Source organism: Levilactobacillus zymae, from assembly GCF_032190635.1.
In the GTDB taxonomy this organism is placed as follows: Bacteria; Bacillota; Bacilli; order Lactobacillales; family Lactobacillaceae; genus Levilactobacillus; species Levilactobacillus zymae_A.
Genome location: NZ_JAVLAS010000001.1, coordinates 749728 through 980413, shown reverse-complemented (window position 1 = coordinate 980413; position 230686 = coordinate 749728). Strand labels below are relative to the sequence as shown.

Genomic DNA, 230686 nt, shown 5'->3' with positions numbered 1-230686 from the left:
TAACCGGTCGACCTTTTGGGGATCACGGTGAGCTTGAATCCGTTGTAAGCCCACCTCGGCGGGAACGTCAAAGTAGATGGTCAGCTCCGGCAACAACCCATCGGTCGCAAATTCATTCATCTGCGCCACGGCCTGCTCACCGATCTGACGACCAGCCCCCTGGTAGGCCACGGAACTATCGACGTACCGGTCACACAAGACCAGTTGGTCAGCGGCTAAGGCCGGTAAGATGGTCTCGGCCAGATGTTGCCGACGGGCGGCCGCGTAGAGTAAGGCTTCGGTCCGGTAGTCCATCGCCGTATTGGCCCGATCTAAAATAATCGCGCGGATGCTTTCGGAGATGGCGTTGCCTCCGGGTTCGCGGGTTACCGTGAGCCGATCACCCAAAACGGGTTGAATCGCTGCAGTAATGGCCTTTAGCGCACTGGTCTTGCCCGCCCCGTCCGGACCTTCAAAACTAATAAACGTTCCTGACAAAATTTTTCGACCCCATTTTTTGGCATATATTATAGAAACTAGCCCTATCTGGGCATTGATAAATCTATTGTACTTTAATTCAGAAATGATGTCTATTTACGGGCTAGCGTAAATCTTGGGGTGAGCGCCTTCATTTTTAGATTTGCAAAAAAGCCAGAACGCATAGCGGGTTCTGACCTTTCGGCACGATAATTAAACGGTTCTATGTCAACTGTTGTTGGTAATTCCATTTATAAAATTGTCTAATCCTTTGAGATTAGGCAATTTTTTTTGAGCCCAAATGCCAGATGAATCCTTAATCTAAAGCTTGTGAAACAGCCAAAGCCGTACGCAACTCGCTTTATTACCTTGATTTTGTTATTAATACCCTCCATTGGACCATTTGAGAATTCATATCTCAATGCATTATCAACCGATTCTCGGTTCTCAACCAGTGCGTTCAACGCCTTCGTCATTTCTTCTGAGCCATTGTCTTTTCCGTCTAGAACTGTTTCTAGTCGAGCGATGTCACGGTACCTAACGGCACTCATGACCGTCTGTAACTGGTTATATGCTTCGCGTAATTCTTCGTTGATATCAAGAAGATATTCGACTACGCTATTCTCAGTTTGGCTTCCAGGAATGTTAGTGTAATTAGAGTACTTCTTTAAGTCCAACTTCTCGTTGGGCTTAAAGAACAGTCGCCAGTAACGCTTTAAAGCCTTATATTTCATGTTTGAAGGCGCATAGGATTTCATGATACGAATCCTTACTCGAGTGAATCCCCGCATCACGGAGTTAACGATGTGGAACCGATCGGTTACCACAATCGCATTTGGAAAAATAGATTCAGCTAGTTTGGGATAAGTGTAGTTCATATCTGTCACAATGACTTTGACGCTTTCTCTAGCTTTCTTCGTATAACGTTTAAAGTAATTCTCCAAATCATAGAGTGTCCGCGATTCCAGAATGTCCAAGAATTCACACCGAATACCATCCATAAATACAAAGCTCATGGATCCCTTTGCGTCTTTGGTAGACTTGACCTCATCCATGTTAATTACAGCCGGTAACCAGTCAAAACGCGTTTTGACGTTGCCCTGATAGCTTCTCATGATTCGCAGGACCGTTGTACTTGAGATGCTTAATTCGGTAGCGACATGACGCATCGAAACTGTTTCACTTAATTTTAGAAAACAGGCAAGTTTGCTTGTGTTAGAGATGGTGTGGTTTCGTTGAACTAGTGGTGTTTCCGCAAGAAAGTATTGTAGGCAGTGCTTACACTTGAAGTCCCGCTTTTTAAGATGAAGCTGGACATCCCGTTCGGCAGTTCGAGGCAATTTAACATTGGCCCAGCGCCAGCCATATTTGATAATACTTTTTTGGTTTAAGACACCACATTTGGGGCATGCTTTTGGACGATAGTCCAAAATTGCCTGCACTTTAAGTGGGCCCATCATTTCCAAGGGGTTCATCACTTTTAACTTTTTGATGTTGGGGTCTTTTATCCCCAGGATAATTTTAGTATCATTAGTCATAGGATATAGTCACTTTCTCTTTCTTGAAATGTGGTAGTGGATGGATATAGGTCTGCGACTATATCCCTTTTTTGTACATTTTTTTACATTCTTTGATTATACAAAAATATCCGTTGCCAGTAATCAAATTCATTTGATTACCAACAACAGATATTTTAGAACCAATTAAACATCGTATTCGGTTTCTTTGATTCCCGCGTTCATCAGGTCATACGGCGACTGCATCTGCTTGGCGTCCCAACTAGCCACCCCGACGACCAAGCGAACGTCCAGACTCGATAAATCCTCATCGTTAGTTAACGCCTTGGCAAAGTTACCCTTAATCCGGTTAGCGGCAATCCCTGCCCCGCCAGCATCCGTAAACAGCAAGACCGCCCAAGTAGGATTACTCCGATCCAATAGATAAGTGATGTCGTTAGTCCGCATGGCCTCTTTGATGGTCTGCGACACCAGCTGGAGGAGTGCTCGTAATTGCGCATCGCTCAACATGTTACGCATTTCTTGGAAATACCGAATACGGACAATCATGGTGGTCACCGGCAAGTCAAAGCGCCGGTTGGTTTCCGTAAACACCGCCGTATCTTCGATATAGGAGACCGTGGTTCGTAGGTTGGTATCCTCGTCAAAAGCGCCCCGTTCTACCAGGTCGCTTTGCAGCTTGGCGTTCTGGGCCTGCAAGCGCCGCGCATGGGCCGTCATCCCGTAAAACGTTAACGACAACAGTAACGGAATAAACAACCAATAGACCAACACCCAGGGCACCAAATTCGCCTTAATCTGATTTTCGTAGATCACGGTCAGTAACTGCGCGAAAATAAACGCGAGGTTACTCAATAACCCCGTAATTAGGCCCCAAAAATAGGTCATCAGAATCAGACAAACGGTCACGCCCAAGAAAATGGCGTTCAGCAGCAGGTAATGGGGGCGCGTGGCGGCCATCCCAATGGCGAGCACACTCAGCCAGCCCAGAAAGGCAATCAGGTAGATGTCGGTCAGCCAACTTTCTCGCGTATTTTTATGCATGTGGCTTCCCCCTTCGTGACCGGTGTAAAGCACCGTGCTTATTCAGTAACATCAAAATCGCCACTAATAAGATCACGATGATCCCTAGGGCAATTCCCAGGTACACCAAGAGTTGGCGGTTGCGGTGGACCCGTTGGCTCAAATTGACCTGCGTATCGATCAACTTGTTCTTCTTGAATCGGTAACCACGATGCTGGTTATCGCGATCCACCACCACGGCATCCCCCGTGTACTGAGCGACGTTTTTCTGGTTACTAATCTGCCCGGCCGCTCGAGCGACGTCGTCCGGGGTGGCCCCCGTGACTACTAGTAACCCCTTCTTAGCGTTATATGGCGACCGAAGCAGTTGTGCCGTCCCCAACGTGGCGCCATAACGCGGTTCGATGCTCAATTTTTCATTTGAAATCAAGCGGGTTCCCGCGGCATCGAATTGGAAATACAGCTTATCGTTTAACGCACGAATGAACGTATTTTGTTGCGGCGTGCCCAGGGCAATCACGTTATCGTGGGTCAGGACCTGTTGGCTGGGCCGGTCCTGGTAGAAGGTGATCTGTCCCTGGTTACTCCGCGCGTAGTTACCAATCAGGTTGAACAAGCTACTCAACGTGCGGTAATCCGCCAACGTCATGGTCTTGGGCCGGACCACGGCTAGGTGATCATAAGTCGAGTTTTGTAAAAATAAATTCGGGTAGTTGCTAAATAAAAGATCGTTGCCCGGTGCCGATTGAATGTTGGCGCGACTGCTAGGCTCGATGCTGGCCCAGGGCGTCTGGGCGTTGGTGCTGTTAGCCGTCGTTTGAACCGGCAAGTCTAACGCAATGCGGACGGTAAAGCTGTTAGTAAGGGCCAGCCCCTTGGGCAGCTTTACGGTAAATGTGTCGTTGTCCGCTCGCCGCGCCGTCAGCTTGTGACTGCCAATGGCGGTATCGTTGATGTAAACGGTCGCTAGTGCCGAGCGAAAATCTAAGTTTTTTGCGTAACGTAAGGCCACCTTAATGGTCGAGCCATCCGCATTATTGCGGTCGACCGGCAGACTAACGAAGTAGCTGCGTTCCTGATGATTGGCCCCCACTAAACGATCGGCCGTGGTGGTCAACTGGTAGTGCCCATCGTAATTGAGTGACGACGTGAACGTCTGATTGTCGGCCCGCACGGTCTCACTGGGATGAGCGGTCTCTTGCATCAGTTCGGCGTTGGCCACGTAGCGTCCGGCCTTGATCAACAAGTCGCCCGTGGGGGCCGTGACGATTAGGTAATGCTTCCCCTGCGCATCGTAACGCTTGATCACGGCCTGCTTGGTCACTTCTTGGGTGGAAACGTGGCGCTTAAACCGAACCGGCAAGTGGTCGTAGGTCGCCACGATCAGCTGATAGTCAGCACGTTGGGCGGTGCGGTCGGTGAGCGTGGTCACTGGAATCTGCTGAGTCTCGGTGGTAATGACCCGCGCTTCACCGGCCAGTGCCGCCATACTAGCCGTCAGCTCCGCGTTACTAGCCTGCGCGGGAACCTCGATGGCCGACTGCTGATTGACGACGGTATCCGGGCCCGAAAAGTGGTCGTAAAACGAATTCACGTTGGCGTTGGGTTGCTTTAACGTATACTCACAATTCACGTTCGACCGAGCATCAACGGTCAACCAATTCGCCGGCGTCTGGGCCAACCGATAATCGTGTTTCCCGTCACGCGTCAGGATCTGGCCACTAATTTTTAGCGAATTACTGCTCCGCAAGAGCCGCAACGGAATCGTGATCTGCTTGGTCTGTAGACCGCTTTGCGCCACCGGCCGGAACGAATAGAACTTGGTCCCGTTCACGGCCACCGTGATATCGGAAAGCTGTCGATCTGCCAATTGGGAAACCTGATAGTTCAGGTTTAAAGTCGCGTGCTTCATCCGCCAATAATCGACCTTGATGAAGTAACTACTGGTCTCAACCGCTTGCCCCGACAGACTCATGGTCGTGTTTTGTAGCGGCTGCGTGTAGGTCTGCGTGGGCGTCTTGGCCTTGGTATCTTTGGCCGCAGCAGTGCTGTACGGCCCACTGAGTAAGCTGATCGCCACCACTAAAAGTCCCACTAGCACTTGCCAGACGTTACTGGTAACGCTTGGTCTTATACCACTTTGCTTGTTGATGAAAAACTTGTTCACGAATATACCCCACCATTCCGTATGCTGCGACGGCTAACCACATCTGACTGTAAACCACGTACATGAAAATAATGATGAGCAGATTGCTCAACGTCATCTCCCCCTTTTCCGTGGTAATCGTCACAAACGTGCTGATCACGAAGAGGACGATGGCGAACAGCCACAGCGTATTGTTGAATCCCCGTAAGTTCGAATGTGCGACGCCCGCGACCGACAGGACAAAGACCGAATCGGACAACAAAAGTGACGTCATCAATAAGAAATAAACCGACAAAAAATAAATTAAATCGAACCGAATCGCGCGGCCCGTCTTCCGAAAAATCAGCGGCAAGTTCTTTAAAATCACGTAAATGTTCCCCTTGACCCACCGGGTGCGCTGGTGAAACCAAACGTCGAGTGTCTGCGGTTCCTGCTCCCAGGTCACCGCCTTGGGCTGGAAATTAATCCGGTACCCCAGGCGATAGATCCGAAAACTGATTTCCGTATCTTCGGCCAAGGCCTTGGTGTCCCAGCCCCCCACGCGTTCTAGTAGTGAACGACGAATCACGTAGTTGGTCCCGGGAATCGTACAAAGTTTGAAGAGCCGTAATCGCCCGGCTTGCGCCATCCATTGAAACGACAGCGTTTCAACGTTGATGAACCGGGTCAGCAACGATGCGTTTTTATTCCGCGTCCGAAACTTACCGATAACGGCGCCATACTGATCGTTTTGCAATAACTCGGCGACCAGAATCCGTAACGCCGGACGTTCGGGCGTATTATCCGCATCATAGACCGAAATGATGCTTCCCTTCGCCTGCTTGAGGGCGATGTTGAGGGCGTTGGATTTTCCCTTCCCCCCTGTTTGCTTATCCGTGTTGATCACTTCCAGGTTTCGCTGAGGATAGGTCGCCTGAATCCGGGCCAACAACTCAGCCGAATTATCACTGGAATTGTCGTTAATCACGATAATTTCGTACCGGTCATGGGGGTAGTCGAAGTTCAGCAACGCCAGCACCGTTTTAACAATCACCACCCCCTCGTTATGGGCGGGGACCATGATGGTCACGAACGGTGGCACCGCCGGTAATTCCGGTGCGGGTGTGCGCACATCCTTCAGGTACTGGGTGTAACCGGCCATAGTCAAGATCAGGTTCACCACCAGGATGCCCCAGATGGCCAGAATCGCAATAAAGACAAAGACATCTAAAATACTCATAACCGCTCCTTTATAAACTGGACGCCCGCACCCTACCGTTGGCGCATAAACTTTCGCCGGTAGATCCGCCGGCCCACCACCAGAAACGTGACTAACACCACCGTGGTGCCGGTAAAGAAAATCAGTAGCGCCCAGCCCTGATACTTAAAGTAATTGCCTAGGACCACCTTATTCTTACGGGTGAACCGGTAACGTGGGACACCCGTCGCTTCTTCGCCAATCGTGACGGCTTGTCCATTCAGCAAGTAGGTTCCCCGGCGATAGGCAAAGGTCGCCGAAGCACTGGTTAAGCTGGTTTGCAACCGTTGCTGCGGATCATACCAGGTGACGGGTAACGCTTTGATCTGGCGCAACGTAGCCGCTAACTGCCGTGCCGAGGTCGGCATGGGCGTGGTGATGGCCGTCGGGAGGGCCAATTGATCCGGCGTGAGTTGGCCGTCGCGTTGGGTCTGCAACGACCGCAACGATAGGCCAAACCAGGTTCTCTCGTAGGTTGCACCCAAATTATCCCGTTGGGCGTAGACCGGTCCGGTCGGGTTGGGCAACAACAAGACGTCACTAGCCCGTTGGAGGCCATGGCGCCGTAACAACTTATCCTGGTTCCAATATGCCGGCGCGCTGAGTCCCACCGGAATCACCTGACGTTGGCCCAGTTGATTCAACTGCGCCACCATTAACTGTTCCAACGTGTTACCACTCTGGGCATCCGTGGCGTGGACCGTCGGCGTTTGGAGAAAAATCACCCCGTTATCCCGTTCGATGGCCCGCAAGGTTTTGGTAAACGCACTGAAGCCCTGTAGTGCCGTGTTATTGGCCACGGTGGTGGTGCTAATTGCAAACGGAATGTTAGCGGCCGCTAATTGTCGGCCCAACTGGCGTAGCCGGCGCAAGTCACTATACGGCGTTATCCCGGTAATCGTTAATAACGGTCGCTGGCTCCCCGTTTGCTGGAACAGCGTGGCCACCGTCCGCATGGCTAGAATTAGACTCAGACCATCGTTGGCCAGATACGGCAAGTACCCGTAACGGCCCCGCACCGTTCCGTAGGCGTAGGTCGTCCGGTCGGTGCCCTGAGCTTGTAATTGGCCCAACTGGTGATCCGTTTGCCCCGGTAACACCATCAGATTTTCGCTAAACGGCAAGAGTTGCCAACTGTTTCCTGCACGCAGCGTGAACTGTTGGTGGTATCGCGTTTTCGGCGTCACGTGAAGGTGGCGGGCTTCCGTGGGACTCAAGTTTTGACCAATATGTAACTGCCGTCCCGTGAAGCGGTCCCGGTCCCTAGTAAACGCCGCGTTATGGCCGTGACCGGACGGCCAGTCGACCAACGTGACCACCCCCTGATATTTCTGGGTAGTCAATTGACCGGCATGGTAGTCGCTTAACGCTTCGGTCTGGGTCGGCACCCCGACGCCCGCCAGTAACCGCTGTAACGTGGCAATCTTAGCCGGTCCACCCGCCCGTGGATTACGGGCATCGTAGACGATGAGGACCCGCTGCGTCTTAATCTGGGATTGGGCGTGGGCCACGGACCCAGTCACAAAGACCAGTCCCAACAATAAGCCGACGACTAGGCCGACCAAGCCCCAGTCACGTCTAGTCATCGTCAATCACCTGCCGATCGTCCACGTGCCAGAGACGGTGATTCAAGAGATCCGCCACCAGAATCAATAACGCTAAGTTTAAGCTGATGGGGGCCAAAAGAAGGTTCTGCGTCAAGTTGGTCATCCCGGTAGTTAAAATGACCAGTAGCGGCACCAACAAGAGGTTCAGTAACAAGCCCGCTACCAGAAAGAACCGCACCACCCCGTAGGTTCGCTGTTGGCGTAAGTCGTTATAGGCCCCGACGCCAAAGACCAAGACCAGGGCGATCACCAACAACGCATCGAACGCGAACCGCCGGGGGAAGAAGGCCCCGGCCGTCGTACTGGCCAGAGTAAAGAACTTCACCTGGGCCCCCTGGGCGTGGCCACTGTGGGGCGGGTAGTTTCCCACCGATTTATCCTGGGTGACCATCAGGTTAGCCGCCGCCTGGTCAAGCAATTGCCGTAACTGTCGCCAATGGTGAACGTAGTAGGTTAGCACCCAACCAGTCCCCACGTAACGCGTCAGATGCTGGCGGACGTAGCGGGTATCCGGACTCAACTCGGTAAAGCTAACCGGGTAGTAGTCGTTTGCACGCATCAGAGCAAACTGCTGGCTCACGCCCTGCCGGGTCAACGAACGACTCGGATCCTTGGTGTCGTGCAAAACTCCGTGAGTAAAGGCCTGATAACGATTGATACTCCGTTGCTGTGGCGTCAAAGCCCAGGCCATGGTCACTCCGCAGACCACCAACCCCGTGAACCCCAGCACGAGTCCCAGACGTTGGGCGGGATGGCGAAAGACGAAGAAGCCCCCCACGGCCATGATCAAGTAACTCACCGTCAACGTCGCATTTTGCGGTTGGCTGGTAATCAGCAGTGCCGCACTGAAAAAGTACAGGCTCATCAACCGCCCCCGGTGAGTCGTGGTTCGTGGTAAGAGCAGTAAACTCCCCACCATGGTCATGGCGGCAATCAACAGAATGGGCGCTACGTAGAAGGAATTGAAGGTCAGGGTCAACGACGTATCGGCAAACACCAATACGATGACCACCGCTAGCACGTAGCTGCGAATCCGTCGATACGGTTGCGTCAACGCCCGGGTTAGCAAGCCTACCGCCCCCACGAAAGGCAGGTAATAGACTAATCCCAAAAAACGTAAATCAAACTGACTCGCACTAAAGAAAAGTTTATTCAACCCGATGGCCAGTCCCACAAATAATCGTTGCGATGAGAACCCACCCAACCCCGTCGCCCGAACCTCGTCGTAGTAACGCATTAACCCCAACCGAGGATTGAGATAGCCCACCGTCTGGTAACCGGTGAGTGGATATAACCCGTTATTAGCTAACGTTTGCGCAAAACCACCGTTGTCGGCTAAGCCGTGAATGGGCGCGATAAACAACAAACCGCCCACCACGATGGCGGCTAACAACATGGCAAAAATCGCCGGTGATAACCACCGGAGCCCCCGCCGACTGACTAATTGGATTGATGACACGTTGCTCCCCTCCTCGTAAAAATAATCATTAATAATCAGCCGCATTCAACGCCGTCAAGTTATTAAAAGAATAGCTTTGGCCGCTCTGCGCATGACCAATCCCCCCCTGAATCGCCACGTGGCTGGTGACCTGATCCTGCCAGACTAGGGCCATCGCCCGGTGGTAGTTGGCCCGATCGTTGACCGTCGCAAAAATCATGGCGGCTAGCGCATAATTCGCCGCTGACTGCCCCGAATCACTGATGCTCCCGGCAGTGGTGTACCCGTTATAGAGCTTTCGATCCTTAATCTGCTGTTGCAGCCAACCCCGACTGGCCGCTTTGAGCTTGCCAATCTGGGCTAGATGTAACAGGGTTTCGAGCGCTTCGGACGTATTCAAGTTCCGATCGCTATAAGTGAGGTGCGTCCAATTAAAGCTAGCCGCATACAACGGAAAAACGTCGCCCAAATAGCCGCCCCGAACCACCTTCAGCTACTCACGATAAGCCTTACGCCCGCTAGCACTTCCCCGTTCGTAAAAGCCTAGCGTCTTAAAGTCCAGATAGGCCAGACTGCTAGTCTGAGCCGTCTGGCCTATCTGGGGATTGTAGTAGTCGTAAACCTTACCGTCCTTAAGGGCTCCCGCCTTAAGCGCCGCAAAGTGATTAGCGGCCACTTGGCGATAACGCGTCGTCTGGGTCAATGCATCATAGATATTGAGTGCCTTGATGATCCGTAAATCATCTAACGTGGCATTGACCGCAAAGCGCTTCCGGCTACGCGGATCGTACCGGTAGCTAAACTGGCCGTGGTCGCCAAAGGTCTTGGCCGTCGCCCGGTAAAACTGGCGAAACGCCGCAAATTGGTGATGTCGAGCCAGATAGATCAGCCACAGTCCCGCCGATTCACTCAACATTTCGTGGCCGGTCGCACTGCCGGCCCGCCGCGTGGCAGTATCCACGTAGTTGGTATAGATGCCGTCTTGGGTCACCAACCGCTTAGTCACAAAGGTAGCTAGTGCGGCCTGGTGGCGGCGATCCGTCTTCGTATGTAGAACTTCATCGGTTTCAATAAACGCCTGGGGTGACTGTCGGGGGGCCGCCATGGTTTGGGGCCGACTCCGACATCCCCCGAGGAGCAACAGGAGCATCAGCCCCCCCAGTACCGCTAAAACCCGTTTTCTGACCATTGAATGCCCCCCTAATTATTCTTACACATAACTTTTTGTTTTCTGCATCCACCGTAACATGATTAATACCGTAAAGAAAGCCGGCTTAGTTAGTTTACCGAAAAAAAAGCCGGTTGACCAACCCCTAGGGCTGGCCAACCGGCTTTCGACGCAAAAATCGCATCACTTCATTATTAATCCTGAAATACTGTATTAATCCTGAAATACTGTCGCCGCAATGTGCTTGCTGCGGACGTTACGCCGCCGGGCCTCCCGGTATAAGAAGAGGTAAACCTGGCGGGCCAATGCCGTATTAGCCGTCATTTCGTTATCGGCATCGGCAATGGCCTCTTGGGTCTGCTTGGCGTGATCCCAGTTATCCTTAGCGGCATCAATTTCCGCCAAAAGCTGGTCATCATACGTGCTGCGCAAGGCCTTCAAGTGGCGTTGCTGCTTTCGCTTTTTCTGTCCAAACATGGGTATAACCTCCTTACATCTCGGTCCGGCCCTCGACGGCCTTAAATAACGTCATCTCATCAGCGTATTCAATATCGCTCCCGACGGACAAGCCGTGAGCCAACCGGGTGACCTTGATACCTGCCGGCTTGATCAACCGCGACAGGTACATGGCCGTGGCTTCCCCTTCCGGCGTCGCATTAGTGGCAATAATGACTTCCTTAATCGCCGGGTTCTTCTGCAGCCGGTTAATCAGACTGGTGATATTCAAGTCTTCCGGTCCCTTACCCTCGATTGGCGACATGACCCCGTGTAAGACGTGGTACAGGCCGTGGTACTCCTTCATGCGTTCCATCACCATGATATCCTTAGCCTGTTCAACCACCAAGACGTGCGATTGATCACGGGTCTTATCGGCACAGATGGTACACGGATCACTTTCGGTGATATTGCCACAAATCGAACAAAAGTGCAGATCCCGTTTCGCCGAGATGAGGGCCTTAGAAAACGCCGTCACGTCATCTTGCGCCATATCAATGGTAAAAAACGCCAACCGCGTGGCCGACTTTTGCCCGATGCCGGGGAGCTTCATGTAACTATCAATCAGCTGCGCAATAGGTTCTGGATACTGCATAGTCTCGTCCTTTCAACTTAACTCGTGAGTGGCTTACATGCCGGGGATGTTCATCCCCTGGGTGTATTTGCCTAAAGTTTGCTTAGTTTGGGCCTCGACTTGACCCAGAGCGTCGTTTACGGCCGCCACAACCAAGTCGGCTAACATATCGGGATCGTCCGGATCGATGGCTTCGGGCTTGATGGTCAAGTCCGTCATCTTCCGTTCCCCGGTAAAGGTCGCCTTCACCATGTCGTCTGGTGAGGTGCCGGTGAAGGTTTGCGCATTTAATTCAGCTTGGTCCTCCGCCATCTTCTTTTGCATTTGCCGCATTTGTTTCATCATACTACCCATGTTACCCATATTGCCCATGTTCCGCATGGTCATCCATCCCTTCAAATTTAATCAGTTTTGATATCAACAATATCCTTACCAAAAAGTTCCTCGGCTTTAGTCACCACGGGGTTGTCCTGCGGCGGCTGCGGCCCCGTATCGGTAGGGGCCGTGTCCGGGGTCCCAGTTGCTGGGGCCGCCGACGTTGGGCCCACTGGACCCGCTGCCGGTTGTCCCCCCGCATGGGCCTTCAATTCACCCTTGTGTGCAGCCAAATAATTCTTACGAATCTCCGGCCACTGGTCTTTGGGCACGAACACAATCGGTAGTGCCGTCCCCACCATTCGGTCCAGCCCATTTTCCAACGCATCGGTTAATTCCTGATCCGTCGTGGCCTTCTGGTACAAAAACGAATAGTCGAACGCTACGATAACCCCGGAATCAGCCGCCGCAACGGGCTGGGACACCTTCATCACGGCCCGCTGGGTGACGGTCAGACTGTTCAACAGGTCCGGCCAAACCTCCTGGAGCTGATTGAGTTTTTCCCGGGTTGCCGCGCCCAAGACCGGATTGATCTTGGCGAGGTTAACCTCCTGGGTCCGCGTCGCGTTCACTCGCGGTTTCACCGCAGGCCGCGCAGCGGGTTTAGCCACCGGAGATTGTTCCAATTGTTGCACGGCGACCTTGAGCTGATCCACCTGATGTTGCAACGCCGTGACCGCATCAGCCGCGGCCGGGGTACTAGGCGTCTCACCGGTTGGGACCGCAGCTGGACTGGCACTTGCGCCCTGCGTCCGCCCAATCTCGGCCAACTTAATGGTCAGAATTTCCAGGTAAACGTCGGGATGCGTGGTAAAGCGCATCTGCTGTTGAATGGCGTTAAGTTCGTTAATCATGGCATACATGGTCGCCGCTGGGGTCTTGGCGGCCAGCGCTTGGAAAGCATCGCTGACACTGCCCATCTCGGCTTCTTCCACCAGCTTGGGGGCTTGTTGATACAGCAACAGGTCCCGCGCATAGCTAATAATGTCTTCGGTGAAGCGTTCGGCGTCCTTACCAGCCTCTAAGACCGATTGGAGTGTCGCCAATGCCGCCTTGGTATCACCGCTTAAAACCTGTTGGACGTAGGTTGCAAGTAACTCGTGGGTGACGCTTCCGGTAACCAAAAGCGCGTTATCCAAGGTAATCTCATTATCCCCGAAGGAGAGCGCCTGGTCTAAGATGCTCAGGGCGTCGCGCATTCCCCCTTCGGCGGCCTTGGCAATCACTTTGATGGCCTGTTCATCGTAAGTCACGTGCTTTTGATCCAGGATATAGGTCATCCGCTGATAGCTATCGCTGGCCGCGATGCGTTTGAAATCGAACCGCTGGACCCGTGAAATAATGGTCGCCGGAATCTTGTGCGGTTCGGTGGTGGCCAGAATAAAGATGACGTTGGCCGGCGGTTCTTCCAGGGTTTTCAATAACGCGTTAAACGCCCCGGTCGAGAGCATATGCACTTCATCGATAATGTAGACCTTGTAATCGGCCACCGTGGGTGCGTACTTGACCTTATCGCGGATGTCGCGAATCTCTTCGACCCCGTTGTTGGACGCCGCGTCGATTTCGATCACGTCGTTTAACGTCCCGGCCGTGATGGCCTTGCAGGTCTCGCACTCGTTGCAGGGCTCACCGTCCTGTTGATGATGACAGTTAATGGCCTTAGCAAAAATCTTTGCGGCCGAAGTCTTCCCGGTTCCCCGCGGACCGGCGAACAGATAGGCGTGACTGATTTGATTGGTGGTAATCGCGTTCTTGAGGGTGCGGGTGATGACTTCCTGACCGATCATATCGTCGAAACGTTGCGGTCGCCAGACCCGATAAAGTGCTTGATACGCCATATCATCTGTTCCTTTCTACCTTTAATTCGTTAAAAATTCGCTGCTCACTATTATAGCCTTTTTCCGGGGGTGCTGTCACGTCTTCGCCCAGCCAATTTAGGGGAACTTAACTCCTAACCCGTCAAGTGACTCCGTCCACAACCGTTCATTATCCCCAGTATAGCAAACATTACGGTTAAAAACGTGGCCCGCTTCCCATTAAGTTAAGCCGCGCAACAAAAAGAATCGGGTCGTTGCTATGGTCGACTGGGGCTAAAATCGACTCCGCTTAATCCTGCTCGCGTTGGCGGCTATCCCCGACTTATCCATTACCGTAGCCGAAACGTGTTCCTGACGGGCAGCCGGTTCCGCTTAAGGCCACTAGGGTGGCAATTAACCTCAGCTTCTCCGCTACCATAGCCAAAACGTGCTTTCCAGGGGCAACGGGTTCCGCTTAACCCCATTTTGGCAATTAGCCAGGCCCGGGCTAATCACCACAATGGCGTTAATGCTCACCCGCTGACCGCCCCTGGACGCACTCTTATAATATAAAAAACGTCCATTCCCTCTCGGAAACGGACGTGCTTAATGGCTCAATAACTTGAAGCACAAAGTGAAACAGACTTAGTGCTGCTTCCTTCCGGACCTGACACGATTCGTGAGCCCACCCTTGCTTCAAGGCCTTAACGGCAAATACTAGTGTATCATGATTCGGAAAGACTGTCTAGCGACTTTTCAGCCGCCGCTTTGCGGGCCTGCTTGGCCGCCTTTTGCCGGCGCCGAGCTTCCTTGAAAAAGGTCACCAGTCGTTCACCGGCCGCCTTCGCCATTAAGCCCTCGTAGACCGTGACCGTGTGGTTCAACCGCGAATCCGTCAGCGTGTTGTACAGACTATCCACCGCCCCCGCCTTGGGGTCACGGGCGCCGTAAAACACCGTGGGAATCCGGGAGTTAATAATCGCCCCACTACACATCAAACACGGCTCGATGGTCACGTAGAGTTGGCAATCTTCCAACCGCCAACTCCCTAAGGTCGCACAGGCCTCTTCGATGGCGCGAATCTCGGCGTGTAAAGTCGCATCGTTGGCGTGTTCACGGAGGTTGTGCCCCCGACCGATGATCCGTCCCTCGTGGACGATCACCGCACCAATTGGCACTTCCCCAATCCAAGCCGCGCGGTCGGCTTCGAATAACGCTTCTTCCATGTAGTGCCGTTGTTCGGCAGAATAAGTTATCTGACGCATTCGTGCCCACCTCCTCGTCCTAGGTTAGTTTTGCGTACTTTCCAAGATGTAATACCCTTTGTCCTTCTTGAGGATCTGACAGTTACCAAACGTTTCGGTCATGTGCTTCTTAGCCGACGGGGCTCCCTGTTTCTTCTGGAGCACCACGGTCAGCGTGCCCCCCGGCAACAGGTGTTGGGCGGCCCCGGTTAACATGCTGGTGACCACTTCCTTCCCCGCTCGCACCGGTGGGTTGGTCAAAATGGCCGCATACTTGGCGGCACCTAAAGCCGCATACCGGTCGGATTCGATGATCCGAGCGTTAGTAATCTGGTTCGCCGTTGCGTTTTGGTGCGCCAACGACAACGCCAGTTCGTTGACGTCGGCCAGTGTCACCTGCCGGTCCGGGTATTTCTTGGCTAGGGCCAGGCCAATCGGACCGTACCCACAGCCCAGATCCAACCAAGCACCGGCCGGGGTCTTGTCGGCGTTAAACGCATCGAGTAAAACTCGTGAGCCGTAATCCACGCGGGATTTTGAGAAGACCCCGTTGTCGGTGGTAAACAACAATTCGTTACCTAATAGGGTGAACGGCCAGTGGCGTTCTTCGTGTACAACATCCGGATTTTGTGTATAATAGTGATTAGTCATTTTCTCGACCACCTTTTAGGTTTATTTTACCGTAGTTTTTGGACTGGTGGGCAATAAAATAAAATTAACGCGCTGAGCACTATATTTAGTAGTTATTGTATCCTTCAACCACTAAATATGGTGCTTTTTTCGATTGAAATTTCGCCAATCTGGTGTACACTAAACACATTAGAAACAAATTTTAGAGGATGTGGCAACCATGAAAGTAACGATTTATTCCAAGAACAACTGTATGCAATGCAAAATGACCAAGCGTTTCCTTACCGAACACAACGTGGCCTTTGAAGAACGTAATATTAACCAAAATCCCGAATATGTCACCTACTTAAAGGCACAGGGATTTCAATCTCTACCGGTCGTGGAAGCACCCGGTCACAAGGCCTTTTTTGGTTTCCGGCCTGACCAACTGCAACAAATTGCGGGTTAATTAACGTTCCGACAACCCCGTCTTGGCGACGTCGTTTCGGCTGACGTCGCTTTTATTTTGACTAAAATTCGGTGTGAGAAAGGAAGAGCGTGCTTATGAGCCTCAAGAACCTCAAAGACGTCACTTATTACGATTTAAATAACGAGATCAACATCCCCGTGGATGGCCAGATTCCGTTGAACAAGGACCAGGAAGCTTTACAGGCCTTCCTCAAAGAAAACGTGGCACCCAACACCAAGACCTTCGCGTCCTTAAAGGACCGGTTCGACTACCTGATCGCCGGGAACTACGTGGAACCGCAAGTCATCAACCAGTACCCGTTGAGCTTCATCGAAGACCTCTACGCCTACCTGAAGGCTCAAAACTTCCACTTCAAGTCCTTTATGGCCGCGTACAAATTCTACGCGCAATACGCCTTAAAGACCGATGACAACGCCTACTACCTGGAAAACTTCATCGACCGCGTGGCGATGAACGCCCTCGACTTTGCCGGTGGCGACCAACAGTTGGCCCACGACTTGGCCGACGAAATTGTTCACCAACGTTACCAACCGGCCACCCCTAGCTTCTTAAACGCTGGCCGGGCCCGGCGTGGGGAACTGGTCTCCTGTTTTCTGATTCAATCCACCGACGACATGAACACCATCGGGCGGACCATCAACTCCGCGCTGCAACTGTCCCGTATCGGTGGTGGGGTCGGCATCAGCCTGTCCAATCTGCGGGGGGCCGGTGACCCGATCAAGCACATCGAAGGGGCCGCTTCCGGGGTCGTGCCCGTCATGAAGCTCCTCGAAGACAGCTTCTCCTACTCTAACCAACTTGGACAACGCCAAGGGGCCGGTGTGGTCTACCTGAGCGTCTTCCATCCCGACATCATCGCCTTTTTGGGCGCTAAGAAAGAAAACGCCGACGAAAAGATCCGGTTGAAGACCTTGTCACTCGGGGTCACGGTCCCCGACAAGTTCTACCAACTCTGTGAACAAGACGCCGACATGTACCTCTTCAGCCCGTACGACGTCGAACGGATCTACGGCAAACCATTCTCCTACGTGGACATCACCGCCGAATACGATAAGATGGTCGCCAACCCGGACATTCGCAAGAAGCGGCTGAAGGCCCGGGAACTGGAAACGGAAATCGGTAAACTGCAGCAAGAATCCGGTTACCCCTACATCGTTAACATCGACACGGCTAACCGCGAAAACCCCATCCAGGGCCGCATCGTGATGAGTAACCTGTGTTCCGAAATTATGCAGGTCCAAACACCAACCACCTACGACAACAAGCAAGAATACGAAAAACTGGGGACGGATATTTCCTGCAACCTGGGGTCGACCAACATCGTTAACCTGATGGCCTCCCCCGACTTCGGGCACTCCGTGGAAACCATGGTCCGGGCACTGACCTTCGTGACCGACCACTCCGACATCGACGTGGTCCCGTCCATCCAACACGGTAACCGGTTAGCCCACACCATTGGCCTGGGTGCTATGGGACTGCACAGTTACTTCGCCAAGAACCACATGATGTATGGTTCCAAGGACAGTATCGACTTTACCAGTGTCTACTTCATGTTACTGAACTACTGGACGTTAAAGGCCTCCAACCAGATTGCCAAGGAACGGCACGAAACCTTCCACAACTTCGAAGCCAGCAAATACGCCGACGGCTCCTACTTCGATCGCTACACGGAACACGATTGGCGACCGGATAACGCCAAGGTGCAAGGCCTCTTTAGTGACGTTTGGTTACCGTCGCCTGAAGACTGGGCTCAACTCAAGGCCGACGTCATGCGTGACGGGTTATACCACCAGAACCGCATGGCCGTCGCTCCCAACGGGTCGATTTCTTACATCAACGACACCACGGCCAGCCTGCACCCGATCATCAACCGGATCGAGGAACGTCAGGAAAAGAAGATTGGGAAGATCTACTACCCGGCACCGTACCTGAGTAACGACACCATGCCGTACTACAAGTCAGCCTACGATACCGACATGCGCCGGGTCATCGACGTCTACGCGGCCGCTCAAAAGCACGTGGACCAAGGGATGAGCCTCACGCTATTTATGCGGTCCACGATTCCCGCCGGCCTGTACGAATGGAAGAACGGCCGGACCGACAAGATGACCACGCGGGACCTCAGTATCCTGCGGAACTACGCTTACCGTAAGGGCATCAAGTCGATCTACTACGTGCGGACGTTTACCGACGACAATAACGAAGTCGGCGCCAACCAATGTGAAAGTTGTGTTATCTAGGACGGTAAAGGAGTGCAAACTATGGCAGCAATGAATCAAGACGGTAACTACGAAGCGATTAACTGGAACGCCGTGTCCGACGAGATCGACAAGGCGACCTGGGAAAAACTAACCGAACAATTCTGGCTCGACACCCGGATCCCCGTGTCCAACGACTTGGACGACTGGCGGACCTTAGACACCGACCATCAATGGGTCGTGGGTCACGTTTTCGGCGGGCTGACCTTACTAGACACCCTGCAGTCCCAAGACGGCATGGCGGCCTTGCGGCGAGACGTACGGACCAAGCACGAAACGGCGGTCCTCAACAACATTCAATTCATGGAATCCGTCCACGCCAAGAGCTACTCGACCATCTTCTCGACGTTGAACACGCCGGACGAGATCGACGAAATCTTCAACTGGAGCGATACCGAAGAATTCTTGCAGAATAAGACCAAGCGGATTTACACGCTCTACCACGACGACGAACATCCCCTGAAGAAAAAAATCTCCAGCGTCTTCCTGGAAACCTTCCTGTTCTACTCCGGCTTCTTCACGCCGCTGTACTACCTGGGGCATAACAAACTCGCCAACGTGGCCGAAATCATCAAGTTGATTTTACGGGACGAATCCGTCCACGGTACCTACATTGGCTACAAGTTCCAGTTAGGCATGAAGGAACTGGGCGACAACGAACAACAGGCCATGAAGGACTGGATGTACGACTTTCTGTACAAGCTCTACGCCAACGAAGAAAAGTACACCCATCTGATGTACGACCAAGTCGGCTGGACCGAAGAAGTCCTGACCTTTATTCGCTACAATGCGAACAAGGCGCTGATGAACCTGGGGCAAGATCCCCTCTTCCCCGACACGGCCGAGGACGTGAACCCCATCGTGATGAATGGGATTTCAACCTCCACGGCCAACCACGACTTCTTCTCGCAAGTCGGTAACGGTTACCTGTTAGGCAACGTGGAAGCCATGAACGACAGTGACTACCAAATTGGTGAACCGGACGACCCGGAAGATCCCCAACAAAAATAATCACACCATGACTAAATGGCCCCGCCTAAGCACAGTTGCTTAAGCGGGGCCATTTTTTAAACGTGAGTGAGTTAATCTGCCACCGGCACCGGGGCAAATAACGACGCCGTGTTGTCGTATATGTGTTGAGCCGTCGCCGCCTGATTCAACGTGTACAGATGAATCCCCGCCACGTCATGGGTGACCAGATCGACAATCTGATCCACCGCGTAGGCCAAGCCGGCTTCTCGTAACGCCACCGGATTATCCCGGTACTTATCCAGAATCGCCCTGAATTTCGGGGGCAGACTAGCCGCACAATTTTGGACCACGTGGAGGGCCTGTTGCCGGTTGGTAATCGGCATGATGCCCGCCAGGATTGGCACGGTGATCCCGGCAATCGCGCAGGCTTCCTGAAACCGATAGAACTGGGCGTTGTCGTAGAAGAGTTGGGTGATCAGCTGGTCACACCCCGCGTCAACTTTGGCCTTCAGGTTGCGAATATCGGCGACCCGGTCCGGGGAATCCGGATGGACCTCGGGGTAGCAGGCCCCCGTCACCCGAAACTGTGGTTTGACCCGTTTGATAAACCGAACCAGGTCGCTGGCGTGGGTGAAGTCCGTTTCCGGCGCCGCCCCGTCCAAGTCCCCACGCAACGCTAACACCTGCTGGATGTGCGCCGCCTCGAGCTGGTCGAGGATCTGCCGCACCTGCGCCTTCGTCACGTAAGCCGCTGGCATGTGGACCATGGTCGCACACCGGAGGTCTCGGTGCACGGCCTGGGCCAACGCAATGGTACTTTGTTCGTAGTTCAATTGATGATTACTACAGGTCACACTGACGAAGCTGGGGGCGATACCCTTCAGTTGGGCCAGCGTCTGCGTGAGTTTCGCCGTTCCCGCCGGTGAACTAGGCGGAAAGACCTCAAACGATAATTCTGGTTTGGCTGGGTCCATCGCTTAGTCCCCCTTTGCCGTTAGTTCGGCCCGAACTGCTTGCGCCGCGGCGGTCAAATGTTCCACACTGGCCTTGGCTTCAGTGATGCCCCGGGTCTTTAGCCCACAGTCGGGATTGATCCAGACCCTTTGTTCGGGGACCTTCGCCAAGATCTGGTGAATCGTGGTCGTGATTTCGGCCACCGAAGGAATCCGGGGCGAGTGGATATCGTAGACGCCCGGCCCCACCTGAAGTTGAAAATGTTCCTTTTGTAACGCGTCGAGAATTTCCAGATTCGACCGCGACGCTTCAAACGAAATCACGTCGGCATCGAGATCCTGAATGGCCGGGATGATGTCGGTGAACTCGGAATAGCACATATGGGTGTGAATCTGGGTTTCTGGCTTAACCTGACTGTGGACCAACCGAAAGGCGGGCACGGCCCAATCCAGATATTCGCTGTACCAGTCGGATTGCCGTAACGGCAACTTTTCCCGTAATGCGGCCTCGTCAATTTGAATGATCTTGATTCCTTTTCGTTCCAAATTGAGAACCTCGTCTTGAATGGCCAGGGCGATCTGAATCGTCGATTCGCGCTGCGAAATATCCTCACGGGGGAATGACCAGTTCAGAATCGTCACTGGCCCGGTCAGCATCCCCTTGACCAACTTACTGGTTTGCCGCCGAGCAAAGGTCGACCACTTGACCGTGATCGGGTGCTTGCGTGCCACGTCCCCCCAGATGATGGGGGGCTTAACTCCGCGGGTCCCGTAGGATTGAACCCACCCGTTTCGACTGAACAGGTAGCCGTCTAAGTGTTGGCCGAAGTACTCGACCATGTCGTTCCGTTCGAATTCGCCGTGAACCAACACGTCCAGGCCGATGTCTTCTTGCCACTTGAGCCACTCTTTGATGTGTTCTCCAATGAAGTGATCGTAGTCGACCTGCGAAATCTCGTGTTTGCGGAACCGCGCCCGGGTCCGTTTGACCTCTCTGGTCTGGGGAAACGAGCCAATCGTGGTGGTCGGTAAGAGTGGCAGGTGAAATTCCACCTGCTGGATTTGCGCGCGCTGGGCTAAGGCCGGGTGCCGGACGAACGAATCGGCGGTTAACTTAGCGATGCGGTCGTGGACCTGGGGATTGGGTTGCACCCGCGGCTGGGCAAATAGTGCTTGGTTGCGCGCCAACGCGGGTGTGGCAGGGTCTGTCAGGCTGGCCTGTAAGTCGGTCAATTCGCCCAACTTTTCCGTGGCAAAGGCAAAATGTTGTTTGACCTGGTCGGGAAAGGCCTCGTTAGCCACCGTAAACGGCACGTGGAGCAGCGAACACGACGTCGAAATCACCAGGTGCTGAACCGGTAACGTCTTCAACAGGGCTAACGTTTGCGCGTAATGGTTACGCCAGATATTCTTACCGTTGACCACCCCCGCGAACAAGGTCTTATCCGCCGGAAACCCAGATTGCACCAGTTGCGCGGTTTGACGTCCCTCGTGAAAGTCTAGTCCCAGGCCTTCGATGGGCAAGTCAACCAGGTCGGTATACACGTCACGTACGTCGCCAAAGTAGGTCTGTACCAGCACCTTCAGACCGGATTTTGCGGTCAATAACTGGTCATAAATCGCGTTAAACAACTCGCGCCGTTGCCCGGTCACGTCCTTGACCAGTTCGGGTTCGTCGAGTTGAATCCACTCGGCGCCCTGCGCAGCCAGCTTGGCGAAGACCGCTTGGTAGGCCGCAACCAGGTCGGTCACAAAGTCTGCCGGTTGGCAATCGTGAAATTCACTCAGGCTCAAAAACGTGAACGGACCCACGATGACCGGGCGCGTCTGAATTCCCGCGTCCTGGGCTTCCTGGTATTCGTCAAAAATCTTGGTTCCCACCAACTTGACCCGCGTCGTCGCCGTAAATTGCGGCACCAGGTAATGGTAGTTGGTGTTGTACCACTTCTTCATGGGTAACGCCTTGAGGTCCCCGTGATCGCCCTGATACCCCCGGGCTAACGCGAAGTAGCGATCTAGCGACGACAGGTCGAGTGTCTTGGCCGCCGCGGGCACCACGTTGAACAACGTGGCAGTGTCTAGCGTCGTGTCAAAAAACGAAAAGTCGTTGCTGGGAATTCCGTCAATCCCCGCTTGCTTGATCAGTTGCCAGTGCTTTAAGCGCAGGTCGTGGGCGGCTTGTTGCAGCTGCTCGGCGGTCAGTTGGTGGCGCCAGTATTTTTCGGTGTTGAATTTGAGTTCGCGGTTCTCCCCAATGCGTGGAAAACCAATGATTGATGTTGTCATTTAAAATCCCCCTCAACGGTTATGGCTTGGTTCTAAACTACCACCAGCACGACGACTTGGCTAACGCTTAAAATTAAGAACCCGTTATAGTTTCTCGCTATAAGAAGATTTATAATAAAGGAAATACCTAGGAGGCCTCCCATGCGCATCCAACAACTTACCTATCTGGAAACCATCGTTAAAACCGGCTCAATCAACGAGGCCGCCAAACGGCTCTACCTGACTCAGCCCAGCCTCTCCAGCGCCATCAAGGACCTGGAGCAAGAAATGGGCATCCAAATCCTGTTACGCAGCAAACTCGGTGTGACCCTGACCAATGACGGCCGAGAATTCATGGTCTACGCCCGCCAAGTCTTAGATCAGGTTCGGCTGTTGGAGGGCCGTTACGCCAAGCAACCCTTGCGCAAGCAGGCCTTTTCCGTGTCGGCCCAACACTACGCCTTCGTGGTTCACGCCTTCGTCGACCTCTTGAAGACGGTGCAGGCCGATGAATACCACTTCACGTTACGGGAAACGGAAACTCGCAACATCCTAAGCGACCTAACCAGCTTCAAAAGCGAGCTTGGTATCTTATACCTCAATTCTTTTAATCGCCAGGTCATGCAAAAATTATTCAGAGAGCAGGACCTGGTTTTCACCCCACTCTTCACCGCTAAACCACACGTTTTCGTGGGACGGCAGAATCCGTTGACCCAAAAGAAAGTGGTCACGTTAGCCGACCTGACCGCCTACCCCTACTTGTCTTACGAACAGGGAGACAACCACTCGTTTTACTTCTCCGAGGAAATTCTCAGCACCCTCGATCGGCAGAAGACCATCCAGGTCAGTGACCGGGCAACCATCTTTAACCTGATGGTCGGCTTGAACGGCTACACCATTAGCTCGGGAATCATCAGTAGCCAACTCAACGACGACAAGATTGTGGCCATCCCGCTGGCCGTCGACGACGCGATGACGCTAGGCTGGCTCAAGCACCGTCAAATCGAGCTAAGTCCGTTGGCCCAGGCCTACCTAACCATGCTCAAGGCCCACATTCGCGGGTACGGCTTTACCATTATTGGCGACGCGCCGTCCCACTAATCGGTACCAGCAACGCCAAGTGAGGTATAATGAGAATATTCTAGTCAAACGGGGGTTCTTCATATGCCAACGATCAAAAACGTCTGCGTCTTTTGCGGGTCCAACCATGGATTAGACCCTGCCTACGAGCAACAAACCCGGGCCCTAGGCCAATACCTAGCCGCTCATCACCACCCGGTGGTCTACGGTGGTGGCAAAGAAGGGCTGATGGGCACCATTGCCGAGTCGACCATGGCGGCCGGTGGCGAGGTCATCGGCATCATCCCAACCTTCCTCAAACAAATGGACCTAGCCGAAACGAACGTCACAAGGCTCATCGAAACCGCCACCATGGACGAACGCAAGGACGAAATGTTGCGTCAAGCCGACGCCTTTATCGTCTTGCCTGGTGGCTTCGGGACTTTCGAAGAATTCACCACCATGCTGTCTTGGAGTCAGCTCAACGTTCACCAAAAGCCCATCGCGCTGTTCAACATCAACCATTATTTCGACAGCCTCGTAGAGATGATGCAGACCTGTTGCGACCAGGGGTTTGCGCCGCAAGCCAACATGGATTTGTTCATCGACGCCGACACCATCGATGACATCTTCGCCCAATTCGATAGTTTCCACCATCAACTGCCTTACAAATATACGAATTAAACGACCACGGCGGGATTAATGACCTGCCACTATGGTCAAAAACCGCGAGACCCGCACTAAGGGTCTCGCGATTTTTAATTAGATCTCAGCTAGCCTAAAGTCAGCCGACTGTCACGTTAACGGATCAATTGAAATGAGCTTAAGTGGCTAGTCGTGATTTTCCCAATCGACCTCATCGACCAACCAATGATCCAACCAACGCGGCAGGAACTTGGCCTTTTCTCCCGTTTCGGGGCGGTTAATCACCTGCATCAGTTGAAGCATGGTAAAGATTAGCGATTCACGCCGGCGGTAAGCCAAATACTTCGGCTGCCAGACCGAGACATACTTTTCCTTATAAGCCCGCAGTCCTTGGAAACTGTAGAAGTTCGACCCATATTCGTAGATCAGGTGGGCCACCCGTTCTTCAATAAAGCTGAATTCGGAGACCCCCACGTTTGCTAGGGGCGCCATGCCTAAATTAAAGCTGGTGTAGCCTTGCTCGCGGCAAGTCAGAAACAAGTATACGAACAACCCGTCCATGATGCCAGACGGCGCGTCATGGCTGCTACGCATCAGGTCGATCGACGTCATTTTTCGGTCGCCGGTCGGCATCAGGTTAGCAAAGGCCACCATCTTGCCTTGCGCGTCGGTCATCACCGCGATGGGGGCTTCGTTGAGGTAGTCACGATTAAAGAAGCCCATCGAGAAGCTCTTTTCGGTCTCGTCTCCCAACCAGGAATCGGAAATGACTTTGAGTTCCTGGTACTGCGCGTCGCTTAATGGCGGTTGAAGCAGCTTAAATTCGTAGCCTTCACGCTTAAATTTATTGACCAGGGCCCGTTCGCCACGGTGCGGTTTCCCGGCCAGGCTGAAGGTCGTCAGGTCGACGTGACCCTCTTCACCAACCTTGATGAAGTCAAACCCCATTTCGTGTAACCGTAGCGTCAGTTCTTCACTGATTTCGTAGAAGACTGGCCGTAAGCCGGCTCGATCGGTGTCCCGCATAAACGTTTGAAGGGCCGGTAACAGGTAGTCCTGATTACCAATCGGTTCGCCCATGACTAACAGCTTATCGGCCTTTTGACGAAACAGGATCATCAGCTGATCTTCGCCATTATCCTGGTAGAAGAACGTTCGCTTATCCTGGAGAAAGGCCAGGTGACTGACCTCATTACCACCGTACTTGATGATCAAGTTACGGACGCGTTGGGCGTCAAATGGCTGTTTGAGCCAGGCCACCTGAGGAGCCGAAAGATAACGGTTAATGGTCAGTAGAATGAGTAACGCAATTAAGAGCCCCCCGAGACCGTTTAACCAAACCTGCGTCGACGGCGGCAGCCAAGCCTGCAAGAACTGCGGCCGGCGATGCGGACTCCGAGCTAGGAATCCCAGAATGGTGTACAACACGAAGGTTACCACGTAGATGCTCCCATCCGTTAGCAGTCCCCCCCACGAATAATGGAAGCTCTGCCGCGACAATTCCGGCTTGGCTAAAATCAGGCAAAGTAATACTAATCCCAGCAGGGCGGCTAACCCACCCGGGAAGTTTTCCCGCCACAACGTGTTGCCAATTGCGAGCAAAAGAACCACCAGGGTTGGCCAAAACGACCGCGCCACCCGGGACCCCACGCCCCGGGCCAAGCCAATCAATAGAAAGGCCATGATCAGGTTGGTGACTTGACTGAGGAAGTAGAACATGAACGGAATCAGCCGCATGTATAACCGGTTCGCCAAGACCACGTCCGGAATCGTGGCGTATAGCAGCATCATGACTCCCGAGAAGTACATGAAGGTCACCACGAAGAGGTGGGCCCCCCGGCGGAGAATCGCCACGGGCAGACCCGCTAAAAATTGATTTAACCGGTGGCCGGCGTCGTGGACGAACAACCCAACCCCCACACAGAACGGCAACAGATAGTAGAACAACCGATAGAGTAGTAGCCAACCCACGGCATCGGCCCGACTAACGCCCAACAGGCCCAACCCGAAAATCATGAAAACGTCAAAGGACCCTAAGCCCCCGGGGATCATCGAGACCACCCCGGCGACGGAAGCTACCACGAACATCGGAAAGACCGCTGCAAAGTCTAATGGCAGGCGTAACGCCCAGCCAATCAACAGGAAGAAGAGCGCACAGCTCCCCCATTCCAGGCTGGACCCGATAATCAAGCGTAATTCGCGCGGCCAGGTCAGGTCCTGAAAGAATTCACCGTCGTTAAACCGCGTGAAAAGAAACAGAACTGGAAAGTACAGGCCCCCACCCAACAGCCAGAACCAATACCCCCGGTATGGCGCACCAATATCGAACCCAAACAACATCACCAACGCTACCCAGCAGGACAGGGATAACCCGGCCAACAAGAACAGCGCAATCTTAGAAATTGCATAGAGTACCTGCTTTTTCGACGCCGACGCCGAATAAAAGTTAGCGCGCAGACTGGCGCCCAACAGTCCCCCCATGCCGGCGAGGTTGGTGAACGTATTGGTCACCCAACCACTACGGATGATATAACCCGTGGAGAAATGACCCGGTAAGAATTCCACAATTGTAAAATCATAGACCAGCATGGGTAACACCGCGATAAACCCCACCACGGCTAACATGATACTGGTACTAAAGTCTAAATTACCCAACGCAGCACGCAGCTGCGCCCCACTAATTTCATGACCGATTCGGCCTAATTCACGAATCACTAACAAGAGAACGGACAGCAGAAAGACGCCCTTAATCAACGTCAGTCGCTTTTGAATCCACGCTTGGAATCGTTGCCACACACTTGCCACCCCCAAAACAATTTCCCCCTTTATTATCTTAACTCCGAGCTTAAAAGCCAACGCTTTTCCCCGTTTATCCCGAAGTTGGTTGTGTCACTTTATGGTGTTAATTGGGTTAAGTATACCAAAAAAACGGCCTATCCTCCGTACAGTCTCCCGGTTTAACGGTTTATTTACCAAGTTACGCCACTTTTAGAATGACTGGCCACAATCCCTTACCATCATGTTTAAGCCCGAGTTTAGACCACAAAAAAACGGCGCTCCCAAAATGGGAACACCGTTATTTATTAACGAGTTGGTTGTAACTACTTAAGAGTTACGACACCACCAACGGCTTCAAGCTTTTCCTTGATGTCGTTAGCTTCGTCTTCGGAAACGCCTTCCTTGATGACGGATGGTACGTTGTCAACAAGACCCTTAGCGTCCTTCAAACCAAGGCCAGTGATTTCACGAACAGCCTTGATAGCCTTAACCTTAGCGTCACCGGATTCAGTCAATTCAACATCGAATGAGTCCTTGGCAGCAGCGTCGCCACCAGCGGCACCGGCTGCAGCAACTGGGGCAGCAGCAGAAACGCCAAATTCGTCTTCGATAGCCTTAACAAGGTCGTTAAGGTCAGTAATGGATGCTTCTTTAAGAGAAGCAATGATAGCATCTTTATCAAAAGCCATGTTATTTTCCTCCAATAATTGGGTTTTATATTTTATGTTACTAGTGATAACGGGAGTCGCTTATGCGGCTTCACCATCATCGCCCTTTTCAGCAACGGCCTTAATTGCGTAAGCCACGTTACGGATAGGAGCTTGAAGTTCGCTAGCCAGCATGGAGAGCAAGTCTTCACGACTAGGCAAGGTAGCGTAAACGTTGATTTCATCAACAGACATGATCTTGTCTTCGATGTAACCACCCTTGATTTCCAAGGCATCAACGCTATCGGAGAACTTCTTCAAAATCTTAGCTGGAGCAATTGGGTCTTCGTTAGAAAACGCAACGGCAGTAGGGCCAGCAAAAACATCGTTTAAGTCGCCGTAACCTGCCTTTTCCGCTGCCCGCGTCAAGATCTTGTTCTTGATGACGTTCATCTGAACGCCTGCATCACGTAATTGCTTCCGTAAGTCAGTGACTTGTTCAACCGTTAACCCACGGTAATCAACAACGATTGCGCTGGTGGCGGCGTTGAACTTTTCAACGACGGCATCAACCTTCTTTGCTTTAACAGCAATAGCTTGTTCACTCAAACTGTTCACCTCCCAGAGTAGTTTGGTGGGATAAAAAAATCCCCATGCCACCCAGACATAGAGAGTTAAAAGTTCAATAATAAACTTCTTCCTCGGCAGGCTAGTTTAAGACGAATCCGTCACCTGAGTCTTAGGTAGATCTATTCACAACTTCAATAGCATACAATAAGTTGACACTGGTGTCAACTATTGATGAGGGATTTTTTTGATTCCAAATGAACTTAGTCTACTAAAGTAGCCAAGTCAATGTTGACACTTGGGCCAAACGTTGACGCGATGGAAACGTGTTGGACGTAAGTCCCCCGAACAGAAGCTGGACGGGCACGAACGATCGTTTCAGCGATGGACTTCAAGTTACCAACTAACTTGTCAGCGTCAAAGGAAACCTTGCCGACAGGAACAGCCACGTTACCATCCCGGTCAGTCCGGTAAGTAACTTGCCCGTTCTTAGCGTCGGAAACGGCCTTGGTGACGTTCATGGTAACCGTACCCGTCTTAGGATTTGGCATTAAGCCCTTAGGACCTAAGACCCGACCTAAACGACCAACTTGGGCCATCATGTCTGGCGTTGCAATGGCAACGTCAAAGTCTAACCAGCCGTCTTGGATACGTTCAACCAAGTCTTGTTCACCGACAACGTCGGCACCGGCAGCTTCTGCGGCCTTAGCTTGGTCACCCTTAGCGAAGACGATCACCGTGGTTTCCTTACCCGTACCGTTAGGCAGGACTAAGGCGCCACGTAATTGTTGGTCGGCTTGCTTAGTGTCCACGTTAAGCTTGAATGCAATTTCAACCGTTGCATCAAACTTAGCGAAATCAATCTTCTTTACTAACTCAACGGCGTCGTTAGCAGCGTAAACCTTACCGGCTTCGACCTGCTTAACAGCGTCTTGATACTTTTTACCTCGTTTGTGAGCCATGTTTGTGTATTCCTCCTTGCAAATGTGGTTGTAACGGATAAACCTCCCACTTGACACATTTCATTTTCGTGAAGTGTCCGACTATCCGAAAACTGAGCTTAACCTTCGACCGTGAAGCCCATGCTCCGGGCAGTACCTTCAATCATGCGCATAGCTGCTTCAACGTCAGCTGCGTTTAGATCTTGCATTTTAGTTTCAGCGATTTGCTTAACTTGATCCTTGGTTACCTTAGCAACCTTGTTCGTGTTAGGTTCGCCAGAACCATGTTCAACACCAGCGGCCTTCTTCAACAGCGTTGCTGCTGGGGGAGTCTTGGTGATGAAATCAAAGGAACGATCTTCATAGACGCTGATCACAACAGGAATGATCATACCAGCTTGGTCAGCGGTACGAGCGTTGAATTCCTTAGTGAAGCCCATGATGTTGATCCCTGCTTGACCCAGTGCTGGTCCAACTGGGGGAGCTGGGGTTGCTTTGCCTGCAGGAATCTGCAATTTAACTACGTTAGCTACTTTTTTAGCCACGAGACAATACCTCCTTAAGTCCGTGTGTGGTAACTGGAACCGGTCAATTTAGGTTCCTCCCACGTTTAACACATGCGTAACCAGTACGCATACTTGAAGAGTTTACCACACATTATCTACCGTCACAAGTGCTTTTTCAGTTTTACCAGTTGGTATCCCGTGCCTTACCGGGTAACCCTAAAAAGGTTAGGCCACGATCGGGTCGACTTGGTCGAAGTTCAATTCGGTACTGGTTTCCCGCCCGAACATGTCGATGTTGACCTTGAGCTTCATCTTTTCGTTATCGACTTCGGTAATCTTACCGACCAAGCCGCTGAAGGCACCGTCCACAATCGTAACCGAATCGCCAACCTCAACGTCCAGGTTAGCATGCCGCGCCGAGATCCCAATCGTTCGCATGATGCGTTCCACTTCGTCTGGCAACAATGGCGTGGGCTTACTTCCTTGCCCGTGAGAGCCCAAGAACCCGGTAACGCCCGGCGTATTCCGCACGATGTACCAAGCTTGGTCACTCATGACCATTTCGATGAGCACGTAGCCCGGGAAGGTCTTTTCCATGGTCACCTTGTCCTTACCGTTCTTCACTTCGTGTTCCTCTTCTTCCGGCACAACCACGCGGAAGATGTTATCTTGCATCCCCATGGATTCCGACCGGGATTCCAGGTTTGCCTTCACTTTGTTTTCGTAACCGGCGTAGGTATGCAGCACGTACCATTGTTTTTCTTCTGATTCGACCATTTTGTTGGCGCACTCCTTTTTTTAGACAAAATAAAAAAACTCCGCACTACACGAAGTTCCCGTTAGATTCAATATAGCATATTTTTCAGTATTTGGCCACTCGAACCTTCCCCTTAGGAAATGAACTTCAAACCAAATTGGACAATCCAGTCCACGATCGCAAAGAAGACTGCGAACAGCACTGAAATGCCGACAACCGTTCCCGTGTCGTGCCGGGTTTGCTTAACGCCGGGCCAGGAAACCTGTTTCATTTCTTGACCGACCGCCTTAAAGAATCGGAATAACCGCATGGTGTTGCCTCCCTAAACAATGTGTGTGGGGTTACCGCGTTTCGCGATGCAACGTGTACTTCCCACAATGCTTACAAAATTTCTTAACTTCTAACCGTTGGGTACGGGTCGCGCTTGCTGCGATGGTGTAGTTCCGGGACCCGCAAACTGAACAGACCAAAGCGATCTTGCGTTGAGCCATCCTGCCACCACCTTCATCTTACTAGTATAACGAATACTGCAATAGCTTACCATCGTTTTTTCCTAGCGTCAATCATTCCGCGAGCAATTGCCGGAGCTTTTGCCGACAACGATGCAGTGCGGCCACCACCCGTTGGGCCGGCCACCCAAACTTTCGGCTGATTTCTTCCGGAGTAGCGTTCCCTAATAACTCGACAAATACCGCCCGTTCTACCGCCGATAGCCGGGGGAGCACCTGCTGAAGGGCTTCCTGGCACTCTAAACCGGCACGAACTTGGGCGCGCGTATCCACCAGTGTGTCCGCAAAATACGTCTGCTGCGCGTCAAACGACACCAACTGGGCGTGCCGCTTTTGCGCTTGGCTCTGGCGAATCAGATCGTAAACGCGGTGCGTCAGATTGAGCTTATAAAAGGCCCCAAAACTAGGGGAACGCTCTGCTCGAAACTGACGAACCACCGTACACAGAACCAGCCGCGCTTCTTGTTCCCAATCATCTAGCTCGTGCCCCGGTAGATAATAGCGTTGTCGCAAGCGTAGCATCACTGGACGATACCGACCGAAAAGTTCCTGAATGGCCAACGAATCGCCCTGGGTCCGAATCAAGTCAATTAATTGCAGGTCATCTAACTGTTCCATCTGAAAAGCCCTCCCCTAGTAAACTAGTTTTAGTCTACCGGGTGGGCTTGATGGTGCTAAGCGAACGGATGTTTATTTCTTCCGTTTACGTTTTAATTTTTGGCGTGTCGGTGCCTGGGGACCCATCAATTGGTCACGTAACTTCTCTAACTTGTATAGTTGTTGATCGTTCCAAGGAGATTTGCGCACCAGTCCCTTATCGGCGAACTCCCGGGCGGTCTGCTTGACTTCGTTTTGCGCCCGTTCAATGTCGCGTAAGAGTTCGCCCGCCGGAATCCGCAGCGTTCCCTCCGAGAAGATGGTCCATTGTTCGGCCTGGTCGCTGGTAGCCACGGTCACCTGGGTGAACCGGGTTTGGAGCTTCTTGGCCAATTTCTCGATGTAACTATCCGCCGTCTCGTCCCGGTTGGTCCAGGTAATGTGCAGGTCGTATTGCTGATAACTCTTCGAGATGCCCGGCACATACATCGCGTCGAACACCACGTAAATGATGGACTCCCGTAACTTATGGTAGTTAGCCAACATGTTTAACAGTTGGTCACGGGCTTCCGGTAACCGTTCTTGCTGCTTTAGCCGGCCGAGTTCGGGCCAGTTGCCGATCATGTTGTAGGCATCGACAATTAAAATATCCTGTTTGATGGCCCGTCCCCTCCTTTCGCTAACTTAGTGTTGAACCGGATGCCGTGAGTTGAAGCCTTGGTACATCAATAAGCCCGCCGCCACACTGGCGTTGAGACTTTGAACCGTGCCAACCATCGGAATGGTCAGCGTCTGGTCCACGGTTTCCTTCAGCAGGCGCGAAATGCCCTTGCCTTCGTTCCCGATAATCAGCCCAACGGCGCCCTTAGCGTTCCAATCGCGGTAGTCGGTGCCGGCCATGTCGGTCCCAAAGATCCACATCCCGCGTTGCTTCAGCTCATTGACCGTGTTGACCAGGTTAGTCACCCGGGCCACGGGAACCGTTTCGATGGCCCCCGTCGAGGTCTTCGCCACCGTGGAGGTTAAGCCCACGGCCCGACGTTTGGGAATGATCACCCCGTGAACCCCACTGGCATCGGCGGTCCGTAAGATGGACCCCAGGTTATGCGGGTCTTCGATGTTATCGAGAATTAAGAAGAACGGTTCCTCCCCCTTCTTCTCGGCGTTGGCGTAAAGGTCGTCGATGCTGGCGTACTCAAACGCCGCGACGCCTAACGCCACTCCCTGGTGGTTCTGGTGGTCCGTCAGTTGGTCTAACTTCTGCTTGGGCACTTCGGAGATCACCAGGTGGCGGCGTTGGGCCAGTTGACGAATCTCATCAATGGCCTCGGACTTCAGCCCACTCTGTAAGAAAACCTTGTTGATGGCTTGTTGGCTGCGCAAGGCGGCCACGGCCGGGTGCCGACCAATCACGAAATCAGTTTGTTCTTCTGCCATTATTCTGTCCGCCCCGCTTCTACTTGTTGGATGCACCATTGACTTAATTCGTCGACTCGGTCCTGCTGGTCACTCAAGGCCAGATACCCCATTAGGGCTTCGAAGCCCGTGGAAATTCGGTAGGTCACCACGTCGGTGTTCTTGGCGTGGGTGTAACTCTTGGCGTTACGGCCGCGCTTGAAGACGGCCCATTCGTCGTCGCTCAAAAGCTTGTCCTGCTCCATCAACGCAATCAACGCTGCCTGGGCCTTAGCCGACACGTAGTGGGTGGCCGTGCGTTGTAAATGGTTCGGCTTAGCCAAGCCCTCTTCGATCAGGTGCCGGCGAATGATGACTTCGTAAGCGGCATCGCCCATGTAGGCTAAGGCCACCCCGTTTAACTGTTGGTAAGCTGTGTTTGTCATGAATTTCCTTTCTTCCACCGGGTGCCTTGCGGGGTATCCTCAAGGATGATCCCCTGGGCCTTCAACTGCTCACGAATTTCATCGCTCCGTTGAAAATCCCGGTTCTTGCGTGCTGCCACGCGTTCGTTGATTAATGCTTCAATCCGGTCGTCGTCGAGTCCGGCGGCTTCCGTCAAGTTAACGCCAAAGACGCTTAAAAGTTCGCCTAACGTCCGGCGCATGAATTCCAGTGTGTCCTTAAAGACCACCGGCCGTTCGGCGTAGACGTTCCCCAACCGGGCCAGTTCGTGGACCTCAGCGACCCCGTTTTGCACGTTAAAGTCGTCGTCCATGGCGTCGGTGTAGTCGGCCGTGATCTGACGGACCTCCTGTTCCACCTTGGGGTCGTTACCGGCCTCGGCGTCCTGCAAACGGTAACCCATGTTGTCGTAGGCCGTTTGCAGACGCTCGAGGTTGCGCGTGGCGGTCTCTAAGTTTTGCTGGGTGTACTGAATCGGCCGCCGGTACTGGGTGGTGGCCATGAAGAAGCGTAGGGCCCGCGGGTCGACGGTCTGCAGCAAATCGTGGACCGTCACGAAGTTCCCTAGCGACTTACTCATCTTCTGGTTCTCATCCCCGACCGTCACAAAGCCGTTGTGTAACCAATAGTGCACGAAGGGTTTACCGGTTTCGGCTTCACTCTGCGCAATTTCGTTTTGGTGGTGCGGGAAAATCAGGTCTTCGCCCCCACCGTGGATGTCAAAGGTGTCCCCCAGTAGGTGCGTCGACATCACGGAGCACTCGATGTGCCACCCGGGACGACCGGCCCCCCACGGTGACGGCCAGGAGATTTCGCCCGGCTTGGCGCCCTTCCACAGGGCAAAATCGACGGGGTCTTCTTTGCGAGCGGTCTCTTCGTCGTTGGTGTGTTGCGAAGCGCCCTCCTCCAACTCGTCGATGTTTTGGTGGGCCAGCTGACCGTAGTCGCTAAACTTCCGGGCCCGGTAGTAAACGTCGCCGGCGGCCGGGTACGCGTAGCCCTTATCAATTAATTTTTGGACAAATTCAATAATCTCTTGGATGTAGTCGGTGGCCCGGGGATTGGCCGTGGCCGGTTCAATGTTCAAGGCCGCGGTATCTTCCTTAAAGGCCTGAATGAACTTATCCCCCAATTCCGGCACCGTAATGCCTTCCTTGTGGGCTTCGTTGATCATCTTATCGTCAACGTCGGTAAAGTTGGACACGTACTTCACCTGATAACCGCGGTATTCGAAGTACCGGCGGATTGTATCAAAGGCAATCACACTCCGGGCATTGCCAATATGAATGTAGTTATAAACGGTCGTCCCGCAGACGTACATGTTGACCACGCCCGGTGTGATCGGCTCGAACGTTTCTTTTTGTCGCGTCATGGTGTTAAAAACTTTGAGCATTCCCGAGGCTCCCTTCACGTCACTAAACAATAGTTAGGTCCATTGTAGCATATTCCCCCCAGAACTAAGAAGCCGAAACCGCGGCCAAGCGCCCCAGTTAGCGGCTTCTTTACAAAATCGTTAATTCCAGGAGACTAGCCCCCATCTTCGGTGACTAATTTAGGCCTCCCAGTGTTCCCAGACCACTTTCTGTCGTGAGCAAAGCCCACCGTCAATCTGGACAATAAAAAAGCCTGAAACCGTAATTTCAGACTTTTCCACCATACTAAATTTAGGCACCTAATTGGTCCAACGTTTGTTGGATGTGCTTCAAGGCCGTTTCGCGACCGACCAATTCGATGGATTCTGGTAATTCTGGCCCGTGCATTTCGTGGGTCACAGCAATCCGGATTGGCATCCAGAGTTGCCGGCCCTTGATGCCGGTTTGGGCTTGGACCCGCTTGATCACGTGGAAGATTTCCACGGAATCGAACAAGTCGAGCTTCTTGATTTCAGCGGCGAAGGCCTTCAAGACAACCGGTGCCGTCTCGTTGTTGATTTCGTCCCAAGCATCCCCTTCAACCTTTTCGGGTTCTTCGAAGAAGACGGACGCCATGTCGTTGATTTGCGCCATGTAGCTCATTTGGCATTTGTACAAGTTAATCAATTGCCGAGACCACTCAATCGTGGCCGTGTCCGGGTTAGCCGGGATGTTGCCGGCCTTGATTAATTGCTTCATGGCCAAGTCAGCTACGGTGCTTTCGTCGGCGTCCTTGACGTAACGGTTATTCAACCATTCCAACTTGTCCATGTCAAACGTTGCGGGCGACTTGCTCAACCGCGTTTCGTCGTACATCTTGATGAATTGCTTACGGGTGAAGATTTCGTCTTCGCCGACCGGTGACCAGCCCAACAACAGAATAAAGTTGAACATGGCTTCTGGTAAGTAACCCAAATCACGATATTGTTCGATGAATTGTAAGACGGATTCGTCCCGCTTGGATAACTTCTTCCCGGTGTCCTTGCTGATGATTAGGCTCATGTGACCGAACTTTGGGGCGTCCCAGTCAAAGGCCTTGTAAATCATCAATTGCTTAGGCGTGTTGGCCACGTGGTCGTCACCCCGGAAGACGTGACTGATGGCCATCTTGTGGTCGTCAACCACAACGGCAAAGTTGTAGGTTGGCATGCCGTCGCGCTTAGCGATAACGAAGTCGCCCCCGATGGTATCGGAGTTGAAGGACACGTGGCCCTTGACCATGTCGTCCCATTCGAAGACTTCATCCTTGGGTACGCGGAAGCGGATGACCGGCTTTAAGCCCTTAGCCTTCGCGGCGTCGATGGCGGCCTGCTTTTCTTCTTCGGTCATGCCAGCGTATTCGTATTCGTAGTGGGGCATTTCGCTACGGGCCTTTTGGGCTTCCCGGTCGGCTTGGAGTTCTTCTTCCGTCCGGTAAGATTCGTAAGCCTTACCTTCATCCATCAATTGTTGAATGAGAGGCGTGTAAATGTCGCGACGTTCGGATTGCCGGTACGGACCGTAGTCCCCACCAACGTCAGGACCTTCATCCCAGTCCAAACCGAGCCACTTTAAGTTTTCCAACTGGCTCCGTTCACCGTCCGCGATGTTACGCTTAGTATCCGTGTCTTCGATCCGAATAATAAACTTACCTTTGTTGTGGCGGGCAAACAGATAATTAAAGATCGCCGTCCGCGCGTTACCGATGTGCAGATGTCCAGTGGGGCTCGGAGCATAACGAACCCGAATTGCATTTTTAGCCAAATTGGTTGCGCCTCTTTCTCGTTTTTTTAGTTGGCACCGAGTGACCCCGATGCGTCCACAGTGCTTTAAGTGTACAATGACCACCACCAAAAATAAAGGGGTAGCCCCGTTTTGTTCCCATAATGACACCAAAAACCGGTCCACTGTGCGTGTTCCGGCTTTTGAACTCATCATCTTGCAGAGTCACTACGGTCGTCATGGCCGTTCACTCATGGTTAATGGCTTCCTTGAAAGTCATCGGCCCTGCCAGGGTGTGCCGAAGAACCGGCTATTAGGTCACTAGCCCTAGCTATTCTTCCCGCCATTACGCCGTTTACCTTGGGTCTTATGATCTTCGATTCCCCGGTCGGAATGTACCGGCTTGGCGAAAATCATCCGCCCCGCATCCGTCTGAATGGCGCTGGTGACCACGACATCTAATTGCTTATTGATGAAGTATTTCCCATCTTCAACCACAACCATGGTGCCGTCGTCGAGGTAGGCCACCCCTTGCTGACGCTCGGTCCCGTTTTTGACCACCATCACGTGCAGGTTTTCACCCGGAATGACCCGTGGTTTCAACGCGTTAGCTAACGAATTAATGTTCAAGACCTGTACGTTTTGGAACTGGATCACCTTGTTTAAGTTGTAATCGTTGGTCACAATCACTCCACCGTTTTTCTTAGCCAGAGCGATTAACTTACTGTCCACCTCCGGAATGTCTTCGAAGTCGCCTTCGTACATCTCGATGGGCATAATTTGTTCGTTTTGCAACTTATTTAAGATATCCAGCCCCCGCCGGCCCCGAACCCGCTTGACCGAGTCACTGGAATCAGCAATATATTGGAGTTCGTATAACACGAAATTGGGTACCAATAATGTTCCTTCCAGGAACCCCGTCTTCGCCAGATCGTAGATCCGCCCATCGATTAAGATGTTGGTATCCAAAATCTTGTAGTGGTGAAAGTTAGGTTCCGCCTGCTTATCCAGGACCTTTTCGCTCGCTTCATCGTTGGCCTTCTTGGTCCGCGACTGGAACAACTTACGCCATTCCTCGCCCCGGATCTTACTCAGCCGCGTTCCCAGCCGAAAGCCCAGATACCCCAATAACAGCATCAAGAGCCAGGGAATCACCGTACTGATAAAGAACGAGGGTACCCGAAACAGAAATTGTGAGATCAATAACGCCAGCGCTAAACCGACGATCGTTAATAAACTTCCAAAAATTAAGGTCATGGGGTTCTGCCGGTTTAAATAGGCCTCCAGGCGATTCACCACCCGGATCAAACTGCTGGCAAAGAACACTCCCAGAATAAGGAAAATAATAGCACCAAGCAAAATATTGACCAGAATATTATCAACGAACGGACTCGTTATCCCTAAAAGTTGCCAGGTGCGGGGTAAGTAAGCCGCTCCCAGCACCCCACCAATGATGATGAATAGGGCTAAAATAACTGTTCGTTTCCGATTTTTCATAAAAATTCACCTCCCTTCAGGGCCTTAGGCGTTAAACGCCCAAAGCCAGTTTCAGCGCCTGCCGCAACGTCGACACCCCAATCACGTCGATTCCGGCTGGCGGTGTCCAGCCCTGCAGGTTGTTCTTCGGGACAAAAATGCGTTGAAAACCGAGTTTCTTGGCTTCGGCCACCCGTTGTTCGATGCGACTGACCCGCCGAACCTCGCCGGTCAATCCAACTTCCCCCACGAAACAATCCGTGGGGGCCGTCGCCGTATCCTTGTAACTCGAAGCAATGCTTAACGCAATCGCCAAGTCGATGGCTGGCTCGTCTAGCTTCACGCCCCCGGCAGCCTTCAGGAAGGCGTCCTGGTTCTGCAACATCAAGTTGGCCCGTTTTTCTAGGACCGCCATCAGCAATGAAACTCGGTTACGGTCCAAGCCACTGGCTGTCCGTTGGGCGTTACCGAAAACCGATGGTGTAATTAACGCCTGAACTTCGACCAGAATTGGTCGGGTCCCTTCCATCGACACCACGATGGCCGAACCGGTGGCATCCTTCAGACGTTCTTCCAAGAAGATCTCCGACGGGTTAGCCACCTCGTACAGACCGCCTTCCTTCATTTCGAAGATTCCTAGTTCGTTAGTCGATCCGAACCGGTTCTTAACCGCCCGCAAAATCCGGTAAGTGTGGTGTAGGTCGCCTTCAAAATACAGAACCGTATCCACCATGTGCTCCAAAATCTTGGGGCCGGCGATGGCTCCGCCCTTGGTGACGTGGCCCACCACAAAAATGGTGATGCCGTTGGTCTTAGCGATTTGCATGAGTTCGCCGGTAACCGCTCGAATCTGGGAAACCGACCCAATCGCCGATTCAATTCCGGGCGCCTGCATGGTCTGTACGGAATCGATAATTACGTAATCCGGATGCATCTCTTCAATGTTGGCCCGAATGCTGACCATATCGGTCTCCGGGTATAGGTAAAGGTGCTCTGCGTTGACCACTAACCGGTCTGCTCGCATCTTAATCTGACTGGCACTTTCTTCACCGGACACGTACAAGACCTTGCCCCCGGTCGCGCTCAGTTGGCCCGAGACCTGTAATAGCAGGGTTGATTTACCGATACCGGGATCCCCCCCGATAAGAATCAGGGAACCGGGCACAATGCCGCCCCCCAACACTCGGTTTAACTCTTCCATCTGCGTCTTAACGCGGGTTTCAGTGGTATGTTTAATCTCGTTCATTAATTGTGGTCGGGTATGTTCACCGGCTGGCGTCACCCGCGTCGATTGGGGCTTAACTTCCGGCGTAATGGTCTCCTCGACCATGGTGTTCCATTCCCCACAGTTTGGGCAGCGTCCCAGATACCGGGGGGAACTGTAATCACAATTTTGACACACAAATTTCGTTTTAACCTTGGCCACGTGGATCCCCCTATTCGTTCTTAACGATTAAGTTTATTCTAGCATATCTCGGGGGCCAGCCCCCACTAGTCTGTTAGGCAAATTTTAGCGATGATCGGATGAGCCAAACCCACCGGTTCGTTGTTGCTGCGGTGCCTGTTCCCCGTCCGCCAACCGAAACGGCATGAAAATCCCCTGGGCAATCCGCTGCCCCTTCGGAATGGTCACGTCGTGCAGGCTCACGTTCACGAGTTGCACGAAGATCTCGCCCTCATTCTTTTCATTATTATAATAGTCCGCATCAATCACGCCGACCCCGTTAGGTAAGATCAACCCGTGCTTGAGCGGATTACTCGACCGGTTCGCCAACAGCAGCACCTCGTCGGGTTGCATGTAGGCCTTAATCCCCGTCGGCACCAAAAATGGTCGGAGGTCATGGTTACCAGCTACCAGCTCTTCGGTGGTCAATGGCTCACGATGACGTAGCCGCTTGAAGGCGTGTAAGACATCGTGACGCCAAATTGACGGTAACACAAAATCCTCGGCGCACTCAAAATCGTACCCGGCAGACTGCTGGGTGGTCCGGTAGGGGACCTTCAACCCTTGATTAGCGTAGCGACTAACAATTTCAAATCCTCTTAGCATAAGCGACTCCCTTGTCTTTTTTATGGTAGCTGTTGGTCACGAGACTCGACGGCTCTGTCACGTTGTAGCTTCTGTTACTAGGATAAGCAACTCGCTCCCAGATTACCAGTTAAAAAGCTCCGCTAAAAAATGGGAGTTGACAAGCTACGCTGGATAGACCAAAATCATAGGTAGAAATTGGTCATGAAGGGAGTAACGCCATGACAATCCGTGAAGCACCCGGCACCTTAACGATCCTGGACCATGATCAGCTTAAGGCTAGCTTACATTACCTGGTTTTAAGCCCGGATCAATGGGTCTTGGAACAACTCTTTGTTCGACCCGAACAGCCGCTCAGCCTGGCCGTCGACTTGCTTAAACGTTTTACTAGCCGTGCCCAGGCCGCGCAAGTGACCGTTAAAGTGCTGGATCCGTACGCCAAGCGTTACTTTACCCAACATCCGGTCCCGAACCTGTTGGCAGCCCACCAGCTGCCCGTCAGTGGTCCGCAGGCCGTTCAGCCAGTTGATTTAAACCACCACACAGAAGAGGAGTAATTCTACCATGGATCAAAACGCATTAAAGGCCCTCGTAGGCCAAGAAGCCGTCAAGTACGTGGAAGATGGCATGATTTTAGGAATTGGGACCGGTTCGACCGTCAAGTATATGATTGACGCTTTGGGCGAACGGGTTGCCAAGGAAGGGTTACACATTATTGGCGTGGCCACTTCCGACCGTTCCGCTAAGCAAGCCGAATCCCTGGGCATCACCATCAAGCAATTAGATGAGGTGGATCACCTGGACTTGACCATCGACGGTGCCGACGAAATTGACGACAATTTCCAAGGCATCAAGGGTGGCGGCGCTGCTCACTTATGGGAAAAGATTGTGGCGATTAACTCCCGGAAGAACATGTGGATTGTGGACGAAAGCAAGTTAGTCCACCACTTGGGTAAGTTCCCGTTACCCCTAGAAGTCATTCCTTTCGGCTCTACGCACGTTTTGGAAAAGCTAGACAAGATGGGCTTGCACCCCACTTTCCGGATGCAAGACAATGGTCAACACGTCCTCACCGACTCCAAGAACTACATCATCGACCTGCACTTGGGGCGCATTGATCACCCCCACGAACTGGCCAACACCTTAAATGGCATCGTCGGGGTCGTGGAACACGGGTTGTTCTTAGACACGGTCAACACGGTCATCGTGGGTCGTCAAGACGGACCGGAAGTCTTAAACGCGCGCGATTAATATCGTTAAATTTATCAATTTTTCACCATGGTGCCGTAACGGGTACCCCACAGCGGTTAGTTCCACTTAACCTCAAAACGACCATTATTCCAAATTCAGGAATAATGGTCGTTTTGCCGACTAATCGTTTTCCATCACCGTGACCGGTTGACGTTTTAAGATCACGACCGCTCCCAGGAAAAATCCCGCTGCCAATACCGCCGTTACGGGCAGCATGCGGAACATGTTTGCGGGTAATACCAGGGCTAACAACGGAAAGGCGTACGCGGCGGGAAGCTTTAAGCGCAATCCCGCCAATAGCCCGTAGACCAGGGGCAACGCGATGACCGTACTCAGTAGCCATGACGCGATGACCAGGTGAATCCCCACCCCCAGGCTGGCCGCCCCGACTAACGCGAGCCAGTGACGCATTGCCAGGGCCCCCGGGTACGTGGGCCGTTGCAGCACTTCGAAGAACACGACCAGTACCGGCGGGACCGCCGCCATTTGCGGCAACCCCACCAACGCTACGGTGCCGATCCACACCGTCACCAAGCCCGCAAACCAGCTCATCTGGGTGACCGTAGTGGGTCGGGGCGCCAGGGCCTTGGGGTATTGTCGTTGACAATAGGTGCCCAGCATCAAGCACCCCGTCAGGACACAAATCGCCAGCATGAACGACCAGTGGGTGGCGTTCACAATGAGTGGTAACAGTCCCGTCGCAAATGATGGGGCTAGGGTTGAATGAACCACCCGTAACCATCCCAGCATCACTAATAAGCCGACCAGCACTTTAGCGGCGTAGGGCCAGGCCAACTGGTTGGCTAAAAAACCAATCAAAGCGGTCCCAGAAGGCGCGAGAAAAATTTTAAACGGTTGGTGAATCCATCCCGGGTTTTGGTAAATCCAGGTTCCCGCAGTCAGGGCCCCCACCTCGGGTAAGATAATTTCGCTGTCGTGGAGCCAGGTGGCACTGGCGACCATGATCAGAACCAGCGCAAATCCGCCGAGATAATGAGAAACTGTGCGTTGAGTCAGGTGCATCCGGATCGACTTCCCTTCAGTATTTTAGACAAACTGCGAGCTATTGTAGCATAGGTTGCCCCCTAATCAGGCGATTAATGGGCCAATCGCCTTCAAGAAAACGTTTTCTTCTATTATTTAGTGAATTTTTTTGTTCGTCACGAGGAACCCCCACCTTTCCATTCAAAAAATGAGAAAATTGGCGTACAATGAGAGAATAGTTAGGAGAGTGACGAATTTGAGTAAAGCAATTACGGCGGCGCAAACCGCCAGTTACCAAAAAGCACTAACGGACGATCCAACCGCCAAGGTTCTTGAACGGGCCGTTAGCCATCAAGGGATTTTAGCCACCGCGGCCGATTACGCTTCCGCCGCTGACATGAGCCCCGTATTCTCCATTGATTTGGACACGGGTAAGGTCGCTAATCAAAAGCAAAGTGGTCGTTGCTGGATGTTTGCCGCACTGAACACGATGCGGCACCACTTAGCCGACCTCTTTAAGTTGAGCGATTTTGAACTTTCCCAAAACTACACGTACTTCTGGGACAAGTTCGAGAAGGCCAACTACTTCTACGAAAACGTCTTAGCTACGGCGGACCAACCAACGTCCAGCCGGAAGGTCGCCTTTCTGATGACCACGCCCCAACAAGACGGTGGCCAGTGGGATATGCTGTGTGCCATCATCGAAAAGTACGGCATCGTCCCGAAGTCGGTCATGCCTGAAACCTACAACAGTTCCAAGTCCAGCGAACTGAACAGTACGTTGAACTTGAAACTCCGTAAGGACGCCGTCGTGCTCCGTAAGCTCGTGGCCGACAACGCCAGTGCCGACGACATCGCGGCCGCTAAGGACAAGATGTTAAAGGAAGACTACCGGTTATTGGCCTACACGTTAGGCGAACCCGTTTCCGAATTCGACTTCGAATACCGCGACGACGACAAGAACTACCACATCGACAAGGGCTTGACCCCGAAGACGTTCTTCGACAAGTATGTCGGTTGGGACTTATCCGACTACGTCTCCATCATCAACGCCCCAACTGCTGACAAGCCTTACAACCACACCTACACCATCGAAATGCTGGGTAACGTGGTGGGCGGTCGAGCCGTCAAGCACTTAAACGTTTCCATGGACGACTTCAAGTCCTTAGCCATCAAGCAGTTGAAGGCCGGTCAATCCGTCTGGTTTGGCTGTGATGTTGGTCAATCTTCCGAACGCCAAAAGGGCATCATGGATACCAACTACTACCACAAGGACGAACTTTTCAACATCGACTTCGACATGTCCAAGGCCGAAAAGTTGGACTACGGTGAGAGCCTGATGACCCACGCCATGGTTCTGACCGGCGTAGACTTGGTCGATGGCAAGCCAACCAAGTGGAAGGTTGAAAACTCCTGGGGTGAAAAAGTCGGCACCAAGGGTTACTTCGTGATGAGCGACGCCTGGATGGATAAGTACTGCTACCAGGTCGTGGTGAACAAGGAATTCTTGCCAGCCGACCTGCGTCAGATCCAAGAAACCGAAGAACCCACGGTCTTAGCACCCTGGGATCCAATGGGCGCCTTAGCTTAATTCACAGCTCACTGCCCGTGGTCCCACCGTTAAGTTAACCACGAAAAAGCTCACGACAATTACGGTTGTCGTGAGCTTTTTGATATTTGGTAAATTTAGGCTAACTTCTTAGTGGTATTCACTTCTTGGAACAGGTCCATCGCCAATTGTTCCGTCGACCATTTCGGGAACATGGTCTTCTTTTCGAAACTGTTCGAGAGAAAAATCACCCCGGTACGCCCGTTCTTGCTCATCACAAACGTACTTTCGTAATAGTCCCCCATGCCATGCCCGTAGTAGCCAGTCTGGTCATAATGGTACATCCCCCCGGTATAGTGGAGGTTGGTCGTGGCTTGGTGCAGGACCTGCGCCCCCGCCGGCGTGGTTAACAGTTGACCTTGAATAACCGCCCGTTCAGCCCGAAAGAGGTCGCCGGCACTCATGGTCGCATTCCCAGTCGCCAGCTGGGCGGCCATGTCATTTGCGGCTGGTGTGTGCGCGGTCTGGTATTGCCCCGGCCGAGCGCCACCATAACTGACGGTCCGCTTAGCAGAAGTACGCCAAAGCTGGGCGAAGCTGGTATGGTTCAGGTCCAGTGGCGTCACCAGTTGCTGATAGAACAACTTGTAATACGACTCGTGCGTCACCTGGTTCAAAATTCCGGCCAACAACACATAACTGATCGGTTGGTAGTCAAATCGATTAATCTTTTTAGGATTAATTTGTGCGTTCTGTTGGGCATATTGGTAGACTTGTTTTTCGGTTAACGTGGTCGCCGGCGCCATATCACCGGTGACCCCACCCATCATATCCAACATCTGGCGAATCGTAATCTTATTACTATTTTTAATCTGAGGATAATACTGACTCAACCGATCGGTCAGCTGCAACTGCCCAGATTGGGCCGCACGCATGACTAATTGACCGGTCAATGACTTTTGAATCGAGTTAATCAAATACTGCGTGGTGACCTTATTCTTCCGGTGCTTGGCCGCGTTAGCATAGCCAAACGCCTTTTGGTAAACCACCCGATCGTTCTTAACCACCAAGGCCGTCCCGACAAACCGACGGGCCTTTAGATCCCGGTTCACCTTAGCCGTAAAAATGGGCGTTCGGCTCCCCGAATTCTTCTTATCAAACGTGGTGACCTTGCCCGCCCGTTGCGCTTTACTCTGAGCCGCGGCAATTTTAATGGCCTGCCGTGACTGCTTAGCGTGCTTCCGGTTGGTTGTCGCCACTTCCTGCTTATCGTTGGCGTCTAAACGGTGCATCCCGTAAACCACGCCACCGATTCCCCCAATAATCACTAGTAAAATTAACCAATGTCCTAGATTTCGTGTATTCAATTTTCTTTCCCCCAATTGAAACAGCCTACTCTATTTCTGATTATACGAAAAAGTTGGGTAAAAACAATCATTTCCCCCGATTGTTTGACCCAACTTAAGTTTATTATAATATCTGTTATAGAACCGTTTTGCTAGTGATGCGTAACCGCTCGTCAAAGTCATAACGAATCGGTTCCCCGTTGGCCACCTCAACCTTAGCAATATCAGCATCGGGGACCCGATCTAGGTATTTGATTAACGCCCGTAACGTACTGCCATGAGCAACAATTAACTGGTTTTGACCGTTCAATAAGCGGGGCGCGACTTGGTTCGTCCAATAAGGCATCAAACGGTGATAGGCCATCTCCAGACTCTCCCCTAACGGTTCTAAGTGCGGACTATAACGATCGTAACGCCGATCTTGGTGCACCGTACTGAGCAGTGGGGGGACGGCCTTAAAGCTGCGCCGCCAGATCATGAGTTGTTGATCCCCCACTGCCGCACGCACCTTGGCCTTGTTTTTCCCCCGCAGAGCACCGTAGTGGCGTTCATTTAACCGCCAGGATTTATATTCCGGAATGGCCAACTGGTCCAAACACTCCAAGACGATATTAGACGTCACAATGGCCCGCTGCAGCAGTGACGTGTGTAAGGCCCCAAAGCGTAACCCCGTTTGCGCGACCAACTTCCCGGCCGCCTGGGCCTGTTGCCGGCCCTTAGCGGTCAGCGGGACGTCGCTCCATCCCGTAAAAATATTGTCTCGATTCGCGACACTCTCGCCGTGCCGTAAAATGACTAGCGTTGCCATCCGCCATACTCCCTTTCTCTACCGGTTTCCACTGCCCATGATACCATAGCTCCCCGGAAATCCAGACCCGCATGTTCGTTTTTTCACGACAAATTTAAGGACCGGTTGCTGAACCGAAAAAAGCCGAGCAACCTGCCCGGCCCGTAATCCTTAAGCTTCGTCGTCATCCGCCGGCGCCGATTGATCGGCATCTTGGGCATCGTCCGCCGTTTGCGCCTGAAATTGACTCACCGGTACCGTCGCCGAGGCCGTCACCAGATCAGACTCACGTGACTTGACCCGGTTACCCATGAAGGTAATCACCGAACCAATCAGGATGATCACAATCCCGATAATGGTATTAAGTAGAATCTGTTCATGAATTATCACCGCCGCGAGAATGGGGGCCAAGCCGGGTTTAATGAAGAAAACCAACGAGGCCGTGGAGACGTCGGAACGTTCCATCGCCAAAAAGTAAAAGGCAAAGCCACCCCCGGTGACGCAGACCCCCACAAAGAAGAGCAACCAGAAATAAGTCAGACTGACGTTTTTCAAAATTGGTAACGCTGCAAAGTCGCGTAGCCAACCAACTTGCTGCATTCTAGCCGCCACGGCGGGGACGTGGGTTAGCAGCATAACCCCCAGTAACTCAACGGACCCGACTAAAAACGTAAAACAGGTCATCACAATACCATTAAAGTGATGCCGCACGGAGCCCCACCGGGAAACGATGCTGTACAGGCCAAAGGTCAAGGCCGACCCCACGGCTAACGCCAACCCGACCGGATTAGTCAGGTGAGCGGGGTTCACAATCACGATCAGTCCCGCGATGGAAACTAGCACCGCAATCAGGTTAGCGCGGCCTAGCCGTTCGTGCAGGATTAGGTAAGAGAAAATGAGGGCAAACACGGGATTGCAGCTAAAGAGCACCGCCACCGTGGACGCCTCGTCGACCGTGATGGCCAATTGGTACAACGTCATGCTGATAATGACGCAGACCAACCCCGTCAGGGCGAACAACGCCCAATCGTTTCGCGTCAAGCGCCGATGTTGCTTGGCCAAAGCCTTTAAGGCAATGGGTAACAGCACCACCCCGCCGATGAAGAAGCGAATCAGGTTTAGCTGGATGGGGTTAAACGCCCCACCCGCGGCCTTCAAAGCAATCTCCATCGAACTAAACATCAACGTCGAAAACAAAATGTACAGCATCGTTTTTCTCAAAACAACAAACCTTCTCCTTCTGTATCAGCTAAGCAACATGTTGGATAATCACCATGAGAATGGGAATCACCACTAAACTCAATAAGGTCGTTTCGGTCACCATAATCGCGGCATAATCGGAATCCGCGTTATAGAGCTTGGACACCACTGGGGCGTTAGTCATCACGGGCATCGCCGCCTGGATGATAAACACCTGCTTCATCAACAACGGCATTCCCGTTGGCAAGACCAGGCAGGCCATCAATAGCGGGGCAATCACGAATCGGCCCAGCAAGATCCCCAAGCTGTCCCGATCAATCCGAATGTTCCGCAACCCGGCGCCAGCGATGGCTGTGCCGATAAAAATCATCGATAACGGAATCGTGAGACCCCCGATGTACTGAAAGTCCATCATGATCCAATGCGGCAACTTTACGCCCAGTAAGACCAGCACCACCGCCACCATGAAACCCAACAATGGCGGTGAGAAGACTTTCTTTAGCGTATTTTTGAGGTCAAATTCTCCCTTGCCCTGGCCGTCACGCTGGATCAAATAGACCCCTAGCGTCCAGAAAAAGGTGGTGTTGGCCATGTAGTAGACCAACACGAACGGCAGACTCTTTTCACCAAATAGCGCCATGTTCACCGGTAACCCCACAAAGACCGTATTGGAGTTTAAAAACATCGATTCGAAAAGGCCCCGGTGTTTCGGGTTAATCCGGAATAAATGAAACGCGATAATGGACAAGCCAAACATAATCAGCATGGAAACGACCGGAAAACGTAAGTCCGGTAACGTGCTTTTTAATTTAGCGGCCGTAAACTTAGACATGATGGTGTCCAACATATAAGCCGGTAACGCAATCTGGGTTACCAGCCGGGCGATGAGCTTGGGCGCCTGGTCATCGAACCAACCTAGGCGAGCAAGGACGTACCCCAGCGTGATCATCACTAGAATGATCAGCACCCCCGACACACTATTTACAAAGACGCCCATTTTCGCCCCTCCTTGACAATCATAAGAAAAAATTAGACTTTCTTAAGTAACGGGTCCCATTATAGCATAATTTTTATATTGGCTTGATAAGTAACCGGTTACAAACCCCCGCTTGACGGTCCTCCCGTGGCCTTGACGACTTCACAAGCCGCCAGACAGCAGGGATTAATCCGTCACCCCTGGGATAAGTCGTCCCGTTTACGAATCATTAAAATTATGGTGTAATAGATGAATTGAGGTCACCGGGAGACTCCCGGTGTGACGGGGTGGTTTCTTAAAATCCCCTTAAAGAACGGCCGAACCTTTTCATCTGGAACGGTTCCGTTCTATAATGTGTAAAGATTTTGACGAAGATGAGGAAATAAATTATGCCGAAAGATAATGGAAGTAGCCGGCAACGGTCACCGGAGGACTTTGAACAAGTCTATGACCGACGTGCAGACCGTAACTCACACTTTAAAGCGCCAGAAGTTCATCCCCATCGTCCCGTTATGTGGACGATTGTGACCGTCTTGCTAGTCTTGCTTTCCGCCGGACTGGCTTACGGCTACCAGGCCTGGTCGTCCGCCAAAAAAACGTTCAACCAAACCTACGAATCCTCGAACATCTCCAAGAGTCGAAACGTGTCTTCCGTTCTGAAGAAGAATAAACCGTTCTCGATTCTGATGTTGGGGACCGACACCGGGGCTTTAGGCCGATCCGACGTCGGCCGGACCGATACCATCATGGTGGCCACCATCAACCCCACCACGGAGACGGCCTACCTGACCAGTATTCCACGGGATACGCGGGTCACGGTTGGTTCCGGGGCCAACGCTTCGATTCAAAAGATCAACGCGGCCTACACCATCGGTGGTCCTAGCACCGCCGTCAAGACGGTAGAAAATCTCCTAGACATTCCGATCGACTTTTACGCCATCATTAACATGGGTGGCCTGGAAAAGATGGTCAACGCGGTCGGCGGGGTTGACGTAGTTCCACCACTGACCTTCAAGTACGCCCAAGCCGACGTTAAGAAGGGGGTTAAGGTGCACCTGAACGGGAAACAAGCCCTCTCCTATTCTCGGATGCGCTACGATGACCCCCAAGGGGACTACGGGCGGCAAAAGCGGCAACGCCAGGTTCTGCAGAAGTTAGTCGTCAAGGCAGCTGGCCTATCGTCCATCACCCGTTACCAACAAATTTTGACCTCGTTAAACGGAAACTTGAAGACCGATTTAACCTTTGATGATTTAATGCAGATTCGGGCTAAATACGGAGACGCTTCGCACCACATTAAGTCTGAAACCCTGCAAGGCCAAGATGCCATGATCGATGGGTTATCGTATCAGGTCCCGACCACTAAGGAATTAAAGCGCGTATCGAATCACATTCGTAAAACGCTGGGCTTAGCTAACACCACTAAGTTCACCACCGACGCCATCAACGGCGACAGTGATAATACGGGAGCAACGGATACTGCTAGCACCACGACCACGGGCAGTAACGGCTACGGTTACTAACTTAACAGCTTCAACGGCCACTCTTGCGGGAGTGGCCGTTTTTTTATGGAATTATCCCGCGCATTGGGGTTCCCGGGTCGCCGGGGCGGAGGATTTTAAGTTTTTCCTTGTCAAAGTGGAACCAATCCGGTAAACTTCTAAATCGTAATAATTACTATTTAGGGAAAAGAGGAATTTTCATGTTACATAAGTTTTCGCGATTGGGACTCTATGGTTTGGTCGGCCTGGTGCTCATGGGGCTAGCGGCCTGTGGGCGGCCAACCCCCACAGCGACCACGACGCAACGCCCAATTCACGTGGTCGCTTCCCTCGACTTCTATGGCGAAGTGGCTCAGGCCGTCTTGGGCCAGCATAGTCGGGTCACGACCATTATTCAGAACCCGGCCGTTGATCCCCATGATTTTGAACCAACGCCTCGCGATGCGGCGGCCGTGACTCAGGCAACCTTTGTCTTAGGTAACGGTCTGGGTTACGACGGCTGGCTCGACAAATTAGGTCGTAGTGCCCAGTCACACCCCCAATATCTCCGGGTTGGTAACGATGTGTGCCGGCTCAAAGACGGGGCCAATCCTCACGTCTGGTACCGCCCCACGACCATGGCCCAACTCGCAACGACGCTCGCCCAGCGGTTCGGTCAAAAGGCGCCCCGTTATCGGCAGTTCTATCACCGGAATGCACGGGCCTATATCGCTAGTTTACGGCCCCTGGACCGGGAAATTAACCGCCTCAAGCACCGGTCGGCCCACCGAACCGTCGCCGTTAGTGAGCCGGTCTTTGACTACGCCCTGGATGCCCTAGGCTATCGTCGGGGCAACGTCGCCTTTGAACGTGCCGTAGAAAACGGCACTGATCCCGCCCCACGAGCCGTCCATCAGCTCCAAACCAGTATTCGCCACCGTAAAATCGCCTTTTTTGTCAATAACTCGCAGGCTAGCAGTCAGACCGTCACGACCATGGTTAAGTTAGCCCATCAGGCGGAGGTTCCCGTCCTCAACGTCACGGAAACCCTCCCCCGGGGCAAAACTTACAAGACTTGGATGCTGAGTCAATACCAACGATTGGCTAAGTTTCACTAGTTAGAATAGTTATTTAACTAAACATCTCGTCATTCTACCATTGCAAAGTGAATCAATTATCGTCATAAAAGGTCTACGTCCTTGCGGATTGTTAAATTTGTGCTAAGGTAAAGATGATATCATGATTTTTCTCGCTAAAGGAAGTGAACCCAACAATGTATCGTTTCTTTGCGCAACCACAAGTCGATCAACAAAACCATCAAATCTTTGGGTACGAAGCCCTTCTGCGTAAGCAAAAAGATGACGCTTGGGTTTTACCCAATTCCTTTACTGAAATTTCCGTGGCGGATCAGGCGCAACTGTTGAAACATACCGCCAGCGCCCTCAACGTCGTGGCCACGAACCAGCGCCTGGCCTTTAACCTTAACAACCAACAATTCCGGGCCCCACAAACGCTGGGCATCATTCTCACCCTAAAACGGCAGTTAGGGGCCATCAATCTCGCCATCGAACTGACAGAGGCACCTACTTTGGCCGAAGTTACACTCTTCAGCTTGGCGCTACACCAGGCGGGGATCAAGCTGGTGATTGATGACGTCGGGACCGGTTCCAACACGTATCCCAACGTGGCCCACTTGTTGCCCTTCGTCGATGAAATTAAGTTTGCGATGCAAAATTATCGCTCTGCGGGAACTCCCGAACAGATTCCCCAAGCGCTGGCCTTCTGGGCTAACGTCGCCCAAACCTACCGTCTGACCATGATTCTCGAAGGCGTGGAAAATGCGACCGACCAAGCACTGGCCGAGCGCTATGGCATCAACTTGCATCAAGGTTACCTCTACGGCAAGCCCGTTTTAGTTTAACCAGTCGTTAATCAAGTGAATCCGGAACCCCTGCTTTGTGACCTAAGTTTTTGACTGGATCTGTTCTTCTCAGTCACAGTGCCGAAACGTGCGGCCATAGGCGCGGTGGGTTCCGCTGAACGCCAAGTGGCCCTTATTCCCAATTCAGGAATAAGGGCCACTTTTTATGATGATTATTTTCAAAACGGATCCCCCCAGTAACGGGGCCCGGGCTAGCGCGTTAAGCCATTTTGACGTGCGACTTCCAAGAAGTCTAGTTGTTGATCACCCGGGACCGGTTGGAGGTAGACGTTCACCCCAGCCGCTTGTACGGCTAAGGCGGCTTGAACGTCGCCATCGTTAACCGCCACACTAGGGGTCAGCGCCGTTTTATGCACCAAGTTAGCCAGGTTCCCAAGATTAACGCCAGTCGGCTGTAAATCAATCCCCTGGGCCACTAATTCAGCCATGGCGGGTAGGGTTTCTGTCAAAATCAGCGGCCGTAGCCCGTCAAACCGGGCATCGCGGTAGATCTGAACCATCTTAGTCACCGATATAACGGTCACCGGCACCGCGGTAGGGGCGGCCTGTTGCACGAGTTGGTGTAAGTCAGCATGCGCCGCTCTATCGGAAACAATCAGAATCCGATTGGGGCGGACCGACTTAATCCACCCTAGCGTCACCTGATCGTGAAGGAGCCGGTCATCGACCCGGGCAAGTTGAATAGCCATTGTCATAACGTTTCGTCATCTCCCGTGTTAGTTGGTAAATCTAAGTGCCGAATACTTCCCCGCGCGGTCCGTTCCAACTGCGGAATCACTTCAGCCAGGGACTGTTGCTGCAGAGCTAAGGCCTCAATCAGCATCGGCAGGTTCAACCCCGCAACCAACCCGTACTGATCTGGATGGGCCGCGATGAGTTGACTGGCCGCATTAAATGGCGAACCCCCCCAAAGATCCACCAAGAATAACAGCTCCGTTATCGGGGCCAACCGACTAATCGCCAAGCGGTAATGACTCACTAACTCTTCAACGCTTTCATCAACCCCCAACGTCACCGCAGTCACGTTGGGTGCCTTACCGAAGATCATTTCAGCACTCTGTAAAATTCCGCGGGCAAATTCTCCGTGTCCGGTTACAATTATGGCCAGCACGCTACCACCCCTTTTAACGGTTCTTCTAAATTCTTAGATTGGCTTCAATATAGCATAAAAGCACGGTGACAACCAGTTTACAACAGCTTCAGCATCTCGGCCGGCGTTTGAAAACTTACATCCGGTATCAGATCCGGTTGTTTGCCGTTCCAAGCAGCCAACCCAAACTGGACCTTAGCCGCGTGGGCGGCCGCTAAATCGTACAGGGTATCCCCCACATAAACCGTGTCTTGCGGGTCAGCGTGCAACCGTTGCATTGCCAGTAAAATTCCGTCTGGCGCGGGTTTCCCATGCGCCACGTCCTCCGCGACGACGACCTGACTAAAGTAGTCCGCCAGACCTTCCGCAACCACGTCACGCTCATACTCAAAGCGGCGTTTAGACGTCATGATGGCCAGCTGAGCGCCACGAGCCTTAAGGGCTTTAAGCGCTCCCGTGACACCGGCATAAACCGCCACGGTCGAGCGATAATCTTGGGTTCGCGGTCCCCAGAGGGCCAACACCCGTTCCCAATCTGGCACCTTTAAGCGCAATAAGGCATCTTTACTAGGAATGCCGAAGGTCGTGGCCAATTCGGCGTACGACCGTTCCATCCCCCGCTCGTGCAGAATGGCCTGCAGGGACTTCATGTACATGGCTTCCGTATCTAGCAGGGTGCCATCGATATCAAAAATAAAGCTTTTCATTTCGCAAGCTCCTCTAATCAGTTTTAGCTTCAAAAAAGGGAAGCTGACCTTTAACGATCACCTTCCCTAGTGTAGCATGTTTTGAATTTTATGACTCCAGCTTAGGCTGTGAATGCTGACTAGCCGCGACCGGCGCACTCGTAATTCCTTCTGCTGGCGTGACCTTGTCGTCCACGACATCCACAGAACGTTGCAGGTTCCGTAACTGCCGCACGGCGCGAATCCAGGACGGAATCAGGATAGCACACGACCCCAACCAAGCTAAGGGTTCGGCGGAAACGGCTCCGGCATATCCGAAGGCCCCGACCATAAACAGTGCGGCGAAGACCCGCATGGTCAACTCGCCGACCCCGGCCAAGGTGGGTAACACCCGCCGACCTAGGCCCTGTAGGGTATTACGAATAATAAACAGGACGCTTAAAAGCAGGTAGGTACTCCCAATAATGTTGAAGTAGGTTTGTGACAGCTGAATGACGTGTTCGTCGGCCGTACCGATGATCAAGGTAACCAGTGGTTTACCGAAGAAGATGACTAAGCCCCCCGCGGCAACCGCAAAGGTACCGGACAACCACAGGGTCTTTTTGACCCCTTCGAGAATCCGACCATACTTGGCCGCCCCAAAGTTTTGGGCCGCAAAGGTCGCCATGGTAACCCCGAACGACGACATCGGTAACGAACAGAGTTGATCCACCTTGGAAGCGGCGGTCGAAGCAGCGACCGAATCGGTACCTAAAGAATTCAAGGCCGCCTGCATGACCATGGTCCCAATCGCAATGATCGACAACTGAAAACCCATGGGCATTCCGGTTGAGAAGTGGTCCCAAAGTTCTTTAACGTCAATGCGAAAATCGTCCTTGGTAATGTGGAGCAATGGAATGGACCGCACGATGTAAACCACACACAGTAACGAGGCAATCACCTGAGAAATCACCGTCGCCCAACCGGCTCCAGCGACGCCCATGTGAAAGACTAGAATGAATAGGAGTTCCAAAATCACGTTAACCACGGTCCCAATGACCAAAAAGATCAACGGCGTCCGCGAATCACCAAGGGCGCGAATGATGTTGGACAGCAGGTTGAAAGCCATGGACGCGAAGATTCCCATAAAGATGATACTAATGAAGATCCGGGCATTGGCAAAAATCGCCGCGGGCGTTTGCATTAATTTCAAGATGGGATCCACGAAGGTCAACGATAAGATCGTTAGCACGATGGTCATCAAAATTGAGATGACGATACTCGCGGCAAACGACCGGCGAACCCCCTTATAATCTCTGGCACCATACCGGGTCGCGGTAAGAATAGCTAATCCCGCCGTCAGCCCCTGGGCAAACCCAATAATTAAGAAGTTAATTGATCCCGTGGGCCGACCGCTGCTAGGGCTTTAACCCCTAACGTTTGCCCGACCACTACGGTATCCGAGACGTTATATAATTGCTGAAATAAATTACCAATCAAAAGTGGAATCGTGAAGAAGAAAATCAATTTTAAGGGATTACCCGTCGTTAAGTCGTTCATAGGCCGACCTCCTTTGAAATTTTTGTCCGCGGCTTTTCTAACCACAAGGCACTTACTATACCGCCTTTCCCCCGTTTTGTCAGGCAACTTGCTTCGGTATTTTTAGAAAAGCTGAGCTGACGTTTAAGTCCGTATTCTACACGCCCCGCCGCCTTTTTTAAAGGTCTGCGGGGTGTGAAAACGATGACACAACGAAAATGTTATCCATTTGTCACAATTAACCGGTAAAGATGTTGCGCCGCAATTGTAATCACAAAAAAACATCGTTACCCGCAGGTAACGATGTTAAGTAAGATGCGGCCAAGAAGATTCGAACTTCCACCGGGATTACCCCGACAAGATCCTTAATCTTGCGCGTCTGCCAATTCCGCCATGGCCGCATTAACTCACAAGGAATAGTATACCAAACCGCAATGGTCGTCGCAACATTTTTTGTGAGTTATTTTTAGAGTTTTCAGAATTAAGCGTCGGTTAATACGGTAGCGCCAGCTTGGTCCAACGGAATGATCCGGAGACTTCCCGGCAAATCCTGAGCCGCCAGCTTATTGCGTAACAACGTTAGTTTCGCAGAAGCCCCCATGGTTACCACCGTCGGTCCCGAACCACTCAGGTACGTCCCGGTAATTCCCAGTTCGTGAGCCGCATCGCGAATTTGGGTCAACTCTGGTACCAACTGTGACCGGGCTTGCTCGTGAAATTCGTCGCGTTCAATCATGCGCGCCGCAAGTTCCCAATTTTTCTCCAGTAACGCTGCCACCAGCACGTTAGCAACGCTGCTAGCGTGGACGGCCGTTTGAAAATCAACCTGTTTAGGCAAGGCCGCCCGACTCTTGTCGACCAAGAGTCGCTGCGCTGGAATGAAGACCAACGCCGAAAAGTCGGGTAACGGGAGCTTCAACGCATCCGCTCGCCCCGTCTCGTCGACCGTGGCAACGGCGGCTTGCCCCAACAAGGCCGGCGCCACGTTATCCAAGGCCCCGCCTAACTTGACCGCCCAATTCAACTGGTCGGCAATGCTGAGATCCAGCTCTCCCAACTCGTTGGCAATCTTAATTCCCGCGATGATGGCACTGGTGGAACTCCCCAGTCCCCGGGAAACAGGAATGTCCGACATGACCGTTAGTTGGTGTGGTTGCAGCTGATCGTTGACCTTCAGGGCCGTTTGGACCATCAGGTTGTGCTCATCACGGGGAATCTCCGTCCCCAGTGCGTGGTTAACCCGCCATTTTTCGGTCTTTTCTTCGATAATGACGGTGAGGTACAAGTGCAGTGCTGCACCAATTGAATCGATCCCGGGGCCCAGATTGGCAGCCGTCGCGGGAACGCGAATAATTGTCTTCCCCATAAAATCATACCCTTCTTAAATCTCGTGTGGTCGGGTGACGGCTAACACGGTGCCTTGCCGCTGCAGTCGCCCGTGACACCGTCCACAGACCAGTTTGGTCACGTCGACGCGCCGTAAGCGGTAATAACGCTGCCGACAGCGACTGCACACATAGACTTGCCACTGTCGCGGCCGAGCAGGTCGGCGTGGCGGTGCCGGTGCGTAGCGTAACCCACCGACTTGCGCCAACAAAGTCTGAAACGCCTTCGTCCGGTGCTGACCCGATTGCCCAGCTAAATGCAGGTGGTAGTGACACAACTCGTGCTTGATCACGCCCACCAAGGTGGCCTGATCGTGTTCGGTCAACATCCTGGGGTTGATCTCCAAGTTATGATCGCGCAGACGGTAGCGGCCCCCCGTCGTCCGTAATCGTGCATTGAATGTCGCCCGGTGGCGAAAGGGACGGCCAAAGCTCTCCTGTGAGAGACGTTCAACCAGTCGTTGTAACTCAGCGTTCGTCATCCGCCCTACTCCTTTCATGATACCACCGTTAAGCCTAGAAAAGGTCGAGACCGTCGCCTCCACCCTCCATTTTGTTTCTTATTGAACACTCATCATGATCCGTTGGGTCGCGGCAGTGACCTTACCCATGGCATTTTCTTGGGTCTTCTCGGCCGCATCAAAGGTGCCCTGATCAACGACTTGGTTATCCGCATCAATACTATCGGTCATGGCTTGACAACCTTCCGTGTAAGTCCGGTAAGCTGCCACCAAGGCCTTGTGCTTACCCAACACCCGAACGGGTACCGTGGCTTTTTGTAATTGATTTAACTTATCCACGTACCCCGTCGTTCCCGTCTGAAAGTGAGCCTTAATCTGAGCTAAATCGGCGGTCGACAAGTCACCCACGGTGCCAGCATCTAACGCCTGGCGCAGCGTTTCAAAGTCGGCGTTCATGTCTCCGGCTTCGTCTTCCGTTCCCTGTAATACCCGGGACAACGCCCCGATATACGCATTCATATTATTCTTTCGCATCGTTATTCCTCCGTTAGTTGGCCTGCCAGAACGTATCGTAAACGTTTACCGGCAAGTGTCGTTTATGGGCCGTCTTGCGGTACCAAGCTTCGATCTTATCGGCCGCAGCATCCGCGACGGGCTTCCCTTCTAAATAGTCGTCGATATCCGTATAACGGACCCCTAAAGCCGCTTCATCGGGTAAAGCCGGCCGATCGTCTTCAAGATCCGCCGTGGGGACCTTTTGATACAGATGCTGGGGCGCTCCCAAGAAGGTCAACATTGCCGCTCCTTGGCGTTTATCCAAGCGCCAGATGGGACAAATGTCGGTCGCCCCATCCCCGTACTTGGTATAAAATCCCGTGACGGCTTCGGCCGCGTGATCGGTCCCGACCACGGCTCCGGCCCGGGCACCCGCAATCGCGTACTGGGCAATCATCCGCTGCCGCGCCTTGATATTCCCTTTATTAAAGTCACTGACATCATCGGCATTGGCCGTAACGGCAGCAACCATGGCATCGGTGGCCGGTTGAATGTCTACGCGTTGGACTTCGTCGGCGCCCATAAAGTCAATTGCCGCCATGGCATCGGCTTCATCGGCCTGTTCGCCGTAGGGTAGCCGGACCGCAATAAACCGATAAGCCGTATCTCCGGTCTCCCGCCGCAACTCGGTCACGGCCTGTTCACATAGCGCCCCGGTAAGCGTCGAATCTTGACCACCGGAAATGCCGAGCACCAACGTCTTCATAAACGAATAGTGCCGCAGGTAGTCCTTTAAAAAATCCACGCTCCGCCGAATCTCGGTTTCTGGGTCAATCGTGGGTTGCACCTTTAACGCTTCAATAATCTCTTTTTGCATCTTACGCATGATGAAACTGCCCCCTCATCTGCTGGTTCGTGCCTATTCGGGCATCTTTTGAACGTAATTATGAATTTGCTTGATGATGGCCATCTTCTGGTCCCAACACTTCTGCGATAGATCAACGGGATACTTCTGTGGGTTCAAATCTCGTTTATATTCGGGCCACAGGTTAGCCAACGCCCCGCGACACCGGTCCCTAACCGCCGACAGACTCGGCAACTTGTAGACCAACTGGCCATCTTCAAAAATGGATTGTAAAATCGGCCGGGCAATGAAGTCGGAAACGGTCTTACTGATATAGGTGAAACTCGGGTGGAACATGTACAGGGAATCTTCGTTCCGCGGATCTTCGTGATCTAACGCCACGTAATCGCCTTCCGTCTTGCCGTCCGTCTTTTTGGTGATGCGCCAGACCTGCTTCTTGCCCGGCGTCGTGACCTTAGCGGCGTTATTTGAGAGCTTAATGGTCGGCTGCATCTGGCCTTGATCATCTTCGATCGCAACCATCTTGTAGACCGCCCCCAAAGCAGGTTGGTCGAAAGCCGTAATTAACTTGGTCCCAATCCCCCAAACGTCAATCTTCGCATCTTGCATCTTAAGGCTTTGAATGGTTTTTTCGTCCAGGTCGTTAGACGCGAAAATCTTCGCATTGGGGAACCCCGCCTCGTCGAGTTTTTGCCGGACCCGTTTGGACAAGTAGGCCATATCCCCGGAGTCAATCCGCACCCCTTGGAAATTAATCTGGTCACCCATCTCCTGAGCGACCTTAATGGCATTGGGCACCCCACTGCGTAACGTATCATAGGTGTCGACCAGGAAAACGCAATCGTGATGGGTCTGCGCGTAGGCCTTAAAGGCGTCATAATCGTTGCCGTAGGTCTGAACCAACGCGTGCGCGTGCGTCCCACTAATCGGAATTCCGAAAAGTTTTCCCGCCCGCACGTTAGACGTCGCGTCAAAGCCCCCAATGTAAGCGGCCCGGGTCCCCCAAATCGCGGCATCGAATTCCTGCGCCCGTCGCGTCCCGAATTCCATCAACGCGTCATCGCCGGCCACAGAGCGAATGCGTGCGGCTTTAGTGGCAATAAGCGTTTGATAATTCAGAATGTTCAAGATCGCGGTTTCGACCAGCTGACAATCGGCTAACGGCCCTTCGACCTGTAAAATCGGTTCGTGGGCGTAGACCAACTCGCCTTCCACCGCCGAACGGATTGATCCGTTAAATTTAAAGTTCGCTAAGTACGTCAAAAACTCTTCAGAATAATCTTCAGCTTCCCGTAAATAATCAATATCAGTTTGGGAAAAGTGGAGATTTTGGATATAATGGACAACGTGTTCCAATCCCGCATAAACGGCATACCCGTTGTGGAAGGGCATGTCCCGAAAGAACACTTCAAAAACGGTGTGCTTTTGGGCCATCCCCTCTTCAAAGTACGTCTGAATCATGTTGATTTGGTAGGCATCCGTATGGAGCGTATAGCTGTCGTCAGGATACAAGTTCGTCATAATGGATTTTACTCTCCTTAGCTAGGTTTCAGCACTGTAACTCGATTTAAAACGCGATTCAACTGTTTCATTTTAGCATGAAACCGATTCATTATACTTGTTTTTCATAGTACCAGAAACAAAAAACTCAGCCCACTAATCCGGCTTATAAATTAAATGATAGCAAAGTCTGGCGCCGACCGCCAAAAATCACCAATTTTAACGGTAGATTTTACGGTGACCCGCCCTTCACTTGGAAAGGAAGTTTTGTCATGTCCTCGACGTTTCCGACCGTTACGGTCCTCGACATCCCCTTCATCAACACCACAGCCGCTCAATTCACGGCAGCCGTGCAACACCGCATCGTGCAGCAGCAAAACACCTTTGTGGTGACCGCTAATCCCGAAATTGTGATGTACGCCCACGACCATCCGGACTACCGGGCCCTCCTTCAGTCCGCCGACTATATTACCCCCGACGGCATCGGGATTTTAAACGGCGCCCAGATTTTAGGACAGCCCCTGCCCGAGCGCATCACCGGATTTGATACCCTGCTGACCCTGCTGCAATGGGGCAGTGAACAGCACCGTTCGGCTTACTTTGTGGGAGCCAAACCCGAAGTCATCGCCCGGTTAAAAACCATCCTGCCTCAGCGTTATCCCGGTTTAAAGATTGTCGGGTTACGCGACGGTTACTTCTCGGACGCCCAGGTCGTAGCCGACGACATAGCCACTCAAGCCCCGGATATGGTCTTTGCGGCCTTAGGCTTTCCTAAACAGGAACGTTTCATTGCCAATTACCGCCAGGCCACCCACGGCCTGTGGATGGGGGTCGGTGGCAGTTTTGACGTGCTCGCCGGTACGGTAGCCCGTGCGCCAGAGTTCTGGCAAAAACACCACCTAGAATGGTTCTACCGGACGGTCAAGGAGCCCAAACGACTCAAACGGATTGCGGTGATCCCCCACTACTTACGGCTGGTCAAGCAACAAGCGAAACACGAAAAATCCTAAATCAAAGGCCCCACAGCCCCTTAGAAGTCTCTAACGGTTGTGAGGCCTTTTTAATTTAACTTCGCGACGGGGCCGCGTTCCCCCAGGGTCTCGGGCCGTCGAACTACTTTTCCAAGTAGAATTCGAACCGTTCGCCCACATACTGGGTGCGCACGTATTCGAACGGCGTCCCGTCTTGCAGGTAGGTTACCTGCCGCAACCGCAAGATGGCGTCCCCGCGCTTGATTTTGAGGTACTCGGCAATTCGTTCGGACGCCGACATCGCGGAGACCGTTTGTTGGGCCTTCCCCGGACTCAGCTTCTTCTTGTCTTCCAACGCCCGGTACAGGGAACTGGTCACTTCTTTTTTATTCAAGCCCTTGACCAAGCGATCGGGCACCGTGGCGACCTCAAAACAAATCGGCACATCATCGCCGTAACGAATGCGTTCCATTCGCAAAACCAGGTCGTCTTCGTGCAACTTAAGTTTTTCAGCTTCACTCAGTGACGGGCTCATCACGTGGTAAGAAATCGTCTTACTGGACGGCTGCTTGCCCTGGGCCAACATCAGGTCGGTAAAGCTGGTGACCCCGGACATCTTTTCTTGTACTTTTTGGTTGGCCACGTAGGTCCCCGACCCCACTTGGCGTTCGAGGATTCCTTCGTCGACCAGGGTCTGAATGGCCTGCCGTAGCGTCATCCGACTCACATCAAAATCGCGTGAGAGCTCCCGTTCGGATGGGATTCGGTCCCCCACGGCCCACTTACCGGCTTCGATGGCCCGTTTAATGTCATTATGAATTTGAATATAAATCGGTGAACTCACAGCACCCAACATCCCTTCTAAATCTTCTTACTTCGTGGTGTGATCGAACTTGCGCCCGAGACTGTAGGTCGCTTGCAAGTGCAAGTCTCGCGTCATCAGGTTCAAGTCGGCATCGCGTCCCACGACTAGTTTACCTTTTTGTGTCAAACCGAATTCTTCGGCTTGATTAACCGCGCTCATTTGTACGGCGTCATTGACGTCACATCCCGTAAAGGCGATCACGTTACGGAAGGCTTCGTCGTACCGCAACACGGAGCCGGCCAGGTTGCCACTTTCGAGGCGAGCTTGCCGGTCCTTAACGATGACCTTTTGCCCACCTAATTCGCTGACACCCTCGGGCATCCCCTTGGCCCGCATGGAATCCGTGACCAATTCTAGGCGGTGGGGGCCCTTTTGCTCGTAGGCCAGCTTGATCATGTCCGGCACAATGTGGAAACCGTCACAGATGATTTCACAATACAGATTGTCTTCGAGCATCGCGTGACCGGTTACCCCGGGTTCCCGGTGGCGTAACCCCCGCTGCGCGTTGTATAAATGCGTCACGTGGGTGGCCCGACTATTCAGCAACTGTTCGCGCGTCGCGTTGGAATGGCCCACGGACGGCACGATACCGTTCGCTAAACAGTAGCTCTCGAACTTAGCAGCCCCCGCATCCTCTGGCGCATAGGTGATTAATTTCACCCGGTGTCCGGACAACTGGTTCCACCGTTCAAGTAAGGCCACGTCGGGATCCTTAATGTATTTCTCGGGCTGGGCTCCCTTAAAAATCGCCGCAATGAACGGCCCTTCCAAATGGACACCTTGAATCACGGGATTCTCTTCGGCCGCCACCGCAATGCCCTTCATCGCGTGATCGATGGCCTCGTTAGACTGGGTCATGGTCGTTGGGAACAATGAGGTAATCCCTTCGTTGACCATGTCGTTAACCATCTCGTTGATTTGGTCAGGGTCCCCATCCATACTATCATAGCTGTACCCCCCATGACTATGGACATCAATAAATCCTGGAACGATTGTTTGACCCGTCACCACGTGGATCTCGTCGGCGGGGCGGGGCCGAAAATCAGCGACCGGCCCGACCGCTTCAATTTGCTGATCAAACCGAATGTACCCGTCATCAATGACCTCGTCACCGGTGTAAATCTTGGCGTGCTTTAAGACAATGCTCATGTTTCTCCTCCTCAGTTAAGGCTCAAGCTATCAACATTGTCATTATAATCGGTATAGACCAGCGTTGCAACCTACAAGTTAGTGACTATTAGCATTATCCTTGGCCACCGTGGCATCGATCCCCTTCACCACCGCCGTCATCAACCCCGCTTCTTCCATCGCGAGTAGCCCCGCTACGGTACTGCCCCCGGGTGAAGCAACCTGGTCGATCAAGGCAAACGGAATCTTATCGCTCTTCAAGATCATTTTGGCCGACCCCAGGGTAGCTTGGGCGGCAATCTGCGTCGCCTGTTGTTTGGTCAGACCGTACTTAACCCCGGCCCGACTTAAACTATCGATAAACAAATCGACATAGGCCGGTGAACTACCTGCTAAGGCACTGAAAACGCCAAATTGATCCTCGGCTAGCTCGGTGGTGGTACCAATCGCACCGAAAACGCCCAGGGCGCTGGTCAATTTTCCACCAGTTAATTGATCATTGGCCGCTACGGCCGTCATGCCGGCCCCAATCTCGACGTTCACGTTGGGTAAGGTCCGCAAGATCGGCACGTTGGGTCCGACCAGTTGCGCCATGGCCGCCAACGACAACCCCGCCACGATAGAAATTAAGGTCGTCTGACCGTCTGCTAGTTCATCTTTGATCTCGGTTAACACTGCCGGCGCCACGTTCGGGGTAACGGCAAGAACCACGAGGTCACTTTCGCGCGTCACCGCCGCATTCGTAGGCGCCGCTACCAGGTTATGCCGTGTTGCGTAGGATTCGTAGCTTTCCCGTCGATGACTGTGAACGATAATGTCTTCTGGTAAGAACGCCTTGGCCTGTAGCAAGCCGCCGATAATGGCTTGGGCCATGCCACCCACCCCAATAAATCCAATATTCATTCTAATTTCCTCCTTAGGTGACTGGCAAAAACACGTCGGTCCCATTAATCCCACCAACCATGGCAGCGAATACATTTGCGTACAACGGTATCCCTCAAAGACTGGTCTAGGACCGTCCACGCGGCCGTGACCGACAATCCCGTTCAATTAGACGCTGACTGGTCTGGTTTCGTAATTAGTTCGACTTTAGCGAAAAAAACGAGACTTGTCAATTTTTTCCCAACAAAAAAAAGAACCCAGCCTAACGACTGAGTCCTTCTCGTGATGTTACCTCTAATTGGGCTAGCTGGGTTCGAACCAGCGCATCACGGGATCAAAACCCGTTGCCTTACCACTTGGCTATAGCCCAATAAAAATGGAGGGGAGTGGATTCGAACCACCGAACCCGAAGGAGCGGATTTACAGTCCGCCGCGTTTAGCCAGACTTCGCTACCCCTCCAAAAACTTGAAACGTCGTAACGAATCAACTTCACTATCATACAAAAATCTGTATAAAGCGTCAAGCTTTTTTGGAAACTTTTTTAATTTAAGGTCAAAATTCTTAAGCGTCGTTGCCATTCCGTGAAGTAATCGAACGTTTCCCACTCGTTAATTCGCCGATTATGATAACCCAACGCTTGATTACAATACCAGGTTGGCCCGAGGTGTTGGGGCCAATAATGGCGATGAAGGTGACCGAATTGCACGGCCGCTACCCGGTAACGGGCAAATAGCTCACCTAAGCGCGGACTCCCCATCAGCGCGTTCGCCATGTTCCAAAAGCGATTATCCTGCGTGTATAAAATAAATTCTCGGCGCGGTACAAAATGAGTCATCACCAAGACACGCTTGCCGGTCTGCCGAGCCTGGTCTAATTCGGCCGTTAATTGCGCGTAGACCCGTTCAAACCGTTGGGCGTCACTTAGATCCTGGGGGATACTTCCATCGACCCAGAACGCGTTTTTCCAGGCCAGAAAGTTCCGTCCCGTGAGGTTATCGGCAAAGCCGTAATCGTACCACCCGTTATTCCCTAGAATTCGCCAGTCGGTACCCGGTAAGTCAAGCCATTGATTATGCAAGTAAGTGGGCGTCAACGGCGTTTCTAAGGCCGCCTCGGTCACATCGTGAAGCATATCGTGATTGCCGGCCACAAACCGCACCTGCGCCGGCGCCAGCTGTCGTTGTAGGCGCTCGGCAATTTCAACGGACTGGTCAAAGTGGTTCGTCAGATCACCGGCGATCAGGTACACCCCCACCCGCTGCCGCTTTAAGTAGGCGACTTGTCGGGGAAGCATGGTAACCGGATCGGTCTGATTAACGTCAAAGTGCAAATCACTGATCAGTGCAACTCGAACCATCGCTGGTCCCCCCTTTCCATAAAAAAATGCCACACTAGTTTGACCTAGCGTAGCACTTTTTCATCATTAATGGGGTTATTTAATCCCCGCCATTAAACTCTTGATTGGTTTAACTAGGGCGAATAAGATAAGCCCGGCAACTAAGGCCACGATGGCGACCCCCATGAAGTAGGCGCCTTCGTTCCCTGGCGTGTAGAGCTTAACGATTTGCGCGTTGACCGCTTGGCCGGCGGAATCTGCTAAGAACCACATACTCATCATTTGTGACTGGAAGGCCCGTGGCGCTAACTTGGTCGTCACGGACAACCCGATTGGTGAAATCAGTAATTCGGCGATTTCAACCACGGCCCAACTCCCAACTAACCACAGGGGACTTACCTTGGTTCCTGAACCAAACATCGTCACAGGAATCACCATGATCAGGTAAGAAATCCCGGCAAAGATCATCCCAGTGGCAAACTTAGCGGGTGAACTTGGTTGGTTCTTCCCCCAACGATCCCACAGCATCGCAAAGATTGGCGTGTAGATCAGGATGAACAATGGGTTCAGTGACTGGTACCAAGCTGGCAAGATGTGGAGCCCCAGGAAGTTGTTGTTAGTCTGGTTAGCCGCGAATAAGGCTAAGACAGATGACCCTTGTTCTTCGATGGCCCAGAAGATAGCGGCCGCGATGAACAGGCCTAAGTAAGCCCACACGTGTTTCCGTTCGGTCGCCGTAACCTTCTTACTGGTCAAGAAGACCGTAAAGTAAACAACTGGTGTGGCAATCGCAATGATTGATAATAGCAGCACGAAGTTGTTGATGTTTAAAGCACCCAAGATACTCATTAATAACAGCACTAAGGCGAAGACCACTAAGCCGATGATGACCCGTACGGTCAACTTTTTCATATCACCGGGTTCCAGTGGATCGGCTGGGTATAAGCTGTCCTTGCTCAGGTACTTACGCCCGCCAACCCAATACTGGATTAATCCTAAGAACATCCCGATGGCGGCTAAGGAGAACCCTAAATGGAAGTTGTAGCTTAAACCAAGCCACCCAACCAAATAAGGGGCCACCAAGGACCCTAAGTTGATCCCAAAGACGAAAATCGTAAACCCAGAGTCCCGTCGTGGATCCCCTGCATCATACAGGCTCCCAACCATTTCGGAAACGTTAGGCTTCAACAGACCGGTCCCTAAGACGATTAATAAGATGGAAACGAATAAGGCCATTTTACCGGCAGGAACCGATAACGCAATGTGCCCGAACATGATGAGAACCCCACCGATAAAGACGGTCCGGCGACTCCCCCAAACTCGGTCACTCAGATATCCTCCTAAAACAGAGGAAAGGTAAACCATGGATCCGTAGATGGACATCACCGAGGCAGCAGTTCCTTGATCGAACCCTAACCCGCCCTTAGTGACGGAATAGTACATGTAGTAGATCAGGATGGCGCGCATCCCGTAGTAACTGAACCGTTCCCACATTTCAGTGAAGAACAGAGTGGATAACCCACGTGGTTGGCCAAAGAATGATTTATCTTGGCTGACTTCCGATTTGTTATTCAAATTGATAATACCTCCATTGCATTCGTCAAAAACAATATTTATGCTCCGTAAGGAATAACGGTCGGCTACGAAGTGTATGAACATCTCATAGGCCTCTCATAAAACACAGTGATAATTATAATCCATGAAACGTTATTAAGCAACGTTTTTCGGAATGTAATCGCCTTCAAAGCCGTTAAAACCCCGACCGAATAATGAATAAAAAATTAGCCATCTCATGCAATCTTCTTATTTTTTATTCATTTCTATCTTAAAAACGCTTCCGAATGGATTAGTCCTTCACCCCTAAATTTAATTCAAAAAATCCAGCCTCTCAGGGCTGGATTTTTTAAGTTTCATTCAGATTTTGACAATAATGCTTGAATCAACTCATAATTGCTCTCAACGGCCATCAACGTGTCCATGGCGTGGCAAGTTAAAACGTTAGGTGCTAGGTGTTGGTCGGCTAAGCGGGCCGTCAACTGATTCTGGGCTTGATGAGCAGTCACCAGTTGAGCGCGTCCAGGCTGTAAGTTCAAGGCATGCCCCTGACGTTGTGCGGCAACGGCCTGTAATAGCACCTGTTTGGCCTGGCCAGCCGCTAATAATACCTGCATGGCTAACTGTTCGTTGCTGGGAACCATCTTATAAGCTAGCCATAGCCGGAGCGACAACCGCATTTAACGTTTGGTTCGCAAACTTCACGAGCGCCTCACTATTGAGCCACCCATAAATATCATTCGGAATTACCGCCACCTGGACATTTTGGGCGGTATAGGCATCAATTTGATTGTGGTACGCCGCTTGGGGGGCCAACAGGACTAGATCCTGTTGTGCAATCAGTTCTGGCGTCAATTCGGCAAGACTCGTTGCACTGAAGTGTAAAGGAGCTTGGCGTGTCTCAGCAACTCGCTTGGCTTCGCCTAAAAATAAGTGACTAGAAATTCCTTGAGCACAAACTAACAATACATTCTTCATAATGCGCATCTCCCTATTCGTTCTTCGATAAGTTAAGGATAGCACTAAGTCGAGTAGACCACAATAGCAAATATGTAAAAATCAATATTGAAAATAGTTGTATAATCGCCATCATTGCAGCATACTTTCAACTAGACCATTTTATCGTCATTGAGCTATACCAATTTTAAAGTTTTTTGGATGTTGGCCTGGCTAATGACAGTTGAAAAGACGGGTTTAACTTAGGTGCAGTGAATTTTCAATCAAATGGCGCTCCCCAATTATCATTCGAAGGAAATTTCCAGGTACTGAGTTCGAGCACCTCCGCTCAACGAATAGGCAAGCAGCCAGACCGCTCGGTTCACTTTCACCACTACCTATCAAACCCTCCTGTCACGTGAGATTAGGTGTATTAGCGTTTATACCATAGACTATCGAGCCGCCGTCCTCGGCTGTTAACTGCCTTATAATGCCGAAATTTCATCCTTTACTGGGTAGTTTTCAGGACACTCAGCCGCCGAAAATAGCGGTTAAGCTAGCGGTTATAATTCTGTTTATTGTAGGGATCCTCAATCGTTCAGCGTAAGCGTCACGGCGCTGAACGGTTCCTGCCCATTTAGATACCGCTCTAGCCAAACTCATTCAAATATTAAGACACAAAAAAACGCTGACCAAATGGTCAACGCTTCTTAAGGATGCCGGCTGAGGAATTCGAATCCCCGACCCTCGGTTTACGATACCGATGCTCTACCAGCTGAGCTAAGCCGGCATACTGGCTAAAATTCTAGCACGACTCCGGCAGGCGGGCTCGAACCGTCGACAACCTGATTAACAGTCAGGTGCTCTACCAACTGAGCTATGCCGGAATAATCGCGTGGCAACGTCCTATCCTTGCAGGGGGCGATCCCCCAACTACTATCGGCGTGCTGAAGCTTAACTTCTGTGTTCGGCATGGGAACAGGTGTATCCTTCAGGCTATCGCCACCACACTATTGAGAGCTTATTCCCTCAAAACTAGATATTACCAATTGATTTTCTTTGAGAACACCATTACTTGGTTAAGTCCTCGACCGATTAGTATTGGTCCGCTGCACACCTCACGGTGCTGCCACTTCCAACCTATCTACCTGATCATCTCTCAGGGGTCTTACTTCCATAAAGGAATGGGAAATCTCATCTTGAGGCGAGTTTCACACTTAGATGCTTTCAGCGTTTATCTCATCCATACATAGCTACCCAGCGATGCGCCTGGCGGCACAACTGGTACACCAGAGGTATGTCCATCCCGGTCCTCTCGTACTAAGGACAGCTCCTCTCAAATTTCCTACGCCCGCGACGGATAGGGACCGAACTGTCTCACGACGTTCTGAACCCAGCTCGCGTACCGCTTTAATGGGCGAACAGCCCAACCCTTGGGACCGACTACAGCCCCAGGATGCGATGAGCCGACATCGAGGTGCCAAACCTCCCCGTCGATGTGGACTCTTGGGGGAGATAAGCCTGTTATCCCCAGGGTAGCTTTTATCCGTTGAGCGATGGCCCTTCCATACGGTACCACCGGATCACTAAGCCCGACTTTCGTCCCTGCTCGACCTGTCTGTCTCGCAGTCAAGCTCCCTTCTGCCTTTACACTCGTCGAATGATTTCCAACCATTCTGAGGGAACCTTTGGGCGCCTCCGTTACTTTTTAGGAGGCGACCGCCCCAGTCAAACTGCCCACCTGACACTGTCTCCCGCCACGATAAGTGGCGCGGGTTAGAGTGTTCACACAGCGAGGGTCGTATCCCACCAACGCCTCCATCGAAACTAGCGTTCCGATATCTACGGCTCCGACCTATCCTGTACAAGCTGTGTCAACACCCAATATCAAGCTACAGTAAAGCTCCATGGGGTCTTTCCGTCCTGTCGCGGGTAACCTGCATCTTCACAGGTAATATAATTTCACCGAGTCTCTCGTTGAGACAGTGCCCAGATCGTTACGCCTTTCGTGCGGGTCGGAACTTACCCGACAAGGAATTTCGCTACCTTAGGACCGTTATAGTTACGGCCGCCGTTTACTGGGGCTTCATTTCTGGGCTTCGCCGAAGCTAACTCATCCACTTAACCTTCCAGCACCGGGCAGGCGTCAGCCCCTATACTTCATCTTACGATTTTGCAGAAACCTGTGTTTTTGATAAACAGTCGCCTGGGCCTTTTCACTGCGGCTACACTTGCGTGTAGCACCCCTTCTCCCGAAGTTACGGGGTCATTTTGCCGAGTTCCTTAACGAGAGTTCACTCGCTCACCTTAGGATACTCTCCTCGACTACCTGTGTCGGTTTGCGGTACGGGTAATTAATATCTAACTAGAAGCTTTTCTCGGCAGTGTGACATGGAGCACTTCCCTACTAAAATTCGGTCCTCATCACGCCTTGTCCTTAGCGATAAGCATTTGACTCATCACTAGACTTGACGCTTGAACGCACATTTCCAATCGTGCGCTTGCTTTAGCCTCCTGCGTCCCCCCATCGTTCAAACAATATTAACTAGTACAGGAATATCAACCTGTTATCCATCGCTTACGCCTTACGGCCTCAGCTTAGGTCCCGACTAACCCTGGGAGGACGAGCCTTCCCCAGGAAACCTTAGTCATTCGGTGGATCAGATTCTCACTGATCTTTCGCTACTCATACCGGCATTCTCACTTCTAAGCGCTCCACTAGTCCTTGCGATCTAGCTTCGTCGCCCTTAGAACGCTCTCCTATCACGCGACATAGTCGCGTCCACAATTTCGGTAATGTGCTTAGCCCCGGTATATTTTCGGCGCAGAGTCACTCGGCTAGTGAGCTATTACGCACTCTTTAAATGGTGGCTGCTTCTGAGCCAACATCCTAGCTGTCTATGCAATTCCACATCCTTTTCCACTTAGCACATATTTAGGGACCTTAATTGGTGGTCTGGGCTGTTCCCCTTTCGACGGTGGATCTTATCACTCATCGTCTGACTCCCGGATATAAATCTGTGGCATTCGGAGTTTATCTGAATTCAGTAACCCATGACGGGCCCCTAGTCCAAACAGTGGCTCTACCTCCACGATTCTAAATCCGAGGCTAACCCTAAAGCTATTTCGGAGAGAACCAGCTATCTCCAAGTTCGTTTGGAATTTCACCGCTACCCACACCTCATCCCAGCATTTTTCAACATACACGGGTTCGGTCCTCCAGTGCGCTTTACCGCACCTTCAACCTGGACATGGGTAGGTCACCTGGTTTCGGGTCTACGTCAACTTACTGAAACGCCCGTTTCAGACTCGCTTTCGCTACGGCTCCGGTCTTAACACCTTAACCTTGCAAATTAACGTAACTCGCCGGTTCATTCTACAAAAGGCACGCTATCACCCATTAACGGGCTCTAACTAATTGTAGGCACATGGTTTCAGGAACTATTTCACTCCCCTTCCGGGGTGCTTTTCACCTTTCCCTCACGGTACTGGTTCACTATCGGTCACTAGGGAGTATTTAGCCTTGGGAGATGGTCCTCCCGGATTCCGACCAGGTTTCACGTGTCTGGCCGTACTCAGGATCCTGAACTGAGGGTTAACGATTTCACCTACGGGGGTATCACCCGCTCTGCCACACCTTCCCAGATGTTTCGGTTATCCTTAACTTTGGTAACTCAAATGTTCAGTCCTACAACCCCACCGAGCAAGCTCGATGGTTTGGGCTGTTCCCCGTTCGCTCGCCGCTACTTAGGGAATCGATTTTTCTTTCTCTTCCTGTGGGTACTTAGATGTTTCAGTTCCCCACGTCTGCCTCAACTTGAGTATGTATTCGTCAAGTTGTAATCATCGGTAAAGATGATTGGGTTTCCCCATTCGGAAATCTCCGGATCAAAGCTTACGTACAGCTCCCCGAAGCATATCGGTGTTAGTCCCGTCCTTCATCGGCTCCTAGTACCAAGGCATTCACCATGCGCCCTTCATAACTTAACCTAACGGTCACTTCGTGACCGCTGATTAATTGAGTATTAGCGAATAAACTAATTAAAAAACTCAAAATAAACGCGGTGTTCTCGGTTTAATTATCTTTAATAATTAAAGGAAAATAATTGATAATATCTAGTTTTCAAAGAACAAACTTGATGCTCTCGCATCAATGGAGAATAACGGGATCGAACCGTTGACCCCCTGCTTGCAAAGCAGGTGCTCTCCCATCTGAGCTAATTCCCCATATCGACCTTACGGTCAATGGGCATAAATGGACTCGAACCATCGACCTCACGCTTATCAGGCGTGCGCTCTAAACCAGCTGAGCTATACGCCCAAAAAAGCACATAAGGTTTGAGGGTAGACCCCTCAAAACTGACCATTGTTTCGACAAAGTATGTGTAGCCTCCGTATTATTCCTTAGAAAGGAGGTGATCCAGCCGCAGGTTCTCCTACGGCTACCTTGTTACGACTTCACCCTAATCATCTGTCCCACCTTAGACGGCTGGCTCCCGAAGGTTACCCCACCGGCTTTGGGTGTTACAAACTCTCATGGTGTGACGGGCGGTGTGTACAAGGCCCGGGAACGTATTCACCGCGGCATGCTGATCCGCGATTACTAGCGATTCCAACTTCATGTAGGCGAGTTGCAGCCTACAATCCGAACTGAGAACGGCTTTAAGAGATTAGCTTGGCCTCACGACTTCGCAACTCGTTGTACCGTCCATTGTAGCACGTGTGTAGCCCAGGTCATAAGGGGCATGATGATTTGACGTCATCCCCACCTTCCTCCGGTTTGTCACCGGCAGTCTCACCAGAGTGCCCAACTGAATGCTGGCAACTGATAATAAGGGTTGCGCTCGTTGCGGGACTTAACCCAACATCTCACGACACGAGCTGACGACAACCATGCACCACCTGTCATTCTGTCCCCGAAGGGAACGTCTTATCTCTAAGATTGGCAGAAGATGTCAAGACCTGGTAAGGTTCTTCGCGTAGCTTCGAATTAAACCACATGCTCCACCGCTTGTGCGGGCCCCCGTCAATTCCTTTGAGTTTCAACCTTGCGGTCGTACTCCCCAGGCGGAGTGCTTAATGCGTTAGCTGCAGCACTGAAGGGCGGAAACCCTCCAACACTTAGCACTCATCGTTTACGGCATGGACTACCAGGGTATCTAATCCTGTTCGCTACCCATGCTTTCGAGCCTCAGCGTCAGTTACAGACTAGACAGCCGCCTTCGCCACTGGTGTTCTTCCATATATCTACGCATTCCACCGCTACACATGGAGTTCCACTGTCCTCTTCTGCACTCAAGTTACCCAGTTTCCGATGCACTTCTTCGGTTAAGCCGAAGGCTTTCACATCAGACTTAAGTAACCGCCTGCGCTCGCTTTACGCCCAATAAATCCGGACAACGCTTGCCACCTACGTATTACCGCGGCTGCTGGCACGTAGTTAGCCGTGGCTTTCTGGTTGAATACCGTCACGATGTCAACAGTTACTCTGACACCCGTTCTTCTTCAACAACAGAGTTTTACGAGCCGAAACCCTTCTTCACTCACGCGGCATTGCTCCATCAGACTTTCGTCCATTGTGGAAGATTCCCTACTGCTGCCTCCCGTAGGAGTCTGGGCCGTGTCTCAGTCCCAATGTGGCCGATTACCCTCTCAGGTCGGCTACGCATCATCGCCTTGGTGGGCCTTTACCTCACCAACTAGCTAATGCGCCGCGGAACCATCCAGAAGTGATAGCCGAAGCCACCTTTCAAACAAAAACCATGCGGTTTTTGTTGTTATACGGTATTAGCACCTGTTTCCAAGTGTTATCCCCTGCTTCTGGGCAGGTTTTCCACGTGTTACTCACCAGTTCGCCACTCGTTCCAATGTTGAAATCAGTGCAAGCACGTCAATCAACGGGAACTCGTTCGACTTGCATGTATTAGGCATGCCGCCAGCGTTCGTCCTGAGCCAGGATCAAACTCTCATCTTAAAAGATGATAAGCTCGAATAGCTCATCGATTGTTGTTACATTTTTAAAGCGAATTGACTTCGCAAATATTGTTTGGGTTTAAACCTAAGTTCAAACCGCCCTACACATATTTGGTTTGTCGAAACAATGTTCAGTTTTCAAAGGTCTACCAAGTTGTCATAAGAAGCAATTGCTCCGTGACAACTTTTAAAGTATAGCATGTCGTCAATTTCTTGTCAACAACTTTTTTCAATCAATTTTGAATATATATTCAAAATTCAAATTCGATTGTTTTTCGCTGCTGTCCTTATCGACAACATAAATCATTGTATCAGTTGGCTTAGTCAACGTCAAGCACAAATTTCAATTTGAATGTCTATCCACAAACTTGATTTTTATGCATCTCGTTGCTTTGCGACAACAGATAATATCATATCAATCATTCTCAATCCGGTCAAGCACTTTTATATAAAAAAGCAAAATAAAACAACGCCCTTCCCCAAACAGAGAAAAGCGTCGTTCATTTAACGATAACGGAGCACCGGCCGCTGCCGATTGCGCACCGTTAGCTTAGTTAAAAAATCTTCAAGTAACGTCTGCATCGTGGCTTCATCCGTCGCGTCCGTTAACGCCACCTTCGTTCGTGCAGCATGTGGTATCCCCTTAAGATAGTAGGCCACCTGATTGCGAAAATCCCGGGGACCATCCTGAGGACCCTTGGCAACGCACAGGGCGTGTAAGTGTTCTTGGGCCCACGCAATCTTCTGTTCGGGTGTCGCCTCGGGTAACAGTTCCCCGGTTTGCAAATACTGATTCACCCGCTTCAACAACCACGGGTTACCCATCACGGCACGACCAATCATCACCGCATCCGCGCCAACCTCGGTCAACATGCGCTTAGCGTCTTCCGGGGTCCGGACGTCACCATTCCCCATAAAGGGAATCGTTAGCTGACTGGCAACCCGAGATAATAGTTGCCAATCCGCGTGGCCCTGATACATCTGCTTACGCGTTCGCCCATGCATCGCAACGGCACTCGCTCCCGCTTTCTCGGCGGCCAAGGCATTCTCCACCGCATACAGGTGGCGGTCGTCCCAACCCGTGCGCATCTTAACCGTCACCGGCTTATGGACCGCTGCGACCACGGCGCTAACCATCTGGTAAACCTTGTCCGGATCGAGCAACCACTTGGCCCCCGCTTCCGTGTTAACCACCTTATTGACGGGACATCCCATGTTAATATCAATGATATCAGCCGGGGTATGTTGATCAACAAACTGGGCCGCCTGCACCAACGTGTCCTGAGTCCCGCCAAAGATCTGAATACTCATGGGATGTTCGTGAGGGTTGACGGCCATCATGGCTAACGTCCGTTGATTATGGTAGTGGATCCCCTGACCCGAGATCATCTCACATTCAACCAATCCCGCACCAAACTCCTTACAGATCACCCGAAAGGCTACGTTAGTTACCCCCGCCATGGGGGCAACCACCACGCGATTGGGAATGGTCACGTCTCCAATTTGCCACGGCGTATTCAGCATTACTTGGCCTGCGCTTTCGCCAGAATTGCGCGCAATTCATCCTCGGAGAACTGGTATTTGTTACCACAGAAATGACAAACCGCTTCCGCTCCATGGTCTTCGTCAATCATCTCTTGGATGGCTGCCGCCGAAACGGAGGCCAAAGCCGCCGCGAACCGGCCCTTCGAACAGTCACACTTAAATTCAACGGGGAGCTTCTGTAGAATTTGAACGTCTTCGTCCTTAAACAGTAGATTTAAGATGTCCTCTGGTTTCTGACCGTCCAAGAGCAATTCCGAAACCATTGGCATTTCCTTTAGCCGTTTTTCTAGTCGGGCAATGGCCTCGTCCGTCGCCCCCGGCATGACCTGAATCATGAATCCCCCGGCCACCTTAACCGAGTTATCTGGTTCCACAAAAACGGAGACCCCCACGGAGCTCGGAATCTGTTCGGACTTTGCCAGATAATAGGTAAAGTCTTCTCCTAGTTCTCCCGAAATGAGGGGAACCTGACCCGTGTAAGGTTGACCCAATCCCTGATCCTTGGTGACCGTCAACATCCCTTGGGTCCCGACGGCCTTCTTCACATCCAACTTGTGCTTAGCGTTTAACGGTAAGCTGGTGTGGGGGTATTGCAGATAACCCTTCACCGTTCCGTTGGCGTTGCCATCGACCACGATAGCCCCCACAGGGCCGTGGCCGTTGACTTTCACCGTTAGCTTTTCGTCCCCCTTCAAGAGTGACGTGGACAGTAACATGGTTCCAATCATGGTTCGTCCCAAGGCCGCCGTAGCCGCACTCCAGGTATCATGACGCCGTTGAGCTTCCGCCACCGTATCGGTCGCGTCGACCGCGTAGGCCCGAAACATGCCATTGGCCACTAAGCTTTTTACTAAATAATCTGCCATTATCTGAGTCATTCCTTTCATCGATCGTTTTTACCATGCCCTACCATACCAAAAAAAACATTATTTGCAAATAAGAAAGGGACCGGAAATGACTTCCAGTCCCCTTCATCGGGCGATTATTCAGGATCATTCGACTGATGATCGTTTTTCGACGAGTCATCGGTAGCTGAGCTAGCCGCAGAATCCGCTGCAGAAGATGATTGTGCGTCTTCTTGCGCATCATTGGCCGCAGACGAAGCTAATTTAGCTTCGGTGTTGGCGTGACGAGCAGCTTCTCGCCGTTCTAGTTCGCGCTTAGATTCTTCGAACGTCGCCGCCTTTTCGCTAGGAAATTCGTTGTTGCTGTCCTTTTCCGGCATCTTCCCAGTGTTAAATAGACTGAGAATTTGCTTTTCGTCCAGCGTTTCGTATTTCAGCAAGGCTTCCGCAATAATCTTGTGTTCCGCTTTATGCTCTTCCAAAATCTTCCGGGCAGTGTCGTGGGCTTCGTTGATGATCCGCCGCACTTCACTGTCAATCAGATTAGACGTGTGTTCAGAGTAAGCAGGTTGGTTGTAGTAGCCGGCCCCCGCAAATGGTTGGCCACTGCCACTTTCCAACGCCACCGTTCCGACAGCGTCACTCATCCCGTATTGGGTGACCATGGCCCGCGCAATCTGCGTGGCTTGCTCGAAGTCATTGGAAGCTCCGGACGATTCGGAGTGGAAAATCAACTCTTCGGCCGTCCGACCACCCATTAACCCGGCAATCTGTTCCATGGCATCCTTCTTGGACATCAGCATCTGATCTTCCCGTGGCAACATGATGGCGTACCCGCCAGCACGGCCCCGCGGAACGATCGTCACCTTGTGGACCACCCGGGCATCGTTGAGGACTAACCCCACAATCGTATGTCCGGCTTCGTGGTAAGCCACCGTCTTGCGTTCTTGGGGACTGACCACACGATCCTTCTTGGCTGGCCCGGCAATGACCCGGTCTTCGGCTTCATCTAAGTCAGAAGCGTCCACTTGAGTCTTATTGCGTCGTGCCGCCAACAAAGCCGCTTCGTTCAAGAGGTTTTCCAAGTCGGCCCCGACAAAGCCGGGCGTCTGCTTGGCAATTTCCTTCAAATCAACGTCGTTCGCTAATGGCTTGTTCTTGGCGTGAACCTTCAGGATGGCTTCCCGGCCCTTAACGTCTGGGCGACCAACCAGAATCTTCCGGTCAAACCGACCTGGCCGTAACAGCGCGGGGTCCAACACATCGGAACGGTTAGTGGCGGCCATCACGATGACCCCTTCGCTCCCGGTAAACCCGTCCATTTCAACCAGCAATTGGTTCAACGTTTGTTCACGTTCATCGTGGCCACCGCCCATGCCGGCACCCCGTTGACGACCAACCGCATCAATTTCATCGATAAAGATGATGGAAGGTGCGGCCTTCTTGGCCTGTTCAAACAGGTCCCGGACACGACTGGCCCCGACCCCGACGAACATTTCCACGAAATCCGAACCGGAAATCGAGAAGAATGGAACGCCGGCCTCACCAGCCACGGCCTTCGCCAGCAACGTTTTACCAGTTCCTGGCGGGCCCTCTAGCAAGACCCCAGATGGGATCCGAGCGCCTAACGATACAAACTTACGCGGATTCTTCAAGAACTCGACCACTTCGACCAGTTCTTGCTTTTCCTCCTCCTCACCAGCGACATCGGAGAACCGTACTTTGTTCTCTTTACTGTCCGCCGGCTTGGCCTTGGACTTCCCAAAGTTCATGACTCGGCCATTGCCGCCGCCTTGGCCGGCTTGACCCATCATCATGTAGAAGAAGAAGAAGAAAATTACCAATGGTGCTGCATACACTAAGAGGTTGAGCCAGAAACCACTGGATTCTTCCGCTTTGGTATTCATCTTGACATTGTGCTGCTTGGCGGTCTTGTCAATCTCAGAAACCGTCGAGTTATTGGTCAAGACTTGGGTGCTAAAGCCAGTCACAGCGGTACTTTGTGACCCGCCAAGACTGAAGCCGGTATTCGTGGTCCGCTTTTGCGCGTTCCGGTACTCCCCGGTAATCTTGTAGACGCCCCCAGAAGGCTGAATAGAGAAGCTCTTAATCTTATTCGCATTCAGGTCTTTGACGAACTGACTCGATTGGATTTCTTGGGATTGTGAGTTGGTGTTATTACCATTAAATAGATAAAACACACCAATGATCAACAAGAAGATCACAATGTAAAACAGGCTGTTACGAAACAGTCCATTCCGTCGATTATTCATGTCGTGCCTCCTTACTCACAGTTCCCAGTCTAACCACAGACAGGAACGAAATTTAGAGCTTATGCCCTTTAACTAAATAAGATGTTATCACAATTGACTATCGTTGACTAATTATTTATCTGAGTAAACTGCCGGCTTCAGAACACCGACGTATGGGAGGTTACGATATTTTTCTTCGTAGTCCAAACCATAGCCGACCACAAACTCGCTCGGCACGTTAAATCCGACGTAGTCTGCCTTAGCTTCAACCACTCGGCCACTGGGTTTATCCATCAACGTGCAGACCTTAATCGACTTGGCATTGCGGTCCTTCAAGAGGTCCTCTAAGTACTTCAACGTCCGGCCCGTGTCGATAATGTCTTCAACTAACAAAATGTCGCGACCACTGACGTCCGTGTCCAAATCTTTCAACAACGTAATGGTTCCAGTTGACGCCGTCCCACCGTGATAACTCGACACGTCAATAAAATCAATCTCAGCGTAAATGTCCATGTCCCGAATGACGTCCGTCATAAACAGGATGGCCCCTTTTAAGACACAGATGATTAATGGCGTCTTTCCTTGATAATCCTCTGCCAGTTGGGTACCGAGTCGTTTGCAGGCTGCGGCAATGTCTTCCTCACTATATAGGACCTTTTCAATATCGTTATTCATGCTGTTCCCCTTTCGCCGATACAGGCTGTATGCCAATGTAATAGTTTGTGGTGTGCTGTCGTGGTGGTAAAACCGACCACTTGACGCCCAGAGCCGCCAACACGGTTCCCTGAGCGGTGACTAAGACGGCCACTTGCGACCGTTGTTGCTGTGGGACCTTTGCGTTGATCAGCGCCCGCCGTACCGATTGATGGTGCCCACTAATCAACCGGAGTCGATCAGTAGCGCGCCAGGAACGCACGGTTAACGGCCAGTCTTCGGCCGTTAACCCCACGATCCGGTGAGGGTTACGGTGCGCGGCAGTCGCTGGAAAAACACCCAACAACCAGTTGTCCCCAACCGGTTGCCATTGGTTTAAGTCTACCATAAAACTAAAATCTGCCACGGATTTTTTCCCGAATTTTTCGGGTTTTTCAACGCGAAATGTCCGGTACTCTTTACGCAACCGCCAACCGGCGCCTAAGGACACTTCACCGGTCGCCCGTTGATCATTTTGAAACAGCTGCAGGGTTTGCGTCAGATGTGCTGGCCGGGCACTGACGGTCGGCGCTACTCGCTTGATCAACCGGGCTAAAAGTAGCCGCTGTTCGCTAGCTGGCCGGGCCAGTAACGTCGCCACGTTGCCGGTAGCCGGTGTCCAGCTGGTCATGATGGTTGCGAGTTGGGCGTCCAGTGCGCGATCCGCTACCGCTAAAACCGCCGCCAATTGTTGCCCGTAGTCCCCCAAATGGGTGACCACCTGCGGATTTTCCCGCTGCAAGGCAGGCAGTAATTGGTGGCGCACCCGATTACGACTCGCCTCCAAGTCCTGATTAGTGGCGTCCTCATACCAGGGCAAGCGGTGGTGCTGCGCGTAATCTCGTAATTGGGCCTTCGTAAAGGGCAATAACGGGTGAATGACCCGTCCCGTCCCTAAGGGGCGACTGGCCGTCATTCCCGTTAATTGGGCCAATTGACCGCCGCGCAATAACTTCAACAGAATCGTTTCGGCTTGCTCATCGGCCTGATGGGCCGTCGCTACCCAGTCCGCTGACTGGGCCCTTAACTGTTCGGCAAAAAAGGCATACCGGAACTGCCGTGCCGCCTCCTCCGTGCCGTGAGCGGGATGCGTGGCTAACGGCCAATGCTTGACCACCAACGGTAATTCGTGTTGGGCACACCACCGGGTTAGGAAGGCTTCCTCCTCAGTGCTTTGCGCGCGTAATTCGTGATTCACGTGCACGACCGTCAATTGAGGGCGCTCAGCCCGCGGTAACTGGGTCAGCAAAGTTAACAGGACCATCGAATCCACCCCCGTGGACACGGCAACCAGTCCCCGTCGGCTAGGACCGCCCCAATTCTGCGTTCGCCAATGCCGCCGAAAGTCTGCTTCTAACGTCACGTCTGTCGTCCCTTTCCCTAAAAAACTGGCTAAACAAAAGAGCCGCAACGGGTGCGGCCCTTTCTTCATTACTGAGCGTGAATGCCGACGCTAACTACGCCGACCACCACGACCGCCGCGCTTCCCTTCGGTATTGCGCTTGATCGTGGCTAAACGGTCCTCACTTTGCTTCAAGAACCCGGACATCATATCGTCAAAATTCTCTTTATGGTTCGAGTGATGACCGGCAAAGCGACCATTCGCGGAGCCATGGTGTGACCGTGACCCGTTATTCTCAAATCGCCGACCGCCATGGCCATGTTCACCGTGGTCGCCGCCATTGTTATGGAAGTTCCCCCGATGGTCGTTGCCACCGCGCCGATCATGGTCACGGTGATCATTATTATGTGGCCGATGAGCATGTTCGGCTGCGGGATGATCCTGTGCTTTCCGGATCGACAACCCAATCTTCCCATCATTCCCCACAGTTAAGACCTTAACCGTGACCTCGTCACCTACGGATAAGACGTCGTGGATGTCCTTCACGTATCCGTCAGAAATTTCACTAATGTGGACTAACCCGGTCTTGTGGTCACCCAAATCAACAAATGCGCCAAAGTTCGTAATTCCAGAGACCTTTCCGGAAACCTTAGCTCCAACCTCGATTGCCATAAACAAGAAGTTCCTCCTTAAAATAAGTGCTTTCAGTATACCACAACTCAAGCCAATCCCAAACTGCCAAAATCATGAATTTAACGCGCTTGCGCCGGGGTCTCCTCCCCTTAGTCTTTTCAGAAAACTAAGGGGTGGGTCCCCGGTATTTTGTGCGTTCATCCTGATTGTTTTCACCTGGAAATCACTTGACCTGACCACTATCTAGTCTACCATGTTTCCGCCACATTCCTCTACAGAGAATCGGCCAAACCACCGGTTATCTCGGCAGAACAACTAATGGTCAGTGGTTAAAAAAATCCGTAACCCCTGCTTAAAAAGGAGGCTACGGATGAGATTACTTCGCCGTGACGTCGCTCGCATGGTCCCCCGGGAGACTATAAATCGTCTCGCCTGACTTGGAGTAATAGTACTTCGAACGAATTAACTGGCCTAAGTAATCCTGATTATTCAGTTGCTTGACTTCTAATTTTAATTCCGCATTGGTATGTTTCGTCTGCGCCAACTTTTGTTTGCTGGTCGTGACCTGCTGATCAACGTGATGCAGGCTGGCGTTAGTCCGAATTAATTGCACACTCAAAATTAAAGCAAAGACGGCAAAAACCGCTAAAATCCGGGCCATCCGGCGCAAACGTCGCCGTTTAAGCCCATGATGCGTTTGCTTGGCCGCAACCTTTTGTCGCGCCAAGCGCCGTGTGTAATCGTTTTCTAAGCGTTGTACTTTCGCCGTTTGCGGTTGTTTGCCGCCCGCCATACCGTTCACCCCACTGAACTTTACCAATTTAGTTAACTTGAGTATAGCAACTTTCAAATTAACCGTCTAGCGGGTTAGGCATAATGTAAAACATTCGTCATATTTAATCGACTAATTTTCGCGAAAATCTTGCGCGTAGTCTTCCTTGACAATCGTGTACATCCGTTCGGCGTCATCCTTTTTGGTGGTCTCCAGTAAAGCATCGACCTTGACCGTTAACGTTTTATTCCCGAACTTAATCACCAATTCATCGTTCGTTGCGACGTTACTCGATGACTTGGCGACCTTCCCGTTCACTAAAATCCGACCCTTATCCGCAATTTCCTTAGCAACCGAGCGCCGCTTGATGATCCGTGATACCTTTAAAAATTTGTCTAAACGCATATTATTTTCCTCCATGTTGGCTAATTTTTTGCCAAAATCGTAATAACCTCGCCGCGTGGGGCAGAGTTAACCATTCCCGAACGGTCAGTAACCGACAGCTTAAGGCCATCCCCAAGAATAGGCAGACGCCCGCCCCAATCACGACGATCAACGCGGCGCCGACGGCCAATCGGCTCGTATACACCGCCGGCCAGCCCCACTGGAACACCCGGACTAGGCCGCGGACTCCTAAGGTCATGACCACTAAACAGCTCAGTAATTTCCCACTAAACGACCAGGTCCAAATCCCGGAGCGTAGCGTGGCCGCCGAACCGAACCACAAGATGAGGGCCATGACCCCCAGGCTGATCACGGTCAGCGCACTAGCCCCCATTCCGCCAAAGGTGACCACCGCCCAGTGATTGCCACTGGCCTTGACTGCTAACCCGCTTAGCAGGGCAACCACGGTCAAGCGGTACTGATCGCGACTTTGGAGCACGCTATTATAAGTTTGAATCAACGTCGCGAAGACAATGCTCAGCATATACACCGCTAGCATCCAGGCGCCCTGCGCGTTGCCGAACAGTAAGCGGTCGACCCAGGGCATCAAGCTCACCAGTCCCGCAGTGGCCGCCGCCGCAATCACCAACGCAATGCGCATCATGGTGGTGGCCAAGCGTTTGAACTCGCGTAACCGCCCCCGGTTCACTGCCGCCGTTAACGCCGGTAGTAAGGACGTGGCGAAGGCCACCGCCACCACTAAGCCTAATTGGACCAAGGGCTGGGCGCGGTCATAGACCCCCTTAAGGTCCTTAGCCGCCAGGTTCGATAACCCACCGGCTACCAACCCCTTCTTCACGGTAAATGAATCTACCAGTTGGAGTAGCACCATCATGGCGGTCAGTAGGCACAGGGTCCCCCCTTCAATCAAGAGCCGCTGGCCCACGTGAGGCAAACGGGTCACGGGTCCGTTGATCGGTTGCCGCCAGCTGGGTAAGATCATCCAGGCCGCTATCGCCGCTACCGCACCACTACTCATGGCCCAGGTTCCCATTTGATAGTCGGACCAGCCCTGCCGGGTCGCCAGTACCGCTACCGTCAGGATGACAACCACCCGAACGGTCTGTTCAACGACCTGCGAACGGGCCGTGGGTAGCATCTGAAAGCGTCCCTGATGGTACCCCCGGTTGACGGACAGATCGGGCATCAATAGGAACATCCACGCCACCATCCGGATCAAGGATGTCAGCTGTGCATCCCCCATTCCCCGTGCCAGCCCGGGAGCCCCCACCTGCAGGCCCCCAAAGATCACCAGGGCAATTCCCCAGGTCCAATGGTAAACCTGCCGGGCCACCTGCTGTTGGCTGGGCAAATCGGGCGCATCCGCCACTAACTTAGAAATAAACACGGGTAATCCGCTCAACGCAAAGGTCATGCCGATGCCATAGAGCGGATACACTTGTTGGTACACATAAAAGCCCGTATTCCCGACCAGGTTTTGAAACGGCACCCGGTAGACGGCGCTTAGAACCTTGGCAATGAAGGCCGCAATCGACAGGACTAACGCACCGCGCAGGGTGGTATTGACGTTATGGTGCCCCATGGGCCGCCTCCTTCTCCCCGTTAGGGATTCGCGTGACGTTTTTGTTACCAGCCATCACCGAAATTTAAGCCCCCATTGTACCGCACCAACGGTCCCCGGCGCAATCTTAATCGGTAGACGTCTGGTCCGCCGAACCTTGGGGCGCCGTAATTGGTACCACGATATCGCGCAACGCGGCAATGAATTGTCGTAGTTGCGGTAGCCAATCATCAACCGTCATTTTAGGTTGAATCACCAGCTTAATGTGCAAGCGATCCGCGTTGATGGTAACCGTGGCCTTCAATTTAGTGGCGGCCAACGCCTTGAAAACGTCCTCGCCACCCAGGATATCGGTGCCCTGCTTGGAGATGGTCACGAAGATGTCGCCGTTAACCCGCCGAATCTTGTCGACTAACGCCAAGTCCGCAGCCAACTTCAGCTGACCAATCGTTAAAAGCTGGCCGACTGCAGCCGGGTAGTCGCCAAACCGATCGATCAGGTCGGCCTGAATCTCCGCCACTTCGTCATCACTTGCTAGCTGACGAATCCGCTTATACATCTCAATCTTCTGTTGCTCGTCTTCAATGTAGTCACTCGGCAGATACGCTTCCACGCCCAGTTCCACGGTCGTATCGGTCTTGGGTTGGGTGTGCCGCCCGCGCTTCTTGGCCACGGCGTCGCTAAGCATCTGCGTGTAAAGGTCGTACCCCACGGAGTTGATAAACCCGTGTTGCTGCTTCCCCAACAGATTCCCGGCCCCCCGAATGGAGAGGTCGCGCATGGCGATCTTGAAGCCCGATCCCAACTCGGTAAAGTCCTTGATGGCTTCCAACCGCTTCTCACTGACCTCGGTCAGCACCTTATTGGGTTGGTAAGTGAAGTACGCGTAGGCCACCCGGTTGCTTCGCCCGATTCGGCCCCGCAATTGATACAGTTGTGACAACCCCATCCGGTCGGCATTTTCCACGAACAGGGTGTTGGCGTTAGGAATATCGATCCCCGTTTCGATGATGGTCGTGGTGACCAGCACATCGTATTCGCCACGCAAGAAGTCAAACAAGACCCCTTCGAGTTGGGCCTCGGTCATCTGCCCATGGATGTAGCCAATCTGGGCTTCGAGAACCAAAGCTTGCAACTGACTAACCGTTTTTTCGATGTCGTCCACCCGGTTATGCAGGTAAAAGACCTGGCCGCCCCGTTGCATTTCTCGCCGAATGCCATCCTGAATGGCCCCCGCGTTTTGCTCCATCACGTAGGTTTGAATCGGGAAGCGGTTAGCCGGCGGCGTTTCGATCACCGAGAGGTCCCGGACGCCCAGCATCGACATGTGGAGGGTCCGCGGAATCGGCGTAGCCGTCAGCGTCAAGACGTCGACGTTGGCCTTTAACTGCTTCAAGCGTTCCTTGTGCTTGACGCCAAAGCGTTGTTCCTCATCAACCAGGACCAGGCCCAGGTTCTTGAACTTCACGTCCTTGGACAACAACCGGTGGGTGCCGACCACGATGTCTAACTGGCCGTCCTCGAGGTCCTTAATCGACTGGTGAATCTGCTTGGTGGTCCGGAACCGCGAGAACATCTCGACGGTGATGGGATAGCCCTCAAACCGGTTAACCATGGTGTCGTAGTGTTGTTGTGCCAGGATGGTCGTTGGGACCAAGAAGGCCACCTGTTTACCGGCTTCAACCGCCTTAAAGGCCGCCCGTAACGCCACTTCGGTCTTCCCATAACCCACGTCACCGACTAACAAGCGGTCCATCGGCCGGGGCTTTTCCATGTCGTGCTTCACTTCGTTGATGGAGCGCAACTGGTCCGGCGTCTCGGCGTACGGAAAGCTGTTATCGAAGTCTTCCTGTAAACTATCGTCGGCGGGAAAGGCGTACCCCTTCTCAGCCGCCCGTTTAGCGTACAAGTCGACCAATTCGTCGGCGATATCTTCAATCTTAGCCGCCACTTTACGCTTGGTCTTGGCCCATTCGGACCCGCCGAGTTTGTTGATGCGCGGCTTTTTGTCTTCAGATGACACGTACTTTTGAATCAGGTTTAACTGGGTAACCGGAATAAACAACTGCGCGTTATCCTGATAATCGATGGTCATGTAGTCTTGGTGCACGCCATCCACCGTTAAGGTCTGCATCCCGATGAATTTCCCAATCCCGTGGTTAACGTGCACCACGTAGTCGCCGGGCTTTAAATCGGTATAACTCTTTAAGCGCTCGGCATTAGCCATGCTCTGGCGCCGCGGCCGCTTCTTGGTGATCTTCTGGAACATTTCGGCTTCGGTAATCACCACCAACTTGGCTTCGGGGAGTTCAAACCCCGTCTGCAAGCGTTCCGGGACCAATTGCGTTAATCCTGGTTGCAGGTTTTCGCGCTTGGTCAGGACGACCTGAATCTCGAAATCGTCAAGCGTCTTTTCGATCTTCGCTAACCGTTCCTCGTCTTGGACCAACAAAATCACCGTTTGGCCCTGCTTATGCCAACGATCGATTTCGGTCTTCATCACGGGTAACTGACTGAAGAACTGCTGCATCGCGCGGGTCGTCACGTTGGTGATCGCGGCAAATCGTAAGTTCCCCATCCCCTTCTGGAACAGAGACAACATAATCTGGGCGTGTGGATCATCACGCACGATGGGCCGCAACTCTCCCCCAAAGATTTGATTCGCAAAAATTTGGTGGTGGGCCAACTTATCGGTTGCCCAGTTGGCCTCGTCTTCTAGGAGCTGACGTTCGCCGTCTTGGAGCCGCGCGTAGTCGCCAAAGAGCACTGTGCCGGCCGCGTCCAGGTAGTCTAATACCTGGTGATGGGCCGGGAACAGGTAATCGGCAAACTCCATCAGTTGAGGATCCACCGATCCCTTCTGCAGGCCATCGATCAAGGGTTGCACCTGATTAGTCAACGTCTCAGCATCTTCGGTCGCCAACGTCGCCGTCTGGGTTGCCAGTTCCTGCGTGAGCTTAGCGGCCCCTGCCTGTCGTTCGTCGGCCGTTAAAATAAAGTCGGTTGCGGGCAGTACCTCGACCTGGTCGATATTTTCCACACTGCGTTGCGTCGCCGGATCGAAGTACCGTAAGGAATCCACCTCGGTATCGAAAAAGTCCACTCTGACTGGATAATCCGCCGCGAGCGGGTAAATATCGACAATTGACCCGCGAACCGCAAAGTCCCCGGGGGCCGCGACCAGCTTCTGATGGGTATAGCCCATCGCAAAAAGTTTCTTCTGCAGCTGCTCTAAATCAAATTCGTCGCCCACCTTCACGGCGAACCGGGCCGCCGCAAAGTTCTGGGGATCCGGTAAGAACCGCCGTAACCCAGACAGCGCCGTGACCACGACCACGGGCCGATCGCTTTGCAGGGCGCGTAAGGCCGCAATCCGATCTGCCCGGTATTCCGGCGAGCTGGTCGCCACCTCAGCAGCCAGGAGTTCCTCAACCGGAAATTCGTATAATTCATCCTCCGTCAGGAGATTGGCGAGATCATCGACCAGCTGCCCCGCGTGGTACAGGGTATCCGTCACGTAGATCAGTGAGCGGTGTTGATCGTGAAGGAGGCTGGCAATGAGGAGTGTTTCGGCCGAACCGTTGAGGCCGGTCACCAGTTGCCGCTGGCCCGGCGCAATCGTTTGGCGAATGGACGCGTAAGGCGCCGTTTGGGTCAAAAATCCTTCTAAGTTCACTCGAATAACTTCCTATCTTAATTGTATCGGTTCATCAATTGGGCAAAGTCCATCCCAGCGACCCAGTCTTCCAATGCGGCGACCGCGTGATCACTCGCTTGGTTAAAGACCGGTTGTTGGTCCGCCGTAAAGCGCCCCAGCACGTAGTCCACCACGGTATGTTGTTGGGGGTGGGCAATGCCGACCTTAATCCGGGCGAAATTCTGGGTCCCCACGTGGGCAATCAGGCTCTTGATGCCATTGTGCCCCCCCGCGGAGCCGTGGTCCCGTAGCCGGATGCGCCCCAACGGTAAGTCCATGTCATCTTGCACCACGATTAAATCTTCGATGGCCACCTTGTAATACTGCATCAAGGGATGGACGGCTCGCCCGGATTCGTTCATAAACGTCGTTGGTTTCACAATCATGACCTTCTCGCCGTTGATGATGCCCGTTCCGTAACGGGCATCCATCTTACGAGTCGTTAAAGCAATCTGGTGAGCCTGCGCAAAAGCATCTACCACCATGAAGCCGGTGTTGTGCCGGGTGTTATCGTATTGGGGGCCAATGTTTCCCAAACCAACAATCATTTTCATTTTAAAGTAAGTTCTCCCTTATTCACTGTAAATTTCCGACTAGAAACAAAATAGCCGGACGACCACGGGGCCGTTCAGCTGGCTGTTATTCTTCTTGTGACTAGTCAACCGTCATCAGTATAGCATAGTCCCCCAGCAACTTCACTGTTGGCGATTAGGCTCAGCCATTGGGCATCAAAACAATTCGATTTGTGAAATTTGCTCGGCTGGGTCGTGGCCGCTGGTTAAGTTACATGTTATACTTACATTTGGGTATTATAGCGTACCTGGATGTCAAAATTTATTTAGGAGATGAAGAATTTGACTACTAAGAATCATCAAAAAGTTGTTTTAGTCGGTGACGGTGCCGTTGGCTCGTCTTACGCCTACTCAATGATGAACCAAGGTATTGCCGAAGAATTCGTAATTGTGGATGTTATTAAGGAACGGACTGAAGGAGACGCTTTAGACCTTGAAGATGCTCAAGTCTTCACGGCCCCAAAGAAGGTCTACTCCGGTGACTACTCCGACGCCAAGGATGCTGACGTAGTTGTCATCACCGCTGGTGCCCCACAAAAGCCAGGCGAAACGCGGTTAGACTTAGTGAACAAGAACTTAAAGATCTTGTCTTCCATCGTTAAACCAATCGTCGACTCCGGTTTCGATGGGATCTTCGTCGTTGCTGCTAACCCAGTAGACATCTTGACCTACGCTACTTGGAAGTTCTCAGGCTTCCCTAAGGAAAAGGTCATTGGTTCCGGGACTTCTCTGGACACGGCCCGCTTACGGGTAGCTTTAGCTAAGAAGTTGGACGTGGATCCTCGTGACGTGAACGCCTACATCATGGGCGAACACGGTGACTCCGAATTCGCCGCTTACGACGAAGCCTCAGTTGCCGGCAAGCCTTTGAAGACGATTGCTAAGGAAAAGGGCATCTCCGACGACGACTTAGCCAAGATCGAAGACCAGACGCGGAACAAGGCCTATGAAATCATCAACCGTAAGGGCGCAACCTTCTACGGTGTGGCGACCTGCTTAATGCGGATCACGCGGGCCATCTTACGTGATGAAAACGCCGTATTGCCTATCGGGGCTGCTTTAAACGGTGAATATGGCTTGAACGATATCTTTATCGGTACCCCTGCTATCATCAACGCCGACGGTTTAGCCGGAGTGGTTGAATTACCACTTTCTGCTAAAGAAAAGGACTTAATGGCCAAATCCGCCGAAACTTTGAAGAAAGTTACGGCCGACGGTTTAGCTAACTTAAACAAGTAATCTAACCTGATTACGCCTAAAAGTCACCTTAACGGGTGACTTTTTTTGTTGGTCACATGGTGTCAGCACCGGCCACTAGTCGCCAATTCTTAAAGTCAATCAACCGTCGCCGCAGGGCCGAATAACGGGAAAACCGCCCCAACATTTTAGACTGTTAAAAGTTTTCAAAAAGCGACTACTTCCCTGTAATGTCAACAATGTAACCCCTCTCAAAAATTGCGTTTCCATTGTCTTTTAAGGCTATTTGAAGTAACCTGATGATATGATATCGGGGATGGTTAAGATTGACGATTTTGGGCTAGGTTCGCTACTTTTCGGGGATGGACGTAGCGGTCGTCAGTTGATTAACTTGCCTATTGAACCCCCGGAACACATCAATTTCGTGGTATACTTAATTCATCGGATGCGAACCTATGTTCGAAAAGGGGCTTTACCCACTATTTTATCCAGGAGGTGAACCGGGTAGAGCGACGCTGGTTAAGCCGCCAGGGCCACTCACCCGAACTTAATGAAAAAGCGAAAAGCAGTCGTTATCGGTATCGTCACCGCCTGCGTGGCGGTCGGTGCAATTTACGTTGGTCAAGCACTGCACTATTCATCAGCTAACGTGTTCTTTAACGATACCCAAATTGCGGGCGTTAACGTTGGTGGCAGCTCCGCTAAGCAAGCGGCAGCCAAGTTAAAGGCCGCAATGCAGGACCAGAAATTAACGCTGAAGGATGGCAACCAGACGGTCGCGTCCTTTAACACCCAACAGGCCAAGCTCAAGGTGACGTCCACCAAGTCCTTGCAACAACTGATCAATCACCAAAATGCTTGGAGTTGGCCGTCACACATGATGACGGCAACGGCGGATAGCCTGAAACTCAACGCCAGCAACGAGAATCATCAAAGTATTTTAAATCTAGCTAAGCAAATCACCACTAAGGCTAACCAGCACCGCACGGCTTCCAAGGATGCCTCATTTACCTACCAAGATGATCAATTACAGGTCACTAAAGAAACCAACGGGAACCAACTGGATACCGCCAAAGTGGCCAAGTCCATCACGGCGGCCATCGAACAGGGTCATACCACGGTCAACGTTGATCGAGACTACATTAAGCCTCAGGTCACCACGACCAGCGCCAGTTTTAAGACGGCCAAGGCCAAAGCCCAAGCAATCACCAAGCAAACCTACGTTTATAAGTTAAGCGGGCACAAGATCACGCTCTCGGCCACCACTCTGGGTAACTGGCTGACCCTGAAAAACGGGCAACTCGCCACGAACCAGACGGCCATCAAGCAGTACCTGACTAAGCTCAGCCACCAATACGGGACCATCAATAAAACCCGCAGCTTCAAATCGACTAAGCGCGGAACGGTCAAGGTTACTGCAGGGCTGTATGGATGGAGCATCAACGTCAAGAAGGAAGTACCCGTCCTCAGTAAGCTGGTCTTAGCGGGCAAAGGGATGACCCGCACCCCGACCATTCAGGGATCCGGTTATCACAGCAACGGGACCGACATTGGCAACTCCTACGTGGAAGTTGATAAGACCAACCAACACATGTGGGTCTACAAGAACGGCAAAGTCGTGGTTTCGACTGACGTGGTCACCGGTTTATCAACGACGGCCCACCACACGCCGACTGGGGTATGGGTTATCTGGAGTAAGCAACGGAACACCACGTTACGCGGACAAAACGATAACGGCTCCAGCTACGCATCGAAGGTTAAGTACTGGATGCCGATCGACGATACCGGCGTCGGCATTCACGATTCCTCGTGGCAACCCCAATACGGGGGCACTTGGTACAAGAAGCACGGGTCACACGGGTGTGTGAACACGCCACCTTCCAAGATTGCTTCCGTTTATGCCAACGTCAAAGTAGGAACTCCCGTCATCGTCTTTTAAACTTTAATCATTTTCTCAAAAAACAGGGAGCGGTCTCCGGACTGCTTCCTGTTTTGACTGGGTCGCACCACCCGCATTGTCAGTGACTTACCACTTGATTAGTTACCCAATCTTAACCGCTGGTTTACCACCTTTATTAAAATTAAACTACCTAATAACCGGTGAATATGGTATCATTAGGAAAGATTATGAGAATTTTTCTAATTTTAGGAGGTCATCTGCTATGCTGCTTAAATCCCTAGTGAAACCGAAGGAACGTTTAGTCACGGTTCGCGAGGATATCACCCTGGAACAGGCCTTAAAAGTCCTCGAAGATTCCGGGTACCGTTGTGTGCCAATTCTAGATGAAACGGGGCAAATCTTCCGGGGAAACATCTACAAGATGCACATTTACCGCCATAAATCACGGGGCGGTGATATGCAGTTGCCAGTGACGTCCCTGCTGAAAAATGCCACCAAGTTTATTTCTGTCAATGCCGCCTTCTTCAACGTCTTCTTCTCGATCAAGGACTTGCCTTACATCGCGGTCCTAGACGACAAGAACGCCTTTTACGGCATTCTGACCCACACCCGTCTGATGGACATGTTATCCCAATCCTGGAACGTGAACATCGGCAGTTACGTCTTAACCGTCGTTTCGGCTGGTGAACGGGGCGATTTGGCCGGTATGGCCAAGGTCATCACCAAGTACACCTCGATTGCCAGTGTGATTAGCCTGGACGCGCAGGAAGGTGAATTGGTCCACCGTACCATGTTCACCCTGCCCGCCGAAGTTGACGAAGAAAAACTCGACCGCATCGTCCACGCCCTGGAACGGAAAGAATTCCACGTGCCTGAAATTGAAGATTTACGTCACGAAAACTAACGTAAATCCACGGTCACTAAAACGGTTAAAATGAGTCACGACCACCCAAAACGAGTTTGAGCACTTAAGCTCAGACTCGTTTTTTGGTGTCTTTAACCACAAAAAACGCGCAGCATCACTGCACGCGCGTTTGACGATTACTATGTACTTTTTTAGTTGGTCGTTTCTTCCGGGACCGATCCGCCAGACCAATGCTGGTGGCCAACGCCGCATCAACTGCGGCCATGGTCTTAACATCTAAATGGGTCACCTGGTCTTTTAATCGTTGCTTATCAATCGTCCGGATTTGTTCAAGCAAAATGACGGAATCCCGCTCAATGCCGGTATTGTCCGCCGAAATACCGACGTGGGTCGGCATTTTAGGCTTCTCAATCCGGGCGGTGATTGCCGCCACGATTACGGTCGGACTATAGTGATTCCCCACGTTGTTTTGAATAATCAACACGGGGCGCATGCCACCCTGTTCCGAACCAACGACCGGTGATAGATCGGCGAAGAATACGTCACCGCGTTTAACTTCAACACGGGCCATGGGCCGCCATCCCCTATCTCTGTTTTATTAGTGTTGCGTCATACGAAATTGAGTCAACCGCCGCTCTGCTTCTTCTTCACAGGGCGTAAAGGCCCGCGTCAAATCACGATTAATCAACGCCATCGCCTGGTAACCAATAATCAGGGCCAACTGCCGCGCATCCGCTGCCGGTAGGGGCACTAACGCCTGTTGCCGAACATTTCGAGAAATCTGAACCCGAAACTTGGGGTGAACCGCTTGCTGAGAACGAATCATGGTAACCCTCCTAGTGGTTAATTGACTCTTCTCATACAGTTTACCACGAAACAGTTACCCTTGAAACGACAATCCATATAAATTAGTCACGGTACTGCCGTGGCAAGCGACTCGTAAAGCCACAGGCAATCTCGTAATGGATGGTGCCACAGTAATCCGCCATGTCCTGTAACGTAATGGTTTGACCGCCGTTGGTGCCCACTAACGTCACGCGAGTCCCCCGCACGTAGTTTTGGGGTAATCGAATCATCAATTGATCCATGCAGATCCGCCCAATAATTTCACAGAACTGCCCACCGACCAAGACGTGAAAGCCCTGTAACCGGCGTTCATAACCGTCAGCATAGCCAATCGGCACCGTGCCGACCCATTCATCGGTTTGTGCCGTATAAGTGGCACCGTAACTGACGGACTCCCCGGCGTGTAACCGCTTCGTGTAGACTAACTCACTCACCAGTTGCATCGCTGGTTGTAACGGATATGGCGTCTGGGGAATGGCCGTTCCGGATGGGTTCAACCCGTACCCAGCCGCCCCAAACCGTACCATATTGTCGTTGCAGGCATCGTGCCACAAACTAGTCGCGGAGTTCGAGACGTGGACGTAACGTGGCCTAAACGGTAACACCGCCGTTAGCTCCCGCCACTTGGCGAGCTGTTGCTTAAAGTACGTGTCGTCTGGATCGTCCGCCGTAGAAAAGTGCGTAAAAATCCCCTCAAAGTTAAAATCGTCAACCTGCACACTCAAGAAATTCAGGGCCGCGGTAAGCTCATCGGTCGTTCGAAACCCGATCCGGCCCATCCCCGTATCGAGACCTAGGTGCACGTTAAGGGGCCGGTTGTGTGGCGTTAGCTCCAGGTAACGACTGGCTTCTCGCAGCCACTTGATATCCGCCACCACGGTCGAGATCCGCTCTTGAGCCATCAGTACGGCATCCTCGGGGCGGGTTACGCCCAGCACTAGAATGGGATCATTAAACCCGGCCGCGCGTAATTCTAAGGCTTCGTCCAGGATAGCCACGCAAAATCCCGTTGCACCCGCATCCTTAGCGACTTGCGCAACCTGAACGGCACCGTGACCATACCCGTTCGCCTTCACAACCATGAAAAGTTCACAATCCGACTTTAAGCGTTTTACTTCCGTTTGAATATTGTGCCGTAGGGCCTGGCGATCAATCACCAGACGCGTTGGCCGATGTTCCCCTACTGCCATTATGACTGCCCTCTTTCTAGAATAACCTGTGTCATGACCACGCTCGCGGTATGGGAGATCGAGACGTGGGCTATGCCCCCAAACGGGTGAAACTTAACGACGGGACGTCCCGCGGCGTTATCGCGGACCTCAAGGTCTTGAAACCCAAAGTCGTGCCCGATACCAGTCCCCAGAGCCTTCCCATAGGACTCTTTGACCGACCAGCGCCCCCCCAGGTACTCGATTGCGCGTTGACCACTCAACTGTTGATAATCGACCAATTCGCCGGGTGTGAGCACCCGGGTCAAAAAACTGGGATATTTCGTGACCACTTCTTTGACCCGAGCAAGATCCGTAATGTCAATGCCGGTGCCGTAAATCATGGTATCGCCCCCTAAAACGTCTAAGCCATATTTTAACACAGCAGGGGATTGATGGGTGGGACGTTTAATCGGTTAGCCCAAAATGTTACCAAATCGCTAGGAATCCCGCCGTTTAGGTGCTAACCGCCCACGTTAACGTGAACAGGTTTCACGATGATCACCGTGAGCGACGTCCGGGTTGGACGGGCCCACGATGAATCCCCCCCTTAATTGACAATCGAAGAACTTAAGCTAAAATTAGCCCTATAACCCATAGCATAAGGGAGTTGCTTCAATGCGTAAACTTATTGGTATCACGGCGGATGTGCTCTTTGCGACCACCCCCGTCATTAACGAAAAACACGCCGATTTCGTTCCCCGAGACGCGGTTAACGCGGTCCTGGCAAGTGGCGGGATTCCCGTTAGTCTCCCCCACCTGCCGGCGGACCAGGTAGACGGTCTCCTCAGTCGCTTAGACGGGATTATTTTTACCGGCGGCCCGGACATCGATCCCACGCTTTTTGGCGAGGACCCGGTCCCCGCGTTGGGGCTCACCTACCGGCCGCGTGACCTGTTCGAAATCGCCCTGGCCCAACACGCCGTGGCCCAGCACATCCCCATCTTAGGCATTTGCCGGGGGATGCAACTGATTAACGTCGCTTTAGGTGGCACCCTCTATCAAGATCTCGCGACCCAATACCCCGGCGACGACCGGCTTCAACACCACCAAATCGCGCCGGGAAACCTGCCAACTCACTACGTCACGGTTAGTCCCTCAGCGCTCCAACGCACGGTGGGGTCGCACCCCTTTGTCAACTCACGGCACCACCAAGCCATCAAAACCCCGGCTCCTGGCGTGCGGGTGGTGGCCCGGGCTAACGACGGCGTGATTGAAGGCATCGAAACGCCCAACGCTAACATCCAAGGCGTCCAGTGGCACCCGGAAAACATGTGGGCGGCTGATGCTCATCAACGGGCCCTGTTTCAGGCCTTCGTGGCACGCCTAAAGTAATCCGCTTGGGCGCACGTCTTTGGAATAATCCTCGCATCACAAATAGGGGACCCTCGCAAGTCGCGAGGGCCCCCTATTTGTCTGATTAGCTGACCGGCGGCGACCACCGGCCAGATTTAATGTTTCGTTTGGGTTACCGGTGCCCGCTTTGCCCACACACACCGATCTGCGTCTTCACTTGATAATCATTAGACGAGCTTTTGGGCGACTAAGCGTTCTGCGATTTGTACCGTATTCCACGCCGCACCCTTTAAGAGGTTATCGGAAACCGCCCAAAGATTGAACGCCCCGGGGTTTTCCAGATCGGCACGAATCCGGCCGACAAAGGTTTCGCGCTTGCCCGTAGCGTTGATGGGTTGCGGGTAAACTTGATGCGCCGGGTCGTCTTGTAAGACCACACCGGGAGCGGCATCAATGGCCGCGCGCAGTTCGTCAACCGTGGCATCTGGATCACCGGTATCGATCCAGATAGATTCCCCGTGGCTAATCGGGACGGGCACCCGCACACAGGTCGCCGTGACCTTGATATCGGGCGCATCCATGTCGTCTAACATGATCTTCTTGGTTTCGTGAATCATCTTCCACTCTTCATGCGAGTAGTAGTTATCTTCCAACACGTCGATTTGCGGCAATAGGTTAAAGGCTAACGGGTAGTGCTTCGGTTCTCCCTTGGTCGGGAAGATCTCCGCCTGCATGTCCTTATGATCCAGGTAATCTTGCGCTTCACTGTACAGTTCGTTTAACGCGGTTTGCCCGGCCCCGGAAGCGGCCTGGTAGGTCGACACGATGATCTGCTTGAGCCCTACGGCTTGGCGAATCGGTTCTAGGGCCACCATCATCATAATGGTCGAACAGTTCGGGTTCGCAATAATTCCGTGATGGCGTGGTAACACATTTTCGTTGACTTCTGGGACCACCAACGGTACGTCCGGTTCCATCCGAAAGGCACTGGTGTTATCGACACAGACGGCCCCCCGCTTAACGGCTTCCGGCAGGAACTTCTTGGACACGCTCCCGCCCGCCGAGGCTAACACGATGTCGACACCGTCAAAGGAATCTGGCGTGGTTTCTTCCACCGTAATTTGTTGATCCTTAAACGTCAGCGTCTTTCCCGCCGACCGCTGGGAAGCTAAGAGCTTCAGCCGGGCGACCGGAATCGTTGACGCCGCTAACTGCTGAATCATCCGAGTTCCCACGGCACCCGTAGCACCTAAAATTGCAACTGTATACCCTTCACTCATAAAAATGTCACCCTTTCTCATTGCCGCGCTTCACTCAACCTAAGCGTGTTGTGTTAACTTCTCCGTAAAGGCGGCCAAACGTTCCATGGCCGTCTGAATATCGTTCATCGACGCCGCGTAGGAGATTCGGAAGTAGCCCTCGCCACTCTCACCGAAACAATTTCCCGGCGTCACGCCCACTTTGCCCTCTTCGGCCAGCTTCTCCGCGAATTCGACCGAACTCAGGTTAAAGTTAGCCGGAATCTTCGAGAAGGTGTAGAACGCCCCCGCGGGTTTTAGGGGCTGATACCCCAATTCGTTTAACTTAGCCACTACAAAGTCGCGCCGTTGCTGGTAGGCTTCCCGCATGGGCTTGGCGTCATCGCGACCGGTAGTCAGTGCCGCTAGTGCCGCGTACTGGGCCGGATTCGACACGCTGGTCACGGCAAATCCGTGAACCTTAGTGGCGTTAGCGATAAATTCAGCCGGACCCACGAAGTATCCCACCCGGTAGCCGGTCATGGCGTGGGACTTCGACAGGCCGTTGACCAGAATACTCTTACCTGGTAGGAGCTCCGCCATCGACACGTGCGGTTGACCGTACGTCAACTCGGCGTAAATTTCGTCGGTCATCACGTACATGGCTTGGTCTCGGACCACGTTAGCGATTTCTTCTAACTGGGGCCGCGTGTATTCAAAGCCCGTGGGGTTGCCCGGGAAGTTCAAGACCAACGCCTTGATGTTCTCGGCCCCTTCGCGGTCGATCACCGCTTGTAGGTGTTTACCGGTCAGCTGAAACCCATCGGCCGTGGTGTCAATTTCTACCGGGATTGCCCCGAAGAGCTTGACCACCGCCATGTACAACGAGAAGGTCGGCGTGGGAATCAAAACCTTGTCACCGGGATTCAAGATGGCCCCAAATGCCGCGAAAATGGCTTCCGTGGCCCCCACGGTGACCACAACTTCATTTTCGGGATCGTAGTGGACCCCAAAACGGTCGTCGAGGTAGTCACTGATGGCCTGCCGCAAGGGCAGAATCCCCTTCTGTGGCGCATAGTGTGACTTATTGGCGGTGATACTTTCAATGGCGGCCTGCTTCACGTGTTCGGGGACGTTGAAGTCGGGTTCACCTAACGTTAACTTGATTAAATCAGGAATCTTCGCGAATTTCTGGGCGAAGTACCGAATCGGCGAAATGCCGATCGGCGCAACGGTTTGGTTCACGATATCCTTGATGTTTGCATCTAATTGGGGCATGCGCCCTCACCTCATTCGTCAAATTTTAGCTGGTGTTAGCGTAGCCACCGGTGACTGGCGGGCTCTCTGACCCACTTAGGTCCCGGTGCTGGTTAGACGTTCAGCCAGCATGCTACTAGCATACCCTGAAACCGTTCACTTTGTCTGCATCTTCACAAATTATTCATTTTCTAGTGGCTGGCGGTCCAAACCAAGTGGCCTTAAATTAACTGTTCCAACCCAACAATCAACTCATCTCGCGTCATCACCGCATCGAGTGCCAACCGGACACCGGTCATGAACGACGCCCGATCGGTGGTACTTTGCTTGATGGTTAACGTTTCGCCGGGGCCACCAAAGATGGCCTCTTCGTCGGCAACGAATCCGGGCAACCGAATCGCGTGGATCTTGATACCGTGATAATCGCCACCGCGGGCCCCCAGCGGATCTTGTTCCTGGGGATTCCCCGGTTCATCGTGGCCCTGGGCATCGTAGATCAACTTCGCCGTGTTCAGCGCGGTGCCGGACGGCGCGTCTAACTTATCATCGTGGTGGTATTCGACCACCTCGGCGTGGTCAAAGTATTTCGCCGCAAGCTGAGCAAACTTCATCATTAGTACGGCCGAAACGCCGAAATTAGCGGCGATGATCCCCCCCACGTGATGTTGGTTGGCCAGCTGCTTCAGCTCGGCAATCTGCTGCTCACTCATCCCACTGGTGCCAATGACGGGACGAATCCTGTGTTCGATAGCGAATTGGGTGTTGGTAAACGCGCCACTCGGCGTGCTGAAGTCGATCCAGACATCGGCCCCAATCGTGATTTGATCGAGTTGGTTAAACACCTGGACGGTTGGTGCCAGACCATACGTGGCGGGCGTTAAATCCGTAACGGTCGGGTTATAGACCCCGACCAACTGGAGTTGCGCGTCCGCTTGAATCATGGCTAGGACCTTTTGTCCCATGGCACCGGTAAACCCGGAGACAATCGCTGAAATCATTCCTGAACCTCCTCTTCGTCACCTAACGCCCGGTACAGCTGGGCCTTTTCGTCAGCCGTTAGGGTTTGAATCGGTAGGCGACAACCGCCCACCTGGTAGCCCCGGTCATTCAATACGGCCTTAACCGGCGATGGTGACGGGTACATGAATAACGCCGCCATCTTCGGCGTGAGTTGCCGTTGTAAAGCCCCGGCGTGTTGGTAGTGGCCGTCTTCTAAGCTGCGATACATCGCTGCCATCTGGTCGCCGTACAGGTGCGAGGCAACGGAAACCACGCCGGTGGCCCCAATCACCTTGGCAAACAAAGCTTGGGCGTCCTCACCGGTATAAACCAAGAAGTCCTGGGGAGCGTGTTCCACGATGTATTCCAAATCGCTCAACGAACCACACTGCTTGACCCCCGCGATGTTAGGCACCTGAGCCAATTCCACGACGGTTTCTTTGGCCATGGTTACGCCGGTGCGACCTGGAATGTTATAGATAATAATCGGGAGTCCCGTCGTCGCCGCAATGGCCTTAAAGTGGGCAATCATCCCCCGTTGATTGGGTTTGTTATAGTACGGGACTACCTCTAAGGCGTAGTCAATTCCCGGGATCTGGGCCACCTTGCGCGTGAATTCAATGGTCGCCTGGGTGTTGTTACTACCACATCCGGCAATAATGGGAACTCGACCGGCCACGATCTTCGCGAACCGGGTGTAAAGTTCCAACTTCTCGGCCTCACTCAGCGTTGGGGTCTCCCCCGTGGTTCCTCCAATGACGAACCCGTTGGTCCCCGTGGCCAACAACCGGTTGGTCAGGTGCTCTAAGGCCTCATAATTAATGGCCGTTGCGTCAGCGTTAAACGGTGTAATAATTGCCGTGATTAAGTCTGCTGTTTTCACCATGTCCACTCCTTTTTAAGCTTGCATTCGTGCTTCTAAGAATCCGGTCATCGCCGTGACACCCGCCATGATCGCCGCTTCGTGCGGCACAAAGGTCGCGGCGTGCAGCGCCCCGGGACTATCCACGCCCAACCAGAACATGGTTCCCGGAATCTGGGCTAACAAGTAGCCAAAGTCCTCGCCCGTCATGGCTGGCCGGGTCTCCTGAAAGGCCACTTGTGGTGCCCGTTGCATATAATCGATAAACCGTTGCGTCAGTTCCGGATTGTTTTCGACGGGGTAATATCCGCCCTGGTTAAAGTCGACGTCGATGGTCGCGTTATAGCTGGCGGCCACCCCGTTAGCAACCTCTTGGACCCGTTGGCGGATCCGTAAGAGCATCTCTTGTGTCAACCCGCGAATCGTCCCTTCGAGCCTAGCTTCACCGGCAATCACGTTGCGAATTGTCCCGGCCGTGACCTTACCAAACGTGATTACCCCACAGCGCGTAGGGTCAATATCCCGTGAAATAATGGTCTGCAGCTGCAGGATTAACGCGGCGGCAATCACCACGGCATCGGTCGCCTCGTGGGGGAAAGCCGCATGGCCGCTCTTGCCGTGAATGGTCAAGTTGACCTCCGTGGTCCCGGCAAATAACGGCTCTATACTTTTTCCTGTTGATGAACTACCAATGTGGTAATCTATTAACAGGATTTTTTTGAAAAAAAAAGAGGCCCACAGGTCCCCACACACAAAAAAATCCACCCACTACAGCATCATCAAAGGATGTGAGAAACCATGAACCCTATAGATAATAATATAAAATTTTCACTCAGTATTAAAGACCCAAATGTTATTTTTTTCAGTTATAAGCATCAATTCATAAAATCAAAACCTGCTAAAGTCTATGTTGCCAATGTAAAAGCCACTTATACAAGGTGTCCTCAATGTGGTTTTGAAAACTTTAGTCATAACGGACACTATGTGTCACGCGTTTCATATCCGTCGGCCAACGCTAGTGAGCCCGTCTATCTTGAACTTCATAAAGAACGATTAATCTGTAAAAATTGTGGAAACTCGGTAATGGCAACAACAGACCTCGTCAATAAGTATTGTAATATTTCCAAAGCTACCAGACAAAAAATATTCATGCATCTTCAGGATGATCGTACTCAGACTAGTATTGCTTTAGATAATAGTGTTTCTCCCAGTACCGTTTGTCGCTATTTAGACAACTATGATGATCTATTTCGGAGAAATTATCATTCTTTACCTGAGCACTTATCTATGGATGAATTTCGTGGTGTTGGCGGCGATTTCCACTTTCTTTGTATTAACGGTGATGGTGATCATGAAATTCAACAGATCCTACCGGATCGCTTTAAACAAACTATTATTGATTACTTTAATAAGTTTGACAGCACCGCTAGAAAGCAAGTAAAGACAGTTTCTCTGGACCTTAATAGTTACTATCAAGATATCGCCAGATTGGTATTTCCAAATGCCAAAATAATTGTCGATCGTTTTCATATTGTTGCGATGATGACTAGATCTTTTAACCAAAGTCGCGTTCAAATTATGAAAGAATACAAGAAACAATCCAAGGAATATCGGATGCTTAAATTCTCCTGGAAACTTTATTTAAAACACTTCGATGAGCTTGAGATTAAAAAAACATTTTTCGATCGACACCTTAGGAAACAAGTAACTCAACTCGAAAGAGTTCAGTTAGGTCTAGATGTTGATGAAAGACTGTTAAATACTTATAACGCCATGCAAGGCATTATGATATGTCTTAAAAATCACGACAAAGATGGTCTTGTTCAATATTTATATAACAACGATAAGCTTAGCTCGCAAATGAAAGATGTTTTAACCACATTTAAAAAGAATCTTGAAATAGTCCTCAATGCCAGTGAATCAAAGTATTCTAATGGTCCAATTGAAGGGATCAATAGAATGATTAAGCAAATTCAAAGAACTGCCTTCGGTTTCCGAAATTATCACCACTTAGTTTCAAGAGTTAAATTACAACAAATGAGAACCAAACCAAACAAAAAGACACTGTTAGAAGTTGCATAACTTCTAACAGTGTCCCAAATTCATCTATCAACAGGATTTGACAAAGAGCCCAAATAACGTCCCGTTACGACACCCGATCGTCCCCGTAGGTAGGTCGGGATTGTCGTGTAAGCCGTAGAATTCGTCAACGTGGTAGTCCCCGGTTAACAGGCCCAAATCGTAGGCCCGTTTCCCACCACTCTCGCTTTCCTCGGCGGGCTGGAAGAAAAATACCAGGTTATCCTGGGGCTGATGCGTCGCAAAGTAACTCAGAATTCCCAGGGCAACGCTCATGTGGATATCGTGCCCGCAGGCGTGCATCACCCCGGGGTGTTGTGACCGCACCGCGTGGTCGGCCGGCTCACTGACCGGTAAGGCATCGATGTCGGTCCGGTACCCGATGGTCCGTTGCGGCCGGCTGCCGGTGACGCGCACCAATAGGGCCGTGGGCAATCGTGAATCTTCGTGCACGGTCAGGTAAGTCTGGGGCAAGGCCGCGATAACTTCCTTTAAATAGGCGTGCGTTTGCGTTTCGTGTAACGCCAGCTCCGGAATCTGATGAAGGTGCCGGCGAATCTGAATGAGTTGGTCTGCTGTTAGGGTCATAGGCGGCGTAAGTCCTGTTCAATGTGGGTCTTATCAACGGTCTGCTGATCTTTAATCTTCAAGATCCGGGCAGGAACCCCCGCTACCACGGCGTTAGGGGCCACGTCTTTGGTCACCACGGCACCGGCACCCACCACGGCGTTATCGCCGACCTCGACGCCTTCTAGAACCACCGCGTTGGCCCCCACCGTCACATTGTTGCCGATGGTGACCGGCTTAGCGGAGGCGGGTTCGACCACTCCCGCTAGGACGGCATTAGCGCCGATGTGGGAGTTCTGGCCCACCGTGGCTCGTCCCCCTAAAACGGCACCCATATCAATCATGGTCCCTTCCCCAATCTCGGCACCGATATTGATAACGGCCCCCATCATGATGACGGCATTGTCACCAATCGTGACCTGGTCACGAATAATGGCGCCCGGTTCGATGCGGGCATTCACGTGCTCAATCGGTAGTAACGGCACCGCGGAGTTTTGGGCGGTCACTTCTAAATGGTAGTCGGCCGCGTCTTTCCCGGCTAAAAGCGGTGCAATGGCCCGGTAATCACCGTAGAGAATGGCAAAATCCGCCGTCAAGAAGCTCTGGACATCCGCCGGAATATCGGCGGCGGTCAAGTGGCCTTTCAAGGTAACCTTAACCGGCGTAACCTTCTGGGCGTTTCCAATGTAGGCAATAATTTCTTCAGCACTTAATTTTTGCATCTCATTCTCTCCTATCTATAGGTATGATTGATCTAAACGCGTCAAGTCCGCGTAACTTTCCCGCTGAACCACACATTTAGCCTGACCGTTCTCGACGAAAACCACGGCGGGCCGGGGATTACGGTTATAGTTCGACGCCATCGAGTACCCGTAGGCACCCGTTGCCAATAGCGCCACCAGATCGCCTGGCACCACGGCCGGGAGTGCGGCCTGATCGATCAGAATATCGCCGGACTCACAGTACTTTCCCGCCAAGTGCACGGGTTCCACCGTGGGGGCGTTTAAATGATTGGCACACACGGCATCGTACTTAGCTTGGTAGAGTGCTGGGCGAATATTGTCGCCCATCCCCCCATCAACCGCCACGTATGAGGTCAGTTCTGGAATATCCTTGCGGGCCCCCACCGTGTAAAGGTTATACCCAGCCGGCCCCACAATCGACCGACCCGGTTCAATCCAAATCTCCGGTAACTCGAGTTGCCGTTGGGCGATCCGCTTTTTCAAGGTCGCCGCAATGTCATCGATGAACGTCTCGGGGCCCAGGGGATGGTCATCCGCCGTGTAACGAATACCAAAGCCCCCACCCAGGTTTAAAATCTGGGGCACGTAGTGGAACTTCGCCCGCCAATCGGCGGAAATGTCCACCAGCTTGTTGACCAACATTTCAAACCCTTCGGGACCAAAAATCTGCGACCCGATGTGGGCGTGAATGCCAATCAAGTGCATCTGCTCGATGTTCAAAACTTCCTGGACCGCTTGATCGGCCTGCCCGGAATCTACGTCAAACCCGAACTTACTGTCAACCTGCCCCGTCTGGATATACTTGTGGGTGTGCGCCGAAATCCCCGGCGTCAACCGGAGCATCACGTCGACGTTCGTGTTCTTTTCCAAGAGGATCTCGTGTAACAGTTGGATCTCATAAAAGTTATCTAAGATGATGACCCCAATGTGGTGATCCACCGCCATTTCCAACTCGGCACGAGATTTGTTGTTCCCATGAAAGCTGATCCGGCTGGCCGGCAAGCCCGCCTGAAGGGCCGTGTAAAGTTCACCCCCGGATACCACGTCCGTGTGAATTCCGGCTTGGTTGACCAACTGATACATCGCGACCGTGGCGAAGGCCTTGCTAGCATAACTAATCTGATAGCGAAGCCCGTTGGCCACTAAGCTGTCCCGAAAGGCCTGGATTTGTTGTTTAATCGCCGCAACGTCGTACACCACCAGTGGCGTTCCGAAGTCGTGGGCTAAGTCGACCGTGTCCACCCCACCGATCATTAAATGTCCCGCAGCATTCGCGGTTAAGTCTGGATTCTTCATACGCTGCTCCTACCTTTCACCTGAGCTCGGGGACGAAAAAAGGATCCCTTTGTTTGCTCACGTAAACAAAGAGACCCCTCCCTAAAAAAACAGAAGTTTAAATCTTCTATCGTCGTAAGCACCCCGTAGCCGACATTTTTGCTACGACAGTTCGGGTCCTCTTAGTCACCCGTCCCAGCTTACTAGACCCTGTATGTCCTAGCGCTTCGGCAACCGCCCCTTTTCCCCCGTTCATCGTTCATACAGGAACTCACGAAGGTACTTATGTTGGTCGCAACCTCTAAAATTCAATTGTATTTTAGATTATAACAGTCCTCATAATTCGTCAAGGACTCTCATCATTTTTTCAAATGTTTTCCAACTTTACGAATCAAAATTAGAATTTTCGGCTTGATTTAATTTCGAAAACTGATAAAGTCGTCATTAAAAACACGTGAGCGTCTTTTAACTCTTTGAGGTGATAAATGTGAAAGTTGTTAAGTTTGGTGGCAGTTCCCTAGCTACCGGTCAACAGGTCAACAAAGTGATTAACATTATTCAAGCTGATTCGGATCGTCAAGTGGTCGTCACCTCGGCGCCTGGTAAACGATTCGACAAGGACATTAAGGTGACCGATCTCCTCATTCAATACGCCACTCAGGTGCAACAAGGCGCCGACTTTCAAGCGACGGTAACGGCGATTAGTCAACGGTACCAGGAGATTAGTGACTATTTCCAATTACCCGACGACACCCTAACCCTCATCAACAAAAAGTTAGCGGCCCTCGCCACCACTAAGTTTGCCGACGACGAACACCTGCTGGCGGCCTTCAAAGCCCACGGTGAACTGCTAAACGCCATTCTGATTGCCGCCGTGCTGAACCACCAAGGAATTCCCGCTAAGTTCGTCGATCCACGGGTCGCGGGCATCTTAGTAACCGGTCATCCCAACGATGCCGACGTTTTGTCTTCGACCTACGCTAACCTGGCGCAGATTAAGCCCCACAACGCCCGGCTGGTCTTCCCGGGGTTCTTCGGTTACACCCCGGACGGCGATATCTACACGTTCGCCCGCGGTGGTTCCGACATCACCGGGTCCATCCTTAGTCGGGGGATGAACGCCGACCTCTACGAAAACTTTACCGACGTCGACGCCATCTACGCGGCCAATAACCACGTGGTTGACCATCCGGCCATTATCCAGAAGATGTCCTACCGGGAAATGCGAGAACTCTCGTACGCCGGCTTCTCGGTCTTCCAAGACGAGGCCATCATCCCGGCGGTGCAGGGTCAGATTCCGGTCAACGTTAAAAATACGAATAATCCCAGCGCCCCCGGAACCTTAATTGTGCCGTCTCAATTCGTGTTCAATCCGGCGACCCCCATCACGGGGATTGCCAGTTCCCGCCGGTTCTCCGCGTTGTACTTACACCGCTACCTGCTCAACAAGGAAGTTGGCTTCACCCTGAAGCTGTTACAAATTTTCAAACGCTATAACATTTCTTACGACCACATGCCTACCGGGATCGATGACCTGACGGTGATTTTTGACCGCTCCAAGCTCGATAATGCGACCATTAAGGCGCTATGCAATGATGTGCATAAAACGTTGGACCCCGACTACCTCGAGTGGATCGACGACTACGCCATTATCATGGTCGTCGGCGAAGGTATCGCACACAATATTGACACCATTAGTAAGGTGATCGACGCCCTGACTCAAAACAACATTGCCATCCACATGATTAACCAAGGGGCTTCACAGATCTCCATCATGCTCGGGGTGCAATCTAAGGACGCCGACAATGCCGTTCGTTACATTTACCAGACCTTCTTTCAACCCAGCGAGGTGACTAATTCATGAGTACCCTAACGAAAGCTCACGGCTCCGAAAATCAATTCTTCATCCTGGACCAGACACTCCTAGAAAACCCGTTAAACGACGGTGAATTAAGCCAGTTGGCCATTCAACTCTGTGACTCCGACCACCACGTCTTAGGTGGTGCCGATGGCGTTCTGGTGGTGAATACCACCGACCATCCCGATTGTCTCGGAGAGATGCGCATCATCAATGCCGACGGTTCCGAAGCCAAGATGTGTGGCAACGGTTTACGGACCGTCACACGTTACCTGGCCGAAAAGTTCCACCAAACCAAGTTTAAGGTGGCCACCCCGTTCATGGACTTAGCCGTTGAGCAAGCCCCGGCCCTGGCGCCGAAAGTTCCGGCCTACAGCGTGCAAATTGCGCCGATTTCCATGGCAGCTCAGGACTTGCCCCTACACTACCATGACCAACCGGTGCTCGACAATCAGTTAGTCCCCGAGTTTCTCCCGGAGCAGCGTTTTACGGCCATTGCCGTGCCCAACCCGCACTTGATCAGCTTCGTCGACCAGATCGATCAGGCCGACCTCGGCCAACTCGGTCAGGGCTTAAACGCGACTAACCCCTACTTTACCGAAGGGGTCAACGTGAGCTTCGCGGTCATCGAGGGGCCCAACCAACTCTTCGTGCAGACCTACGAACGTGGCGTGGGTTTCACTAACGCCTGCGGGACGGGAATGTCGGCCACCAGTCTGGCCTTCGCCCGTCAATTTACCGACCAGTTTGATCCGGCCCACCCCATTACGGTCCGGAATCCGGGCGGTTCAGTTCAGGTTCGCGTGGTGTTAGGCGCGACGGCGGCGACTAGCCAACTCCACTTGATTGGCAACGCGACGTTTACCGCTAAGCTTGACCTACCCGAAGCCGATTTGCACCACGCCGTTTTAAACCAAATCACCGTGCGGCCGACTGACGAGGAAATGGCCTACCAGGCCTTCGTCCAAGCGGCCAACGACCACGCTGCATCGTCTGAAAACTAAAGTTATGACCTTCGACTCACCTAACTTACCGTTGGGTGAGTTTTTGTTTGGGTGCAGCCCGGTGACCGTAGCAAAAAAGGGTTGCCCACTTCGGCAACCCTTTCGATCCGCTATAGTTGATGTTTGCTTACTTCACGTTCGCGTAGGCTTTCGCCAAGCCTAATTTATCGGCCTTCGTTAAATTACTGTGCCACCACCCAAACCCATTCACAAAACTATCATTTCCAGCGGTGTTTTGGTCAAGACCTAATCCGACCGCAATCACGCCCATTGCATTGATGGTCTCCATGGTCTTCCCACCAACGGTCTTATTACTTTTTTCAAAATAAGCTTTTTTGACGCAAACTTTGCGATTTAGCTTTAAGCTTGCATGCCTATAAATGCCTAACCCATTCTTTTCTTTCCCATTCCATGAAACGTCCCAAGGACTATTACCTTTAAGCTTTGCAACGGTGGTCAGCGTCATTTTGGCCTTTTTCTTCGAAGTGGCCTTTAACTTAACAGTGCCATTGTTGTTAAGTTTATGTATGGCCTTTGTCCAAACCTTTTGCCAGTGTTTAGATGACGAGTTGATATGATAGGTGACTGTACGCGACGTAAAATGACCGGTATAGGGCGTAGCCAGAATACTGGCACTGGCCGGCGTGGCACCACCAAAGGCGAACATGCCGACGACTACGGCACCGCTCACGGCAATTTTCTTAATCAAACTGTTCTTCATGCTGATAATTCCCCTTTTTGTAAGTAATGTGCCAAGTGTAGCATAGTGCCACGACACATTATGGCGTCACCTGCTAAACGGGAGAACTTTTTTAAATATACCTGTTTTTACGTCTTAGCTTCATCATGACTAGCGTTGCCGGCTAGAAAAACAATTCATACGGCGAAAGCCATGTTTGGTTGGCTCAACTCCGGGACCGTTCCATTCCAGTTAGACGCGTAAAAAAATCCCGCATCAGCCTAACGCCAATGCGGGATTCCCTAATCATTCTCTTTTAAATGAAACTAATCTTTTTTCCGAATCGTGAAGCCGTGCTTGGCCCTTTCGGAACGCCGACCACCGTTGTTGCGCCGATCCCGGTTGCCACCCCGGTTTCGATCGTTGCGGTCGTTCCCGCTCCGCCGGTTCCGGTCATAGTGCCGGTGTTCGCCACCGCCACGGTGTCCGCCGTTACCACCACGATGGTAACCGCCACCACGATGATAACCACCACCGCTGCCGTGACGCTTGCCGCCGCGCTTAGGCAACGGCCGTTCTGGCGTAATCTTAACGGGTACCTGGCTGTTGTCGTCCTTGGTGACCGCGTTTAATAACGCCGCCGCTAAGTCTTCAGCATCGTACTCGTCCAATAGACTCTTCGCTGCGTCCGCGTACTTCTCAGTATCCGTCTTGTTGATCAGATCAGAAACGGCTTCCTTAGCCACACCTAATTGACCCACAAAGGCTTCTTCGGCCGAAGGTGGCTTCAGAGGCAGCATCCGCACCTTGGTCAACTTTTCGATTTCGCGTAAGTAACCCATTTCGTTCGGCGTCACGAAGGTCATAGAAACCCCGTGCTTCCCGGCACGGCCCGTCCGGCCGACCCGGTGAACGTAACTATCGGGATCTTGCGGAATATCGTAGTTGTACACGTGGGTCACGTCGTTGATATCGATCCCCCGGGCAGCCACGTCGGTTGCCACCAAGATGTCCAACTTTCCGTGACGGAATTCGTTCATGATCTGGGTCCGGCGCTTTTGCGTCAAGTCCCCGTGAATTCCGGCAGCGTTATACCCGCGGGCTTGTAACCCGTTGGAAATTTCGTCGACCCGGCGCTTAGTCCGCGTAAAGACGATGGTCAAGTCTGGGTCTTGCACGTCAAAGAAGCGCGTCATCACGTCAAACTTTTCAAAGTCTCGGGACCGCACGTAGTATTGATCGATCAGATCCGTGGTCAATTCCTTGGCCTTGATCTTCACGTGCTTCGGGTCTTGCATGAATTGCACCCCGACCCGCTTGATTTCGGGTGGCATGGTAGCCGAGAACAGCATGGTTTGCCGTTCTTCTGGCAATTGCTTGATAATGTCTTCAATGTCGTCCAAGAAGCCCATGTTCAACATTTCGTCGGCTTCATCTAACACCAACATTTGAACGTGGTCCAGCTTCAGCGTCCGCCGCCGGATGTGGTCTAATAACCGACCAGGCGTCCCGACAACGACTTGGGGATGGTTCTTTAAGCTCTTGATTTGCCGCCGAATATCTGCCCCACCGTAAACGACTTGGACGTTGGCCCGTTCGTTACGGCCTAATTTATAGATTTCTTCTTGCGTCTGGATGGCTAGTTCCCGCGTTGGGGAAACCACCAAGGCCTGGACGTTTGGATTGTTTTTATCAATCTTTTCCAGAATGGGGAGTGCGAAGGCTGCCGTTTTACCAGTCCCGGTTTGGGCTTGGCCAATCACATCTTGGCCAGCCAAGACCATGGGGATGGTTTCGGCTTGAATTGGGGTCGCTTCTTCGTAACCTGCATCAGTAACAGCTTTCAGTAGGTCCTCGGAAAGACCCAGTTCTTTAAACTTCAAGTATAATTTCCTCCTAATAATGAGTACGTCACCCTAGTGCCTTGTTCGTCTTGGAAAAAATCCGTTTCCCGTGAAGCGGCTAACAATTGGCTAGAGCGGAGTAAGTTCGGTTCTTAAATTTTACAACTCACCCATCATACAACGCCGGATTAAAATAAGCAACTTCCAAGACTCCCGGAAATTGCTTACATTTAAACTATTTTCAGTTTTTTTCGGTCGGCATTAGCTGCGCCAACACGTTTTCAAGGTGAATGCCGTGCGACCCCTTTAACAATACTTGATCGTCGGCCGTGATGGTGGCTTGTAATGCCGCCGTCACACCGGCTAAGTCGTCACTCGCAAAATGCGTGACGGGTAGTTCTGGGGCCGTGGTGGCTAGGGCCGCCTGCAACGCCTTCATTTGCGGGCCCACCAGATAAACGTGAGCGAACTTGGTCGGATCTAAAGCGCTCGCTAAGCCGGCGTGCAGTTCGGCGGACTGAGCGCCCAACTCTAACATATCGCCTAAGACCACTAGGCGGCGGCCCTTGACCAGTGTTTGGCCAAAGGCATGTAACACCTCGCGGACCGCCGTGGGATTAGAATTGTACACGTCGCTCAGCAGACTTTCGCCCTGAGCGCCGGTGACCCATTCGGCCCGATTCTTGGTTAGCGGCACCGTTTGTAAGGCTTTTTGCGCATTTTCGGGGCGAATCCGGTACAGATCGGCGACCGCTAAGGCGGCCAAGGCATTGTTGACGTTGTAATCACCAATCATTGGTACCGTGAAATGGACCTCGGGCCACTTGTTGGTGGTAAAGCTGGTACTAGTCGGTGTGTCCGTGACGGCGGTCGCGTACAGGTCGTTAGTGGTTTGTCGACCAAAGGTTACCTGTTGTTGAGCCAGGTCGCCCACGCGCTGCCGCAACAACGGCTCGTCGCCGTCATAGACGAAGAACCCGTCGCCACTCAATCCGTGGGTAATCTCAAACTTGGCGTCCGCAATCTTATCACGGGTACCGAAGAACTCGATGTGTGCTTCCCCAATCATGGTAATCACGGCCACGTCCGGTGTGACCAACTTACTCAAGAAGTCCAGTTGTCCGGGCCGGTCCATCCCCATTTCAACCACCAACATTTCGGTGTTGGGCTCCATGGAGAGCACCGTCATCGGCACCCCGATTTCGTTATTGAAATTAGCGTAGGTCTTGGTCACGTTGAATTGCGTGCTTAAGAGGGCCGCAATCATATCCTTAGTCGTGGTCTTCCCGTTGCTCCCGGTAATGGCCACCACCCGGGGGTTGATCTTGGTCAGGTAATAGCGGGCCAACGTTTGTAAGGCGGTCAGCGAGTTTTCGACTTGAATTACGGGGAAATCGGCTGGGGCCTTAGCTAAGTCTTGAGCCCACAGGGTTGCCACCGCACCGTGATCAATCGCCGATTGGATAAACTGGTGACCGTCTTGTTCTCCGGTCAATGGGATAAAGAGGCCCCCGGGTTGCAGGTGCCGACTATCAAACGCCACGCTGGTCACGTTGACGCTCGCCCACTGTTCGTAATCATTGATTGCCCCGACTGCATGGGCAATTTCCGCAAGTTGCATCTTCATTTTTTGTCTAACTCCCATTTTCGCGTGGCACTGCCGCCACCCGTCATTAGCTTTCTCGGGCTCATCTGGTCCGGGATAAAATTCTGACTCCCATTATACCATGAATCACGGGGAGGAAATTTAAAAAGCCCGATTGGTCGAACCGCAATTCAATCAGGCACGCAAGTAACCCTCAACCCAGCACTACGCCCCCAAGCGGTTCGGCCGGCCACCGAAGAAACCACTATGGGCCAAAAGAAAAACCCCCGTCACGATTTTTCGTGCGGGAGCTCTCGTGCTTAGATTAGATCGGCAACCTCGCTAAATTCTTGGTTGTCGTGAATCGTCAACGCCCATTCACGGGTGGTTAAGTCATACCGTAAACTCGCGACCTCTTTAGAATCGGCATACACCTCTTCTTGCGTGTGCCAAGTCGCTTGGTGTTCGGGATGGTGAATGGCCCGGACCGGAATCATGTACACCCGGTGCCGTTCCACCAATTGATCAAACGCAATCACCGCACCATCCATCAGTCCCTCTGTCAGCTGTAACAAGATCTCGTGAGGGACGTCGCTGATGGCTAATGGTCGGGCAAACACCCAGCGGTTGTTGTGCATCGCCCGCAGGTGCCGCTTAATGCTCACGTCCAACACGTGGTTGAAGTTACCCAGCTGCCGGTAATAAATTTTGTAGAACCCATCACGCAGGGTTAGGAACGCATAGTCGTTTTGCAGCTTAGCGTAAAACGGCGTGCGTAAATGAGTCTCCATGTGCCCCAGGTACAAGAGTTCCGCAATTTCTGATGGGAGTAAAAAGTCCAAGTCATCCGCGTGAACGTAATCGAGCCACTTGACCGCGGCCGTGTGCTTGGCGAGTAAATAACGCCGCACCTGGGCCTGGCCCGCAATGGTCTGAAAACGCGTGTGCGGGTTCAACGTGACGTCGGTCCCAGCCTCCGCATTGAGCAACAGGAGCTGATTGGGAACCTCGGGAACCCCGTTTAAAAAATCAGCGGGCGATACCCCTAACGAGTAAACCATGTTGGTAACGGGTTCTAAACTGAGATAGACAAAATTTCCACGCATGCGCTTTACACTCTTTCTACTAAAATTCCCTTCCCATTGTACACCGAAACGACGCCGATTCGGTGAGTTTTTCTACATTTTTTCGAGCCGGGCGATTCGATCGGCAATCGGCGGATGCGTTGCGAATAAATCCGTCATTTTGCGCTTATTTTTAAACGGATCGCCAATGTACATTGCCGCACTGCTGGGGTCCGCCTCCTGCATCGGTTCGCTATCGTCAATCTTCTCCAGCGCCGAAATCAGGCCCTGCGGATTTCGCGTCAGTTCCACGCTAGAGGCGTCGGCCAGATATTCTCGATTACGTGATAAGGCCATCTGCGCAATACTGGCCGCCAACGGTGCCAAGAAAATCAGCAAGATGGAAACCACCATCGCAATGGCGCCACCGGCCGAGTCCCGGTCGTCATCATCGCGTCCCCCGCCGAACCACATCAGATGACTGGCGAGGTTCACCAAGAAGCTAATGGCCGCTGACAAGGCTAGGGCAATGGTTTGCAGGCGGATATCATAATTCCGGACGTGTGAAATCTCGTGACCAATCACGCCTTCCAGTTCCTCACGATTCAACCGGGTCAGTAACCCCGTGGTCACCGCTACGGCGGAATGTTCAGGACTATTCCCCGTCGCAAACGCGTTGGGACTAGCATCATCAATGATAAAGACGCGTGGCATCGGTACGCGGCCCACCAGCGCCATGTCTTCGATCAGGTGCCAGAGTTGGGGGGCCTGATCTTCATGCTTAATCTCCCGCGCATTATTCAAGCTCATGACCACGTTGGTCGAGTTACTAATCATGATCAACATGTACACGGCCGTCACGACCAGCGCCCACAGACAACCAACCAGCCAATTACCGGCAAACACGTCGCCCAACGCCGCACCTAACGCCACGACTAATAGCGTAAAACCAACCATCACATAGCCGGTTCGTCGTTTATTCATGGCAATTTGTTCATACAGCATAGAATCGCCTACTTATTATCGTTGCCAAAGTCGTCAAAGTTCACTTTTGGCGCCGCTTTTTCTTCTTCTGGAACCTGTAAGTACGCCTCTTGCTTGAAGTGGTGAATGTTCGCCACCAAGTTGCTGGGGAAGGATTGAACCTTCATGTTCAGGTTGGCCACGGTACTGTTATACAACTGCCGCGAGTAGGCAATTTTGTTTTCCGTATTCGTTAACTCTTCCATTAATTGGGAAAACTGCGTATTGGCCTTCAGATCCGGGTAATTTTCCGCCACCGCAAACAGGGAACGTAACGTCCCGGACAGTGCGTTGGAAACCTCCATGGTCTGTTGCCGGTCACCGGCGGGCACCGCCGTTAACTGATTACGTAACTCAACCACCTTTTTTAAGGTTGATTGTTCATAATTTGCGTATCCTTTCGTCGTGGAAATCAAATTCGGAATCAAATCGTTCCGTCGCTTAAGCTGCACGTCAATTTGACTCCACGATTCCTGTACGTGGGTGCGGATCTGGATGAAGCCGTTGTACAGCGTCACATACCAAATCACTAATAAAACCACCACAATAATGGCAATAATCCAAGCCATCGTGACCACTCCTCCAATTAAATTTGTTAGACTTATCATAACAAACGCGGTAGGGCGACACCAGCATCTACCTAGTAATTTTACCAATCCTTTAGGAGGTTCACCATATGCACCATATTTTATTCGTTTGTCTAGGCAACATCTGCCGCTCCCCCATGGCCGAGGCCATCGCTCAACAGCTGATTGACCAGCACGGTTGGCAATCCCAGTTTACCGTTAAATCCGTTGCGACTAGTCCCGAAGAAGAGGGGAACCCGCCCCATCCCGGCGCCTTAAAGGCCATGCGCCATCACGGGCTAGACGCTAGTGACCATCGCTCGCGACCCATCACCGCCGCTGACTTTACGTGGGCCGACACCATCATCACCATGGATCACGCCAACGTCGCCAACCTGCAACGGTTGGCCCCGTCAGCCGCCGACGCCGCTAAGGTGAAGCTTTGCTTGGACATTCTTCCCGGTCGGCAGGGACAGGCCATCGACGATCCCTGGTATACCCACAAATTCGAACTCACCTATCAGGAACTGGCCGCCGCAATTCCAGCGTGGTTAACCGCCCTAAAATAGGGTCATTTCTATTATAAGCCGTTGGTCAGTAGCGTGATGACCTGGCGAATTCATCCAAAAACGTTGCGCCCATAAATTAGTTTTAATAAAACGTGAACGCCTCCCGCACCGGGGCGTTCACGTTTTTTGACTTGGTTGGGTGGTCAATCGTCATTTGGTTGGGGACAGGACTTTCGCGGCTTTCTATAATGGGACCCAGCAACTTAATTCTGGGAGGTAACTTCACCATGACTTTTTTAATTCAAGGACTCACCATGGGGCTAGCCTACGTGGCACCGATTGGACTCCAAAACCTATTCGTCATCAACTCCGCACTGGGCCAGCCCAAACGACGGGCCCTATTGACCGCCTGGATCGTGATTTTCTTCGATATTGCCCTTTCGCTCAGCTGCTTTTTTGGCATCGGGGCGCTGATGCAACGCTATCACTGGCTGCAAGCCGTGATTCTCTTAGTGGGCAGTCTCATCGTGATCTACATCGGGGCCAACCTATTACGTACCCATCCCACCACTCAAGCGCCCCAAGAGGTGGTGACCGCGTTGGGGAAAACCATCGTCACCGCCTTTGTCGTGACCTGGTGTAACCCCCAAGCCATTATCGATGGCACCATGCTACTGGGGGCCTTTCACGTGTCGATGCCCGCTAGTAGCGCCGCTCCGTTCATCACCGGGGTCGCCTTGGCCTCGGTGATTTGGTTTTCTGGGATCACCCTGTTGATTTCCCACTTTAAAAATGGGTTTAACGCTAAGATTCTGCGAGGCATTAATCTCGTTTGTGGGCTCATTATCCTCTTATACGGAGCCAAACTCTTCTGGACCTTTACGCAACTGGCCTTTTAGTCGCCCGGCTTCGCGCTAGGCAGGGGCATCTTGCAGTAACCAGGTCAACATACCCTGATACGTTCCCGGTAGGTTGGTGCCGTACAACTTCAGGAACAACCCGGTCTGGGCGTTCCAACTGGCGGCCACATCCACCTGGTCCGGCTCCGGGGTCGCCTTTTTGTGCGTCATAATTGGATTGCTGGCAGTAGCTTTTAACGGAACCGCAGTAGCCGTGGGTGATTGGTAGACTAACTGCCCGGCCAACGACCGTTGCGCAGAACGAAACGGTGTCGTGATCGCCAATAAGTTCCACCGACTGCCCACCGCACGGGTATCCTCAATGGCTAACTGCCACTTGCCGGCGGGCGCCACCATTTGGGGACTGCCCGTTAGCGTGGTCGGCGTAAAGGCTGCCGCGGTGGAAACCGGGCCAAAACTCAACTTGCCGGCGGTAATGGTCACCGTCTGCGCTAGCGAACGGTCGCCCGCCGCATCGCTCGCCACCACCGTTACCCGGTTCAGGCCACCGCGCAATTGGGTCACCGGCACCGACACGGTAAATTGTCCGGTCGTCGTGGGGGTAACGACCGGCAACTGTCCCGGATCGTCATTGAGGATGGGCGTGACCGTTAACCCCACGGCCCCCGCCTGAGTCGCCGTTGCACCAACCCGTCCCGTGATGGTCACCCTTTGTCCGGTCGCCAAGACCGCAGTTGGTGAGGTGAGCTTCACCCACAACTTGGGAACCAGTCGCTGCACGGTAAACGCCGGGGTACTGGCCGTTGCTACGGCCTCGTTACCCTTAAAGTGACTGGTGGTCCCCGCAACGGTGGTGTCGGTATTGGTGACTCGCCCACGTAACCGGATTTGAACCGTCGACCGGTTGCGATTTAAGTTCGGTAGTGAGTAACTCACGGCGCCGTTAGCGAGCTGGCTAAGCGACAGGGCCGTGGTCTTCCCGTCAATCGTCAGGCTGGCCTGGTCATAGTCAATGCCCTGGGGCAAACGCAGACTTGCTTGCAGTCCCGTCCAGTCCGATGACCCGTGCGTATAGTGCGTGGTGTAGGTCAACCGCACATCGTCGCCCCCGGTCACCGTCTCGCCGGGGGCGACGGTCCGTCCCGTGGTGGTATCGGTCAGATCCGCTGCGGCCGTGCTTTGGACCAGGTTCGGTAATTGCTCGACCACCACGGCATGGTCCTCGCGGATACCGGAGTTGTTCGCCCCCGTCATCGCCGTCACTCCCCACCGAACTTGGTGAGTCGGACTGTGAAAAATCTGTGGATCTACCGTCACCGAACGTTTAATCCCCGGCAACGCCGCTCCCGTGTCCGGATCCTTATCGTCGAATAAGTAGGTCATCTGGTGAGTCGTCGCATCCCAGTTCAGCGTCAGGTGGTACCAGGTCTTGGCCAGCAGAAAGTTGGCGTCGTCCCCCTGGACCAAGCTACTATAGTCAATCGCCGAAGAATAGGCGGTGGGGACGTGCGGTTTCGTGACGCTTTGGGGAACATAGGTGGTGGGTTCTCCGGGAGCTCCCGTCCCGATATGGGGATAGCGGATGACCGGAGCATTCGCCCTGACCTGGTGATCAAAGTTATTCCCCGGATGAGTGTTTTGCGGAAAGCCCGCATTGTTGTGGGTGTCAAACACTAATGCCCAGCTATTTTGAATGGCCGTCTGCGCCACCGCAGCCGCCGTCGCCGTGTTCTGGTCCACCCCCCAGACGCCTAAGGTCTCACTGGGAATCGACAGTCCGCTGGGGCCGGCCGCCGTTCCCCGGGCATCATTCTGTAAGACCAGAGCGAGGCCCTCACCAGGGGTCCCCGTCGCCCCCCGATAGCCGAGGTGGAGCCACAGCGAGAGCGTTTGGTTCTGATCCAGATGAAAGTCGTAACCGGGCCGTGACCAAAAAAGTCCGGCCTTGCCGTACCAATCATCCGTCAACAAGAGCATTTGGGTGTGCTTAGCTTGGGTCGAGGTCACCGTTTGAAATGGGTCGACCCGGTTAAAGGCATATCCCGGCAAGCTGGCCGTGCCCATCTCCAGGTAGCGCTCTAGCTCCACCCCTTGCGGCGCATCGGCTCGCGCCTCTGTGGCATCCGATCCGTGTACCACTCCCGGTCGACCGATCCCCAATAAAATTACCATGCCCATGACCCACCAGCGCCAACTTCCCCAGATTCTCACGCTGCCCGGACTCCCTTCGTTTTAATAAATTATTTTATCCCAGCAACCATTGCTTCCGTTGCCTAATATACCGCAAGGCCGACCGGAACCCTACACTTTTTAAGCTGTATCAATTGCTGGCCAATTTAGTTTCCCCATCATCTATCACCCTAGCGCCCGCAGCCCGGGCCAACTAAGCGGGGCCACCACCTCACTCAAAAACGACAATGATCCCCAACTTTCGGGAATCATTGTCGTTTTAACGTACTACTTCATCAATTAAACAACCGAGCGTTCACTTGGCTCAGCCCGTGATGTTAAGCCGGCGCATTTTGCAACGTCCAGGTAATCTGGCCACTGTAGGTTCCCGCCGTATTATTGCCGGTCAGGTGGAGCAACAGGCCCTTATCCTGGGTCCAATTACCCGCAACGTCGGTCACATCGGTATCCGCATTGGTGCGCGTATGCGTCATAACCGGCGTCGCCGTCTCACCAATCGTCTTTTGATCCCCCGTGGTATCTTCATAGACTAAAGCGCCCGAGAGCTTACGGTCCGACGCCACGAAGGGCGCACTAACCTGAGCATTCAATTGCCACTGGCTGCCAACCGCCCGCGTGTCCTTAACCTTCAGTAACCATCCGCCGTTGGTGGCCACGTTCTGGCTCTCCCCGGTTAGCGTGGTATCGTTAAAGGCCGCTTCTGAAGAGATGGACTCAAAGGCCAAGACCCCCACGTTGATGGTCACGGTGGCTTCCGGTGAGATGTGACTACTGGTATCGTAGGCGCTCAACGTCAAGGTATTGCCCCCGACGGTCAAGGCACTCGCCGGAATCGTTACCGTAAAGTGCCCCTGCGGATCCTGATCGCTTAACGTCACGTTCGGCAGATCCGTTTCGCCCACCCGCGGATGGATGGTCAGGTTGCTGTTGGTAAACGAATTCGTGCTGGTTATCGTCCCCGTAACCCGTACATCCTGGCCCTTGACGGTGTCCAGACTCGTTTGGTCCGGTTTCACCGTGAGTGCGGTAGTTACCGGATTAATCTTCAAATCATTAGCCTTGGCCGTGGCGACGGATTCCGTCCCCACGAACTTCGTGGTTCCGCCCCGAATGCTCAACCCAGCCTGAGTGCTGGGAATGGTGGCGTCCACCGTCACCGTGGCCGTGGGATTATCCGGTCCCAACTGACCGACCTTCCAGGTATCTTCCAGGTTCGTGGTCAGGTTGCTCATATCCGAAATCTTGGTGACCTGGTTACCATTCGTGATGGTGGCCCCCGTATAGGTTAAGCCCATCGGCACCTTCACGTTAGCGGTCACGTTGGTCCAATTGCTATTGGGATTAGAGGTGTCCCGATTGTAGGTGGCCGTGTAAGTATATCGGAGGTGGTCCCCCGCATTGATTAACGCCCCATTAGTCACCGCCTGGCCGGTGGTCAAGTCCTGCACGTTCGCCGTAGCGGAACTATCCACCAGGTTCGGTAAGCTTTCGAAGATCACAGCGTTATTTTCGAAGTTGTTTGCGGTAATCGAGCCCGTGAAGCCCCACATCACCTTGCCCGTTGTCGTCGCCAGCTTGCTGGTATCCAACTGGGCACTCCCCGTGGCTCCGGTAGCGGTTTCATTTGTAAGGGGATCTTTATCGTCAAACGCGTAATTCATGGTGCCGGTGGCATGGTGCCATTTAACCGTTAAATGGTGCCACTGATTATCCGACAACCATTTACCGTTACGTCCCTGAACTAAATCGTGATGAGTCAGCACGGCCGTCCCCGAACTCATCTTGTAGGTCCCCGCATCCCCCGGGTAATTCCAGCCAATGTGGTCGTAGGTGTTCCCGGCGTCAAAGTTAGCACCCTTGACCGTACTATTGTTAAGGTGTGAGTCAAATTCCAGCGCCCAGCTGTTTTGAATGGCCGATTGAGCCACCGCCGTAGCGGTCGTCCCGAAGTCGTACCCCCACACCCCCAAGGTTTGCCCCTGAAAGTCGGCGCCTGAGTTTCCGGCGATAGCCTTGGCCCCCCGGGGATCATTCTGTAATACTAACGCCATACCATCACCCGCAAAGTCGTTGGCGGGCGTGGTCGAGCCCCGGTTACCGAAGTACAACCACATCGACGCCGTTTGATCCCGGTTCAGGTCGAATTCAAAACCCGGTTGTGACCAGACCGATCCCACCTGGTTATCCTTCCCCCTGATCGAGTCATCCGTTAAGGCCACCATCTGGGTGGGATTCGTCGCCGGGTCTGCGGAAACGTCCTGCACGTTCGCCACGTTATAGTATCCCGTACTTAGTTGTCCTTGCCCCACCTGAAAATACTGACTTAAACGAATACCCTGGGGCGCAGTATTCTTGGCAACCGTCCAGTCTGCGGCCGCCGTTAACCCGCCCAGGCCCCAGGCGGTTAAGGCCACCATGCTGCCCAATAGGACTTGTTTGAATGTCATTCAAGGTTCCTCCCTTGTATCCCCTCATGTCGTGGGCGTTCACCGTAACCACCCACCGGTTGCCGGTCATCCGATATCCGTGACCGGTAAGCTCAACGTGGCTAGTGCCCGGCCTAACCTCGCAACACAATTAAATTACCCGTGAATTTTATTGTTATCATTAAAATTAACACGCTGAATTATATGTCCAAAATAAACGACGTTTTGTCAACGTCGTTCAATCGTTACGTGCAACTTATTCTGCCGAATCTTCTTCGTTCCGGTTACGCCGGTTCTTCCACAACAGGTACAGAATGATGGCTAACAGAATCAAAATAATGAGGCCCCCACCGACGAACCACCAGAAGTAGCTCTTTTGTTGGGGCTGGTTAAATTTGTTCGCTAACTTATTCAACTGCTTCTGGGTAATCGTAAAGTTACGAACGAAGTGCCAGTGATACCCGCCCTTGGCCGTGGCATCCAGCGTTAACGTATAGGTTCCCGCCTTCAACTGGGTGTTGCCCCAAGGAATCGCGTATTTGAAATTACTGTTCGGTGCCATGGCCATATTGGACTTTTCGTTCTTTAAGATGACCTTGCTGTCGCCCTGTTTGGTCACGTGGGCCTTAACCTTGAGGTTGCTCATGATCCCCGGTTCCGGGTTTTGCAACTGGGCCTTGACCTGGTTCAATGAGTTGGTCTGGCCCGCTTCAACGGCTAACAGGTTCATGTTCGGGGCCACATCGACGCTGGCTTCGCGTAGCCGCAACCCAATCACGTAGGCAAAGCGATTATTGATCATAACCCCTTTCTTGGCCTTCTTATCCGTGTTACTGAGTTTCTGGACGTTAATGCCCCCCAGAATCATCCCATTAATCTTCTTGGCCGGCATCTTAACTTGCAAAGAAACCGTTTTCGACCGGTTGCCGGGAACCGTCACCGTGGGTAAGCTTTGCTTGGCGAAGATATCCTTGATCCCCGTCTTTAACGAGCTGTCCAGGGTGGGCTGACTTTGACTATAGTCAATGACCCCGTTTTCGTTGGTGATGGCCTGGTTAACTCGTACTTGAAAGCGCTGTGTTTTTTTCGTTTGATTCGTAATCACAACCGACAACTTCTGTTGCTGACTCGGTTTCATGCGTAAGGCAAAATAAGTTGCTGTCGAATCATCCTGGTTTTTGGGTAAGACCGCGTTAACGGTGTACCCGACAGATTCCGCATGGGCTATCTGCTGGTAACCCCCAAACGCAAGCAGAATGGTTCCTAAAGCTAATAGCCACTGCCCAAAACGTCTCATTTTCAATTGCCTCCAACTTTTCCTAATTTGCCTTCATTATAGCAAATCCACACACCGGTGTCTTACCGGAGTTATTATCTATTTCATATTAGACGTCACCCGGCAAACGGCCGTGAACCCAAAAACGATGGTTTGCAGAACAAACCATCGTCTCATATCTGTAAATAACTTATTGTGGCGTATCCGTTAGTAACCAAGAGAGGGTTCCCTTGTAGGTTTGTTGCGCCGTCACCGCTGACGATGCAACCTCCAGGCTCACTGGGTCCGTCGACTTGGTGTTCAGCCGTAGTAACCAGGTGCCCATCCCTTGCCGATCGCCAGGAACGTCCTGGGCGCGGGCAACCAACGAGTAACTATTCATCGGTAAAGCCGACTTAGCCACGAAAGATGGTGCTTTGGTAATATTAGCGCCACTAGATAGGAAATAAGCATATCCCAAAGACAGGGTCGCCGCGGTAATCGTCGAGGCATCCTGTTGCCCCACCAGGGGTTCCGGCTTGAGCATCAAGCTCCAGCCCTTTCCGGTTCCCCGACGGTCACTAATCTGAACGAACGCCCGAGAATTGGTCGCGGTCGCGGTAATAAAATTCCCCGTAATCCCCTGCTGTTGAAATTTCAAATTTGAAATATAGTCTAGCGTTAGATGTCCGCGTGACCCGGTTCCCTGGTTGTTCGGATCATTCGAATCCCCTGGAAACGGATTACCAGAACCATCTGGATCAACTGGTGGAACTGGATCAGTACTTAAATCCGACTTTACCGTCACTTTCGCGGAGGTCGTCTTACTGTCCGTACTCGCAGAAGCCCTGGCTAACGGCCAACCCGCTCCGAGTGCTAACGAGGCCACAAGTATTAGCATCCAACGCTTCATTGTGAGGCCTCCTTGCTATTTAGCTTAAGCTGGCGCGTTCGTCAACGTCCAAGTCAGGTTGGACGTGTAAGCCCCGGCAACGTTGTTGGCAGGAACCGTTAATGCAGCATTTGAGTAGTTGACGTTCCAAGTCCCAACCCCGGCCTTAAGAGCGGCAGACGCAACCGGCTTAGCCGTAGTTCCTTCAGTCGGCAATTCAACCGTTTGAGCTGTTGGTGTGTTAGCAGTGTCCGTTGTATCGGTGTTCGTAGTGGTTGGCGTTGTGCTGGTTAAGGTCATCGTCCCGGCCTTAATCGTGTCACCCGCTCCATCAGCTTCCGTACCAAAGGCCGTGTTGGCCACTGTGACGTTCCACCCACTGGCAACCCCTGGGTTCTTAATGACAACTGGATCTACCGCACCAGTTTGCTTAGTGGTTTGCGTCGTTGCCCCGTCCAACGTTACATTTTCAAAAACTAAATTAGGTGCAGAAACCAATTCGATTCCCCCGGCACTAGGCTTTTCAGGATCAACCGAACCAGCTTCCAACGTCACCTTAGCCGTCGTAGTAGAACTAGCAGAATCCGCAGCGGCGTGCGCCGTGGTAGCCGCAAAACTCATCCCAGCAACAGCAGCAACAGTAGCGAGTAATTGTAAAGTCTTCTTAGTCATAATAGAATACACTCCTCATTTTTATGAACGCCGGGTTTTCCGGCTCAGCTTCCATATCCCCAACAATAGTGCCATGATAATCACACCAATTAATCCGAATCCGGTCCATTGCTGTTCCGACAGCTGCGGGAGTCGCCCGCTTAGCGGCGTCTTACTGGCATCCGCATACTGCGTTGCCGTGACGGGGGCTTGATTGCCCGTAGCAGCGTTGGTGCCCTGACTGGTCGTGTTACCGGTACTTGGTTGACCGGCATCACCTTCGCTCCCGTCAATCACCGCACCGTCACTCCCAGTCAGGAGTTGATTCGGTGGTGTTAATCGCACCTCGTACTGCGATTGTTGAATGTCCGTCGCCGCTTGCGCCGGAGAACTCATGCCCCAGGCTAGCGTGGCGAAACTCAACAGCAGTAGACAAATATATCGAATTCGCATCACAATCCCCATCCCTAAGCCCGCAGGCCTAAAAACAAGCTGGCGTCTAATCAATTCTCTTTAATCTGCCGATCACTTTAGCGTTTTAAAGGTTCTATCGGTTAGGCTTTTAATTAATGTTCTTTGAAGTCATCGATGATTCATAAGTATAATACCATGACGATAACTTTTTGTCCACAATTTATCATATGTGCAACAAAAACAATTATAATTTGATAACTGAGCATTCTATAAATGATTCGACCCGCCACTTCATGGACTTATCAATCCCCGTCAGACCGCGTTTTAGGATTAATCGTCAACCAAACTAACTGATTTCAATTATTTTTTTATCGCCAGATTAAAAATTAATTAACAGTCACAGCGTCACGAATTATAGTGTAAAACAGTTTCTTGGTTATACAATTAAAAACGCCCGGCAGATTTCTGCTGAGCGTTTTCTTCTTAATAACGATTATTGAAACTACCGGCAAAGCCCTTCCGGACGCTTAAGGGCGCCTGCTTATACGGCATCTGTTTGACGTATTTACCGCGAATCATCAACCGGTTAGCCCCGGTGGCGTCACAGGTAATCAGGGTCACCAGCTTTTGTTTGGTCTGCGCGACGACCTGAACCGCCGTCGCCGGAATAAATTTCCGAACCGTTACCCGATATTCGTAGACCTTTGCGGCATCGGTCAGGTAGATCTTCTGGCCCACCTGCGTCTTAAAATACAACGGGCTGAACAGAATCGTGTGCGATACCATGTGGTGCCCGGCCAGAGGATAATTTCCCTGACCCATCTTCTGGTCTGCGCGCATGGTACCGGCGGTGAGCGCTAAGACCTGATTGCTGACCCCCTTCGCAATCGGCAGGTGAATATCCGATTGGGGCAGATAAATCTGCCCCACCACGTGAATGGCCTTGGAGTTTAACCGGGCCTTCGCCACCGTCGAGAAGTCCAGCGATTTAACCTTTTTAAAATCGTACGATGCCTTTTTCTTTTGATTCTGCCGAACCGATCCGGCCGTCACCTTGGGCTGGTAGGAAGACACCATCCAGGTCTTGATCTGTTCGTTGAAGATTAACCCCAGCGACACCAGAATCAAGAGCAGAAATAGTAAGGTCCCCCACCACCGACGACGGGTCTTTTTTCTTGGTGCATCTGGCATATCCCCAGGCTCCCTTCCTCAAGTCTCCTTGATTCTACCGCATCGCGGGGAAGGAAGTCCACCAGCAGCGCTTTATTTTTCCAACCACCGACCTGGCCGAACTTAACCCTGAACCTGTGCGATTAACGTTTGCAGACTAGCAATGCCGTAGCGATCCAGCGTAGCGGGCAGGTCGCGCACGATATCGATGCAAGCCGTGGGTGTCCCGTAGGTTGCCGCCCCGACTTCCACCGCATTAGCGCCGGCAAGATAAAATTCCAGCACGTCTTCGGGGGTAAAGACGCCCCCCACACCAATGATGGGTAAGCGGGTGTGCTGACGAACCTGATGAATCATCCGCACAGCCAACGGGTGAATGGCCTTGCCCGACAAGCCGCCGGTCCCGTTAGCCAGGATGGGCTTGCGCGTGGCTAAGTCAATCCCCATCCCCGTCAACGTGTTAATCATGGTCAGACCGTCAGCGCCACCGGCTTCGGCCGCCAAGGCAATCGGGACGATATCCGTCACGTTGGGCGTTAACTTCATGAAAACCGGCTTGGTCACCGCCGCCGTAATCTCGCGAGTCAACGTTTCGACCGTGTGCGGGTCCGTCCCGAACGCCAGCCCGCCGTGCGCCACGTTTGGGCAGGAAATGTTGATCTCCAGCAGCCGCACATTGGGCACCGCATCCAGTTGGCGCGCCACGCTCACATATTCCTCAAAGCTCGCACCGGCCACACTCCCCACCACGGGTAACGTGGGGTAATGGGTCGCTAACCAGGGCAGCTTTTCGTGCACCACGTTGGCCACCCCGGGGTTCTTCAACCCGATGGCGTTCAACCACCCGGCCGTGGTGGCCGCCGTGGTCGGTCGCGGATTGCCCACTTTCGGTTCCGCCGTGGTCGACTTGATGACCAAGCCGCCCAAAGCGTTCAAATCCAATTTTTGCGCCAGTTCTTGACCGTATGCCGCGGTCCCGCTAGCCGGCATCACCGGGTTTTGTAGGGTCACGCCCGCTAAATTCACACTTAATCGTCCCATCGTTTCCTCCTATTATATGCATTTATCGTGCCATCGTTGGCTGTTGCCGTGTGTTCGTCGGTCCGCTTTTACAGCGCCTGTGTCACAAATGACCGGGATTCCAGTACCTGCAGAATGGCCGCCACGGTATCCAGTGCCGTAAACAGCGGCACCCCGTGGGCGATCGACGTGTTACGAATGACCGCGCCGTCGTCGGCCGCGTGGCTCTCATCCGAGATGGTGTTGATCACCACCTGAATCTGGCCGGCCTCCATTTGTTGTAAGAGGTCGTGTTCGCCGGTCTTAATCTTATCGACCACCCGGACCGGCAACTGATTTTGCGTCAGGCAGGCCGCCGTCCCCGGCGTCGCTAACAGTTGGTACCCCAGATTATGGAAGCGCCGGGCCAACTTCACGGCTTCCGGTTTATCGGCATCGCGGACGGTAATCAGGACGTTACCGTGACTCGGCACGTGGAGTTTGGCCGCCTCGAAGGCCTTGTAGAGGGCCTTGGCCAGCGTCCGGTCGCTGCCCATGACCTCCCCGGTCGACTTCATTTCCGGTCCCAACAGGCTGTCCACCCGGTTGAGCTTGGAGAACGAGAAGACCGGAGCCTTCACATGAACCAACGCGCCCGGCTGGACCAGACCGTTGTGGTACCCCTGGTCGCGCAACGATTGTCCCAGAATCACTCTGGTCGCAACCTGGGCCATCGAGATGGCGGTGACCTTGCTTAGAAACGGCACCGTCCGGCTGGCTCGGGGGTTGACCTCAATCACGTAAACCTGTTCGGCGTGAACCACGAACTGGATGTTCATCATGCCGATACAGTTCAACGCCTTGGCTAACCGTTCCGTGTAGGTCACGATTTGATCCTGGACCGCCGCTGATAGAGACTGTGGTGGATAGACCGCCATCGAGTCACCGGAGTGGACCCCGGCGCGTTCGATGTGTTCCATGATGCCCGGAATCAACACCGTTTCCCCGTCGCAAATCGCGTCCACTTCGCATTCCTTGCCCACCAGGTACCGGTCGATCAGCACCGGATGGTCGTGGGACACCTGAACCGCGTTATGCATGTAGTGGTCGAGGTCGGCACGCCGCGTCACGATTTCCATGGCTCGGCCCCCTAACACGTAGCTGGGACGCACTAACACGGGGTAGCCGATACGGTCGGCAATCGCCAGGGCCGTAGCTTCGTCACTCGCCGTGTCGCCCGCCGGTTGGGGAATCCGCAGGTCTTCGATCACCCGGTTAAAGGCGTCTCGGTCTTCGGCCCGGTTGACGTCGGCCACACTGGTCCCCAAGATCTTGACGCCGTGACGTTCCAGCGAAGCCGCCAAGTTGATGGCGGTCTGCCCGCCGAACTGGACGATGACCCCCAACGGTTGTTCGAGGTCGATCACGTTTAAGACGTCTTCAATCGTCAACGGTTCAAAATACAATTTGTCGGAGACGGAAAAGTCGGTCGACACGGTCTCGGGATTGCTGTTCATGATAATGGCCTCGTAGCCGGCCTTTTGGATCGCCTTGACCGAATGGACCGTGGCGTAATCGAACTCCACCCCCTGGCCGATGCGAATCGGACCGGACCCCAGGACCAGAACGGACGGCCGGTCGCTAACCGTGCTTTCGTTTTCCTGTTCGTAGGTGCCGTAGAAGTACGGCGTGCTGGAGGCAAATTCCCCGGCACAGGTGTCGACCATCTTGTAGACCGGCGTCAGGTGATGGGCCGCTCGGAAATTCCGGACCTGATCAGCGGTTTCGTGCCAGAGGTCGGCCACCGTCGCGTCGGCAAACCCGTTGCGTTTCGCCGTGGTCAGAACCGCTAAATCGTCCACGTGAGCGCTCAGGGCGTGTTCCAATTCAATAATGTGCAGGAGTTTATCCAGGAAGAAGACGTTGATCTGCGTCAGCTCGTGCAGGCGGTCCAGTGAATAGCCGCGGCGCAGGGCTTCGGCCAGGTAAAACAACCGGTCGTCTTGGGCGTGGACCAGCTTATCTTCGAGCGTGGCCTGGTCGACCGTGCTTAGCGCCGGCTCGGCCAAGTGGTGCACGCCGATCTCCAACGACCGCACGGCCTTCAACGTGGCCTCTTCGATATTTCGGCCAATCGCCATGACCTCTCCGGTCGCCTTCATCTGGGTCCCTAGCCGCCGGTCAGCCTGGGTGAACTTATCAAACGGCCAGCGCGGAATCTTGCAGACCACGTAGTCCAGCGCCGGTTCGAACTGCGCGTAGGTGGTCCCGGTGACCGGGTTCTTGATCTCGTCGAGGTGCAGGCCCACCGCAATCTTGGCGGCCATCTTGGCGATCGGGTACCCGGTGGCCTTCGAGGCTAAGGCCGACGAGCGACTGACCCGCGGGTTGACCTCGATCACGTAGTACTGAAAGCTCTGCGGGTCGAGGGCCAGCTGGACGTTACAGCCCCCCTCGATCTTCAACGCCCGGATGATGCGTAGGGCCGCATCCCGTAACATCTGAACTTCGCGGTCCGCTAGGGTTTGGATCGGAGCGTAAACGATGGAGTCGCCGGTGTGGATCCCCACGGGGTCGAAGTTTTCCATGCCACAGACCACCAACGCGTTATCCGCGGCGTCGCGCATGACTTCGAATTCGATTTCCTTGTAGCCGGCGATGCTCTGCTCGATCAACACCTGGGTGACCGGCGACAGGGCCAAGCCGTTTTCGGCAATCGCCCGTAATTCGGCGGCATTGTTGGCGATGCCACCCCCGGTACCGCCCATGGTAAAGGCCGGCCGGACGATGACCGGATACCCTTCCTGTTGCGCAAAGGCCAGTGCTTCGGCCACCGTGGTCGCGCTACTCGACGCCGGGACCGGTTCGCCCAACTTTTCCATCAGTTCCTTGAACTGTTCACGGTCCTCGGCCTGGTCGATAGCGCTGAGTTTGGTCCCCAGCAACTCAATTTTCAATTCATCGAGGATACCCGACTTCGAGAGTTCCATGGCCATGTTTAAGCCCTGTTGTCCCCCCAACGTCGGCAGAATGGCGTCGGAGTGTTCCTTGCGCAGAATCTGCGAGACGAACTCGAGGGTGATGGGCTCCAGGTAAACTTGGTCGGCAATCTCCTTATCGGTCATGATCGTGGCCGGGTTAGAGTTGACCAGGACCACCTGGTACCCCAGTTCCTTCAGCGCCAGGCACGCCTAGGTGCCGGAATAATCAAACTCCGCGGCCTGACCGATGATAATCGGCCCGGACCCAATCACCATAATTTTATAAATATCCGTGCGTTTTGGCATTACTTACGCTCCTTTTTCGTCGTCTGGTGGGCGTGCATCAAGTCGATAAAGTCATCAAAAATGTGAGCCGCATCGTGCGGTCCCGGCGCTGCGTCCGGGTGATACTGGACGGAAAAGGCCGGGTAACGATTATGACATAAGCCTTCGACGGTGCCATCGTTAATCTCCTCATGGGTCACGGTCAACGCCGTCTGGGCTAACGACTCGCGCGCCACCGCGTAGCCGTGGTTCTGCGAGGTAAAGTCGATTCTCCCGGTCGCCAGGTCACGGACGGGATGGTTGAACCCGCGGTGGCCGAACTTCATCTTGAAGGTATCGGCCCCGTTCGCTAGGGCGAAGAGTTGGTGCCCCAGGCAAATCCCAAATAACGGCACCTGGCGTTCAATCTCTCGAATCATCGGTAGCGCGCCGGGCACGTCCTTGGGGTCACCGGGGCCGTTGGTCAGCATCACGCCGTCGGGATTGAGCGCCATGATTTCGCTGGCCGTGGTGTTGTACGGCAGAATGGTCAGGTTACAGTGACGCTTGGCCAACTCCCGTAAGATCGAATGCTTCAGCCCGAAGTCGACCACCACCACGTTAAGGCCGGTCGCCGGGTTGGGGTAAGCGTTGACCGTCGAGCTCTCGGCCACCTCGTGGGACTGATCCAGCGGTCGCTGAAGCCGTTGGTGCACGGCGTCCGTGACCGTATCGACGATGGCCGCGCGCATGGCTCCCTTAGTCCGAATATGTTTAGTGACGGCGCGGGTATCGATCCCGGTGATTCCCGGAATCTGGTTGGCCTTAAGGTAGGCGTCCAGCGTCTCGTCACAGCGCCAGTTGCTGGGCCGGCGGGCGACCTCGTGTACCACCACGCCCCGACAGGTCGGATGGATCGACTCGTGATCGTCCCGGTTGATGCCGTAGTTGCCAATCAACGGGTAGGTAAACATCAAGATTTCCCCGTTATAGGATTGATCGGTGATGGATTCCTGGTACCCACTCATCCCCGTGTTGAAGACTAGTTCGCCCATGGTCGTGGCGGACGCGCCAAACCCGGTTCCGGGATAAACGGTCCCGTCCGCTAAAACTAAGTATCGCTGCATACTAATTTTCCTTTCTATAGACGACGTTACCGGCAACTACCGTCAGGCACGTGGCCCCCACCACGCGCCACCCGATAAACGGAGAATTCCGACCCTTGGAGACCATCTGCTGAGCGTCGATCGTGTAGGGATGCGTCAGGTCAAACAGCGCCAGGTCGGCGGGAGCGCCCACCTTAAGTTCCCCGGCGTTCAGGCCAAACAGTTGAGCCGGGCGGGTGCTCATCAGCTTCACCAACTGGCCCAGCGTCAGGATTCGGGGCTGCACCAGTTGGGTGTATAGCAGCGCAAAAGCGGTCTCTAACCCGGTGATGCCGAAGGCCGCGGTAGCCATCGACCCCTGCTTTTGTTCGGCGGTGTGCGGCGCGTGGTCGGTGGCAATCATGTCGATGGTGCCATCCAGCAAGCCCGCTAGTAACGCCGCGCGGTCCCGCGGGGAACGTAACGGTGGGTTCATCTTTAACATGGGATCGTCTTGGGTGATGTCCGCATCGGTCAATAACAGGTGGTGCGGCGCCACCTCACAGGTCACGTGAATCCCGGCGCGCTTGGCGTCTCTAATCAACCGCACGCTTTGGGCGGTCGATACGTGACAGACGTGGTAGTGGACCCCACTGGCCTCGGCCAGCATCAAGTCCCGCGCCAACTGTGCGGATTCGGCGACGTTAGGAATTCCCGGCAGGCCCAGTTTATCAGCTACCGGACCGGCGTTCATCACGCCGTGGTGGGTCAACGAGTCGTCCTCGACGTGCGCGGCTAACGGTAAGCCCGCCCGCGCGGCCCCACACATGGCCTGATACATGGTCTCGGCGGTCTGGACGCCGGACCCGTCGTTACTGACGGCGAAGGCCCCCGCATCCCGGACACCGACGAAGTCGACCAGTTGGTCCCCCGCCCGGCCCGTGGTGATGCTGGCGTACTGGGCCACGTGGACGTGCGCGCGGGCGCGGTTGCGAGCCACCATCGCGGCCACCCTAGCTGGCGTATCCGGGACCGGGTCGACGTTGGGCATCGCCCCGATGGTGGTAAAACCGCCGTGCGCCGCGGCCAAAGTCCCGGTTTCAATGGTTTCCTTAGCGGTCAACCCGGGGTCGCGCAGATGCACGTGGACGTCGACTAACCCGGGACTCAAGAAGTGGTGGTGAGCGTCAATAACCTGGTCGGCCGGACCGGTCAGCTGGGAACCGATGGCGTGAATGCGGCCATCCTGAAGCAACACGTCGGCCACTCGGAGTTGATCGTGCTGCAGAATTTGGGCGTTGCGAATTAACGTGGTAGTCATCGGGATTCCTCCAATTTATTAACGGTCAGTAGGCCACGGTGGGCCAAGAGTTGGGCGATCATGGCCATCCGGACGTACACGCCGTTGGTCATCTGTTGAAAGATGCGCGACTGGGGCGCATCGACCAATTCGCTGGCAAGTTCGACGCCGCGGTTGACCGGGGCCGGATGCATGATGATAGCGTGCGCCGGCATCTTGGCGGCCCGGGTCAGCGTCAAGCCGTAGCGTTGGTGGTAGGCCTGCGTATCAAAGGCGGCGTTGCTGTCCTGGGTCAACCGTTCGTGTTGGACCCGCAAGAACATCAAAACATCCATCTCCCCGACCAAATCGTCGAGTGACCGGTATTCCCCGTACGCCGTAAAGTCGTCGGTGATCCAGCGCTTGGGCCCACTGAAGTAGACCGTGGCCCCCAGTTGGGTGAGCAGTTCCATGTTGGAGCGAGCCACCCGGGAGTGACTGATGTCGCCGACGATGGCGACCTTTAGCCCGGTAAAGTGGCCGAACTCCTGATAAATTGTCAACATGTCCAATAACGACTGGGACGGGTGTTGACCGCTGCCATCCCCCGCGTTGATCAGGCTCAGGTCCAGCCCGGCCTGAACCAGCGGCCGGTAATAGGCGTTTTGCGGGTGCCGCATCACCGCCAGGTCCACCCCGATGGCTTGGATGGTCTTTAAGGTATCCAATAAACTTTCGCCCTTGGTCATCGAGCTGGTCTTGGGGTCAAACGCCAGGACCTGAAGTCCCAAGCGCCGTTCGGCCATCTCGAAACTGGTGTGCGTCCGGGTACTGTTCTCAAAGAACAGGTTCATCGCGAACGTCGGTCGGTTTAACCGGACGGTCGCCCCTTCCTGAAACGCCTGGGCTTGGTGTAACAACGCCATCACGGCTTGATTATCGAATTGATCCACACTCACTATGTTGTTTGCTGGTACCACGATTACCGTCTCCCTTTCGTTTTAATCCAAAGAAAAAGTCTAGCCTTCCTGTAATTGCTTACAGAAAGGCTAGACGACGGCTGCTTCAAAAAGGGCCCAGTTCAGTTAGGTCCCGGCCGTTTCGTTCCTCTCTGGAAACAATTAAATGGCTAATTATGCACTTTTACGTCACTTGCGTAAGTTGAATGGCGTCCCGACCGTCACACTCGGTCAACAGCACGGCCACCTGTTCAGTTAACGCCGTGGGAATGTTTTTGCCCACAAAATCCGGGCGGATCGGTAGTTCTCGGTGGCCCCGGTCAACCAGAATGGCCAATGACGTTTTAGCGGATCGCCCCAACGTCATCAGCTCGTCCAAGGCGGCCCGAACCGTGCGTCCCGTGAACAGGACGTCGTCGACTAAAATCACGTGCTTACCGGTAATGGCCACGGGAATGTCGGCGCCGGTCACCCGGGCCGGTCCCGCCACGTCCACCGTGTGCGGTTGGTCGTCGCGGTACAACGTGATATCTAACGTCCCCACGGGCACCGTCACGTTTTCCAACTGTTGGAGCCGTGCGGCGATCCGTTGCGCCAGATAGATGCCGCGGGTCTTGATGCCCACCAGGACCAGGTCACCCACGCCCTTATTCTGTTCAATGATTTCGTAGGTGATCCGGGTCAGTGCGCGGCGCATGGTCAACGCGTCCACAATCTCTCGAGCCATTTCGGTCTGCCTTCTTTCTACGCTTAAACGCCCACCCGTGCGGACTAACAAAAAAGTCCCCACACTGCTCCTGCAAAAGAGTGTTAGGGACTTCCTCAAAAAAACACGTTCCCCTTCTCAGTCTCACAGGACTAATTTAAAGGTGCTGGTTTAATTGCAATAAGTGTACGCAACTTTCCGGCGGATGTCAATAGGTGTCCCTAAGAAAAAACTGGCTTTCCTCGCTGCTTGACGTTACTTCGGCAACGTCGGCGTGACCGGTGCCTGGGGCACCACGACTCCCGCCGAGCTGGCCGCTACCCACCGCGGAGTCCCTAGCTTTTTAAACGCCGCACTGGTCCCGGTCACGATTACGCCGGCAAATTCCGCCGTTGCCAACGACCGGTAGCGCTGAGCGTACTGACCGCCGTAACGGAAAAGCGAGAAATCGTTAATCGTCAACTCCCGCGGATAGCGGTGCGCCGCCGTGGTCAACTTCTGCCGAAACTCGCGGTATTGCCGCGCCGTCAACCGCCCCGTCACCTCATCTGCTGCGTCACGGGATTGGACGCCCAGAAAGTCATTATCCAGCGTCACGGCCCCCTGGGGTAACCCAATCCAGAACCAGGCGGCGGTCAGTCCGGCAGGTAGCTGTTGGCGAATCTCCCGGTAGGTCATGGGCCGCTTGAAGGTGAGGGCCACCTCCCCCACCATCCGTCGGGTTCGCACGACCTGGGCGAGTTCCTGGGTTTCCACGATGGCCTGGGTCCGCTTTTCTTTCGTGGTCAGGTGTTGATTAAAAAACTCCGGTATTTTCTGTTGGGTCTCCACGTCGTACAGCCCGCCACGCGGTCCTCGCGTCGTCTGGTCGACCACCGGACTGGTACTGCCCCGCAGCGCATAGTTCGCAACCGCCGGAGACCAGGCGATTGATTGTCCGGCGATGCGTTTATAGCGGTGACTCAGGACCTGCCCACCAAACGCCGTCGGGTTCACCAGGTAATGGTCGTTGGCCAAGATATTCGGCGCTTTAATCTCGGCGATGGTCCACAGATAGTCACTGCGGTGATTAGAATCTCGCCTTGTCAACTGTTGGACCAGCTGATAACCGCCCACCAACATTACCAAACTCACCCCTAACGCCACTAACACGGTCAGTATCCAACGTTTTCGCTTAACCCGGCGGACCAAAGTCGTTAACTCTAATTCAGGTTTCATTCTGCTGACTCCTCATCATTTTTTCTAGTTTTCGGTGCAAACGGTGTAACCGCATCTTGATGGCGGCCACCGTGGTCTGGTTCAAATCGGCTAACTGCTTGATTGAGTGCTGCGCTAAGTAACGGTCCACTAACAAATCTCGATCACGGGGCTTCAACCGGTGTAAGGCGGTCACTAGTGCGGACCGGTCCGCTACCGGCGCTTCAATGACCGTACTGGTTGGCATCGCGGGACCCAAAAACTGACTAACCAACTCCTGATAGCGTCGACGCCGCCGATACCCATCCAGGTAAGTCGTCCAGGCCATCCGGTATAAATACGGCCGTAGTTGATCACCGGGTAAGAATAAATCGGCCTCGAGAACCTTCACAAACACGTCCTGAACCACGTCTGCGGCGATTTCTGGGTCCGCGCCCCGTTGGCGAAGATACTGCCGTAAATCGACTGCTAGCCGGTCGAGCAGCTGCTCGTATTGTCGTAAGTCCATGGCTCCTCCTTCCCTACCCAAACAACGAATTGTTTGCCCAAAAGTAACGGTCTTGGGGCAAAGTATACGAAGAAGGCGGGCCATGGGACGCAAAACGCAAAAATCGTTCCCTTGCCATTCAATTACGAGCCCCACGGAGCGTGGTGCCGGCCAAATCACAAGCTTGGTCGTCTGACTCACCATTTAGGCACAAAAAAGCCCCCCTGCCAGTGGCAGGAGGGCTTCAATACTTGCTTTAGTTGTTGGTAAGACCGTACTTCTTGTTGAAACGGTCGACCGCACCATCGGCTTGAGTAAACTTTTGCTTACCCGTGTAGAATGGGTGAGAATCGGAAGTGATTTCAACCCGGATCAATGGGTAAGTGTTACCGTCTTCCCATTCAATCGTTTCGTCAGACGTTGCCGTCGAACCGGACAAGAACTTGTAACCGGTTGAAGAGTCTTGGAAGACAACTTCCCGGTAATCTGGATGGATACCTTTTTTCATAATGTAATACGCTCCTTTTGCCCTAGCCCATTGACTGGACCAGAGATTGATTTTAATCGTCAACCGTCACATTATAGCATGAAACGGTAGTCTCAGCAATGCCTAATCTTGACCGTCTTCGACTAAAGTGGCTGCGCTTTGAATACTCACGTCGGCATTCAACGCCGTGAGTTTCTGCACGATGCGGTCATACCCCCGCAGAATGTTGTCGGCATTATCGATCACCGTGGTTCCCTGGGCCATCAGCCCGGCAATCACCAGCGACGCTCCCGCCCGGATTTCGCCGGCTTGGACCTCGCTGCCCACTAGGTGCGTGGACGGATCAACCACAATCATATCGTTTTCGGAGCGAATGTTGGCCCCCATCTTGCGCAATTCGGCGATGTGCTTGATGCGCTTAGGATAGATGGTATCGATGACCACACTGCTTCCCTTGGCGCACATCAACAGCGGCGTTAAGGGTTGTTGTAAATCGGTGGCAAACCCGGGGAACGGCATGGTTTTAACCTGAATCGGCTTTAAATTCTCCGAATGCGGCACAAAAATACTGTCCTCGTCGATCTCCAAATTCACACCCATTTCGATCATCTTGGCCGTAAAGGATTCCAAATGTTCCGGAATCACGTTTTTGACCACGACCCCGTCACCAACGGCGGCCGCCATGGACAAATAAGTCCCGGCTTCGATCCGATCGGGGATGATTGTGTGGGTGTTCATCGCCCGCAACGTGCTAACCCCTTCGATGCGAATCACGTCGGTACCGGCGCCCCGCACGTGGGCCCCCATATTGTTCAAGAACGTGGCAATATCAATAATCTCGGGTTCCTTCGCGGCGTTTTCAATTACCGTGGTTCCCTCGGCCTTAACCGCTGCCAAAATCGAATTAATGGTCGCGCCGACCGATACCACGTCCAAAAAGATCTGAGCGCCGTGTAAGCCGGCGGGGCCGGTGGTGATGTGGACGGTATTGTCCCGTTCACTAACCGCCGCGCCCAACGCCTTAAAGGCCTTGATGTGTTGGTCGATGGGCCGCGGCCCGATGTTGTCGCCACCGGGAAAGCTCAACGTCGCCCGTTGGAACCGGCCCAGTAATGAGCCCATGAAATAATACGATGCACGTAAACTCTTAATTGCTTTACTTGGTAATGGGGCCTCCACGATTTCCGTCGGGTCAATAGTCAGGACCCCGTCTTCAAACGTCGAGTGGACGTTCATGGATTTTAAAATCAGCATCAAGTTGTGCACATCCAGAATATCCGGAACCATATCAAAACGAACCGGCGTGTCCGCTAAAATTGCGGCCGGGATGAGTGCGACTGTGCTGTTTTTGGCGCCACCAATGGTAACCTCTCCGGTTAGGCGTTGGCCGCCATGAATTATCATTTTTTTCATCGTGATGCGATCCTCACTTAAACTTATCTCTCATAGATGACTCCATACAGTCAGCTATAATGATAAATAATGCGCGGCAAAAAGACAACCGTTTCCCGAGATTTCAGCAAAAATGTAATATTGGCAGGCCAAAAAGTCGGGCCGAAGCGGCTAAAAACCGGGTTGAAGCGGTTACACGCTCCGTTTAAGTTTCAAATTATGAGAAATCAATGATAACCCCGGTCGATCCCTTGTCGCCTTTTTCTCATTCGATTAGGGAGCTCAGCTGTTGCTAGTTCCACTTACTCCTACTATACCCCGACCGACCGTTGACCCCAACCGAAATAGGTCTCGTATGACCGGTCACTTACTTTAGACCAAAAATGCTCGGCAACCGACGTTAATCGTCAGTCTCCGAGCATTTTCCTTAGCTTATTCGCTTTAACTTAGTCTTGAACTTCCTTGCTGGCCGCCGCGATAAAGTCACGGAACAGACCTTCGGGACGGTTCGGCCGGGAGAGAAATTCTGGGTGGTATTGCGCCGCCACGAAGAACTTCTTTTCTGGCAATTCAATCACTTCTACCAGGTGATCGTCAGGTGACGTTCCGGAGAAGACCAGCCCCTTGGCCGCCATTTCGGCACGGTACTGGTTGTTAAATTCATAACGGTGACGGTGACGTTCCTGGATGATGTCCTGGTTGTCGTACGCCTTAGCCGCCACACTACCGGCCTTTAACTTGCAAGGGTACAGGCCCAACCGTTGCGTCCCGCCCATTTCGTGAACGTCGGCTTGGTCGGCCATCAGGTCAATGATCTTGTGTTGGGTGTCCGGATCCATTTCCGTGGAGTTCGCGTCCTTGTAACCCAGGACGTCCCGCGCAAATTCGATGCTGGCCACTTGCATCCCCAGGCAAATCCCCAAGAATGGCACGTCTTGTTCCCGGGCGTACCGAATAGCCGTAATCATGCCTTCGATCCCCCGATCGCCAAACCCACCGGGGACGATGATCCCGTCGGTGTCGCCCAGCAGGTCAGCCACGTTGTCCGCCGTAATCTTTTCGGCGTCAATCATGGTCAGATCAATCTTGGCATCCACCGGATAACCCGCGTGTTGTAAGGCTTCGTCGACAGAAATGTAGGCATCGTGCAAGGCCACGTATTTTCCGACTAAGGCAATCTTGATGGTCCGCTTCAGGTTCTGCATGTGATCGACCATCTTGGACCAAGCGTGCATATCAGCCTTCGGGGCGTCGACCTTGAAGTGGTCCAAGACCAGTTGGTCAAACCCTTGTTCCTGTAACCGCAACGGAATCGAGTAGATTGTTGGCACGTCCATGGATTCAACCACGGCCGACGGCTTCACATCACAGAACAACGCAATCTTTTGCCGCATGTCGTCGGTGATTGGCTTTTCCGTCCGCACCACTAAAATGTTCGGTTGAATCCCGATACTCCGGAGTTCTCGCACGGAGTGTTGCGTCGGCTTGGTCTTCATTTCGTGGGCCGCGTGTAAGTATGGCACCAACGTGGTGTGAATGTAGACCACGTTTTCGTCACCAACTTCGCTCTTCATCTGGCGAATAGCCTCCAAGAAGGGTTGAGACTCAATGTCCCCAACGGTCCCACCGATTTCGGTAATTACGAAATCGGCACCCAACGTCTTGCCGGCCCGCATAATCTTTTCTTTGATCATTCCGGTGATGTGGGGAATGACCTGTACCGTGGCCCCTAAGTAATCGCCCCGGCGTTCCTTTTCCAAAACTTCCGAATAAATCTTACCAGTCGTCACGTTGGAATACTTGTTCAGATTGTTATCAATGAACCGTTCATAATGACCTAAGTCTAAATCCGTTTCGGTCCCGTCATCGGTGACGAAGACTTCCCCGTGTTGATAAGGGTTCATCGTCCCGGGATCGACGTTAATGTAAGGATCAAATTTCTGAATGGTTACGTTCAGGCCCCGGTTTTTTAATAGCCGACCGAGAGAGGCTGCCACAATCCCCTTACCTAATGATGAAACCACGCCGCCAGTCACAAAAATATATTTGGTCATTGTCTAGCTCCTTGTAAGATTAATTTAGGGTCGCTCTGAAACTAATAAAAAGCTCCCTATTCGTTGGAATAGGGAGCTAACCGTTCAGTTGTCCTCACTACAAGTAGCAAGGAGCCCAAAAAACATAGTACCTGGTTTTAATGGCTAAGTCAAGCACGAGTCTCAATTACTTTTGTGAGTCGTCGTCTTCCTCGTCATCATCATCGGCTTCGTCGTCATCCGGGGCGTCCATCTGGGATAACTGATCTTCAATACCATCCGGAATATCTTCCGTATCGTCTTCTTCATCTTCGTTATCCAAGCCCAAGCCGTTTTGCAACTTACCTAAGTCCGGCGTACTGTTGCCACCCGTGGTGTCATCATCATCGTCATCGTCGTTAGCGTAAGTCGTGTCCGTATCATCTTCCGGATCGTCGTCATCGTAATCGATCACGTCGTCATCATCCGTGGTGTCGGCCAAAAAGGCGTTAACCTTCTTACGTTTCTTGCGCTTAGGTTGGTCCTCGTCTTCTTCGGCGTGGACCGTTGCTTCATCGATGGATTCAAACGGATACCAAGTTCGCAGTCCCCAAAGGTTATCACCCAGAGAAATGAAACTACCATCAACGTTTAAATCCGTATAGAATTGGGACAGCCGTTCCCGAATTTCTTTGTCGCTGTCGCCCAAGTACGTCTGTACGGCGTTTGCCAAGTCGGCAAAAGCCATCACGTCACCATGTTGTGACAAAATGGCGTGGGCAACCTCGATCATTGATAATTCCTTTTTGTTCTGGCCCTCAAAGACTTTTAATTCCAAACTGGTGCACGTCCTTTCCACAGTCTACGAAATATAATACTCGTTTACGCGGTAAAATGCAATCGAATCTTGTAGTTCCCCACTAATTGTTCGCCCGCGTAAAGGAGGTAGTCAATCTTGATGTTCCCACTGAAGGGCCGCTCCTTGAAATCGGCCTCCAGGTACGGGGTCACCGTCTCAATGGGCATGATCCCGTACGGCGTCCGGTAGCGGGCCGTGACCCGCTTACCACTGACAAAGTGCAGGCGTAACTCGGCCTCGGCGTTACGGGTTAGGTGAATCTCCCCGTTCGGGGTAAACTTCATGGTCACGGGGACCTGCTCGCCCGTCTCTTCGTTGGGTTCCAGGTAGCGCAAGTACATATTGGCGCCCACCTGAACCAATTGACCATCCACGTCTAAACTATAGTCCGACACGTCTTGGTCCTGCTTAATGTGGGTTTCCAAGTGAATCACGACTGGAACGCCCGCTGAAAGTTGATCCATTTCTCGGTCCTTCCTTTCCATGAGTCATATCAAGCCTAATTATAGTCCATTCAAGGGTAAAAACCTACATATTCTATTTCTCAATTTTAAGACCCGTTGCCGCTCATTCAAGCGACTAGCCGGTACCAGACCGCTCGTGAGCAGTGGACGCCGCTTTCATCTGACTGAAAGCCCTTAGACCGTTCCGCCAACCTGACGTCCCGCCCAAAATCTAGTATAATGAAACGATAAGAACTTTTTCAGGAAAGAAGGCCGGTTTGCATGCAACCCTTGACGTTTTCAAGTGATTCCCTGCAAACACTCGATACTCCCATTCCCGCCAATCAAAAAAATCTAGCGTTTGGGTACACCAACGCGCTGCTAGACCTGGTGGCGGAACTGGGCCAACCCATTCTGCACTTCTGGGAAATGACGCCCACGGTCATCTTGGGACTGAAGGATAAACGTCTCCCCGACCTCCCTGCCGCTGTTCGCGCCGTTCAGGGTCACGGGTACAACTGGGTCCTGCGGAACTCCGGGGGGCTCGCCGTGGTGGCCGACGCGGGCATTTTAAACGTCTCGCTGTTCAGCCCCTTAACCACACCGCCCCTCAGTGTGGATGCCGCCTACGAGCAAATGCTGGCGCTGGTCCGCCAAGCCTGGCCGGAATTGACCATTGAACACTTCGAGGTCACCCACTCCTACTGTCCGGGCGACTACGATTTAAGTGTCAACGGACAAAAAATTGCGGGGTTGTCCCAACGACGCAATCCCCATGCCCTGGTCACCATGCTGTATCTCAGCGTCAACGGGGATCAGCCCAGCCGCGGCCGGCTCATTCGTGACTTCTATCACGCCGGACTAGCAGGGAAACCCAATCAATGGGACTTTCCCGACGTTGATCCGGCCGTGATGACCACCACGGCGGCGCTCCTCAATCAACCGAGCACCCTCGCCGCCGCCCGCCAACGTTTGGTCACCGCCTGTCAGGCGACTGGCGTCCGGGTCGGTCAGGCCAAATTAGCCAGTCTCATGACCCAGCCCCGGTTCACCACGGCGCTGGCCCACGCCACCGCTCAGATGGCCCGCCGTCAACCCAATTTAACCCAATAAGGAGGTTCTTTCGTTGTCCTACGCAACCGCACGTCTACCCCACGAGAAAGTGCTTCGCGATCCCGTGCATAACTATATCTATGTCCGTCATCAGGTCATCTTAGACCTCATTAACACCCGCGAGTTTCAACGACTCCGCCGCATTAAGCAGTTGGGGACCGCTTCTCTGGTCTTCCACGGTGCCGAGCACACGCGCTTTGCGCACTGCTTGGGGGTCTACGAAATTACCCGCCAAATCTGCGATAATTTTCAACGGAACTACCCAACTAAAACGCCGGGAGATGGCGGTTGGGATGATCACGAACGACTCACGGCCCTGTGTGCCGCGTTGCTCCACGACATCGGCCACGGTCCATATTCCCACACCTTTGAGCATATCTTTCACACCGACCACGAAGCCATCACGGCGGAGATTTTAACCTCGCCAACCACGGAGGTTAATCAGGTGTTGCGGCAGGTCAGTCCCACCTTCCCCGCCGAAGTCGCTAGCGTGATTCAAAAAACCTACCCGAATCCGCAGGTGGTTCAGATGATTTCCAGTCAAATCGATGCCGATCGGATGGACTACCTGTTACGGGATGCCTACTATACTGGCACACAATACGGCACCTTCGACCTGACGCGGATTCTACGCGTGATGCGCCCCTACAAGGGCGGAATTGCCTTTGCCATGAACGGCATGCACGCGGTCGAAGACTACGTGATGAGCCGCTTTCAGATGTACCAACAAATCTACTTCCACCCGGTTTCTCGGGCGATGGAAGTCATCTTGGATCACCTACTGGCGCGGGCCAACTACCTCTATCAAAACGGTAAGAGCGACGAAAGCTTCATTCCCCACCTCTTACTGCCCTTCTTTAACCACGAATTCGACCTCCAGGACTACCTGTACCTCGACGACGGCGTGTTGACCACCTACTTCACTCATTGGCGCCAATCGCCCGACGACATCTTGGCCGACCTGGCCCACCGCTTCTTGGATCGCAAGCCGTTGAAGAGTGCCGTTTACACCGCTAACACCCGGGAACTACTGACGCCATTACGGCAAATGATTGCCTCGGTCGGGTTTAACACCGACTATTACACCGCTACGGATAACAGTTATGATTTACCCTACGACGACGCCTACGACCCTAAGATGTCTCACCCGTTAACCCAAATCGAGATCCAACAACCCGATGGTTCCTTACTAGAACTATCGACGGTTTCGGATCTGGTCAACGCCTTACGCGGGAAGTTCACCGGCGATCAACGCTTCTTCTTCCCGAAAGAGATGTTAAACCCCGGTGACGACGCGCCCGACCTGTTCCAACCAATCTACGATGACTTTAGTCGCTACATTCAAAACAACCAACTCATCCAACCTAAGGAGTCTTAATTCATGTCTATTAAATTAATCGCCATCGATATCGACGGCACCCTATTAAACGAAAAGAACGAACTCGCTCCCGCCACCATCGACGCCGTCAAAGCCGCTTCCGCCCAAGGCATCAAGGTCGTCTTGTGCAGTGGCCGGCCCCTCACTGGCGTGGCCCCTTACATTCAGGAGCTCGGCATTAGTGGCGATGATCAGTACGCCGTAACCTATAACGGGGCGGTTGCTCAGACCGTTTCCGGTAAGGTCTTAATCAACCACGCGTTGAGTTTTAACGATTACATCGACTTAGAAGCCCTATCCCGGAAGCTTCAGGTCAGCTTCCAAATTGAAACGCCAGATTATATCTACACGGCCAACAAGGACATCAACCCCTACACCATCTTTGAAAGCAACCTGGTCAAGATGTTGATTCGTTACCGTTCCGTAGGTGAGATGCCCCGTGACGTGACCGTCTCCAAAGCCATGTTCGTTGATTCACCGGCCAACATCGATCGCATTAAGCCGTTGATTCCACAAGACTTCCACGACAAGTACTACGTGGTTCAAAGTACCCCCTTCTTTATCGAAGTCATGAACAAGGAAGCCAGCAAGGGGAACGCTTTACGCGGATTAGCCGCCGATGCGGTAACTTTGACCAACGCCGAAGATGGGGTGGCCGCCGCTATTCGGAAATACGCTTTAAAGTAACCTCGGTACCCAAAAACAGGTTTGAGCAGTCCAACTGGATTGCTCAAACCTGTTTTGATTTGCTCGCATCATGCGGGGATGCGGGCTGAGTCAAGAGACGGTAGGCATACCGCCCCACTACAACAACCAGTGCCAACGTCCCATTGATGACCAGCCAATGAGGCATGGTCTCTTGATGGTCTTCTAGGAAAAAGCACAGCCCCATCAGCCCGACGACCAGCACTAGATTGAGGTTACACCAACGTTTCATGAAAATTCGCCGCCAAATCTATGTCTAAATTTAAACGCTAAATCCAGCTATAGTCTATCACAGAAATGGTTAGTCCGCCGCAAAACGTCACCAACTCTACCCTTTTCCCCTACGATACCTCGCTTGATTCACCATTACGCCATCAAAAAAGCCCGCCAACCGAAGTCTGCGGGCCTTTTCTTTGGATTCAAGTTAATTGGTCAGAGAAGAATTACTTCTTCAGTGGCGTCCATTGCCACTTCGTGAATTCTTCGATATCGTGACCTTCGTCACGGGTAACCTTAAAGTGCTTAGCCAAGATTTCATCCATCTTAGCATCGAAGGCCTTAGCGGCAGCTTCGTCAATCACACCCTTGTTAACCAAGACGCTAACGGCGTCCTTAGCTTGGTGGAACCGGTCAAGTTCGGAGTAAACCCGCATGTCGTAAGCGGTGGTGATATCACCATCTTCACGGTAACCATGCACGTGTAAGCCTAAGTGTTGACGTTCGTAGAACATGGATTCGATCAAGTCTTCGTAACCGTGGAAGCCAAAGACAACTGGCGTCCCGGATTCACCGAATAATGAGCTGAACTTGTCATCAGACAAGGCCCGTTCTGCGTTCAATTGACCGTTCTTGTTTTGTAAACGACCTAATTCAACCACGTTGACGTAACGCATCTTAACGGCTGGGAAGGCATCGTTGATCAAGTGAAGAGCAGCCAAGGTTTCGATGGTTGGTTCTACACCGGCAGAAGCAAAGACGATATCAGCATCTTCGCCTTCGGCCACCGTAGAAGCCCAGTCGATTGCCTTGATTCCTTCAGTTGCCAATTCTTCAGCTTCATCAATGGAGAACCATTGTTGACGAGGTTGCTTGGAAGCAACGATGTGGTTAACCTTTTGACGGTCCTTGAAGGCCCGGTCAAAGACGGCTAACAAGCTGTTCCCATCGGCTGGCAGGTATTGGCGAACGAAGTCAGACTTCTTTTCAGCCAAGTGAGTTAAGATACCTGGATCTTGGTGGGTGTAACCGTTGTGGTCTTGTTGGAACACAGTGGAAGTGGAGATCAGGTTCAATGATGGGTAATCATTGCGCCAGTCTTCAGCAGCCGCTTGGCGGATCCACTTGAAGTGCTGAGTGATCATGGAGTCAACAACGCGCAAGAATGATTCGTAAGAAGTGAAGACCCCTTGACGACCAGTCAGCGTGTAGGCTTCTAACCAACCTTCAGCTTGGTGTTCAGATAATTGGGCATCCAAGATCCGACCTTCTGGGGCTTCGTATTGGTCATTTGGTTCCTTGACCGGACTTTCCCATTGACGGTTGGTAATCTTGAACATTTCCCAAAGACGGTTGGACATGGTTTCGTCAGGGCCAAAGATCCGGAATGAAGATGGGTTCTTGGTAGCCACACCGGCGAAGAACGTTGATAAGACGTTCATATCCATGTTCCGGTTGCCGTCTGGTAAGTTCGTCCCACGGTTGCTTTCGTTGATGTCGTTAGCGTAAGACTTCCAGTCAGGTAAGTCTAATAATTCTGGCTTTTCGCCACGCGCACGGCCACCGTTAGCTAATGGGTTAGCAGCCATTCGCTTGTCACCCTTAGGGGCAAAGTCAGCGACTTCGGCCTTCAAAGTCCCATCCGTGTTGAATAATTCTTCTGGCTTGTATGAGTTCATCCAAGCTTCGAATTCTGGTAATTCGTCGAAGTTGTTTTGGGATAAACCAAGCGGAACTTGGTGAGCACGGAAGGAGTTTTCGATTGGTTCGCCGGCTGGGTTGTGCGTAGGACCGCCCCAACCCTTTGGCAAACGAGCCAGAACAACTGGCCATGGTGCAATCGTACCATCTTCGTACTTGCCGTTTTCACGCGCATCCTTTTGGATTTGCTTGATGTCAGCAATAGCTTGGTCAAAGACTGCAGCAGCCTTTTCGTGGTAAGCCATGTAGTCATGGATATCATCGTTTTCGATGAATCGAGGTGACCAGCCTAACCCTTCGAAGAACTTCGTCAAGTGTTCGTCGTCCATCCGAGAGAACAGGGTTGGGTTAGAAATCTTGAAGCCGTTTAAGTCCAGGATTGGTAAAACAGCACCGTCGTTCTTCGGGTTCAAGAACTTGATGGAGTTCCACGCCGTCATAGCTGGACCAGTTTCAACTTCCCCATCACCAACTACCGTGAAGGCAATTTGGTCTGGGTTATCTAAAACGGCACCAGTAGCGTGAGAGAGTGAGTAACCTAATTCCCCACCTTCGTGAAGGGAACCTGGGGTTTGGGCAGTCATGTGAGAGCCAATACCACCTGGGAAGGAGAACCGCTTGTATAAACGGGACATCCCTTCAAGGTCTTGGGTGATTTCTGGGAAGGCGTCAGTGTAAGTTCCGTCCAAGTAAGAGTTCGTCACCATTACTTGACCACCGTGACCAGGGCCACCGATGTAGAACATGTTCAAGCCGTACTTGTTGATCAGACGGTTAGCGTGCGCGTACAGGAACGTTTGTCCTGAGATCGTACCCCAGTGTCCAATAGGCTTAACCTTAACGTCATCCTTTTGGATTGGTGTGTTAGTAACTGAGAACAGTGGGTTGCTCTTAAGGAAAATCATCCCACCGGAGAGATAAGTCGTTGCGCGCCACCAGGCGTCAACTTTTTCCAAGTAAGACTTGGAATCGAAATCTACTGCCATGAATTTACACTCCTTCGTCTGCTAGTTAACATCATATCGTCATGTTATCCGTAAATCACATAACTTCTAATTTACATTCTTTTATCATACGGAATTTTTCAGAAAAGTCAACTACTTTGTAAATTGATACGGTCCAATTTTAAATGATGGTGGCCCCCATTCAAAATGCGTGTCACCCCGCATGGCCGCGCAAAACGGCCAGCCGACGCTAACCAGCGTCCGTCAATTTTATCAAAAACGTTCCCAATGGGCGCCCAATTTTCGGGGTTGTCCCTCACCAATTTTTAATTTAGCGGGCGCCGCTCATGGTTTACAGTATATTTATACCACAAGGCCTTCCAGAAACCTCAAATGAGCGCTTAGAATTATTTTCATCACGCAATAAATCACGTTATTTTAATAAAAAAAGAAGCCCCACCGAGCTTCTTGACGTGACCTAATCTTCGTTTAAGTCGACAAAGGTACCGTATTTTAAATATTGATAATGCAGATGCATACTCGACACTTCGAAGGGCGTCCCGTCGTCCATGAAGAAGATGCCCTCCATCACACCGACGGGCTCCGTCTCACTGAGGTTCAGCAACTGCTGGTCCTCACTGCTGGACGGTTGGGCGCGGATGGATAAAAATGATTTCGTCACAGACTGCCCCTGGGTCTCCTGCAGGTAATTAAAAATCGAGCTCTGGACCACCTCGGGGCTCAAGGTCGGTAAGATTTTGATGGGAATGTAGCCCGTTTCGATGATCACCGGCTGCGCATTGAACAGCCGGAGACGCTTGATACGGTAGACAAACTCCGCTTCTTTGAGAAACAGTTCCTGCTGAATCTCCGGACTTGCTGGAATCACCCGGTAATCCAGTAAACGACTTTGGGGTTGCTCACCGGCCACCTGAAAGCTATCCGTGATGCCCAGATTTTTTCCTTCATAGCGAAAAGCCGACTGATCCTTGAGGTACAACGGGTTAATAAACGTCCCCGAGCCCCGCTTCTTGAAGACGATGCCCTGGTCTACCAGCACACTCATCGCGCGCTTAATCGTACTGCGGCTTACCTGGTAACTTTCACTCAGACGACGTTCGTCCGGTAATTTTTTGGTCGTGAATTCCCCACGACGAATTCGTTTTTTCAAATCATGCATCACATTTCGATAAACTAAATCTGGCATCCGTTACTCTCCTCAGGGCTTTGCGTCAATTTCCATCCCGATAGTATACCAGAGTTTAGGGTCCCAGAACATCTTTTCTTGGGCAACGGGGCCGCGGGAAGTTACTCCAGCCCCCCACGAATTTTTCGTTAAGTCCCGCTACCATACCGCTTGGCTTGAATTTCACTGTGATCATGGTAGACTGCGCGGCGCAAAAAAAGCGCTCCGCCTAGGACCGCTTCTTCACTAAACTAGGGTTAAAATAATTCCGACAATAATTAGACCAAAGCCGGCTAAAAAACTAAACCGGGCGCCGGGAGAAACCCGAATCGGCGAATTTTTCACCGTAGCGACGTCGTGTACGTCGACCTTTTCACCAGGTAAGGGATCCTGGCCTTTCTTCCGTCGGTGTCGCCACCCCGTAAATAGGTGGCCGCGGGCCAGCACCAGTACGGCGCCCACCACGACTAACGCCAATCCCAGCATGAACAGCAGGTTACCAATCACCATGAGTTGCATCCCTAAAACGTGAGCAACTAGGCTAACCAGTACGCTGGCGCCAATCACGCCGGTTCCCCAGCGTGGCCAATTTTGTTGCATGCCGACCGTCTCCTTTTTGAGAAAAAGAGCTTGGGAACGGGCCCCAAACTCCTTTTTTAGTTGATTTTTGAAATGTTTTTGGTGCTGAGAACTAGGGGGCGCCGCTTAACCCCGATAACGGATTTATTCCCAAAAGCTAGGGTAAATTTCGTTGTCGATATCTGCGGCCACCGAAACGTGCTTACCAGGGGCAACGGGTTCCGCTTAATTCCGATAACGGGTTCATCCCCAAAGACCGGGGATAAATTTCGCTATCGTTATCTGCGGCCGCCGAAACTTGCTCCTGACGGGCAGCCGGTTCCGCTTAACCCCGATTAGCCAATTATCCAAACCCAGGATAATCGGCTAATCGACGTTAATGCTCACCAGCTAAACGCCCTTCGTCGCACTCTGTCGCACTCTTACTGTTCTCTACTACGGAACCGGTTCTTAAACAATGGACTGACCGGCCGGTTTTCGTTGATCCGCTTGATGGCTTGCCCAATCAGGGGACCGACCGAAATCTGTTCAATTTTTTCAATTTGCTTGTCTGCAGTTAATTGGATGGAATCCGTGACCACTAACTTCTTGATTGGCGACTGCTTAATCCGCTCAATCGCCGGACCCGACAGAACCGGGTGGGTACAACTAGCGTACACTTCCATTGCGCCGGCTTCCATTAAGGCCTTCGACCCTAACGTAATCGTCCCGGCCGTATCAATCATGTCGTCAATCATGATGCACCGCTTACCCTTGACGTCTCCAATGATATTCATGATTTCAGCCACATTGGCCCGTGGCCGCCGCTTGTCGATAATCGCAATTGGGGCCTTCAAAAATTCTGCCAAGGCCCGCGCTCTAGTCACCCCACCATGGTCGGGTGAAACCACGACGGCATTTTCGGCCAACCCGTTGCGCAAGAAGTAGTCCGCCAATAATGGCGCACCCATCAAATGATCCACGGGCACATCGAAGAACCCTTGAATCTGTGCTGCGTGTAAGTCGAGTGCTAAGACCCGCGTCACGCCAGCCGTTTGCAACATATTAGCGACCAACTTAGCCGTAATGGGTTCGCGAGACCGGGCTTTCCGGTCTTGCCGCGCGTAACCGTAGTACGGAATGACCACGTTGATGGTGGCCGCACTGGCCCGCCGTAAGGCATCAATCATGATCAACAGTTCCATTAAGTTGTCATTTACCGGTGCCGACGTCGATTGAATCACGTAAACGTGGCATCCCCGGACACTTTGTTCAATGTTGATGCGAATTTCACCATCACTAAACCGGTCCACAGAAGTTTTCCCTAATTCGACACCCACTTCGTTAGCGATTTTTTGAGCCAACGGTTTGTTCGAATTTAACGCAAAAATCTTTAATTTAGGATCGAAATATTGCGTAGCCATAATTTCCTCCAATAGCAAAAGCTGCCTGAATTACTACCATAATTTTAGGTTATCCCGCGTGAAAACACAAGATTTCCTCCCGGGTTATTCGCCGCGGTATGGAAGTTTTTGATAATAGTTCGGTTTGTTGGTTTGCCGTTGCCGGGCAATCGCCATATCGTACTGGTTCACGGCGTCGGTAATCGTGGACCCCGCCGCGATAAAACTGTGATCTGCCACGTCTAACGGCGCAACCAGGTTGGAGTTCGACCCGATGAAGGCGTCGTCTCCCACAACCGTTTCGTGCTTGTTCTTGCCATCGTAGTTGACAAAGACCACGCCGCAACCCACGTTGATATGCTTTCCTAATTTGGCATTGCCCACGTAGGTCAAATGACCAACCTTGGTGCCTTCGCCAATCGTGGCCTTCTTGACTTCCACAAAGTTTCCGAGGTGAACCTTCGGGCCGATGTGGGATTCTGGCCGCAAATGACTGTTCGGGCCAATGTTCGACCCACTGGCCATATCGGAATCTTCCAGTAACGAGGACGTGACCGTGACGTGGTCGGCTAACGTGGCGTTACGTAGTTCGGAGTGCGCCCCAATGTAACAGTCATCACCAATGACCGTCTTCCCCTTTAATAAGACCCCGGGCTCGATGATCGTGTCGGCACCAATCTTCACGCCGGCATCGATGTAGGTGGTTTCTGGATCAATCAACGTGACCCCGTCCTGCATGTGGTGCTTGTTGATCCGTTCACGCATGATTTTGGTAGCAGCAGCTAAGGCCACGCGGTCGTTAACCCCCATGGATTCATCGAAATTACTCATCCGGTAGGCACCAACGATGTCCCCTTGTTGCTTCAAGATTTCGATGACGTCGGTCAGGTAATATTCCCCCTGAGCGTTGTCGTTCGAGATTTCGTGCAAGGCCTTGAAAAGCTTTTGGTTATCGAACACGTAAACTCCGGTATTAATTTCGTGGATTTCTTGTTCTTCGGAATTAGCATCCTTTTGTTCCACAATCTTTTCCACAATGCCAATGTTGTTCCGCACAATCCGACCGTAACCAGTTGGGTCCGGGGCCTTCGACGTTAAAATCGTGGCCGCGGCATGCTTGGCTTCGTGGTAGGCAAATAAGTCTTCAAACGTCTGGGCTTGGAATAACGGCGTATCCCCACTGACGATCAGGGTGGTCCCCTCTTCATCCTTTAAGATGGGTTCCGTCTGTAAGACCGCGTGGCCCGTTCCCAATTGCTTGGCCTGTAAGACGTACTGCGTCCGGTCACCTAACGTGGCTTTAACCTCGTCGGCACCGTAGCCCACGACCGTGACCACCTGGTCCATGTTGGTCTTTTCCACTTGGGTCAGCACGTGATCGACCATGGCTTTCCCGCAAACGCGATGCAAGACCTTATACAACTTCGACTTCATCCGGGTCCCCTTGCCGGCTGCCAGAATGATTGTATTTCTCGTACTCATGTCTACTATCTCCTATTTTTGTGGATTATTTTCTTCGCCAAAGATCTGCGTGAGGTAGTTCCCCGGTGTGACGCGAATTTCATCATCTTGTGTTTGAACCTTAACCAACGACGTGTACTTCGAAACCGGCCGTTGCCCGTCAAAGTCGCCTTCCGCAAACACGGCCACGCCAGCCAGTTGGGAATCGAACTCATCGACTAAGGACCGCAGTCCCCCGACCGTGCCGCCGCCCTTCATGTAGTCGTCGACGATTAGAACGCGCGAGCCGGGTTTGACACTCCGTTTGGATAACGCCATGCGTTCGATGCGCTTGGTTGACCCCGACACGTAGTTGACACTGACCGTGGAGCCTTCCGTAATCTGCGAATCGTGACGCACAATCACGAACGGGACGTTCAAGTAGTTAGCCACGCTTTGGGCCAACGGAATTCCTTTGGTAGCGACCGTGACAACCACGTCAACGGTTTGATTCAGGTATTGGGTGGCGAGAATCAGCCCAATTTGCCGTAAGGCGGCTGGCCGACCTAAGATGTCGGACATGTAAACGTAGCCCCCGGGTAAATACCGGTCGGCAGCGGATAACTCATCAATCATGTCGCCCACGAACTGTTCGGCCTCTTCCCGTAAAATGTAGGGGATGAACCGAGCGCCCCCAGCCGCACCAGGAACCGTTTCGAGTAGACCAGTTCCCCGCATCTGAAAGGTCCGCTTCAGAATCGTTAAATCTTCACTGATGGAAGACTTCGCCGATTCATAACGCGACGCAAAAAACGTCAGGGATACAAGTTGATGCGGACGTTCCAATAAATAGCGGGTCATATCGACCAACCGGTCACTTCTTCTGACTTTCAACCTATTCACCTCAATTGTTTTCTTTCGGACTAATTGTATGCTTCATTTTAGCATAAATGTTCGGGTTTTTCGTGACATTTCCGTGAGAAAACCAACTTTATGACAGAACTTAGTGGAACTTTTGGTTAAGCCCGAACACCATTCCCCGCTTACCGGCGCAAATGGTAGCGCTTTGCTTAAATATAAAATATTTTATCTTACGGGTTCCCCAATTCACCGTTCCTAGCGCTCCTGGGTCAAGCACCGCGGACTGTGGGGGGGCCACCCCTAGCTAACAAACCAAAAACTGATCCCCAACGTGATCAAACCAGCGTAGGAATCAGTTCATTCAAATTAATGTTTAAATTTTAAGCTTACAGATTATCGCCCTTGGCCCGTAAAAGTTCACCTAACGCAGGTTGTTGGGTCAAATCAATCTGGTTCTTCTTAGCGTAGGCGTCCACGGCGTCTTGCCCGTAAAGCTTAGGGTCCAGTGGCATGAAGGCCGTTTCGATCGGATCGTCGTCCTTGATGATGGCGTTGACCACGATTGGCTTGGTATTGCCGTTAGCCTGGAGGTCCTGAATCTTGTTAAAGACGTTTTCGACGTCGACCTTGTTGGCGACCGTAAAGCCGATCCCACCGAGGCCTTCGGCGACCTTCGCCCAGTCGGCTTCCGTTAAGTCTACCCCATACAGGTGTTGGCCGGTCGTCACTTGTTCGTTATAGATGAACCCAAACCGGTTGTTGGTAAAGACCACGTTAATCACAGGTAATTGGTAACGGGCTTCGGTAATTAAGTCCGGCGCCACCATGGCAAAGCCGCCGTCACCGGAGAACGACCAGGCTTGCGCCCCCTTGTCGGCGTTCAACGCCCCGGCCAATCCAGCTGGTAAGCCGTAACCCATCGTGGCAAAGAGTCCGGACAAAGCGAACCGTTGCTGCTGATCCATCGGTAAGCCCCGAACGGCCCACTCGGACACGTTCCCGGTATCGACCCCGTAGATATCCTGAGGACCGACCATCGAAGCCACCTTGCGCATCACGGTTTCGGGAGCCAACCCGGCGCTATCGTCTTGCGCCAATTGGGTCAAGTAGGCGTCCCAATTTTGCTTATTCTGCCGGTTAGCCGTCAGCCAATCCGTGACTGGTAAGGTTTCGCCCGTCGCAATCATGGCCTGCAAGAACTGCTTAGCGTCACTCAGGACGGCAACGTCCACCGGCACCATCTTGCCAATATCAAAGGAATTATCGTTAACCTGAACAATCTTGATATTCTTCGGCCAGAATTGTGCGAACGGGAACTCGGACCCTAAGAAGAGAATCAGATCGGTGTGTTGGAGGGCTTCGAAACCGGACTTGGACCCCAACCGACCAAACGTCCCGATGGCGTTGGGGTGATCGGTCGGAATCACGCCGGTCGCCGGCACCGTGTTTAAGACCGGTAGATTGAACTGTTCGCTAAACTTCACCAGTTCGGCGCGGGCGTTCAGTAAGCCCCGTCCCGCGTAAACCAGTGGGTGCTTAGCGGCCTTCAACAGTTTCAACGTTTCGGTTACGGCCTGAGGATCGATCACCTGTTTAAAGGAGTCAACCACCACGTTCGGCGTCTTGACCGGCTCATAATCGATCTCCTTAGCCGACAGGTCTTCAGGAATGATGACCACGGCCGGTCCCTTTTGGCGGTAAGCTTCGCGAATCGCTTGATTGACCACGTAAGGTAGCTGTTCGGCCGTAGTCACCGTCCGGTTATAGACGGCGACGTCACTAAACATCGGCGTTTCGTCCATTTCTTGGAAGTAGTTGGTATTCATCGTCGGCTGTGGAACCTGCCCCACTAAAGCTAAAACGGGAACGTGATCCATCTTGGCGTCATATAAACCGTTGAATAAGTGCGTGGCCCCGGGGCCGGCTGAACCAAAGGAAACCCCGACCTTCCCGGTGTACTTAGCGTCGGCCGCGGCAGCTAAAGCGCCCACCTCTTCGTGACGCACCTGGATGTACTTGACCTGATCTTGTTCGAGATACAAGCCCTCCACGGTATGGTTAATGGAACCTCCGGGAATCCCGTACACGTGGTCCACACCCCAAGCCGCTAACACTTTAACCAATGCTTGTCCTGCAATCATCTTTGTCATGTTAATCGCACTCCTTACCAAGATAGCGCCACGCCTTCAGTCGAACTGGTTTAGACGCTGAATTAAGTTTACGAGGTCATCATACCGGTTTCTGTTCGCAATTACCAGTAATGTTACTTACTTTTTGTAAGTTATTAGTTTCACAGCTAATGAAAACGCTCAACCATCGGCACTAATCCGTATGGTTGAGCGTTTGGTAACGTTTAATTTTTGGCCGCCGTTCGCGAGTGTTGCCACCCTAAAGCGATGAAGTAAAAGACGGCTTCGATGGCCGCAATGAAAAATGAGACCGGATAATTGGTTAAATAACTCAATGCTAGGCCACTCCAGACCCCGACTAACGCCAGGAGAATCGCTAATCCCATCATTCGACCCACGGAATGAGCGAAGTACTTGGCCGTCGCCGCCGGTAAAGTCAGGAGGATAAAGATCAGTAACGACCCCACGATTTGAGCCGCCACACTGACACTTAACGCGAGTAGCACCAGGAAGGTGACGGATAACGTGTTGGTCCACAAGCCCTTCACCAGCGCCCCGGTATGGTCGAACGAATCGAACTTCAAGAAACGGTAAATCACCAGCACCACGATGAGTACTAGAATCGACAACACCAGCATCTGGGTCACGTCGCTACTACTAATGCCAATGACGCTCCCGAATAAAATGTTGGTCGCATAACTGGCGTTGGTGTTGGCCAGTGATAGGAACAGAATCCCCAGCCCAATGAATAACGCTGAGATGGCACTAGTAGCGGCTTCTCGCCGTTCGGCCCGAACGCTTAGCTGTCCCACGATGACCGAACTAACCACCGTAAACAACAGCATCCCGCTTAATGGCGTCCATCCGGCAAAGATTCCAAAGGCCGCCCCGGAGAACCCGATTTCCGACAAAGTATGGGTCAGAAACGACATATTACGGGCAATCACGAAGACCCCCATAATGCCACAGATGACGGCGATAATCGTTCCGGCCGCGAATGCGTTCCGCATAAATTCATAACTAAACATGCTCGGCCTCCCCCCGCCAAACCTTCTGGTCGGTCAGTTGATCGATGGGGCCCTGTTCGGTTCCCTGCGGCGTTAACATCAAAAACTGACGGGTATAGCGCCGCGCCAAGGGGATATCGTGGGTCACAAATAACACCGTGAGGTTCAACGTTTGGTTAAGTTGCCGCACCAGGTCCAACAACTCGGTCTTGGTCACCGGATCGAGGCTGGCCGTAGATTCATCTAGAATCAAAAGGTTGGGGTTTTCAACCAGCGCCTGGGCCAAATAGGCCTTCTGTTTTTCACCACCGGATGCCTGGCCGATGGGCCGACTCGCTAACTGCGCCAATCCGGTCTGCTCGAGCATGGCCGTTACCCGTTGGCGTTCGCCCCGATTCAACCAGGGCAACTTCCAACCGGTCAAGTTGAGGCCGACGAAGTCCCTGATGGTCAAAGGATAGTCCGCATCGATATTGCGAAATTGTGGAACGTAGCCGATCCGAACGGCATTAATGCTGGGTTGGTAGCTCACCTTCCCGGTCGTGGGTCGCAACTGGTGCAGGATTGTCCGCATCAGGGTGGTCTTTCCCACCCCGTTCTCACCGACGATACTCCAGAAATCGCCGCGGTTAATGGTTAGGTTTAAATCGTTAAAAACGGGGTGACCCGGAAAGGTCATCCCCAGATGTTCAAGTTGTAAGATAGGGGTCTTCGACGTCACGACTGCTTCCTCGCTTCCTGTTGAATCCGTAGAACTTGCCGGTACTGGCCGGTCATCCAGGTCAGATAGCTCTGATGAACCGGCTTGGTTTCAGTCACCCGAACCACCGGAACATGATACCGCCGTGCTAGCTGGACCATGGTCGTCACGTTCTTGCTGGAATTTTGGGTATTTTCCACAAAAAACGCAATTTTGTGGTGCCGAATCTGCGCCGCCAGCTGAGTAATGTCGGCCGGGGTGGGATCGCTATCTTCCTCGATGGCCTGGGCAAAGTGCCCGTCGCTTACCCGGTAACCCATCGCGCTCAACGCTAAGTTAAAAACCGGTTCACTAACGGCCACTTTCTGACCATTGGCGTGCTGCCGAATCTGACGTGCCAGTCGGGGCAACGCCTGCAACTGTCGTTCGTAAGCCGCGCCCCGGCGTTTGAACGCCGCGGCATGTTGCGGATCTAAACGACTAAAACGCCGCACCAATTGGTGGGTCATCTGGGTCATCAACTGGGGATCGCTCCACAAATGGGGGTTCGCGCCCATCTTTTGACCCACGAGATTACCCAGATTGAGCACCTGAATGTCGCTATGCCCATTAGCGGCCACCAGTCGTTGCATCCAGCTGTCGTAGCCCAAGCCGTTTTGAATCACCACGTTGGCTTGAGCCACCTTTTTGGCCGTCGCGATATCGGGTTCAAAGCTTTCCGGGTCAACACTGGGACTATTAATCACCGCCGTAACCGTTCCCGCGTCACCCAGAATCTTCTGCGCCGCTTCACCGTAAAAGTTCAGCGAGGCCACCACGCGAATGCCCTTGGCTGTTGCCGCAGACCTTGGCTGGGTCTGGCAACCGCTCAGGCCTAAACTTAAAATTACCATGATTATCAGGCCCGTTAGCCATCCCCACCGTCGCACAAACTTCCCTGCTTTCTGTCTACGAATTCTGTAAATGATAATTATTACCATTTACCAGTTTACCGAAAAAATGAAAGCTTGTCAATCACTTTTCGGTCACGGTCGTCACGTAAGGCGTCAAAAACGCCGCCACAATCTGGTCATACTTCGCTGGATCGGCCGCCCGCGTTACGATGTGCCCCGCACTAGGATGGCGGTAACGTTGCTTCGGCCCGGCCGCAGCCTGGTACAGGATATTCAGATTTTCAATCGGAACGGTCTGATCGTTAGCCCCTTGGATGAAGAGAATCGGTAAGTCCGTGTGCCGGAGTTGTTCGGCAATGTCGCCGTCCTGAAGTCGATACCCCGCGTCTAAACGCGAGTATTGGTTGGCCAACGTCATCGTTGGGGTGGCCGGTACGTGATACTTATGCCAGAGCCGATAACGCCCTTCTGCAAGAACCGACGCGTATCCCGAATCGGCTACCACGGCTTTAACGTTCGCCGGCAGGTTCTCACCCGCCGTTGCGAGCACGGTCGCGGCGCCCATAGAAATCCCCATCAAGACAATCTGGGCATCAGACCCCTGACGGTCAATCACCTGGGCAATCCAGCCTTGATAGTCATGCCGGTCCAGCCACCCATAGCCAATGGTCGTGCCCGCACTATCGCCATGGGCGCGAGCGTCCGGCATCAACACGTGGTAGCCCCACGCATGAAAGACCCGTGCGTAAGGAATCATTTGTTCACGCGCATGCCCTAATCCGTGCGCCAAGATCGCCACTCGGTCGCTGGGAGCCGCGGCGGGGATGAACGACGCTCGCAACGTCAAGCCGTCTTGACTAGTCTGGGTCCACTCCTGCAAGGGTTGCTGCAGATACCAAGCGTTATCCGCCGCCGTATTCTCCGCGATCGAGCGCTGCTTAGACTTCTGCTTGCTGCGGCCGAAAGACTTCATTCCCAGCTGATAGACCGCCAGGGTACTCCCCACTAGGCTAACCAAACTCGTTGCTGCTAACGCCGCTGTAACGCCTAACCACTTTTTTGTCGTCATCACCGAACACTCCTTTGGACTTGATTAATTACCTCTTACCATACCCGAAACTGGGCGGAGTTGCCAAGGAATATCCGAGAAATTTTGGTTCTAAAATATCTGTTGTTGGTAATCAAATGAATTTGATTACTGGCAACGGATATTTTTGTATAATCAAAGAATGTAAAAAAATGTACAAAAAAGGGATATAGTCGCAGACCTATATCCATCCACTACCACATTTCAAGAAAGAGAAAGTGACTATATCCTATGACTAATGATACTAAAATTATCCTGGGGATAAAAGACCCCAACATCAAAAAGTTAAAAGTGATGAACCCCTTGGAAATGATGGGCCCACTTAAAGTGCAGGCAATTTTGGACTATCGTCCAAAAGCATGCCCCAAATGTGGTGTCTTAAACCAAAAAAGTATTATCAAATATGGCTGGCGCTGGGCCAATGTTAAATTGCCTCGAACTGCCGAACGGGATGTCCAGCTTCATCTTAAAAAGCGGGACTTCAAGTGTAAGCACTGCCTACAATACTTTCTTGCGGAAACACCACTAGTTCAACGAAACCACACCATCTCTAACACAAGCAAACTTGCCTGTTTTCTAAAATTAAGTGAAACAGTTTCGATGCGTCATGTCGCTACCGAATTAAGCATCTCAAGTACAACGGTCCTGCGAATCATGAGAAGCTATCAGGGCAACGTCAAAACGCGTTTTGACTGGTTACCGGCTGTAATTAACATGGATGAGGTCAAGTCTACCAAAGACGCAAAGGGATCCATGAGCTTTGTATTTATGGATGGTATTCGGTGTGAATTCTTGGACATTCTGGAATCGCGGACACTCTATGATTTGGAGAATTACTTTAAACGTTATACGAAGAAAGCTAGAGAAAGCGTCAAAGTCATTGTGACAGATATGAACTACACTTATCCCAAACTAGCTGAATCTATTTTTCCAAATGCGATTGTGGTAACCGATCGGTTCCACATCGTTAACTCCGTGATGCGGGGATTCACTCGAGTAAGGATTCGTATCATGAAATCCTATGCGCCTTCAAACATGAAATATAAGGCTTTAAAGCGTTACTGGCGACTGTTCTTTAAGCCCAACGAGAAGTTGGACTTAAAGAAGTACTCTAATTACACTAACATTCCTGGAAGCCAAACTGAGAATAGCGTAGTCGAATATCTTCTTGATATCAACGAAGAATTACGCGAAGCATATAACCAGTTACAGACGGTCATGAGTGCCGTTAGGTACCGTGACATCGCTCGACTAGAAACAGTTCTAGACGGAAAAGACAATGGCTCAGAAGAAATGACGAAGGCGTTGAACGCACTGGTTGAGAACCGAGAATCGGTTGATAATGCATTGAGATATGAATTCTCAAATGGTCCAATGGAGGGTATTAATAACAAAATCAAGGTAATAAAGCGAGTTGCGTACGGCTTTGGCTGTTTCACAAGCTTTAGATTAAGGATTCATCTGGCATTTGGGCTCAAAAAAAATTGCCTAATCTCAAAGGATTAGACAATTTTATAAATGGAATTACCAACAACAGTTGACATAGAACCGAAATTTCTATCCAACCAAAAAAGGACCCAACAACTCTCCAGATAATTAGAGAACCCGCTGAGTCTTTTCACATCATGCTAAGGTAACGGCCGGACCAAATACACCTCACGGCAAAAGCCCTTCATGCCGTTAAAGACGCGCTGGGCACGCGATTGCTTGCTACACAAGCCAAAGACCGTGGGCCCAGTTCCGCTCATCTGCGCGGCATCCGCGCCAAACTTCATCATCTGCCGTTTCAACTGCGTAATTTCGGGATGCCGAGTCGCCGTGAGCGGTTCCAAGACGTTCCCCATCACCGCACACATCGCGGCAATATCTTGCTCGCGAATGCCCCGCAATAACGCGTCAATGTCCGGATGATCTAAATCATCGTAGCGAATGTGCTGCAGAATACTGGGTGTCGAAACGCTCACCTTAGGCTTGGCCAAAACCACCCAAGCCGCCGGAAGTTTCGATAACGGCGTAATTCGTTCCCCACGACCGCGCACGTGGGCCGTTCGTCCGTACACACAGTACGGCACGTCCGAATCAATCTGCAGGCCCAGCTTAGCCAGTTCCTGCCACGACAGGCCCAGATTCCAGAGCTGATTTAACCCCCGTAAGACGGCGGCTGCATCGGACGACCCCCCGCCCAGACCGGCGGCAACCGGAATGTTTTTCTTGATACGAATGTTGACCCCCTGCTTGACCTGAAATTGGGTTTGCAGTAAGTGGGCCGCTTGAAAGGCCAAGTTACGCTGATCGTTGGGTAAAAAACCACTATCCGACGCCACGCGAATCCGCTTATGGTGGGTTAACGTTTGGATCTCGACGTAGTCCGCCAGATCGACCGACGTCATCACCATGTTCCACTCCTCCATGCCATCCTGATGATGGTATGGGGTGTCGAGCCCGAGATTTATCTTGGCCGGTGCCTTTTCAATCAGTTGCATGAGCTCACCTGAATTCCTGGTAGGCTTGCCGCTCTACCGTTGTTCTGAATGTAATTAAGCCCATTATACTATGGAAAAGTGCAAAATAAAAAGGCCTTATCCGGCCCAATTATTATTCATCGAAATCAACTTCGATGTTTTTGGTTAAAATATCGGTATAGCTGTAAGAAACCCGTTCGAATGAATTTTCATTCTGGTCAAGATCTACCACGAAAACGGCGGGGTAGGTCTCCCGGAGAATTCCATGCCGTTCGGTTGTTTTCTTTCGACCAGCTTGAGCGATGACCATCAATTTTTCGCCAATACGCCCATCCAGTTTGTTCTTAATGTTCGCTAAACTTGTTGGCATGCACTTCACCTCTGTGAAACATGATACCATAGTTTCACAAGAAATGCAAATTATACCACAACGGGTTAACAAGCGCAAGAATCAGCCAATGGTAAGGGTTACATCAACCCGTCAGCGTGAAAAGCATTCACCAATTCAATAAAATTAATCAACGTTAATCGTTCGGGCCGCAGTTGACGCGAGATATCGACTTGGTTCAGCACGGCTTCAATGCGGTCCCGCACCTCGGGCTGCTTGCCAAAAATCCCTTGTAGGTTGTTCCACAACGACTTGCGCCGGTGAGCGAAGCAGCCCTTCACGAACCCGTAAAGCGCTTGATCACTGTAGGGCTCCACGGGTAAGGGCTCCCGGGGCGTCAGCCGAATGATGGCCGAATCGACGTTAGGTTGGGGAATAAACGCCGTCCGGGGCACGTTAAACGCCACCTCGACGTGGGCCCGATACTGCATCACAACGGACAAGGACCCGTAAGCCTTGGTTCCAGGCACCGCCACTAACCGGTCGGCCACTTCCGCCTGCATCATCACGACAATCTGATCGAAGGTCACGTTACTCTTCAGCACACCCATCAGGATCGGTGTGGTGATGTAGTATGGCAGGTTGGCAACCAGTTTAATGGGGTGCCCCGGTTCAAACTCATTGTGAATCACCTCGGGCAGGTTGGCCTTTAAAATATCCTGGTTGATGATCTTTACGTTATCGTAGGGCATCAGGGTGTCATCGAGGACCGGCAAAAGGTTTTCGTCGATTTCGAACGCCACGACCCGCCGTGCCCGCCGCGCAAGCTGTTCGGTCAGCGCCCCAATCCCGGGACCAATTTCGATGACGTTATCGTTGTCGGTCACGTCGGCCGCACTGACGATGTTACGTAAAATATTCAGGTCCGACAAGAAGTTTTGGCCCAAGCTCTTCTTGGCCACTAACCGGTAACGGTTCAGGATGGCCTTGGTCCGGGCCGGGGAGCCAATTTCTGGCACGTCGTTATTCATGAAATTCCTCCTTCGATGTTGCGTTCAATTGCGCGATGGCGTGGGCAAACGTCGCCGGTTGGATACCAAACATCCGTAAGCGTTTCTCCAACTGCTTGCCGTTGACGTACCCAATCTGCAGCAGTTCACCCAGTTGTTCGCGGCGTTGCTTAGCACCCGCGCCCCCAATCAAGCCCGCCGCCATCAGATCGGCGTGGGTGATCAGTTCCGGGGCGGCGTCGGTCTCGGTATAGACGTGGTCGAGGGCCGCGCGAATCGCGTCCGGCGTGGCGTGTTCCACGCCCAACGACCCGCCCGCCTTGTCCGGACGGCCTTCTTTTTTAGGCAGAAAGGCGTGCTTAGCGTTGGGAACGGCCTCGGCTACAATCTTGCGGATCTTCTCCCCGGAAAAGTCCGGGTCGGTGAAGATGATCACGCCACGCTGGTCGGCCAACTTTTCAATCAACGCCAAGGTGTCCTCGTCAATCGCGGACCCGCGAGTTTCGATGGTATCGGCGTTGACCGCGCGGTTGATGGCCTTGGTGTCGTCCTTACCCTCAACCACCAGCACTTCTTTAATCTTTTTCAATATGGTAAAACTCCTCTGCGTTGTGGTAGGTCGCCGCGGCAATCTCGTCCGGCGTGGTGTCGCGTTCCTTGGCGATGGCTTCGACCGTGTAGCGGGTAAAGCCCGGCTCGTTCTGTTCGCCACGATGGGGTTCCGGCGTCAGGTACGGTGCATCGGTCTCGACCATCATCACGTCGAGTGGCGTCGCCCGCACAGAATCGTGGACCTCGTGGGCGTTCTTGAAACTCGCCACCCCGGAATAGGAGATGTGCATCCCTAAGTCCAGAAACTTCTTCAACCATTCGGGATCACCGTTAAAGCTGTGCATGACCCCACCGATGTCTTGGATCCCGGCTTCTTTGATGATCCGGTAAGTATCGGCAAAGGCGTCACGGTTGTGGACCACGATGGGCTTGCCGACCTCCTTGGCAATCGCAATTTGGCGGGCAAAGACCTTGCGTTGGGTGTCCTGTGGGGACGTATCCCAGTGGTAGTCCAACCCGATTTCTCCCAACGCCCGCACGCGGTCGTCGGCCAACTGGCTTTCCAGTTCGGCTTCCTTGGCCGGCGTGTAGTTCTTGGAATCCTCGGGATGCCACCCTACTGCGGCCACCAATTCAGGATACTGGTGGGCCAATTTGATGGCGGCGGTATTCAACTGGGTGTTGGACCCCACGATGGTCATCTTGGTGACGCCCAAGTCGGCGGCGCGCTGCAAATACTTGGGCACGTCGGTAATAAATTCTTCACTGTTTAAATGGGTATGTGAATCATAGATTTGCATGGATACTCTCCTTTGCATGAAACGCTGGGCTAAACTGGTCGCCTACAGGCTGTAAATAGTCGTTTTTAATTTCTAGCACCCGAACCACTCGTTTTTGATGGCCGTCTCAACGGCTATCAGCAACCCAGTTTTGCCAAATCTAACACTCAAAAAAACGCGGGCCGGCGTCTTTCGATTCGCCGCCCGCGTTGTGCTTGACGTTATTCGACTGATGATCCGTTGACCAGGTTCTGTGGTACGATTGCCAGCTGGACCTTGCCGTCGTGTTCTGCCGACAACAACATCCCCTGACTAATCTGGCCCCGCATCTTCCGGGGTTTCAAGTTGGCTACGATGATGACCTTCTTGCCCACTAACGATTGTGGTTCCGGATACCATTGGGCGATGCCGGACAGAATCTGCCGCAAGCCTTGGTCGCCCGCATCTAACTGGAACTTCAGGAGCTTGTCGGCCCCTTCGACGTGGTCGACCGCCTTAATTTCTGCGACCCGCAGTTCAATCTTTTCGAACTTATCGAAGCGAATTTCCGGCTTGTTTAAGGTCAGTTCGGTGTCCCCACCGGCTGCCTGTTCCTGCTTCTGTGCCTTGGCGGCCATGGCGGCCCGTCCCTTGGTCTTTTCCGACTTGGTCATCTGCCCCTGGATAAAGTCGACTTCCTCTTCGGCATCTAACCGCGGGAAGATCGGCGTTCCCTTAGCCACGACTTGCTTGCCCGCCGGTAAGTCGGCCAAGTTTAAGCCGTCTAAGGCTAAGGTTGCCGGATCTAAGCCCAACTGCGCGAAGATTTCCTTCGGGGCGTGGGTCATCACCGGACTGATCAACGTGGCGATGACCCGCAAACTCGCGGCTAGGTGCGCCATGACAGCGGCCAATTGGTCGGCCGCGGCATCATCCTTGGCGAGTTTCCAAGGTTCCGTCTCGTCGATGTACTTGTTGGTCCGGGCCACTAACTTCCAGATTTCGGCTAACGCGTCGGCGAAGTGCATCTGGTCCATCAATTCATGGTAGGTCTTGATAACGTCGGCGGCCGTTTGTTCTAAGTCCGCGTCAAAATCGGTGACGCCGGCCTTAAAGGTTGGGAGCTTGCCGTCTTCGTACTTGTTGATCATGGCCACGGTCCGGTTCAACAGGTTCCCTAGGTCGTTAGCCAGGTCGTAGTTCAGCCGGTTCACGAAGTCTTCGGGCGTAAAGTTCCCGTCGTTTCCGTAAGGCATCGCGCGCATCAGATAATACCGCACGGCGTCGAGACCGTAACGGTCCACCAGCGTTTCGGGGTAGATCACGTTCCCGGTGGACTTACTCATCTTGCTGTCCTTCATCAGTAACCAGCCATGAGCGAAGAGCTCCTTGGGCGGCTTGATGCCTAAGGCGTGCAGGACGATTGGCCAGTAGATTGAGTGGAACCGGACGATTTCCTTACCCACCATTTGCACGTCGGCCGGCCAGAATTTCTTGAACAGGCTTTCGTCGTCACTGGTGTAGCCTAACGCGGTGATATAGTTGAGCAACGCGTCGATCCACACGTAGACCACGTGTTTGGGGTTACTCTTGACCGGAACGCCCCAACTAAAGGTGGTCCGGGACACGGCCAGGTCTTCCAACCCGGGCTTGATGAAGTTATTGATCATTTCGGTCATCCGCGATTCCGGTTGGATGAAGTGCGGGTTCTGGTGGTAGAAGTCTAACAGCCAGTCGGCGTACTTGCTCATCTTGAAGAAGTAGGATTGTTCCTTCACCAGGGAAACTTCGTGACCAGACGGGGCCTTCCCACCGATCACCTTGCCGTTATCATCGTGGTAGACTTCGGCCAGTTGTGTTTCGGTAAAGTATTCTTCGTCGTCTTCGGAATACCAGCCTTCGTATTCGCCCAAGTAGATGTCGCCCTGCTTTAACAGGCGTTCGAAAATCTCCTGCACGGCGGCCACGTGTTCGGCGTCGGTGGTCCGGATAAACTTATCGTTAGAGATTTCCAACGTTTTCCAGAGCTGCTTGATTTGATCGGCCATGCCGTCGACGTATTCTTGCGGCGTCTTGCCCTGTGATTGGGCCTTGTCTTCGATCTTCAACCCGTGTTCGTCGGTCCCGGTCAGGAAAAAGACGTCGTAACCGTCGCTGCGCTTGTAACGAGCGACCGTGTCACAAGCAATCGTGGTGTACGAGTTCCCGATGTGAAGCCGGCCGGATGGGTAGTAAATCGGCGTGGTGATATAAAAAGTGGGTTTGGTTTCTGCCATAAAATAAAGCCTTCCTTTGCTGCAAACTATTTCCGTAAAATTTCGGGTTAGATTTCGCTTAAATTCTCATTTAGTATAGCATAATCCCCGGTCAAGCCATAGCTGTGGCCGGGGATTTCTTATCTGGTGTGACCTTAAAATAAGTCCAATTGTTGTGGGGCCAAATTGGTCCAGTGCAGGTTCAAGATTTCCCTTAACCGTAAGGCGTTCGGGGCGGCATCGCGCCCGGAGTTGTTATTGAAGATCACGCTGACGTTTTGCGCCTGCGCGGCCAACTGCCGCACCAGCGTCGCAATTGTCTGAAGTTCGTCTTCACTGTATTTGTACAGCGTCCGGGTCTTGCGCCAGTTAGCACCCTGATTGAACCAGCCCTGCGCGTTACGACCGTGCAGTCGCACCACCGCCAGTTGCGGGGTGGTCACCGTGGGCACTAACGGAATCCCATCGTTTAAATTGTGGGGTTCGTCGGTCACCACGTTAGTCAGTTTAAGCGACTGCAGGTACGCCATCACGTCGGTCGTCAACCCCGGCGTGGCGAACCAGCTAGGGCTACGAAACTCCACGGCCAGTGGCAGGTCGCCCAGGGCTAACCGAACCTGCCGCAGATATTCAATGTTGGCCGTGGTGCGATTAAAGTACGGTGGAAACTGCAATAAAATCGTTTGTAATTGCTGCCGTGCCACCAACGGCGCCACCATCTCACGGTAATGCGTAAAGGTCGTTTGGACCTCTTCAGCAGTTACCGGGTGCTGACGTTGGCCGTGGGTGGTCATGACCTGATTGGCCTTCAAAATAAACTGAAAGCCGTCCAGTACCGTGGCCTGCCAATTGGCTACCGTGCTGGTGCGGGGAATCCCGTAAAATGGCGTGTCCAATTCGACCAGTGGCAGGTGCCCCGCGTATTCGGTGAGGGTCACCGGTCGGTCTTCACCGCCAATCAAAGCGGGATGTTCCGTCCAGGTTGTTAACCCAATACTAATCATGACTCATGGTTCCCCCCTTCAATCGTGGGCTTCCTAGATTATCGAAAATCCAATCTAGCGTACTGCGTTCCTGCTGACTGGCCCGGAAGCGCTGAATTCAATCATTTTGTCCCTTAAGGCCAGCTCTAGGCTATTTGAACTTCTCAAACTGCTTGATGAGGGCGGCCTCCGATTCGGTGATGCGGCCCTTGAGTTGGCCAATCAAGCGTCGGCCCGCCAAACGGTCGTTATAGCGAATCCCGGTGACGCAAAGATCGATCAACACGAAGAGAATCACGACCAATCCGGCCTTCTGTCGCGTAAATCCCACGTTAAATAACGAGATAACCTCTTGGCCAAACCCTAGTTGGAGAATGCCATAAACCACCAACGTGTCGGGCAATAATTGGAGCACACTGAGCCAGCGTAACTGCAGCACCAGCCGCCGGAGTTGAGTCATAATTTCTGAACGACTCATCAATTCACCTTCAAACTTGAAGCTCGGTAAAGAACTGCGTGGCATCGGCTTGAACCATGTCGATGGGCACGCCTAATTCTAGTTTTTCTTGATTAATCACGATCACCGGTGCCTGTGCGTTGCGATAATCGAGTAACCCAGCGAAGGGGTAGACCCGCATGGACGTGCCGACAATCGCCACCAAATCGGCGGCCTGCATTGCCGCCACGGCTCGCTGTACGTTCAACTGGTTGAGACCCTCATCGTACAACACGATATCCGGGCGCAGCCAGCCGCCGTCAACGTCGTGATGAGGATCCTTAAGGTAGTCGTGCCAATCAACCTTAGCACCACAGACCTGACAATAGACGTTGTACAGGTTCCCGTGAAATTCCACTAGGTGTTGACAGCCCGCCTCGCGGTATAAGTTATCGATATTCTGCGTGATCACCGTCGCTCGATTCTGCTGCGTCAACGCCGCTTGTTTCTGGTGAATCACGTTGGGTTGAGCTTCCGGATAATACAAATTCTGTTTGACATAGTCGTAAAAGGTGTCGGGTTCCTTAGCCAGACACTCGTGACTCAGGTAATATTCCGCGTTGCGGTGACCGGTGTACAGACCGTTTTTCGACCGGTAATCCGGAATTCCTGACGGCGTCGACACCCCCGCACCCGTCAAGAAGACGATGTGGGTTGCGTCATCAAATCGCTTTTGTAAACCTGCTTCCATCGCTGACATCCCCCTTACTCAAAAACCGTTACCGTAAAATGTACGGCATCTTCAATAATTTAAATAAGTCCTCGACGGTCATGTCGTAGATCTTGGTGTAATAATCCGGCGTGTCTTCGCTGGGTTTCGGGGCCGACAAGACGAAGGCGTTTTGGTTGTCCGCCCGGTTAAAACCGACGTACGCCCGGCGCTGGGTGGTCTTATCGTGCATGTCGGAATGGTAGAGCTCGAACATCTGCCGTACCTGCAAGTTCAACTGCCGCTTGGAGACCACACTGGTCAGCGTGGTGAACTCGGTGTTGTGCAGGGCCGGTAAGTGCCAGGCTTCTAGCTGTTCGTCGAAGGCCTTGAATAACTTGACCACGTTGCGCCGGAAGGTAAATGGCGACGTGACCGGCTTAGCCATGATCAACGCGTACAACTTTTGAGCCGCCGCCAGGCTGATTGGATAGTCCCGCTCAAATTGCTTCAAGATGTCAGCGTGGCCGTCACCGAAGAAGACCAACGCGTCCAACAGCGTCAAGGTCCGTAGCGTCATCTCGTTGTCGACCGGCGTCGGTTCCGGCTTAATGGTGGCCTGGACCCCCTTGAGGTACAGGTCTTCGATTTCCGGCGTGATCAGGTTGTGCTTCCGTTGTTCACTGACCACCACCACGTGATTGACGATGTCGTAGAGTTCGGTTCCCATGATCATCAGCTGTTCGTCGAGCTGGTCGTTGCCCGTGGTCAACGAGAAGAAGACCTGCGGGAAGCCGGAAAGAATCATCAGTAAGTGTAAGAGTTCGTGGGACGCCGTATAGTTAGGCGCCGTCAAATCCGCCACCTGAATCAAAATGTTCTTACCGTCTTGAACCTGTTGGGCTTGGTCATGGCGGACGTAACCGGCTTGCAATTGGCCAATAAATTGAACTTCCACCTTACCAGGGTAGATGTCGTTAACTTTATTGATTAAATCTTGAACCTCTGGAGAAATTTGAACGTCTTTTGCTTCCATAATAAAATTAATCACCCGTTTTCTGTGAATTTACTGCCCGAACCGCTCGTAACGCGGCCCGCGCCTGCGCGGTGGTGGGCTGAGTGGCCGTTAACCGTTGAACCACCGCCGGCACCTCGGCGGGAGTAGCTCCCACCGAAAGCGCTAAGGATTTTAGTTGCAGCTGCATGTGGCCCTGCTGAATGCCATCCGTGACTAACGCCCGTAAAGCGGCCAGATTTTGGGCCAACCCCACGGCCACGGTTAACCGCATCAAGTGGCGCGCATCGGTCACCTGAGCTAGTTGTTGGTTGATAGCCACTAGCGGAAAAACCCGCGTAGCCCCACCCACAACGCCCAAGGCTAACGGTAAGGTCAACTCACCGTGTAGGGTTTGCCCGTCCAGCCACCACCGGCTTAATCCCCGGTAATGGCCATCGCGGCTGGCGTAAGCGTGCGCCCCGCTTTCCACAGCGCGCCAATCGTTACCCATTGCGAGCACCACGGCGTCAACACCGTTCATGATGCCCTTATTGTGGGTGGCAGCGCGGTAGGGATCGACCTGGGCAAAATCGCTGGCGGCGCAAAGCCGCTGCGCCACGGTCAGGCCAGCCAATGTCTTAGTCTTAACGTTAGCGACCGGAATCGCACACCGGGCCGTCGCCAGACTATGCGTGGCGTAGTTACTCAGGATACTCATTAAGACGTCCGTGTCGTAATGGGCTTGCAGATAGTGGGCAACCGCCTCGGCCATGGTATTGACCAGGTTAGCGCCCATGGCCTCCCCCACGTCGATAAAGAGGTCCAGCGAGACCCAATCGGGAGGCAACAGCCGGACCCGCACGGACCGCGCCCCACCCCCGTGAGTAAGCAATGAGGGGTGGGCCGCATTGGCCGCCGCCAAGAGATCAGCTTGGTGGTCGAGGATCCAGGCCTGCAGTTCGGCCGGGTCGGCCACCTTTTGGCACACGATCTGCCCCATTAATTCGCGCTGGGTCACCTGCGTCGTGATGCCCTGTTGGCCATCATCGAGCATCCGCCCACCGTTACTGGCCGCCGCAATCACCGAGGGTTCCTCGGTAACCATTGGGACCGCCACGGTTTGACCATCGACGTGCAAGTTGACCGCCACCCCTTCTGGTAAGCCATAGGTGGTCAGGTAGTTTTCAATCAATTCTTCGTCGGTCGCTTGGCGTTTTTGAGCCACCGTTGCCAGCTGGGCCAGCGTTAGGTGACTAGCCTGTGCTAAACGGTCGCGCCGTTGCCCGTAAGGCAAGCGGTAAAAGGGAACGGTCATGTTGGGCCTCCTAACGTTGACTGAGGTACTCGGAAATGATGCCTTCACGCACACCGCTCTCGGAAAAGACCACGCGATCGGAATCTAGCATCTGCAGGAGCGTCACCAGGGGCAACATCCCGCCTAGAATAATATCGGCCCGTTCCGGTTCCAAACCGGAAATCCGTTTGCGGTCCTTGAGGGGCACCCGAATCAGGCGCTCGAAGGTCCGCATCACCTGATCGGTGGTTAAGCGGTAGCCGTGAATGTTTTCGACGTGCAGAATTTTTTGTTGTTGCCGGTTCATCCGGGCCAACGTGCGATTGGCCCCACCCAGCAACACTAACGGGAGGTTTTAGCGTCGTTTAGCCACCAGATATCCCGGAGACGCTCGCGCAAGAAGACCTGCGCGGAGAACAAATCAACGGCCGTCACCCGGTCGTCTAAGCGAAACTGCTCGGACAGATTGACCGCCCCAAACGGGACACTAATCAGGTTAGCGTCGCGGCCGTCCTTGATGTGCACCAACTCGCAACTAGCTCCCCCAGTATCGAGTAGCAGGCAATCTTTGACCTTCAAACGATTGACCGCTCCCAGGTAATCGTAATAGGCTTCCTGATCGCCGGAGAGCACCTCTAAGTCAATCTTGGTGGCCGCCTTGACCTGCGACAGAAAATCAGCGCGGTTGCAGGCTTGCCGCACAGCCGCCGTGGCAATTCCCCGAACAATCAGGTTCGGCAAGTGCTCGTAATACGGCCGAAACGACCGCAACGCCGTAATCGTGCGGGCCATGGCCTTGGGCTGTAAAATTTTTTCCGGTCCCATCCCTTCGGACAGACGACTATCGGCCTTAACCCGGTTAACTTCCCGGTAAGTCCCGTCGTTTCGCAGCTCGTTGACCGCTAGTCGCACCGAATTCGACCCTAAATCCACAATCGCTAAATTCTGCATGGTCATTCCTCCGTCTTCTAACCGAAGTAGTCGATTCCTACGGCGTGACGTACTTCGCGTAGCGTTTGTGCCGCCACTTGGTTGGCTTTTTCGCTTCCTTGCTTCAGAATGTCGTAAACGCCGGCTGGATCGGCCGCAAAGTGTTCACGCCGTTCGCGAATTGGCTTTAATTCGGCCTGCAGCACGTCGTTTAAGTACCGTTTAATTTTAACATCCCCTAGGCCACCGTGCTGGTATTGCGCCTTCAAATCGGCGACTTTAGCCCGATCGTCGGCAAAAATGTCCAAGTAAGTGAAGACCGTGTTGCCTTCAACGTGACCGGGATCTTCCACGTGAATGTGTTCGGGGTCGGTGTACATCGACATGACCTTCTTTTGAATCGTATCAGCGTCGTCGCCCAGGTAAATGGCGTTGTTCAGCGACTTACTCATCTTGGCGTTGCCGTCTAAGCCGGGAATCCGCCCGAGACCCTTAGCTGGGAAGTAGCCTTCGGGTTCCACCAGGATCTCTTGACCGTAAATGTTGTTAAAGCTCCGCACGATTTCGCGGGTCTGTTCCAGCATGGGTTCTTGATCGTCACCTACGGGCACCGTATCAGCTTTAAACGCGGTAATATCGGCCGCTTGGCTAACCGGATAAATGAAGAAACCGGCAGGCACGCTTTCGCCAAAGGCCTTTTGCTTGATTTCGGTCTTGACGGTTGGGTTCCGGTTCAAGCGCGAAACGGTCACCAGATTCAGGTAGGTCATGGTCAGTTCGCTTAACGCCGGGATCTGGGATTGGACCAGAATCGTCGACTTGGCCGGGTCGATGCCCACGGCCAGGTAGTCTAACGCCACTTGGAGCAAGCTGTGGCGAATCTTTTCGGGATCACGCGCGTTATCGGTCAGGGCCTGGGTGTCGGCAATCATGATGAAGGTGTCGTAGTCCCCGGTATTCTGCAGCATTACCCGGTTTTTCAGCGAGCCAACGTAATGGCCGATGTGCAGCTTACCAGTGGGGCGATCACCCGTTAAAATCACGTGTTTGTTTGTCATAAAAATCTTCCTTTCTATTAAAAAGCGCCCCATTGACGACTGTCAATAGGACGCTCATGCGCGGTACCACCTAACTTGTGACCACTTAGAGCCACCACTTTCAGCCGTTAACGGGGCCACCGCGAGTTCATCGTCGTTTTTAAACCGTCTCGACCCACTTCGACCGTGACGCCGTTGCAGCAGGTCGGCGCCTCTCTGAGATTAGTCTACTCCATCGAAACTCATGCCTACAGTTTAGTGGATTTGGGCGCGAAAGTAAACTGAAATCACGACGGAAATTTTACTAGGCTAAACTGGCGTCTTCCGGCCTCACCCCAGTAAAACTGTCCGTTATCTAACTACTGTATTTCTCAGAATGTCATCACGCTCATCAACCATGGTTATCAATTTAGTTAAAGACCATCTGAGCGTTGCCTTTAATGCCAGTCTAAGCTGGAGGCCCCGGCAGAAAATGGGCTCAGGGGTGAAATTTGTCTTAGCCGGTGAACCTCAGCCGGTTTAGACAAAGGCCGGTCTTCAAGACCCGGTCTGGGGGGCTTGAAGCCGTGCCCACCCCGTTCCAGCCCGTTTTCTGCCGGGGCCGGAAGCGCTCAGTCCGCCAAACTAATCCCTTAAAGTCCCTGCAATCTCACCAACGGTCTTTGATTGACAGCGCCCCGAAATGTGACTAAACTTGTTAAGCAATTTAGCCAATTCTACCGAAGGAGGCGGTCATCTTGACCACCAGCGAACAAGCACACGAGCAGCACCGCGTGGACGACGTGGTTCAACAAATCGGAACCCGTATCGACCGCACCACGAGCGAGTATAACGACGCCCACAAAGAGTTGCGCAACGTCTTAAAGAACTATACCGAAAACACCTCGGTCAACTGGTTTGAAGTCGATGACCGTATCGAAACCAGTGCCGAACTGCAACAACAACGGGCCCTGGTCTCCCGCCTGACCGAAAACCAAAACATCATTAAAGACCAATTAACCACCTTTCAAGAACTGAAAAAGTCGCCCTACTTTGGCCGTATCGACATTCAAGATCCCGACGAAACGGCGCCCGAATCGCTGTACATCGGGACCGCATCGTTCGTTGACGATGACGAGAACTTTCTGGTCTACGACTGGCGTGCCCCGATTTCCAGTATCTACTATAACGGGGTCCTGGGGCAGGTGGCCTACGACACCCCGGCCGGGCCGCAACAGACCGATCTGCTCAAGAAGCGCCAATTTCTGATTCAAGACAGCCAAATTCAAAGCATGTTTGACACCAACGAAACCGTGGGTGACGAGATGCTCCAACACGTCCTGGGCGAACAAAACGACGCCACCATGCAAAACATCGTGGCCACCATTCAACGCGAGCAAAATGACATCATCCGTGACGTTCACAGCGACCTGCTGGTAGTCCAAGGCGTCGCCGGCTCCGGCAAGACTTCCGCCATCTTACAGCGGATTGCCTTTCTGCTTTACCACAGTCGCCGCGACCTCGAGGCCGATCAAATCGTGCTGTTCTCGCCCAACCGTTTGTTCAGTCACTACATCAGCGACGTGCTCCCCAGCTTAGGGGAACGCAACATGCGCCAGGTCACCCTGGCCGAATTTCTGACTCAGCGGTTCCAAGGACTCAAGGTCCAAACGCAATTCGAGCGTTACGAAAGTGACCAGCAACACCCGGTCCACTTGGCGCTGCGTCATTTCCAGGAAAGTGCCGCGATGATGACCGCAGTGGCCGACTATGCTAAACGGTGCCCGGCCGATGACCTGCAGTTTACCGACATCCGCTTTAACGGTCGGGTCTTCTTCGACCACCAGGAGATCCGCGACATCTACCGTCAATTTCCAGCGGCCCTCCCCGCAGCGGAACGCTTCTTAAAGACCAAGAACGTCCTCGAAAAACGCCTCCGCAAGCAGATTGCCGCGGAAGCCAAGGCTGACTGGGTTCGCGACACCATCGACCAACTCAGCGATGAAGACTACCACAACCTCTTAGGCGCCAAGCACCTGGGACAATTTGAACAACTCGACGACGAGATTGACTTCATCGCCCGGCAAATCGTCCGCCGACGGTTACGTCAGGTTGACGACGCCATTTATAACGGCTACTTCCTCGACGTTTACAGCCAGTACACCGCCTTTTTGAAGCAGTGTCCCTTACCGGCGGACGTGGCGGCCGACCAGTGGCAACGCGTCATCGACCGTTACCAACACGACATCGAATTTCACCGGTTGGCGCTAACCGACGCCGCCCCGCTCCTCTACCTGCGCGACCTGTTGATCGGTGGCGGGATGAATCACCAGATGCAGCACCTGTTCGTCGACGAAATGCAGGATTATTCGATTGCTCAGTTAATTTACCTGCAACACGCCTTCCCGCGCGCCAAACTCACGCTCTTGGGCGATAGTGAACAGGCCCTGTTCAAGGCCGTGGAATCCCCCGAATCCATTTTAAAGAAGTTGGGGACGGCCTTACACGCTAAGCATGCGCGGTTGATCACCCTCCGCCGCTCGTACCGTTCGACGTTACCCATCACCACCTTTGCCAAGGCGCTACTGCCCGACGGCGACCAGATTGAAGCCTTCAACCGCCCGGGCGACCTGCCCAAGGTCGTGATTCGCTACGACGCTGCCGCGGCGTTTAGGGCCCTAGCCCACGAGGTGCAAACGGAGCTGGCCACCAGCGGCACCGTGGCGATTCTAACCAAGAACACCGCCGAGGCTAAATACGTGTACCAGGAACTCCACACCACCATCGACCTGACCCGGTTGACCGATACCGACCGCTCATTGCCTAAGGGCGTGGTGGTCTTACCCATCTATCTGGCCAAGGGACTGGAGTTTGACAGCGTGATCGCCTATAACGTTTCGGCGCAAAATTACCCCGACCAGCAATTCACCGGCACCCTGTACACGATTGCCTCCCGGGCCATGCATCACCTGACCCTGTTAAGCATCGGACCGGTGTCACCCCTCGTGGCATCGAAGAATATTCCGCAAAGCGACTTGCAAATTGAACATGAATTGTTGAATTAAATAAAAACGTCCATCAGAAGCTTTTCACTACTGATGGGCGTTTTTCGTATCTCAATTAATGATGAATTTCGGAGCTTGATGCTGATCGACCCGGACGACATTTTTCGCCACGATAGTTGCCATGGCATCCCGTGCTTCCACGGTCGCATTCCCCACGTGGGGGGTCAAAATTACGTTATCGAGTTGTTTAAACCCATCATCCACGTGTGGCTCGGCCTCATAGACATCTAGTGCCGCGCCCGCCAATTGGTGCTGCCGTAACGCCGCCAACAAGGCCTTCTCGTCAATAACTGGTCCGCGGGCAGCATTAATGAGGTAGGCCGCCGATTTCATTTGTTGAAACTGCTCGGCACCTAAGAGATGGTGTGTTGCCGGAGTTAGCGGGCAATGTAGGGTCACGACGTCACTTTGCGCCAATAAATCGGCTAGCGGGACAAAGCGGGCACCTAAGCGTTGCTCAACCGCGGCATCGAGTTGGTGCCGCTGGCTATAGATAATCTGCATATCAAATGCGTGCATCCGTTGGGCTACGGCCTGACCAATGCTTCCCATGCCCACGATTCCCAGCGTCTTCCCCGCCAGTTCGTGGCCTAAGAAGAACAACGGCGCCCATCCGGCAAACCCGGTCGTATGCATCAGTCGATCGCCCTCAACCATCCGATGCGCTAACGTGATGATCAGTCCGGTCGTGACCTCGGCCGTCGAGGTGGTCGATACCCCCGGCGTATTGGTAACCGGAATTCCCTTCGTACGCGCGTATGCCGTATCGATATTATTAAAACCGGCCCCGTAATTTGCAATTAACTTCAACTGTGGATCGGCATCAATGACATCCCGGTCTACCTGAGTCGACAGGGGGGTTACCAAATAATCCTTGCCCTTAATCCGGTCCAACAACTCAGCTTTGGTGATCAATCCCGAACCTTCGTAAACCTCCGTGGTTAGCCCCGCCGATTTTAAAATCATCAGGGCCGTTTGGAGCAGCTGTGCGGTTATCAAAACACTGGCCATCAATCGTCACTCCTTTAGCTAAATCTCCAATTAACTGCCTTCATGATAGCGCTTTTTTCTGGCCGTGTAAGCTAAAACCATTCCCTTTTCTAGGGTTGCGTGGAGACTTAAGCAACCTCCGTGACAGGTTAACGGTCCCTTTCCGCTCCCATACAGAACCGCCGACTGGCCACGCAACTTTCGATGGTTAAGTCGTCAAAATTGCCTTCAGCCCTCCCGACCGGCATCTTTTACAAAATCAACATCATTCCTTTACATTGGGTTGCTATGCTCAATCAATACTCACAACCTATGAGGGGGAATTTTCATGAAAACACCGATTCGTTCACTGCTGACCTTAGTCCTAGCGACGACCAGTCTGGGCTTGGCTCAGCCACTGGCCACCGCTCACGCTGCGGTCGTTCAACCCGCCACGACCGGCCGACAAATCAAATTAGCCGGCGCCACAAACGTGCGAGACCTAGGGGGGTATGTCAACCGTGATGGGAAACACGTGCGTGCTCACAAGCTTTTGCGGTCGGCTTCTTTGACCAAGCTTACGGCGGCAGACGGCCGCAAGTTGACCAAGACTTACCACGTGAAGAAGGACGTGGATCTGCGATCGGCCGAGGAAGTGGCGCAGCAACCCGATGCCAAGATCAAGGGCGTGACCTATCAGTTCAATCCGGTGGTTCCCCACATGAACACCACCGCCTTCATGCAGGGAGACGGCGTTAAAAACATGGAAACGGCTTATCGCAGCTTCGTGTTAAGCCCAGACGGAAAGAAGGCTTACCGTCAACTCTTTAAGACCTTGCTGAAAACGCCAAAGAACCAAGCCGTCCTCTACCACTGCTCTGCGGGAAAGGATCGGACCGGGGTCGCCACGGCGCTGATTCTCTCCGCGCTGAAGGTCGACCGAGCGACCATCATGAATGATTACCTGCTCTCAAACCGCTACTTGGCTCAAAGTAACCAACAGATTCTAGCGCAAGCCACCGCTTCTGGGGCCCACGCGGAAACGCTGGCGTCCCTCACGGCCGTTTTAGGGGTTCAATCCTCTTACCTGAATACCAGTTTCAAAGCCATCAATGCTAAATACGGCAACGTCACCAACTACTTGCACAAGGGTCTCGGGTTAACCACGCATGAGCTGACTCACTTACAAAAAACTTACCTAGCAACGCCTAAAGCCCAATTCCGTTAATCCTTTAAGGGGCGCGAACTCTTCCGTTCGCGCCCCTTTTATTAACGGATTTTTAGCAAATTGACCGCGTTGCCCCTTATCTTTACACGTTCAACATCATCCTATTACATAAACTTGCTATCCTTGCAATGTATCCAAATAAGAGGAGGAGTCAAGTCTATGAATAAACGTGTCAGTACCTTATTATCCGCCCTGTTGGTCACTACTGCCTTGGGTTGGCAACAACCTTTAATGAACGTGGAAGCCGCCACGCACCACACGACCACCACTAAAACCACTAAGGCCAAGACTGGAAAGCACGCCAAGGCCAAAGCTAAGAAGACCTCATCCACATCCAAGCATATCAAGTTACAAGGGGCATCTAATGCCCGGGATCTTGGCGGTTACGTTAACCAAAAGGGTCAAAAGATTAAGGCGCACCGTTTAATTCGCTCCAACAGTTTATCTAAATTAACTAAATCCGATCAACAAAAGTTGACCAAGACCTACCACGTCGCCACTGATGTCGACTTGCGAACCCTCACCGAACAAAAGAATAGTCCGGACGTGGCCATGAAGGGCGTCAAGTTGGTCAAAGCCAACGTCTTCAAGAACTTCGCCGCCTTCCCTGATTTCTCTAAGAAGAACGCCGGCGTCAAAATGATGGAAAAATCCTACCACGACGCCATCACCACGGCTCAAGGACGTAAGGCCTACAAGAGCTTATTCCATCAACTTCTGACCAACCCGAAGAACAAGGCCGTTCTGTGGCACTGTTCCGCGGGGAAAGACCGCGCCGGGATGGGGACGGTCTTCATCCTCTCCGCACTGAACTTCGACAAGAAGGCCATTGCCAAGGATTACCTGAAGTCCAACACCTACTTAGCTAAAGACAACCAAGCTAGTCTGGCCAAGCAATTAGCCGGCTGGAAGGCTAGCGGCAAACCCGTTACCGCAACCGTTAAAGGGAACTTTAAAGCCATGAACGGGGTCCAAATGGCCTACCTAAACACCATGTACAAGGCCATCGATGCTAAGTATGGCAACATGCAAAACTTCCTGCACAAGGGCCTAGGCTTATCCAACGCTCAACTCAAGCAACTCCAAGCCAACTACTTAACTGCCGCTAAAAAATAAGCTAACGACTAATAGCGTTTCTCCCTTGTAACCGGAGAAACGCTATTTTTTACTTTAAAACCGTGCGAGGTCAGCCCCACGGTTGGTTTAGGTCGTTTAAGCTTGCGGCGCTACCGGCATGTGCTTCAAGGCCGGCTTCAAGAACAGCGGTGCTAAAATGGTTGCCAGAATAATTACTAAAATCATGGCCGAATAACTGGTGTTGCTCATCAAGCCCGCTTGATGGCCAATTTGGGCGGTAATCAAGCCCATCTCGCCCCGGGCAATCATCCCCGTGCCAATCACGGTACTACTCATCCAGGAGAATTGGCTCAATCGGGCACCCAACCCACAGCCAATCAACTTGGTCAGGCAAGCCAGAATGGTCAGGGTGACAATTAATCCCATATTTTCACCCAAATGGGCCAAGGTCATATTCAGTCCTACACTGACAAAGAACACCGGAATAAAGATGGCATTGCCCAGCGGTTCCACGTGATCGGCTAACGTGTGGCGGTACGGCGTGTTGGCCACCGCAATACCGGCAAAGAACGCCCCAATGGCGCCGCTTAACCCGACAATATCGGCCAACCAGGCCATCCCCAGGCAGATCACCATCGACATGATGGTCACGCTGGAAGCCATCACCAACCGTTCACTCAGATGCATCAGGTACGGCGCTACCCACTTAACTAACAGATAGGTGCCCCCGAAAAAGGCCACCTGCTCTAACAGGACTAAGCCCAAGGCCGGTTGGGAGCCCGCCGTTTGAATTCCCTGACTGGCTAGGAGACTAATCATCAACGATAACAGAATCACCCCGATAATGTCGTCGGCCACCGCCGCCCCTAGGATAGTCGCCCCTTCACGGGTTCCCAGCGCGTGGTACTCCTTTAAAACGGCCACGGAGATGGACACCGAGGTCGCTGAGAAAATCACCCCAATGAACAACGCTTCGAGGGCCGAAAAACCCCACCACCAGGAGACGGCCCCCATGATGAGCACCGGAAAAATCACGCCGGAGGTCGCCACGATAATGGCTGGCTTGAGGTACTTCACTAAGAGTTTCAGGTCACTCTCCAAGCCGCCTAAAAACATCAAGATTACGACCCCAATGTCGGAAAATAACGACACCAGACTATTCAACTGGACCCAGTTTAGGATGGCCGGGCCAATCACAATCCCAATCAACAATTCCCCGATTACCGCGGGGACGCCCAGTCGGTTGGCAAAATTACCGGCTAAGGTCGTTAACACCAAAATCAAACACAGAGTTCCCAAAAAGGCCACGGGCAGCCCCTCCTCATTTTTTAAGTTAGTGTTTATGATACGCCACTTTGCGGCCACACAAAAGGGCGTGCCGTCACCGCGACACGCCCTTAATTGGTCTGTTTAACGGGTGCTGGTCGAATTGGTTGGTTTAACGAAGCACCCTCGTCAGTTGAAGTAGGTCAAGTCTGACGCTAACGTTGGGTACGCCAGAATACTCTGGTTGATGGCCACTGGGCCGAGCTTCTGCTGGATGACGAAGTCCAGGTAATTAATCACCTGTTCCGCCTCCATGCTCAGCACAGCCGCACCCACGATGCGTCCACTTGCCCGTTCAATCACAACTTTAATTCGCGCCCGCGGATCCTCAACCCGTTGGTAACTGTACCAATGGGTAAGGTCCAGATCATTAACCCGGTAGGTGGCCGGATCTTGCTTGGCTTGGCTCGGCGTCACGCCCAATTGGGCCAACTGACTCTTCCCGTAAACCACCGACGGAATCACGGGATAGCGAATTGGTGCGGCCGTCGGGTTGGTCAACGCGGTCACCAGGTACCGCCCTTCGTAACTGGCCACCGGCGTCAACTTGGGTTGTGGCCGATCCACGACATCACCAATGGCGAAGATGTGCGGATTACTGGTCTGCAAATGACCGTTGACCGTAATCCCGTGCGCCGTGGTGGCCACGGCCACCTGGTCAAGGCCTAGTTCTTGGTCGACCGGCACCCGGCCGGCCGAGGCAAAGACCAGTCCCGTGGTCCAGCTCTCGCCTAACTTGGTCGTGACCTGGTACTGGTCACCATCGGGCGCAACTTTCACGATATCGGTATCCAAGCGCACATCGATGCCGGCGGCGGTCAGCCGGTCCAACAAATCATGGACCAAATCCGCATCAAAGGCCCGCAACGGCCGATCACTGTGGTGGACCAAGTGTACCCGCCGACCGGCCGCATTGGCGATGGTCGCCAGTTCAACACCCACGTACCCAGCACCCATGAAGGTCACGTCCTCCGGCAAGGTGTCCAGGTCCAAGAAATCAGTACTGGTGCGGAGCCATTCTTGACCGTCAATCCGTGGTAATCGTGGCGTTTGACCAGTGGCAATGATGACGTTGGTGGCGTTTAATTGGGTATCGCCAACCTGCACGGTACCGTCGGCGTTAAAGCGCGCCGCACCGTGAAAGTGGGCAATTCCGGCCGCTGCCAGCCCCGATTCGGTGCCCCCCGGGATCATGCTGGTATAGGCCCGCTTCTTGGCCATTAACGCCGTCCAATCAATTTGCGGCACGCCGTTTAGCCCGTGCTCCTGTAAGGCCTCACTGCGGGCCTGCGCCTCGACCGCCGCCATCAGAATCTTCTTGGGATCACACCCGCGGTTGGGGCACGTGCCACCCCAGAGATCCTTTTCCACGACCGCTACCCGCTGCTTTTGGGCGTGCAGACCATAAGCCGCTGCCAGGCCACCGGGGCCACCCCCGAGGATTACCGTATCGAACTGCTGCATGACCCCATCATCCTTTCCGAACTAAGTCTAACTCTGATTTTAGCACGGACGACAGCGTTTTCTAAGGAATTGGCTTGTGAGGACATTTCGTCCCAATTAACCCACAAAATGGTGTACAGTAATCTGTGACTAATAGAGTAAATCATTGCGACTAGGGACTGTCTGAAAACTAAAAATTCAGGTATAATCTGAGGAAAAACGAATCGAGGCATTCCGATGACAACACCTAAACGATACGAACTGGAAGATGCTCAGTGGGACCGAATCAAAGGATACTTCCCGCCATACCGGACTGGCCGTCCATCAAGCCTAGACAACCGTACCGCCCTCAACGCTATCCTCTGGCTCATGCGCAGCGGGGCTCCTTGGCGTGATCTACCTGAACGCTATGGCTCTTGGAAAACGGTGTATAGTCGCTTCCGAGCCTGGGTAAGTTCAGGCTTGTTCGAACAGGTTTTTCTCGAATTGATTGACAATCCCGACATGGAAAACTTGAGCTTAGATTCAACGATCGTTCGAGCGCATCAAAAGGCCACTGGGGCAAAAAAAACGCCGAATGTATGGTCGAAAATCAAGCTATTGGACTAAGTCGAGGTGGCCGAACGACCAAGATTCACGCACTCGTTGACGGATTAGGGAATCCCTTGGGTTTTCGCCTAACAGGTGGTCAAGTACATGATAGCCAAGTTGCCAGTGAGTTGCTGGAAGGCTTCGATATTTCTCAATCAAATATTATCGCGGATAAAGCCTATGGCACCGCGAAACTTCGCCAGTATATTAAAGATAAAGCAGCCGTCTATACCATTCCGCCAAAGGAAAATACCAAAGACAAGTGGACCTGTGATTACCACGTTTATTGTGAGCGCCATTTGATTGAGAACTTCTTCAATCAGTTGAAGAACTTTCGTAGGATTGCAACGCGTTATGATAAGCTCGCTCATGTTTATCTGGCTACGGTTTACATTGCCTCAATTTGCATCTTACTTAAGTAGTTTTCAGACGGACCCTAGTTAGATAGTTTTAGCATCTAACGGGTCCTTAGGCGTTGACTTCACTCAACCTGGCCCACTAGTCACATCCCCTGCTCAACTCGAAAGGAAGGTCTTCATGACTTTTTACACCTACGGTTACCTCACCACGCAGCACCAGACCTGGCAGTATCTCCGCCTAGGCATCATCATTGCCTTGCTAATTGTCTTCATCGGCTTATTCGTCTACTACCTCCGCCACCGTTGGAATGTGAAATATAAGGACCTAAGTGTCATCACCGGGGTCATCATCCTCCTGGTGCTGGGATTTCAGGTTAACGGCTTGGTCACCCTACATACCAATAGCGAAACGACCGGGGCCATTACCTCAACCGTCAAAGAGGTTGCCAAACGACTAGACGTTAAACCGCAAACTATCGCGGTCAACGCCACCACGACCACGTCCAACCTTCTATTTAAAACGCCTAAGGGCTACTACCGGGCCGATTACAACTCGGACGGCTCCGCGTTTGTCCTGGAACGCCTAACGCTCCATCACCCCAAAGTCACACTTACAAAGGAGTAACTCATGTTTACCTATTCAGATGTTGCCTTAAAGCTGTTCATCGGCTTCGTTTTTATGACCCTATTAATTAACTTCACCGGTAAGGGTAACCTGGCCCCCACCTCCGCGATCGACCAGGTGCAGAACTACGTTTTAGGGGGAATTATCGGTGGGGTTATTTACAATTCCTCGATTACCATCATCCAATTCGTTATCGTATTACTAATCTGGTCTCTCCTAATCTTGGTAATGTGCTACCTTAAAATCCACGTGCGTCCCGTGGGAAAGTTCATCGACGGGGGGCCCATCACCATCGTGCGCAACGGCCAGTTACTCGTTCATAATTGTCTTAAAGCCAATCTTTCAGCTAAGGAAATTGACTTTAAACTACGAACGGCCGGCGTCTATCAGTTAACCGACGTCAAGCGGGCCATCGTGGAACAAAACGGTAGTCTGACCATCCTACGGCAAGGTGAGGGCTCGATTCGCTACCCCATCATCATCGACGGGCAAATCGACCAAGACGTCTTGGAGCTGATGAATCACGACGAGGACTGGTTAATGGCCCAATTAAAGCAACAAGGCATCACCAATATCCGCGACGTCTACATGGCCAAATACGAAAACCACGTGCTGGACATCACTCGTTACGATCGGACTTAAGGAGGTCCTGTGCTTGCCTGCAGATCAGTTACACGAAGCCTGGGACGTTTATGACCGGCAACTCCGCGTCGTGGGCCGCCAATTACGTGCTAATCCCGTCACGCCGGGACACTACCACCTGGTGGTCAACGCCTTCGTCTTTAACCACCAGGGCCAGGTCCTGTTACAACAGCGCTCAACCGATAAATTAAACTTTCCCGGTTACTGGGACACCTCGGCTGGCGGGGCCGTCAAAGCCGGCGAAACCATCGAGGTAGCCATGGCGCGGGAGTTGCGTGAAGAACTCGGTCTCGACGTGCCCATCACCGCAGCGGACAATTACCGGCTAACGCCACACAGTCATTGGATCAGTGCCTGGTTTGCCATCACTACCGACCGGGCCGTTAACGACTTCACGCCGCAGGTAGAGGAGCTCTAACAAGTGGCTTATTTTTCCTTACCCGCGGCTGTTCACCAATTAACCCAGATTGGCTTTGACAACTACCACCGCGAGCTCCAACAAGCTTGGGCGCATCTTCAATTGACTTCGTCATCCCCAGCGCCCTAGAACTTTCTCACTATCGCAGACGCTTAATCCACGCGCCTAAACGATCAATCGGCAATTATTCCCAATTTAGGAATAATTGCCGATTTTAGGTTAATCAGTGGTCCGGTCGTTTCTTAAAAGTACCGTGGCCCAAGATATAGTGGCATACCGCTTGCCCTCAAAAGACCAATTGCCATACTTTTTTCAACATATCATTTTCAAATTCGATTGGTCCCCCAGGCGTGATAAATAGACTATGTAACCGAATACATATCCGTTGTTTATCGTAAACTTCCTGGTTGCAATATATCTAATAGATACATATACTGAGTAAGCACTTTAGTTAGGAGATCCCCGTATGTACGAATTGTTCATTTTAGGTCAACTCATGGATCACCCCATGACTGGTTATCAACTCCGTAAGGCGCTAAGTTCGACGGTTGGTCCGGAGCTCACCATCAGCTTTGGTGCCCTCTACCCGCTGCTCGACAAGTTAGCCGCCGCGGGCACCCTCACGCTAGCCTTTAAGACCGTGCCCCCTAAGCGCCCCCAGAAACTCGCTCGCATTACCGCTGCCGGGCGCGCCCGGTTTCACACCCTCATGGCCACGCCGGTCGCTTTCAATAAGCAGACCCAATTGACCTTTCAGATGAAGGTTAACTTTCTGCATCTGCTGACTCCCGATCAGCAACGCGCCACGTTACGGGAATTTCACGCGTTTGCCACCCAGCAACTTAGCCAATTGGCGACGCAGCGGGCCCACCTGGCCCACAATCCCCACATGGTGGCGGCTGACATTCAAGACGCTCTGCGCGTCAACCAACTGCAAACGGTCCGGGCCCAGGCGCAAGCCGACTGGGTGACCGCCCAACTCAATCAACTGACAAAGGAGTAACTCAATTATGCCTACCGTTTCTCTCGCCGACGACCCTAAGATCCAAAAGCACCGCTGGTGGATTTTGGTTGCCGTTTGCCTCTTTATCTTCATGTCCACCCTGGACGCTAGCATTGTCAATATTGCCTTACCCGTGATGAGTCGCGACCTAGCCATTCCCATGAACCAAGCCGAATGGGTGGTCTCAATTTACTTAATCATCATCTGTGCACTACTGCTCTTATTCGGTAAACTCGGCGACACTCACGGTAAGGTCCGGATCTTTAGGATTGGCGCGGTCCTGTTCACGGTGGGATCGTTGCTCTGTGGCTTTAGTCTCGGTCTCCCGTTATTACTGGCTGCTCGAGCCCTCCAAGCCGTTGGATCGGCCATGACCATGAGTACCAGTAACGGCATCATTACCGAAGTCTTTCCCTTCAAGGAACGGGGGCGGGCACTGGGCACCATCGGCTCGTTCGTGGCTTTGGGCAGTATCGCCGGGCCCGGGATTGGCGGGTTAATTCTGGCCCACCTCAGCTGGGGGTACATTTTCTGGATCAACGTCCCCATCGGCATCGTCGCCATTCTGGTTGGTCAACGCATTCTGCCCAAAGACCTGGTCGCCCAACCTCAGACCATCGATTGGCTGGGCGCCGGTCTCTTCGCTGTGGTGATGGTAACCGTCTTCACCGGCATCTTCGTGGGACAAGAAATCGGCTTTGGCCGGCCCCTGATTCTAGCGCTCTTTGCGGTGGGAATCATCGCCCTACTGGCCTTTGGTTATCAGGAATTGCACACCACCGATCCCATTTTGGCACTGCCGCTCTTTAAGAACGCTCGGTTCGCCGTCAGCGTCCTGTGCGCCTTCCTGATTTTCGTGACCAACTTCTTCTTTAACGTGATTGCCCCCTTCTACCTGGAAAACGCCCGGGGCCTGCCCGCCAACTACGCGGGATACGCCCTGATGACCTTCCCCATCGTCCAGGTGATTGTGGCCCCGATTTCCGGCACCATTTCGGACAAAATCGGGCCAGAACTGCTGACCTTCATCGGCTTAGTGCTCATTGCCATCAGTCAAGTCGGCTACATGTTTGCCACCCTCGCCACTCCGCTGTGGGTCTTCATGGGCTTCATCGGGCTGGTCGGCCTGGGGAACGGGATCTTCATGGCGCCCAACAACTCAATTGTCATGAGTTCCGTGCCTACCCAATCACTAGGCGTCGCCGGCGGAATCAACGCCCTGGCCAGAGAACTGGGGATGGTCATCGGCATCTCTCTAGCAACCACGGTTCTGTTTGCGGCCATGAGTCACTCGGCCGGTCACGCGGTCACCTCGTATCTGCCTAAGCAACCGCAGCTTTTCATCCACGGGATGCACGTGGCCTTTCTGGTCGCCCTGGTCATCTGTTTAGTGGCCACGGTGATTACCGGGATTCGGTTAGCCAAACGCCACACCGCCTAATAAATACGCTAAAAAGCCGCCATCACGTCAACTGCGTGATGGCGGCTTATTTTAGTGACAACTTAGAAATCAAACGTCTGGGGATCTGGCCCCACCCGGACGTCTTGGTTCAACCCGTTGATGGTGGCCATGTCGGCGTCGTCAATGGTGAAGTCAAAGACCTCGGCGTTGGCCTTGATCCGGGCCGGATTGGTTGACTTGGTGATTACCAACACGTCGCGTTGCACGTCCCACTTTAAAATTAGTTGGGCGATCGACTTGTGGTACTTCGTTGCCAAGTCCTGCATAACCGGATTACTGAACAATTTCCCCTGCGCGAGCGGTGACCAGGCCTGTAACTTGATGTCGTGGTCGGCCGCCACCTGCCGCATGGCTTCTTGCGTCATCAGTGGGTGCAGTTCAATCTGATCAATCACGGGCACGACCTTGGCCGTAGTCAGCAGATCCGCTAAATGGTTAGCCATGAAGTTGCTGACCCCGATCGCCTTAATTTTTCCGGCCTGATACAGGTCTTCTAACGCCCGCCAAGACTCTTGGTAGCCGTTGTCGCCGGGCCAGTGGATCAGGTAGAGGTCCAGGTAGTCCAACCCCAGTTTTTCCAAGCTGTCCTGATAAGCCGCCATCGTTTCGTCGTAGGTCAGATGGTCGTTCCAGACCTTGGACGTCACGAAGAGGTCTTCGCGCTTCAGCCCCGTCTTGGCCAGGCCCTGGCGAATTCCCTCGCCCGTGCCGACCTCGTTACCGTAAATCTGGGCGGTATCGATCAGACGATAGCCCTGTTCAATGGCGCTGGCAACGGCCGCAGCCGTTTGGTCATCCGGAATTTGAAAGACGCCTAACCCGAAACCGGGCATCTGCGTCCCGTTATTTAGTGTCACCGTTGCTTGTAAATTTTCAATCATGTGTGATCCTCCTGACTAAACTGTCATGTCTTAACTGTGACTAGTATACGAAGGCCCACCAGAATTGCCTAGAACGGACTTTTAGGTGCCCCAGGTACCAAACGGTAAGTTTTGACCCAGACCGGGCTTCCGGGAGCTACTTTTTAGAAAGATTTTTCCAGCGCCGCCCGCAATAGAGAGTGCCCGCGAGTAGGAAGGCCCCCAGTAAATGCCACCACGGGCTGGTTTGGTCGTTGGTTTGCGGCAACGCGTGCTGTGTTGAAGTTTGGCTGGCCGGTTGGGTGGGCACCCTGGTCGCTCCCGTCAGGCCACCCGTCAGCGTCACCGTGGCATCCGCGGTTGGTGTGGCTTGACCGGCAGGAACGGCCACGGTGGTCGCCGGCGCCCAGTTCCCCGGATGGGTGGTCGTCGACGTGCCCGGCAGCTGCGGCGTCCCCGGGACCGGCCGATTAGGCGTTGCGGTGGGTTGGGCATTTGGTTTTGGTTTTGGTTTTGGTTTTGGCTCCGCTTGTGATTGCATCTCCGGTTGTGGCGTCACATCCGGTTTAGGTTTCGTTTCTGGTTGTGGTTGCGGGTTCGGTTGCGGTCCTGGCTGCGGCGTAGGCGTCGGGACTGGTAGACTCGGTGCCGGTGCGGGCGTCCCCGGTTGACCAGGTTCTGGCTGCCCCGGATTCGGTGCGGGCGCTGGTGTTTCTCCCTGATTGCCACCCGGTTGCGAGGGCTCCTGCCCTGAGTGGTCACCGTCACCGTCCACATCCCCATGACCGGGCGTCCCATTACCGTCTGGCGACGTTGGTTCGCCATCACCACCCGGCGTTTCTCCCGGACTCGGTACTTCCGGACTGGTCACCGGCGGTTGCGGCGCCGGTGTCCCTGGTTGCTCGGGCCCCGGCGTCTGTTGGTTTTCGTCGGCTTCATCGGCCGCATAAAGATACGTGATGGTCTGGGGAGCCTGGGTAAACGTTCCCAGGATGTCGCCCTGAACTTCTCGCAACTGATACCCCTTGAAATCCCGTTGGCTCGAAACGTAAGCGCTACCAATTTTACCAGTTAACGTGGTCTGCGCAAGCTCTTCCCCCGTCAGCGTGGCGTAGCGCACCTGAACCTTCCCCATGTTCTGAGTCGGGTCTTTCGGCAAGATCGTATAGGTCCCGAAGAACCGCGGATGAACGTTAACCGTATAGGTTTCCGTGTCATCTTCGAAGGGGTCAACCAGGTCTAACAGCTCTTCCAGGCCGGTTTGGCTTAAGACCACCGGATAAGTCCCCGGTTCACTCGGCGCCCGTCCCGTGTTCTTAAAGGCTCCCCCAAACTCTAAATCATCCTCAGTTACCGGTCGCTCAAAGTGAAACCCTGTCGCAAACGCCCGATCGTAGACCATGTCTAGCTGGTACTTCTTGAGATCAATTTCTGCTGGCCGCCCATCTTCTATTTTCTGGTCATGCCCCGCCACCCGCAGGCTAAAGAAATCTAAAATGTAGGTTTGAAGCTCCTGTGGGGCCTGACCCGTGTACCGCTTTTGCAAGTCAGCCGGCGTATAGGTCGCCTCACAGTCATCATAATCTCCCTGCGTGTCGCGTAAAAACATCTGGTGCCACTTATGGCTGTACCCCCGTGACAGGGGCAAGACGGTCTGCTTTTGCGCGCCGTCGAACCGGATATGGGGACCGAACCTAAAAATCTGAATCCGGCGTTTATTCGGCCGCGTCCAAGTGGCAAATTCCCGGCAATCTTTAACCTGCCGCATATCCCAATGGCTCAGGTCAAGCACACTAATGTTTTCGGTTTCCGCAAAGCTTCCGTGCATATCGGTGACGTTGGCGGTCTGCCAATCCCCTAGCTCCGCCATCACCGGGGCATCAAATTCGATGCCCCGCATGAAGTTCGCCATGGTCGTGACTTGGCCCGTCTGCCAAGTGGCCAAGCCCTTGATATTCCGGTAAAAGCTGGCGCGTTCAAATAAGTGCGAGAGGTCCTTCACCTGGCGGGTATCCCACCCCGTCACGTCTAATCGGGCCGCGTGAACATCCTGAAAGGCACCGGCTAGCGTTGTCACCTGACTCACATCTAACTGCCGCAGATCTAGATCCACCGCATGATCAATGCCTTGAAACATGGCCGAGGCATCCCCCACTACCGTAGCGCCTGGGGCCACCTCGATGGTATGAATCTGACTAGCATAGGCCAATCCAGCCCGTCCCCTTAGTCAATTTCCCGGCACCCAACTTGAGTACCCCGTCTCGTAAGGTCACCGCCGCGGTCCCCTGGTGTCCCGTCAATGAAGCGGCCGGGGCCTGCCGGGTAACGGTAGTGGCCGCATAGGTTGGCTCTGCCGCTGGTAGTCCCCCCAGTAACCCGAAGGCCATTAGCGCCACTGGACAAAAATACTTTGGTTTGAATTGCATGTGTTTTCTCTCCCTACTCTGGTTATCGATGGCCAAAGTATAGCAAGTCCCCGGACCCGTCGCACGGGTTATTTAATGCATAAGTTCCCTTCATTTTGCATAAAATCAGGGCACGTGAATCACGTCACAGCCCGTTTTCATGATCAGTGGCATTTAATGAAAAGAGTTAATGACCCTATCAAGAAACCGTTTTCTAATCAACGTGCCTAGTACCATTTTCATTTTAAGTTGTCCACAATCGTTTTGAATAGCTTAATTTGATCGGTCACTTTTCGTTGCTCGGTCCGTTAAAACTGCTAAATCTCCCCGGTTAGCCGTGACACATTGCGGCAAAATTCTCGCCACATTCGGGACGTTTGGGCGTATAATTATAATTGTTAACCCAGTTTATTATCCGGAGGGAGTCCCCTATGTTTCTCAAACCCGTTAAGCTACCACCCCATTTTTGGGTCAACCATCGTCATCTGATTCTCACCAGCGGACTGGTGATCCTTTTGGGTGTGGGGGGACTCTGGGGCTTTCAGAACCGGCAAGCGCTGTCCGCCAAAAAAGCGGCTCCCCAGACGCCGGCCACAGCCACCCAAATCGCGCACACCCAAACGCAGGTGCAAAGACGCCTGCAGCACTACATCACCCAGCAAGCTCACAACGGGACCACCAGCATTAGTTTCTATAACCTTGGCGCCAAGGCGGGCACCCCGGCCGCTAAGCAACCTAACCTCCGGCGATTGTATGCCGCCGGGAAGCTCTCGGCCGGTATTAACGCCCACACACCAGAGGTCGCGGCCAGCACCTACAAGTTGTTTATTGCCGCCTACGTTTTTCAACAGCATCACCAACTAGGCACTGCCTGGACGGACGGCGACACCGCAGGATTCGAAGATATGATCATCAACAGTGGTAACGATTATGCGGATCACACCCTCGACACCAACGGCTTACTGGCCGTCGACAATTTCATCGGCGCGCAGAAGTGGTACACACCGGTCTTCAACGCCGGTCAAACGGCCAACACCACGGCCCACAGCCTGAACCTGGCCCTCCAAGCCCTCGACCGTCAAGACTATCCTTACAATCACGCGGCCGACCGCCAGTGGCTCTTGAAATTAATGCGGCGCCAGGTCTATCGCTCCGGAATTCCCGCGGGAGCCAAGGCCGCCACGCCGGGAACCACCGTGGCCGATAAAGTTGGCTGGTACGCCGACACCAACAATGATGCGGGGATTGTTACCCTGCCGAACGGCGAGCGCTATGTACTGGTCATTATGACCCACGGCCAACACCAATCCGGCTTCAGTGGATTCCCCCGCATCGCCAAAATCACCCAACACATTCAACACCTAGTCTACGGTCCCCAAGTGGCCCGCAGTCTCACCAATTAAACCTAAAAGCGGCCCCCCTTCGTCAATTGAAGGGGAGCCGTTTATTGCATGGTTAATCAAATTCTTCGTAAACGTTAGGATCCTGACCATCGATGCGGCCATCCGGCTTGCTTAAACCGTTGACGGCCTCGATTTCGTCCTTAGTCAGGCTGAAATCAAAGATATCGAGGTTGGCCCGTTGGTGTTGCAGGTGTCGCGCCTTCGGGATCGGGACAATGCCCCGTTGGGTGTGCCAACGCAGGACGATTTGCCCCACGTTTTTCTGGTACTTTCCCGCCAGCTCTTGAATCACCGGCTCCTGAAGGGCCGCACTGCCCCGGCCCAACGGACTCCAGGCCTCGGTCACAATTCCACGCTTTAAATTGGCTTGGCGCATGGCTTCCTGGGCCCAGTACGGGTGGACCTCAATCTGGTTAACCGCCGGCGTGACCCCGGTCTCGTTCATCAACCGATCCAGATGTTCCGGTTCGAAGTTTGACACCCCGATGGACCGGATCAACCCGCGTGTTCGGGCATCGATCATGGCCTGCCAGGCTTCAACGTAGTGGTCGCGCTTAGGTAACGGCCAGTGAATCAAGAACAGGTCAAAGTAGTCCAACCCCATGCGGTACAGGGATTCCTGGATCGCCATGGTTGCATCGGCGTATTGGTGGTATTTACCCGGCAGCTTCGAGGTCACGAAAAACGCCGACCGGGGTAAGCCGGAGCGGCGAATCGCTTCACCCACGGCCCCTTCGTTATCGTAGTTGGTCGCCGTATCTAGGCTCCGGTAGCCGTCGCGAATTGCCGCCAGGATCTGATTAACCCCCTGGCCGCCCCGAACTTGGTAGGTTCCCAGACCGATGGCGGGCATCCGATACCCGTCGTTTAACGTTAATTCTGGCACTTGCATTGAATCCCATCCTTTCGTCACAGATGGGTTCAGCTTACCGCACCCGCTACTAAATGTGAACTATTTGGGCGCAATCGCCTGCCGATGGGCCTTGATCACGCGATTCAGCGTCAACGCCAACCCCAGCGAGATCACGGCGTACACCGCGGCGGCCCAACTGATGTGGCGAATCCCGACCACGCCTAGCAAGCCCGAAGCCGTCGCCGATCCCAGCGAAATGCCGAAGTTAAAGAAGATGGAACTCAACGACGATGCCAGCACCGTCGACTGGGGATAATCGTGTTCGGCAATGTTTAAGAAGTGAATCTGGACCGGCGAATTCAGCACCGTGATGATCAGCGTCAAAACCAATAAGATCCCCAGCCCCATGACCTTACTGTTCATCCCCAGCGGCAGCACAATCAATAACGCAATGTCGACCACGTAAAACCACGGCATGATTCGCAGTCCGTTCCGTTCGGCTAACGCGCCGGAAAGTCGGTTGCTGAAGATGCTCATGACCCCAATCAAGAATAGGAGCCAATTCAGGCTGGTGACGCTAAACCCGAGGCCGGTGGTCAGGATGGGACGAATGTAGGTGTAGTAGGCGTACATGGTCGCCGCGCTAAACAAGACCAGGGCAATGGCCACGTAAACCCGCTTGTCGGTCAATAGGACTAACTGATTCTTAATGCTGCCCTGCACCTGTTCAACCTGCCGGGGCAAGAGCCAGCCCAACAAGAGACAGGTGATCACGCTAATGATCGAAATCAGATAAAACGCATCGTGCCAGCTGTAAGCCGTACTAATGGCGGTCCCGATGGGCACCCCGAAAACTGAGGCAATACTGAAACCGGCAAAGATCCACGAGACCAACCCGGCCCGCTTATCGCGCGGCGCAATCGTACTGGCGAAGGTCATAATTAAGGAAATGATGGCGCCGGCAACCATCGCCGTGAGGACCCGCGAAACCAACAAAACGCCGTAGTTAAAGGCCAATCCACTTATGGTATTCCCAATTAGGAAAATCACCATCAGGGTCATCAGCGTTTTATAACGACTAAAGCGGTTGGTTAAAATCGTGATGAACGGGGTACTCACGGCGTAGACCGTCGCAAAGATGGTCACCAAATACCCCACCGTGGCGACCGGCATCCGCAGCTCCTTGGCGATATCGGAGAGGACCCCGACCACCATAAATTCGTTGCAGCCTAACATGAAGGCCACCAGGACAAAGACAATTGCTTGCCAACGATACTTGTTCAAAATCTTGTTCCTCCGTCCGGTTAAAATTCGGTACCCTTAGCGTACACTATTCCGAACAATTTTGCAGTTTAAAATCGTTTTCATTCGGAAACTTTTACCACCCGTCGGAGCGGATGGGCGGCATTGGCGTGATTGAGCCATACCGACAGGCCCAAAGAAATCACCGCAAACAGCGCGGCCCCCCAACCAAGACTAGTGAGTCCCGCCTTCTGGAGCACGCCGGAAGCCGTCGCCGATCCCAGTGAGATACCGACGTTGAAGAAAATGGCGTTCAACGCTGATGCCAGGGCAACGGCCTGTGGGGAGTCGGCCTCGGCGACGTCCAAGAAATGAATCTGAATCGACGAAACGCCAATCAGAACTAAGAGGGTCAAGAGAAGTAACAAGCCGTAGCCGGTCCACGCCTGTTGCATCGCTAACGGGAAGAGACATAATAAAATGATGTCAACCACGTAGAACTTGGGTAATTGTTGCAGTCCATGGTGCTCGGCCAACGTTCCGGATAGCCGGTTACTAACAATACTAACAATACCGATGATCATCAACAACCAGTTCAACATGCTGGTATTAAAACCTAACGTGGTTGTAATTAGGGGCCGTACATAGGTGTAATAGGCGTACGATGCGGCCGCCGTGAAGAGGATCAACGCCGACCCGAGGTAGATACGCTTGTCACTCAGCAAGACCAGTTGATCCTTGATGCCACTGACGGGTTGTTTCAAATCTCGTGGTAAGAGGACCCCCAAGACGATGCAGGTCACGAGGCATAACCCGGAAATGACGTGAAAGGCATCCTGCCAGCCAAGGTGAGTACTGATGGCCGTACCAATCGGCACCCCAATAACCGAGGCGATGCTAAACCCGGCGGCCAGCCAGGAAATCAGGATGGCCCGTTTGTCTCGCGGGGCAATCACGCTGGAAATGGCAATACACAGCGACTCGATGGTCCCGGCCACCACGGCGGTGATTAAGCGCGCCGCCACCAGAATCGGAAAGCTGGTGGCAAAGCCCGTCAAGGTGTTACCAATTAGGAAGATCACCATGAGCGCCATAAACGTACGATAACGGTTAAACCGGTTAGTTAGGATGGTCACCAGCGGCGTGCTGATGGCGTAAACAATGGCAAAGACGGTAACCAGATACCCCACCGTGGCCACGCTCACCTTCAACGAACTCGAAATATCAGAAATAATACCAACCACAATAAATTCATTACACCCTAACATGAACGACACTAACACAAAAGCTGCCGCTTGAAATTGATACTTGGTCACAAATAACGCTCCTTTTCACGATGGATTATCGCGCCCATGATGATGGACCCGGTTTCCTTTCACTTTAACGGTTTTTCCCAGAAATAGGAACCCCCCGTCGCGAAATCTCCGCTCAAGGGAACCAGTCTTTGACCGTATTCGCAACGGGCCTTATCGGCGCTAAAGCGTGCGTCCCAGGATAAGTTGTCCCGTTTAACGCCAAATGACCATTATTCCTGAACTAGGAATAATGGTCACTTGGTGGTTCAGATTCAACTAATCTTGCGGTGGCGTCTGGTCATCGCGGTAATACACGGGCGCCGTCGTCGTTACGGGATGCGCTCGTAACCAGGCCACGATTTGGCGGCCTAAGTCGTCGCTCATCCCCCCACTAGCCGCAATTTGGACCTGTGTGATGTGGTCAACGTGGATGCCCGCCGTCACGGTACAACTCCCCGTGAGCCAGGGTTGCAGCTGCCGGGCCAGGCGTTCGCCCACCAGATAATCCTTGTGGAAACGACCGTCATGACTGGGAAATTTCACGGTCCGCAACGCGGTGGTCTTGGTCAGCGTGGTCACGTCGCCAATGTGCGGGTGCGTGCCCCCGGTCACCACGATTAACAGGTCGGGGCCAATCACCGTGAGGTCGGCGGTCATCGTGTAACCAACCTGAGTCACCCGAAATTGGGGCATGGCTAATCCCCCTCCCAACGGCGATCCGTGGCGCGGTGGATGCCGAAAGCGTCGAGCACCTTCATGGTCTGATGCGTGACCAGGTCTTGAATGGTTTGTGGCCGGTTGTAGAAGGCCGGAATCGGGGGAATGATTTGTGCCCCCAACCGGGCCAACTTGGTCAGGTTCTCCAGGTGAATCACGCTAAGCGGCGTCTCGCGCGGGACGATGACCAGCTTACGTTGTTCCTTAATGGTGACGTCGGCGGCCCGGGCAATCAGGTTTTCCCCGAAGCCGTACGCCACGCTGGCCACGGTCTTCATGCTGGCGGGCACGATGACCATTCCGGCGTTTAGAAACGACCCGCTGGCGATGGCGGCCCCCTGGTCCCGGTCGCTATAGACCACGTCGGCCAAGGCTTTGACGTCCGCCAAGGTCTCGTCGGTCTCTAGCGCCAAGTTCTTGGTGGCCCAGGCACTCATCACCAGGTGAGTCTCCACGCCCGGCAACGCCTTAAGCTGGCGCAAGAGGTCGACGGCGTAAATGGTTCCCGAAGCCCCCGTGACCCCGATAATGATTTTTTGCATGTCCCCATCGCCTTTCTTCAATTGAATTCGCTTATTTTAAATACTTCTGCCAGTCCGGCACGTCCTTGAACTGGGCCCGTTCGAACTGGTCTTTTAAGTCAAACGGCACGGTGCCATCTAAAATCAATTTCGACGACATCCCCCGGACCCGAATCGACTTCGGGTCGTATTCCGGTCGTTCCGAGGGGTCCAACGGGTGGTTACGCATTCCCGGCAGAACCACGATATCCTGGTCGGCCTGAAACCGCGTGTTAACGGTCCACATCACGTCGTTCATGTCGAAGATGTCGACGTCTTCGTCCACCAGAATCACGGTCTTGAGTTCCTTAAACGCGGAGAACGCCAGTAAGGCGGCCTGCCGCTGAATGCCCTCGTCGGCCTCGTCATCCTTGTGAATCTGCATGATAGTCATCAGCTTCCCCCCACCGGCCGGCGGATTGTAGACGTTTAAGACCTTACCCGGAATCGCCCGGTTGGTCAGTTCTAGGATGCTGGCTTCGGTGGGAATCCCCGCCATGCTGACGTGTTCTTCGGACGGGCCGATGACGCTTTGCATGATGGGCTCCTTGCGGTGCGTGACCGCGGTGACCTGAATAACCTGTAAGGCCGGGTTCGCGTCGCCATCGTAGCCCGGAAATTCGGGCATGGCCTTGCCCGTGTGGGTGTTGAGGTCTTCTTGGACGCGTTCGTTGGGTAAAATGTAACCTTCCAGGGTATATTCGGCCCGGGCAATCGCCCGTTCGTCGACCGTTAGTCCCGGTACCAGCCCCACGGCCTCTTGGCGGATGGCCCCCGCCACGCCCAGTTCGTTATAACCTAACGGCGTGGTTGGCGGCTCGAAGGTCGCGCCGATGGTGATGGCCGGGTCCAAGCCAATACTAATGGTGACGGGCATGGGTTCGTTGGCCGCTTCGTATTCACTGGCAAACTTGCCGATGTGCCGGCCACCAGGCATGATGTAGATGCCTAATTTATCCTTATCTTCTAGCACCATCCGGTGAATCGTCACGTCGCTCATGGTCTTGGCCTTGTTAGATCCCAGCACCACGCCGACCGTGATGTAGGGACCGGCGTCTTGGGGTGTGTTGGTCGGGGCCGCCACTAATTTACGAATATCAAAATCCGGATCGGTGGCCCGATGAATAACTTCGTGGGCCGGGGCCTGAGCCTCGGACACCTCCACGGGTGGGACCGGGTGGTCGACTGCGTCGTTTAAAAACTGGCCCAGGGTCTGGTAGTCGTGGTGAAACATCAACCCGACCCGCCGACGACTGGCCATTAACCCCGTTAAAACGCGGGTGCCGGGAAACCCGGTGACCTGGTTAAACATCATTGCGGGGCCTTCTTGGGTCGGCCGTTGGACCGTGCCCCCGGCGCCAATGTAGCGGTAGACCCCGGAGAGTTCCGCGTTCGGATCGACGGCGACGTCGGTTTTGTGATACTGGCCGGGATGCGTTTTAAGTTCGGCTAAGACCCGGCGTAAATCATAAGGTTCGTTTGTCATGTGATGACCTCCTCGTTCAAGCTTACAAAACTCAGTCTACGAGGATTCAGGCTTGCAAACAATTCAACTTACGCTTAACGTTATTCCTAACAGGACTAATAGAAAGGACGGATTCCGATGACCATCGAAGACCTCCATAGTTTCATCGTGCTCTACCAGCGGCAAAGCGTGTCGGACGCCGCCGTCGAGCTCCACATCACCCAGTCGGCCCTCTCCAAACGCCTGCGTAATCTCCAGGCCGAAGTGGGCAGTCCCTTGATTTCCACGCGTAACAAACGCCACCTGACCATCACGGCAAGTGGCGAGATTTTCTTGCGTTACGCCCAGACCATCACGGCCCAATACGCCCTGCTCCAGCGGGAACTCCAGGATTACCGCGAACTGCGCCGGGGGACGTTACACATCGGCAGCGTACCGGTCATGGCCCAGTACGGCCTGACTGCCAAGCTCAGCCACTTCATGCACGACTACCCGCAGATTAACCTGCGCTTGGACGAGTTGGAGGGCGCCGATTTGCTCGCCCAACTCCAAGATCACCGCCTCGACCTGGCCATCTTGCGCGACGTCCAGAGCCGCCAGCTGGCCCCCTCGCAGTTTCACACCCAGGACCTGTTGACCGACGAACTCAGGGTGATCTTGCCGCAGGACCACCCCCTAGCGGCGCACGCGGCCCTCACCATGGCGGACCTGCGCGGCGTCGACATCGTCACGCTCAGCCCCGGGTCCGGCATCTACGAACGCATGGGGACGCTCTACCAGCAGGCCGGCCTGACGCCTAATATCCGGTTCAGCACCCCGCACATCGAAACGTTGCTGGGGATGATCGCCCACACCCAGTGGGTCACCTTCCTGTTCGCCCAAGCCGCGGCCCCGTTTCTCTCCGCGGACTTTGTGACCCGTTCGCTGGAACCCGCCCAACTCAGCCACCTGCAAGTCGTGGCTCCCCGGGGCGGTCAAACGCCCACCACCGCGCGCCTACTCCAATATTTGACCCGGTAGCCGTGGTATACTAGGAACTATCTTAAAACCAAATTACTAATAACCCATTATTGTCGTTTAATTAAAAAATATATCCATGTTACTGTCACAACTAGTATGAGCTGGAGGGCCAGTCAGAAATGGGCTCAGGGGGGGCCGTGGAATCAGTCTTAGCCGGCGTTTCTCAGTCGACTTAGACAAAGGTCGGTCTTCAAGACCTGGGCTACGGGCTTGAAGCCGTACCCACCCCGTTCCAGCCCGTTGCTGACCGGGTTAACCCGGAAGCGATTAGCCAACTATGCTAATCGACTAAGCGTTAACCCTAAACTCAATTTTCGGAGGTTTCTTATGATTAGACCCATCGTTCATGATCCCCAACAACTACAAACCCAAGCCGTCCCGGCGACCCGGGCCGATGCCAAAGTGGTCACCGACCTGCTCGATACGTTACGGGCCCACCAAGCCAACTGCGTGGGAATGGCCGCCAACATGATCGGCCAAAATAAACGGATCATCGTGGTCCTGATGGGCGTCTTACCCGTCGCCATGATCAATCCCCAGATCACCCAAAAGCGCGCCCCATTTCAGACCCAAGAGGGCTGCCTATCGTTGAGTGGGCAACGCCCCACCACGCGCTATCAAACCATCACCGTCGACTACCTCAACGCCCAATTTCAACCGCAACACCAGGAATTTAGCGGCTTCATCGCGCAAATCATCCAGCACGAAGTCGACCACTGTCAGGGCATCCTCATCTAAGAAAGGCAGGTCTTTTCCATGTCCGAACAAGCTAAAATGCTCGCGGGGCAGCTCTACGACCCCACCGATCCCGAGCTCGACCGTCAACAACGCGCCGCGCACGTCTTGAACCAGGCCTACAACCAAGCCGCCGAACAACCGGCTAGCGTGCGGGCCGCGTTGATCGACGAACTGGTGCCCCACCACGGCGTCGCCCCCTATTTTCAGGGACCCATCTTCTTTGATTATGGCCGCTACACGACGCTGGGTGACCACTTTTACGGCAATACCAACTTCACCGTACTGGACTCGTGTCCCGTGACCATCGGCGATAACGTCATGTGTGGCCCCAACGTGACCCTAGTGACGGCGATGCATCCTCTGCGTTACCAGGACCGCAACTTACGGACTCGTCCGGACGGCTCGACATACGATTTAGAATATGCCAAACCCATTACCATCGGGAATAACTGCTGGCTAGCCAGCAACGTCACGGTCATCGGTGGTGTGACCATCGGCGACGGCTGCGTGATTGGCGCCGGCAGCGTGGTCACCCGCGACATCCCCGCTAATTCACTGGCGGTGGGTAATCCCTGTCGCGTTTTACGGGAAATCACCGCAGATGACGCGGTGGACATGAGCCGTGAAACGCCCATTTAACAAAACTTAAGCACCGAACCGCAACTCTTCACGCCCGCGTCACAGAAACGTCACGGACCGTGCCTAAACTAGGCTTAACTTGTTTAGGAAGGTGACCCCATGCAAATTAATGACATTTCTGACGCGGCCTTTCAGCCCTATGGCCGGTGCTTGACCGTCCCCGATAGCGAGCAGCTGTTGGCCCCTCTGACCGTGCTGACACGACCCGCTCACGGGACCCGTTACGTGGCCGACGACCCCGGATTAGCAATTCTCCCCGCAACGAAAACGGTGAGTCAACAGGTCTTCGGCGGTCTGACCACCGAAAGCGGCTACTGTCTGGGCAATAATCACCAGTTAAACTGTCTGGAATATCACAGTAGTTCCGAGATCAACGTCGCGGCCAGCGACTTCATTCTCTGGTTAGGACGGCGACAAGATATTCAACCCGACCACACCTACGATACCGGCAAGCTGCAGGCCTTTCTGGTGCCTTACGGCAGTGTGATTGAAATCTACGCGACCACGTTACACTTCGCTCCGGTAACGGTGCCGGGCCAAACCGGCTTTACCTGCGGCGTGATCCTTCCCCAGGGCACCAACCAAGCTTTAGCAACGCCGACGGAAGCCGATCCGCTTTTATTTGCGCAAAATAAGTGGCTGCTTGCCCACCCGGACGCCCACAAACCGGGCGCGTTCGTGGGGTTGACCGGTCGGAATTTAACGCTTTAATCAAATTGAATCCCTTTGTAAACACCAGACGGACTATCAAAACAGGCACTTTTCCTTGAATTTGGAAAGTGCCTGTTTTGGGTCGCCCACCCTAGTTTCCGTTACCGAAGCCCAATCTTAATCTGGGCGCTTCAATTTGCAATTATCATGATTTTTTCATTTTATAGTTGTGGCCATTTCTCGACTTTCTCGGTGAATTCATTTCTATATATGGCAACAATTATGGCGCCGTTACGCCACCTTCGCCATCAGAATTTCTATCAAAATTCAGGTTGACAGGTCAAAAGTTCAGTGCTAGATTAGGAATCATTAAATATCAATGAGAAAATAATTAAACGCAATGATTAGGAAAGTAACGACCAGCACATCGCGCAGAGAGGCCCCGTTTGGTGCAAGGGGTTGGATCACCTGGCTAGCGAAAATCCCCTAATCGTGGTAAGGACGAACCAAGAGGAGAGTCCTTAATGGCAGCATCCATTATCTTGCTAGCGTATCGTGGGTTAACCCACCGTACGTGAATTAAGGCCATTTTTTGATACAATGGCAAAACATAGGTGGTACCGTGGCGACGCCCTATTTGGATCAGTTTCTGATCCAGGTAGGGCTTTTTTTATTTCTCAAATTTTGGAGGGATTTTATGACAACAGGGACACGTTTATTACAACTGAAAAATGGCTTTCGCTTATTTACTCGCACGGTGGGCCACGGCCCCATTAAACTGTTGTGTCTTCACGGTGGTCCGGGCAGTAACCACACCGAATTTGAAAATTTTGCCGCAGAACTCGGCGAAGACCGCGTCCAGGTGACCATGTACGATCAGTTGGGGTCGTTCTTCTCCGATCAACCCGACTTCAGTCTGCCAGAGAACCAGCACTACCTGACACTCGACTACTACCTGAGTGAACTAGAGGAGGTCCGGCAACAATTGGGGCTGGATCAATTCTACTTGCTAGGTCATTCCTGGGGTGGTCTGTTGGCCCAAGAATACGCATTAAGGTACGGGCAACATCTCAAAGGATTGGTCGTCATGAGTATGATCGACAACATTGCCGAGTACACCGTCCACATCAACGCTTTACGGGCGGCAACCCTCACCTCTAGTCAGGTCGCTTATATGCAGGCCATCGAACACGCCGAGGCGTTTGCTGATCCCGAATATCAAGCCTTAGTTGACGTCTTGAACCGTCAATTCGTTTGTCGCCATCCCGAAAAGGGCCCCCGCCAACTAGTCACAACCATGGCCACTCAGGTTTACAACCATTTCCAGGGCAATAATGAATTCGTCATGGTCGGGACCTTAAACGGTTGGGACCGGCGCGCCGACTTACATACCATCACCGTCCCAACCCTCCTGACGTTTGGCGAATATGACACCATGCCGCTCGCCACCGCCCGGCGAATGCAACAAACGTTGCCCCACGCGCGCCTGGTCTTAACGCCGGATGGGGGTCATTGCCACAGTATTGATAATCCCCCCGCCTTTTTCCAGAACCTGGGTCAGTACTTACAAGATGTTGAATCTAATCAGTTCACCGCTTATTAACAGGAGGAATTGCCTATGAATTTAAAAAAATTAACCGTCTTCGGTAGTCTATGTTTACTCGCTGGCACCCTGGCCGCTTGTGGCCAAGCCAACGCCAACCAAAGTCAAAAAACGCTTCACCTGATGCAAACCTCGGATCTTACCTCCCTAGATACTTCCAACACTGCTGATCTCACTCAATGGAACGTCTTACAGCAATCCATGGAGGGGCTCTACCGCATGAACGCCAAGAACCAAGTCGTCGGGGCAATGGCCACAAAGGTGGTTAAGCCCACCAACCACGGGAAGACCTATACCTTCCATCTGCGTCAATCTGCCAAGTGGAGTAATGGCGATGCCGTCACCGCCCAAGACTTCGTCACATCCTGGCGCCGGTCCGTCAGTCCCAATTCCACCTCCGGCTACAGCTACATCTACGAGGGCATCAAAAACGCTACCCAGGTTTCCGCCGGTAAAAAACCGACTAGCTCACTAGGCGTCCAGGCGGTGAACGACCACACGCTGAAGGTCACCCTGTCACACGCCATGCCGTATCTCAGCAAGATGCTGACCATGCCGGCCTTCTTCCCCCAAGATCATCGGGTCGTGGCGAAATACGGCAAGACTTACGGGACCACCAGTACCAAGATGGCCTACAACGGTCCCTTCACGGTGCAGCATTGGACCGGGACCAACGACACCTGGAACCTAGTCAAGAATAATCACTATTACGCTAAGGGTGCCATCAAGTTAAGTAAGATGACCATGCAGGTGGTCAAAGACTCGACCACGGCCCACAACCTCTTCGAACAGGGGGAACTAGACGATGCCACGGTCTCCGGCGTCACCGCCCAAGGCGTCCAGCACGACAAACACTTGAAACACGTCAACAAGGCCGGCACCTACTACCTGCGTTTCAACCTGGCAAGCAACCACGCCTTGCGTAATCAGAACTTACGTCGCGCCCTCAATCTGGTCTTAAACAAGGCGCAGTTGACCAAGAAAGTCCTCAGTGACGGCTCCACCGCCGCTTATAATTACGTCACCCCTTCACTGGTCACCGATCCGACGACCGGCAAGGACTTCGGGACGGAAACGAAGAACACCGAAACCTACGACGTGGCCAAGGCGCAAAAACTTTGGGCTAAGGGCCTCAAAGAACTCGGTAAATCATCCGTCACCCTCAAGCTGGTTAGTGATGACACCACCGTTTCCAAGAACGTCGACCAATTCATCCAGGCCGCAGTCAAACAAAATCTCAACAACGCTCACGTTTCCGTACTGTCCCTCCCCGCCAAGAGTACCGATAGCGCCGTGCAATCGGGGAACTTCGATATGGATTCGACCCTCTGGTTAGCCGACTACGCCGATCCCGTCTCCTTCTTCGATATCCTGACCAAAACCAATCCACAAAACTACGGTAAGTATGCCGATGCGACCTTCAATACCCAGGTCAACGAAGCTCACGGCGTCAACGCCACTAACCAAAAGGCCTACTGGCAAAACATGCGGACCGCGGCGCAGCGTTTGAATCAAACCGCCGCCGTCCTGCCACTGTATAACATGACGGAAAGCCACCTGGTCAACCAAAAGCTAACCGGGGTGGTCTACCACTCCGTCGGTGAAAATGACTACACTCGGGCCTCTTTTAAATAGGTCATCAGCTAACCATCTATCAGTTAGAAATCGCGGCAACCGTCTGATGAACAACGGTTTTCGCGATTTTTAGTTGCATCCCCCAGCGACTCCCCTAAAATAGAACTCAGCAAGCAAATTGGGATAAGGAGCCTGACCAGTGAAAAAAATTGGATTAATCTTCATCTGTGCGTTTCTGGGGAGTGCCTTACGCCTAAGCTTAACGGCCTGGACGACCCCGCACCACTACCTCACGATTCTCGCCATCAACGTGCTGGGGTCGTTGAGCCTTCCCCTGATCACGGGGGCGTTGCCGCTGCTCTGGCCGGTCTCGCCAGCCACCGTCACCGGCTTGAGCGTCGGTCTCGTCGGCAGCTTCACCACCTTCTCCACGTTTACGGTCGATACCGTGACCTTGTTCCACCAGCACACGGTGTGGTTGGCCGGTAGTTACGTATTCGGTAGCCTGGTGTTGGGGTGGGCCGCCGCCGCAATTGGCATCGCGGGGAGTCGCCACTTGGTGAAACGGAGGCGCGCCGCATGATCACCTTACTACTCGTCAGCGGCGCCGGGGCGTGCGGGGCCCTGGCGCGCTACGGCGTGACCTTCTGGGGCAATCGCCTATTTTTCGACACCTACCTGCCCCTCCCCACACTGGTGATCAACGTCACCGCCGCCTTCTTACTGGGGCTAGCGGCCGGTCATTTTCCGACCGGCGACCTCACCTTTCAGCTCATCAGCGGTCTGTTAGGCGGCTTTTCAACCTTTTCCACGTTCACCAACGAGTTTGCCGGTCTCCTGCACCGGTTTCCTAAAGTCGCCGTGAGTTACCTCCTCTTATCCGTGGTACTGGGACTAGCCGCCGCGGGAGTCGGCTTCTGGCTGGGCGGTTAAGGGGTGACGCGCCGCTGGGACTAGGGTCACCGTCGCGGTCCCTTCCCGCAATAACAAGCAACGCCCCGAATTTCCAACCAAGGAATTCGGGGCGTTTTTGCGACTAATCATTTATGGCTTCAGATAAGCAAAACCTCGTTGTTCCAATTCAACAATGCGGACCACGCCCGCCGGCACTACCGTGACCCTGGCTGGGAGCTGTGCTGCCAAGATGCCGTTGGCCCGCAACGCGTTCGCACAGGCATCCACCTCAACTTCAGGCAGGTCAGCCAGAAAGGCCCGCCAACTCGGGGTCAGAAACGACCGGACTGCCGGACCGTTAACCACGACCACCACCCGGCTTTCCGGTAACCCGGTCAGTAAGTTGTGGACGTTACCCTGCGCCAGCGCCACATTGGCCTGGTCATCAAGATGCACGACCACCGACGTTTTTGTCATGTTATCGCCCACTTTCGAGTTGTTGTACTTCCAAGCCCCGCAGATAATGGTAACTCCGTAGCATGTTGGCACAGGTCGCGTCCGTTTCGTCCGGAACCTCGTAAATCATAGTCGCCTGTGGATTCAACGCCGGCAAAACCCGCCGCCAGTCAATCAGACCGGTTCCTAGGGGTAAACTATCGTGGCGTTGTCCCAGCGAATCGACCAAGTGGTAATGCCGAATCAACGGTTTTAATTTCGTTAGCGCCGCCATGGTCCGGTCCATATCGCCATGCAAGCCAATAAACACGTGGCTGAGGTCGCACACTAACGGCCAGTGGTGTGCTAAAATCGTGTCGTCGATTTGCGGGTCACCGTACATGAAGCTAGCGGTAATGCCGTTTTCAATCATGACGTGACCGTTGCCCTGCGCCACTAGGTGATCCAAATGGTCAAAGACGGTCTCCCGCGCGGCCGCTAACGATGGATATTCATTGATCAGTGCCTGACTCTCGGCTCCCCCGTATCCGCCATGGACCAAGACGCGCACGTCTAGGTCGTTAGCCAAGTCCAAGAGTTGCGCCGTCGATTGCCGGAAAAAGTCGTATGCCGCGGGTTCACGGTGAGCATCCAAAAGCTGGTCCAGGTGTTGGTCGTGAAACTTCATGGGATGATGGATCACGATTTTTCGGGTCACGTTGGCCTGGACGAACTGCACGGTAGCCTTGAACGTTTGAAACGCTGCCGGGGTAAAGTCTGCAGCGCTAGTGAAAAACTCGAAGACTTCCGGGCGATACTTTAACCGGTCCAATAATTGTGTGGGTGCAGCGGCCGCCTTGAGGCCTAACTGGACCTTACCGGGACGGGCGGGTAATTCTAATTTTGCCATGCTGGTCAATCCTTTCGCCGGTTCCAAACAAAAAAGGTTCAGAACCAAAGTTCCAAACCTTAGTATACCGCTAACTTATGAGTCGCGAACGCTGGTGCCAACTGGTTAGTCGTCCACCGCATCTAACACCAGGATTTGCGCGCTAAAGTCCGCCGATTCCTCGACTCCCATGGTGGTTTGGAGTAGCGATGGAATGAACACCCCGGCATGCATCAGTTCGTCACCGTAAAGCGGTTGTTGCCGGCCGCTAACCACGTAGCGTTGGCTAGGCAATAGTCCCCGTAACTTTAACTGCGAATAACGGGGATTGGGCTGATTTAAGATCTGGTAGCGCGCCGCAATCGCGTGACGTTTGTCGGCACTGACCACCAGCCAGCTGCCAACGTTACGGTCACCCGTAAACGGATTATCCAGGCGGTAGAACGTTCCGCGCTGGAACAGGTCCCGGTGACGCTTGTAAAAGGCGATCTGCTGCTTGATCTGTGCCTTCTCGGTTGCCGAGCAGCGTGTCACGTCGAGTTCGTACCCCAGATCGCCAAAGTAGGCCACCGCCGCGCGCGTTTCCAGGGGGGTAATCCGACCGGTCTGGTCGTTTGGTACCGCCGAGACGTGCGCCCCCATCATCGTTTGGGGGTAAGCGTAGGAGGTGCCGAACTGAATGCGCAACCGCTCGATGGCGTCGGTATCGTCGCTGGTCCACGCTTGTGGGGCGTAGTACATCATCCCCAAGTCGAACCGGCCACCACCGGAGGCACAAGATTCAAATAAGACTTGTGGAAAATCGTGAGTCAACCGTGCGTAGAGTTGGTAAACCCCTAGAATGTAGCGGTGACTAAATTCCAATTGCCGATCAGCACTCAGCGTCGGACTATAAGCCTCGGTGATGTTGCGGTTCATGTCCCACTTAATGTAGTCCAGCTGGGCGTCATCGATCATCGCACTCATCTTGGCGTACAGGAAGTCGACCACGTCGGGGTTGGTCATGTCGAGGACAAACTGGTTGCGTCCGGGGGTCATCTGACGTTGCGGCGTCTTGATCACCCAATCGGGATGGTCGTGATACAGTTGACTGGCCAGCGAAATCATTTCCGGCTCGTACCATAATCCAAACTGCATGCCCAGGTCATGAATCTGTTGGGCCAGATGGGCCATGCCTTGGGGTAATTTTTGCGGATTAACGTCCCAATCTCCCAATGAGGTGGTGTCGTCATTCCGTTTGCCAAACCAGCCGTCGTCGAGAACGAATAACTCGATCCCCAGGTCCTTGGCCTGGCGGGCCATGGCCATTAACTTGGTTTCGTTAAAGTCGAAGTAGGTACCTTCCCAGTTATTAATCAGAATCGGCCGGGGCTTTTGCGCGTATTGCGGGTTGACCAGGTGGTGCTGGTAGCACGCCCCCATTTGTTGACTCAGTTGGTTGAGTCCCGTGTCACTATAGCTCAGGATCGCCTCGGGCGTCTGGAACTGGGTCCCCGGCGTCAGTTGCCAGCCAAATTCGGTTGGGTTAATCCCCAAGAGAACCCGGGTAGTGTCGAACTGATCAACTTCGATCTGGTCGAGAAAGTTACCGGAGTAGACCAGGTTGAACCCGTAGGCCCCCCCTTGGTCGTCGTTGGTCTGTGGCCGGGCCAAGATGAAGCCCGGATTTTCCTGGTGACTAGACGCACTGCGCAAGCTACCAATGCTCTGAATTCCCCGCCGTAACGGCGTCCGAATGGCGTGACGTTCCCGTGCCCAACTGCCGGAGAATTGCAGAAACTCATAGTCGGCATCGGGCAGATCCAGCTGCCCACTGAGGGCCCGGTTCAAGGTCACGGTTTGTTTCCCATGATTGCTAAAAGTGGCACTACGGACCAGCACGTCTTGGTGCGGAAAAATCGTGTAATTCAATTCAACCGTTACCTGGGTCACCGCATCCGTCAACGTCACGACCAGAGTCTGCGCGTCGTCTTGGCTATCATCAAACGTTGACGGGAGGTTGGCTAGCCGTTGCTTACCGGTTTCGATACGGTAGCTTTGATACTGCAGTTCACTGATGCGACTGCCATCCGGGGCCGTCATCTGGTACGCCGGATCCCGAAAGTCACCCTTTCCGAAGCTCGCGTACTCTTGTTTCAACGCCTCGGGTTGAACGTCCGGAGTATCCAGCTTCCAAGCCGGCATCGCCCCGTGAACCTCGCGGTGAGTCAGCTCCGGATACTGGGCTTGGTCATGGATTAACGGGCCATAATAGAGTTGTCCCAACTCGCCGTTCGCCATGACGTGAAAGAGGTAACTACTATGATCCATTTGAAGATGAAATTGAGTTTGGTGTGTTAAAATTGCCATCTCGTTCAGTCCCTTCTACCTACTAGGATACCGAAAAAGTTATTCTTTGTAACCGTTTTCTGCGAATTGTTCAAAAAAAGTAGCCCACTAGCGGACTACTCTATTTAAGCGATGGTTGTTGGGGTAAGGCCTGCAGGAGCGTGGTGGCAATGATACACACCCCGCCGAATAGTTCCGCGCCGGTCAACGGTGTTCCCAGGACGCCGACGGCCAAGACCGTAGCGGTCAGCGGCTCAAAGGCACTCAACATGCCGGTGGTGCTAGGGGTTAAACTGGCAAGGCTCTTGAGGTAGAGGAGGTAGGCCAGCATGGTACCGCCAATCACGATAAAGGCGATGCCGCCCACCACAGCCAAGTTGAGCTGGGGTAACCGGGTGGTCGCCAGTACCCCGCCAAACGGCAAACTTCCCAGCAGCATGGCCCAACCCACCACTAACCGGGCATCGTAGGTCGCTAGTAATCGCCGGGGTAACAGGGTATAGGTCGCTGAACTGACACCGGCTAAGAGGCCCCAGAAAAGGGCCAATGGTGCTAAGGCTAATTGGGTAAAGTGGCCATTGGTAACCAGTAAAAAGGTTCCAAAGAGCGCAATAGCGATGGAAATCAGGTCAATTCGCCGGGGCCACTGACGGCGGATCACGGCTAGGTAAATAATAATAAACAACGGACCTAAGAATTGGAGAACCGTGGCGGTCGGCGCATTGCCATAGGCGATTGCCAAGAAATAGGTTAATTGCGAGGGCACCATCCCCAATAAGCTGAACAAGAGCAGTTGCCCGATCATTTTCGGTCGCCGCCAGATAGCCCAGACGGCTTTCCCCTGACTAAGCGCAAACCAGCCCAATAGTAGGAGCCCCGCCAGACTTAAGCGGACCCCCGTTAACCAGAGCGTGGGGACCTGGTAACGGCTAAAGACGGCCTGGGCAACGGTTCCCGAGGTCCCCCACAAGATTCCGCCACTAATCACTTCAATTAAGCCTAATCGTCGACTGGCCATCCAACCGCCTTCCTTTCTGACACATTAAGTTATGGAAAAATTCCCACAAAAAAAGGAACTCAACGAATTGAGTTCCTGACATTGCGTGGCAACGTCCTATCCTTGCAGGGGGCAATCCCCCAACTACTATCGGCGTGCTGAAGCTTAACTTCTGTGTTCGGCATGGGAACAGGTGTATCCTTCAGGCTATCGCCACCACACTATTGAGAGCTTATTCCCTCAAAACTAGATATTACCAATTGATTTTCTTTGAGAACACCACTACTTGGTTAAGTCCTCGACCGATTAGTATTGGTCCGCTGCACACCTCACGGTGCTGCCACTTCCAACCTATCTACCTGATCATCTCTCAGGGGTCTTACTTCCATAAAGGAATGGGAAATCTCATCTTGAGGCGAGTTTCACACTTAGATGCTTTCAGCGTTTATCTCATCCATACATAGCTACCCAGCGATGCGCCTGGCGGCACAACTGGTACACCAGAGGTATGTCCATCCCGGTCCTCTCGTACTAAGGACAGCTCCTCTCAAATTTCCTACGCCCGCGACGGATAGGGACCGAACTGTCTCACGACGTTCTGAACCCAGCTCGCGTACCGCTTTAATGGGCGAACAGCCCAACCCTTGGGACCGACTACAGCCCCAGGATGCGATGAGCCGACATCGAGGTGCCAAACCTCCCCGTCGATGTGGACTCTTGGGGGAGATAAGCCTGTTATCCCCAGGGTAGCTTTTATCCGTTGAGCGATGGCCCTTCCATACGGTACCACCGGATCACTAAGCCCGACTTTCGTCCCTGCTCGACCTGTCTGTCTCGCAGTCAAGCTCCCTTCTGCCTTTACACTCGTCGAATGATTTCCAACCATTCTGAGGGAACCTTTGGGCGCCTCCGTTACTTTTTAGGAGGCGACCGCCCCAGTCAAACTGCCCACCTGACACTGTCTCCCGCCACGATAAGTGGCGCGGGTTAGAGTGTTCACACAGCGAGGGTCGTATCCCACCAACGCCTCCATCGAAACTAGCGTTCCGATATCTACGGCTCCGACCTATCCTGTACAAGCTGTGTCAACACCCAATATCAAGCTACAGTAAAGCTCCATGGGGTCTTTCCGTCCTGTCGCGGGTAACCTGCATCTTCACAGGTAATATAATTTCACCGAGTCTCTCGTTGAGACAGTGCCCAGATCGTTACGCCTTTCGTGCGGGTCGGAACTTACCCGACAAGGAATTTCGCTACCTTAGGACCGTTATAGTTACGGCCGCCGTTTACTGGGGCTTCATTTCTGGGCTTCGCCGAAGCTAACTCATCCACTTAACCTTCCAGCACCGGGCAGGCGTCAGCCCCTATACTTCATCTTACGATTTTGCAGAAACCTGTGTTTTTGATAAACAGTCGCCTGGGCCTTTTCACTGCGGCTACACTTGCGTGTAGCACCCCTTCTCCCGAAGTTACGGGGTCATTTTGCCGAGTTCCTTAACGAGAGTTCACTCGCTCACCTTAGGATACTCTCCTCGACTACCTGTGTCGGTTTGCGGTACGGGTAATTAATATCTAACTAGAAGCTTTTCTCGGCAGTGTGACATGGAGCACTTCCCTACTAAAATTCGGTCCTCATCACGCCTTGTCCTTAGCGATAAGCATTTGACTCATCACCAGACTTGACGCTTGAACGCACATTTCCAATCGTGCGCTTGCTTTAGCCTCCTGCGTCCCTCCATCGTTCAAACAATATTAACTAGTACAGGAATATCAACCTGTTATCCATCGCTTACGCCTTACGGCCTCAGCTTAGGTCCCGACTAACCCTGGGAGGACGAGCCTTCCCCAGGAAACCTTAGTCATTCGGTGGATCAGATTCTCACTGATCTTTCGCTACTCATACCGGCATTCTCACTTCTAAGCGCTCCACTAGTCCTTGCGATCTAGTTTCGTCGCCCTTAGAACGCTCTCCTATCACGCGACATAGTCGCGTCCACAATTTCGGTAATGTGCTTAGCCCCGGTATATTTTCGGCGCAGAGTCACTCGGCTAGTGAGCTATTACGCACTCTTTAAATGGTGGCTGCTTCTGAGCCAACATCCTAGCTGTCTATGCAATTCCACATCCTTTTCCACTTAGCACATATTTAGGGACCTTAATTGGTGGTCTGGGCTGTTCCCCTTTCGACGGTGGATCTTATCACTCATCGTCTGACTCCCGGATATAAATCTGTGGCATTCGGAGTTTATCTGAATTCAGTAACCCATGACGGGCCCCTAGTCCAAACAGTGGCTCTACCTCCACGATTCTAAATCCGAGGCTAACCCTAAAGCTATTTCGGAGAGAACCAGCTATCTCCAAGTTCGTTTGGAATTTCACCGCTACCCACACCTCATCCCAGCATTTTTCAACATACACGGGTTCGGTCCTCCAGTGCGCTTTACCGCACCTTCAACCTGGACATGGGTAGGTCACCTGGTTTCGGGTCTACGTCAACTTACTGAAACGCCCGTTTCAGACTCGCTTTCGCTACGGCTCCGGTCTTAACACCTTAACCTTGCAAATTAACGTAACTCGCCGGTTCATTCTACAAAAGGCACGCTATCACCCATTAACGGGCTCTAACTAATTGTAGGCACATGGTTTCAGGAACTATTTCACTCCCCTTCCGGGGTGCTTTTCACCTTTCCCTCACGGTACTGGTTCACTATCGGTCACTAGGGAGTATTTAGCCTTGGGAGATGGTCCTCCCGGATTCCGACCAGGTTTCACGTGTCTGGCCGTACTCAGGATCCTGAACTGAGGGTTAACGATTTCACCTACGGGGGTATCGCCCGCTCTGCCACACCTTCCCAGATGTTTCGGTTATCCTTAACTTTGGTAACTCAAATATTCAGTCCTACAACCCCACCGAGCAAGCTCGATGGTTTGGGCTGTTCCCCGTTCGCTCGCCGCTACTTAGGGAATCGATTTTTCTTTCTCTTCCTGTGGGTACTTAGATGTTTCAGTTCCCCACGTCTGCCTCAACTTGAGTATGTATTCGTCAAGTTGTAATCATCGGTAAAGATGATTGGGTTTCCCCATTCGGAAATCTCCGGATCAAAGCTTACGTACAGCTCCCCGAAGCATATCGGTGTTAGTCCCGTCCTTCATCGGCTCCTAGTACCAAGGCATTCACCATGCGCCCTTCATAACTTAACCTAACGGTCACTTCGTGACCGCTGATTAATTGAGTATTAGCGAATAAACTAATTAAAAAACTCAAAATAAACGCGGTGTTCTCGGTTTAATTATCTTTAATAATTAAAGGAAAATAATTGATAATATCTAGTTTTCAAAGAACAAGTTTGAGGGTAGACCCCTCAAAACTGACCATTGTTTCGACAAAGTATGTGTAGCCTCCGTATATTCCTTAGAAAGGAGGTGATCCAGCCGCAGGTTCTCCTACGGCTACCTTGTTACGACTTCACCCTAATCATCTGTCCCACCTTAGACGGCTGGCTCCCGAAGGTTACCCCACCGGCTTTGGGTGTTACAAACTCTCATGGTGTGACGGGCGGTGTGTACAAGGCCCGGGAACGTATTCACCGCGGCATGCTGATCCGCGATTACTAGCGATTCCAACTTCATGTAGGCGAGTTGCAGCCTACAATCCGAACTGAGAACGGCTTTAAGAGATTAGCTTGGCCTCACGACTTCGCAACTCGTTGTACCGTCCATTGTAGCACGTGTGTAGCCCAGGTCATAAGGGGCATGATGATTTGACGTCATCCCCACCTTCCTCCGGTTTGTCACCGGCAGTCTCACCAGAGTGCCCAACTGAATGCTGGCAACTGATAATAAGGGTTGCGCTCGTTGCGGGACTTAACCCAACATCTCACGACACGAGCTGACGACAACCATGCACCACCTGTCATTCTGTCCCCGAGGGGAACGTCTTATCTCTAAGATTGGCAGAAGATGTCAAGACCTGGTAAGGTTCTTCGCGTAGCTTCGAATTAAACCACATGCTCCACCGCTTGTGCGGGCCCCCGTCAATTCCTTTGAGTTTCAACCTTGCGGTCGTACTCCCCAGGCGGAGTGCTTAATGCGTTAGCTGCAGCACTGAAGGGCGGAAACCCTCCAACACTTAGCACTCATCGTTTACGGCATGGACTACCAGGGTATCTAATCCTGTTTGCTACCCATGCTTTCGAGCCTCAGCGTCAGTTACAGACTAGACAGCCGCCTTCGCCACTGGTGTTCTTCCATATATCTACGCATTCCACCGCTACACATGGAGTTCCACTGTCCTCTTCTGCACTCAAGTTACCCAGTTTCCGATGCACTTCTTCGGTTAAGCCGAAGGCTTTCACATCAGACTTAAGTAACCGCCTGCGCTCGCTTTACGCCCAATAAATCCGGACAACGCTTGCCACCTACGTATTACCGCGGCTGCTGGCACGTAGTTAGCCGTGGCTTTCTGGTTGAATACCGTCACGATGTCAACAGTTACTCTGACACCCGTTCTTCTTCAACAACAGAGTTTTACGAGCCGAAACCCTTCTTCACTCACGCGGCATTGCTCCATCAGACTTTCGTCCATTGTGGAAGATTCCCTACTGCTGCCTCCCGTAGGAGTCTGGGCCGTGTCTCAGTCCCAATGTGGCCGATTACCCTCTCAGGTCGGCTACGCATCATCGCCTTGGTGGGCCTTTACCTCACCAACTAGCTAATGCGCCGCGGAACCATCCAGAAGTGATAGCCGAAGCCACCTTTCAAACAAAAACCATGCGGTTTTTGTTGTTATACGGTATTAGCACCTGTTTCCAAGTGTTATCCCCTGCTTCTGGGCAGGTTTTCCACGTGTTACTCACCAGTTCGCCACTCGTTCCAATGTTGAAATCAGTGCAAGCACGTCAATCAACGGGAACTCGTTCGACTTGCATGTATTAGGCATGCCGCCAGCGTTCGTCCTGAGCCAGGATCAAACTCTCATCTTAAAAGATGATAAGCTCGAATAGCTCATCGATTGTTGTTACGTTTTTAAAGCGAATTGACTTCGCAAATATTGTTTGGGTTTGAACCAAAGTTCAAACCGCCCTACACATATTTGGTTTGTCGAAACAATGTTCAGTTTTCAAAGGTCTACCAAGCTGTTCGTTAAACGAACAGCTTAATCATCATAACATCTCGTTAAGATGATGTCAACTAGAAGTTTGATTTAACAACGTTTCTAGCTGAACCGTCATCGCTTAGCGACAACTTAATTAGAATAACATTTTGTCAGTGGCTCGTCAACAACTAATTTCAATTTTTCAAATTGGTCTAGCTGATAACATTGCCGTGACAACGTCTATAACTATACCAACCTAGGCCCCCACCGTCAACCAAAATCACTAAAACTTTCTAACCTTTTTTCAAAGCCATATCTTATAAACCCATCACCCAATAATAGTTACCCGACGGCCGTGTGTTCCCCGTTTTTAAACGCTGTACCGTTCGCCTTTATTTTAACAACAAAAAAAGCCCGCGGTCTCCCGTGGGCTACAAATGATCATCAATTTACTGAACTCGGGCTAAGAAGTACCGCTTCTTCCCCCGCCGCACAATGACAAACTTACCATCAAACGCGCTGGTTGGATCAATCTCAGCGGCGGGATCCGTCACCTTTTCACCGTTAATCCGAATCGCACCGTTCGTAATATCTTCACGGGCTTGACGCCGTGACGATTCAATCTTGGTAGTATCCACTAGCCATTCCACCAAGCCTTGCTTGTCCGCAGCTACCGTCACGGATGGCATGTTCTTGAAACCTTGTTCGATTTCACTAGCCGTCAGATCCGCCACATCGCCGGAGAACAAAGCCTTGGTAATGTGTTGGGCTTCGACTACAGCTTGATGACCGTGAACAAACTCAGTCACTTCTTCGGCTAACCGCGTCTGGGCTTCCCGCTTTTCAGGGTGCGCCGCTACGGCATCGGCCAGGTGCTGGATCTCATCTTGGCTCAAGAAAGTAAAGTACTTCAAGAACTTCACCACGTCGCGGTCATCCGTGTTAATCCAGAACTGGTAGAATTCGTAAGGCGAGGTCTTTTCGGGGTCCAACCAGACGTTGCCACCTTCGGACTTCCCAAACTTAGTGCCGTCCGCCTTCAGCAGTAGCGGAATCGTTAACCCGTAAACCTTGGCATCGGAACCTTCCTGTCGGTGAATCAAATCAATACCGGACGTGATATTTCCCCATTGGTCGGCGCCCCCAATTTGGAGTTGGACATCTTCGTGTTTGTATAAATGAAGGAAATCGATCGATTGGAGAATCTGGTACGTGAATTCGGTGTAGGAAATGCCGACTTCCAACCGGGAGGCCACAATTTCCTTGTTCAACATGGTGTTGACGTTAAATAACTTCCCGAAGTCTCGCAAGAAGTCTAGCAAGGACAACTTGGATAACCAATCGTAATTGTTCACGATCTTAAAACTACCGTCTTGGCCGAAAAGATGTTCCATCTGAGCCGTCAAGCAGTCTTGATTATGCCGGACTTGGTCCATCGTTTGCAGTTTTCGTTCGGCTTTCTTCCCGGATGGGTCCCCAATCGAACCCGTTGCGCCCCCGATGACGATGTACGGCCGGTGACCCGCCAACTGGAATCGCTTAAGAATCATGAACGGAATCAAGTGACCGATGTGCATCGAGTCGCCAGTGGGATCGATCCCGGCATACAGCCCCACGGCCTTTTCGTTAACTAAGTCGGCTAAGCCCGCTTCGTCCGTTTGCTGGTTAATGGCCCCGCGCCATTTTAATTCATCAATAATCGACATGTGTTTTCCTCCTATATACTAAAAAAGTCCCTAACGGTCATCAAGACCATCAGGGACGAATTCAAAATCCGCGTTACCACCCAAGTTGTTGTCGTGTGACAACCGCTCGTCATCGTTAACGGAATGACCCGCTGAACACATCAGCCGCTCCACAGGGTAATTCATGTTCTCGGACGTTCCGACTCGCACTCCCGTCGGCTCTCTGCACCGTTGCCCAGACCACTACTGAACTGCTTCATTGCTTATGGTTTCGATGATACTGGCCTGACGGATAAATGTCAACTGCCAAGACACACTCGCCCTCCTTAAAATTAGAAGAACAGTTTCAGACTCGCCCACACAATCTGGAGGTTTAACAAGGTCAAGACAATTGTACTCAGCCAGGCCAGCCAAGTCACCCAGGGTTTGTTGACGTATTCAGCGCCCATAATCTTTTTTGACGAGGTAAAAATAGTCAACGGAATCATCGAAAACGGTAAGGCAATCGACAGGAAAACCTGCGAATTGACCAATAATCGGTCCAACGCGGCTTCGTTCCCGCCGTACAGGATGGTACAAATCACGACCGGCGCTACCGACAGTAACCGGGTCACTAACCGGCGCACCCAAATTGGAATTTTCAAGTTAATGAAACCTTCCATAATGACTTGCCCCGTCAGCGTCCCCGTAATCGTCGAATTCTGTCCCGATGCGAGTAACGCCACTGCAAACAGCGTTGACAGGAAAGGTGAGGCCACGGCACCCGCTAAATGATTGTCCTGCAGCACCATGTACAGATTTCCAAACGTCCCTAATTTGTCGACGTCCTTACCGAAGAATAACGCGGCCCCCAATAATAGGAGCAAGCAGTTAATCACGAAGGCCCCCATCAACTGGATGTTGGAGTCCCAGGTCGTAAACTTGACCGCCCGCCGCATCTCTTCCGGGTCATCCCGGTTAAACTTACGAGTTTGCGCGATGGACGAATGCAAGTAGAGGTTGTGCGGCATGACCGTCGCCCCAACGATCCCCAACGCCATAGTCAACTGTCCCGGATGCACAATCTGGGCCTGCGGAATAAAGTTGGCGACCGCTTGCCCCATGTTCGGCTGAGCGATGATCACCTCGTAAGCGAAGACCACTAAAATCACGGTAATCAAGCAAATAACGATGGCTTCAATCTTACGAAAACCTAGTTTCGTCAATAATAATAGTAGTAACACGTCAAAAACGGTCAGCGAAACCCCAATAATCAAGGGAATTCCGAATAACAGTTGCAGGGCAATTGCGCCCCCAATCACTTCGGCAATGTCCGTCGCCATGATGGCCAACTCGGTGACCACCCAGAGGACAAATCCGACTCGCTTAGTCGTGTACGACCGCGTGGCCTGAGCTAAGTCTTGTTGCGTCACGATTCCCAGTTTAGCCGCCATGTATTGGAGCAACATCGCAATCAAACTGGAAATCAAGATCACGGACATCAAGAGGTACCCGTACTGGGCCCCACCCCCGATGGACGTTACCCAGTTACCGGGATCCATATATCCCACGGCTACCAAGGCTCCCGGTCCCGAAAAGGCAATCAGGTTCTTAAAGAAACCTTTTTCCTTGGGAATTGTGACGGTCCCATTGATTTCTTCTAGTGACGGTCCGTTAGCGGACCCCAGCAGTCCCCCCGTCTTGTCTGCCGTGGTCTTTGAAACGTTATCTGTCATGTTTTCCACTCCCCCTATCTGATGGTAGTCACCATTATACGGGGGCCGGCCGCTTTGTAAACCCAGATTTAGTGCGGGATTTTCCTAGATTTAAATTACCCACTAAATAGATTAAATAAAAAGCGTCCGGGAAACCTAATCCCGCACGCTTCAGCAAAAACAAAAATATTAATGGCAAATTCTATAATTAATCCGAACAGAAATTAAAAAGCCCAAAGCAATCACTTACAATGGTAGTAGCTAATTCCAACCAATATAGGGAGTGATTACTTTGGGTACATCTACTTTATCACGTTTTCAACGTGGCGCACTAGCACAACTGGTCAATGAGGGGAATAAATCTTACCAAGTAATGGCTGACGCCTTAGGCGTCGCCAAAGCTACGATTAGCTATGAGTTGGACCGGGTTAAACCTTATGATCCAGAATTAGCTCAGCAAGATGCAGATCGCAAAAGGCGGAATTGCGGTCGTCGTTCGATGCTGACGGCAGCATTAGCGACTTTAATTACCAATCACTTACGATTAACCTGGTCACCAGAAACCATTGCGGCCGCTTATAACTTGAGCACTGCGTCAATTTATAATTGGCTTAATCGTGGCTGGCTCCCCTTCAAATTGACTGATCTACCCAATCGGAATGTCCGCCAGCACCGAGTGAGCGAAAATCGTGGGAAATTTACAAGTGGGACTTCCATCGAACAACGGCCAACAACTGTTAATCAACGGTTAGCTTTTGGTCATTGGGAAGTAGATACGGTGCTTTCTAGTCGAAGTGAGTCACGATCATGTCTGGTTACATTCGTAGAACGTAAGACCCGACTTCTATGGGCCATCAAAGCCCCTAATAGAACGGCTAAGGCTCTAAACACCGCCTTTGGCAAGTTTATGGGGGCCTTCGGTCCCCAAGTAAAATCCATTACTGTTGATCATGGTAAAGAGTTTGCCAATTATCAGGCCTTAGAACAGGATTATCAGATCAAAGTTTATTTTTGCCATCCATATTCACCATGGGAGCGAGGTTCCAATGAATATTTTAATAGACGGTTACGCTGGTTCTTCCCGAAAAAGACCAATTTTAGCCAAGTAACGACTGATGAGATCCTAGCAGCACTTGAACTAATTAATCAACGACCATTAAAAATACATCATCAACAGACTGCCATTGAAAGATTCCGGGCTTGTTCGGATTAAACTTGTAATTTGCCTAATATAAAAATTTACGCGACTCATCAATTTTGGAATAATCGCGGTCGTTTACGGATTCTGGAAATCCAACGCAAAAATTGACAGCTCGTGGTGTCGCAAGGTCCGAATCAATCGGTCGAGGTTCTCCCCGTACTTCAGCTCCTTAATCCAATGGAAAGCCTCCAACTGATGGGCCTGGGCAAACCGAACGGCCTGCGGATCTGTGCCGTAGACCACAATGTAGTTATGCCGTTTCTGTTCGTCAATCACTACCTGATTGGTCAGCAGACTCAGATGGACAATCCCGCCCAACAAGCGGTTGAAGATGTCGGTCGTGACCCCCAACATGTCGTAGGAAACCAAGATCTGTACTCGCGCGGCGGTTAAATTTAACCCGTTGGTGTACTTGCTAAGGTACTTTTGGACCAACCGTAAATCGCTAGGCGTGACTTGCTCCGGATAGAGCTGAGCCAGACTGTTCGCAATGTCCGTGGCCGCTGCCGTAGACGTCGGGGTGGTCCGGTACAACGCGGTGACTTCCGGTCGTAACAGCGGGTCAACCCGAAAGAGCAACATGAACTGCCCCAGCGAGAAGAGCCAGTTGGCAAACCAGTCTTGACCAGTGGCAAAATCACTGAGCGACGCCACACTAGGCGCCAGCTGATAGGTCGGAACCTTCTGCCGCAACCCGGAATACAGGCGCTGCATGTTCCGGGGTTGTAAAGCCCGGACGAAATACGGCGAACTGGTCAACAAATAGTCCAACGTGGCCAGCTCGGTTAATGCCTCGCGGGGCGTATCGTTGAGTTGTTGTTGAAACTTCACGGCTAACGGCCGCAAATCCGTCAAGTGAACCAACGGGAACCGTAACGCCGCGTACCGGTGCCCTTGCGCTAACCGCAACAATGCTAGTGTAATCAGCAGGTTGCGATGTTGCGCCAATCCCTTGGAATTCTGATACAGGGTGTCGTCAGCGTAGGTCGTACAAATCGCATCGTATAGCGACTGATACGCCGCCGGTAATTCGGGTAATTCGTTCAGCGTGGTCAGCGTGGTACTAAAGAGCGTAAAGTACAGCAGTTGGACCAACGTTTCATCCCCGGTCAGCCGCAACGGATTCGTGGTGAGCTCCAGGTGATATTGAGCCAGTTGCTGGCGCATTGGCCGCATCCGCCGGTTAAACGTCGACGTACTAATCCCGTAGCGTTCACACAGGGTGCGCACCTGTTGCGGTTCGGCACTCAACGTCGCCAGGACGGCTTGATACGGAATGCTGCGGGCGTATAACCAATGCCGGTACACGTCAACCGTAATCGGCGTGGTCAAACTATCCTTGGTCAGCTTGGTCGTCGGGGCTAGGTGTTGTAGGTCGGTCCGTAAATTCAAGAGAATATGGTAGGCTTGCGAATAGCTTCCCTGCATATTGGTGGCAAAATCGACCAGGTTAAATTGGCCGTGATGGTCCGTAATAAATGACATTAAACGTAACTTACGTGTATCCTTTACCGTTAACATCGCAAAATCAATTTTCAATGTTGCTCACTCCCCCAAGTTAGCGAACAGCCCCCGACCACGGACGATCAGGGGCTGTCTTCATGATTGATTAGTCAATGTTGTTAATCGTGACGTGGCGTACATCCAACTCGGTCAGCGTTTCCTTCAAAATGATTCGCGGATCATCGTACCGAATGTCGGGTAGAACGCTGCTCAAGTAGTTACCCGTCAGTTGCCCATCCCGGACTTCCGGTTGAATTGTTACGCGTTGCTGATTGCTGGTGGTCAACGTCACCTTTTGACCAGCGCCTAAACGTTCAACTAATGGTAAAGTGGGAACCTTTTGCATCATTCTAATCGCCCTCCTATGCATTAACTTTCCAGTTCTATTTTACCACGTCACCGGACAATCCGTGAGTTTTGCCCCTCACGTTTACTTTACCCAGTAATTGATCAGCCCTAGCCCCCACCCGGTTTGGTTCTAATTTATATAGTAGAAATTGATCACGACTGAAAACCGATTGTCGTAACGCCTGGGCCCACGTCATTTTCAACGGAGGTTTCCACGTAAGATGCACCGCTCATTTTTTGGTCTAGAAACGGTCACCAGTTTGCAAGTACGCTACCGTTAAGAAAGGTGGCGGTTTCAGGGTTTGGCCGCTCTAAATTGGTCTTAAATCGGCGCCTTTATAAAAAGTTACATTTTTGTTACGTTTAAAGCTAGCCGTTTCACCAAACCTGTTAATCATGCTATGCTCATAGTCATGCTAATTGATGCTATCGATATTCAACATTAGGGGAGAAAGCAATTATGTGGCTGAAAAATCTGAATACTATCTTTGTCGTAGGGTACCCAATCTTTGTGTCAATTATTTGGATTACGGGTGGCCTTTTTTCTAGTTTCTACCGTCACCGACAATCCCGGACGTTGTTAACCGCCGCCGAGGAACCTTTCGTGTCCATCCTCATCCCGGCGCACAACGAATCCGATACGTTGGTCGCGGCCGTCAAGTCATTGGCCGAGTTACAGTATCAGCACTATGAGGTCGTCTTAATCGACGATTGTAGTACCGATAATACCTGGGACCTCATGCAAGCGTTAGCCAAACAATGGGCCGGCCAACTGGCAATTCGGACCTTACATTTACCGGTTAACCAGGGGAAGGCCAGCGCTTTAAATCAGGGGGCGAAGGTCGCTAAAGGGGATTATCTGGTGGTCATCGATGCCGACTCACTGTTACAACCCGACGCCGTGACCCAACTCATGACCACCCTGCTGGAGAACCCCAACTACGGGGCTGTCACGGGGAAACCCATCGTTCGTAACCGTTCCACCCTGCTCGGTCGGCTCCAGTTGCTGGAATACGTAGCCGTGATCGACCTGATCAAGAAGGCCCAAGCCTACCTGACCGGCAGCATCACCACGGTTTCTGGCGTGATCGTCGCGTTTCGGCGCGAGGCGTTAAACGAAGTCGGCGGTTGGAATCCGGCCGTGATGACCGAAGACATCGACATTACCTGGCGCATGTACCGTCATCAATGGCGGGCCGCCTACGAACCACGCGCCGTTTGCTGGATCTTAGTTCCCGAACGGTTACGTGGCTTACTTAAGCAACGCCAGCGTTGGGCTCGTGGCGGACTAGAAGTCCTGATTACCAACCGACGGGGCTTATACCTGAATCCATGGGGACAACGGGGACTTCTCATGGAATCCATCGTCAGCAATTGTTGGGCCATCTTAACGGCCATTTCGTTGGTGGCTTACGTGTTTCAACTCTTTTTCCTACACAACCTTTCATTAGATGGTAACCTTCTAATCTTAATGTTTACTTTAAACGCCATTCAATTTACGATTGGCTTCATTGCTTCACAAGCAATCGCGCAGTTGACGCTGCCCGAACTCTTATTAGTCCCCGTCTACATTCTGTATTACTGGCTGATCAACTTAGTCAGTTGCATCGCGGCCATCAGTTCCTACTTCGTGGATCCACAACGACGGGGAACCTGGCGCAGTCCGGATCGGGGGTTATAAACTATGCGAAGAACACCAGCATCACCTATCATTCGGCGGCAAACCAGCTTCGGGAGCCGGTTACTCCGCGCCGTCGTTTTAATCGCGCTTTGGGGCTTCATCGCCCTAGTCGTCGTCACCAACTTAGGCTTCAGTCTGGGCTGGTATAACGATACGTTAGTCAGTCTTTACTTATTATTTAACCTGAAGGCCCACGCTAACAGCGCCTTCCTCTTACTCGCGTTGGTTCTCCTCATCGTCGTGCCCCTTTACTGCACATGGCGGTGGCTTCACCTACGCAAGGGGGTTCGCGCATGACTCGTCGCCTCCGTCGAGGACTCTTAATCCTCCTGTTCCTAGTGGTGATTCTGGGCTTTGGTTGGACTTACCAACACAAGGCCGTTAAACAACAGACCACCAAGGAAAGCTATGCGCTCCCGGCGCGCTACGAAAAGATGTCGAACGGGATTATGGTATTTTGTTATCACCGGATTCTCGGCGGTAATTGGACCACGCGAATTATTCGCGGGTTATCGACCAACTCCCAACTCCACGAATTCAACGTCCCGGCCGACCAGTTCACGGCTCAGATGAAGTACCTGCATGATCACCATATCAAAGTGATCTCGGCCGAAACCATGGTTAAAATGGTTCGCGACCAGCAACCGATCCATGGCAAATACGCGGTCCTCTCGTTTGACGATATCGACCGAACCGTGATCGACCACGCCGTTCCGGTCATGAACCGCTATAAGTTCCCCTTCACGACCTTCATCATCACGGGAAACACCGGCCGTTACCGGGAAGGGACCCAACTAGCCACTTGGTCACAAATTCGAGCCGCCGAAAAGGCCTCTCAGGGCCGGATGACTCTGGGGTTGCATACGCATAACCTGCACTACTTGAACGCCCACATGGAGCCCGTCTTCATGCAACCCCACTACACCGGGAAATTCAAGCGAGACTTTGCCATCTCGAAGCAGGAACTCAAGGCCCACACTGGCATCACGGGTAACTCGTTCGCGTTCCCTTATGGGGCCGGCACGGATCCGATTAACGCCTTTTTGGCCCAACAGCACCTTACCTGGGTCGCCACGTTAGACGCCGGTATCGTCACCGACAATACCGACCTCAACGCCACACCACGGGTGATCATCAACCACGAAAGTTGGCCGTCCATTCAAAAATGGTTCACGACCAAGTAACGCCAACAGCCAGGGGGCAGCTCACCACAACGAGCTACTCTCTGGCTGTTAACCTAAAAACGCCCCCAACCGGCTCAGTTGCGCAAGGAAGCGACTGCTGGTTGGGGACGTTTTTTAAGTTATTTTTGATATGAAGTCACCGTCACGTTTCCCCCATTAGAGAAAAGCTAGGCTTGAGTCGGTTTAACCGCTGGCTGCGTGAGTCGCATCCCCAGCGCGTAAATGAGCGCCGTCAGCGCCATGGCGATAAAGGTGGCTCCAACTGTGGTCGCAATGACCGGAACCTGCTTTAAGCCCCAGTACGCCACCACCCCCAGGCCCCAGCTGGCGACCGCCACCCAGTTAACCCCGTGACGGTACCAGTAAGCGCCGTGAACCTTGGTGAACTCGCTTAGCCGGTACTGGCGGTGTTTTAACCAGAAGAAGTCCACCAAGAAAATGGCGATTTCCGGTCCCAGAAACATCCCGATGCCGTCCAAGAAGGTTTCGAAGACATCCAGGAAGCTCGCCAGGTAGACCGGGATAAACGTCACCAACGTGGCCACGATGGTCACCAACCACAGACTGACGTTCAACGACAGCCGGTGGACTAGATTCGTCAGCGCCGAACCAGCCGACATCAGGTTGACCGCGTTGGCCGTGGTACTGGTCAACACGATTACCAACAGGGCTAAGAACCCCAGACCCAATTTAGCGGCTACCGTGCTGGGGTCCGAATTATTGGGGTCGAAATGGTTCAGCGTCACGGCCGTGCCAATCGTGGCAAACAGCCCGATAAAGGCGAACCAGAACAAGCCCAGGTTGGCGCCCAGAAACGACGCGGTAGTGGCTGCCGACTTCTTGGCCGTAAAGCGGCTAAAGTCGGACGCCGCGGTGACCCAGGCCAGGTTAAAGGCGGCCAGCGTATCCGCCGCGACCCCCGACGTCATCTTCAGATTGTGCGGCGGTTGCCAGCTCACAATTTCGCTAAAGGACACCGTCCGGAAGACCACCACGGATTCCCACAAGACGAAGACCACGACCAGAATGATCCCGACCCGTTCAATCAAGCGCACGGACCGTTCCCCTAAAGAGATACTTAATAAATGCAACGCACTCATGATGAGGATGCCAACGATCAAGCCCAGATTCCCCCCGGGCTTCCCGTAGACCGGCCAGCCGAGCAGCTCACTAAAGATGTAGCTGATCGACGTGGCCGCGATAAAGGTGTTCACGGCCGCCCAGCCAATAAACTGGACGACGTTGATCAGGGACGGAATATAACTGCCCCGCAGGCCGAACGAGGCCCTAGTCAGGGCCATCGCGGGTAACCCGGTCCGGTAACCCATGTAGCTGGCCACCGCCAGTAAGGCGTAGGAGATTAGTCCCACCACGATGAGCGTGGTCGAGGCGGTCAGAAACCCGCAAGCGGCAATCACGCCCCCGATATACCAGGTCCCGTTATTGGCGTTGGCGCCAATCCAGGTGGCAAATAAATCCCAATTCGACATGTGGCGGTGTTCAGTTGCCACCACGTCAACGCGACCAAAGGCGGCCTTATCCGTAGATGCGGCCGGTGACTTTGCAGTCGTTGTGTTTAGCTCTTGTGCCATTGTGTGTCACCTTTCCTCCAGCATACTAACCGGATGACCGACATGATTCACAATGATAGGTCAGCGCTTCCGGGCCAGTCAGAAACGGGCTGGAACGGGGTGGGCACGGCTTCAAGCCCATAGCTCAGGTCTTGAAGACCGACCTTTGTCTAGGCCAGTAAAAAACACTGGCCAAGACTGACCCACGGCCCCCCTGAGCCCGTTTCTGACTGCCCCTCCAGCTTATGCTGTCTATAACAGTAACTTAAAAGTACTAGTCATCAATACACAACCGGTTTAACCAGCTTCTAAGTTTTAAGTTGGAGAAGTGCCTTATCGATTAATTACGCGTTATGAACTTATCATGTCGTCAAAATTCGTTGTCATACCGCCAAGCGCAATGACCGTCTGCCCACCTTGCTTGTCGCCATAGCCAACGCCTTAGCCGAATCACCACGGTCGCACACCAATTTTATGAACGTTTAAATTTACAGAATTTCGCCGACGAATTCGCCCTTGGGCATCTTGGTGAAGTCGTAAGTGGCCAGGTCTTGAACTTGCTTGGTGTACCAGTGCAAGCTTTCGGTGATCATCAGGTTGACCGCTTCGTCCTTTTCTTGCAGCGCCAAGATTGGCAGGTTGCGCATCGTGGCCACCCCGAGTTCGTATGCCGTCCCGGAATCCAGGTTCTTGGCTTCAAAGTCTAAGACCGTTACGATCACGTCGGCCGCGGCGATTTGGTCCATGTCGCGGTGGAAGATTTCCGTGGCCCAGGCTTTGGTGAACTGTTCCGCTTGGGCGTCCTGGTGTAACCGGGGTGAGTAGAAATCGGTCACGGTCGGATTGGCCGCTAAGGCTTGTTCGAGCCGGGTGACCCGATCCACCTGTTCGGGACTGAAAAACGGACTTGCAACGTAAATTTGTGCCATGGTAAAACTCCTCCAAAATTTTTTCAACCAACCTAAGCATGAAAAAAGCGGCCGAATTCACTCGAACTTAGGCCGCTAGCCGCGCGCAAAAAGCCCGCGATTCTACCGTACCTTTGTTAGCCTCTCTGGGCTAAAGTTAAAAGGACTATTTGGTTGTTAGCCCACATTATACGGACTTCTAAAATTTTCGTCAATCCGATTGAGGCGTTCAAAATTGAAGTTAAGCGGTTCACTGGCGATTAGACCGGGCCTAAGAAATTTTCTTAGCCGTTCATCAAGGCGACCCAGCAAATCCCCGTCACCAATAGGAGCCCACTACTGAAGAAAATCGACTTTAGCCGGTAAAACGCGCAACTCAGGGAAAAGAGGAGCATGACAATAAACGCCACGCCCAAGGCCCACAGGTACGGTAAGACATTGACGTACATGGCAGCGATTCCCTTAAAGAACATGGTGATGAGCACCCCGCCATCTAAGAGTGCCACCCCCAGTTCAGCGACGTGTAACGTTCGTAACCAGACTTGCATTCGCTCACCCCTCAGCTTTATTTCATTTTACCGCTGGGGCTCGCTTAGTCAAAGTACTGCGTCAACACCTGTTTGTAGATTTCGATAAAGTCCAGGTACTGCGACTTCGAGGTCCATTCGTTGTCCTGGTGCTGGCTATCGTTACCGGGGCCGAAGACCGCGTAGTCAAAGCCCACGGGATGGTCCTTTAAAAACTGCGCGCCGTCGGTCCCGCCCGGTGAGCTTACCGCCAGAATTTCCGTAGGCGAGTATGGTAAGTCTAACAGTTTGAGAATCTTGGCCTCGTAGTCCCGTTCTGCCGGCGTGATGGTCTGCTTAGCCGCGTACGGGTTACCGATTTTTTGAATCAACCGGGTCAACTTACCATCGGTGGCGCCGACCAGCGGGCCAATGTCCGTGGCCATCTCCACGGTTACGTGCCCGTTAGACCGCTGGTTATACTGGTCCAAGACCTGCTCAAAGTGGTGGACGATGGCGTGGTTACTGAGTTCGGGGATCGTCCGCAGATTGATTTGGGCGGTCGCCGCCCCCGGGATAGCGTTGACCTGGTTGCCCCCCGCGATAACGTCCACGTTGTAGACCGTTGCGCCCAGCGTGGCGTTGCGGACCCCCGCGGTCATGCGGTCGAACTCATCCTGCATCAGATGCAGCGCATTGATGAGATGGAAAATTGCGTTGTTGCCCAATTGCGGCATCGAACTGTGGGCCGCCTTCCCCGTCGAGATCACGGTCAGGTTCATGGTGCCCTTATTGGCGTACATCACCCGGTAGCCGGTGGGTTCCCCAATCAGAATTCCCGTGACGTCTTGCATGTAGCCGGCGGCGGTCAGGGCCTGCGCCCCCAACTCGCCAACCTCTTCGCCCACGGTCGCCAGCAGTCGAATCGTCCCGTTGAGAGGGACCGCCTGCTCCTTTAACTCGATCATCGCAATGACCAGGGCCGCCAACCCGTCCTTCATGTCGGTCACCCCACGGCCGTAAAGGCGGTCGCCCTTGGTCACCATTTCGAAGGGGTCGGTGTCCCAGTGTGCCTCGTCGACGTCGACCACGTCCATGTGGCCGGAAATCGCTAAGACCGGTTGGCCGTGGCCAAGCGTGGCGACCAGGTTGGCTCGGTCCCCTGTCATGGGCACGATGTGGCTTTCAATCCCCGCGCGATCGAAGACCCCCTTCAGGTATTGGGCCACCTGTAATTCGTGGTCGTTGACGGAGCGAATTTTGATCAAATCGGCTAACAGCTGTAACTTTTCGGTAGTTTCCATCAGTCATCATCTCCTTAAGGCCTTTATACCACGCTTGGGCGGCTAACCGCGTCTGCGGGGCTCACTAAATTTCACGGTTGAACTGGTTGATGGGCTAACCCGTCAGCCCCACGCATTTCGCGCCACCCGTCAATCAATTAACAAACCATTTGGCAGCTTAGTTGTCGCGCCTGGTCAGACTTGGTACACTAGATTCATCACAGAGGAGGATTGAATGATAATACAGCTACACCTGATGCAGACCGAGCATGACTTTGTATAAATATATATATATATAACGTTATAACACCATTGAGGTGATGTAATGAAGCCTGGAGAAATGACAAAACGCCTAGTTGCTGCAACCACCACTTTACGAAACTGGGAAAAATCCGTAAAACTACCGGATAAAAGAACCGTATCAAACAGTGCTATTACACAGAAGAAAACTACTTAAAAGTAATCAACAATACAGAACCACAAGATAAACGTATCAATGCTACCTACGCTAGAGTTTCTACGCAAAATCAAAAAAATGATTTTGCGGATCAGGTACATTTTCTCCAGTAATATACTAATTCAGGGGGGATTATCGTACAGAAATTATCACTGATACCGGAGACTGAATTTATTCAGGACCCAATCCCAATTATTCACGTATTTTTATGTCACGTTTACGGACTTAGAAAGTACAAGGACAAAGTGGGAAGTGACCTGGATGTTAATCACTTATAAAGTTGAAATTAAACCAACTAATTTTCAGAAATGGCAACTTAATCGGCATATTGGTGGTAGCCGTTGGGCATACAACCTGTTTTTGGAAATGAACAAATTGCGTTACGAAGACGGGTATCATTATATGAGCGCTTACGAATTCAGTAAGTGGTTTAACCATGACTATTTAGCGGCCAATCAAAAAGATGACTGGGTCAAAGAACTTTATGCTAAGTCTACCAAGCAAGCCTTTATTGATGCCGATATAGCCATGAAGCGCTTCTTTAAGCATCTTAGCGCGTATCCTCATTTTCGTTCTTGGAAACGAGAACAGGGGTCCTTCTACTTCGTGAAAAATGGTAAGGCTCAAATAATTCCGGTTGAGCGACATCGCATCAAGTTACCTAAACTAGGCTGGGTCCGTCTGAAAGAATATGGGTATCTGCCTACCGATGCGGAACATTTTCTCATCAAGCAAGGTCGCGTTAAGTGTCATGCCGGGCGCTATTACTTAACCTGTTTGATTGAACAAGCTGATGTAGTTCATCCCGAATTAACTGGGGTGAGCATCGGAATTGATTTAGGAATCAAAGAATTTGCCGTGCTGAGTAATAGGCAAATTTACAGTAACCACAATAAAACTCACCGAGTTAAACGGCTCCGGCGACAATTACGCCGGTTACAAAGAAAACATGCACGTCAGTATCTTGCATTCAAAGCCAGAAAACAGAAAGAAGGAAAGTCTGCTACTGATTTGAACCTAGCAAAAACTAAGCGGCGAGTGCAACGACTGTATCAACGGCTTCAAAACATGCAAAAAGATTACCAAAATAAAATCATCGCCAATGTGGTGACAACCAAGCCACGTTGGGTTGCTTTGGAGGATCTAAACGTAAAAGGCATGTTGAAAAACCGACACTTAGCTAAAGCCATTAGTTATCAAGGATTCTATAACTTTCGGATCCGATTAATTGCTAAGTGCCAACAACTAAGAATCCCGGTTCATCTGACCAATCGGTTTGAGCCAACTTCTAAATTATGTCATCACTGTAGTACCAAAAAAGTTGATTTAAAACTCAGTGATCGGACTTACCGTTGTCCAGTTTGCGGCCTGGTTGAAGACCGAGATATGAACGCCGCCTTGAATATCAAGGATACTAAAAACTTTGAGCTAGCCTACTAAAACAGGACTCAAAGGATGTACCGATGGCTAGTCGGGAATTAACGCTTGTGGACTATCAAAACAACTGTAGTAGTGGGCTTTTGGCGAGGCAGGATAGGAAGAAGCAAGAAAAATCTATAACTTTTTATAAGTTGTCAGTAGCAGGATTTTATGTCACCCACAAGTCATCAACTACCACCCCGGATCAAGCGCATCTGGGGGTACAGCACCCTCGGCAGCTTTCTGTTCGGCCTGGTGGCCACCGGCCTACTCTATTGGGCCCAAATCGGCTGGCACTGGCCCGGCTGGTTAGTCGTTGTCAGCGCCGTGATCACCCTGGTCGAACCCATCGTGGAGGCCGGGTTGATCCCCTACCGCTACCGGTTCACCCACTACCAGATTACCCCGGTCGCCGTAGAAATCCAGTCCGGAATGGTCTTCAAAAAGCGCCTGGCCATCCCGATTGCCCGGGTCCAAGACGTGACCCTCAAGGCCGGTCCGCTCCTGCAGTGGCAAAAGCTGACCCAGGTCACCGTGGCGACGGCGGCCACCAGCCACACCATTGAAGGCCTCGAACTCGCCACCGCCGAGCAGTTGCGCGAGCACATCATGCAGCTGGCCCAGGAGGCGCGCCATGACTAACCCCCGCCACTCCCACGTTTTAGGGTTAATCACCCACCTGGCCAAGCAGCTGCAAGAGTACTGGTTCTTGTTTGTTCTGCTGGTCTGGCAGTGGGGGAACCTGCCCCCGCTGTGGCGCGGCGTGGCCATTGCGGCCCTGGTGGTCTGGTTTCTGGTCTGGCCCGTCACCAAGTGGGCCACGTTGACCTACGCCGTCACCCCGGACGCAGTCATCATTCACTCCGGAATCTTCGTACGCCATCACCTCCACATTCCGTATCCGCGCTTACAGACCGTTCAACGCCAACAGTGGTTTTACTTACGGCCATTTCACCTGGAAACGCTCCAGCTGGAAACCGCCAGTCATGAGGATAGCCAACCCGAGGTCCGGTTACCGGCCGTCCCCACCAGCGTGGTCGACGCCATTAACGCCTACCGCCGCCAAACGGCCGAGCCAACCGCAACGCCTCACGTGACCGGCGCGGCCGCACCGGTCAATTCCGCGACGCCCGCATCACCAGTCGACCCCAGCTACCGCATCACGCGGCGAGCGTTGACCCAGTTTGCCCTGACCTCGACCGGAGTCATCCCCCTCGTCGTGGTGCTCCTGGGGATCTACGGCAAGCTGCCCAAGTTCTGGGAAAACCAGGCCATCGCCCAGGTCGCCCATTACGCCCTGCCGCTGCTCTTAGGCGGGATAATGGTCGCCCTCATCATCGGTTGGTTGGGCGCCTACCTCTGGGTTCTGCTGCGCTACTACCACTTCACCCTGACCAGGACCGGCGACCAGTTAGAAACCGTCAAAGGGTTCTTCCAACGCAACACGGTCACGGCGCCAATCGCACGAATTCAGGCCGTCCGGTTCAAGCAGAACATCTTGCGGCAGTGGCTGCACCTGCAGACGGTCCAGGTCCTCTTGGCCTCGAAGGCCGCAACCGACGATGACGACCACGATTTGGTGCTCTTACCCGCCATCACCCAAGCCCAGCTCTACGCCACCCTGCATCCGTTCATCCCTTGGGTGCCGGCCACCGCCCCCGACCTCACGGACTTAACGGTACTGCGTCAGGCGCGCTGGCTCCTCAGCCGCAATGCCCTCTTAGTAGTGGTGCTACCCGTGATTCTACTATGCTGGCTCTGGCACCCCCTGGGGCTGGTTGAGCCTGCTCTTGGTCCCACTGGCCTACTTTCAGGGCCAATTTGCCGCCCGCAACACCGGTGGCCGGCGGTTGAGTGCCGACCTAATTGTGTTGCAAACCGGCCACCTGTGGACCCGTGAGACGTTCGTGGTGCGCCGCCGTCAGATTCAGTCGCTGGAAGTCAATTTCTCCGTCTGGATGCGACCCAAACACCTGGCCCACCTGACCGTCAACGTGCGTCACGGCAACAGTAAACAGGCCATCGAACTGCGGTATTTACCCGCTGAACAAGTACAAGCGTTGTACGCTTGGTACACGCATTAAGCCCGTCAAAAAACGACAACCACCCGTCACAGGTGATTGTCGTTTTTTAATATCCGGCGCGTTCCCCAACGCCACCGGCGATTTAAAGGCGCCACTCCCCAGTAGCCACCTTCGATTGTTTGATTTCAGCCCTACTCCATGGCCAATTTTGTGGTTAAGCCCAGCGTGCTGACTGCCCGCTAGGCGGATCAGGTCGGAGAATTCCCCCGCCTAATCCCTAGCTATGATAGTAGCACCATTTTCCCCGAACTATATTAAAGAAATGGTAAAACTAATCTCCCCGCCGTTGGTGCCACTTTTCGATGAGTTGTGGGCGCCAGAGCCACAGGTACCCGAAGATGGCGGCAACCGTAAACGAAATGACCGTGGGTTGCCATTCTCCCGAGTTGATCGAGAAGATAAAGGTGATATAGGCCACGAACACCAGGTATAACGGGATTCGCAGTCGAGGAAACATCAGGTATTCCCCGTCATGTTCTAAGGACAACCGACTGAAGAGAAAACTCCCCCAGACCAGTAAGACCACGGCCGCTAGCAACCATAGCCCCATGGCTAACCATTCCACGTCGCGAGTGGCCATCAAGATGGTCTCGCCTTGGAAGAACGTGTTCAGTCCCACTAATGAAAGGGTAAAACCACAAACGGTGATAACTAACGCCCCGCTTTGGCCCACGATCAACGCCGCAAACCAGCAAATGGCAAACATGACTAACGCTAAGACCAACCCACTTAACCAGGTGGTCAGGAATCCCGGAAGTGCCAGGTTAAAACTCATCCCGTGAGGTAACTTGAGCCAATAAATCAAGTACTGCACCAGCGCCGTCACCACATCGATGGCCACCAGCCCAGTTAGGGCCATCCCCAACTTGGTCCAGTAGATTCGTTGCCGCGGATAGCCACTGGCGAACAAGAACTGATTAAAGTTTCCCTTCAGGTCCTGCATCATCAACAATAGCCCACTTAACCAGGCAATAAAGACAAACCAATATGAAAATAACGAAACGCTGCCGTATTTACTATTTTGATAAACCAGCCACTGGTCGATTTGATCCGAGAAGAGGACCGAACTGTGATGCGACCAGGACTCCGTGTCCATTAAGGCAATCGCAATCCCCGCTAACACGGAAATCCCCAATAACGCCCAGAACCATTGCCGGTAACGGCGCCATAATAAGCGACTT

199 protein-coding genes, 7 tRNA genes, 6 rRNA genes, 1 other RNA gene, 5 pseudogenes, 1 riboswitch and 2 other annotated features (2 of these 221 running past the window's edge) are annotated in these 230686 nt (G+C 52.9%); of the genes and pseudogenes, 51 read left to right on the top strand and 167 right to left on the bottom strand.

Going from position 1 to position 230686, the window contains the following annotated elements; genetic code table 11:
• The 16 genes from tmk to RI501_RS04325 form a co-directional block, all read right to left on the bottom strand.
• Nucleotides 1-477, bottom strand: the 5' portion of a protein-coding gene (gene tmk, locus RI501_RS04400) for a dTMP kinase (protein WP_396442507.1). It extends 177 nt beyond the left edge of the window; the window shows 477 of its 654 coding nt (coding positions 1-477); its start codon is at nt 475-477; its stop codon lies off the left edge, out of view.
• 242 nt (nt 478-719) lie between these two features.
• The gene (locus RI501_RS04395) at nt 720-1994 is read right to left on the bottom strand and encodes an ISL3 family transposase (RefSeq protein ID WP_313820033.1); all 1275 of its coding nucleotides are present in this window, start codon (nt 1992-1994) and stop codon (nt 720-722) included.
• A 165-nt stretch (nt 1995-2159) separates the two neighbouring features.
• Nucleotides 2160-3017, bottom strand: coding sequence for a GGDEF domain-containing protein (locus tag RI501_RS04390; protein WP_313820523.1), 858 nt, complete (start codon nt 3015-3017; stop codon nt 2160-2162).
• Nucleotides 3010-5163: a cellulose biosynthesis cyclic di-GMP-binding regulatory protein BcsB gene (locus RI501_RS04385; RefSeq protein ID WP_313820522.1), complete on the bottom strand. Its 2154-nt coding sequence runs from the start codon at nt 5161-5163 to the stop codon at nt 3010-3012. Before RI501_RS04385 ends, RI501_RS04390 begins: the two co-directional genes overlap by 8 nt.
• Entirely contained in the window at nt 5108-6361 is a 1254-nt protein-coding gene (locus RI501_RS04380; protein ID WP_313820521.1) for a glycosyltransferase family 2 protein, read from the bottom strand. Before RI501_RS04380 ends, RI501_RS04385 begins: the two co-directional genes overlap by 56 nt.
• A 32-nt stretch (nt 6362-6393) precedes the next feature.
• Complete coding sequence (locus RI501_RS04375) at nt 6394-7965, bottom strand: hypothetical protein (RefSeq protein WP_313820520.1); 1572 nt, start codon at nt 7963-7965, stop codon at nt 6394-6396.
• Nucleotides 7958-9445, bottom strand: coding sequence for a glycan biosynthesis hexose transferase WsfD (gene wsfD, locus RI501_RS04370; protein WP_313820519.1), 1488 nt, complete (start codon nt 9443-9445; stop codon nt 7958-7960). Before wsfD ends, RI501_RS04375 begins: the two co-directional genes overlap by 8 nt.
• 28 nt (nt 9446-9473) lie before the next feature.
• Entirely contained in the window at nt 9474-9893 is a 420-nt protein-coding gene (locus RI501_RS04365) for a hypothetical protein (RefSeq protein ID WP_313820518.1), read from the bottom strand.
• A 24-nt stretch (nt 9894-9917) separates the two neighbouring features.
• Complete coding sequence (locus RI501_RS04360; RefSeq protein ID WP_313820517.1) at nt 9918-10613, bottom strand: hypothetical protein; 696 nt, start codon at nt 10611-10613, stop codon at nt 9918-9920.
• A 192-nt stretch (nt 10614-10805) separates the two neighbouring features.
• The gene (locus RI501_RS04355) at nt 10806-11069 is read right to left on the bottom strand and encodes a YaaL family protein (protein WP_313820516.1); all 264 of its coding nucleotides are present in this window, start codon (nt 11067-11069) and stop codon (nt 10806-10808) included.
• A gap of 13 nt (nt 11070-11082) precedes the next feature.
• The gene (recR, locus tag RI501_RS04350) at nt 11083-11682 is read right to left on the bottom strand and encodes a recombination mediator RecR (protein WP_057800811.1); all 600 of its coding nucleotides are present in this window, start codon (nt 11680-11682) and stop codon (nt 11083-11085) included.
• A 33-nt stretch (nt 11683-11715) separates the two neighbouring features.
• Nucleotides 11716-12033 (bottom strand): YbaB/EbfC family nucleoid-associated protein, encoded by a 318-nt coding sequence (locus RI501_RS04345; RefSeq protein ID WP_057732397.1) that lies wholly within the window; start codon nt 12031-12033, stop codon nt 11716-11718.
• A gap of 29 nt (nt 12034-12062) precedes the next feature.
• The gene (gene dnaX, locus RI501_RS04340; RefSeq protein WP_313820515.1) at nt 12063-13874 is read right to left on the bottom strand and encodes a DNA polymerase III subunit gamma/tau; all 1812 of its coding nucleotides are present in this window, start codon (nt 13872-13874) and stop codon (nt 12063-12065) included.
• A gap of 574 nt (nt 13875-14448) precedes the next feature.
• Nucleotides 14449-14535: signal recognition particle sRNA small type (ffs, locus tag RI501_RS04335), an RNA gene on the bottom strand.
• Nucleotides 14536-14557: 22 nt separating this feature from the next.
• A complete protein-coding gene (tadA, locus tag RI501_RS04330; protein WP_313820514.1) occupies nt 14558-15097 on the bottom strand; it encodes a tRNA adenosine(34) deaminase TadA in 540 nt (179 codons plus the stop codon).
• A 24-nt stretch (nt 15098-15121) separates the two neighbouring features.
• Nucleotides 15122-15727, bottom strand: a complete 606-nt coding sequence (locus tag RI501_RS04325) for a class I SAM-dependent methyltransferase (RefSeq protein ID WP_313820513.1) — start codon at nt 15725-15727, stop codon at nt 15122-15124.
• A 199-nt stretch (nt 15728-15926) separates the two neighbouring features.
• Between RI501_RS04325 and nrdH the strand changes: the two genes are divergently transcribed.
• The 3 genes from nrdH to nrdF all read left to right on the top strand — a co-directional run bounded on the left by nrdH (nt 15927) and on the right by nrdF (nt 19444).
• A complete protein-coding gene (gene nrdH / locus RI501_RS04320) occupies nt 15927-16154 on the top strand; it encodes a glutaredoxin-like protein NrdH (RefSeq protein WP_057800817.1) in 228 nt (75 codons plus the stop codon).
• Between the two features lie 95 nt (nt 16155-16249).
• Nucleotides 16250-18415, top strand: coding sequence for a class 1b ribonucleoside-diphosphate reductase subunit alpha (gene nrdE, locus RI501_RS04315; RefSeq protein ID WP_313820512.1), 2166 nt, complete (start codon nt 16250-16252; stop codon nt 18413-18415).
• Nucleotides 18416-18445: 30 nt separating this feature from the next.
• On the top strand, nt 18446-19444 hold the full coding sequence (gene nrdF, locus RI501_RS04310) for a class 1b ribonucleoside-diphosphate reductase subunit beta (protein WP_087742776.1): 999 nt from the start codon (nt 18446-18448) through the stop codon (nt 19442-19444).
• Nucleotides 19445-19515: 71 nt separating this feature from the next.
• Here the strand turns inward: nrdF and metF are convergent, their stop codons facing one another.
• Complete coding sequence (gene metF, locus RI501_RS04305; RefSeq protein WP_313820511.1) at nt 19516-20379, bottom strand: methylenetetrahydrofolate reductase [NAD(P)H]; 864 nt, start codon at nt 20377-20379, stop codon at nt 19516-19518.
• Nucleotides 20380-20382: 3 nt separating this feature from the next.
• Nucleotides 20383-22644 (bottom strand): 5-methyltetrahydropteroyltriglutamate--homocysteine S-methyltransferase, encoded by a 2262-nt coding sequence (metE, locus tag RI501_RS04300; RefSeq protein ID WP_313820510.1) that lies wholly within the window; start codon nt 22642-22644, stop codon nt 20383-20385.
• A gap of 141 nt (nt 22645-22785) precedes the next feature.
• Here metE and RI501_RS04295 point away from each other — a divergent pair, with 141 nt between their 5' ends.
• Nucleotides 22786-23724 carry a LysR family transcriptional regulator gene (locus RI501_RS04295; RefSeq protein WP_313820509.1) on the top strand — a complete coding sequence of 313 codons (939 nt, stop codon included), beginning with the start codon at nt 22786-22788 and terminating at the stop codon, nt 23722-23724.
• Between the two features lie 63 nt (nt 23725-23787).
• On the top strand, nt 23788-24366 hold the full coding sequence (locus RI501_RS04290) for an LOG family protein (protein ID WP_313820508.1): 579 nt from the start codon (nt 23788-23790) through the stop codon (nt 24364-24366).
• A gap of 147 nt (nt 24367-24513) precedes the next feature.
• Here the strand turns inward: RI501_RS04290 and mprF are convergent, their stop codons facing one another.
• The 17 genes from mprF to RI501_RS04205 all read right to left on the bottom strand — a co-directional run bounded on the left by mprF (nt 24514) and on the right by RI501_RS04205 (nt 40128).
• A complete protein-coding gene (mprF, locus tag RI501_RS04285; RefSeq protein ID WP_313823128.1) occupies nt 24514-27132 on the bottom strand; it encodes a bifunctional lysylphosphatidylglycerol flippase/synthetase MprF in 2619 nt (872 codons plus the stop codon).
• A 296-nt stretch (nt 27133-27428) separates the two neighbouring features.
• Nucleotides 27429-27794 carry a 50S ribosomal protein L7/L12 gene (gene rplL, locus RI501_RS04280; protein WP_024747613.1) on the bottom strand — a complete coding sequence of 122 codons (366 nt, stop codon included), beginning with the start codon at nt 27792-27794 and terminating at the stop codon, nt 27429-27431.
• Between the two features lie 60 nt (nt 27795-27854).
• Nucleotides 27855-28361: a 50S ribosomal protein L10 gene (gene rplJ / locus RI501_RS04275; protein WP_313820507.1), complete on the bottom strand. Its 507-nt coding sequence runs from the start codon at nt 28359-28361 to the stop codon at nt 27855-27857.
• Between the two features lie 24 nt (nt 28362-28385).
• Nucleotides 28386-28514 (bottom strand) — a sequence feature (ribosomal protein L10 leader region).
• A gap of 68 nt (nt 28515-28582) precedes the next feature.
• Nucleotides 28583-29281, bottom strand: a complete 699-nt coding sequence (gene rplA, locus RI501_RS04270) for a 50S ribosomal protein L1 (protein ID WP_313820506.1) — start codon at nt 29279-29281, stop codon at nt 28583-28585.
• A 98-nt stretch (nt 29282-29379) separates the two neighbouring features.
• Entirely contained in the window at nt 29380-29805 is a 426-nt protein-coding gene (rplK, locus tag RI501_RS04265) for a 50S ribosomal protein L11 (protein WP_057732369.1), read from the bottom strand.
• Between the two features lie 186 nt (nt 29806-29991).
• Nucleotides 29992-30543 carry a transcription termination/antitermination protein NusG gene (gene nusG / locus RI501_RS04260; RefSeq protein ID WP_313820505.1) on the bottom strand — a complete coding sequence of 184 codons (552 nt, stop codon included), beginning with the start codon at nt 30541-30543 and terminating at the stop codon, nt 29992-29994.
• Between the two features lie 113 nt (nt 30544-30656).
• A complete protein-coding gene (gene secE / locus RI501_RS04255; protein ID WP_313820504.1) occupies nt 30657-30833 on the bottom strand; it encodes a preprotein translocase subunit SecE in 177 nt (58 codons plus the stop codon).
• A gap of 31 nt (nt 30834-30864) precedes the next feature.
• Entirely contained in the window at nt 30865-31014 is a 150-nt protein-coding gene (gene rpmG / locus RI501_RS04250; protein WP_313820503.1) for a 50S ribosomal protein L33, read from the bottom strand.
• A gap of 72 nt (nt 31015-31086) precedes the next feature.
• Entirely contained in the window at nt 31087-31650 is a 564-nt protein-coding gene (locus RI501_RS04245; protein WP_313820502.1) for a sigma-70 family RNA polymerase sigma factor, read from the bottom strand.
• A 72-nt stretch (nt 31651-31722) separates the two neighbouring features.
• Nucleotides 31723-32289 (bottom strand): NYN domain-containing protein, encoded by a 567-nt coding sequence (locus tag RI501_RS04240; RefSeq protein WP_313823126.1) that lies wholly within the window; start codon nt 32287-32289, stop codon nt 31723-31725.
• Between the two features lie 24 nt (nt 32290-32313).
• The gene (rlmB, locus tag RI501_RS04235; RefSeq protein ID WP_313820501.1) at nt 32314-33066 is read right to left on the bottom strand and encodes a 23S rRNA (guanosine(2251)-2'-O)-methyltransferase RlmB; all 753 of its coding nucleotides are present in this window, start codon (nt 33064-33066) and stop codon (nt 32314-32316) included.
• Nucleotides 33066-33470: a Mini-ribonuclease 3 gene (locus RI501_RS04230; protein WP_057732380.1), complete on the bottom strand. Its 405-nt coding sequence runs from the start codon at nt 33468-33470 to the stop codon at nt 33066-33068. The genes rlmB and RI501_RS04230 overlap by 1 nt, the downstream gene beginning before the upstream one ends.
• A complete protein-coding gene (gene cysS / locus RI501_RS04225; protein ID WP_313820500.1) occupies nt 33467-34882 on the bottom strand; it encodes a cysteine--tRNA ligase in 1416 nt (471 codons plus the stop codon). Before cysS ends, RI501_RS04230 begins: the two co-directional genes overlap by 4 nt.
• A 271-nt stretch (nt 34883-35153) precedes the next feature.
• A complete protein-coding gene (gltX, locus tag RI501_RS04220) occupies nt 35154-36644 on the bottom strand; it encodes a glutamate--tRNA ligase (protein WP_313820499.1) in 1491 nt (496 codons plus the stop codon).
• Between the two features lie 285 nt (nt 36645-36929).
• Nucleotides 36930-38099, bottom strand: coding sequence for a PIN/TRAM domain-containing protein (locus RI501_RS04215; protein ID WP_313820498.1), 1170 nt, complete (start codon nt 38097-38099; stop codon nt 36930-36932).
• A 31-nt stretch (nt 38100-38130) separates the two neighbouring features.
• A complete protein-coding gene (gene radA, locus RI501_RS04210; protein WP_313820497.1) occupies nt 38131-39504 on the bottom strand; it encodes a DNA repair protein RadA in 1374 nt (457 codons plus the stop codon).
• 84 nt (nt 39505-39588) lie between these two features.
• Nucleotides 39589-40128 carry a dCTP deaminase/dUTPase family protein gene (locus RI501_RS04205; RefSeq protein ID WP_313820496.1) on the bottom strand — a complete coding sequence of 180 codons (540 nt, stop codon included), beginning with the start codon at nt 40126-40128 and terminating at the stop codon, nt 39589-39591.
• A gap of 200 nt (nt 40129-40328) precedes the next feature.
• Between RI501_RS04205 and RI501_RS04200 the strand changes: the two genes are divergently transcribed.
• Nucleotides 40329-40664: an acetyltransferase gene (locus RI501_RS04200; protein WP_313820495.1), complete on the top strand. Its 336-nt coding sequence runs from the start codon at nt 40329-40331 to the stop codon at nt 40662-40664.
• Between the two features lie 7 nt (nt 40665-40671).
• Nucleotides 40672-41358 carry a ribose-5-phosphate isomerase RpiA gene (gene rpiA / locus RI501_RS04195; protein WP_313820494.1) on the top strand — a complete coding sequence of 229 codons (687 nt, stop codon included), beginning with the start codon at nt 40672-40674 and terminating at the stop codon, nt 41356-41358.
• Between the two features lie 120 nt (nt 41359-41478).
• On the opposite strand, the gene RI501_RS04190 is transcribed toward rpiA, so the two are convergent.
• A complete protein-coding gene (locus tag RI501_RS04190; RefSeq protein WP_313820493.1) occupies nt 41479-42381 on the bottom strand; it encodes a hypothetical protein in 903 nt (300 codons plus the stop codon).
• A 217-nt stretch (nt 42382-42598) separates the two neighbouring features.
• Here RI501_RS04190 and RI501_RS04185 point away from each other — a divergent pair, with 217 nt between their 5' ends.
• A complete protein-coding gene (locus tag RI501_RS04185) occupies nt 42599-43933 on the top strand; it encodes a C1 family peptidase (RefSeq protein ID WP_313820492.1) in 1335 nt (444 codons plus the stop codon).
• A gap of 95 nt (nt 43934-44028) precedes the next feature.
• Here the strand turns inward: RI501_RS04185 and RI501_RS04180 are convergent, their stop codons facing one another.
• The 4 genes from RI501_RS04180 to RI501_RS04165 form a co-directional block, all read right to left on the bottom strand.
• Nucleotides 44029-45258 carry a serine hydrolase domain-containing protein gene (locus RI501_RS04180; RefSeq protein ID WP_313820491.1) on the bottom strand — a complete coding sequence of 410 codons (1230 nt, stop codon included), beginning with the start codon at nt 45256-45258 and terminating at the stop codon, nt 44029-44031.
• Nucleotides 45259-45373: 115 nt separating this feature from the next.
• Nucleotides 45374-46045, bottom strand: coding sequence for a 2,3-bisphosphoglycerate-dependent phosphoglycerate mutase (locus RI501_RS04175; protein ID WP_313820490.1), 672 nt, complete (start codon nt 46043-46045; stop codon nt 45374-45376).
• Nucleotides 46046-46195: 150 nt separating this feature from the next.
• The gene (locus RI501_RS04170; RefSeq protein WP_313820489.1) at nt 46196-47245 is read right to left on the bottom strand and encodes a DMT family transporter; all 1050 of its coding nucleotides are present in this window, start codon (nt 47243-47245) and stop codon (nt 46196-46198) included.
• 28 nt (nt 47246-47273) lie between these two features.
• Nucleotides 47274-48221: an AEC family transporter gene (locus tag RI501_RS04165; RefSeq protein WP_313820488.1), complete on the bottom strand. Its 948-nt coding sequence runs from the start codon at nt 48219-48221 to the stop codon at nt 47274-47276.
• 368 nt (nt 48222-48589) lie between these two features.
• Here RI501_RS04165 and RI501_RS04160 point away from each other — a divergent pair, with 368 nt between their 5' ends.
• From RI501_RS04160 to RI501_RS04150, 3 genes are all read left to right on the top strand, one after another.
• Nucleotides 48590-49723 carry an LCP family glycopolymer transferase gene (locus RI501_RS04160; protein WP_313820487.1) on the top strand — a complete coding sequence of 378 codons (1134 nt, stop codon included), beginning with the start codon at nt 48590-48592 and terminating at the stop codon, nt 49721-49723.
• Nucleotides 49724-49902: 179 nt separating this feature from the next.
• Entirely contained in the window at nt 49903-50799 is an 897-nt protein-coding gene (locus RI501_RS04155) for a metal ABC transporter solute-binding protein, Zn/Mn family (protein ID WP_313820486.1), read from the top strand.
• 155 nt (nt 50800-50954) lie between these two features.
• Entirely contained in the window at nt 50955-51602 is a 648-nt protein-coding gene (locus RI501_RS04150) for an EAL domain-containing protein (RefSeq protein ID WP_313820485.1), read from the top strand.
• A 212-nt stretch (nt 51603-51814) separates the two neighbouring features.
• On the opposite strand, the gene RI501_RS04145 is transcribed toward RI501_RS04150, so the two are convergent.
• The 10 genes and pseudogenes from RI501_RS04145 to RI501_RS04100 all read right to left on the bottom strand — a co-directional run bounded on the left by RI501_RS04145 (nt 51815) and on the right by RI501_RS04100 (nt 59644).
• Entirely contained in the window at nt 51815-52318 is a 504-nt protein-coding gene (locus RI501_RS04145; RefSeq protein ID WP_313820484.1) for a PTS sugar transporter subunit IIB, read from the bottom strand.
• The gene (locus RI501_RS04140; RefSeq protein ID WP_313820483.1) at nt 52315-52734 is read right to left on the bottom strand and encodes a PTS sugar transporter subunit IIA; all 420 of its coding nucleotides are present in this window, start codon (nt 52732-52734) and stop codon (nt 52315-52317) included. The genes RI501_RS04145 and RI501_RS04140 overlap by 4 nt, the downstream gene beginning before the upstream one ends.
• Nucleotides 52735-52811: 77 nt before the next feature.
• Nucleotides 52812-53420: an HAD family hydrolase gene (locus RI501_RS04135; RefSeq protein ID WP_313820482.1), complete on the bottom strand. Its 609-nt coding sequence runs from the start codon at nt 53418-53420 to the stop codon at nt 52812-52814.
• 88 nt (nt 53421-53508) lie between these two features.
• A pseudogene (locus tag RI501_RS04130) lies at nt 53509-54938 on the bottom strand (MATE family efflux transporter).
• 295 nt (nt 54939-55233) lie between these two features.
• A tRNA-Leu gene (locus RI501_RS04125) sits at nt 55234-55318 on the bottom strand.
• An 80-nt stretch (nt 55319-55398) separates the two neighbouring features.
• On the bottom strand, nt 55399-56283 hold the full coding sequence (gene thrB / locus RI501_RS04120; RefSeq protein WP_313820481.1) for a homoserine kinase: 885 nt from the start codon (nt 56281-56283) through the stop codon (nt 55399-55401).
• Nucleotides 56284-56298: 15 nt separating this feature from the next.
• Nucleotides 56299-56784, bottom strand: coding sequence for a SprT family protein (locus tag RI501_RS04115; RefSeq protein ID WP_313820480.1), 486 nt, complete (start codon nt 56782-56784; stop codon nt 56299-56301).
• Between the two features lie 78 nt (nt 56785-56862).
• A complete protein-coding gene (locus RI501_RS04110; RefSeq protein WP_313820479.1) occupies nt 56863-57297 on the bottom strand; it encodes a hypothetical protein in 435 nt (144 codons plus the stop codon).
• Nucleotides 57298-57310: 13 nt separating this feature from the next.
• Nucleotides 57311-58144, bottom strand: coding sequence for an ammonia-dependent NAD(+) synthetase (gene nadE / locus RI501_RS04105; protein WP_313820478.1), 834 nt, complete (start codon nt 58142-58144; stop codon nt 57311-57313).
• A gap of 33 nt (nt 58145-58177) precedes the next feature.
• Nucleotides 58178-59644 carry a nicotinate phosphoribosyltransferase gene (locus tag RI501_RS04100; RefSeq protein WP_313820477.1) on the bottom strand — a complete coding sequence of 489 codons (1467 nt, stop codon included), beginning with the start codon at nt 59642-59644 and terminating at the stop codon, nt 58178-58180.
• A 251-nt stretch (nt 59645-59895) separates the two neighbouring features.
• Between RI501_RS04100 and RI501_RS04095 the strand changes: the two genes are divergently transcribed.
• The gene (locus RI501_RS04095) at nt 59896-60633 is read left to right on the top strand and encodes a WecB/TagA/CpsF family glycosyltransferase (protein WP_313820476.1); all 738 of its coding nucleotides are present in this window, start codon (nt 59896-59898) and stop codon (nt 60631-60633) included.
• A gap of 103 nt (nt 60634-60736) precedes the next feature.
• On the opposite strand, the gene RI501_RS04090 is transcribed toward RI501_RS04095, so the two are convergent.
• From RI501_RS04090 to pth, 27 genes are all read right to left on the bottom strand, one after another.
• Nucleotides 60737-61438, bottom strand: coding sequence for a GntR family transcriptional regulator (locus tag RI501_RS04090; protein ID WP_313820475.1), 702 nt, complete (start codon nt 61436-61438; stop codon nt 60737-60739).
• 27 nt (nt 61439-61465) lie between these two features.
• Nucleotides 61466-62608 (bottom strand): N-acetylglucosamine-6-phosphate deacetylase, encoded by a 1143-nt coding sequence (nagA, locus tag RI501_RS04085; RefSeq protein WP_313820474.1) that lies wholly within the window; start codon nt 62606-62608, stop codon nt 61466-61468.
• Nucleotides 62609-62686: 78 nt separating this feature from the next.
• Nucleotides 62687-63490: a pyrroline-5-carboxylate reductase gene (gene proC / locus RI501_RS04080; RefSeq protein ID WP_313820473.1), complete on the bottom strand. Its 804-nt coding sequence runs from the start codon at nt 63488-63490 to the stop codon at nt 62687-62689.
• A 277-nt stretch (nt 63491-63767) separates the two neighbouring features.
• A tRNA-Gln gene (locus RI501_RS04075) sits at nt 63768-63839 on the bottom strand.
• Nucleotides 63840-63846: 7 nt separating this feature from the next.
• Nucleotides 63847-63929: transfer RNA gene (locus RI501_RS04070), tRNA-Tyr, on the bottom strand.
• An 82-nt stretch (nt 63930-64011) separates the two neighbouring features.
• Complete coding sequence (locus RI501_RS04065; RefSeq protein WP_313820472.1) at nt 64012-64827, bottom strand: metallophosphoesterase; 816 nt, start codon at nt 64825-64827, stop codon at nt 64012-64014.
• 75 nt (nt 64828-64902) lie between these two features.
• A complete protein-coding gene (locus tag RI501_RS04060; RefSeq protein WP_313820471.1) occupies nt 64903-66381 on the bottom strand; it encodes a peptide MFS transporter in 1479 nt (492 codons plus the stop codon).
• Between the two features lie 335 nt (nt 66382-66716).
• Entirely contained in the window at nt 66717-66977 is a 261-nt protein-coding gene (locus RI501_RS04055) for a PTS lactose/cellobiose transporter subunit IIA (protein ID WP_313820470.1), read from the bottom strand.
• A 28-nt stretch (nt 66978-67005) separates the two neighbouring features.
• Complete coding sequence (locus RI501_RS04050; RefSeq protein ID WP_313820469.1) at nt 67006-67338, bottom strand: PTS sugar transporter subunit IIB; 333 nt, start codon at nt 67336-67338, stop codon at nt 67006-67008.
• Between the two features lie 675 nt (nt 67339-68013).
• Nucleotides 68014-68086, bottom strand: a tRNA-Thr gene (locus RI501_RS04045).
• Between the two features lie 24 nt (nt 68087-68110).
• Nucleotides 68111-68183, bottom strand: a tRNA-Asn gene (locus tag RI501_RS04040).
• 6 nt (nt 68184-68189) lie between these two features.
• Nucleotides 68190-68306 (bottom strand): 5S ribosomal RNA (gene rrf, locus RI501_RS04035).
• A gap of 65 nt (nt 68307-68371) precedes the next feature.
• Nucleotides 68372-71286: ribosomal RNA gene (locus RI501_RS04030) — 23S ribosomal RNA — on the bottom strand.
• 164 nt (nt 71287-71450) lie between these two features.
• Nucleotides 71451-71523, bottom strand: a tRNA-Ala gene (locus RI501_RS04025).
• A gap of 19 nt (nt 71524-71542) precedes the next feature.
• Nucleotides 71543-71617 (bottom strand) — tRNA-Ile (locus tag RI501_RS04020).
• 87 nt (nt 71618-71704) lie between these two features.
• Nucleotides 71705-73270 (bottom strand): 16S ribosomal RNA (locus RI501_RS04015).
• The 16S, 23S and 5S rRNA genes sit together here with 4 tRNA genes alongside, the layout of an rRNA operon.
• Before the next feature lie 503 nt (nt 73271-73773).
• Nucleotides 73774-74793 (bottom strand): tRNA dihydrouridine synthase DusB, encoded by a 1020-nt coding sequence (gene dusB, locus RI501_RS04010; RefSeq protein ID WP_313820468.1) that lies wholly within the window; start codon nt 74791-74793, stop codon nt 73774-73776.
• Complete coding sequence (gene hslO, locus RI501_RS04005; RefSeq protein WP_313820467.1) at nt 74793-75680, bottom strand: Hsp33 family molecular chaperone HslO; 888 nt, start codon at nt 75678-75680, stop codon at nt 74793-74795. Before hslO ends, dusB begins: the two co-directional genes overlap by 1 nt.
• Before the next feature lie 116 nt (nt 75681-75796).
• The gene (gene ftsH, locus RI501_RS04000; protein WP_313820466.1) at nt 75797-77932 is read right to left on the bottom strand and encodes an ATP-dependent zinc metalloprotease FtsH; all 2136 of its coding nucleotides are present in this window, start codon (nt 77930-77932) and stop codon (nt 75797-75799) included.
• Nucleotides 77933-78043: 111 nt separating this feature from the next.
• Nucleotides 78044-78586 (bottom strand): hypoxanthine phosphoribosyltransferase, encoded by a 543-nt coding sequence (gene hpt, locus RI501_RS03995; protein WP_057802259.1) that lies wholly within the window; start codon nt 78584-78586, stop codon nt 78044-78046.
• The gene (tilS, locus tag RI501_RS03990; protein WP_313820465.1) at nt 78579-79967 is read right to left on the bottom strand and encodes a tRNA lysidine(34) synthetase TilS; all 1389 of its coding nucleotides are present in this window, start codon (nt 79965-79967) and stop codon (nt 78579-78581) included. The genes hpt and tilS overlap by 8 nt, the downstream gene beginning before the upstream one ends.
• 90 nt (nt 79968-80057) lie before the next feature.
• Entirely contained in the window at nt 80058-80618 is a 561-nt protein-coding gene (locus RI501_RS03985; RefSeq protein ID WP_313820464.1) for a S1 domain-containing RNA-binding protein, read from the bottom strand.
• Between the two features lie 337 nt (nt 80619-80955).
• Nucleotides 80956-81372 carry an FtsB family cell division protein gene (locus tag RI501_RS03980; RefSeq protein WP_313820463.1) on the bottom strand — a complete coding sequence of 139 codons (417 nt, stop codon included), beginning with the start codon at nt 81370-81372 and terminating at the stop codon, nt 80956-80958.
• Nucleotides 81373-81483: 111 nt separating this feature from the next.
• Nucleotides 81484-81756 (bottom strand): RNA-binding S4 domain-containing protein, encoded by a 273-nt coding sequence (locus tag RI501_RS03975; RefSeq protein ID WP_313820462.1) that lies wholly within the window; start codon nt 81754-81756, stop codon nt 81484-81486.
• Nucleotide 81757: 1 nt separating this feature from the next.
• Nucleotides 81758-83338: a putative polysaccharide biosynthesis protein gene (locus RI501_RS03970; RefSeq protein ID WP_313820461.1), complete on the bottom strand. Its 1581-nt coding sequence runs from the start codon at nt 83336-83338 to the stop codon at nt 81758-81760.
• A gap of 106 nt (nt 83339-83444) precedes the next feature.
• A complete protein-coding gene (gene mfd, locus RI501_RS03965; RefSeq protein WP_313820460.1) occupies nt 83445-86993 on the bottom strand; it encodes a transcription-repair coupling factor in 3549 nt (1182 codons plus the stop codon).
• Nucleotides 86994-87010: 17 nt separating this feature from the next.
• Nucleotides 87011-87568: an aminoacyl-tRNA hydrolase gene (pth, locus tag RI501_RS03960; RefSeq protein ID WP_313820459.1), complete on the bottom strand. Its 558-nt coding sequence runs from the start codon at nt 87566-87568 to the stop codon at nt 87011-87013.
• Between the two features lie 291 nt (nt 87569-87859).
• Between pth and RI501_RS03955 the strand changes: the two genes are divergently transcribed.
• The 3 genes from RI501_RS03955 (at nt 87860) to cbpA (ending at nt 91587) form a co-directional block, all read left to right on the top strand.
• A complete protein-coding gene (locus RI501_RS03955; protein ID WP_313820458.1) occupies nt 87860-88825 on the top strand; it encodes an L-lactate dehydrogenase in 966 nt (321 codons plus the stop codon).
• A gap of 508 nt (nt 88826-89333) precedes the next feature.
• Nucleotides 89334-90722 (top strand): L,D-transpeptidase family protein, encoded by a 1389-nt coding sequence (locus RI501_RS03950; protein WP_313820457.1) that lies wholly within the window; start codon nt 89334-89336, stop codon nt 90720-90722.
• A 223-nt stretch (nt 90723-90945) separates the two neighbouring features.
• A complete protein-coding gene (gene cbpA / locus RI501_RS03945; protein ID WP_057731199.1) occupies nt 90946-91587 on the top strand; it encodes a cyclic di-AMP binding protein CbpA in 642 nt (213 codons plus the stop codon).
• A 115-nt stretch (nt 91588-91702) separates the two neighbouring features.
• Here cbpA and RI501_RS03940 read toward each other — a convergent pair whose 3' ends face one another.
• From RI501_RS03940 to acpS, 4 genes are all read right to left on the bottom strand, one after another.
• Nucleotides 91703-92119, bottom strand: coding sequence for a type II toxin-antitoxin system PemK/MazF family toxin (locus RI501_RS03940; protein WP_057731200.1), 417 nt, complete (start codon nt 92117-92119; stop codon nt 91703-91705).
• Between the two features lie 27 nt (nt 92120-92146).
• Nucleotides 92147-92374, bottom strand: a complete 228-nt coding sequence (locus RI501_RS03935) for a hypothetical protein (RefSeq protein ID WP_313820456.1) — start codon at nt 92372-92374, stop codon at nt 92147-92149.
• A gap of 82 nt (nt 92375-92456) precedes the next feature.
• On the bottom strand, nt 92457-93584 hold the full coding sequence (alr, locus tag RI501_RS03930) for an alanine racemase (RefSeq protein WP_313820455.1): 1128 nt from the start codon (nt 93582-93584) through the stop codon (nt 92457-92459).
• Complete coding sequence (gene acpS / locus RI501_RS03925) at nt 93584-93946, bottom strand: holo-ACP synthase (RefSeq protein WP_313820454.1); 363 nt, start codon at nt 93944-93946, stop codon at nt 93584-93586. The genes alr and acpS overlap by 1 nt, the downstream gene beginning before the upstream one ends.
• Nucleotides 93947-94220: 274 nt before the next feature.
• Here acpS and RI501_RS03920 point away from each other — a divergent pair, with 274 nt between their 5' ends.
• Nucleotides 94221-94937 (top strand): gamma-glutamyl-gamma-aminobutyrate hydrolase family protein, encoded by a 717-nt coding sequence (locus tag RI501_RS03920; protein ID WP_313820453.1) that lies wholly within the window; start codon nt 94221-94223, stop codon nt 94935-94937.
• A 188-nt stretch (nt 94938-95125) separates the two neighbouring features.
• Here RI501_RS03920 and RI501_RS03915 read toward each other — a convergent pair whose 3' ends face one another.
• The 5 genes and pseudogenes from RI501_RS03915 to RI501_RS03895 form a co-directional block, all read right to left on the bottom strand.
• On the bottom strand, nt 95126-96178 hold the full coding sequence (locus RI501_RS03915) for an aspartate-semialdehyde dehydrogenase (protein WP_313820452.1): 1053 nt from the start codon (nt 96176-96178) through the stop codon (nt 95126-95128).
• A gap of 39 nt (nt 96179-96217) precedes the next feature.
• Nucleotides 96218-97414: an aminotransferase class I/II-fold pyridoxal phosphate-dependent enzyme gene (locus RI501_RS03910; protein ID WP_313820451.1), complete on the bottom strand. Its 1197-nt coding sequence runs from the start codon at nt 97412-97414 to the stop codon at nt 96218-96220.
• 200 nt (nt 97415-97614) lie between these two features.
• Nucleotides 97615-98391: a 4-hydroxy-tetrahydrodipicolinate reductase gene (gene dapB / locus RI501_RS03905; RefSeq protein ID WP_313820450.1), complete on the bottom strand. Its 777-nt coding sequence runs from the start codon at nt 98389-98391 to the stop codon at nt 97615-97617.
• Nucleotides 98388-99284 (bottom strand): 4-hydroxy-tetrahydrodipicolinate synthase, encoded by an 897-nt coding sequence (gene dapA / locus RI501_RS03900; RefSeq protein ID WP_313820449.1) that lies wholly within the window; start codon nt 99282-99284, stop codon nt 98388-98390. The genes dapB and dapA overlap by 4 nt, the downstream gene beginning before the upstream one ends.
• A 6-nt stretch (nt 99285-99290) precedes the next feature.
• Nucleotides 99291-99914 (bottom strand): annotated as a pseudogene (locus tag RI501_RS03895) (M20/M25/M40 family metallo-hydrolase); the annotation flags it as partial.
• A 138-nt stretch (nt 99915-100052) separates the two neighbouring features.
• On the opposite strand from RI501_RS03895, the gene RI501_RS03890 reads away from it, so the two are divergent.
• Nucleotides 100053-101336 carry an ISL3 family transposase gene (locus RI501_RS03890; protein WP_010620868.1) on the top strand — a complete coding sequence of 428 codons (1284 nt, stop codon included), beginning with the start codon at nt 100053-100055 and terminating at the stop codon, nt 101334-101336.
• Between the two features lie 51 nt (nt 101337-101387).
• On the opposite strand, the pseudogene RI501_RS03885 reads toward RI501_RS03890, so the two are convergent.
• The 3 genes and pseudogenes from RI501_RS03885 to lysA all read right to left on the bottom strand — a co-directional run.
• Nucleotides 101388-101921 (bottom strand): annotated as a pseudogene (locus RI501_RS03885) (M20/M25/M40 family metallo-hydrolase); the annotation flags it as partial.
• Nucleotides 101918-102622, bottom strand: coding sequence for a 2,3,4,5-tetrahydropyridine-2,6-dicarboxylate N-acetyltransferase (dapD, locus tag RI501_RS03880; RefSeq protein ID WP_313820448.1), 705 nt, complete (start codon nt 102620-102622; stop codon nt 101918-101920). The pseudogene RI501_RS03885 and the gene dapD, both read right to left, overlap by 4 nt.
• Nucleotides 102623-102637: 15 nt before the next feature.
• Nucleotides 102638-103939: a diaminopimelate decarboxylase gene (gene lysA, locus RI501_RS03875; protein WP_313820447.1), complete on the bottom strand. Its 1302-nt coding sequence runs from the start codon at nt 103937-103939 to the stop codon at nt 102638-102640.
• Between the two features lie 108 nt (nt 103940-104047).
• Nucleotides 104048-104230, bottom strand: a riboswitch (Lysine riboswitch).
• Nucleotides 104231-104405: 175 nt separating this feature from the next.
• Here lysA and RI501_RS03870 point away from each other — a divergent pair.
• Together RI501_RS03870 and dapF are read left to right on the top strand one after the other, a co-directional pair.
• Complete coding sequence (locus RI501_RS03870; protein WP_313820446.1) at nt 104406-105782, top strand: aspartate kinase; 1377 nt, start codon at nt 104406-104408, stop codon at nt 105780-105782.
• Nucleotides 105779-106780: a diaminopimelate epimerase gene (dapF, locus tag RI501_RS03865; RefSeq protein WP_313820445.1), complete on the top strand. Its 1002-nt coding sequence runs from the start codon at nt 105779-105781 to the stop codon at nt 106778-106780. Before RI501_RS03870 ends, dapF begins: the two co-directional genes overlap by 4 nt.
• Before the next feature lie 127 nt (nt 106781-106907).
• Here the strand turns inward: dapF and RI501_RS03860 are convergent, their stop codons facing one another.
• The 6 genes from RI501_RS03860 to RI501_RS03835 all read right to left on the bottom strand — a co-directional run bounded on the left by RI501_RS03860 (nt 106908) and on the right by RI501_RS03835 (nt 113544).
• Nucleotides 106908-107501, bottom strand: a complete 594-nt coding sequence (locus RI501_RS03860) for a hypothetical protein (RefSeq protein ID WP_313820444.1) — start codon at nt 107499-107501, stop codon at nt 106908-106910.
• 284 nt (nt 107502-107785) lie between these two features.
• Nucleotides 107786-109342, bottom strand: coding sequence for a DEAD/DEAH box helicase (locus RI501_RS03855; RefSeq protein WP_313820443.1), 1557 nt, complete (start codon nt 109340-109342; stop codon nt 107786-107788).
• 202 nt (nt 109343-109544) lie between these two features.
• A complete protein-coding gene (locus tag RI501_RS03850; protein WP_313820442.1) occupies nt 109545-110930 on the bottom strand; it encodes a UDP-N-acetylmuramoyl-tripeptide--D-alanyl-D-alanine ligase in 1386 nt (461 codons plus the stop codon).
• 278 nt (nt 110931-111208) lie between these two features.
• A complete protein-coding gene (locus RI501_RS03845; protein WP_313820441.1) occupies nt 111209-111994 on the bottom strand; it encodes a hypothetical protein in 786 nt (261 codons plus the stop codon).
• 72 nt (nt 111995-112066) lie between these two features.
• Nucleotides 112067-112957, bottom strand: coding sequence for a zinc metalloprotease HtpX (gene htpX, locus RI501_RS03840; RefSeq protein ID WP_313820440.1), 891 nt, complete (start codon nt 112955-112957; stop codon nt 112067-112069).
• 8 nt (nt 112958-112965) lie between these two features.
• Nucleotides 112966-113544: a LemA family protein gene (locus RI501_RS03835; protein WP_313820439.1), complete on the bottom strand. Its 579-nt coding sequence runs from the start codon at nt 113542-113544 to the stop codon at nt 112966-112968.
• A 107-nt stretch (nt 113545-113651) separates the two neighbouring features.
• Here RI501_RS03835 and RI501_RS03830 point away from each other — a divergent pair, with 107 nt between their 5' ends.
• Nucleotides 113652-114110 (top strand): low molecular weight protein-tyrosine-phosphatase, encoded by a 459-nt coding sequence (locus tag RI501_RS03830; protein ID WP_313820438.1) that lies wholly within the window; start codon nt 113652-113654, stop codon nt 114108-114110.
• 227 nt (nt 114111-114337) lie between these two features.
• Entirely contained in the window at nt 114338-114949 is a 612-nt protein-coding gene (locus tag RI501_RS03825) for a LysE/ArgO family amino acid transporter (RefSeq protein ID WP_313820437.1), read from the top strand.
• 15 nt (nt 114950-114964) lie between these two features.
• Here RI501_RS03825 and RI501_RS03820 read toward each other — a convergent pair whose 3' ends face one another.
• The 20 genes and pseudogenes from RI501_RS03820 to RI501_RS03725 all read right to left on the bottom strand — a co-directional run bounded on the left by RI501_RS03820 (nt 114965) and on the right by RI501_RS03725 (nt 139079).
• The gene (locus RI501_RS03820) at nt 114965-117121 is read right to left on the bottom strand and encodes a hypothetical protein (protein ID WP_313820436.1); all 2157 of its coding nucleotides are present in this window, start codon (nt 117119-117121) and stop codon (nt 114965-114967) included.
• A gap of 296 nt (nt 117122-117417) precedes the next feature.
• Nucleotides 117418-119547, bottom strand: coding sequence for a hypothetical protein (locus tag RI501_RS03815; protein WP_313820435.1), 2130 nt, complete (start codon nt 119545-119547; stop codon nt 117418-117420).
• A 235-nt stretch (nt 119548-119782) separates the two neighbouring features.
• A complete protein-coding gene (locus RI501_RS03810; RefSeq protein WP_313820434.1) occupies nt 119783-120823 on the bottom strand; it encodes a DUF916 and DUF3324 domain-containing protein in 1041 nt (346 codons plus the stop codon).
• Between the two features lie 169 nt (nt 120824-120992).
• Nucleotides 120993-121694, bottom strand: coding sequence for a WxL domain-containing protein (locus RI501_RS03805; protein ID WP_313820433.1), 702 nt, complete (start codon nt 121692-121694; stop codon nt 120993-120995).
• A 24-nt stretch (nt 121695-121718) separates the two neighbouring features.
• Nucleotides 121719-122345 carry a WxL domain-containing protein gene (locus RI501_RS03800; RefSeq protein WP_313820432.1) on the bottom strand — a complete coding sequence of 209 codons (627 nt, stop codon included), beginning with the start codon at nt 122343-122345 and terminating at the stop codon, nt 121719-121721.
• Between the two features lie 21 nt (nt 122346-122366).
• A complete protein-coding gene (locus tag RI501_RS03795; RefSeq protein ID WP_313820431.1) occupies nt 122367-122777 on the bottom strand; it encodes a hypothetical protein in 411 nt (136 codons plus the stop codon).
• A gap of 444 nt (nt 122778-123221) precedes the next feature.
• Nucleotides 123222-123929, bottom strand: a complete 708-nt coding sequence (locus tag RI501_RS03790; RefSeq protein WP_313820430.1) for a class A sortase — start codon at nt 123927-123929, stop codon at nt 123222-123224.
• 102 nt (nt 123930-124031) lie between these two features.
• Nucleotides 124032-124949: a dihydroorotate dehydrogenase gene (locus tag RI501_RS03785; protein WP_313820429.1), complete on the bottom strand. Its 918-nt coding sequence runs from the start codon at nt 124947-124949 to the stop codon at nt 124032-124034.
• A gap of 68 nt (nt 124950-125017) precedes the next feature.
• A pseudogene (gene carB, locus RI501_RS03780) lies at nt 125018-128194 on the bottom strand (carbamoyl-phosphate synthase large subunit).
• The gene (locus tag RI501_RS03775; protein ID WP_313820428.1) at nt 128194-129279 is read right to left on the bottom strand and encodes a carbamoyl phosphate synthase small subunit; all 1086 of its coding nucleotides are present in this window, start codon (nt 129277-129279) and stop codon (nt 128194-128196) included. Before RI501_RS03775 ends, carB begins: the two are co-directional and overlap by 1 nt.
• Nucleotide 129280: 1 nt before the next feature.
• Complete coding sequence (locus tag RI501_RS03770; RefSeq protein ID WP_313820427.1) at nt 129281-130558, bottom strand: dihydroorotase; 1278 nt, start codon at nt 130556-130558, stop codon at nt 129281-129283.
• Nucleotides 130555-131496 (bottom strand): aspartate carbamoyltransferase catalytic subunit, encoded by a 942-nt coding sequence (locus tag RI501_RS03765; RefSeq protein WP_313820426.1) that lies wholly within the window; start codon nt 131494-131496, stop codon nt 130555-130557. The genes RI501_RS03770 and RI501_RS03765 overlap by 4 nt, the downstream gene beginning before the upstream one ends.
• Before the next feature lie 163 nt (nt 131497-131659).
• Complete coding sequence (gene pyrR, locus RI501_RS03760; RefSeq protein ID WP_313820425.1) at nt 131660-132202, bottom strand: bifunctional pyr operon transcriptional regulator/uracil phosphoribosyltransferase PyrR; 543 nt, start codon at nt 132200-132202, stop codon at nt 131660-131662.
• Between the two features lie 234 nt (nt 132203-132436).
• A complete protein-coding gene (locus tag RI501_RS03755) occupies nt 132437-133399 on the bottom strand; it encodes a sigma factor regulator N-terminal domain-containing protein (protein ID WP_313820424.1) in 963 nt (320 codons plus the stop codon).
• On the bottom strand, nt 133389-133886 hold the full coding sequence (locus RI501_RS03750) for an RNA polymerase sigma factor (RefSeq protein ID WP_313820423.1): 498 nt from the start codon (nt 133884-133886) through the stop codon (nt 133389-133391). Before RI501_RS03750 ends, RI501_RS03755 begins: the two co-directional genes overlap by 11 nt.
• Nucleotides 133887-134121: 235 nt before the next feature.
• Complete coding sequence (locus RI501_RS03745) at nt 134122-134373, bottom strand: type B 50S ribosomal protein L31 (protein ID WP_313820422.1); 252 nt, start codon at nt 134371-134373, stop codon at nt 134122-134124.
• 102 nt (nt 134374-134475) lie between these two features.
• Nucleotides 134476-135765 carry a UDP-N-acetylglucosamine 1-carboxyvinyltransferase gene (locus tag RI501_RS03740; RefSeq protein WP_313820421.1) on the bottom strand — a complete coding sequence of 430 codons (1290 nt, stop codon included), beginning with the start codon at nt 135763-135765 and terminating at the stop codon, nt 134476-134478.
• A 425-nt stretch (nt 135766-136190) separates the two neighbouring features.
• Nucleotides 136191-137798, bottom strand: a complete 1608-nt coding sequence (locus tag RI501_RS03735; RefSeq protein ID WP_313820420.1) for a CTP synthase — start codon at nt 137796-137798, stop codon at nt 136191-136193.
• 166 nt (nt 137799-137964) lie between these two features.
• Nucleotides 137965-138594 carry a DNA-directed RNA polymerase subunit delta gene (gene rpoE, locus RI501_RS03730; RefSeq protein ID WP_313820419.1) on the bottom strand — a complete coding sequence of 210 codons (630 nt, stop codon included), beginning with the start codon at nt 138592-138594 and terminating at the stop codon, nt 137965-137967.
• Between the two features lie 44 nt (nt 138595-138638).
• Nucleotides 138639-139079, bottom strand: coding sequence for a YwiB family protein (locus tag RI501_RS03725; RefSeq protein ID WP_313820418.1), 441 nt, complete (start codon nt 139077-139079; stop codon nt 138639-138641).
• A 261-nt stretch (nt 139080-139340) separates the two neighbouring features.
• On the opposite strand from RI501_RS03725, the gene RI501_RS03720 reads away from it, so the two are divergent.
• Genes RI501_RS03720 through RI501_RS03710 form a run of 3 tightly spaced genes read left to right on the top strand, consistent with a single transcriptional unit; the run spans nt 139341 to nt 142236 of the window.
• On the top strand, nt 139341-140171 hold the full coding sequence (locus tag RI501_RS03720; RefSeq protein ID WP_313820417.1) for a lipoate--protein ligase family protein: 831 nt from the start codon (nt 139341-139343) through the stop codon (nt 140169-140171).
• Between the two features lie 13 nt (nt 140172-140184).
• The gene (locus tag RI501_RS03715; protein WP_313820416.1) at nt 140185-141549 is read left to right on the top strand and encodes an HD domain-containing protein; all 1365 of its coding nucleotides are present in this window, start codon (nt 140185-140187) and stop codon (nt 141547-141549) included.
• A 3-nt stretch (nt 141550-141552) separates the two neighbouring features.
• Nucleotides 141553-142236: an HAD-IIB family hydrolase gene (locus tag RI501_RS03710; RefSeq protein WP_313820415.1), complete on the top strand. Its 684-nt coding sequence runs from the start codon at nt 141553-141555 to the stop codon at nt 142234-142236.
• 461 nt (nt 142237-142697) lie between these two features.
• Here RI501_RS03710 and RI501_RS03705 read toward each other — a convergent pair whose 3' ends face one another.
• The 11 genes from RI501_RS03705 to RI501_RS03655 form a co-directional block, all read right to left on the bottom strand.
• The gene (locus RI501_RS03705; RefSeq protein ID WP_313820414.1) at nt 142698-145157 is read right to left on the bottom strand and encodes a phosphoketolase family protein; all 2460 of its coding nucleotides are present in this window, start codon (nt 145155-145157) and stop codon (nt 142698-142700) included.
• 436 nt (nt 145158-145593) lie between these two features.
• A complete protein-coding gene (locus RI501_RS03700; protein WP_313820413.1) occupies nt 145594-146322 on the bottom strand; it encodes a GntR family transcriptional regulator in 729 nt (242 codons plus the stop codon).
• Nucleotides 146323-146547: 225 nt separating this feature from the next.
• Nucleotides 146548-146901 carry a DUF3899 domain-containing protein gene (locus tag RI501_RS03695; protein WP_313820412.1) on the bottom strand — a complete coding sequence of 118 codons (354 nt, stop codon included), beginning with the start codon at nt 146899-146901 and terminating at the stop codon, nt 146548-146550.
• 401 nt (nt 146902-147302) lie between these two features.
• Nucleotides 147303-148283, bottom strand: a complete 981-nt coding sequence (locus tag RI501_RS03690) for a ribose-phosphate diphosphokinase (protein WP_313820411.1) — start codon at nt 148281-148283, stop codon at nt 147303-147305.
• An 84-nt stretch (nt 148284-148367) separates the two neighbouring features.
• Nucleotides 148368-149744, bottom strand: a complete 1377-nt coding sequence (gene glmU, locus RI501_RS03685; RefSeq protein ID WP_313820410.1) for a bifunctional UDP-N-acetylglucosamine diphosphorylase/glucosamine-1-phosphate N-acetyltransferase GlmU — start codon at nt 149742-149744, stop codon at nt 148368-148370.
• A 12-nt stretch (nt 149745-149756) separates the two neighbouring features.
• Entirely contained in the window at nt 149757-150596 is an 840-nt protein-coding gene (gene purR / locus RI501_RS03680; protein WP_313820409.1) for a pur operon repressor, read from the bottom strand.
• Nucleotides 150597-150949: 353 nt separating this feature from the next.
• The gene (locus RI501_RS03675) at nt 150950-152713 is read right to left on the bottom strand and encodes a thiamine pyrophosphate-binding protein (protein WP_313820408.1); all 1764 of its coding nucleotides are present in this window, start codon (nt 152711-152713) and stop codon (nt 150950-150952) included.
• A 203-nt stretch (nt 152714-152916) separates the two neighbouring features.
• Entirely contained in the window at nt 152917-153720 is an 804-nt protein-coding gene (locus RI501_RS03670; RefSeq protein WP_313820407.1) for a metal ABC transporter permease, read from the bottom strand.
• Nucleotides 153713-154378 (bottom strand): metal ABC transporter ATP-binding protein, encoded by a 666-nt coding sequence (locus RI501_RS03665; protein WP_313823124.1) that lies wholly within the window; start codon nt 154376-154378, stop codon nt 153713-153715. Before RI501_RS03665 ends, RI501_RS03670 begins: the two co-directional genes overlap by 8 nt.
• A 38-nt stretch (nt 154379-154416) precedes the next feature.
• Nucleotides 154417-155292 carry a metal ABC transporter solute-binding protein, Zn/Mn family gene (locus RI501_RS03660; protein WP_313820406.1) on the bottom strand — a complete coding sequence of 292 codons (876 nt, stop codon included), beginning with the start codon at nt 155290-155292 and terminating at the stop codon, nt 154417-154419.
• A 121-nt stretch (nt 155293-155413) separates the two neighbouring features.
• Nucleotides 155414-156361 carry an alpha/beta hydrolase gene (locus RI501_RS03655; RefSeq protein WP_313820405.1) on the bottom strand — a complete coding sequence of 316 codons (948 nt, stop codon included), beginning with the start codon at nt 156359-156361 and terminating at the stop codon, nt 155414-155416.
• A 249-nt stretch (nt 156362-156610) separates the two neighbouring features.
• Between RI501_RS03655 and RI501_RS03650 the strand changes: the two genes are divergently transcribed.
• Nucleotides 156611-157885, top strand: a complete 1275-nt coding sequence (locus RI501_RS03650) for an ISL3 family transposase (RefSeq protein WP_313820033.1) — start codon at nt 156611-156613, stop codon at nt 157883-157885.
• 122 nt (nt 157886-158007) lie between these two features.
• Here the strand turns inward: RI501_RS03650 and ispE are convergent, their stop codons facing one another.
• The 13 genes and pseudogenes from ispE to trpS form a co-directional block, all read right to left on the bottom strand.
• A complete protein-coding gene (gene ispE / locus RI501_RS03645) occupies nt 158008-158862 on the bottom strand; it encodes a 4-(cytidine 5'-diphospho)-2-C-methyl-D-erythritol kinase (RefSeq protein WP_313820404.1) in 855 nt (284 codons plus the stop codon).
• 112 nt (nt 158863-158974) lie between these two features.
• On the bottom strand, nt 158975-159211 hold the full coding sequence (locus RI501_RS03640) for a Veg family protein (RefSeq protein ID WP_057731357.1): 237 nt from the start codon (nt 159209-159211) through the stop codon (nt 158975-158977).
• Between the two features lie 98 nt (nt 159212-159309).
• Nucleotides 159310-160200: a 16S rRNA (adenine(1518)-N(6)/adenine(1519)-N(6))-dimethyltransferase RsmA gene (rsmA, locus tag RI501_RS03635; RefSeq protein WP_313820403.1), complete on the bottom strand. Its 891-nt coding sequence runs from the start codon at nt 160198-160200 to the stop codon at nt 159310-159312.
• A complete protein-coding gene (gene rnmV / locus RI501_RS03630; RefSeq protein ID WP_313820402.1) occupies nt 160193-160768 on the bottom strand; it encodes a ribonuclease M5 in 576 nt (191 codons plus the stop codon). The genes rsmA and rnmV overlap by 8 nt, the downstream gene beginning before the upstream one ends.
• Entirely contained in the window at nt 160755-161531 is a 777-nt protein-coding gene (locus tag RI501_RS03625) for a TatD family hydrolase (RefSeq protein ID WP_313820401.1), read from the bottom strand. Before RI501_RS03625 ends, rnmV begins: the two co-directional genes overlap by 14 nt.
• Before the next feature lie 200 nt (nt 161532-161731).
• The gene (gene metG, locus RI501_RS03620) at nt 161732-163765 is read right to left on the bottom strand and encodes a methionine--tRNA ligase (RefSeq protein ID WP_313820400.1); all 2034 of its coding nucleotides are present in this window, start codon (nt 163763-163765) and stop codon (nt 161732-161734) included.
• 134 nt (nt 163766-163899) lie between these two features.
• The gene (locus tag RI501_RS03615; protein ID WP_313820399.1) at nt 163900-164748 is read right to left on the bottom strand and encodes a DUF72 domain-containing protein; all 849 of its coding nucleotides are present in this window, start codon (nt 164746-164748) and stop codon (nt 163900-163902) included.
• A gap of 130 nt (nt 164749-164878) precedes the next feature.
• Nucleotides 164879-165205 carry a hypothetical protein gene (locus RI501_RS03610; RefSeq protein ID WP_313820398.1) on the bottom strand — a complete coding sequence of 109 codons (327 nt, stop codon included), beginning with the start codon at nt 165203-165205 and terminating at the stop codon, nt 164879-164881.
• A gap of 10 nt (nt 165206-165215) precedes the next feature.
• Nucleotides 165216-165914 carry an NAD-dependent protein deacylase gene (locus RI501_RS03605; RefSeq protein WP_313820397.1) on the bottom strand — a complete coding sequence of 233 codons (699 nt, stop codon included), beginning with the start codon at nt 165912-165914 and terminating at the stop codon, nt 165216-165218.
• A 28-nt stretch (nt 165915-165942) separates the two neighbouring features.
• On the bottom strand, nt 165943-166908 hold the full coding sequence (locus tag RI501_RS03600; protein ID WP_313820396.1) for an IpaB/EvcA family protein: 966 nt from the start codon (nt 166906-166908) through the stop codon (nt 165943-165945).
• Nucleotides 166909-166915: 7 nt separating this feature from the next.
• Entirely contained in the window at nt 166916-168184 is a 1269-nt protein-coding gene (locus tag RI501_RS03595; RefSeq protein ID WP_313820395.1) for a hydroxymethylglutaryl-CoA reductase, degradative, read from the bottom strand.
• Between the two features lie 10 nt (nt 168185-168194).
• Nucleotides 168195-169114, bottom strand: a pseudogene (locus RI501_RS03590) (Ppx/GppA phosphatase family protein).
• 17 nt (nt 169115-169131) lie between these two features.
• Nucleotides 169132-170151, bottom strand: a complete 1020-nt coding sequence (gene trpS / locus RI501_RS03585; RefSeq protein ID WP_313820394.1) for a tryptophan--tRNA ligase — start codon at nt 170149-170151, stop codon at nt 169132-169134.
• Nucleotides 170152-170867: 716 nt separating this feature from the next.
• On the opposite strand from trpS, the gene helD reads away from it, so the two are divergent.
• Nucleotides 170868-173174, top strand: coding sequence for an RNA polymerase recycling motor HelD (gene helD, locus RI501_RS03580; RefSeq protein WP_313820393.1), 2307 nt, complete (start codon nt 170868-170870; stop codon nt 173172-173174).
• Nucleotides 173175-173225: 51 nt separating this feature from the next.
• Here helD and RI501_RS03575 read toward each other — a convergent pair whose 3' ends face one another.
• Nucleotides 173226-174185, bottom strand: a complete 960-nt coding sequence (locus tag RI501_RS03575; protein WP_313820392.1) for a 2-hydroxyacid dehydrogenase family protein — start codon at nt 174183-174185, stop codon at nt 173226-173228.
• Between the two features lie 307 nt (nt 174186-174492).
• Here RI501_RS03575 and RI501_RS03570 point away from each other — a divergent pair, with 307 nt between their 5' ends.
• Both RI501_RS03570 and RI501_RS03565 read left to right on the top strand, forming a co-directional pair.
• Nucleotides 174493-175371 (top strand): tyrosine-protein phosphatase, encoded by an 879-nt coding sequence (locus RI501_RS03570; protein ID WP_313820391.1) that lies wholly within the window; start codon nt 174493-174495, stop codon nt 175369-175371.
• A 159-nt stretch (nt 175372-175530) separates the two neighbouring features.
• Complete coding sequence (locus RI501_RS03565) at nt 175531-176487, top strand: tyrosine-protein phosphatase (protein ID WP_313820390.1); 957 nt, start codon at nt 175531-175533, stop codon at nt 176485-176487.
• A gap of 96 nt (nt 176488-176583) precedes the next feature.
• Here RI501_RS03565 and RI501_RS03560 read toward each other — a convergent pair whose 3' ends face one another.
• The gene (locus tag RI501_RS03560; protein ID WP_313820389.1) at nt 176584-177756 is read right to left on the bottom strand and encodes a cation:proton antiporter; all 1173 of its coding nucleotides are present in this window, start codon (nt 177754-177756) and stop codon (nt 176584-176586) included.
• A 147-nt stretch (nt 177757-177903) separates the two neighbouring features.
• Nucleotides 177904-179238, bottom strand: coding sequence for a dihydrolipoyl dehydrogenase family protein (locus tag RI501_RS03555; protein ID WP_313820388.1), 1335 nt, complete (start codon nt 179236-179238; stop codon nt 177904-177906).
• Nucleotides 179239-179454: 216 nt separating this feature from the next.
• Here RI501_RS03555 and RI501_RS03550 point away from each other — a divergent pair.
• The 6 genes from RI501_RS03550 (at nt 179455) to RI501_RS03525 (ending at nt 184296) form a co-directional block, all read left to right on the top strand.
• Nucleotides 179455-180230, top strand: a protein-coding gene (locus RI501_RS03550) for an IS5-like element ISLpl3 family transposase (protein ID WP_096109514.1) whose coding sequence is annotated in 2 segments (ribosomal slippage) — nt 179455-179779 and nt 179779-180230 — 777 coding nt in all. Because the reading frame shifts where the segments join, the coding sequence is not laid out codon by codon here.
• A 115-nt stretch (nt 180231-180345) separates the two neighbouring features.
• Nucleotides 180346-180792, top strand: a complete 447-nt coding sequence (locus tag RI501_RS03545) for a DUF3290 domain-containing protein (RefSeq protein WP_313820387.1) — start codon at nt 180346-180348, stop codon at nt 180790-180792.
• A 3-nt stretch (nt 180793-180795) separates the two neighbouring features.
• A complete protein-coding gene (locus tag RI501_RS03540; RefSeq protein WP_313820386.1) occupies nt 180796-181434 on the top strand; it encodes a DUF421 domain-containing protein in 639 nt (212 codons plus the stop codon).
• Between the two features lie 13 nt (nt 181435-181447).
• Nucleotides 181448-181852 (top strand): NUDIX hydrolase, encoded by a 405-nt coding sequence (locus RI501_RS03535; RefSeq protein ID WP_313820385.1) that lies wholly within the window; start codon nt 181448-181450, stop codon nt 181850-181852.
• Between the two features lie 466 nt (nt 181853-182318).
• Nucleotides 182319-182855 (top strand): PadR family transcriptional regulator, encoded by a 537-nt coding sequence (locus RI501_RS03530; protein WP_313820384.1) that lies wholly within the window; start codon nt 182319-182321, stop codon nt 182853-182855.
• Between the two features lie 7 nt (nt 182856-182862).
• Nucleotides 182863-184296 (top strand): MFS transporter, encoded by a 1434-nt coding sequence (locus RI501_RS03525; RefSeq protein ID WP_313820383.1) that lies wholly within the window; start codon nt 182863-182865, stop codon nt 184294-184296.
• A gap of 62 nt (nt 184297-184358) precedes the next feature.
• Here the strand turns inward: RI501_RS03525 and RI501_RS03520 are convergent, their stop codons facing one another.
• The 3 genes from RI501_RS03520 to RI501_RS03510 all read right to left on the bottom strand — a co-directional run bounded on the left by RI501_RS03520 (nt 184359) and on the right by RI501_RS03510 (nt 187603).
• Nucleotides 184359-185198, bottom strand: a complete 840-nt coding sequence (locus tag RI501_RS03520; protein ID WP_313820382.1) for an aldo/keto reductase — start codon at nt 185196-185198, stop codon at nt 184359-184361.
• A gap of 136 nt (nt 185199-185334) precedes the next feature.
• Entirely contained in the window at nt 185335-187386 is a 2052-nt protein-coding gene (locus RI501_RS03515; RefSeq protein ID WP_313820381.1) for a BspA family leucine-rich repeat surface protein, read from the bottom strand.
• The gene (locus RI501_RS03510; protein ID WP_313820380.1) at nt 187373-187603 is read right to left on the bottom strand and encodes a hypothetical protein; all 231 of its coding nucleotides are present in this window, start codon (nt 187601-187603) and stop codon (nt 187373-187375) included. Before RI501_RS03510 ends, RI501_RS03515 begins: the two co-directional genes overlap by 14 nt.
• Before the next feature lie 410 nt (nt 187604-188013).
• Between RI501_RS03510 and RI501_RS03505 the strand changes: the two genes are divergently transcribed.
• Nucleotides 188014-188985 (top strand): serine hydrolase, encoded by a 972-nt coding sequence (locus RI501_RS03505; RefSeq protein ID WP_313820379.1) that lies wholly within the window; start codon nt 188014-188016, stop codon nt 188983-188985.
• A gap of 52 nt (nt 188986-189037) precedes the next feature.
• Here the strand turns inward: RI501_RS03505 and RI501_RS03500 are convergent, their stop codons facing one another.
• The 6 genes from RI501_RS03500 to RI501_RS03475 form a co-directional block, all read right to left on the bottom strand.
• Nucleotides 189038-189877 (bottom strand): aldo/keto reductase, encoded by an 840-nt coding sequence (locus RI501_RS03500; protein WP_313820378.1) that lies wholly within the window; start codon nt 189875-189877, stop codon nt 189038-189040.
• 60 nt (nt 189878-189937) lie between these two features.
• Nucleotides 189938-191122: an MFS transporter gene (locus RI501_RS03495; RefSeq protein WP_313820377.1), complete on the bottom strand. Its 1185-nt coding sequence runs from the start codon at nt 191120-191122 to the stop codon at nt 189938-189940.
• An 80-nt stretch (nt 191123-191202) separates the two neighbouring features.
• Complete coding sequence (locus tag RI501_RS03490; RefSeq protein WP_313820376.1) at nt 191203-192396, bottom strand: MFS transporter; 1194 nt, start codon at nt 192394-192396, stop codon at nt 191203-191205.
• Between the two features lie 255 nt (nt 192397-192651).
• Nucleotides 192652-193068: a prenylated flavin chaperone LpdD gene (gene lpdD / locus RI501_RS03485; protein ID WP_313820375.1), complete on the bottom strand. Its 417-nt coding sequence runs from the start codon at nt 193066-193068 to the stop codon at nt 192652-192654.
• A 2-nt stretch (nt 193069-193070) separates the two neighbouring features.
• Nucleotides 193071-193634 carry a UbiX family flavin prenyltransferase gene (locus RI501_RS03480; protein WP_313820374.1) on the bottom strand — a complete coding sequence of 188 codons (564 nt, stop codon included), beginning with the start codon at nt 193632-193634 and terminating at the stop codon, nt 193071-193073.
• A gap of 31 nt (nt 193635-193665) precedes the next feature.
• A complete protein-coding gene (locus tag RI501_RS03475) occupies nt 193666-195138 on the bottom strand; it encodes a UbiD family decarboxylase (RefSeq protein ID WP_313820373.1) in 1473 nt (490 codons plus the stop codon).
• Between the two features lie 117 nt (nt 195139-195255).
• Here RI501_RS03475 and RI501_RS03470 point away from each other — a divergent pair, with 117 nt between their 5' ends.
• The 8 genes from RI501_RS03470 (at nt 195256) to RI501_RS03435 (ending at nt 202276) form a co-directional block, all read left to right on the top strand.
• Nucleotides 195256-196137: a LysR family transcriptional regulator gene (locus RI501_RS03470; protein ID WP_313820372.1), complete on the top strand. Its 882-nt coding sequence runs from the start codon at nt 195256-195258 to the stop codon at nt 196135-196137.
• A 327-nt stretch (nt 196138-196464) separates the two neighbouring features.
• Entirely contained in the window at nt 196465-196875 is a 411-nt protein-coding gene (locus RI501_RS03465; RefSeq protein ID WP_313820371.1) for a peptide deformylase, read from the top strand.
• Nucleotides 196876-196893: 18 nt separating this feature from the next.
• Nucleotides 196894-197514 (top strand): sugar O-acetyltransferase, encoded by a 621-nt coding sequence (locus RI501_RS03460; protein ID WP_313820370.1) that lies wholly within the window; start codon nt 196894-196896, stop codon nt 197512-197514.
• A 99-nt stretch (nt 197515-197613) separates the two neighbouring features.
• Complete coding sequence (locus tag RI501_RS03455) at nt 197614-198225, top strand: DUF4867 family protein (RefSeq protein WP_313820369.1); 612 nt, start codon at nt 197614-197616, stop codon at nt 198223-198225.
• A gap of 637 nt (nt 198226-198862) precedes the next feature.
• Nucleotides 198863-199768, top strand: coding sequence for a proline iminopeptidase-family hydrolase (locus tag RI501_RS03450; protein ID WP_313820368.1), 906 nt, complete (start codon nt 198863-198865; stop codon nt 199766-199768).
• 15 nt (nt 199769-199783) lie between these two features.
• On the top strand, nt 199784-201403 hold the full coding sequence (locus RI501_RS03445; RefSeq protein ID WP_313820367.1) for a peptide ABC transporter substrate-binding protein: 1620 nt from the start codon (nt 199784-199786) through the stop codon (nt 201401-201403).
• 139 nt (nt 201404-201542) lie between these two features.
• Nucleotides 201543-201926 (top strand): fluoride efflux transporter FluC, encoded by a 384-nt coding sequence (locus RI501_RS03440; protein ID WP_313820366.1) that lies wholly within the window; start codon nt 201543-201545, stop codon nt 201924-201926.
• On the top strand, nt 201923-202276 hold the full coding sequence (locus RI501_RS03435) for a fluoride efflux transporter FluC (protein WP_313820365.1): 354 nt from the start codon (nt 201923-201925) through the stop codon (nt 202274-202276). Before RI501_RS03440 ends, RI501_RS03435 begins: the two co-directional genes overlap by 4 nt.
• Nucleotides 202277-202387: 111 nt before the next feature.
• Here the strand turns inward: RI501_RS03435 and RI501_RS03430 are convergent, their stop codons facing one another.
• From RI501_RS03430 to RI501_RS03390, 9 genes are all read right to left on the bottom strand, one after another.
• On the bottom strand, nt 202388-202714 hold the full coding sequence (locus RI501_RS03430) for a DsrE family protein (RefSeq protein ID WP_313820364.1): 327 nt from the start codon (nt 202712-202714) through the stop codon (nt 202388-202390).
• Between the two features lies 1 nt (nt 202715).
• Entirely contained in the window at nt 202716-203582 is an 867-nt protein-coding gene (locus RI501_RS03425; protein WP_313820363.1) for a TIM barrel protein, read from the bottom strand.
• A gap of 105 nt (nt 203583-203687) precedes the next feature.
• Nucleotides 203688-205910: an alpha-galactosidase gene (locus RI501_RS03420; RefSeq protein ID WP_313820362.1), complete on the bottom strand. Its 2223-nt coding sequence runs from the start codon at nt 205908-205910 to the stop codon at nt 203688-203690.
• Nucleotides 205911-206010: 100 nt separating this feature from the next.
• Entirely contained in the window at nt 206011-206907 is an 897-nt protein-coding gene (locus tag RI501_RS03415; protein WP_313820361.1) for a DMT family transporter, read from the bottom strand.
• Between the two features lie 83 nt (nt 206908-206990).
• Nucleotides 206991-207107, bottom strand: a 5S ribosomal RNA gene (rrf, locus tag RI501_RS03410).
• 65 nt (nt 207108-207172) lie between these two features.
• Nucleotides 207173-210087, bottom strand: a 23S ribosomal RNA gene (locus RI501_RS03405).
• Between the two features lie 215 nt (nt 210088-210302).
• Nucleotides 210303-211868 (bottom strand): 16S ribosomal RNA (locus RI501_RS03400).
• Nucleotides 211869-212430: 562 nt separating this feature from the next.
• The gene (gene tyrS, locus RI501_RS03395) at nt 212431-213687 is read right to left on the bottom strand and encodes a tyrosine--tRNA ligase (RefSeq protein WP_313820360.1); all 1257 of its coding nucleotides are present in this window, start codon (nt 213685-213687) and stop codon (nt 212431-212433) included.
• Between the two features lie 48 nt (nt 213688-213735).
• Nucleotides 213736-213935: a binding site (T-box leader), on the bottom strand.
• A gap of 63 nt (nt 213936-213998) precedes the next feature.
• Nucleotides 213999-215381 (bottom strand): Nramp family divalent metal transporter, encoded by a 1383-nt coding sequence (locus tag RI501_RS03390; protein ID WP_313820359.1) that lies wholly within the window; start codon nt 215379-215381, stop codon nt 213999-214001.
• Between the two features lie 271 nt (nt 215382-215652).
• On the opposite strand from RI501_RS03390, the gene RI501_RS03385 reads away from it, so the two are divergent.
• Nucleotides 215653-216573, top strand: a complete 921-nt coding sequence (locus RI501_RS03385) for an IS30-like element ISLsa1 family transposase (RefSeq protein ID WP_011373852.1) — start codon at nt 215653-215655, stop codon at nt 216571-216573.
• Between the two features lie 63 nt (nt 216574-216636).
• Here RI501_RS03385 and RI501_RS03380 read toward each other — a convergent pair whose 3' ends face one another.
• Nucleotides 216637-218100: a helix-turn-helix domain-containing protein gene (locus tag RI501_RS03380; RefSeq protein ID WP_313820358.1), complete on the bottom strand. Its 1464-nt coding sequence runs from the start codon at nt 218098-218100 to the stop codon at nt 216637-216639.
• Nucleotides 218101-218170: 70 nt separating this feature from the next.
• Nucleotides 218171-218413: a hypothetical protein gene (locus RI501_RS03375; RefSeq protein WP_313820357.1), complete on the bottom strand. Its 243-nt coding sequence runs from the start codon at nt 218411-218413 to the stop codon at nt 218171-218173.
• 510 nt (nt 218414-218923) lie between these two features.
• Between RI501_RS03375 and RI501_RS03370 the strand changes: the two genes are divergently transcribed.
• Genes RI501_RS03370 through RI501_RS03360 form a run of 3 tightly spaced genes read left to right on the top strand, consistent with a single transcriptional unit; the run spans nt 218924 to nt 221277 of the window.
• Nucleotides 218924-220093: a glycosyltransferase gene (locus RI501_RS03370; protein ID WP_313820356.1), complete on the top strand. Its 1170-nt coding sequence runs from the start codon at nt 218924-218926 to the stop codon at nt 220091-220093.
• A 3-nt stretch (nt 220094-220096) separates the two neighbouring features.
• Nucleotides 220097-220390 carry a hypothetical protein gene (locus tag RI501_RS03365; protein WP_313820355.1) on the top strand — a complete coding sequence of 98 codons (294 nt, stop codon included), beginning with the start codon at nt 220097-220099 and terminating at the stop codon, nt 220388-220390.
• Complete coding sequence (locus tag RI501_RS03360) at nt 220387-221277, top strand: polysaccharide deacetylase family protein (protein WP_313820354.1); 891 nt, start codon at nt 220387-220389, stop codon at nt 221275-221277. Before RI501_RS03365 ends, RI501_RS03360 begins: the two co-directional genes overlap by 4 nt.
• Nucleotides 221278-221444: 167 nt before the next feature.
• Here the strand turns inward: RI501_RS03360 and RI501_RS03355 are convergent, their stop codons facing one another.
• The 4 genes from RI501_RS03355 to RI501_RS03340 form a co-directional block, all read right to left on the bottom strand.
• Nucleotides 221445-222869 (bottom strand): cytosine permease, encoded by a 1425-nt coding sequence (locus RI501_RS03355; protein WP_313820353.1) that lies wholly within the window; start codon nt 222867-222869, stop codon nt 221445-221447.
• A 467-nt stretch (nt 222870-223336) separates the two neighbouring features.
• Nucleotides 223337-223777, bottom strand: a complete 441-nt coding sequence (locus tag RI501_RS03350; protein WP_057732413.1) for a nucleoside 2-deoxyribosyltransferase — start codon at nt 223775-223777, stop codon at nt 223337-223339.
• A 263-nt stretch (nt 223778-224040) separates the two neighbouring features.
• Nucleotides 224041-224304 (bottom strand): hypothetical protein, encoded by a 264-nt coding sequence (locus tag RI501_RS03345; RefSeq protein WP_313820352.1) that lies wholly within the window; start codon nt 224302-224304, stop codon nt 224041-224043.
• Nucleotides 224305-224348: 44 nt separating this feature from the next.
• Nucleotides 224349-225566 carry an ArgE/DapE family deacylase gene (locus RI501_RS03340; RefSeq protein WP_313820351.1) on the bottom strand — a complete coding sequence of 406 codons (1218 nt, stop codon included), beginning with the start codon at nt 225564-225566 and terminating at the stop codon, nt 224349-224351.
• Nucleotides 225567-226263: 697 nt separating this feature from the next.
• On the opposite strand from RI501_RS03340, the gene RI501_RS03335 reads away from it, so the two are divergent.
• The 4 genes from RI501_RS03335 to RI501_RS03320 all read left to right on the top strand — a co-directional run bounded on the left by RI501_RS03335 (nt 226264) and on the right by RI501_RS03320 (nt 229505).
• The gene (locus RI501_RS03335; protein ID WP_313820350.1) at nt 226264-227442 is read left to right on the top strand and encodes an RNA-guided endonuclease InsQ/TnpB family protein; all 1179 of its coding nucleotides are present in this window, start codon (nt 226264-226266) and stop codon (nt 227440-227442) included.
• A gap of 150 nt (nt 227443-227592) precedes the next feature.
• Nucleotides 227593-228063 (top strand): PH domain-containing protein, encoded by a 471-nt coding sequence (locus RI501_RS03330; RefSeq protein WP_313820349.1) that lies wholly within the window; start codon nt 227593-227595, stop codon nt 228061-228063.
• Nucleotides 228056-229321, top strand: coding sequence for a PH domain-containing protein (locus RI501_RS03325; RefSeq protein ID WP_313820348.1), 1266 nt, complete (start codon nt 228056-228058; stop codon nt 229319-229321). Before RI501_RS03330 ends, RI501_RS03325 begins: the two co-directional genes overlap by 8 nt.
• Complete coding sequence (locus tag RI501_RS03320; RefSeq protein ID WP_313820347.1) at nt 229272-229505, top strand: PH domain-containing protein; 234 nt, start codon at nt 229272-229274, stop codon at nt 229503-229505. The genes RI501_RS03325 and RI501_RS03320 overlap by 50 nt, the downstream gene beginning before the upstream one ends.
• A gap of 271 nt (nt 229506-229776) precedes the next feature.
• Here RI501_RS03320 and RI501_RS03315 read toward each other — a convergent pair whose 3' ends face one another.
• On the bottom strand, nt 229777-230686 hold the 3' portion of the coding sequence (locus RI501_RS03315; protein ID WP_313820346.1) for an ABC transporter permease. It continues 14 nt past the right edge of the window; only the last 910 of its 924 coding nucleotides appear in the window; the start codon falls outside the window, past its right edge — the gene reads right to left on this strand; its stop codon occupies nt 229777-229779.

What these genes read in the sequence shown, in the direction of transcription:
- RI501_RS04215 (WP_313820498.1), bottom strand. Translation starts at nt 38,099, where the DNA reads ATGAAAAATCGGAAACGAACAGTTATTTTAGCCCTATTCATCATCATT.
- nagA (WP_313820474.1), bottom strand. Translation starts at nt 62,608, where the DNA reads ATGAGCATTGTCTTAAAGCACGCCAAGATTTACACCGGTGACGAGGTC.
- RI501_RS04390 (WP_313820523.1), bottom strand. Translation starts at nt 3,017, where the DNA reads ATGCATAAAAATACGCGAGAAAGTTGGCTGACCGACATCTACCTGATT.
- RI501_RS03555 (WP_313820388.1), bottom strand. Translation starts at nt 179,238, where the DNA reads ATGCAGCAGTTCGATACGGTAATCCTCGGGGGTGGCCCCGGTGGCCTG.
- RI501_RS03575 (WP_313820392.1), bottom strand. Translation starts at nt 174,185, where the DNA reads ATGGCCAGTGTTTTGATAACCGCACAGCTGCTCCAAACGGCCCTGATG.
- RI501_RS03345 (WP_313820352.1), bottom strand. Translation starts at nt 224,304, where the DNA reads ATGCAAGTCTGGTTACGAACGTTACACGTCGCTGAACTGGGGGTGGCA.
- RI501_RS04150 (WP_313820485.1), top strand. Translation starts at nt 50,955, where the DNA reads ATGTATCGTTTCTTTGCGCAACCACAAGTCGATCAACAAAACCATCAA.
- RI501_RS03735 (WP_313820420.1), bottom strand. Translation starts at nt 137,798, where the DNA reads ATGACCAAATATATTTTTGTGACTGGCGGCGTGGTTTCATCATTAGGT.
- RI501_RS04155 (WP_313820486.1), top strand. Translation starts at nt 49,903, where the DNA reads ATGTTACATAAGTTTTCGCGATTGGGACTCTATGGTTTGGTCGGCCTG.
- RI501_RS03675 (WP_313820408.1), bottom strand. Translation starts at nt 152,713, where the DNA reads ATGACAAAGATGATTGCAGGACAAGCATTGGTTAAAGTGTTAGCGGCT.
- ftsH (WP_313820466.1), bottom strand. Translation starts at nt 77,932, where the DNA reads ATGAATAATCGACGGAATGGACTGTTTCGTAACAGCCTGTTTTACATT.
- rpmG (WP_313820503.1), bottom strand. Translation starts at nt 31,014, where the DNA reads ATGGCTCAACGCAAGATCGCTTTGGTCTGTTCAGTTTGCGGGTCCCGG.
- RI501_RS03570 (WP_313820391.1), top strand. Translation starts at nt 174,493, where the DNA reads ATGAAAACACCGATTCGTTCACTGCTGACCTTAGTCCTAGCGACGACC.
- RI501_RS04095 (WP_313820476.1), top strand. Translation starts at nt 59,896, where the DNA reads ATGTCCTCGACGTTTCCGACCGTTACGGTCCTCGACATCCCCTTCATC.
- RI501_RS03665 (WP_313823124.1), bottom strand. Translation starts at nt 154,378, where the DNA reads ATGACCTTTCCGGGTCACCCCGTTTTTAACGATTTAAACCTAACCATT.
- thrB (WP_313820481.1), bottom strand. Translation starts at nt 56,283, where the DNA reads ATGGGGAAGACAATTATTCGCGTTCCCGCGACGGCTGCCAATCTGGGC.
- RI501_RS03670 (WP_313820407.1), bottom strand. Translation starts at nt 153,720, where the DNA reads ATGTTTAGTTATGAATTTATGCGGAACGCATTCGCGGCCGGAACGATT.
- RI501_RS03425 (WP_313820363.1), bottom strand. Translation starts at nt 203,582, where the DNA reads ATGGCAAAATTAGAATTACCCGCCCGTCCCGGTAAGGTCCAGTTAGGC.
- RI501_RS03350 (WP_057732413.1), bottom strand. Translation starts at nt 223,777, where the DNA reads ATGGCACAAATTTACGTTGCAAGTCCGTTTTTCAGTCCCGAACAGGTG.
- RI501_RS04165 (WP_313820488.1), bottom strand. Translation starts at nt 48,221, where the DNA reads ATGGGCGTCTTTGTAAATAGTGTGTCGGGGGTGCTGATCATTCTAGTG.
- RI501_RS03470 (WP_313820372.1), top strand. Translation starts at nt 195,256, where the DNA reads ATGACCATCGAAGACCTCCATAGTTTCATCGTGCTCTACCAGCGGCAA.
- RI501_RS04360 (WP_313820517.1), bottom strand. Translation starts at nt 10,613, where the DNA reads ATGGTCAGAAAACGGGTTTTAGCGGTACTGGGGGGGCTGATGCTCCTG.
- RI501_RS04355 (WP_313820516.1), bottom strand. Translation starts at nt 11,069, where the DNA reads ATGTTTGGACAGAAAAAGCGAAAGCAGCAACGCCACTTGAAGGCCTTG.
- RI501_RS03500 (WP_313820378.1), bottom strand. Translation starts at nt 189,877, where the DNA reads ATGCAAGTGCCAGAATTAACGTTAAACGACGGGTATCGGATGCCCGCC.
- RI501_RS04395 (WP_313820033.1), bottom strand. Translation starts at nt 1,994, where the DNA reads ATGACTAATGATACTAAAATTATCCTGGGGATAAAAGACCCCAACATC.
- RI501_RS03770 (WP_313820427.1), bottom strand. Translation starts at nt 130,558, where the DNA reads ATGACTACCACGTTAATTCGCAACGCCCAAATTCTGCAGCACGATCAA.
- RI501_RS03475 (WP_313820373.1), bottom strand. Translation starts at nt 195,138, where the DNA reads ATGACAAACGAACCTTATGATTTACGCCGGGTCTTAGCCGAACTTAAA.
- dusB (WP_313820468.1), bottom strand. Translation starts at nt 74,793, where the DNA reads ATGCTGAATACGCCGTGGCAAATTGGAGACGTGACCATTCCCAATCGC.
- RI501_RS03660 (WP_313820406.1), bottom strand. Translation starts at nt 155,292, where the DNA reads ATGGTAATTTTAAGTTTAGGCCTGAGCGGTTGCCAGACCCAGCCAAGG.
- RI501_RS04190 (WP_313820493.1), bottom strand. Translation starts at nt 42,381, where the DNA reads ATGCACCTGACTCAACGCACAGTTTCTCATTATCTCGGCGGATTTGCG.
- RI501_RS03720 (WP_313820417.1), top strand. Translation starts at nt 139,341, where the DNA reads ATGCAACCCTTGACGTTTTCAAGTGATTCCCTGCAAACACTCGATACT.
- RI501_RS03565 (WP_313820390.1), top strand. Translation starts at nt 175,531, where the DNA reads ATGAATAAACGTGTCAGTACCTTATTATCCGCCCTGTTGGTCACTACT.
- RI501_RS03455 (WP_313820369.1), top strand. Translation starts at nt 197,614, where the DNA reads ATGCAAATTAATGACATTTCTGACGCGGCCTTTCAGCCCTATGGCCGG.
- dapD (WP_313820448.1), bottom strand. Translation starts at nt 102,622, where the DNA reads ATGCAAAAATTAAGTGCTGAAGAAATTATTGCCTACATTGGAAACGCC.
- RI501_RS04290 (WP_313820508.1), top strand. Translation starts at nt 23,788, where the DNA reads ATGCCAACGATCAAAAACGTCTGCGTCTTTTGCGGGTCCAACCATGGA.
- acpS (WP_313820454.1), bottom strand. Translation starts at nt 93,946, where the DNA reads ATGATTTACGGCACCGGCATTGACATTACGGATCTTGCTCGGGTCAAA.
- RI501_RS03850 (WP_313820442.1), bottom strand. Translation starts at nt 110,930, where the DNA reads ATGAAGATGCAACTTGCGGAAATTGCCCATGCAGTCGGGGCAATCAAT.
- RI501_RS03795 (WP_313820431.1), bottom strand. Translation starts at nt 122,777, where the DNA reads ATGCGAATTCGATATATTTGTCTACTGCTGTTGAGTTTCGCCACGCTA.
- RI501_RS03650 (WP_313820033.1), top strand. Translation starts at nt 156,611, where the DNA reads ATGACTAATGATACTAAAATTATCCTGGGGATAAAAGACCCCAACATC.
- ispE (WP_313820404.1), bottom strand. Translation starts at nt 158,862, where the DNA reads ATGCAACTGATTGAAAAGGCACCGGCCAAGATAAATCTCGGGCTCGAC.
- RI501_RS03355 (WP_313820353.1), bottom strand. Translation starts at nt 222,869, where the DNA reads ATGGCACAAGAGCTAAACACAACGACTGCAAAGTCACCGGCCGCATCT.
- RI501_RS04200 (WP_313820495.1), top strand. Translation starts at nt 40,329, where the DNA reads ATGACAATCCGTGAAGCACCCGGCACCTTAACGATCCTGGACCATGAT.
- RI501_RS04065 (WP_313820472.1), bottom strand. Translation starts at nt 64,827, where the DNA reads ATGGTTCGAGTTGCACTGATCAGTGATTTGCACTTTGACGTTAATCAG.
- RI501_RS03815 (WP_313820435.1), bottom strand. Translation starts at nt 119,547, where the DNA reads ATGACATTCAAACAAGTCCTATTGGGCAGCATGGTGGCCTTAACCGCC.
- nrdH (WP_057800817.1), top strand. Translation starts at nt 15,927, where the DNA reads ATGAAAGTAACGATTTATTCCAAGAACAACTGTATGCAATGCAAAATG.
- secE (WP_313820504.1), bottom strand. Translation starts at nt 30,833, where the DNA reads ATGCGGTTATTCCGATTCTTTAAGGCGGTCGGTCAAGAAATGAAACAG.
- RI501_RS03430 (WP_313820364.1), bottom strand. Translation starts at nt 202,714, where the DNA reads ATGACAAAAACGTCGGTGGTCGTGCATCTTGATGACCAGGCCAATGTG.
- RI501_RS03415 (WP_313820361.1), bottom strand. Translation starts at nt 206,907, where the DNA reads ATGGCCAGTCGACGATTAGGCTTAATTGAAGTGATTAGTGGCGGAATC.
- RI501_RS03510 (WP_313820380.1), bottom strand. Translation starts at nt 187,603, where the DNA reads ATGCAATTCAAACCAAAGTATTTTTGTCCAGTGGCGCTAATGGCCTTC.
- RI501_RS03940 (WP_057731200.1), bottom strand. Translation starts at nt 92,119, where the DNA reads ATGGCCCGTGTTGAAGTTAAACGCGGTGACGTATTCTTCGCCGATCTA.
- rlmB (WP_313820501.1), bottom strand. Translation starts at nt 33,066, where the DNA reads ATGGCAGAAGAACAAACTGATTTCGTGATTGGTCGGCACCCGGCCGTG.
- lysA (WP_313820447.1), bottom strand. Translation starts at nt 103,939, where the DNA reads ATGAAGAATCCAGACTTAACCGCGAATGCTGCGGGACATTTAATGATC.
- RI501_RS03640 (WP_057731357.1), bottom strand. Translation starts at nt 159,211, where the DNA reads ATGCCAACAAGTTTAGCGAACATTAAGAACAAACTGGATGGGCGTATT.
- RI501_RS03980 (WP_313820463.1), bottom strand. Translation starts at nt 81,372, where the DNA reads ATGGCGGGCGGCAAACAACCGCAAACGGCGAAAGTACAACGCTTAGAA.
- RI501_RS04380 (WP_313820521.1), bottom strand. Translation starts at nt 6,361, where the DNA reads ATGAGTATTTTAGATGTCTTTGTCTTTATTGCGATTCTGGCCATCTGG.
- RI501_RS03605 (WP_313820397.1), bottom strand. Translation starts at nt 165,914, where the DNA reads ATGGAAGCAGGTTTACAAAAGCGATTTGATGACGCAACCCACATCGTC.
- RI501_RS03975 (WP_313820462.1), bottom strand. Translation starts at nt 81,756, where the DNA reads ATGCGTTTAGACAAATTTTTAAAGGTATCACGGATCATCAAGCGGCGC.
- RI501_RS03365 (WP_313820355.1), top strand. Translation starts at nt 220,097, where the DNA reads ATGCGAAGAACACCAGCATCACCTATCATTCGGCGGCAAACCAGCTTC.
- proC (WP_313820473.1), bottom strand. Translation starts at nt 63,490, where the DNA reads ATGAATATTGGATTTATTGGGGTGGGTGGCATGGCCCAAGCCATTATC.
- nusG (WP_313820505.1), bottom strand. Translation starts at nt 30,543, where the DNA reads ATGGTCGAATCAGAAGAAAAACAATGGTACGTGCTGCATACCTACGCC.
- RI501_RS03375 (WP_313820357.1), bottom strand. Translation starts at nt 218,413, where the DNA reads ATGATGCAAAAGGTTCCCACTTTACCATTAGTTGAACGTTTAGGCGCT.
- RI501_RS03790 (WP_313820430.1), bottom strand. Translation starts at nt 123,929, where the DNA reads ATGCCAGATGCACCAAGAAAAAAGACCCGTCGTCGGTGGTGGGGGACC.
- RI501_RS03745 (WP_313820422.1), bottom strand. Translation starts at nt 134,373, where the DNA reads ATGAAAAAAGGTATCCATCCAGATTACCGGGAAGTTGTCTTCCAAGAC.
- RI501_RS03460 (WP_313820370.1), top strand. Translation starts at nt 196,894, where the DNA reads ATGTCCGAACAAGCTAAAATGCTCGCGGGGCAGCTCTACGACCCCACC.
- RI501_RS03860 (WP_313820444.1), bottom strand. Translation starts at nt 107,501, where the DNA reads ATGAAGAACAGTTTGATTAAGAAAATTGCCGTGAGCGGTGCCGTAGTC.
- RI501_RS03845 (WP_313820441.1), bottom strand. Translation starts at nt 111,994, where the DNA reads ATGCGTGGAAATTTTGTCTATCTCAGTTTAGAACCCGTTACCAACATG.
- RI501_RS04245 (WP_313820502.1), bottom strand. Translation starts at nt 31,650, where the DNA reads ATGGAACAGTTAGATGACCTGCAATTAATTGACTTGATTCGGACCCAG.
- RI501_RS03360 (WP_313820354.1), top strand. Translation starts at nt 220,387, where the DNA reads ATGACTCGTCGCCTCCGTCGAGGACTCTTAATCCTCCTGTTCCTAGTG.
- RI501_RS04205 (WP_313820496.1), bottom strand. Translation starts at nt 40,128, where the DNA reads ATGCTAAGAGGATTTGAAATTGTTAGTCGCTACGCTAATCAAGGGTTG.
- RI501_RS04055 (WP_313820470.1), bottom strand. Translation starts at nt 66,977, where the DNA reads ATGCAGGTATTATTAGCGGCTGGCCAGGCCAAACAGGTGCTATTACAG.
- nrdF (WP_087742776.1), top strand. Translation starts at nt 18,446, where the DNA reads ATGAATCAAGACGGTAACTACGAAGCGATTAACTGGAACGCCGTGTCC.
- RI501_RS03890 (WP_010620868.1), top strand. Translation starts at nt 100,053, where the DNA reads ATGAACCCTATAGATAATAATATAAAATTTTCACTCAGTATTAAAGAC.
- RI501_RS03525 (WP_313820383.1), top strand. Translation starts at nt 182,863, where the DNA reads ATGCCTACCGTTTCTCTCGCCGACGACCCTAAGATCCAAAAGCACCGC.
- RI501_RS04145 (WP_313820484.1), bottom strand. Translation starts at nt 52,318, where the DNA reads ATGACAATGGCTATTCAACTTGCCCGGGTCGATGACCGGCTCCTTCAC.
- RI501_RS03985 (WP_313820464.1), bottom strand. Translation starts at nt 80,618, where the DNA reads ATGGCAATCGAGGTTGGAGCTAAGGTTTCCGGAAAGGTCTCTGGAATT.
- RI501_RS03545 (WP_313820387.1), top strand. Translation starts at nt 180,346, where the DNA reads ATGACTTTTTACACCTACGGTTACCTCACCACGCAGCACCAGACCTGG.
- pyrR (WP_313820425.1), bottom strand. Translation starts at nt 132,202, where the DNA reads ATGGCTCGAGAGATTGTGGACGCGTTGACCATGCGCCGCGCACTGACC.
- glmU (WP_313820410.1), bottom strand. Translation starts at nt 149,744, where the DNA reads ATGAGTACGAGAAATACAATCATTCTGGCAGCCGGCAAGGGGACCCGG.
- RI501_RS03600 (WP_313820396.1), bottom strand. Translation starts at nt 166,908, where the DNA reads ATGGAAGCAAAAGACGTTCAAATTTCTCCAGAGGTTCAAGATTTAATC.
- RI501_RS04175 (WP_313820490.1), bottom strand. Translation starts at nt 46,045, where the DNA reads ATGGCAACGCTAGTCATTTTACGGCACGGCGAGAGTGTCGCGAATCGA.
- metF (WP_313820511.1), bottom strand. Translation starts at nt 20,379, where the DNA reads ATGGACCCAGCCAAACCAGAATTATCGTTTGAGGTCTTTCCGCCTAGT.
- tyrS (WP_313820360.1), bottom strand. Translation starts at nt 213,687, where the DNA reads ATGTCGATTATTGATGAATTAAAATGGCGCGGGGCCATTAACCAGCAA.
- RI501_RS03700 (WP_313820413.1), bottom strand. Translation starts at nt 146,322, where the DNA reads ATGCCAGATTTAGTTTATCGAAATGTGATGCATGATTTGAAAAAACGA.
- RI501_RS04295 (WP_313820509.1), top strand. Translation starts at nt 22,786, where the DNA reads ATGCGCATCCAACAACTTACCTATCTGGAAACCATCGTTAAAACCGGC.
- RI501_RS03465 (WP_313820371.1), top strand. Translation starts at nt 196,465, where the DNA reads ATGATTAGACCCATCGTTCATGATCCCCAACAACTACAAACCCAAGCC.
- RI501_RS03710 (WP_313820415.1), top strand. Translation starts at nt 141,553, where the DNA reads ATGTCTATTAAATTAATCGCCATCGATATCGACGGCACCCTATTAAAC.
- RI501_RS03755 (WP_313820424.1), bottom strand. Translation starts at nt 133,399, where the DNA reads ATGAAACCTGAATTAGAGTTAACGACTTTGGTCCGCCGGGTTAAGCGA.
- RI501_RS03610 (WP_313820398.1), bottom strand. Translation starts at nt 165,205, where the DNA reads ATGAGTCGTTCAGAAATTATGACTCAACTCCGGCGGCTGGTGCTGCAG.
- cbpA (WP_057731199.1), top strand. Translation starts at nt 90,946, where the DNA reads ATGCTGCTTAAATCCCTAGTGAAACCGAAGGAACGTTTAGTCACGGTT.
- RI501_RS03655 (WP_313820405.1), bottom strand. Translation starts at nt 156,361, where the DNA reads ATGACGACAAAAAAGTGGTTAGGCGTTACAGCGGCGTTAGCAGCAACG.
- RI501_RS03705 (WP_313820414.1), bottom strand. Translation starts at nt 145,157, where the DNA reads ATGGCAGTAGATTTCGATTCCAAGTCTTACTTGGAAAAAGTTGACGCC.
- nadE (WP_313820478.1), bottom strand. Translation starts at nt 58,144, where the DNA reads ATGCGTAAGATGCAAAAAGAGATTATTGAAGCGTTAAAGGTGCAACCC.
- metG (WP_313820400.1), bottom strand. Translation starts at nt 163,765, where the DNA reads ATGGCAGAAACCAAACCCACTTTTTATATCACCACGCCGATTTACTAC.
- RI501_RS03785 (WP_313820429.1), bottom strand. Translation starts at nt 124,949, where the DNA reads ATGGGACGATTAAGTGTGAATTTAGCGGGCGTGACCCTACAAAACCCG.
- RI501_RS03615 (WP_313820399.1), bottom strand. Translation starts at nt 164,748, where the DNA reads ATGATTAGTATTGGGTTAACAACCTGGACGGAACATCCCGCTTTGATT.
- RI501_RS03695 (WP_313820412.1), bottom strand. Translation starts at nt 146,901, where the DNA reads ATGCAACAAAATTGGCCACGCTGGGGAACCGGCGTGATTGGCGCCAGC.
- nrdE (WP_313820512.1), top strand. Translation starts at nt 16,250, where the DNA reads ATGAGCCTCAAGAACCTCAAAGACGTCACTTATTACGATTTAAATAAC.
- dnaX (WP_313820515.1), bottom strand. Translation starts at nt 13,874, where the DNA reads ATGGCGTATCAAGCACTTTATCGGGTCTGGCGACCGCAACGTTTCGAC.
- RI501_RS03935 (WP_313820456.1), bottom strand. Translation starts at nt 92,374, where the DNA reads ATGATTCGTTCTCAGCAAGCGGTTCACCCCAAGTTTCGGGTTCAGATT.
- RI501_RS03915 (WP_313820452.1), bottom strand. Translation starts at nt 96,178, where the DNA reads ATGAGTGAAGGGTATACAGTTGCAATTTTAGGTGCTACGGGTGCCGTG.
- RI501_RS03420 (WP_313820362.1), bottom strand. Translation starts at nt 205,910, where the DNA reads ATGGCAATTTTAACACACCAAACTCAATTTCATCTTCAAATGGATCAT.
- RI501_RS03390 (WP_313820359.1), bottom strand. Translation starts at nt 215,381, where the DNA reads ATGACAGATAACGTTTCAAAGACCACGGCAGACAAGACGGGGGGACTG.
- RI501_RS03830 (WP_313820438.1), top strand. Translation starts at nt 113,652, where the DNA reads ATGCACCATATTTTATTCGTTTGTCTAGGCAACATCTGCCGCTCCCCC.
- RI501_RS03340 (WP_313820351.1), bottom strand. Translation starts at nt 225,566, where the DNA reads ATGGAAACTACCGAAAAGTTACAGCTGTTAGCCGATTTGATCAAAATT.
- trpS (WP_313820394.1), bottom strand. Translation starts at nt 170,151, where the DNA reads ATGACAAACAAACACGTGATTTTAACGGGTGATCGCCCCACTGGTAAG.
- pth (WP_313820459.1), bottom strand. Translation starts at nt 87,568, where the DNA reads ATGAAAATGATTGTTGGTTTGGGAAACATTGGCCCCCAATACGATAAC.
- RI501_RS03435 (WP_313820365.1), top strand. Translation starts at nt 201,923, where the DNA reads ATGATCACCTTACTACTCGTCAGCGGCGCCGGGGCGTGCGGGGCCCTG.
- RI501_RS04100 (WP_313820477.1), bottom strand. Translation starts at nt 59,644, where the DNA reads ATGACGAACTTGTATCCTGACGACAGCTATACGCTCCATACGGATGCC.
- cysS (WP_313820500.1), bottom strand. Translation starts at nt 34,882, where the DNA reads ATGCTCAAAGTTTTTAACACCATGACGCGACAAAAAGAAACGTTCGAG.
- RI501_RS03910 (WP_313820451.1), bottom strand. Translation starts at nt 97,414, where the DNA reads ATGCCCCAATTAGATGCAAACATCAAGGATATCGTGAACCAAACCGTT.
- RI501_RS03625 (WP_313820401.1), bottom strand. Translation starts at nt 161,531, where the DNA reads ATGCAAATCTATGATTCACATACCCATTTAAACAGTGAAGAATTTATT.
- dapF (WP_313820445.1), top strand. Translation starts at nt 105,779, where the DNA reads ATGAGTACCCTAACGAAAGCTCACGGCTCCGAAAATCAATTCTTCATC.
- RI501_RS04325 (WP_313820513.1), bottom strand. Translation starts at nt 15,727, where the DNA reads ATGACTAATCACTATTATACACAAAATCCGGATGTTGTACACGAAGAA.
- RI501_RS03520 (WP_313820382.1), bottom strand. Translation starts at nt 185,198, where the DNA reads ATGATTGAAAATTTACAAGCAACGGTGACACTAAATAACGGGACGCAG.
- RI501_RS03690 (WP_313820411.1), bottom strand. Translation starts at nt 148,283, where the DNA reads ATGGCTACGCAATATTTCGATCCTAAATTAAAGATTTTTGCGTTAAAT.
- RI501_RS03480 (WP_313820374.1), bottom strand. Translation starts at nt 193,634, where the DNA reads ATGCAAAAAATCATTATCGGGGTCACGGGGGCTTCGGGAACCATTTAC.
- RI501_RS04115 (WP_313820480.1), bottom strand. Translation starts at nt 56,784, where the DNA reads ATGACGAACGCTGAGTTACAACGACTGGTTGAACGTCTCTCACAGGAG.
- RI501_RS04050 (WP_313820469.1), bottom strand. Translation starts at nt 67,338, where the DNA reads ATGAAGAATGTATTGTTAGTTTGTGCTCAAGGAATTTCTAGTCACTTA.
- RI501_RS03325 (WP_313820348.1), top strand. Translation starts at nt 228,056, where the DNA reads ATGACTAACCCCCGCCACTCCCACGTTTTAGGGTTAATCACCCACCTG.
- rsmA (WP_313820403.1), bottom strand. Translation starts at nt 160,200, where the DNA reads ATGAATAACGACGTGCCAGAAATTGGCTCCCCGGCCCGGACCAAGGCC.
- RI501_RS04375 (WP_313820520.1), bottom strand. Translation starts at nt 7,965, where the DNA reads ATGACTAGACGTGACTGGGGCTTGGTCGGCCTAGTCGTCGGCTTATTG.
- recR (WP_057800811.1), bottom strand. Translation starts at nt 11,682, where the DNA reads ATGCAGTATCCAGAACCTATTGCGCAGCTGATTGATAGTTACATGAAG.
- RI501_RS03805 (WP_313820433.1), bottom strand. Translation starts at nt 121,694, where the DNA reads ATGAAGCGTTGGATGCTAATACTTGTGGCCTCGTTAGCACTCGGAGCG.
- rplL (WP_024747613.1), bottom strand. Translation starts at nt 27,794, where the DNA reads ATGGCTTTTGATAAAGATGCTATCATTGCTTCTCTTAAAGAAGCATCC.
- alr (WP_313820455.1), bottom strand. Translation starts at nt 93,584, where the DNA reads ATGGCAGTAGGGGAACATCGGCCAACGCGTCTGGTGATTGATCGCCAG.
- rplA (WP_313820506.1), bottom strand. Translation starts at nt 29,281, where the DNA reads ATGGCTCACAAACGAGGTAAAAAGTATCAAGACGCTGTTAAGCAGGTC.
- RI501_RS03955 (WP_313820458.1), top strand. Translation starts at nt 87,860, where the DNA reads ATGAAGAATTTGACTACTAAGAATCATCAAAAAGTTGTTTTAGTCGGT.
- RI501_RS04135 (WP_313820482.1), bottom strand. Translation starts at nt 53,420, where the DNA reads ATGAAAAGCTTTATTTTTGATATCGATGGCACCCTGCTAGATACGGAA.
- RI501_RS03450 (WP_313820368.1), top strand. Translation starts at nt 198,863, where the DNA reads ATGACAACAGGGACACGTTTATTACAACTGAAAAATGGCTTTCGCTTA.
- RI501_RS03970 (WP_313820461.1), bottom strand. Translation starts at nt 83,338, where the DNA reads ATGGGGCACCATAACGTCAATACCACCCTGCGCGGTGCGTTAGTCCTG.
- RI501_RS03950 (WP_313820457.1), top strand. Translation starts at nt 89,334, where the DNA reads ATGAAAAAGCGAAAAGCAGTCGTTATCGGTATCGTCACCGCCTGCGTG.
- RI501_RS03835 (WP_313820439.1), bottom strand. Translation starts at nt 113,544, where the DNA reads ATGGCTTGGATTATTGCCATTATTGTGGTGGTTTTATTAGTGATTTGG.
- RI501_RS03725 (WP_313820418.1), bottom strand. Translation starts at nt 139,079, where the DNA reads ATGGATCAACTTTCAGCGGGCGTTCCAGTCGTGATTCACTTGGAAACC.
- RI501_RS03595 (WP_313820395.1), bottom strand. Translation starts at nt 168,184, where the DNA reads ATGACCGTTCCCTTTTACCGCTTGCCTTACGGGCAACGGCGCGACCGT.
- RI501_RS03530 (WP_313820384.1), top strand. Translation starts at nt 182,319, where the DNA reads ATGTACGAATTGTTCATTTTAGGTCAACTCATGGATCACCCCATGACT.
- RI501_RS03445 (WP_313820367.1), top strand. Translation starts at nt 199,784, where the DNA reads ATGAATTTAAAAAAATTAACCGTCTTCGGTAGTCTATGTTTACTCGCT.
- dapB (WP_313820450.1), bottom strand. Translation starts at nt 98,391, where the DNA reads ATGATTTCAGCGATTGTCTCCGGGTTTACCGGTGCCATGGGACAAAAG.
- RI501_RS04160 (WP_313820487.1), top strand. Translation starts at nt 48,590, where the DNA reads ATGCCGAAAGATAATGGAAGTAGCCGGCAACGGTCACCGGAGGACTTT.
- tadA (WP_313820514.1), bottom strand. Translation starts at nt 15,097, where the DNA reads ATGCGTCAGATAACTTATTCTGCCGAACAACGGCACTACATGGAAGAA.
- RI501_RS03540 (WP_313820386.1), top strand. Translation starts at nt 180,796, where the DNA reads ATGTTTACCTATTCAGATGTTGCCTTAAAGCTGTTCATCGGCTTCGTT.
- RI501_RS03740 (WP_313820421.1), bottom strand. Translation starts at nt 135,765, where the DNA reads ATGAAAAAAATGATAATTCATGGCGGCCAACGCCTAACCGGAGAGGTT.
- RI501_RS03505 (WP_313820379.1), top strand. Translation starts at nt 188,014, where the DNA reads ATGTTTCTCAAACCCGTTAAGCTACCACCCCATTTTTGGGTCAACCAT.
- htpX (WP_313820440.1), bottom strand. Translation starts at nt 112,957, where the DNA reads ATGCTGTATGAACAAATTGCCATGAATAAACGACGAACCGGCTATGTG.
- lpdD (WP_313820375.1), bottom strand. Translation starts at nt 193,068, where the DNA reads ATGCCCCAATTTCGGGTGACTCAGGTTGGTTACACGATGACCGCCGAC.
- RI501_RS03920 (WP_313820453.1), top strand. Translation starts at nt 94,221, where the DNA reads ATGCGTAAACTTATTGGTATCACGGCGGATGTGCTCTTTGCGACCACC.
- RI501_RS03800 (WP_313820432.1), bottom strand. Translation starts at nt 122,345, where the DNA reads ATGACTAAGAAGACTTTACAATTACTCGCTACTGTTGCTGCTGTTGCT.
- RI501_RS04230 (WP_057732380.1), bottom strand. Translation starts at nt 33,470, where the DNA reads ATGACAAACACAGCTTACCAACAGTTAAACGGGGTGGCCTTAGCCTAC.
- hslO (WP_313820467.1), bottom strand. Translation starts at nt 75,680, where the DNA reads ATGGCAGATTATTTAGTAAAAAGCTTAGTGGCCAATGGCATGTTTCGG.
- RI501_RS04110 (WP_313820479.1), bottom strand. Translation starts at nt 57,297, where the DNA reads ATGCGAAAGAATAATATGAATGCGTATATCGGGGCGTTGTCCCGGGTA.
- RI501_RS03750 (WP_313820423.1), bottom strand. Translation starts at nt 133,886, where the DNA reads ATGGACTTACGACAATACGAGCAGCTGCTCGACCGGCTAGCAGTCGAT.
- RI501_RS03825 (WP_313820437.1), top strand. Translation starts at nt 114,338, where the DNA reads ATGACTTTTTTAATTCAAGGACTCACCATGGGGCTAGCCTACGTGGCA.
- RI501_RS03810 (WP_313820434.1), bottom strand. Translation starts at nt 120,823, where the DNA reads ATGAGACGTTTTGGGCAGTGGCTATTAGCTTTAGGAACCATTCTGCTT.
- rpiA (WP_313820494.1), top strand. Translation starts at nt 40,672, where the DNA reads ATGGATCAAAACGCATTAAAGGCCCTCGTAGGCCAAGAAGCCGTCAAG.
- RI501_RS04345 (WP_057732397.1), bottom strand. Translation starts at nt 12,033, where the DNA reads ATGGGCAATATGGGTAACATGGGTAGTATGATGAAACAAATGCGGCAA.
- RI501_RS03775 (WP_313820428.1), bottom strand. Translation starts at nt 129,279, where the DNA reads ATGCAGCGATACTTAGTTTTAGCGGACGGGACCGTTTATCCCGGAACC.
- metE (WP_313820510.1), bottom strand. Translation starts at nt 22,644, where the DNA reads ATGACAACATCAATCATTGGTTTTCCACGCATTGGGGAGAACCGCGAA.
- hpt (WP_057802259.1), bottom strand. Translation starts at nt 78,586, where the DNA reads ATGAATAACGATATTGAAAAGGTCCTATATAGTGAGGAAGACATTGCC.
- RI501_RS03335 (WP_313820350.1), top strand. Translation starts at nt 226,264, where the DNA reads ATGTTAATCACTTATAAAGTTGAAATTAAACCAACTAATTTTCAGAAA.
- RI501_RS03330 (WP_313820349.1), top strand. Translation starts at nt 227,593, where the DNA reads ATGTCACCCACAAGTCATCAACTACCACCCCGGATCAAGCGCATCTGG.